The following is a 229358-nucleotide window of genomic DNA, read 5'->3' on the forward strand; positions in this document are numbered from 1 at the left end:
ATGAGTTTCGATTTGGTCGTTGATACTCATGCATCATATAGGAGGGCTATTTATTTTTCAAGTACCTCAAAAGATAGAAAACAGGAATGCTCCTCTTACAGTTTGTTCGTTCAAAACTAAGTGCCTACCCACTACAATCAATACTTTCATTATATCTCCTTGACCCATAATAAAGAAGTTGGGAGGCCCGGATATGAAAAAAAGCCGCGGGTCTTCATCCCGCAGCTTACACCAATATAATTGATCATTTTACTGTTACATAGGCCATTACAGGGTAGTGGTCGGAAGGGAATCCTCCGTCTATCCTGTCCCTGATGATGACGGTCGAGGAAAGCTCAGCCCCCATATCAGCAAAAATATAGTCAATCGGAGTGCCTGCCGTTCCGCCCTGGAAAGCATGGAAGGTCAGGCTATTTTGCAGCTCCCCGTCCGTAAATCCGGCATAGCAGCTTTGCATGGAGGCAACCGCCTTCAATGGTTCACTTTCCGGTGCATCATTGAAATCACCTGTCAATAGGACTGGCAACGGGTCTTCGGAATCCTTTTCCTTGATCACATCCAAGATCAGCTTCAGCCCTTCAAGTCTTGCCACCTGCCCCATATGGTCCAGGTGGGTATTGAAGAACCGCAGGACCGGTTCTTCTTCACTTTTGGGGATCAGCTCCACCCATGAACAGATCCTGGCACAATGCGCGTCCCAGCCCATGCTCCCGATTACCTCAGGCGTTTCCGAAAGCATGAAGGAATCTTTTTTCCCTATGGTGAATGTCGATCTTTTTACAAAAATTGCACTGAACTCCCCAACTTCAGTCGAGGTTGTCCGGTTGACTCCGTACACCTCATAGCTTTCCTGCAGCATGTCCTTCAGCCAGGCAAGCATCGGGATATTCGCTTCCTGTGTGCCGATGCAATCCGGCTCATATGTATGTATCGTCTGAACGATCCAGTTTTTTCGCTCCTCCCAGACAAATGGGTCTGACTGAACATCGACTCTCAGGTTAAACGTCATGATTTTATAAACTTTACTCATTTTTCTCCTCCTGATCAATATGGGAGAACCGCCGCCTCTCATCTTGAACTGTGCTGGCGACATCCCATTTTTATACGACTTGTTAAACGCAACTCGGTTTTGTATGGAACCCACCTTCGACTCCTTTTATTATACCTTAATTGACAGTAAGTTTTGACAACTTTCCCGGAAACATTGCAATAGGAAAAGGGATATCTTTTGAGGGATAACAAAAATGATGTTGACTATTCAGTTCAACTGTAATACATTATTACTAAGTTGCACTATATAGTTTAACTGAATAGAGGGGTGAGAGTGTGAAACATAGTTTATTGCCATTATCCGAAACGATGCATTATATTTTATTGGCTCTAAGGGAGCCGCTCCACGGCTATGCCGTAATGCAGGAGATAGAAAAAAACAGTAATGGTACAGTCATTTTAGCGGCTGGTACATTGTACGGTGCGATTGAAAATTTGAATAAACATGGCTGGATTGAATCTGTAGGAAACTCAGGTCGGAGAAAAATATATAAGATTACTGCAGAAGGATGCGCCGTTTTGAAAATGGAGCAAGAAAGGCTTTCACATATTTTATCCTTGTATGAAGGAAGTGGATCAAATGAAGAGGTTTAAAGTATTTTTCAATATTGAAAAAGAAGAGCAATGGCTGAACGAGCAATTACAAAAAGGCTACCGCTGCACAAATATTAACGGCTTTGGGATATACACTTTCGAAAAAACTGACAAGAGATATGTTATGCGCCTTGATTATCAAGATTATCTGCCAAGGAAAAAGCTGGTGGAATACATCGGGATATATGAGGATTTCGATTGGAACTATATAAGTGGGCCATGGTTTAGCGGGATACGGTATTGGCAGAAGGAAAATGATGATCATAATGAAATCTTCTCAGATCGCCAATCCAGGGGGAACTATTATAAAAGATTAATGGATTATTCATTTTGGATGGGGACGCTGTGTTTGACTTATTCTTTTTTGCTCTACAGCGATTCGGAATTATACCATGAAGATTTATGGAAGATGGAAGGTCCATTATTTTGGAAAGCATTTTTATTTGAATCCCCATTTGTCCTTATGAAGCTGCTTCCTGCACTTATGGTTATTTTCTTCGGCATAAGTTTCAATAAAGCTTACCAAAAGTATTCGATATTAAAGGAAAAATGATGAGATTGCATGGACATAACAAAGCTGCAGATAGTAGAAAGGCTTAAAAAATGCTCAGAGCTTCGAACTCTGAGCATTTTTCATGGAAATTGCGCTGTCTTCAATCCTCATCCTTGATATCGATATCCTCCGGAACCGGCTCATTGCGAAGCTCTTCTACAAGCTCCTTATACTTTTCCATCTGCTTCAAATGGGTGGCGAACTGCTCCTTATTGATCAAGTAATTCTCGCCATCGTAAATGGCACGGATCTTCTTTTGCTGAATCAGGCTTTCCACATACGAAGTAGAGCAGGATAAATATTCAGCTGTTTCTTTTATGGATAAATACATAGCTATCATTCCTTTTAAACGTACATTAGTTGTGTGGCAGCGGCAGTGTGATAAGAAAAGTCGTCCCTGCCGGGGAGCTTTCCTGCACCTCTATTTTACCATGATGGTTTTCAATGATGCGCTGGACAATGGTCAGTCCTAGTCCCGTTCCTGAATCTTTCGAGGTCACAAACGGATCAAAGATCGTTTGCTTCATCTTTTCGGATATGCCTGAACCCGTATCCTTCACAAAAATCTGGTAGACATTTTCGAGCTTCTTGGAATAAATGCTGATCGCCCCTTCACCCTCCATAGCCTCTCTACCATTACGGATCAGATTGTAGAATACCTGCTTCATCTGCTTAGCGTCCACCATTAGAGGGACCCTTTCCAATTCTACATGTAAGGATATCCCCTCTTGAACTGCTGGAGCATATGGGATTTCCTTTACGATATCCTCCAGGAATACGAATTTCAACACAGGTGCACCAGGCTTAGCTATCAACAGCATTTCCTCCACAATAGTGTTAATCCGATCAAATTCCTTAAGAAGAAGAGGGATTTGATACTTATTTTTATCTTTTTCAGTGAAGGATTGCTTCATCAGAGATACAAATCCGTGAATCACCGTGAGCGGATTCCGGATTTCATGTGCCGCTCCTGCTGCAAGCTCCCCAAGAACGGCAAGCTTTTCCGATTGATGGATCCGCTTCTCAAGTTCGGCAGTAGCCGTTATATCGATAAAATGAAAAATTCTACCGATCAGGGCTCTCTCCTGGTCAAGCAGTTCGGATTGAGAGACTAGGAGATAATGGTCCCTGCCCTCTTTCACATAAGGAATTTTTATATTTTGGCAGATCTTTTGGGAAGCAAGAATACTCCAGAATGAAGCATTAATAGGATCCCCTTCCTTCACGCTGACCATCTCTTTCACCTCTTCTCCATCCATTTCCAATATGGTAGACGCGGCCGTATTCAGCGAAAAATTGGTAGAGTCATTGTCCACCGTAATGATTCCAACCGGAAGAGAGTTGAGGATCTGTTCCCGATAGATTTTGTCTTTGGTCATTTTTTCGTAGAGAAAGAAATATTTTCTGAATGTTATAGAAACAAAGAGAATAATGATAGTAAAAATCATGATACCAAATACCGGTGCCCGTTCTAGCAAGATGGACAAAACAAAAGCTACTGCTAATGTTATCAGATAATTGATAGTAGATTCTTTAAGTATTTCTTGGAATTGAACATAGAAATTATGAGATGACTGCAGAGAAAAAAAACCGACAATCAAAAGAACATTTATTAAAAAGTAGCATAGCATGGAGAAGATGTAGGGCAAAACATCATCTGCATGCAAAACTCCATTGCTCCCTTCCATCAACTTAAAAACACGCTCTGCTCCAAGTATCATCAAAGTAAAGAGAGAAAAATTAAATACATGTTTCCACCAGGACATGCTTGGTCTTATGAATCCATCAAACACACTGCTGACCAATAATAGACATAGTGTATACTCCAAACCGAAAATAAAAAGGGTGGCCAAATAAATGGAGGAATCCATACTAAGAGAATTTCCTTTAAGAGGAAGTACCATGATATATCGATTCAAAAGTAGAATCGCAATCACCAATAATATGTAAAGTGGAATATTTAGATAGATATGTCGCAGAGAAAAATCAGCTTGAATGATAAATAGACTGCATCCCAATAGAGATATAGTGAAAAGGTATATGGTAGATTTATTTTTAAAGTTGGAAAAGTAGCTCAACAGACATCACTCACAAATCATTCTCAGAAGAAGCAATCAACTTCCTAGGTATTCCCATTGTAATTCATATCCTGTCTCGAATCAATAAGTCTTCCACAGCCATCGGTACACTAAGAAACTACCTTTTTTCCTATTTTTCAGAAAAATCTGTTGTTTTCCCACCTAATCATGTTAAAATATTTCATAATTCTAAAACATTCGACAACAGGAGGCGAACAGCATGATTACTTTTTTTGGCGCACTACTTTTATTGATAGCAGGCTATGCCGTTTATTCCAAATTTGTAGAACGGGTATTTGTGATAGATGACAACAATCGGACCCCTGCCTATACAAAGCGTGACAATTTTGATTTTGTGCCAATGAACTGGTGGCGGGGCAACCTGATTCAGTTATTAAATATTGCAGGTCTCGGGCCAATCTATGGTGCGGTTATGGGTGCGCTTTACGGCCCTGTCGCCTTCATCTGGATTGTGATTGGTACGATATTTGCAGGGGCTGTCCACGATTATTTCTCCGGCATGCTGTCCATGCGACATGGCGGGGCGCAATATCCTTCCATTGTGGGCCGTTATTTGGGGAATACAGTAAAATCGTTGATTACCGTTGTTTCACTTGTGCTGAGCGTGCTTGTTGCAGCTGCCTTCACAGCTGGACCGGCACAGTTGATTGCCCAGCTGACTCCACTTAGTTTTACCGTGGCATTATTGATTATTTTCGGATACTTTCTACTGGCGACACTGTTGCCGATCAACCGCATTATCGGAAAGATTTACCCATTGCTTGGAGGTATTCTTCTATTTATGGCGGTGGCAATTGGTGTCTCGCTTCTTTTCCAGGACAACCCTATTCCGAACTTGACTCTTGCCAATATGCATCCACAGGAGCTTCCTATCTGGCCATTGTTGATGGTGACCATCTCCTGCGGCGCAATTTCCGGCTTCCATTGTACACAAAGTCCGATTGTGGCGTGTACCATGAAAAGGGAATCACACGGACGTAAGATCTTCTACGGTGCTATGGTCATTGAAGGCGTCATTGCCCTTATTTGGGCGGCAGCCGGCATGACATTCTTCAACGGAACCGGCGGCTTGCAGGAAGCACTTGCACAAGGCGGTCCATCCTATGTCGTCAACGAGATTTCCATTTCCCTGCTTGGAACACTTGGCGGGATCCTGGCCATTCTTGGTGTCATCATTCTTCCTATCACAACCGGGGATACAGCCTTAAGATCATCCCGTATGATTCTGACGGAAGGCTTATCCAAGTTTTTTAACATGGATGGAAAAGTGAAGGTCCTGATTGTGACTTTGTCAGTTGCTGCTCCAGCCCTGTTCCTGGCAACCATCGACTACACCTTCCTCTGGCGCTATGTCGGCTGGACCAACCAGGTTGTGGCAACCGTGATGCTTTGGACTGCAACGATGTATCTGTTGAAAAACCAGAAGCTCCACTGGATCTGCGGGGTGCCTGCGATGTTCATGACGGGCGTCGTATGCACCTATATTTTCTACGCCCCAGAGGGACTCCATTTGAGCTATGGGCTTTCTGTGATCATCGGTTTCTCACTAACAGCAGTAGTTCTAGGCTGGTATGTAAGACAGATATTCCTTCACCGTAATGCAAACCAAGCAAAAGGAGCCAATAAAGCGGCTTAATGATTATTTAATGTTTTCCATACCAAAAAAACCTTCCCAATTGATGGAAGGTTTTTTTCGTTTTTTGTGTGAAAAGTAATAATTTCATAGAGTGGAAGCTTGAAAAAAATGATTAAACCTCCAGCCCTTCTTTTTCCCATTTCACAATGGATTCAAAATGCTTCAGCGTTTTGTTTTCACGGTCAATCCATGTAACTCCATTCCAAGTCTGGGAAAGGAAAATCTCCGCTTTGGCTATCTCGCGTGGGTCACCTGAAGCTGCACCTTCCAATGCTACAACACTTTCGAAAATCTTCACCATCAGATTGGCGATTTTTTTGGAATGGAAGGTTTGCAGATCATTGTTGCAGCTTGCTACATAATCACAAAGCTCGACCAGTGTGGATATCGCGGACTCCACAGGCTCCCTCAGGTCTTCTGCAACATTTCCGAGGCTGGTCAGTCTTGTGAGCATTTCTTCCACGAAAAGCCGGTGTACGTGATACTTTTTCATCAAACGCAACACCTCTAAGCCCAGGATATTAGCCGTTCCCTCCCATACCGTCAATACCTGTGCATCCCTGACCAGCCTCGGGGTGACAAAGTCCTCGATGAATCCATTCCCCCCGTGCATCTCGATCGCCTCATGGGAATAATGGACCGCCTGCTCGGCTGTCTCCTTTTTCAAAAGGGCAATGAGCAGCCTGTTCAATGCCACATCCTTTTCCGAAACTGTGCCCTCCTTCCTCATGACCCGGTCAAACAAGGAAATGAGCTCGAAAAGTGCGCTTGTTTCGACCTCCAATTTTACTGCCATCTGTACAAGTGACTCCCGGATCATCGGAAAATTGATCAAGTGATTTCCAAAGGTATAGCGATTTCCTGCATACTCCCTCGCTTCCACATAAGCCCTTCTCATGATCCCTATGGAAGCTACTGCATTACAAACTCGCGATAAATTCAATGCCTCCATCATGTAGTGGATGCCTTTGTTTGGTTCCCCGACCAAATACGCTTCTGCCCCGTCAAACACCACTTCAGCCGATGGAACGGCCCTAACACCAAGTTTGTCCTTAAGCCTGCGGATCTGTATTCCATTCAACGATCCATCCTCCTGCCTCCAAGGTACGGCAAACAGGCTGAGCCCCTTCGTTCCTGCCGGCGCCCCTTCGATTCTCGCAAGCACCATGGCTATCCCACACTGCCCTGCGTTGGAGGCAAAATATTTTTCCCCTTGGAGAAGGTAGTGGCCTTCCTGTGAAAGGACCGCCTTCGTCTCGTTTGCACCGACATCCGAGCCACCCTGCCGCTCGGTAAGGAAGGTTGCCCCTTCATAAAGATCCACTTCCCCTGTTGATATGACATGTGGCAGGAACCTCCCCTTCACTTCGGCATCCGCATAATGCTCAAGCAAATAGGCGGTTGCCATTGTCAATGTCACCGGACAATAGAAACCGGGTTCCGATTGAGATAACAGATAGCCCTGTGCATAGGAATACAGATAGTCCCCCTGCTTACCAAGCTCCGGAATCTCTTTATGGACAAAGCCGACAATGCCTCTGTTGTACGTTTCTTCGACTGTTTTTTTGTATCCGTCATTGACCCAGATTTCTGAAATGTCCTCTCCCATCCGGTTGTATTTAATGAGTTTCGGTTGCCCTTCCCGGTCTGTATGCACCGCTCTTTCGTCAATCTCATTGGCACAGCTCTCCCCCAACTCTGTCAGTTCCTCTTTGGCCCATTGATAAAAGGAAGGCTCCAGATATTTTTGAAGTACCGCCTGCAAATGCTTATCCTCCGTGAAAAAATTACGCTCTTTTCCCATCTTCCTCATCGCCCCTTGTCGATTTTTTCGTTAAAACTCTTCAGCAAACGTTGCATTTCCTCCTTCAGTTCCGTGAGTTCCCGGATGCGATTTTCCACTTCTATCACTTTTTTCGTTCCATACTCAATCGTTTTCTCGAGCTGCTTTTCCCCTGTACGGTCATCAATGAACAGCAGCACCATCTCCTTGATCTCCTCAAGCTGAAAGCCGAACCGCTTTCCCCGGATGATCAGTTTGAGCCTGGCGTGCTCCCGTTTCGAGAATACACGTTGGTTCCCTTCCGTTCTGTCCGGCTTGATAAGCCCTAGCTCTTCATAATAGCGGATGGTACGTGTTGACACCTGAAATTCCTTTGCCAGTTGGGTGATCGTGAACATTATTTGCAACCCTCTTTTGTTAGAATATTTAGATTTATTTACATATTATCATTGACGTAAACGTAAAGTTCAAGGGATTTTTGCAAGAAAAAAAGAGCCTAGCCCAACAATTAGTCGGACCAGACTCCCTTTTGCTCAATCGATTTCCTTTTTGTTCTTCCCTTTTACAAAACGGTAAGCAAGGTAGGCAATATACAAAGGTATCGCGATATAGATCAAATATGGATACTGCTGATAGGTTCCCTGGTAAATGATAAATAGCAAGCACCCAAGGAAAACGGTGACGATGGTGCCGTACTTCGGTAGCGGCACTTCCTTGAAGCTTGGTATCTTCAGCCGGCTGACCATCAAAAAGCATAGTGCTGTGAAAATGACGGTTGTCACGATCTGCGGAATGTAGTTTCCGAACAGAGTGAGCAGTGCCATGATTCCACCTGCCGCTGTGATTGGAACTCCCGTAAAATATTTTCCGGAAGAATTCGTAGGACTTACATTGAACCTCGCCAGGCGGTACGCCCCAAATAACGGGAATAGTCCTGCAATGGCAAGACCGAGTAAACCGAACTGATAGAAATATGTATAATACACCAAAAAGGATGGCGCCACACCGAATGTCACCACATCCGCAAGCGAATCCAATTCTTTTCCAAGATTGCTGTCTGCTTTAAGCATGCGGGCAAGCCTTCCATCCATGCTGTCAAGCATCATCCCGATCAATATTAATATGGCAGCGTTGCTATACTGGGCGTTCGCCGCAAAACCTACCGATAAAAATCCACAAAATAAATTCCCAAGCGTGAACATGTTGGGAATGCCTTTAATAAAGCGCGTACGCATCTGCATGTAATCACTCCGTCAACGTAAAATTTCCTATGTAAATAATTGATAAAAAAACTTCTCTGTTTATAGTCACCTTCATCCAATTATATCATTCCGTCCTAATTAATGGATAAATTTTATTTATGAGCAAAAAATGTTGCATCAAAAACTCTCCTATGTTTTAATAAAACGTAATGATTCCTATTTTCATATTAAAAATTTTAGGAGGGTTTTAATCATGGCCAAAAAATCCAAAGTAGTCAAGGAAAGAAAGCGCCAGCAGCTAGTCGAAAAATATGCAGATCTTCGCCGGGAGTTGATTGCCAAAGGAGACGTAGAAGGCTTACGAAAGCTGCCGCGTGATTCCTCCCCTACCCGTTTGAACAATAGATGTGAAATTACCGGCCGTCCTAGAGGATATTTGCGTAAATTCAAAATGTCCCGCATAGCATTTAGAGAATATGCACATAAGGGGCAGATCCCTGGAGTGAAAAAAGCAAGCTGGTAAATTCGTGATGATACCGGAGAAGAGGTGACTTGAATTGCAAGAAAGCAAGTACAGCTTTTTGATGAAAATGGCACAGAGGTCACTTTCCGAAGAAAAACGCAGATTCCATTCTTTTATGGAAGAAATTGAAATGGCATATGCGGAACAGGCTGAAACCGCTGAACAATATTATAATCTGCTCACCCTCCAACACCCATATCAACAGGCTGCAGCAAAGTTCAACTTGACGGTGGAGGAAGCGAGACAATATATGCTTGCCATCGATGCGGAGCTGCAACGGGAAGTGGACAGAAAGATGAAATCGGCTGTTTGGCTTGAATGTACGCAGAGTCAATTCCCGATCCATCATCATAATCAAAATAAAAATTTTCTAACCTTTTTCTAAGGCTCTATTCTTTGTTGCTTACGTTCGTAAAAAATCGGCTTTTGGATTTTTCACAGCATTTATCCCAATATTATTCAAACAGAAAATAATCTATTACTCGTGAAAAGAGCACGAAAGCAAGCAATATTACGTTTTTACGTTGGATACGTCAAAAGCAACAATGTATGCGAAAAGAGACTTCTCTAAAGAAAAACGGCATAGGATTTCCATCCTTAGGCCGTTTTTCTTTTACATACATTCAATCCTCTATGATCAGCATATCATTCTCATCAAACTTCCAGTCCGCACCATAGGCCACTTCCCAATAATAGCCGTCTGGATCCCGGAAGTACCCGCCGTATCCTCCCCAATCCGTTTTCTTTGGTTCTTTGGCAATCTCTGCCCCAATCTCTTTAACACGGTGGAAAATCTCGCCCACTTCTTCTTCTGACTTTGCATTATAGGCAAGCGTGATGCCAGGGAAGCCGCCTGTTGAAAGTGATGGAGGGTTTTCCTCATTGATATCCTTAGCCAACAGCTCCAACGGGTAAAGCTCCAGCTTCGTGCCCTGGTTTTTGAAAAAAACGATGACTGGCGCCTCCTCCGGTCCTCTTACCGAAGCTTCAAAGCAGATTTCCCGATAAAATTTGAGTGATTTTGCAATATCTTTTACGCCAAGTGCGATTAGGTTAATTCTGTTCATATAAGCCATCTCCTTAATATTTCGTATATGATTGCATTCGACAAAAACAGTAGATTTCCTGTTACAAACACAACGACTATGCCTTCATCTTTTGCATCAGCAATTCAGAAACGCTGCCAATTAGAAATACCAGACCTAAAAGCAACGAGCCCCCTGTCCAATAGGTGATTCCAGTCGATATGGATTCATAGCCTCCATCGAAATAATTGGTCTTGGCACTATTGATATTGGATATCATGATTGCTGCTGTGATGTGTTTTGCTGCATATAGAAAGGCAGCTATCATGATGAAAAAGCAGCCGATTGCCGCTGTTGTTTTATTCACGTTTCTTCCCTCCGCACTCCATTTTTCTTCATTATACCTATTCAGACAAATTCAGTCCCAGTTTTAGAATGATAAATGTTACCTTGTTTTTTGAGGTATAATAACATCTGGAAGAACTTAACTTGTTGCTTTCTTTGCTAAATAATGGCACCCTTAATAGGTTGACTATTTTACAATAAATGAATGGCGAAGGTGATAACTATGATCGAGGTAAAAAAATCCCCAATTAGCGATGGGGAATTTAATAGAGGGGTTTTTGCAACCCAGGATATAAAAGAAGGCGTCATGTTCCACGCAGCACCAGTTATATCCTACTTGAATGAAGAACATCAGCATATCGAAAAGACGACTCTTGCGGACTACGCGTTTGAATACGGAGTGAATCACTCTGCCATTCTTCTTGGATATGGCATGCTCTTTAACCACTCGTATGAACCGAATGCGAGATACGAGATCAACTTCGACGAGCACACCTTTGACTTCTACGCATACAAGGACATCAAAGCGGGAGAAGAAATCCTTATCAACTATAACGGCGACGTCGACCAAATGGACCCACTTTGGTTCAACAAAGATGAAGGCGAAGAGGAAAAATAGAAAAATAAAACAAAAACCACCTAAGGGGCCAGACCCCATTCGGTGGTTTTTCACATTATTAAACCAATTCTTTGATTTCCACTCTTCTTCCCTGATCATGGGAGAGTCTTGCCGCGTGGTTGATGAGGGTAAGGTTGTATCCGTCCTGATGTGTGATGCTAGGTGTCTCTCCTGTGCGGATTTCCTTTACCCACTGGTCCATAGGCATGATCAGTGGAGCAGGGAGGTCCTTCACTTCATGCCAGCCTTCTTCCATCAGATTGCTAAAAATACGGATCTTGTCATCTTCAATCAGGAGCGTTCCCGCAGTCCCGTACAACTGGAGTTGGAATGGGCTTCCATTTGCAACAAAGCCCGTTTCAAGAATGCCCATGGCACCTGATACGTATTCCACAATGGCCACTGCATTGTCATCCACATCGTACCCCAGTGTCTGCTGTAGCCTTGCTGTGACGGCAGAAGCCTGACCTCCGAGACGGTTCGTCAAATAGATCGGATGGGCACCCAGATCGATAAATGCCCCGCCTCCGCATTCCTCCATGTTATAAAAATGCTTCGGCAGCCAGCCATGAGGACTATTTTCATATGGTACCGCCCCATTGTGCGCCACCCTGCATCGGATGGTCGTCAGCTTGCCAAGTAAGCCTTCATCCACTACTCGCTGCGCATAGAGATAATAGTCAGCCGTTAAACGTGGCAAGGAAACCATCAGCTTCACGCCATTCTTTTCCACCGCATCCAATATGGCCTCTGCATCTTCAACGGTGATTGCCAGCACTTTTTCCGTAAAAATATGCTTTCCGCTCTCCGCTGCTCTGATAATAACATCCCGATGCATGGAAGTAGGGGTATCAACAATGACTGCATCAATATCAGGATTGCTAAAAATGGACTCGATATCCTGGACAAATTCCACACCAAGCTCATCGGCCCATTCTCTGCCTCTTTCTTCTTTTTCATCCCAAACATGCGTGATTTCAACATGCTCATTTCCCTGCGCATGCTCTGCATATTCCGCTGCATGCACATGCCATTTACTTAGCAAGGCAACTCTGATCATCCGATTCATTCCCTTCTATGTATCTATCATCTTTACTATACCACGGTTACCGGAATATGTTTCATACTATAGACTGCTTTTTCAAAATAGTAGAAAAGGGCGAAACTATATGGTGCTTCATACGTATAGAGTGATACAGGAGGTGCTCTAAAGTGGATTTATGGTTCTATATTACTGTGATTGTTGCATTATCACTGATCTACTACGGCTATGATAAAAAGAAAAGTTATGAACTGCAGGAAAAGAAAGTAGAGCTGGAATATTTAAGATTGGAACTGGAAATGAAAAAAGTGGAGATGGGGCTTCCTATCGAAAAAGACGACAAACAAAAACCTTGAGAGGAGTACTCTCAAGGTTTTTTACTTAACTATCTATTAACCCTTCAGTTCTACCTTTATATCAAGGTCTTCCCCGATTTTTTCATTACTTTCGTTGGTTGGAGCTTTCATTACAAGGCGAACCCACTCGACATCTTCAGCTTTTGATTTTTCCAGCACATAGAAAACAGAAGCCTGCTTCTTTTCTTCGCCTGCAAAGTTCCCCTCCGGAAGCTCTCCCAATTTCGGGTTCGGAGCTGTGATCTCTTCTCCGGTACTTGTAATCAATGTAGCCTGGTATGCATCAAAATTAATAGGATCTTTTGAAGTATTCGTCACTTGGATATCCACTTGAATATATTCAAGTTTATCTTGTCCAACATGCTCTGCAAATTCCGGAGAAAGCACGCCGCTGATTCCTGCAACCTGGTCAAAATCCAATGTCAAAGAACCCGCTTCCACAGTTTCCACCTGATCGTTTCTTGTATGGAAGGTAAAATCCCCACCCTCAGTGGAAATTGTTTCGCCAACAGGTGTAATCCAATCCGGATCGGTCTGCTTGCTTGGGCTCTTCGGGCTTTCCGTCTGTTCCGTAGGCTCCTTTGTATCCGTCGCACTATTATCATTCGAACACGCCATCATCGTCGCTGCAAGCATGGCAGTCATCGACAACGCTACTAATTTTTTCATCTCTCAGTTCCCCCTTGATCGTATGTGTCTCTATTCTACTATTGATTATACTTATTTTGTCGGTAAATTGGTAGTATTGTGACAATTTTCTTTTAAGAGGTATGTTTTAGCAAAAAAAAAACATCTCGATTTTGCGGCACTTCACGAAAAGGATATCATTCGGATAAGTATGGGTTTGCTGTTAGGCACGATTTTTTGGATTTTCGCCCGATTTTTCTGATTTACGCCCCCAAAGTAAGATTTGCGCCCGATTCGGGGAGCTTTCCGCCCGGTCTCACCTACTTTTCGCCCGTACACCAAATTCAACCAGTTTCTGTTCCACCGATATCCATAGACAGCGGTCTAATCCACTGAAAAAACCGCTATCCCATCTCGGGACAGCGGCTCTCATCAAATATCACTAGATCAGCCTTCCAACAACAAGTCTTCCGGATCCTCTAGCAATTGCTTCACTTTTACAAGGAACTGTACAGCATCCTTACCGTCGACGATTCGGTGGTCATAGGAAAGGGCGATGTACATCATCGGTCTTACTTCCACTGTGTCCTTATCGTCCACTACAACAGGGCGGCGTTGGATGGTGTGCATGCCTAGAATACCAACCTGAGGTGTGTTCAGGATTGGAGTGGAATACAGGGAACCAAAGATTCCGCCATTTGTGATGGTGAACGTTCCTCCTTGAAGGTCTTTCAAAGCCAATTGGTTGTCACGCGCTTTTTTACCAAGGTCACCGATTTCTTTTTCGATCCCGGCAAAGCTGAGTTTGTCTGCATCGCGAACTACTGGTACAACGAGACCTTCCTCGGTGGAAACTGCCACACCGATATCATAGAACTTCTTCATCAGGATTTCGTCACCCTGGATTTCCGCATTCAATAATGGGAAGGACTTCAGCGCTCCGATTACCGCTTTTGTAAAGAAGGACATGAATCCAAGCTTTACGCCATTTTTCTTGAAGAAAGCATCCTTACGACGGTTACGCACGTCCATAACGGCCGTCATATCCACTTCATTGAAGGTAGTAAGCATCGCTGCAGTGTGCTGTGCTTCCACTAAGCGCTTCGCAATCGTTTGACGGCGGCGGGACATTTTCACGCGCTCGATACGATCATCCTGTACTACAGCTTTTGGAGCTGCCGCTGGTTTGGAAGGAGCTGCAGGTGCAGGCTCGCTCTTTTTCTTTTGAACGGAAGCCTGATGCGCTTCAACATCCTCTACGCGCACGCGGCCCATTGGATCACGGTAGCTCACTTCGTTCAGGTCGATTCCAAGCTCACGCGCTTTTTTGCGAGCTGCAGGAGATGCAACAGCAGTGCGGGTTGCCACAGATTTCTTCTCTGCTTCCGGAGCTTTGGCAGCAGGTACTTCCTGTTTCGGCCCTTCCGCTTGCTCCTCTTTTGGGGCTTCTGCAACTGGAGGAGCTGCTGCAGGCTCTTCTGCCGATCCGCCTGACTCGCCAGCATCACCAAGTACTGCGATAACCTGGCCAACCTCTACGTTGTCACCCGGTTCAAAAAGGAATTCCTTGATAACGCCAGTGTGCTCACTTTTGATTTCAACGTTTACTTTGTCCGTTTCAAGCTCAGCAATCGTCTCGCCCTTTTCGATGGACTCTCCCACACTTTTCGTCCACTCTGCAATTGTTCCTTCTGTAATGGATTCCGCTAATTCAGGTACTTTAACTTCGATCATATGAATTCCCCTCCATGCCCTTTGCTAACATTTAATGCCGCTTGTACAATTCCAGCTTGCTCTTGTTTATGAATATGTGGCTCCCCTGTTGAAGGACTGGAACGCTTTGGACGTCCAATATACTCAACAGCCAGGCCACTTGAAGCGATCTCATGCAATGGTGCCTTTACCACAGGCCATGCGCCCATGTTTTTCGGCTCTTCCTGTACCCATACGATTTCCTTCAGGTTCGGGTACTGGGCGGCAAGCTCTTCCACTTCCTTTTTCGGGAATGGATATAGCTGCTCCACTCTCACTATATGAAGATTTTCGACATCTTCTCCAGACAGCTCCGTCAGTTTGCTTGCAAGGTCGATTGACACTTTCCCCGTACATAGTACAAGTCTAGTAACCTTGGTCTTTTCCTGCCCGGTTCCTTCCTGCTCCACAAGAAGCTTGAATGAGCCTTCGCTCAATTCGGAGCTGTTGGAAACTGTCATGGAATTACGCAGTAAGCTCTTCGGCGTCATCACGATCAAAGGACGTGCATCCTCCGTTTTCGTTAGAAGCGCCTGTCTTCTTAAAAGATGGAAATACTGGGCTGCACTTGTTACGTTTGCGACAATCCAGTTGTTCTCAGCAGCAGAATTCAGGAAACGCTCCACTCGACCGCTCGAGTGCTCCGGTCCTTGACCTTCGTAGCCATGTGGCAGTAGCATCACAAGGCTTGATTTTTGGCCCCACTTAGCCCGGCCTGCAGCAATGAACTGGTCAATGATAACCTGTGCCACATTCACGAAGTCACCGAACTGAGCTTCCCAGATGACAAGGGATTCCGGTGATTGCACACTATATCCGTAATCAAAACCAAGTACCGCAGTTTCAGACAACGGGCTATTATAGATGGAGAACGAAGCTTTTGCCTCCGGGATATTGTGCAGAGGCACATATCTTTCTGCCGTCTGGTGATCATGCAATACAAGATGGCGGTGGGCAAATGTTCCACGCTCACTGTCCTGACCTGTCAAACGGATCGGTGTGCCGTCTGCAAGGATGGAAGCAAATGCAAGTGTTTCGCCTAGTGACCAATCCACTTTTCCTTCCTCGCTCAACAGACTCTCCCTCTTTTTAAGGATACGTCCCAGCTTCGGATAGACCTTAAAGTGGGAAGGCCATTTGGCAAGGTTTTCATTAATGGAACGAAGAAGATCAACGGAAACTGCAGTCTCCATTTCCGGCACATGTTCGACGATTTTGACCGGCACCTGTTTGGTGACTTCTTCTTTATTTTCTTTTTCTTTTAATAGATCAAAAGTCTCCTGGAACTTTTTCATCATCTCGGACTTTTTGTTGGTCGTGTCTTCATCTGTCAAAATACCGCGGGAAACGAGTTCCTTTGCGTACTTCTCGGCAATGGTCGGATGATTGTTGATCTTTTCATAAAGATACGGCTGTGTCACGTTCGGATCATCCATTTCGTTATGTCCGAAACGGCGGTAACCGACTAGGTCGATCACAATATCCTTATTGAACTTTTTGCGATACTGATAGGCAAAATACATCACAGCCAAACAGCTTTCCGGATCATCAGCATTGACGTGGATAACCGGGATCTCGTAGCCTTTTGCCAGATCACTCGCATATTTGGTCGAACGGGAATCCTGATAATTCGTGGTGAAACCTAGCAGGTTGTTCGCAATAATATGGATTGCTCCGCCCGTCGCGTAGCCTCTCAGCTTCATCAGGTTCAATGTTTCCGCCACTACCCCTTCTCCAGGGAAAGCCGCATCTCCATGAATCAATACACTGAAAGCAGATTGTTCATCCTGTTTTGGATAGCCCTTTTCACTGCGATCTTCCTGTAAGGCACGTGCAGATCCTTGTACAACAGGATCGACAAATTCCAGGTGACTTGGATTGTGGGCAAGATGGATACTAATAACATTTTCCTTATCACCTTTAATATTTCGGTCTGCTCCAAGATGATACTTTACATCTCCGGACCATCCGAAGTTGATTCCACGGGAACCCTCCGAAGGCACAAGCTCCTTGTTCGGGGAATGATGGAATTCAGAGAAAATCAACTCATACGGTTTTCCAAGCACATGAGCGAGCACGTTCAGACGGCCACGATGCGCCATTCCGATGCTGATATTTTTCGTACCTTCCTCACAGCCGGATTGTACCAGCTTGTCAAGCATCGGCACCAGCATATCCAACCCTTCAATAGAAAAGCGTTTCTGACCGACAAAAGTTTTGTGTAAAAACTTCTCGAATCCGTCCACATGCATCAAGCGCTCGAACAATTCTATGCGCTCCTCTTTGGACATCGGTTGATGGATGCGGGACTTCTCGATGTAGCTGTTCAGCCAGTTCTGTTCCTCTTCATCATGGATATGACCGAATTCGTAGGCGATGGTACTTGTATAGATTCGTTTCAGGTGTTCATACGCTTCCCAACCATTGGAAATCGCGTCAGGGGCATCTTCCCAGACTAGATCAGCCGGAATCTGTAAAAGATCTTCCTTGCTCAATCCATAAGTTTCCACATCAAGAAATCCTGCAGGATGCTTCTCCTCAAATTGAATCGGGCTTATATTTGCAGCCAAATGGCCTAATGTACGAATATTCCTTAAAAGCTTTGTTGCAGCGATGACTTTTTTGATCGCGGATTGTGGAGCTTGACTAGCTGCATCTTTCTTTACGGAAGTTACCGTCTCCGTCTGCACACCATACTCCATTTCCGGCGGGGGACCCATCTCATCGAACAATTTCCGAATCGTATCATCTACTGATTCGGGATCCTCCTGATACTTGTCATACTCTTCATAAATATAGCCCATATTCGGCCCGTAGAAGCGCTCCCAAATATGCGCACGGTCTTTATTACTCATCAGACATGCCTCCATTATTATTGCCTGTTACTGCTAGCTAATATATCAGAATAATAACTCTATACGTACTATATTACATCATAACTGTAACTTATTAAACCGTTTACATTCCAATACCCTAAAAAAAGTATGATTAACGGGAAAATAGGTAGAAATAACTACGAAGATTGTCGAATCGCGCCATCAGAAACATTGGTTTCATGCGCTTTTCGACAATGAATCTATTGGGACAAGTAAAAAGCACTTTTCCTCGTTCTGGGAAAAGTGCCAGAATATTATTCTAGGTCGCCTTCATTAATAAATTGAAGTGGCTCGGTGTAGCTTCCGGTAGAATACCCGCCGCCCTCATTCCCATATGTTTTTTCCAAGCGAATCTTTTCGTCCATCTTGTTAAATGCCTGCCATGCGAAATAAGTTTGATGGGATTGATACTCCGTATACCATCCATGAAATTCATTTACCTTATTAGAAGATTCGATGATTCCTGCCCATTCCTCGGGGATCGGGACGGCCCCGTAAGATGTTTCATCAACTGGAACCCGGTGCGCCATCTGGATTTTCGGCAAATATATTTCAATCCTATCATTTGCATTCACATTGGTTACCTGGAAGTACCTATCCGATAAAAGATAGAACTGAAAATATTCCACCTTGTCATCCGGATCGACGTTCCAAGTAATAAAGGTTTTCGTCCCATCCTTACTCGTCCAGGAAATCGGTCCAGAGGAAGTGGTCACAGAAACATTTTCCCATTTGCCGCCAAGCCACATCCAGACGCTCGAAGCATACCGGTCACCTTCAAGGATAAATGGTACGAACATGCTCTTATCATCAAGAGGAACGATATCCTGAATCTGCTTCACCCTTGCAGATGAATTTGTGAGGTAAAGCTCATCCATGATTTCTTCTTCCGTAAGAAAAGCTTTCGGCGTTTGGAGGTAGAGGTAAGTCACAAGGATCAACACTCCCGCTAGAAGAAGCCCAATAAGAAGTACTACTTTTTTATTCATCTGTACCGCCCCCTTCCATCTTCAGAAAGGATTGCTCAGATCGGAAATAGTACTGCCTTTGGTTGTCCGATGTGATCAGCACCCCTTTGCCATCCCTCTCGACGAAAATCTGGGTGGCAAGTCCGCTGCCAAGCTGCGATTTTGTTCCTGCCAGCATGTATGGAAACCGCTCCACTTTCTCCTCTTCCAATACGATGGAATTATACAATTGTTGAGTATCAACCTTACTTTTCTGCATCCCCTCCAAAGCTTGTTCAAGAGCTTCAGGGTTTAGAACCGCCTTCTGGGCTGATGGGTGGATGATATGGAGGCTCGCATTTTCCGCCTCACTGATGAATGTAGCCGCCTGATCCTTCGGGTAGATTATTCCATGAAACAAAATCCCCACTAAAGTGGTGGCCAATAAAATATAGTTTGCACCAAACCCTAGCCATGCATATTTCCCGTAAACTTTCCATTTTCCCTTTCTAAGCACGTAGAGTATCCACACACCAAGCGGTAGGATGGCGATGGAAATCGGAGGTTGAAAGAATGTCAGAGGAAAAGTAAATGAAAATAATCCGATGATAATAGTCAATATTCCTTTCCAGAGCTTCGGCCGGATGTCCTTCTCCTGATTTTTGTAGATCCGGTAAAAGAAAAACAATACAATTCCCCAACCGAGAAGAACGAAAATCATTTCCAACCCATTTATATGAATGTTCAAATTAAATTCCATGGTTGCTCCCCCTAGTATATATCTTTCTACATTTTACCAGATTTATGGTAGCTTATGTCCGGAATTTTCGATTTTTTTAGGGGGGGGCAGGGTCTTGGACCATTTTCACGGGGAATTTTGTCGAACAATGCGAATTGTGCATAAGTGCCTTATTTTTGTGCGTATTTCCAGAAAATTAAGCGCAAATTCTATTTTTTGTGCATAACCATGGGAAAATTGTGCACAAATCAAAATTTTTGTGCATAAACGTTTTTCCTGCACTCTAAATCCATATAAAAAGCCGCCGATTCCAGATCAGCGGCTCATCATTACTTATTCTTCGTTTGTTTCCTCTGAATTTGTTTCAGTTCCGTCGTTATTGTTGTTCATTTCATCATTGCTGCAGCCAGTTGCAAGTCCTAGTAACATAAGTGAAGATATTAAAGCGATTAAACCTTTTTTCATCTTTAGATTGCCTCCTTGGATTGCTTGCATGATTTGTACTACAGGACTATCATACAAAAAATTCGGACAAACAGAAGGTGATTTTCGAAATATTAACACAACTCATACAGTCGTTAACGCGGGGTTTACAATTTTCATAAACTTCATCTGGTCCACCGCCAAAGGCCTTTATTTCTCCCCGTCCTCCAAAATCACCTCATCAATATGCCGCTTATTCATCTGGCTGCGGAGCTTGCGGTTTTCCTTTGATTCGAAGATGATATCATAGTCATAGCCTTCCTCATAAAGCTCCTCTGCCTTGATGTAGAGGGTCAGGCGCTTGTGATTGAAGGTCTTCATCTCTCCTTTTACCTGCACCACTACATTCCCGCGTTCATCGGCCGGCTTATAGACAATCCCGAACTCGTCGATGGATGGAATCTTCACATTATCCCCCATTTTAAAGACGATCTCTTGGGCAGCTTTTTCCACAACTGCATGCTTTTGCTTGTGGATATATTTCTTGTTCATCGCGAGCTGCCTGTTCAGCTCCTGCAGTGATTTGTCAGTGGCGGCCGTGTAATCGCGTTTTTCCTTATACGTGATTTCATGGGCGCGTTCGATCAGCTTTGGATGCATGCCGAGGCGAAGCGCAATGGCAAACGCCTGGCTGTCCCCTCCTTTTCCAACAATCAGGCGGTAGGTCGGCTTCAAGGTTTCCATATCAAATTCCATCGATCCGTTCATAAAGCCTTCCTGGGTATTGGCAAATTCCTTGATTTCGCTGTAGTGGGTCGTTGCAAGCATGGTTGTTCCCTTGTTGAAGAGCTCCTCCAAAATGGAAGTCGCTAGCCCCATGCCCTCTGCCGGGTCGGTTCCTGACCCCAGTTCATCGAGAAGAACCAATGTCTGCGGCGTAGATTCTGCGAGAATATCGATAATATTCTTTATTCGCGAGGAGAAGGTGCTCAACGACTGTTCGATGCTTTGGCCGTCCCCGATATCGACGAGAATTCTGTGGAAAATGGCGATTTCGCTCCCTGCATCAGCAGGGATATGCATGCCACACTGCGCCATCATTGTAAGGAGCCCGACCGTTTTAATGGTCACCGTCTTCCCACCCGTATTCGGGCCAGTGATGACAAGCGCGTCGAAATCCTCGCCAATCACCAGGTTCAATGGCACTGCACTTCTACCCAATAAAGGATGGCGCGCTCCCTTCAATCGGATCAGGTGATGCTCGTTCATCTGCGGTGCTATCCCGTGAATCGCGATGCTATACTTCGCCTTGGCAAAAATCAGGTCGTAGCCCACCATCATATCCATCGCAATTTTGATTTCGTGTTCATGCTCCTCCACTAGTCCTGTCAGGGCAAAAAGAATCTTTTCTTCCTCCGCTTCCTCCTGGAACTTGAGCAGGTTGATGGAATCCTGGATGACGCTTACCTCCTCAGGCTCGATATAGACTGTGGAGCCTGATGCGGAAACATCCAATACCGCCCCCTTGATGTTGTTTTTGTATTCCTTTTTCACCGGGATGACGTATCTGCCATTCCGGATGCTGACGATGTTTTCCTGCATATATTTACTGTATTTTGCCGACTTGGCAAGCTGCTCGACCCGCTGCTTGATCCGCTCCTCCAAGGTTGATATCTGCTTGCGGATCTTGAGAAGCTCCTTGCTCGCATAGTCATCCACCCTCCCGTTACGGATGCAGCGGATGATTTCTGCAGCAATATGCTCCAGTTCAGAAATCGAGTAGACATAGGAAGTGATGGTCGGCGCCACATACTCCTTATCCTTCATAAACCGTCTCAGCTTCTCGATGCATTCCAGGAATTCGTAAAGCCCCATGAGCTGATCGGGACGGCAAGGAACACCTTTATGAAGATTTTTCAAAATGTATTGGATTCCGTGAAGGCCATGGATCGGCACGCTTGCGCTTATTTCCAGAATGCGTTTTCCTTCTGTCACTTCATGGAGCCATGCGTCTATCCTCTTCTTATGCGTGGATGGCTCAAGTGCTATAATGGCCTCTTTCCCCAAATCCGAGATGCAATAGGATGCTACCTCTTTTTTCAAATCGATAAATTGCAATGCTTGAATGGTTGTGTGATTCAATGTTTTTCCTCCTAAGTTTTAATAGCTTGATACAAGCTGATACGTGCGAGGAAAAGATGGAACAAAGTCTTCACCTTATTTTTGCATATAAAAAAACGCAGAGAACAACACTCGTTCTTTGCGTTTTGAATGGTAGTTTATGATGTAAATGGTGACAGGCAGGAAAATACCTATTCACTCATCTCAACTATCATTTTATGGATCAGGCGCAAACCCGTGTTCTTAACCTTTTCGCGAGAAAAAACATGCATAAACAGAGCCCGACCTTATAGCCGAACCAGCTTTTTTTTCCACACGCACGTATCAAATTACGTTAGTTAAGAACGTACCCTTCCATAAAATAATCTCCTTTGTAGTTGGAATAGTTCCATTATATAGGATAATACAGGGAATGTCACGCCCCGCCCCCATCAATTTTCAAGCCCGTTTTTCCAAATCCTTCGCAGTTTTACTCGTCTCCACCTCTTTCTCATCCTTCAGAGTCCCAAACAGTACATCGACAAAGGGAGTGGAAACGCCATACCAGAAGTTTTCATTCTTATAGTGATGAAGAATGTGCATCTTCTTGACCCATTTACCAAAACTTGATTTCGGCTTGATCGGCCGGTGGGCAACATAGTGCTTCCATTCATACAGGAAGAGCATTGTCTTCAGTCCGGCCGCAAACGCCAGGGTCAGCCAGAGATCGCCTGCTATCAGGTAAAAGATGACGGCCAGGACAGACAAGTTTGGCAAACTGTACCATAAGGGTAAAAATAAGAGATGCAGGTCATTCGGATCTGTATGATGGTCATAATGCAGGCGCTTCAGCATTTTCAAAAGGATTGGGCTCTTCGGCGGCTTCAAATGGAAGACAAACCGGTGGGTCATGTATTCGCTGAACATGAAAACCAGGAGCCCAAGTGCAAGACAGGCCATCGAGGTCCATGATAGTCCGTGCCAAACCTGGAAGGAAACACTCAGGGCGATCAATCCTATTAATATCGTAATATCAGGAAACAAAAAGAACTCTCTGTAATACCCTTTCACCGTACCCCACTCCCCATTCTCTTATTTTACTTGGTTCTCTCTTTCCACATTTTAATACTCTTTTCCATCATCTCCTGGACCAGATACTCCGCCTGTGTGCCGTCCCCTGACAATGTTGCTGCCATCAGCTCACGATAATAGGCTCTCGAAGCATCCCGGTAAGTCTCTTCATAGAAGTAATGCGTTGCCATTTTCACATACAGATGCCCGAAACTGTTCAAGATCAGTAGATAGATAGGATTTGGGGATGCAGCAGCAAGCCCCTTTTGCAGTCGCCAGTCGTATTCGGCAAATGCCGCATCCTCATCAGGCACCGTTTCGCTTTCTTTAAGAAGTGCGACTACGGATAAGGGCTTATGTGTGACGGCATCTTTCACATACGCTGGTGACAGACTTTTTCGGAGCTCCAAAAGATGCATAATAAATTCGTTCGGTATGCTCTCCTCCTCAGCAAGCATGTGCACAATGGTCATCAGGTTGCCCTCTTTCCAATAATCATTGACCACTGCCCTCTGCCCACTGCGGATCGTCAGCCAGCCCTCCCGCTCGAGACGCTGCAGGACCTCCCGAATTACCGGTCTTCCAACTTCATATTCTGCTGCCAGTTCCCTTTCGGATGGAATCTGGGTTCCTGGTGAATACTCCTGCTGCAGTACTTTACCAATGAACAATTTTTCTATTTTATCGGTTGCTCTCATTCTTACACCCCAAACTGGTAATACCAATATTTTATCTGGTATTACCAGTTTACGCCGAACGTCCTTTTAAATGCAACAATTTTCAGAAAAAATAACGACGTTAGTTTTCTACAAATTCTTTTTATAAAGTTAATTCTTTTGCAAAGCTCTGAACCCCTTCTCACTGCTGCATTTCACTATTGGATTAAACAAACGTTTGTTTAAAATTTGCTATTTCAATAAAATCAAGAAAGCACCTGCTTCCCTTTACGGAAAAAAAAGCAGGTGCTTACTAATGAAAATATTAGGCGTACCACTTATGCCAAAGCCTGTTGTTGCCGCCTCGGACAAATGTGTCGATGCGGTTTTGGTCCCAAGAAACTGCTGCCGGTGAGGATTGGACCCCGCCACGTGGGGCACCAAGGTTTGCCCACTCACTCCAGCGTCTGCCATTCCAAAATATCTGCCACATCCGGTCATCTCTGCCTTTTAAGAAGACATCAAGCCGGTTTGGTGACCAGCTTGATGCAGCTGGTGCGCCATCCAAGCCTCCACGCGGGGTACCGAGATTTTCCCACTGACTCCAGCTTCTGCCGTCCCACCATTTATGCCACAGCCGGTTGTTGTTGCAAATGGCAAAAACGTCAATGCGATTTGGTCCCCATGACACAGCACCAGGAGATCCACCTAGTCCGCTGCGCGGTGAACCCAGGTTTTCCCACTGACTCCATGTTCTGCCGTCCCACCATTTATGCCAGAGGTTATTGTCCATCCCCTGGACAAAGCAATCCAGGCGGTTTTCCTGCCAGGAAGCAGCAGCCGGTGAACCCTTGAAGCCTCCACGCGGGGAACCCAGGTCCTCCCATTGACTCCAACTTCTTCCGTCCCACCACTTATGCCACATACCTTCATTTTGGCCCTGGACAAAAGTGTCAATCCGGTTTTGCCCCCATGAAACGGCACCAGGAGAACTCCTTAATCCGCCTCGTGGGGAACCCAGGTCCTCCCATCTGCTCCACCGTCTTCCGTCCCACCATTTATGGAACATCCGGTTACTCTCGCCGCGGACAAATGTGTCCAGGCGATTCGGCCCCCAGGATGCCACGGCAGGCGCCCCTCGGAATCCTCTAAGCGGCGCCCCAAGATCCTCCCACTCCCGCCAGCTTGCACGCATATCAGATTGTGATACTTCCCCCACCAAGCCCTCCTGGTTGCGGTAATACGGTCTTGGATAAGGATATGGGTAATAATAAGGAGCCGGATAGTAAGGGTATGGATAATAAGGGTAGTAAAAAGGACGTCTCGGACGTGGATAATAGTAGATGAGCCGTTCATTCGAAAGGTTGTTGCGGTAATCTACAGAACCCTGTTGATAAAATTGATTATGATCTTGTGGAAAGTGCAAAGAGATAACCTCCCCATAGTTGTTTGCCTAATAGCGTATGCGGCGGTAATAGGTGGAGGTGCATGTCTAGTTTTTATAAAAAATAATTCCCTATCATTCTATAAAGCTTTTTAGCATCGCATTCTCTCTTACTCTGCAATAAACTGTAATAGCCCTGTCACCCCTTTGTAACCAATCTTTACCGCTACTACAAACGCACTTAATAGGATGGAAATATAATTACTCTTGTAAGTTATTAAACTTCAGGAGGTCCAAATCAATGGCATTTTCCAAAAAGTTGTTAACCGTAGCAATGGCGTCATCTCTTGCAGTGAGCGGCTTGGCGTTTCATCAGGCTTCTGCTGAAAAAGGTGGCAACAAGAAGAAAGATGAAATCCAGAATGTTATTTTCCTGATTGGGGATGGGATGGGAAATTCCTATACGACAGGATACAGGACGTTAAAGGATGATCCGAATACCCCGGAGATGGAAGATACAAAATTCGATTCTTATCTAGTAGGCATGCAATCTACTCATTCTTGGGATCCGGAAGAAAGTGTCACAGATTCCGCAGCTGCTGCAACGTCGATGTCTGCAGGTATTAAAACATACAATGGTGCAATTGCCGTTGACCTGGAAAAGAAAGATGTCAAAACCGTTCTCGAACAAGCCAAGGAAAACGGACAATCTACAGGGCTGGTTGCCACTTCCCAGATTAACCATGCAACCCCGGCGGCATTCGGTTCGCATGATGAATCCCGCAACAACTACAATGAAATTGCCGATGATTACTATGATGACCTGATTAACGGAGAACATAAAGTGGATGTCCTGTTGGGCGGCGGGACAAGCTATTTTGTCCGCGACGACCGCGACATCACAAAAGAGTTTGAGAAAGATGGATACTCCTATGTAACGACACGCGATGAAATGCTGAATGATAAAAACGAACAGATCCTTGGCCTTTTCGCGCCAAAAGGATTGGAAAAAAAGATAGATCGCCCAGCTGAACAGCCTTCATTGAAAGAAATGACCAATACTGCTTTGGAGCGCTTGGATAAGAATAAAAAAGGATTCTTTTTAATGGTAGAAGGAAGCCAGATCGACTGGGCTGGCCATGATAACGATGTTGTGGCGGCGATGAGTGATATGGAAGATTTTGAAGAGGCGTTCCAGGCGGCAATCGATTTTGCCAAAAAAGATAAGAACACCCTTGTAATCGCGACGGCTGACCACTCGACTGGCGGGATGGCACTGGGCCGTGACGGTGTGTACAAATGGGATCCATCGGCCATCAAGGCAGCGAAAAAGACACCAGACTTTATCGCAAAAGAAATTACAACGGGTGCCCCAGTGGAAGAAACGTTAAAAAAGTATATCGACCTTGAGCTGACTCCAGAGGAGGTTCAATCGGTTCAGGAAGCAAAGGATAATAGCGGCGATGTTCTGGAAATCGACAATGCCATCGAGAAAATTTTTGACCTTCGCACAGGCACAGGCTGGACGACGGATGGACACACCGGTGAGGATGTAACGGTTTATGCGTATGGCCCTGGAATGGAAAAGTTTGCAGGAAAAATTGACAACACCGACACGGCAAAAGAGATTTTCGCTATCTTGGAAAGAGTTCGACCTTCCCATAAAAAAGAGTAAAGCATAAAGCGTACCGCGGCCTCATGCTACGGAATGCTTCAATTTTTAGGAGGTTGCTAAAATGCGTTTAAAACCATGGATTGCACTTACCCTAACTGCCGCTCTGCTGGCGGGATGCACGGCCAACAGCTCAAACAATTCCGCTTCCGAGGTACACGCGGAAACGCAAGCCAATGGAAAAAGCACCGAGATTCTCTCATTCAAAGATAGTCCACAAGCACCGGATGATAGAGAACTAACAATCAAGGATTCACAATTTAAGGACGAGGATGGCTCCATCACCCTTAAACAATTCGCACAGGTGCATGAAAAGAAACAGACGGGAAATATTTCAATGACCATTTCGGATGTAAAGGTCATGCAATACAAGCCTTCCCCGGACCTCATTGACTTCTTTCACGGCTTCACCCATGAAGAAACAGAGTTCCCCTATGTCAGGGTCAATGTGGTTGTGAAAAATAACGGCGACAAGCCCATGCATATTGCTCCCGTTTCAGAAATCACCACCAACCAAGGGGAAACCGTTACCTGGGAGGATGATTTCTATCTGGAGAAACTGAACGGTGAACTCAAACCCGGAGAAGAAAAAGTCGGCAGCCTAGGGTTTATCCTGGATGAAACCGATCCAGAAGCGCTAGAAAGTCTTACTATCTCATCAAGCGAGGTGTTGGATGGTAAGAAGGATAAGATGGCGGATGGTGTTGAGTTTGAGGTGCGATTTTAACTTTAAAAAGGTTCAATGCATGAAAAGGGGCCTGACCCTCAACGCTTTAAAGCATTGAGGGTCAGGCCCCTACCAATTAATTCATCACCCATTTATCCTTCATGAACATCACTCTTGCTATAATAAAAGCAGCCACGATACATACTAGATTGCTAGCTATCATAATACCAAGGTGCTCGTAGTTGATGATGCCGAAGCTCAGTTCCTTAAGAATAGTGAATACGTTCATGATCGGGATGGCAAAGTGATGGAATTGGAGCTCGTTTATTCCGATTCCTGAAATCATCATCAATGGGAACATCCCTATCATCATGATAGGTGTACTGTAGCTTTGTGCTTCCTTTACGGTTTTCCCGATGATACTTGTTACCATGAGAAGGGTAGCAACAAACATGGCATAGATGACGGATACAAGTATAGAAAAGCCGATTATAGCGTACACATTATCCCCTAGTGAAACGGCACTTTTAAGGTTTTCTGTCAGGAAGCTGATTTCCAAAGCAACTACAATCAGTGTGATGATGCCAGTGAGCGATCCGATTGAGACAATCGTCAACCACTTAGCAACAAGCAGCGTCATGCGATTCACTGGTGTCATCAATAGGGCTTCCATCGTTTTCTTTTCTTTCTCCCCGGCAAACAGGTCTGATGCTGACGGACCTGCACCGATTCCGATCGCTAACCCCAAAATCAATGGAATTAACAACGCGACAAGGTTGATACTCGGGTTATCTTCAGTGATTTCCTTTTGTTCTAACATAAATGGCTGAACCAAGTCCTGTTCGGTTCCCTGCGCCTCTAGACGCTCTGCAATGACTGCTTTTTCATAGACTGCCAGTGCGCTTGTTACCATATTCATTAGATTGGAGGAATTTTGGCTAAAGGAGTTGCCTAGTACGGTAACTGTTGCAGCCTCTCCCGCTTCCACACTTTCCAAAAAACCATCGTTCAAAATAAGTGCTGCCTGTGCTTCCCCTTCTTCAACCACTGCTTCCGGGTCATCCGACTGTACAAATTCAATATTTTCATAGGCAGCAAAAATTCCCTCTTCTTCTGCGGAGAAATTATTATCGACAGCAAGTTGATAGACTTCTCCTTCCCCATTCGACACCATGCTTTCATAAAAAAGCACCAGCCCTGTCATCATCACGATCGGCAGTAACACGGTCAAGAGCAGGGTACGTCTGTCGCGGAAGGAGTCTTTCATTTCTTTCAGATAGATTTTACGAAGCATAATAATCGTTCCCCCTTACCAGTTTACTCATAAAAATATAGTTAAGATCGCGGCTGCCCTCAGAATTATAGAGCTGCTCGAGATTTCCGTGATGAACAAGCTCACCCTTGTGCATCATCGCAACTGTGTCACACAGCATCGACACTTCCTCCATGATGTGGCTAGAGAAAATGATTGTCTTCCCTTCGCGCTTCAGCTGATGGACAAGCTGACGGAATACGTTTGAAGATGTAATATCAAGTCCTGTTGTCGGCTCATCGAACAGGATGATCTCCGGGTTATGGATGAGTGTTCTTGCGATGGCGACTTTCTGGCGCATCCCTTTGGAGAAGCCGCCAACTTTGCGATTCAGATAATCCTTCATGCCGAACATTTTTGCCAGATCATCGATGCGCACCTTTGTTTCGTGCTTGCTCAGTCCGTACAGCGTTGCAAAATATTCGAGGTTTTCGCGAGCGGTCAAGCGGTCATAGAGGCCGGTTTCCCCGCCGAACAGTACACCGATTTTTCTTTTGATCGCATCCGGATTTTTAACGGTATCATCTCCACCGACACTTACGCTTCCTTCCGTAGGCGTCAAAAGCGTAGCAATTGTTCTTAGAAGCGTTGTTTTCCCCGCACCGTTTTCACCAAGCAGCCCGACGATCTGTCCTTTTTTTACCGAAAAGGAAACATGCTTCAACGCAGTTACAAACACTTTTTTATCCTGAAACTTTTTCGTCACTTCATTTATTTCAATCATGCTCTCAGCTCCTCAATTATTTCTTGTCTTCATCTTAAAATAAATGAATCGCGGAATCTTTAGTTATGTCGCGAATATTCCGTTTGATGTCGCGAATATGTCCATTCATCCCTTTTACATGGTAAAATAAAGATAAAAATGGAAACCAACAAGAGAGGGAAATTGCAATGAGGGTTGGGCTTGTCGATGATAGATACATAGATTTGGATAAACTGAATGGCATTGTGGCGGGGATGCCGAACCTGGAAATCGTCTTTTCCACCCAGTCCGCAGAAGAAGCCTATGAGCATATAAAGAAGGAATCGGTCGACCTGTTGATCGCCGACATTGAGATGCCGAACCTTTCGGGGTATGAGCTGGCGGACATCATACACTCCCATGCCCTGAACATCTCCGTGATTTTCGTGACAGGAAGCAGCGGCTACGCTGTCCATGCCTTTGAACTGAACGTGCACGACTACATCATGAAACCCTACCCGAAGGACCGCCTGATCAAGTCCATCGAACGGCTACTCGAAAAGTCCAAATCTGCGGAAATTGCCGGGAGACTCTATATTAAGCAAAAGAACGACATACATATTATCCAAAAGAAAGACATCGTGTTTATCGAGCGTTCAGGACGCTCTACGACCATCTACACGAAAACAGGTCCGGTCAAAACCTACCAGACCTTGAACGAACTCGAAGGCGAGCTGAGAGAGCGCGATTTCCTCCGCTCCCACCGCTCCTTCATCATCAACATCCACCATGTCAAAAACTTCTCCCTCTACGCGAAGAATTCCTATATCGTGAGCTTCGAGGGGATGGAAGAGCAGGCGATGATCACGAAGGATAAGGTCGAGTTTCTGCAGCAGCATTATTTTTGATTAGGAGGGATCACCGTGAAAGCTTCACTTCTATATTGGGTCCTCCTTGCAGCGTTTGGAACCATTCACCTGGAATTTCTTTTCAACAACCTGACTTGGAATGTGCCTATCTATCTTGTGATTTTACCTGTCATCGGGGTGGTGTATTATTTATATAAAAGAACACTCCTGGAAACCTCGAGTATCGGAATGCGTTGGAACCTGATTCTGCTTGCCATGCAGCTCTTGCTGGTAAGTTTGTATTTTACTATCGGGCTTTCCTGGGCCACTTTTGCACCCTTTCTCATTTTTGTTGGTCTGGAGGCAATCCGCCTCAATGGATCCCGGAAGATTTCCGATTTGACGCACAGCTTGCTGGAATATGAAGAACAGCGCGAGCATCTCAACGAAACCTTCCGAATTGTCCGCGGAGAGCGCCACGAGTTTTTGAAGCATGTATCCGCAGTTCATTTTATGCTCGAAAACGGCAAGGATAAAGAGGCCAAGCACTATTTGGATGATCTCGTGGATGGCTATGAAGAGACAAACCTTTCGATAAAAGGGGAGCGCGGTGTGGTGGCAGGCGTTCTGCACCAAATGTATCGCAGAGCTCAAGCCAGCGGCATTTCCGTCGTCTACGACCTGGATCTTCCGCTCTCCACTCTGCCCGTTTCCGATTCGAACATGGTCACCCTTATCGGCAATCTGCTCTCGAACAGCATCGATGCCTGCGAAGAATGGCAGAAGCATTACGAAAAGCAGGGCGTATTGACCCTGCAATTTTACAAAAGAAGCGGACTGTATCTGCTCGTCTGCAAAAATAACAGTCTTCCCATCCCGACTCCAGTGTTGGATGAACTCTACCATTCCTACGGCCACACGACAAAAGGCGAGGGACACGAGGGGCTTGGCACCAAAATGGTCAAGGATATAGTCGAGGGCCATCAGGGCTTTCTTGACTTCGTTTACCGGGACGAGGAGTTCACTGTAAAAATAAAGATACCTGCGATACGTTAAAAAATTTTAAGGAGGGACTGAACATGAACCTACAACAGAAAATAAAGTCCCTTCCATCCACTCCCGGCGTCTATCTGATGAAGGATTCGTACGGTACCATCCTCTATGTCGGAAAATCGAAAGAGCTGAAAAAGCGTGTCCAGTCCTATTTTCGCGCTTCCACCGTCCATGCCCCTAAAATCAAGCGGCTCGTGACCCACGTCAGCGACCTCGAACATATCGAGACCGACACGGAGTTCGAAGCTTTTTTGCTGGAGTGGGAACTGATTCAGCAATACAAGCCGCACTATAATCGAAAAATGAAAAGCCCACAAGGCTTCATCTACCTCGCGATTCCGAAGAATAGGGAGTTCCGCAACCTGAAAATAACACACCAACCGATGAGTAGCGAACACTTCCACTGCTTCGGCCCCTATACAAGCAGAAAGACCGTGGTCCGTGCCACTGAAGGCTTCAAGGACATTTTCCAATTCCAGTGCAGCCATCCCAACAATAAAAAGTCGCGTTGCCTGAACTATTCACTTGGATTTTGCAACGGGCTCTGTCTGGGCGGGGCTGCTTTAGAAGAATACGATTTGATGTTAGATATGCTGATTTCCCACCTTGAACATCAGGACGCCCGGTTAATCGAGCATGTAAAAAACAGGATGGAAGCAGCCGCTGAAAAGCTGGAGTTCGAACAGGCTGCAAGATACCGCAATTATCTGAACATCCTGAACTCCCTGTTCTACAAGGAAGAAGTGATCCATTTTACCGAAGAGAACCATAAGCTTGCGATTGTGGAAGCGATCGATGAGGAAACGGGAAAGGTATTTATCATCCAGAGAACAGACGTAGTTTATTCGGAGAAATTCCCTTTAAAGGTTGGTATAGAAAGTTTAAAAGGAAAAATTATTGAGCAACTTTCCACACCTTCTACAGATGCACCATTTCAAGCAGTTACTAAGTTCGAAATCGATAAGGCGCAGATCATTTATAGCTATCTTAACAGTGGGAATTGCCGGTTTGTCATTTTCGAAGATGCTTGGTTGGAAGAGGAAAACGAACGGATACTTTCGGAACAGCTTAATGAATTAATATTGCAAAAGAATGCCTGATTGGGCATTCTTTTTTACAATATAAACCACTCCATTTTCCTTTAATTAAAAAAGGCTTTCTGTTAGAATGAGGTTGTATTATCCTTTTCCCTTCGCTTGACCACACCAAATATCCCCTAGGAGGAAATCCATGACTGACCATGAACTCTTACACGCCATTTTTCGAGAGGTAAAAGAACAAAGGCAGGAAATTAAAGAGATTCGCACGATTGTAGATGAACACACCAATATTCTAAAAGAGCACTCCAACAAACTCGACGAGCACACCAGTATCCTAAAAGAGCACTCCAACAAACTCGATGAGCACACTAGAATTCTAAAAGAGCACTCCAACAAACTCGACGAGCACACTAGAATTCTAAAAGGGCACTCCAATAAACTGGACGAACACACCAGCATTTTAAATATGCACTCCAACAAATTAGACGAACACACTCATTCCCTCACACGCCTAGAAAAAAAATTGGATGCCCAAACTGATATAGTAAACTCATTCAAAATCGATATTGATTATCTAGTACAAAAACAAGCAAAACAGGACATGGAACTGAACAGAATTAACAAGCTGATTAAGATATAGTCAGGAAAATAAAAAGGTGGAGAAACTGAATGCCAATCAGTTTCTCCACCTTATTTTAATAAGCCAACCCATAAATCAAAAACCGCTCATTTTCATTCTGTTCATACCCCTTCAACCGGACCTCCCGCTTCCATTCGAATAAAGGATGATTCTCCAGAAAATACACGTAATCCTCTGATGGATAATAGAAAATAAGTTCAATGTCCCGGTAGTGCTGCTCGACAGATCCCAGGATATGATCCGCAACCTTCATGAAGATCTGCACAGTAAAAGGGTTGAAGAAATAAAAGCGGTTATCGGAAGGATGAACCTCGTATTCTTCTGCCAGACAACATAGGAACTTTATATCTCCATCCCCGATTCTGTGCTTCGTCAAGTAACGCTCACGATTCTCCAGTGCATCCCTATAAAAGTCTTCGTTCATTTCAATCCCAGTGACACTCGCGCCAAAACGATAATGAAGATAGAAATTCAACCGTCCTTTGCCACAGCCATAATCCACTACACGGTCCCTGCTATTCAGTTGACATTGTTCAAACAGCTCTTCGAGGGCCTCATAAGGTGTAGGCTCATAGCGGTGATAATGGTAGGATTTAAGAAAGCCCTTTTGTTCTTCTGAAGTATGTATTTGAAGTAGTTTATCGTAGTCTTTTTTTATCATGATGTCCTCCTGGAGGGGTACTACATTCCATTATACTAGACTAACTTCCCCTTCCGCCTCCATTATAACCCATGGAAAAATTCAGCAGAAAGAGAGCCATTATTCCTACTTCAGCCTTTTAGCCATTCCATGCCATACATATTGCACCTCTTCTGCCAGTTTTGCTGCGTCCTGTAAAATCCATCCTGCCAGATCCCTGAAGCGCCTTTCGTCTTCTTCAATGGGTACAATACCCCTCCCGACCTCCAGCATTATCAACACAATACAGCCATTCCTTAGGCGTTCTTCTTCCAGGAAGCACTGAAATAACCTGCTGAATTCTGAACGTATGACAGTATCCTCCACTTCTTTTTCCAGCTGCTGTTTTACCCATCTCTCCCAGCCTTCCAAAACTAGAGTAGTTCCATCCTGCCATTTTAGATCCCAGTTTGATAACAGGTCGTTGTGATAGGAAGAAACCCAACTGAATTCTTTATGCTTTTTCCTTACTATATCCCTTTTCCCGGCAAAGGCACCTCCGATAACGAGTTGCATGTCCACTCCCCCTCTTTTCGTGTCAATGAAATCCGCACACCCTGCCCATGCTGGATGGCCCCCTCCCAGAAGGTGTCGGTCGCTTTAAATCTAGCAAGTAGAAAACGAATTACTCCACCATGTGTCACCAAGAGGATGCGAGCTGATGGTTTTTCTGTTATATGTAGAAACCGTTCATGAATAAAGTCGTCCACTCTTGCTGTGAATCCCCTTCCAGATTCACCATTAGGCGGAGATTCATTTTCCCAATCTGTTAGCCATTTTCTGTAATGATCGTTATCCTTTAGTTCCTCATAGGTTTTACCTTCCCACTCACCGAAATTCAGTTCCCTCAATCTCCTATCCGTACATGCCATCGCACCATAACCCAAATAGGATACAGTTTCCCGGCAACGCAGCAGGTCACTTGTAAATACATAATCAAATGAGTGGTTCATCAATTCCTTCCTCAAAGCATGCAACCTAAAGAGTTCATGTATCAATACTCCCCTATCTGTATGCCCTAAGTATCTTTTATCCCTATTCCAATCCGTTATCCCATGGCGAACGAGAAATAGATCCACGTTACCGCAAGTCCCCATAACTCTCCTCCTTCAATGGCGGTTCCAAGCAAATCTCCATTAATCCCTTTAAATGCTTTTTTTACCCACCATCCAAACACCAAAATAAATAAAAAATAGCTCGGCAGTAAAAAGAGAAACTCATGCAGAAAAAGAAAAGCTGCCGCAACAGGAAGCGAGGCCAAAACCACATCCCACCCATTCAGATTCCGCCTCCATTCCCATGCTAGGCCGCTTTTCTTTGCAGGAGGCAGTATGTACATGAACACTACTGCACCAAATCGGGATAAGGCCAGAATCAGCAGAAATGAATAGATTAACTGTAGAGAATCATCCAAAATCATGAAAATAAACATGGTCTTCCACGCCATTAAAAAGAGGAGCGCCATTATTCCGAAGCTGCCTACATGCGGATCCTTCATGATTTCCCATTTCTTTTCGATGGGAGCGTTCGATCCAACCGCATCTGCCACGTCCATCCACCCGTCCAAGTGCAGTCCTCCCGTTAGCCAAACCCAAAGTGTCAGGAGCAGCAAGGATAAAAAGAATAGAGGCAAATGACCTTCCAAACTATTGAAAACAAGGACAATCAAGGTCCCTAATACCACTCCCACTAGCGGGTAGGCCCTGATTGCCCATCTGCTCGTTTGTTTGGTCCATGGACAAGAAACAGGGACAGGTAGACGCGTCAAAAATTGAAATGACAATAATAAACCATATAGGCTATTCTTCATTCTTTTCCCCCTTCCAGTAGGTCGGAATTCCAGCTATAGTCTGGATTGCATATTGTGCTTCTTGAACGACCAGTTGATGGAGCCGTTCCAGGTTATACATATATTCGTTTACTAGTTCAAAACGGGAAGGACACCCTTCATTCAAATCATTGGACACAATGATGAGCTGAAGCTGTTTTTCTTTTGCGATGCTGCACCATTTTGAAACCTCATCGACTAGTTCGGAATAGGAATATGTTCTATCAAACATCATATTGCTTAACCAAATCGTCAGGCAATCGATTAGAATCACATCCCCGGATTGTAAATTTTCAAGAATTCGAGATAGTTCATAAGATTCTTCCTCTACCTGCCATTCATCCTCTCTTTCCTGCCGGTGAATCTTAATACGCCGCTCCATTTCTTTATCACTTCGTTTAGCGGTAGCAATATAGATTAACCGTGCATTTTTTGCATTCGAATAAATAGAGCGGGCCATCTTCTCTGCATACGTGCTTTTCCCTGACCGTGCCCCTCCGGAAATAAATATAATCATGTATCTATCCTCCACTTTTGAAGAGCAGAAACTAAGTAGCGGTTTTCCTCTTCAGACCGTATGGCAAGCCGTAGAAAATTCCCGTCCAGCCCTTTAAAGTTATGGGTATGTCTCGCCAGCACACCATGGTGAAATAAATAACGGAATAATTCGTCTGTCTGTTGGGGATGTTGGCTATCTTGCAATAGATAAAAGTTTGCTTGGGATGGGGAAACATAGAACCCCATAGAGGCTATGGAAGACCTTACTTTTTGCGATTGCTCCTGCAGCCATAATTTCGTCCGGTCTACAAATCTATTATCTTCCAGCAGCTTTGGCACAATAGCGTCCGCCCATGCATTGATGCTCCATGGAATCTGCTCCGCTTTCAATCTTTTTATCAATCTACTGTTTCCCAACATGTATCCCAGGCGAATCCCGGGGATGGTATACATTTTTGTTAAAGAGCGCAAAAGTAGTAAATTCGGATACGAAGCGACCAATACAGACAGCGAAAGGTCCGAAACAAAGTTCACGAACGCTTCGTCCACCACGACATATGTATTCGTTTTTAACCCTTCCTTCAATAACGCTCGTATCTGCTTTTCCGGAACAACTGTACCTGTCGGGTTATTTGGGCGGCACAGGAACAGGACATCCTTTTCGGGGAGCTTTTCCATAACAAGATCAAAAGGTAAGGCAAATCCATCCTGAGGCAATAACCCTATATCCTCTGTTTCGATATGATAATGTTTGCACGCTCGCTCGTATTCCACGAACGTGGGCTGCAAAATCAAAGCCTTCTTTCCTTCAAAATATTTCGCTGCCAAAAAGATCGCTTCTGCTCCACCATTAGTCAGTAGTACTTCACCCTCCTCTACCTGCTCATGCTCTGCAAGGGAGGCTATGCTGCGAGAATAACTTGGATCCGGGTAATGAGTAAGACTCTCATACCGGTTATATAGTTCCTCTTTAAGCCAAGCTGGAGGCCCTAAGGGATTTAAATTTGCACTGAAATCAAGGATGGTTTTCTCCTTCTCTAGTTGAAAAAGCTGCTTCATTGTTGCTGGTTGTCCGCCGTGCTCTGGCCATTTCATCGGTGTGCCCCCTCCATTACTAGAACTGTACAATATAAAGTGCTATTAGTAGAAGCACTAAAAACCCAAGCCAGCCTCCATGCATATAGCGGATGGCTTTATCAATATCTGTGGTCAATAATTTCCTGGTAGGAGTCCCCATTGTTGCCCGTTTTGAAATCCTGCCCTTATAGTAATTGATTCCGCCCAATTGAACGCCCATCAATCCAGCTACCATGGCCTCAGACCAACCGCTGTTCGGGCTTGGGTGCTTTCTGGCATCTCTCCATGTAGTTTTCAGTGCTTCCATATGCCTTGAACCGCGCATAAAAAATGAAGAAAACCACATAGTCAAAGCAGTCAATCTCGCCGGAAGCCAATTGACTATATCATCCAATCTTGCAGATGCCCAGCCAAACTGGATGTACTGTTCATTTTTATAGCCAACCATGGAATCGAGCGTATTGATCGCCCGGTACGCCATCGCTAAAGGAGCACCGCCAATTAATGCCCAGAACAATGGCGCCGTTATCCCATCGACAGTATTCTCGGAAACAGTTTCCACCGCTCCCCTCACAATCTCGCTTTCTTCCAGATGCCCGGTATCCCTGCCGACAATCATGCTGAGGCTTTTCCTAGCCGCCACTAAATCCCCATTAGCCAAGGGCTTCTTTACACTTTTCCCGGCAGAAGCAAGCCCCTTTATCGCGATTGTGGTGGATATTAAGCAAATCTCCATTACTATACCAACTGCATAATAAATGTGATAAGCGATACTGACGAAGAAAAAAGTCACAACATAAACGGTAAAAACGACGGTACCTGTAAGAAACACCCCTTTTATCCTTCTATTTGTTCCAAGGTTCCATTTTCTCTCCAAAAATGTAATGAGCCTTCCCATCTGAATGACAGGGTGCGGCAGCCACCCTGGATCACCAATCCATAAGTCCAGTAAAATCGCTCCTATCAGTATCAAACAACCTATGTAGAACGGTGCTTCCATCATCCCTGGACCCTTTTCAAATATTTCCGGATCGCTTGCACTGTAGCCTGATAGACAACATGGCCAATTCCCTTCCCGACTACCGTTCCCGACCCTGCATAAGGAGTCTGTACCCCTTGCTGCGTGACAGCTAGAACCATCGCATCGGTAGAAGTCCCGGTAGCAAGCGTTTTTGTTTCCGGGTCCATAATTTCCAGATCCTGAAGCGCCTTCACTTTGGCTTCCGTTGCAGACATAAGTCCATTAACGAGTGCTCCGTCCGTAAAATGGGCATCGATAAATATCATCATATTGATGGTCCCGATCTGGAGCGGTAAATTGGCTGGATGCCCTTTCGAGATATCTACCGCATTTCCTACCCCGGCAGTAACGACTGCCAAAAATTCAATTCCCTCTATTTTCTCCATCACAATCGTGACATCCTCTAGCTGTACAGCCGTCATCAATCCTACTGCCTGTTCAGGGGGAATATGATATTTTTCCATCCATTCATGTAGATCTTTTTTCGGATTGGAGCAATTATAGTTTTTTGAAACGTGAAAATTGCAGAAATGCTTCAGCCATTGAATGCCATCCCCCACCACACCATTGGAGATACAACGCATTGGCTGATTGAATAAAACATGAATATAATCGGACGTCTGTTCCATCTGGTAAGCTTTGTGAAGGCTATAGGAATGACCTGGCTGCTCAAAGCTTGGCGTCATGATGAGCTGAGGTTTTGGTACGATTGGGTGTGATTGCGTTTGGATCTCCACTTCATAGACTTTTTTCAACTGATCTTCCTTGCGCAATGTGTCGGTGTCCCCCACTTCAAGAAACGAACCCTCATAAAGCAAGGCAAGTCGATCGGCATAAAGGGAAGCAACATTCAGATCATGCAAAATGGAAAATACGGTCAGTCCTTTTAATTGCTGCCATTCTTTTATCAAATCCAGCATTTGAAAGGTGTGCTTGATATCCAAATGGTTCGTGGGCTCATCCAACAAGAGAATTTCCGGCTCCTGAGCCAATGCTTTTGCCAATAGTACCCGCTGCTTTTCCCCTCCGCTAAGCTTGCGGAATTGTGTGTCGCGAAACTTGGTTATTCTGGTTTTTCTCATCACATATTCCATGACCTTCTTATCTTCTTTGGATAGGCTCTTAAAAATCCCTGTTTGATGTGGATAGCGGCCAAGGCTAATAATTTCTTCCACCGTATAATCAAAAGACACCTGGACCTCCTGGGTCAGTACGGCGACTTTTTTCGCTTTTTCCAGCTTAGAAAAGGAAGTAATTGGTTTTTCGTCGATAAGAATTTCTCCTTGCTGAATGGGAAGCTGTCCTGTAATCAATTTAAACAGAGTCGTCTTCCCACTTCCGTTCGGTCCCAACAGCGCGAAAAACTCCCCTTTTTGAATATTCAAATCAAGCTCTTTAATTACAGGGCCAGCTAAATAACCACCTGTCAGCTTTCTGACCTTAATCAATTGCCTTCCCCCTTCCTACTCTTTCTCGAACCAGTAACACTGCAAAAACCGGTGCGCCAATCAATGCCGTAATGACCCCAATCGGCAATTCCTTCGGTGCGATAATGGTTCTTGCTCCCAGGTCTGCCAAAACGAGAAACCCTCCACCAACAAGCATGGATAATGGCAAGACATGCCGGTGATTGGGACCTGTTATAAGCCTTATAAGATGAGGAATAACCAAACCGACAAAACCGATGGACCCAGAAACCGCGACTGCCGCCCCTGTTAAAAGGGAAGCCCCCACTAAAATGAAAATCTTACCCCGTTTCACATCTACCCCGATATGATCGGCTGCCTCCTCTCCCAAAGCCATGGCATTCAATTCGCGATAATGAATGAAGAGGAGCATTGTACCAAGTATCATAAAAGGAACGATTAGCTGTACATGACCCCAGCCTCTCATTCCGACACTTCCATAAAGCCAATAGATGATCTGTGTCATGGAATCCCGATCCCCTAAGGAGATGATCAAGGAAATGATAGAGCCGATAAAGGCACTGATGATGATTCCTGCCAAAATGATCGTTTCTATTGCAAACCCTCTGTTACTTAAGCGAACCAATCCAAAGACAAGCAATAGGGAAAGCAGTCCACTGATAATAGCGACAAAAGGAAGGGTAAAGCTCCCTAAACCAATAATCGTAACCTGAAAGAACAGAACAGCAACCGCTCCGAGTGCCGCTCCCGATGAAACCCCAATCGTATAGGGATCTGCCAACGGATTGCGTAACAGCCCTTGAAACGCAGCACCCGCCAACGCCAATGAAGCTCCCACAAAAAGGGCAAGAAGGACCCTGGGAAAGCGGATATTCCAAATGATCATCTCTTCATTTTTCGGGACTTCCTCCAACCACCGCAGCCCAAAACCATTTTCCAGGACAATATGGAGGACGGTAGTGATCGGAATGGTTACACTACTGCTTAATAGACCAAGGAGGGCTGCACCAAGTACAAACCCTCCACATCCTATATAGAGCCAAACGAGCTTATTAGTTAAATATTTCCGGATAAACGATTTTTGCAAGTGTTTCCACCCCTTCAATTAAACGAGGACCAGGTCTCGTTACCATATCGCTATCCACATCATGTACTTCTCCAGATTTTATTGCAGGAACCTCGGCCCAGCCATTACGTGCCATCACCGTTTCCTTTGGACTTTCCACATAGTATCCGTACGTGGTGACAATCACATCAGGATTTAATTGAACGATTTCTTCTTCGGTCATCTTGACCCAGCCTTCTTGGTCGCCTGCTGCATTTTCTGCTTGGATGGATTCCAGCATTTCATGCATAAACGTTCCTTGGCCTGTTGTGAAAATATCCGGAGCCGGTGATACCTCGACCCACACTTTCTTTTTATCCGTTACAGATTTTGCCTTTTCCTTCACCGTTTCAAGACGTTCTTTCATATCGGAAACCAGCTCTTTGGCCTCAGCCTTCTTACCTGTAGCAGTACCGATCAGATCGATTGTTTCGTAGACATCATCAAAAGAAGTCTCACTGCCAATAACAATGACCGTAATACCAGCTTCTTCAAACTGGGACAATATTTCAGCATGCGTTTCCAAATGATAGTCCGTCACAAGGGCAATATCCGGTAGTAGTGTAAGGATACGCTCGACATTCATGTCCTGCGCCCCAACTTTCTCTATTTCCAGTGCTTCTTGTGGATAGTTGCAATAGTCGGAAACCCCCACCATTTTATCGCCTAATCCTAATGCATAAGAGATTTCAGTACTGCTGGCCTGTAGGGAAATAATAGATTCCGGTTCCGCTTCGATGACAATTTCCTCGCCGGTTTCATCTTTGATGGTGACAGGAAATTGCTTCCCTTCCGTTCCTTGCACTTCATTCGCAGCAGATTCATTTACTTCGCCACTTGACTGCTTGTTCGTATCAGTCCCATTCACTCCACATCCCGCTAAAATTGCCATTGTCATTATTAGCGTAATAATGCTCCACTTTTTCCATAATTGCTTCATGTTTTTTCTTCCCCTTTTTCTGCTTTTTTGGCAAATAAAAAAACGCTATCCAAAAGGAAAGCGTTGAACGTAAAAATGCACCTATATTCCCTGTCAATGAGACTGGCAAAATAGGAATGGTCTCTGAATAACCACGCACTTTAAACATCCCTTTCCTCGAAGGTGTTTAAAAACAACATAGGCAGGTCTCCTGACTTGCACTTCATCAGTCGGCTACTCCTTCCCATGCATCATCATGCAAAGTGGAGATACGTTAGCTTTCCTCAGCGCTTACAGTGGCGGGACCGTGTTGGACTTGCACCAACTTCCCTTTTCACCTTAAATTTCATTGTCATGAACATTTAAGGAACCTATTTGTCTTAATATTCGTTTTTTTATTCTAAAAGTCATTATAGTTTAACTTCATACTCTTGTAAATTTAATTTTTCCGCTTCAGGAGATGGTCGATTCCGATACTCCTGCAGCGGAAAAAGTGGCCATGTTCTTCAGGATCCTGGCTGAAGCCTCCACGATAGGATACGCGAGGGCAGCACCCGATCCCTCCCCAAGTCTCAATTCCAAATCAAGCAGTGGCCTCTTTTTCAGCAGCTCCAAGGCACGCCTATGCCCAATTTCCTTTGATTGATGGCCGATTATCAAATATCCTCTGATATGCTGGCACATTTCTACCGCTAATACCGCCGATACTGTACTAATAAATCCATCTATTAAAATTGGAATTCTCTTTTCGGCTGCAGCAAAAATTGCTCCTATCATTCCTGCTATTTCGAGTCCACCAAGCTTCGACAATATATCCAATGGATCTCCTGGATCAGGATGGCGATTTTCAATGGCTTGTTTGATCACCTGCTGCTTATGCTTGATCTGCTGCACGGATATTCCAGTACCTGTACCTACTATTCTCTCCAGATTATTTTCCCCGAGAAGCACAGATAGGATAGCACTGCTGCTTGTTGTATTGCCTATTCCCATTTCCCCTAGCAATAGACACTTTGCTCCCCGTTGAATCATATCATTTGCGACGTCCATACCCACTTGGATGGCTTCCAGCGCTTCATCCGGACTCATGGCATCTTCCTTTAAAAAGTTCCCTGTACCATAACGGACTTTTCTTGAGATGAGCCCTTCCCTTGCGATCTCACCTGCTACACCAATATCGACAATATCAAGCTTGGCTTCAATCTGTTTTGCCAGCACATTAATCGCAGCTCCGCCATTCAGGAAATTATGTACCATCTGGACAGTAACTTCTTGTGGATAAGCAGAAACTCCCTCTCCTGCCACCCCATGGTCCGCAGCAAATACGATCACACCAGGAGGAGAAACCGTCGGAAAACGGCTGGAAGTGATCTCCCCGAGCTGAATTGCCAATTCCTCCACCATTCCTAAGCTTCCGATAGGTTTTGTTAAGGTGTCTAAATAAGCACGCACCTCATTCCCAATATTTTTGTCAACTGGTTGTATTTTCTCACATATCTTTAACATGGCAGGCACCTTTCTGAAATTCCTTCATTTTTTGATAGATTGCATCCAATTGAATGTGTTCCCTCACAACATCCGCCAACCGGTCAAAGGATTCTTCTCTTTTTTTGGCAAAAGAGACCCTTTCGATTATTGGATCCAATCCTTTTTTAACCCTTAATTCATTTAGGAGGAACTCCCTGAACTCGTCGTTATGAAAAATCCCGTGAAAATAAGTCCCCATGATCAGCCGATCCTCACTCCATACTCCCTCTACCCTGTCGTCCAGTTCGATTAAATGATCACACCCTGATTCAAAATGCGATTCTCCCATATGTATTTCATAGCCGGAAACAGGAAATGTATTATCTTGAATTGTGATGACCCCTTCGGAGCGGATGGTTGTTTTATTGACCGTGATAGTGGTATTCATGGGAATAAACCCTAATCCCGGAGCCTGCTTAATAGGAGATTCAACTCCCAATACATCCTCGATTTCTTTCCCCAGCATTTGAAAGCCGCCACAAATGCCAACTATCATCGTCTTTTTTTCCGATAATGACAGAAGACGATTAGCCAATCCGCTGTTATGCAAAAATAGTGCGTCCTCCACCGTATTTTTACTTCCGGGTAATATGATCAAGTCCGGTGTCCCTATTTCTTCTGCCCGGCTAACAAATCGCACATGACAATCAGGCTCCTCAAAGAAAGGATCGACATCTGTAAAATTTGAAATCAGCGGGTAGCGAATGACGGCAATATCCAAATCCTTGGACGTATCTGTTTTGGTTGAATAACTGCCTAACACTACCGAATCCTCTGCCTCTATTGTCAAATGATCAATAAAAGGGATGACCCCAAGGACGGGTACACCTGTATACTCCTCAAACCATTTCAAACCTGGTTCCAACAGGGATACATCTCCGCGAAATTTATTGATGACCACCCCGATTACTCTCTTTCTGTCTTCCGGTTCCAGGAGCTGCAGCGTTCCTACCAGACTGGCAAATACCCCGCCCTTCTCAATATCTCCAACCAAAATGACTGGCGCATCTGCCAGACGCGCCACACGCATGTTGACAAGCTCCCTGTCATTCAAATTGATTTCAGCCGGACTTCCCGCTCCTTCTATCACTACACATTCATAGCCTTGCACCAATTTCTCATAGGAATCCTGAATCAGCTTTAATCCTTGCAGGAAAAAGTCCTGCCGGTACTCTCCTGCCTTCATATTTTGATAAGGGACACCATGCACCACGATTTGGGATTCATAGTTTCCTGTAGGCTTGATTAGTATCGGATTCATATCGGTGGTGGCGATAATGCCGGCCGCTTCCGCCTGAACACCTTGGGCTCGTCCAATCTCCTTGCCATCGAAGGTGATATAGGAATTCAGGGACATGTTCTGCGATTTGAACGGAGCTGTTTTAAATCCATCCTGTGCAAATATCCTGCATAAGGCTGTGACAACCGCACTTTTCCCTGCATCGGAATGAGTGCCTTGAATCATGATGGGCATCGCTTTATCCATTTGCTTTCCACTCCAGACATTGGTTGATCCAATTTTACTTCTATCCATCATTCAGATCCTTCACGCAGAATTAAAACTCGATTCCTTTTACAGCCGGCACTCCATCGTTGTAATAATGCTTTTCCGGTTCGATAATGGATACTAGATCTGCCAAATCCTTTATTTCATCCTTTGCATCTCTGCCGGTGATGACCAGGTGCACGTGTGCCGGTTTATTTTTTATCACATCCATGACCTCTGCTAAAGGAAGGACATCCTCTATCGGAAAACGGTCGATTGCCAATGCATTGTTCAGTTCATCTAAAACCACTACATCAAATTCCCCACTCAGCACAGCTTCCTTCGCCTTGGGCCAACCACTTCTCAACGCCTCACGATGGTCCTCGGGTGTTTTCGTCCAAGTAAAACCGGCCCCAAGCTGTACCATCTCAATTCCGAGTTTCTCTAAAGCTATTTGTTCCCCATAGGAACGCTCCGGTGACTTGATAAACTGAAAAATTTTCACTTTCATCCCTCTCCCAGTTGCGCGAAGAGTCAGTCCCAACGCCGACGTTGTTTTGCCTTTCCCATCACCTGTAAAAATAAGTGTCAACCCTCTTTGCTTTTCTTTGCCCATATGAACCTCCTGTAAAAAAGTAATGTAACAGATTAAGAGGAGAGAATTAAAAAACGCCTCTCCTATATTAGGAAAGACGCTAAAGCGCATTATGAATCGCATATCCACTTTTCACAAATTAAATCTATGAAAGCAGCGAAATAGTAATGTCACTTTAAGCATTCTTTCCTCGTAGAATCCTTAAAAACAATTAGGCAGGTTTCCTGACTTACGTCTCATCACAGCGTTAATCCTTCCCATGCATGAAAAGCACAGTGGATAAAAGCTAACACCGTTCAACGTTTACAGTGGCGGGGTCCGTGCTGGTCTTGCACCAGCTTCCCTTTTAACCTCCGAAAAGGCACCTAAATGTTAATATGTAATTGGGTAATTTATTTCTTCACAATATAGTGTATCGTATTGCACTTTGAATGTCTTGCAGATTTTAATCATGCATGTTGTTTCGCAGCGGCATCATGATGCTTCAACGCATGGTGCTCAATTTTAGCCAGTTCCTCTAATAAATCATTGATTGCTATCAGTTCATAAAAAATAACGGTATCCGTCGATAAAATATGATAATCTGTTTCGTTTATTGCCGGAATTCTTTCAGCAAGCTGATCAAAAAGCCTGTCTACCAATCGATGATGCTCTTGTGTCATGTCATATTCTTCATTTTGTAAAACTTCATTCATATTTCGTACGGTTGAGAGTATAAGAGAAGATTTGTCCTGATTGGCTATCCTTTTATGACTAGGGATGAAAATCAAGTTCCCGACGTGATAGGTCAACTGTGTCAAGATTTTCAGTTTTCTATTTTCATAATAGAAATGTCGCATGTCTTTTCTCTTGTAGTGATGGTATTTCCACTCCTCTTTCTGATAGCTGCAAAGGTCCCCGACTCGCTCCACCTCTCTCACTATCTTATGAAAGGTCAATCTGGTCTGCCTGGGATTGGCATGCATTTTCCCTTTAATCAGCTCCCCACCGCTTCTTTCTATCAAGAGCCCTGTTTCCTTTAACAACCCCCTGATTTTTTCGGAGATGGCTGGCGTGTAGTTTGGCTTTAACACCAGGAGGTTTACAAGTGTGGATACAGATAGTCCAGTGATGGTCGTCCCCAACCTGACCAAAAAGGAGGAAAGATAGTGGTCATGAACGGTCGTGATCATCGCCACACCAGTCAAGGTGGCAACTAAGATTCCATCATCCAGGTGCAACTTATGGCAGGTGATGATGGTTGCAAGTGCCACCAATGTGTACGTTACAGGATTATCGCCAAAACCAATATAAAATAAAATGGCATATCCTGCGCCGATGCCCGAGGCCGGAAACCGGACAAACGCTTTTTTTATCGAATTGGCAGCTGTCGGTTCAATGGTAACGATTGCCGCAATGACAGCAAACATGGCAGGCCATGCCAAAGCCTCGCAAATCAACGCGGTAATGAACACCGCAATGCCTGTTTTGAGTATCCTTCCACCAACAAAGTGCTTTAGTTTATGTATGTAGGTCATGTTTGTTCAGTCCCTTAAGTAAGCGTATTCTTTCATTATAACGCAAAGGATGGAGGAAAAAAGGGAAAAAATTGAACTTACCTTTACTCGGATTCATTTGAACACTTGAGATTTATCACTTTAAAGCAACGGGGGTCAGGCACCTTTTAACAGTGCAATCCATGATAAAATGGAACAAAATTGCCAAGCATCATCTACAGGACGTTAATTCTCTATGCATGACGGATTCTCTTATAAAAATAAACAATCCAACAACCTTATTTGTTATAATTTTGGTATACATTGGAATTGACAGGGAGATGGTAGATTTGTTGTTTAAGAAGAAAGCATCCAAGGGTGAGGTAAACGGTGTCTCCTATTTGAATGGAGAAATTTCCTTGAAGGGTGTTTCTTTAAATGTTTACAGCTATTTGATTGATGGCATGTTAATCGATACCGGGGCACACTCTCTGCATAAATTTTTTGAACCCTTCCTTGATGAAGCGGATTTTGATCAGGTCATGCTCACCCATTTTCATGAAGACCATACTGGCTGTGCCGCATATGTCCAAAAAACGAAGAATGTGCCGGTCTATCTTAATGAAACATCTATCGCTTCCTGTTTGATGCGGGCAGATTATCCCTTCTATCGACAGCTATTCTGGGGAAGACGCAGGCCGTTTCAAGCCCAACCTGTCTCAGAGAGCTTCCAATCCAGAAGTGCCACTTGGGATGCCATCGACACCCCCGGTCATGCCTATGATCACAAAGCCTTTCTTAACAGGGAAACAGGACAGTTGTTCACCGGCGATTTGTTTGTAAGTGTGCGTACCAAGCTGGCATTGGCTGATGAAAGCACCCCTGAAATCATCCGCTCCTTGGAACGTATTTTATCCTATGATTTTCTTGAAGTTTTTTGCAGTCACGCAGGATATCTGGAGGACGGCCGTAAAGCAATTGAAAGAAAACGCGACTATTTACTTTCTATTCAAGCGGAAGTACTATCCTTGTATAAAGACGGCTATTCAGCTGAAGAAATTCGTCGTAAGCTTTTCCCCAAGACATTCCCAATCGTAAAATTTTCGCGGGGGGAATGGGATTCGATCCATATTGTCACATCTATTTTGAGAGAGCATAGTTTACAACCTCATAAATAAGAAAAACGAATTCGCAAAAGAATTCGTTTTTTCTAGAAGGAAACCACAGGCTGCATTTCCAGAAAAGCAGCTACCTTTCTTACGGCGTCCTCGCTATCCTTTGCTTGGATCGTCACCTTCCTGCAATGCTCATATTCTTTTTCGCCATGGAGATATCTCGGATCATAATAATGCTCGAGCAGAAGTTGAACGACACGGGCATAGTGTTTACTATCCAGCAGCTCCTGGATTTCTGTCGCGACTGGCGTATGGATGCGCCTTTTTATTTTTTCAAAAGCCTCGATGCATGTTTGATGATGGGCTGCGGGCTGATATTCATCCAGGATATTCTGTACACGAACCTCTAGTGGGAGCTCGATATAAATGTGAGTCGATTCCCGTTTTTTATCCATGATAGATTCCGGCAACAGGATTTTCCCCATCCGCTTGCTCTCGGCCTCAAAAACAAGATAAGGTGCCGCATGCAGATTCAACATTTCATGAACAAGCTCCGCTTCAAACATCTTCTGATTGGTAGGTGGTAGTCCGATCTGCCCGAAAATTGATCCCCGATGACTGGCCAAGCCCTCCAGGTCAAGGGAAGGAATACCATTCTCCTTTAGCTTTCGCAATATCACCGTCTTCCCTGAGCCTGTCCCGCCATTCAAAATAAAGCAACCCGGCCGGATTTCCAACTGCTCGAGCTGTTCAATCACAGAGCGGCGATGCGCCTTGACACCACCCTGAAGACGTTTCGCTCTGATGCCCATCAATTCCAGTAGCGTCACAGTTGTTTTGCTTCGCATTCCCCCACGCCAGCAGAAAACGATAATTGGCGCTTGTAGTTTTTGAAACGAACGGATAAATCCTGGGAGCTTTGCGGATACGATTTCCAATGCCCGGTCCTTTGCCGCTTCCACGTTTACCTGCTTGTAGAGAGTCCCTATCTCCGCCCGCTCCTCATTATCGAAAATCGGAATATTGATGCTGCCGGGTATGGTCATATCTGCAAACTCACCAGGTGATCGCACATCCACAAGAACGGCCCGTGTCCCCTGCACGATCTCCAGCATTTCTTTCACCTTGACTTCTTGCGCCATCTTCATCCACCTCTCCATCATTCAGAAAAATCAGATACCATCATTTTAGCCGAACGAAGGAAGAGTTAACAGATTGAACAGAAAAATTAGTCTGGACTACATAAAAAAGACTAATTTTAACAGTCTAATTGTGCATATTAAGAAAGATAAACTATCGGAAAGGGAGTTGATGAGGTATGTCAAATCAAGGTAAGCAGAATAAGGAACAGACAAGAGAACAAATTGAAAAGCACGATAATAAAAACAATGTGGAATTCGGCAATGACTTTCAGATTGGAAACAATGCTTCACAAAGCCAGAAGAAAAGCGGTACCCAGGCAAATAAAAAATAACCTTATAAACAAGAAAAACAGCCTCCACTAACGGTTCTTTTACTTGTCACAGTATCCAATATGTCTATTAAAATGACCAACGATTTGTATGTGAAATTGATGGTCATTTTTTTATGGATAAAACGCGAATAATGATAAAAATAGGCTTGAAAGTGTGGTCCAATTAGTATATCGATATGTAAGGCTACGAAGATTTCTGTTACCTCTTAAATCGGACTGCAAATTTAAAAACCACTTTTTTCTTTGGCTCTGTAATTATTCTTTGATGATTTTTTTTAGGTATGAGAATAAATAGGCGGAGAATTTCCTGTTAATGTTTATAGAGGAAGCTTAAGAAGCAAAGATAAGCGGAGAATTTCCGGTTAACTGCTCTAAATAAGGAAAAATTCTAAGATTTGGAACATATAAACGAAAAAACTCCGCTTATTCTTCGGGAAATATGGGTATTTCCCAATTTAAACGGAATTTTTCCTGTTATTTTTTACACTGTTTAGTTTTATAACAGTACTTTGGCCATAATACGCATTATACATTAGGTGGCCCTTTGTAATATTCTTACCCTGCATCTTGCAGAACAAAATGTATAACAAATATAAGCAGATTTTTAACCGCATTTTTAATAAAAAGTGACAGGTATCCGAAAACGTTATCTACATTCGAGGCTGTTTTCTTTATTAGTTTTCCGCTAATTTAGCTTTTACATCGGGATTAACTGCTTCTGCTTTTGCCTCTGCTTCCGCTTCATCCCCTATCGGATCCTCTGCCTGCTTTGCCCTCTTAATGAAGAAGGAAAGAACAAGTGCCACTGCGGCGATAAAGACGGACACAAGGAATGCGAAGTTGATCCCTTCCAATGTGGATTGCAGCATGATCTGCTGTTGCATGGCCCCGAGCGCTTCCGCAGAAGGATCGGCACCAAGCTTAGGCATTTCTGTCGCAGCAAGGTCACGGCCATAGCTTTCAGCCCGTGTGGACATGAGGGTTACGAGGAATGCCGTACCGATTGCCCCTGACACCTGCTGCAACGTGCTGTTCATCGCTGTACCGTGTGGATAGAACCTTTTTGGCAGCTGGTTCAGTCCGTTTGTGGAAACTGGCATGAATACCATCGACATCCCGAACATCCTTACTGTATAAAGGATGACCAGTTGTGTATAGGATGTTTCCAGCGTCAATTGGCTGAAGAAATAGCTCGTTACGACCGTAATCGTCAATCCTGTTATCGCGAGTACTTTTCCGCCGTATTTATCAAAAAGTTTCCCTGTAATCGGGGACATGAGCGCCATCGCAATTGCTCCCGGAAGCATCATAAGACCTGCATCCAACGGGGAGATGCCACGTAAAGTCTGCACATAGATCGGCAAAAGGATCATCCCGGAAAACATCGCCATCGTGATGACCATCGAGATGGCGGAGGATAAGGCGAACATCGGATACTGATAGATCCGGAAGTTCAGCATCGGCTTTTCCTGGCGGAGCATGCGGAGGATAAACCATGTCAGGGTTACCACTCCAATAAGAATAGTTCCATAGACAAGCGGACTGTCCCAGCCTTTGGAACCGGCAGAACTGAAGCCATAAAGGAGTCCGCCAAATCCTAAGCTTGATAATAGAACCGAGAACATATCCAGGCTAATATTCGGTTTCACCTTTTTATCCTTCAATAGGAAAATACCTAATAAAAGGATGACCGCCGCGATCGGTGTGACAAAATGGAACAGCATTCTCCAATCATAGTGTTCGATGAGCCAACCGGATAAAGTGGGACCGATTGCCGGCGCACCCATCATGATCAGACCGAATACACCCATTGCAGCTCCCCTTTTTTCCACTGGAAAGCTGACGAGCATCACATTCATCAATAAAGGCATCAAAATGGCAGAGCCGGATGCCTGCAGCATGCGTCCCGTTAGAAGTACCGGAAAGACATGGGCAAAGCCTGCAAGGACAGTTCCGATTGTGAACAGCCCCATTGCCGCGATGAACAAATGTCGGACAGAATATTTTTGAATGAGAAATGCAGTGGTCGGAATCAAGATCCCGTTCACCAGCATGAACCCTGTGGTGAGCCATTGGACGGTCGAAGGACCTACCTCAAGCTCCGTCATGATCGACGGCAGGGCTATGTTCAGTAATGTATTATTTAAAAAAGCAATAAAAGCGCCAATCATCAGGATAGCCAGTATCCCGTATGGCGGTCGCTGTGTGGATTCAGTTTGTTGCATGTTGTTTCGCTTCCTCTCTCCCTATACTATGAGTTCATTATTTTATACTGTAGTTTCATAATGTTCATCTTATACCATCAGTACAATTTTTTCAATAAAAATAAGGTGTTATTTATTGGGGTTTGTGTAAGCTGCGAAAATAAGGTAGTATGAAAATTATACTAGCAGTCTAAAAGGTGATAAGATGAATGAACGAAAATTACAGGTAATCAAGAAGGCCCATCAGCTATTTATTGAAAAAGGGTTCCAAGCTACATCCATCCAGGATATTCTCGATTTCAGCGGTATTTCAAAGGGCACCTTTTATAATTATTTTTCTTCCAAGAATGAACTGCTTATCGAGCTGTTCAAGAGCATCTATACGAAGCTGGAAAAAGACCGGGCAGACCTTTTGATCGGCAAGGACCCAGCTGATATCAACATCTTCATCCAGCAGATTGAATTGCAGATGCATACCAACCGTGCCAATAAGCTCATCTCGCTTTTTGAGGAAGTCTTTTTCTCCAAGGACGAAGAACTGAAGGAATTCATCAAGCGGGGGCAATTACGGATGATTCGCTGGATATACGAGCGCTTCATTGATCTTTTCGGAGAAGAGAAAAAACCATATCTCCTGGATTGCTCCATCATGTTCATGGGTATCTTGAACCACAATATCAAATTCAACCTGATGGGACAGGAAAGTGGAAGCGCAAGCATTCATCGCGTGGTAAAGTATAGTGTGGAACGTATTGTGCAGGTGGTAAATGAGGTTGCACAAACAAAGGAACAGCTGATTGCACCTGAAAGGCTTGAGCAGTGGTTTCCCGAAAACAGGGACGGAATCCTTGCCCGCAAGCAGTCCCTTATCACGTTGCTGGATTCCTTGAAAAGCAAGCTCAGCGGAACACCGTATGTAGAGCTCTTGGATTTCATCCAGGAAGAGCTGCTGGAGGCCAAAAGCCCCCGAAAATTTTTATTAGACAGCATGCTCGGCTCGTTAAAAGAAAGTCCAGCCGTATCGGAGGCTGATATTACTGAACTGGAAAATATGATACATTCGTTTTACAGCAAACCAGTACCACCTGCCGCTTCATAAGGGCGAGGTGGTACTGGTTTATTTATGGTTTTGTCTGTTGACCTGCTGGCTGTTTCTATTAGCTTTGTGTTGGTTGTTGCTTTGCTGGTGCATGTTTCTTTGCTGCTTGCTGCCGGACGGTTGTGGGGGAGCTTTGTGCATTGGTGTGAATTCTTCTGCGATTTCAGCAAAAGCAGCCATATTCGTCGGATTCGCAAGACCTTTCGCCTGGAGTGTCTTCATGATATCGGATGCGGAACGATGCTTTTGCATCGGTCTAGGCTTTGCCTTCCCGTTCATTGCGTTTTCACCATTTCGACCATAGAGAATAGCCGCAGCACTTAAGCCGATTCCAAGCAGTGACGCGAACGTGCCCAAGTTTCTCTTCTTCCTCGGTTTATAGCCAAACATCTTCATGAGGTTCTGAGCTGCCGCCAGCTTCAATATGGAACTTATCCATTTATCCATGGTTACACACTCCTTTTTATTGTCTTACTTTTGTATTTTGCACACTGATTGTGAGAAAAATGCTGGTAAACAGTGGGGACAGGTCCCATTTGAAGTTTGTAGGTCTATTGGGACACTTGGACCTGTCCCCATGTGTCAAATTCCGCCTGAAAGGGAATGAACACTTATATTCTTTTTCATTGGGGGGATAATATTGTGGATTAGACATCCTTTTTTTAAGTATTTGACAGGGATTGTTTTGGTTCTGTTGGTGATTTTTCTATTGAGCGAGGTTCAATTTCTTGTCAATCCGATCCTCAGTTTGATTGCCACGCTCTTCTTTCCGTTGATTTTTGCCGGATTTCTGTTTTATATTCTGAAACCGGTTGTGGAGTTCCTTTCAAGATCCAAGTACATTCCCCGGACTTTAGCCATTTTTATCGTTTTTTTTGTGATTATCGGGGGAGCAGTCTTGGGTGGGTTTACAGTTGGTGGAAAAATCGAAGAACAGGTGATGCAGTTTGCGAAGGATGTTCCATCCATTCTGGAAAAAAACGAAGAACAGACAAAGCAGGTTATTAATGAAAATAATTTCGGACTGATGTCCTATGAAGAAGCAAAGCAAAAACTCTTGAACTTCATGAAGGACCAAGGGGAACGGATTGGAAAAAATGTTGCGGTTATCATTTCTTCCATCACAAGCTTTGTTACGGTACTCGTAATTGTCCCGTTTATCGTATTTTTCTTTTTGAAGGATGGGCACAAGCTTCTGCCTTTCATCCTGAAGTATTTACCTCAAAAGCATCGGATTGAAGGACGAAGAATCCTGACAGATATAAATAAGGCGCTTTCCACCTATATAGGCGGGCAGATGATTGTGGCATTGGTGAACGGATTCCTGATGTACATCGGCTACCTCATCATCGGTGTCGAATACGCGCTGGTGCTTGCATTATTCATTGTAATCACAGCTGTCGTCCCCATAATCGGACCGGCGCTTGGGGTGCTCCCTGCACTGATCATCGGCCTGATGACAGATCCATTCATGGCCGTAAAAATCCTGATCCTCTTGACCATCGTCCAGCAAATAGAAGGAAATCTCGTATCACCGCTGATCATTGGGAACAAACTATCGATCCATCCATTGACCGTCATCCTCCTGCTCCTCGTTGCTGGGAAGCTCTACGGCTTCATCGGCATCTTGCTCGCAGTGCCACTCTACTCCGTGCTGAAAGTACTGACAAAAAACTTTTACCGGCTGTATCAGCTTCGGCATTAGTGAGTAGTGAAATGGTTGGGGCCTGACCCGCTTTCTGTTAAAGCGGTAAAGACTTGTTATCCTAGTATGTCTTCATACTCTACTTTTTAAAAGGAATAACTTAAATAGGTTATTCCTTTTGTTATGTCAGAATGGTGGTGATAAAACTCGTTTTTACAAGCGGCTTCCCTTCAATGATTTCCATCGTTAGCGGCTCCATGGAATCCGGCTTCATGACGAGGGCCGGAAGCTGCTCGATGGTGGAGCCGTTGACACCAGTGACCCAATGCAATTGGAGGGTAAACTGCTTCCCTTATTATCGAAGTTGTTTTTTGTCGAATATTGCGTTTTACGCATAATAGCTCCTTTTTTCACCGCAAAACAGCATTTTTGTGCATAAATTATTTTTTTTGCTCGCAAACCTGCCAAAATTCATCGTATATCCAATTTTTTGATCACAACGATATTGACTGCCTCACATAACGATGAGAAGTCCGTAAGCCCAAGGAAAAAACAGTGACAAAAAATAAATCCCCATCAAATGGACGGGGATTTCCTCTTTTATTCGTTCACCGGACTCGAAACCTTCTCAAGTCTCTCCAAAATTCTTCTCTTTTGATACAGCATCGTCCCGGTTTCGGCCAAATCATTGATCATCGAGCGATTGGAAAATGCCCCGAAAAGTATTCCGGCGACAGGTACCATCTGAAAAAGTTTTTTCCAACCGAATGACTCCGTGAAAGTCAATGTCACCTCACGCCAGCCTTGGATCTGCGAGATCACTTCACTTGATTTGCGCTCATCCTTACCGAATTCGGAAAGCTCGTTAAGGATGGCACCTTTTCCGACGTAATCCGCTGTAGAGAACTGCAGGCATTTTAAAATAAACACTCTTTCTTTCTTTTCTTTCGGGTCGTAGCCATGGATAATGGCAATTTCCTGTAAGGTCTTCAAAGAGATGGCCAGTATGGCTGGTATGTCGATGGCAAGGGTGAATATCCCTCCAATACCTGTGCTTGCCCCTTGCAAGGTTGCCGCATTTTTCCTTCTACCTCCCAAATCCAAAGAAGCCTGCTTCATTTCCTCCAATGGTACATCCTTAAGGTCCGCCAGTTCGTTGATATTCCGCCCCGTCTTCTTTTTGTAAAACTGGAATATGGACTTTTCACTCGTCAAATACTGCCCCCCATTCTGGATATAGCTTCCCAGCTCATCCAACAGACTGCCGATTTTCGTCTGGATGAATTTCGGCGTCACTTTATCCAGCAGCTTGAAAGGCAAGCGTGTCAGGCGCTCCCAGAACCAGACACTCTTCTGGTCCTTCTCCCACTTTTCAATCGTTTTCAATTCGCTTAATAGATAGTCTTTAGATTCCATAGATTCATCACCTGTCACGATTAATATTTTTGTGTACGGTTGTAATCATTATACACCAGGGACAGGTCCCAGTGTCCCCATCAAGCCACACTCTCTCTGGTTTTGACATCCACTTCAGGGTGGGCTTTACGAATCACGGATGGTCTGGCCATGATGAGCACGACGGTTACTAGCATGCTTGCTGACAGGAGCAGTACCCATTGTCCAGGGAAGATGTCGTAGAGTATGCCGTAGATGACCATTCCGAGCGGGATGAGTGCCATTGCCATTGTTTCGATAATGGAAAATACCCGTCCTTTGAATTCATCTTCGATTGTTTTTTGTAGCATGACCTGAAGCGGTGTGTTGACGACTATAATCATGGAACCGAAGCAGAACATAAGTGCGGCATAGTATGAAAATTGAATCCAGTATGACATGGAAAGCAGCAGCGGCAGGGCGATTCCCCCCATAATGATCCCCAGTGCCAGGATTCCCCGTTTGGACACGAGAAGTGGGAATTGCACTTCTTTTCTAGTGGAAAAATAGATCGACATTAGGAGCATTCCCAAGGAGAAAGCCCCCTGGGTCATACCGAAATGCTGGGACTCCACATTCAATTTTTCAATCAGGATGTAAGAATAACCGACTTCAAAGGCCCCGAACAGGAAGTTGATGAGCAAGCTGATCCAAAGCATGATCATGATAATAGGCTGCAGGCGCAAATAGCCTATTCCCGCTTTGATGCTTTGCCACATGGTTTCCTTCTCTGATGCTTCCACTCTCGCCTTCTGTGCGGTGGTGAACAGTCGGAAATTCATCGTCGATTCAAGAATGACAGCAATAATGGAAGCGACGATATACATTACAAGAAATACCGGAATGGATACGGTACCATACAATAATCCACCAACCGCAGGGCTTCCTATGGCGGCAAACGAAATGGACATTTGATTCAAGGCCATCGCCTTCTGGATTCGGTCTTTATCGATAAGACCTGTAATGGAAGAAGAGAAAGCTATTCCGGAAAACATGGACGTAAGCGACAAAATACAAGTAGTGATATATATTGCTGGGATGGAGAGTCCGGATATAAGGGTAAAAATCAGAAGTCCCGCTATAGCCAGGGTGGTAGCAATCTGTGAGGTAATAACGATCATTTTTCTTGAATAGCGGTCTGTGATGACTCCAATAAATGGAGCGGCAAGTGTCTTAGGGAGAATATTGCATATCAGGTTCGTCGCAAAGCTCGTAGCAGAACCGGTTGCCTGTAGAATGTAAAAACTGATTGCGAACGTATAGACCTGTGCACCAAATGATGCGACCAGCTTACTGATCATGAACGTATAAAGGTGATAGGTTGCCCGTTTAATTTTACTGCTTTCTTCCATTAACAACACCCCAATTTCCATAAAGTTTAATTTAATTAAACAAATCATATCACACACTACTCTTCCCTTTCAAGCGAAAGTTTAATATAATTAAACAAAATGGGCGGATTAAGGAGTGTTCTATTCACATGCTTGGAGAACGTATACGGAAATTGAGAAAACAGAAGAAGATGACACTTGAAGCACTTGCCGGGACAGAGCTCACGAAGGGCATGCTCAGTCTGATAGAAAATAACAAGGCTAATCCTTCCATGGAGAGCCTTGCCCATATTGCACATCAGCTGGGCGTAGAAGTGGCGGACCTATTGGGGGGAGACAGTTCCGAGGAGCTGAGAAGTGTTTTGGAGCACGCGGAAAAAATCCATAATACCATGTTGACGATTCTGCCAGATAAATCGAAGCAATTGATCGAGCTGATTGCGCCGTACGCTGACAAGCTGATACAAGGGTTTGAAGGTGCCCGGCTATTGGAAATTTATAGCTATTCCCTTCAACGTGAAAAGAAGCCACACTGGCAGAAACATTTGAAGACGGCCGCTGACATTTTTGATCAAATGAATATCTCCTCCAACCGGACCGCAATCGGGATATTCTTATCGAATATCTCGTTTCATGAGCATGAATACAGAAAGGCGCTCGAAATTTTCCTCACCGAAAGGAAGCAAATCGAAGCAAATCATGCCTATATCGAGCCATTGGCAAGGCTTGATTTGGACTATCATGAGGCAATCCTGCTGTTTGCTGTCGGGGAATACGAGGCTGCGGTCGACGCCATGGAAAAAGCGCTCGCCTTCTCCAAGGAAAAACGGATTTTCTATTTGATTGATGATCTGTACCGGCTTGCTGCGGCTCATGCATGGATGGACGGGAATAAAAGCAAGAAGGCGCATTATTTAAAAAAACTGAAGCAGTACGGGGAATTTGCAGACCATGAATCCTCCATCTATTTCTACAATCTGTTTCAGATTATCGAACTGATATCGGAGAAAAAGGAATATAGCAAAGCACTCGATAACATAGATTCGTTCCTCTCCGATCCGGAACGAATGGAGGACTATGATACGTGGTTCAACTTGGAAAAAGGAAAGGCCCTCTATTATCTGGGGCGTTATAATGAGGCTCTGCAAGCAATCGAAAAGGTGGGCTCCATCGACAACCACCACCCCATCGATCTGACCAACCACTATATCAAGGACACGTTCAAAGCACTGATCTTGTCAGAACTCGGCAGGCACAAAGAAGCCATCGCATCCGCCGAAACAGCAGTCCGGAACCTCGAACCAATGCCAGACTCCCAGCTGAAGCAGTTCAGCGTGGAGACTTTGAGGAAAGTACGTGGGGACAGGTCCCTGTGACCCGCCTTGTGGGACATGGGACCTGTCCCCCTGTCTTATTTTGGCTGCATAAATGGGGAAAGTCTGGCGCGATGGACCGGATCCACTTCTTCTGTTTCCATGGCTTTGATGACTAATTCCGATAGTTTTGCTTTTTCAAGGAATGGAGCAAGCTTCACTAGGTGTTCAACTCGGACAGACTGTTTATCCAGCCGATCGAGTAGTGAGCCCAGGGTTTCACGATTTACGAAAGGAGCTATCTTCACCACATCAGAACCGTCTGCTCCATTGACATCCAGACCTGCTGCTACTGCATGGTTGTTTTTGCCTAAAAATGGTGCGATTAATGTGAATTGCTGAAGGGTGATTCCCTCCTGTGCGGTTTTTTCTATGAAGGCAAATAGACCATCCTCGGACAGGAACGGAGCAAGAAGCTTCACATGCTCAAAAGATACTTCATCCACCTCCACTGTATTCACCAGATCGTCCAACCCTGTTCTGATAAATGGAGCAAGCGAAATGACATCCTTGATACTTGGGGAGCTTTCACTGTTTGCCACCAGCCTTTGTAATAGCATTTCTTCCACAAAAGGTGCCAGGGAACGTATCTGCTTCCAAGTTACGTTCTCTATGTGCATTTTCTCGGCAGCTTGGGTGAACGTTTCTTTTTCCAAAAAAGGAGCGAGGCCAATCAGGTGCTGCAAAGAAAATTTCTCCCCATCCACTTCGCTGATGACTTTTTCCATCAAGCTTCCCTTTACGATCGGGGCAATGGAGACGAAGCTTTCAAGGTCGGATTCCCCTTGGTTGATGAGGTCAGCCGCTGCCGCAGGTTCATTGATGGCCAGCTTCTCCACCACTCCACCGATTCTCGCTCGACCATTCTCTCCACCTTCCAGGATCCGATCAACACTCGTATCAAAAATTCTGCTGAGCTCCACCAGTGTCCCAATATCAGGAATGCTTTCCCCGCGTTCCCATTTCGAAACCGCCTGATGGGACACATTCACCTTGTCTGCCAGCTCCACTTGCGTAAAATCCCACTCCTTCCGCAAAGATGAAATAAAACTCCCAATCAACTGTGTATTCAACATCACCTATCCAACAACCCCTTCAAACCGAATTACAGAGCGCCCTGTTACAACCATCATAGCACCAGCCGTGTTTTTAGCCTATCAACTCTTGGTTGAATGAGGTTCAAATGCAGGTAGAATGAAGAAAGGAGCCTGACCCCTAGTGCGTTAACGCTTTAACACACTGAGGGTCAGGCCCCTTGGCTTTTAAATCTCCATCCCCCACCGCTCCTGCTCGGTTTCTTTCAGCTGCTTTTCCGTTTCTTCCGGATGGACGGTTCGGAATTTGTGGTGATCGGCCGGGATGATATCCACCATTACGTCAATCATGTCCTGTGGATCGAATTCTTTTAGCTGTGCTTCCTGCTCTTTCATGTCTTCTTTTCTAGTAAAATGCTTTTCTTCCTCGTACCATTTCCATTTTTCTTCTGCTGCCCGTTTATTGAAACCGGTTGCGTATGGACCTGGATTGATGGTTGCCACTTTTACTCCGAACTCTTCCAGCTCCGATTTCATCGTTTGGGCAATCCCTTCAATCGCATGCTTGGTTGCAGTATACGGACCGACATATGGGGTCGCTGAAATGCCTGCCATGGAGCTCAAGAAGACAATCTTTCCGCTCCCTTTTTTCACCAGCTTACGCGCCGCATACTGAACCGACTCAAGCGTGGCAAATACATTCACCTCAAATAACGCGCGGAACCGCTCCATCGGCACTTCCCCGAGGGGTCCGCCTTCATTGATTGCAGCATTGGCCACAAATACATCAAAATCGTACTTATTGATCTGCTCCAGGTCGAGCTGGTTCGTGATATCGAGCTTGAATACTACCATATTCAAACCCTGTTCTTCCGCTTCCCTCAAAAGATCAGTCTTCTGTGATGTAAGTTCGGTCGTCGCAATCACACGATGACCGTTCCTAGCAAGACCAAGTGCAGCTCCCCTGCCAAGTCCTGTACCCGCTCCTGTAATGAATATCGTTTTGCTCATATTGATTTCCTCCTCACAAAGTTCTCTATCGTTCTTTGTTCCCATTAGGAGGCTGTATCAAACGTGAATATGGGGACAGGTCCCCCGTCCCACTTAGTGGGACACGGAACCTGTCCCCATCAACTTCAAAAATTCCTCTTCTTTCAAAATCTTGATCTTGCTTTCTTTTTTCATCAATTCATGGGCTTTTCTTTCTTTCGTGCTGAGGCCGTCGGGGCCAACGATTGTCGGGTCCTGCTTGCCTACAATGAGGTAATCAGTTTTGCCGCTGACTCCGGTTTTTATGACAGCGCCTTTATCAACCACCAGTTGCATCGCCTCCGTGCGGTCAATGCTGGTCAGCTCACCTGTGAAGACGAGGTTCTTTTCAAAAAGCGGATGCTTGTCATCGAAGACAGTGCCAGAAGGGGTAATTTCACTGATCGAGACCGAGTTGAACGTCTTACGCACATTCGTCTTTCTTGATCTTGCTTTCGAGTAAAAACTTGTCTGCGGCTTCAACTCCAAGAAACTCTTAACTGGTATCGATGAGTAAGTGCTGCAGTAGGTCCGGAGAGACTTCCGTTTTTTCAGGTCGATGCATCGCAGGACTACTTCCGCACAGGCCCTGGCATCGGATAGGGCATTATGATGATGATCAAGCTCCACACCAAAATGCTCGGCTCTTGCCTTCAGCGAGCCACCCACCTTGAATCCGTTCAAGCCGCGCGTGCTGATTGGAATGCTGCAGGCATAGTCGAATTCGGGGATCTCCAAGGAGTAGTGGAGCAAGGAGCTTTTCAAAACGCTCATGTCAAAAAAAGCGTTATGTGCAACCACCAAAATGTCCGTATTAAAGAAGTCGCTGATTTCCGCCCAGACTTCATCAAATGTCGGTGCATCCTTCAAATCCTCTTCCGTCAATCCGTGCACCTTGGTGAAGGACTTGTCCACTTTCATCCCAGGTGGCTGAATCAAAAAATACTTCTCATCCACAATCCTGTTCTGCTCGACAAACACCATGCCCAATGAACAGGCGCTGCTCAAATCATTGTTTGCTATCTCAAAATCCAATGCGATAAAGTCCATTGCCGTCGCCTCCTTTTCCCACTATCATACCACGGGGACAGGTCACTCGTCCCGCCTTAAGCGGGACATGGGACCTGTCCCCCTGTCTCATCGATATACGTCTTCGCGCGTATGAAACCCGTCACGGATCACGGTTTCATCCATGTTCTCTTTGTCCACCGCTATTGGTGCTAGCAGTACGGATGGGACTTCGGTTTTGCCGTTGTTGACTTTTCGGTCGGTGTCGATGTATTTTCCTTTGGCCATTCGCACTGCCAGCTCGGCCACCTCTTGGGCCAACGTTTTGATTGGCTTGTAAACAGTCATCGTCTGTGTTCCTTGGACGATTCGCTGCGCTGCCATCAACTCCGCATCCTGTCCGGCGACCGGAATTTTGCCTGCTAGGCCCTGTTTTTCCAGTGCTTCGATGACCTTTCCGGCTGTGGCGTCATTCGCCGCAATAACCGCGTCAATTTGATTATTGTTGGCGGCAAGCGCCGCTTCCATGTTGGCAAAGGCATTTTCAGGCAGCCAGTTTTTCGTCCACTGGTCGTACACCACCGTGATGTCTCCCTTGTCGATCAAGGGCTGCAGCACATTGAATACGCCCTTTTTTAACAGATGGGCATTGTTGTCCGTGTCGGCCCCTCCGATATAGACATATTTGCCTTTCGGGACAAGCTTCGTGATAGCCTCTGCCTGCAGCTCGCCAACCTTTTCATTGTCAAAAGATACATACAGGTCGATATCCGAATTTTTCACCAAGCGGTCGTAGGAGATGACCCTGATTCCGGCGAGGTGCGCCTTATTGACGATCGCTGCTGTCGCCTCCGCATTGTGAGGCACAACGACGAGCAGGTCGACGCCTTCACTGATCAGCTTTTCCGCCTGGAGAATCTGTTCCGAGTCGTCCCCGTTAGCCGCCTTAATCTCCACTTCGGCACCCAAGGCTTCAACCGCCGCCTTGAACAGATCCCTATCCCTCAACCAGCGCTCCTCCTCGAGCGTATCCATGGAGAAGCCGATTTTAATTTTATCATCATCTGGCATTTCCTTTTCGGAGAGCTTAGTGGGCAGCACCGGCTCCACTGTTTCCGTAACATTTTTACAAGCAGAGGCAACACAGACCAGCGCCAGTGCCATGATGAAAAATAATACACGCCTCCAACCCATCCACCTCTCCCCCTTCACTCTTATCTAACCTTATTTCCAAGCAACGTTTTTCTATATTCCTTAGGAGACACATGGCACATCTTCTTGAATACCTTTGAAAAATAGTTCGGATCGTGATAGCCGACCTCAAAGGTGATTTCCTTGATGCTTTTCTCGGGATCACCCATCAGCTTCTTCGCCTTTTCGATGCGGCATTCCGTCAGAAAATCAATATAGTTGACGCCCTGTTTTTCCTTGAACATTTTACTGATATAGATTGGACTCAATCCCACTTTTTTCGCCAGGGCATCCAAGGTGATGTCCTCATGGGAGTGGTCCATGATATACTGCTTAAGCTGGTGGATCGTGTCAGCTTCCATCCGGTCGTAATACCCGATATAAGCCTGCCTCATACGGTCAAGCAGCTGCCCGGTTTCTGTCCGAATCTGACGGTAATCCAATAGGTTAAAAGAATACATCGGCGTGCCGTTCTCCACACCCATTTCACTCAGCACACGTGAGGCTACCCATAGCACCTCCTGCACCCGCTGCTGCGTATGCAAAAGCTCGGCCCGCTCCTTCTCGAAGCATTGTATCATGTTCATCACATACTGACGGATCCCGTCCCACTGGCCGAGCCTGACTTCATCGGCAAACTCTTTTTTCTGGTGCCTGTTCAGGTCCCAATCACAAACTTCCCCTATGACCGGAACATCCGAAAAAAAGCGATACTTTACAGGCAGCCCAGTATTGACTGTTGCCATGAGCGCGTCATGATAGGACTCCCGGATCCGATTCAGTGAATCACACACGCTTCCGATCCCGACAAACCAGCCTTGATTGGGGTGGGTGCTTCCATAAGCAAGGATTTCGCGTGCAAGAGCGGTTGCCTGGGAACGATAGGATTTTTCTGAATCACGGAATACGATAATCGGAAGCTGCGACCCATACAAGGCACCAATCCAGCCGCTCCTTGTCCTCCTCACCTTTTCCTTCACAGAGGGATACAAATGCTCCGAACCAGCCGGCAACATCAACAGCATCACAAACATTTCGGCCGTCGACGGGGTTTCAAGCATCTCCACCAGCATATCCAGATGCACTTCATGCACATGGTCGAACAGGAGTTGTGTCACAACATCCGTTTCCACAAGCGACAAGGTTTTCTGCAATGCCTCCTGTTGCACTCTGCTTTCTGCAAGCTTCTTCTGCTCGTCTTCGATCTGATTGATCACTTTTCCGACCGTCACCACAATCTCGCTGGCTTTGCTTGGTTTGAGCACATAGTCCTTCACTCCGAGCTTGATTGCCTGCTTCATATAGTCAAAGGTGTCAAACGCGGTGACCATGATGAATTTCACTGCGGGATAGTCTGTACTGATCAGCTCCACCGCTTCAAGCCCGTTCATTCCTGGCATTTTGATATCCATCAGAATCAAATCCGGCTGGAATTCGGCCGTCATCTCCACTGCCATCCTGCCGTTTTTTGCCTGCTTGATCACTATTCCCGGAAACCCTTTTTCCAGAATGGCCTGCATGCCTTCGCGTTCTATTTGTTCATCATCCACTATCAGGAGCTTAATCATCTGCCTCGACTCCTTATTGTTTTTTTATTTTTCGACTCCTCTAAACACCGCTGTTGATCTCCGCAATAGCTAGATACAGATAATCAGCACGTGCTTTTTAAGAGAGTCTTATTTTCAAAATAACCTTTGTTCCCCGGCCTTCCACACTTTCGATATCGATGACATCCTCATAGCCGTAGAAAAGGCGGAGGCGCTTGACGACGTTGCTGAAGCCGATTCCTGTTGAATGTCCTTCTGATAGGACCGGCGTATCATTGATAATCTGCAGTCTTTTTTCCTCCGACATTCCCATTCCGTCATCCTCGATCTCAATGCGGACGTGGTCCACTTCATCCATCACCCTAAACCAGATGACGCCACCATCCTCTTTAGGCTCGACTGCATGTATGACAGCATTTTCAATGATCGGCTGAAGCGTAAGCGCCGGAATTTTCATCCCGAGACACGATGGGTCCACTTCTATATATAAGTGAAGCCGGTCTGTGAACCTCGCTTTTTGGATATCCATGTACTGCTTTAGAACGACCACTTCCTCGTGTAACGTCACCGAACGGTCCAGCCTCTTCAGGTTGTAGCGCAGGATGCCTGCCACACTCACCAGGAGATCGCTCGTTTCCTCCGAGCCCTCGAGGTACGCCTTTTTTGACAAGGTATTTAATGTGTTAAAAAGAAAGTGCGGGTTGATCTGGCTTTGCAGGCTGCGGAATTGGCTTTCCTGCAGGAGCAGCTTGCTCTCTTGGAGTTCGCGCTCAAGTTGCGCCTTATGCTTGATTTCCGAAATGAGATTGTTGATGTTGATCCGCATCCGGTCGAAGGTTTTTGCCAAAAAGGCGATTTCATCATTCGTTTCGACCTTGACCGGCTGGCCGAAATTCCCCTTGGACAGCTCATTGGCCGCTTTCGTCAGCTTGTATACCGGCCTCGTAATGCTCAACGAAAACCAGTACGTCACAAGCAGCAGGACACATGCGATCAAAAGCAGCACCCAGATTCCCAGCTTCATGACCTCACCCGACTGGTCGATGATCCCCCGGTAAAAGCGGTTGTACGTCTTCAGCTCCGTATCAAGGAGTGCGAGCGACATTTCCGACATATATGTGGAGATCCTTGTCGCTTCGGTGAATTCATTGGCTGAGGCTTCACTGTCATTTTCCGAGTGGAACAGAAGCAGGCGGTCGGTTGTTTCTATAAAGCTATCAATCAGGTTGATGTAGTTCGTGAGGGTAAAATTATTTTCGGTATTTCTCAGTTTGGAGACGTCATTTTTCGCCTGTTGGATCCTCTCCTTGCTATCATCCAGCCGCTCGCGGTTCCCCTTGGAGGGCTGGATCATATAGTTGTTAAGATCGGTGATGACCTGCTGGCTCGCGGTCGTCACCTCGTTCATGCTTAAATACCGCTGCAAAATCTCATTGTACTGCTGCTGGGTTTTATGGTTGTAGTATGTAAGCGCTAACCAAATTACCGACATGATGACCAGTACAACCGAGGTGAGCGTCAATATTTTCTTTTGGATACTGGTCATTGCACATCCGCCGCTTTCAGGATTGTAATCTCCGTTAAATACCCGTTTTTATCAAGTGGCACGGTCACGCCATTCAGCCATTCCATCATCAGTTGCACACTGACCTGCCCCATCATTTCCGGCGACTGCTCGATCATTCCGTCAAGCTTCCCCTGCCTCAGCAAGGCCAATGATTCCGGCCCATCATCAAAGGAGTAGATGTGATACGGCTCAACCTGAGAGCGCTTACCAATTTCCTTGATCATGGCCCCTGCTACATTGGCATTGACCGCAATGAAGGCTTTTGCATCCGGTGCCTTGTTCAGCACGTCCCTGGTGGAAGCGGTGATCTGTTCCCTCGTATCTTCGGTTGCTGCATGAACCATCTCGATGTTCGGGTAATACTGCAGCACTTCCTCGATTCCTTTCAAACGCTCCTGCTGGTAAAATTCCTGTTGGCTGTCGTACATGAGCACGACACTGCCTTCCTCTCCCATATCGGCTAAAAGCTCGCGGGCTATCATTTTTCCGGCGAGATATTGATCCGAACCGACATACGTTCTGCGAAGGCTCTCATTCATCGGTACATCATTCGCCACTGTGATGATGGGAATACCGTAAAAGGAGGCCTTTATTTTCGTGAGGTCCTTGAACTCCTCGGTGTCGAGTCCTTGTATGAGGATGCCATCCACTTTTGACTGAATGGCTATTTCGATGCTTTTCAAAAATTCTTCCTTGTTCTTGCCGTAGCTTCCCCAGACCTCCAGGCTCGCCCCTTCCATCTGGGCCTGCCTCATCGCACCGCTCGCAACCTCATCCCAGAAGGGTGTCTCCCTATCCTGCGTAATGAGGACGAGGCGATGCCGCTCCTCGCTCTCGGTTACCTTCGGAGGCAGTTTCCAATCCGAGCGAAAAACTTTGTTGGCAGATACGAGGGTAAAATTACATAGAATTGCAATAAAAATGCATAGCACAATAATACTAGTTTTCCGCAAGAGACCTGTCTCCTTCCCCTCTATGATGCTAATTTCATCATATCATCTATTCAAAATTGCACAATACTTGCTGATAGAACCAATGATTGGCAGATTAAAAGTTTTTGTAGGATATATTGCTAGAGGAAACGAAGGAGATAAAAAAGCAGAGGGACCAGTTACAGTCCCTCAAACTATTAACGTTTTTTACGAGTCATCACATCAAAGATTACTGCTCCAGCAAGCACTCCACCACGGATCATATACTGATACGAGATGCCGACACCAAGCAGGTTCATCCCGCTTGACAAGGACGCCATTACGATCGCACCGATGATGGCACCTGTCACTTTTCCGACTCCCCCTGCAGAGGATACGCCCCCAACATAGGCTGCCGCGATGGCATCAAGCTCAAAAAGCGTTCCTGCAGTAGTTGTTGCAGATTGCAAACGTGCGGTGAAAAGGATACCGGATAGGGCAGCAAGCATCCCCATCGAACCGAACACGATATACGTGATCTTTTTCACGTTGATCCCGCTAAGGTGAGCAGCTTCCGGATTGCTTCCGACTGCATAGATATGGCGGCCAAGCACTGTTTTCGTAGTCAGGAAATGATAGACGACAACGACCAGAAGCATGATAATAACAGTCCAGGAGAAGCCGTTATAGCCTGCCAAGATCCACGTAATGTACCCAATGATTCCGGAAACGAACACCAATTTCAATGCAAAGATCGGTTTGGACACGACTTCGAAGTTGTACTTGATCTTGTTTTTACGATTGGAAAATTCACTATAGATGTATATTAGAATTCCGACAACTCCAACGAGCAAGGATAACAAATGCAGACCGCTCACCTGCACGAGGGACGGAATGAAGCCGTTCCCGATCGCATTGAATTTGTCGTCCTGGATGATGATGGTTCCTGTCTTTTCCGTCACCTGCAGAAGCGCGCCACGGAAAATTAGCATCCCCGCAAGCGTGGCAACGAAGGAAGGAATCCCAATCTTCGCAACCAGCACCCCGTTGAACAGCCCGATTGCCACCCCTAATACTAGAATGATAGGAATCGTCACAAATACCGGCACACCGGTCTGCGTCAAAAGGATGGCGGCAATCGCACCGAGGAATCCGGCAGCATACCCGACAGACAAATCGATATGGCGGATGACGATGACAAGCGTCATCCCGACCGCCAGCACTGCGATATAGCCTGCAGAATCAAGCAGGTTACTGATATTACGGGAACTCATGAAGAGTCCATCCGTCATGATGGAAAAAGTAAGAATAATAACGAATAGCGCGATGTACATTCCATAGTCGCGAATATTTTCATGAATCAACGTTCTTGCTTCCTGTATTACATTCATTCTATTAACCTCCTAAAGCGTCGCAAGCTGCATGATTCTTTCTTGATCAGCATCCGCAATCGCAAGCTCCCCTTTTATTTCTCCCTGCGCCATGACATACACCCTGTCACTCATACCGAGCACTTCCCCAAGCTCTGACGAAATCATGATGATGCTAAGGCCAGCATCGATCAGCTTGTTCATCACGGTATAGATTTCAAACTTCGCCCCAACGTCGATTCCACGCGTCGGCTCATCAAGGATCAGCAGCTTCGGCCCGACAAACAGCCATTTGCCGATCGACACCTTCTGCTGGTTCCCCCCACTCAGGTTTCCGACAAGCTGCTCGAGCGAGGAAGCTTTAATATGAAGAGAATCCTTATAGCCATCGGCCACCTTGATCTCCTCGTTGTCATTGATGACACCGCTTGAAGCGATGCCCTTCAGATTGGCAGCAGTAATGTTGCTCTTAATATCCTGTAAAAGAAACAGCCCATCACCCTTACGATCCTCGGTTACATAGGCGATTCCCGCTTTGATGGCATCACTCGTATGCTTCAGCATGGTGGAGCTGCCGTCCCACACTAAATCTCCTTGCAATTTATAGCTCTTGGCATTGCCGAAAATGCTCAAGGCAAGCTCTGTTCTTCCCGAGCCCATCAAGCCTGCGATACCGACAATCTCGCCTCTTTTCACATTCATATTCACGTTTTTCACAACTTGTCTGCCAAGCTGCGGATCATACGCGGACCAGTTGTGCAGCTCGAGAATTTTCTCACCAATCACCTGATCGGGTCGTTTCGGATAGATATCCGCAATCTCGCGTCCCACCATGTTTTTGATGATGACACTTTCGGTTATTTCCCCTTTTTCCCCGTCAAGCGTACAGATGGTCTTCCCATCGCGGATGACGGTCGCCTTGTCTGCAATCGAGATGACCTCCTTCAACTTGTGGGAGATCATGATGCAGGTGATTCCCTGCTTTTTCAAATCTCTTAAAAGGTCAAGCAGGTTTTCGCTGTCGTCTTCATTAAGTGCGGCTGTCGGCTCATCAAGGATCAATAGTTTGACGTCCTTACTGAGCGCCTTTGCAATCTCGACCAACTGACGCTTCCCGACACTCAAGTCCTTCACGAGCGTGTCCGGCGTAATGTCCAATTTCACTTTTCCGAGGAGCTTTTTCGCTTCGACAATCGTCTTATTCCAATCGATAAAGCCCCCATGCTTCACTTCATTTCCGGCAAAAATATTTTCATACACCGTCAGGTCCGGAAACAGTGCCAGCTCCTGATAGATGATGGCGATGCCTGTTTTCACACTGTCACTGATTTTGTTAAACTGCTGTACATCGCCTTCAAACACGATATCGCCCTCATAGGTTCCATACGGATACACCCCGCTCAGCACCTTCATCAGCGTGGACTTGCCCGCACCGTTCTCCCCTATCAAACAATGAATTTCGCTTCTTCTCACCTTGAAATTCACATCGCTAAGCGCCTTCACTCCCGTAAATTCCTTTGAGATCTGATTCATCTCCAAAATAAATTCACTCATGCTTATCCCCCCTTAACAAAAGCCCATTTTCTTGTGAAAAGAGCCTAACAAAAGCACTGACAATGACGGGATAGCGGTTAAGAACCACTATCCCGCAACCTTTCTTATAGTCCAGTAAACTCGCTTGCTTCGTAGTACTCGGAATCGATCAGTTCCTTCTTCACATTCTCCTGATCCACCACGATTACATCCGTCTGCTTTGCTTTTACTTCTTTATTTCCGTTATCATAAGCACCGGTTGTTTCTGGTGTTTTTCCGTCAAGGATCTCCACTGCGATACCCATTGCATCCTTCACCAATGTACGAACATCCTTGAATACTGTCATGGACTGCTTGCCATCGATTACGTATTGAATAGAAGCTTTTTCCGCATCCTGACCTGTTACAAGGAAGCTTGAGATGTCGCCATCCGTTCCAAATACGTCCGCAATGGAACGAGCTGTTCCGTCGTTCGGTGCCAATACTGCCACATCGCCTTTAAGATCTGCACCCGCAGCAGTCAAGTGGGTCTGCGCTTTGTTCTTCGCTTCGTTTGGATCCCAGTTCGTAGTTACCTGACCTAGGATCTTACCCATTTCATCGCGAGTAAGCTCCGCTTTATCCTTCAGCTTTTCCGCTTCACTGGAGTTGGCAATCTTGAAAGTGCCATCTGAAATCTTCGGTTGAAGCACACTCCACGCACCCTCGAAGAATAGGAATGCGTTATTGTCAGAAGATGCACCAGCATACAGGTACAATGGAACATCCTTGCCTTCTGAGTTATCAATCAAGTATTGCCCTTGTGCCGCACCAACTGCCACACTATCAAACGTTACATAATAATCCACTGCATCTGTGTTCGTGATCAGACGGTCGTAAGAGATGACCGTTACGCCTTCCTTCTTCGCCGCTTCCACAGCAGAAGCTGCCGCAGCACCATCATGAGGCGTGATGATCAAAACCTCAATACCTTTGTTCAGCAATGTTTCCACATTTTCTTTTTCCTTAGCTGAAGAACCTTGGCTGAAAAGAATTTCCGTTGTATATTTGGAATCGGACAAAGCATCCTTGAAACGCTGCTCATCCTGAACCCATCTAGGCTCGTCCTTCGTCGGCAAGACGATACCAACACTCACCTTACTGCTACCCCCACTGCTGTCGCTGCACGCCGCCATCAAAGCCGTGACCAGCATCACAACCAGTAAAACCGAAATAGACTTCCACGTTCTCTTCATCGTTAAATCCCCCTTCAACTTGTCATCCATATGATTACAACTTAATTATATTGCTGGGATGAAGGGGTTGTAAGCGCTATCACTAGCACTCTTTTGGTATGTTCTGTACTTTTTTAAGGTTCTTGTTCTTTCTTACCGCCACTACACCTTTTTTCGATTGCTCGCGGTATGAAACGAGGCCGTTCTCCAGTACATAGGCCACAAAAAGGGGGCACAGACAAGGGGACAGGTTCCTTGTCCCGCCTCAACGGGACGAGGAACCTGTCCCCATCGGTTTCAAACCAGACTATTTACTTTCTGCAAAATCTTATCTAACTCGTTCGCTTGTTCGACTTTGAACGGGTATCCAAAGTTAGATGTCTGCTTCCCGTCCTTTTGTCCTCTCGGAAATCTTCTTAGTGCTGTGCTGGCTCGAGGCTTTTCTGGGATTACAAAGGATTCCGGATTAGCTGTGACCAATTCAGGATGGAGCACGATGGTTGGCACAGTGTTATCCAAAAGATAGATAACTTGCTTGTTCTCTGCGTGCTCGAACTCTACTGCTTTTTTTGTTGTGTTCTTTTTCTCGTAGTTATTTTTTTGGAACACAGCCAGGATTTCATCACTTAAAGGTACGGTGCGGTTCACCGTTTTCTTTTCAGGTGCTGGCACATCTGATGTGGCAGCCACTTCCGACTCTACTAATGCATTAGCCGCTTTTTCCTGCTTCAGCAAATCCAATTGCTCCTGGATATCCACCAATTTCTGAAGGGTGTCTTGTAGATAAGGCTCCATCAATTTCTTCAGCTCATCCTCTTTCAAGACCTTTTCTTCCTTCACCTGTTTAACAGGAAGCTGATAGACTGGAGCTTCAAACTCATGGCTTACATAGACTTCCGCATACCAAACGCTTAGGTCATAAAGAAATTTGTGCGCCTGAACAGCTTCACCAAGCTCCACTTCCTTCACCTGATGTGTGGCTACATTCCCTTTTTTTCTGAGCCATTCCAGCTTTGTATATATCTCATCAGTAATAAGGTCCTGTTTATATAATCTATTAATCTTCTCAAAAGGCTTAAGTGGATATACATCCTCAATCCCCTCTTCCTCACAAACCATTTTCACCAAAATCTCGCTATAAAGTCGCGCTTGCGTCAACGCAGCTTGAGGCTGCTCCATCAATAAAGCCTCCACACGTCCTGCAAGTTCTCCCAGCACAGCAGAAAACTTCCCCACAAAATCAAACAAAGTAGAATTACTCATCGGCTTTAATCTCCTATGTATAGTGTTTTCTATTAGTTTAGCATAAAACCCATGGAGACAGTTTCTTGTCCCCATGGCACCCAACCCATCCACAGGCATATGATATCTTACCAACCTACATCTAGGAGGATGAGCAACTATGTTTTCGAATCATGACCCCTACCAGCATCAGTACACTCACCATTACCGACAGACTTTAGATACTTATGGTGCAAAGGGGGCATTAAATGCTACCTCTTTAACACTGCGTGAAATGCTTACCTATGCCCTTCAGGACGAATACCTGGCACAAACCCGGTACAACAAGATACTCGGCACCTTTGGCTATATCCGGACTTTTGCAAGAATACAGGAAGCGGAACTCAGACATATTTCCGCATTGCTTCAACTTTTTAATCGATATCAAGTACAGGTGCCACAAGACATATCACCACAATTCGTCACTCCCCCTGCAACGATAAAGAATGCATATGCAGCCGGTGTGGAAGGAGAAATAGAAAATATCGCGATGTATGAAAAATTCCTTGATTTTGATATACCTACTGACATCCGAATTGTATTTACCAGATTAAAAGATGCCTCCTTGAATCATTTGGCTGCATTTGAGAGAGGACTGGCGAGATAATTATGGGGACAGGTTCCTCGTCCCATTTAAGCGGGACGAGGAACCTGTCCCCGTTAATTCGGTCCTATCCCCGCCGTATTCTGCAACACCACGCGCCAACCATCAGGATCCTCCACCGTTATTCCATTCCTTGCCCAATAAGGATTCTCAGGCTCTACCGGCAAATAACCCATCTCCTCCAAGTTCCCGGCAATCCGGTCTCTCGCTTCTTTATCCGGAATATAAAACACCAGAAGATTATCCTCGGTTGGCGCTGGGCACGGGCTTCCATCCTTATGCTGGGTGAACTCCAGATGATAAGCAAAACCAGGCAACCCGATCATCACGCCGTCATAACCATCATGCTCATTAAAGGAGCCGATAACCTTCAATCCCACCCCTTTTGTATAAAACTCAACAACTTTATCCAGCTGATCTGTCGGTCTTGCAATCCGGAACTGCACGACAGGCATTTCTTCAGACCACGGTTGTTTCATCCAGAACTCCTCCTTCTAAGATAACTGCACTTTCTATCCAACTTGAAATCGACTCTAAAAATTCATGCACGAACTTCTTTTCCAACTGTTCATATTCCTTCGTACTGCCAGTCTTACACTTCCAGAAAAGGTGGTTGGTCTGCGGAAACACTTTTGTTGTAACATCACCTTTACTCATATGACTTTTGATCACATCCAGGCTCGGCCCCGGCGAACAAAGGACGTCCCTTTCACCAAATAGTGCCAGCACCGGACAGGTAACTTCGGGCAAAATAGGTCTTGGATCATAATCAAGGATATTCATGATTGGATGCTTGTACCCTAGCTTCGCCGCTACCCTCGCAGTCAAGAACAGCGCTCTCGTTGCTGTCATATCCACCAATTTTTTCATGGACGAAGCACCTGCTGCTAAAAGGTGGTTTTCCCGGTCCATCAATATCTGTTCATAAACAGAGATGAATGGGCCGGCCAATGTGATGATAAAAGAGACCTCTTTGGATTTTGACGCAGCAAGCTGGGCAATCCATCCACCCTGGCTGTGACCGATAAGTCCGATTTTTGAGAGGTCAACATCCTGGCGCGCCTGTAAAAAATGGACAGCTGCCAACGCGTCATCCGCACGATTATCAAACGTCTGCGTCTCCCAGTTCCCCGTGGAGCCCCCAAGGCCAGGCTTATCAAACAACAACACCGCAATCCCCTTCGCCACACAATGCTCCGCCAAAGTCACCCACATATAAAATCCCCATGCATCCCCCAAACGCTGCGACACTCCACCAGATCCAACAAGAAAAGCCATAGCAGGATGGGGGCCAGGCCCCTCCGGAGTAAACAGCGTACCGGCAAGCATGTTACCTTTACTCTCAAAAACAACTTCCTCACGTGGCAATAGAATTACCTTCTTTCGTATGTATTCTCATGTATATTGACCAATTCGGCAAAGTAAGCAAAAATCCTTCCGGGGACAGGTCCCGTGTCCCACCCCTAAGGGGGGACACAAGGACCTGTCCCCGATGCACCCTGTTCTTTTCACCGTCCCATGAACATACGAATATAGCGTTCATTTCTTTTATGGCACACCCAGGGAGCGTGCATCATGGAGAAACGGCAACAATATCCTTCAAGCTATGAGATGGATTGGTACTGGATTGGATTTCTGGTATTGGTCGGGCTTTGGATTATCAGCTTTGGATTTGCCAGTTTGATTGAACCAATAGAACTTCTGCAGCTTCGTTTGACGCTAAATGGAGTGGCTGTCGCCTATTTTCTGGTCGTCCACATCATCTACCAATATTTATCCTGGAAAAAGTCATCGACATACGTTATTATTCGGTTCAACGGAAAAGAGGTCGGGAGAATGTAATCTCCCAACCTCTTTTTCTCTAAAAGTCCCCATACCCATGTAATCTGGGCTGAGTTCCTATCATCATGAAATTAGTAAAATGATCTGCAGTGTTAAATTTATTTAATATGGAGTTTGAAGAGATGAGGATTCTAAACCTGTGGATTAGACATCGGTGTTTTGCAGCTCAAATTGCTTTTTGAAAACCGCAAATTCCCTTTCATTTTTAACGGTTTTTTCCCATGTGTGTTCGTGGTCCGCCTCTAATGTGTGAAAGCGATTCATAACCTCTGAATGCCGTTTTTCATTTTCAACGCGCATTAATTTCATTTCTTCTTTCATAATAAAAATTTTTTTATCTCCATTTCAGCCTTCATCAACTTATGTTCACTGTTGATATTCCCAACTATTGAGATTAGGCTAGTAAGCATTTCCTCCATACGGTCCAATTGTTGTTGCATCTTTTCCCACCCCTTACATCTTTCTGCCCAAAAAGCAAATGTGGTTTATGTTTACGGGTAAGGGGCCAATTTCTGCTTTCTTCATACAAAAAATTCTTATCATGTAGGAAGAATCCTGGCACCTCAGCCCAGTAGGTGGGACAAGGAACCTGTCCCACCGACCAGACCACGCCCGCCGCAAGCGGGACAACGGACCTGTCCCTATGTCCCACAATAAGTCCGATAATCCCCCGCCGAATCTCTAGGCACCGCACAGTAATCCTCCTGCTCTTCCGTATGCGCAAATGGATCTTTCAGAACCTTTAGCAGGTTCTCCATCACTCCGTAGTTTCCGAACTCCACTGCTGCTTCTAGTGCAGCCTCGACCCGGTGGTTGCGCGGTATTACCGCAGGATTGCTGCGCTTCATCAGCTCATTGACAGCTTCTTTCGATTCCTGCTGTCTTTCAAGCCTCGTTTGCCATTTCCCATGCCACGCCTCAAACTCAGGCTTCCCGGACAACGCATCCTCCGCCTTATCTAACGTCAACGCCCGGAACGTATTCGTAAAGTCAGCACGATGCTCTTTCATCAGACCGAGAAGTTCATCGTTCAAAGCTTCGTCTTCTTTCTCTTCATTAAAAATCCCCAACTTCGCTCTCATTCCCGCAAGCCAATTACTCTTATACAGTCCGGAATATTCATAAAGCGCCTCTTGAGCAATCTCCACCGCTTTTTCCTGTTCCTCGTGCAACAACGGCAAAAGTGCTTCCGCAAAGCGTGCCAGATTCCACCCGCCAATACGTGGTTGGTTCTCATACGCATAGCGACCTTGAGCATCAATGGAACTGAAAACTGTCTTAGGATCATATACATCCATGAACGCGCATGGACCATAATCGATTGTCTCCCCGCTGATTGTCATATTATCCGTGTTCATCACCCCATGGATAAACCCGACCAGTTGCCATTTTGCAATCAGTGCAGCCTGATGCTTCATCACCGCCTTGAAAAAGTCCAAGTGTCGCTTTTCTCCTTTTCCTATCTCCGGATAATGTCGCTCAATTGCATAATCAGCCAATGCCCGAAGCTCCTCCACAGAACCCCAGTTTGCCGCATATTGAAACGTCCCGACACGCAAATGACTGGATGCCACCCTCGTCATGATCGCACCAGGCAGCAAGCGTTCCCGCATGATTCTTTCTCCGGTTGTCACGACAGCCAGACTCCGTGTCGTCGGAATCCCAAGTCCGTGCATCGCTTCACTGATGATGTACTCCCGCAGCATCGGTCCCAGCGCAGCTCGCCCGTCTCCGCCACGGGAATATGGCGTCCGTCCAGATCCCTTCAATTGGATGTCAAACCGTTTGCCACCAGGAGTGATTTGCTCTCCTATCAACAAAGCGCGACCATCACCAAGCATCGTAAAGCCTCCGAATTGATGCCCTGCGTAGGCCTGTGCCAATGATGCCCCTTCTGGAGGAACTTCATTTCCAGCTAAAACCGCCAACCCCTTTTCTCCCAAAAGCGCTTCCCCATTTAACCCGAGAGATTCCGCCAAAGATTGGTTGAAAATAATCATCCTAGGCGAAGAAACGGGGTTTGGATCTATCGTAGAAAAGAACTTTTCCGGCAGTCGGCTATACGTATTGTCGAAATTCCAGTCTGATTTTGCTTGATCGATTGTCATTTTATCCCCTTCTTCTTCAGTAATACTTTTATTATAACCCTATGCACACCGCATAATCTAATTCCCGGCACCACTTCTCCATGCAAAAAAAGAGAGCTAAGCTCTGCTCTCCTACCCTTACGAAAATAATTTGGGCACCTGATTTATTAACGTCACACCCGCAAGATATGCAGTTGCGAAAAAGACGATGCCTCCAAAAATGGTCAGCCACAACGGATGCTTATAATCACCCACAATGGATTTTTTATAGGCCGCAATCAGCAAGGTCCCTAGCGCAATCGGTAGAATTAATCCGTTAAAGGCACCTGCTAAGATAAGAAGTAACACCGGCTCTCCGATTAGTACAAAAATAATGGTGGAAACAACAATGAAGCCGATAATCACCTTCGTATTGTTTCGGTCGATCTTACCTGATAAGGTGCGTAAAAAGGATACCGATGTGTAAGCCGCGCCGACAACTGATGTAATACCGGCTGCCCAAAGGACCAGTCCGAACATTTTATATCCGACAATCCCTGCTGCCTGCTCGAAAACAGATGCTGCAGGATTTTTCGGGTCCAGCTCGAATCCTGTTATCACTACCCCTAATACGGCTAGGAAAAGGAATATCCGCATGATGGAGGCGATAATAATTCCGGAAACCGAGCTCTTGGTCACTTGATGGAGGTTTTCTTTACCGCTGATCCCTGCATCCAGTAAGCGATGTCCACCTGCAAACGTTATGTATCCACCTACCGTTCCACCGACCAGCGTAATGATGGCGAACACATCGATGGTTTTAGGTGCAAAAGTGCGCAAGACCGCTTCTCCTACTGGCGGATTACTCTGGAATGCCACAAAAAGTGTCATCAATACCATCATCAATCCCAGTACCCTGGCAATCTTGTCCATCGCCACTCCTGCTTCTTTAGAAAGGAAGATGCCGACAGCAACCGCTGCTGTGATGATCGCGCCAATGCGCACATCCAGTCCAAATAGCACATTCATGCCAAGTCCTGCGCCACCTATGTTCCCGATATTGAAGGCCAGCCCTCCCAAAGAGACCGCAAACGCCAGAAAATAACCCAATCCCGGTAGCACCATATTCGCAATATCCTGGCCTCTCTTTTTCGAGACGGCGATGATCCGCCACACGTTTACCTGAACCCCAATATCCAAAATGATGGACATCAGGATGACAAAACCGAAGCTTGCCAATAGCTGCTCCGTGAATACGGCAGTTTGAGTCAAAAAGCCTGGACCTATTGCCGAAGAACCCATCAGGAAAGCTGCCCCAAGAAGGACACTCCAATTGCTTTTTGTCGGCTTATCCAGCCTTTCATATGTATTCTTTTGTTTTGACAACTCGACCACCATCCTTTGTATTATGATTCAATAATCAGAATGCAATTATTCCACAATAGTAACAGAAAAGGGAATAAGGTGTTACCTAATTCAGACCTGTTCTTATTTTTCCGCTAAATGAATATGAATATAGTTGAAGAATTTTGTATTTTTTGGAGGAATGCGTATGATAAGCTTTGCTTTTTTCCGTGGAATCGTCACCATGATCAGTGATTTTGCCATCAGTCCGAATGGCGAAGGAGAAGGCTGCTATAAATTGTTTTCCGTTGAAAATGGTGCAGGTGCTATGGTCAATTTTGTGGTCTCACCCACCACTTATTTCATCGATCAAGCACGGGTATCAGTCGGGGATACGATCACAGGCTATTATGACGCAAATGCACCGGTCCCTTTTATCTACCCGCCCCAATACAACGCTATTATTATTGTAAAAGATAACAACAGCCAGAATGTAAAAGTCGACTACTTCAACGACCAGCTGGTGAGCAGTGACGGACAGTTGAAGCTGAATCTCTCCCCGTACACCCAACTCCTGTTAGCCAACGGTCAGCCTTTTACAGGAAACCCCGTCAACCGCAACCTGATTGCCATCTACGGCCCTGCCACAAAAAGCATTCCGGCACAGACCACGCCTTATAAGGTAATCGTTTGGTGTTGAGCTGGGAATTGAAAAGAGAAGCAGGATCGGGTAGCCTGCTTCTCCTTTTTTTGATAACCCTAACTTCCAACCGTATGGGCAAGGGGCTCTTTTTTTCTAGGAAAACCAATCAACAACGCAATCCCCAGCAGGAGCATGGAAATACCGATCCAAGAAGTGAAATCGAGTTTTTCCTTCAATATGAACACTCCGAATATCGCTGCAGTTAAAGGCTCTCCCAAAGAGAGTGTCACAGCAGTCGATGAAGGGACGGTTGCGAGTCCTTTGGCAAAAAGCAGATAGGCGATACCTGTCGTCACGATTCCAAGGTGGAGCGTTACAGCAACACCACTGAATTCCATCATCCAAGACATGTCATAGATAAACAGAAATGGAGACAGGAATATGGCACTGAGGGTGAACACAACGGCAACGACCGATAGGGAAGAGTGGTTCTCGATCAGTTTCCTGCTGACTAATGCATAAAAAGCAAATGCCAACCCTGCCCCAAGCGCCATCAGGATTCCATAAGGGTCGACATGTACGGATCCTTTGTTTAAAGAAAGCAGGAGACATCCAACAATCGATAGGCCAGTCGAGTACCTCCATACTTTAGAAGGACTTTTTTTCAAAAAAATCCACTCCAGGATGCCAGAAAGTATGGGGGCGCTTCCGATTGTAATCACCGTTCCGATCGCCACCCCGGTGATGGTAACGGCCGAAAAAAACAACGGCTGAAAAATCGCCATACTAATGGAAGCAACTAAGGTCTCCTTAATCGGCCAGTTTTTCATGTTCAATTTTCCAAGCAGCAGCACGATGAGTAACAAAGAGATACCTCCGACCGCCAAACGGGCAGCGCCTATCGCAATGGGATGTGCATTTTCCGGCGCAAAGGTTTGTGCAGTCCCGGTCGTTCCCCAGAGGAATGCCGCGAGTAAAATCAATATTGGACCCCAAGTTTGTTTCATAGGATTTCCCCCAATCAAAATAAAGAACCTGTAACTTGAGTATAGAAAAATCCTGCCTACTTTTCTTTACCTAGTTTAAGGTTCTTTTTATCCGTTATTCATCATTCTGTATTTTTGCGGGGGCATCCCTTCGGATTTCACAAACCACCTTGTAAAGGAGGAGGGGTTTTCAAATCCTACCTCCTCACTGATGCGCGTTATCGACCATGTGGTGGTATGCAGCAGCTGCTTCGCGTATCCTAAGCGCAATTCCGCGATATAGACTTTCGGACTTTTCCCCGTTTTTTGTTTAAACCAGGAAGAGTAGTAGACCGGATGGTAGTGCTCCATTTCCGCCAGGGCCTGCAAGCTGATGGACTCCTTGAAATGGCGATGAATATAGTCAATGGAAGCTGATACGGATACCTGCAGCTTGCGGGTCACATACCTGGTCAAATCCATTAAAGCCTCCGGATCTATCTCTTTACTGTCCGCCTCTTCCAAAAGCAAAAAACGAATGGAGGTCCATTGTTTATCCAACTTTGTATACAAACTCTCTGTATCCCCCGGTAAAACATGGGTCGGGATATCCAGAATCAGAAATTCGTTGCGATCTGTTGAACGGAATACATGATGATGCTTTGGAGGAAGATAAAAGCAGTGATCCGGTTCAAGCCTGATGTTTTGACTCGCTGTCTCCATATGCAGGGAGCCTTGCAATGGAAAAAGAAGCTGACCGAAATCATGATCGTGAGACAAGAGCTCTCTCGTATACGACCTTTTTTCACAAACTACCCTATTCAGACTTTTCACCGTCATCCCTCCCCCTCTCTAACATCCATTATATAGGGAAGTCACGAGAGGATAAAGAGTCTGAAGAAGGACTATCCGATAACTATCCTTCTTCCATCCTCATGAGACAGTTTGATCGCATCGAGAATAACCTGTACGTGATGACCATCCTCAAAAACAGGAAGGTCCGCATGCATATCACCATTCACTAGTGCATGATATACCTGATCCAACGAACGGTAGAAAGCATTATAATAGCCGGCAGCAACCTGATTCATCCCCTCCGGAATGTCGAGCGGTCTTTCAATCTCCACTTCTTCTTGTGGATCGTTCCCGATGCCAAGAAATACTTTGTTGTCCTGAGACATCTTCAGCGTGCCTTCTGTTCCGTAGATCTCAAGCTCCCAGCCTTCCGCGTGACGCACTGCGATATTCGAGCCGATCGAGAAAGTTCCTCCACCGACAAAATTACCCATTGCCTGGAAAGCATCATCTGCCGTGCGGATTTCCTTCTCCCCATTCTCGTCCGTGAACTCCGGTACGTGCGTGGTAAGCTGACCTGAAATGGACTCAACCCGTGCGTTTGTCCACCAAAGAAGCGAATCGATCAGATGCGAGCCGACCGCTCCAAGTATTCCTCCTGCCTGGTCCTTTTGGCTGAGCCATCCTCTTTTAGCGGTAGCATAACGCTCATAGCCCGCAATATTTAATGAAAAGTTTACATGCATCACTTTGCCGATTTTCCCGCTCGCTATGATTTCTTTCACTTTTTGTCTTGCAGGCAGGAAGCGGTATTCAAAATTGATCCAACCAAATTTCCCCGCTTCATCCCTTGCCTTGATCATATTTTCTGCCTCTCGTGCATCAAAGGACATCGGCTTTTCACACAATACGTGACTACCTTTTTCAAACGCCTTCACTACCATGTCATGATGAAGCAAAGGTGCGGACGCAACAGCAACCAGGTCCAGCTCCTCCTGATCCAGCATCTCCTCCCAATTGGCATACACATTTTCCACACCGGTCTCTTCTTTGATTTCATCTAGTCTACCTCTTGCTACACTTGAAATCGAAACAACTTCAAAGCCCGGATGACTCTGCATAACCGGTGCATGCACTTTCGCTCCAAACCCTGTTCCGATGATTCCTACTTTGATTTTGTTCATGATAGAAGATCCCCTTTATGCTTTAATACTAATTGTTTCGACGAGATACAGCATGAATCCTTCTAGTGGGACAAGGTACCTGGCCCCTGATGCTACAGAAGCAGGGATTGGCGGAATCTCCCTTTATCATCCACTGTTACATACACCTTCGTAATCTCTTGTGTCTTCCCCAAAAAATTAGTTGTCGTGATTGGTTCCTTTAGGCATATTTCAAATTGTGGCGTCTCCGTCTCCAGTAAAACCGCTTTAAAAATCGATTTATTCTTTTTCTCTTTCATAAAACTGCTCCCACCATTGATCGAGTCTATGATTCTAATAGGAACAGAAATTTCCCTTCTCGAACCTATTCGGATGTGAAGCTCATCATCGGTGAGTAAGATCGGCCTCTGGACAATGGCGCGGTAATCACTGATCAGGTAGAGCAACCCATAAACATTCAACGCAATATGTATCCACGACAGTATGGGGCTCCATTTGTGAAGCAGGAAAAATAGACCGACGCTTTCTAGCAGAATCACGCTCATTAAGGCAATCAGGATCGCTTTATACCCAGCTTCCTTATGATAAGTGAAAGCCTCCCCCTCCACCTTTTGCGGCTTTTTGGCAAATAAGTAGTAGAACATCGTGATTTCTCTTATCAATAGAAGCGCTACAGGTTTCGGTAAGGACTCACACAACACAGTTCCTGCCTTTTCAAGAAATGTTCCTGAATCTCCAAGGTTTTTATAGTTTCTAAAAAGCTTATATAATCTATAAGCCAAGAAGCTTAATAGTATTATTTCTACTAAAATAATGAAAAATTTCATCCTTACTCCCCCCCAACAGGCAGCACAATCTCGACAACCGTCCCCCTGCCAACAACTGATTCCACCGATACTGAGCCTTTATGGAGTTTGGCGATTTGCATGGCGATGCTCATGCCAAGGCCGGACCCTTCTGTGCGTACTTCGGTATGGGTTCCGCGGTAGTAGCGGGTGAACAGGTTTTTGCGGGTTTCCTCGTCCATTCCTGTTCCATCGTCCTCTATCACAACTTTCAGGTGTGCAGGGCCTGCTTTTTCCAGCTTCACCTTGATGGTGGTTCCAGGGGGGTTATGGTTAATCGCGTTGTAGATCAGATTATCCAGCATCCGTTCGAACCATCTCTTGGCTATTGGCATGGTAAGAGAATCGCCAAAAGGCTCATATGATAGATGATAGTCTGATAGTGTCCGATCCTCGTGGAACTTTTCTAAAATAGTCTCCATCACACCATTGATTTCCGTTGGCTCAAAATTGGCGATGCTGGTGTCATTTTTCAATTGGAAGCTTAGGGAAAAGTCCTCTATGAGACTTAACATATATTTGCTCTTGTCATCGATCGTCTTTCCGATTTCCTCGAGCTCCTGCTTGGACCAATCGTATTGCCCGCTCTCGAGCAAGGTGCCATAGCCCTGCATCGTGGTCAATGGGGTCCGCAGGTCATGCGAAAGGCCGGTCATCCATTCCTCTCTTGTCTTTTCCAGTCTTTCTCTTTCCTTTTTTGATTGATCCAGCTTTTCCGCCATATCATAGAATGCCCCGAAGACCTCGGCATAGAGTCTGTACTTCATTCTGACCTTGCCGTTTTTCTTGAAAATGAGCTTCTTCTCCTTCTCGGTCAAGACCTCGTCATACTGTCCATTCCCCATTCGGCTGAGCCAACTGGTGAAAATGAACAGCGGATTGCCGTACCGGAAGCCGTTCCAGAAGGAGAGTATGATGGCCAACAGGAGAAAGATACCGACCGAAATGGCAAAGGCAATGATGACTTCCTGAAGCGAAGTTAATCTGAGCTCTTTTTTGTGCTCATTAGGTGTATAGAGCACCCATAAATGGCCTGTTTCCTGATCTCGATGGAACGAAGCTTTTGACGAATAAGTATCAGGTGTGATGTTCCGGATATAGATATCAAGAGGAAGATCTTCTTTTGCGTTTAAGCTTTTCCCTATGGATTGCAGGAGCTTATTATTCTCATCCCATATTTCCAGATAACCGTCCACCGGCTGTAACTTTTCCGCTATCTCCCCAGCTCGTGCTTGATCGACGATATCTTCAGAGCGATATTCGCCTGTAAGCTGCTGTAAGAGTGTGTGCGCTTTTTCTTTTTTCCCCAATACGAACAGGTAAGGCTCATCATAGGTGGTTTCCAGATAAAAATAGAGGGAGTATCCAAGCAGCTCCTTGTCGTGTTGCATCCTATATAGATCATGCTGGCCGTATGAATCAGGAAAATCGGATGGCACATTGCTTGCATCAATCACTTCCCCATGATCATTGATAATCTGCACCCAAACCTCTTCTTCTGCTAAATTCTCATCCCATCCCTCTGCCATTTTCAATATGTTGATGGAATTCCCGGTATCCATGGCCACACTTTCCACTTTCGTCTGGTAGTAGTTGACTTCCGCTTCATATTTAGTCATCACACCGACCAGGATCAGCATAAGCAGCACGAAAAGAACGATCATCCCCACTGCAAGGGAAATGAACTGGAAGGAAAAGTGGAGAAACAGCCTTCTTCTTAACCGCTTCATGACGCGCTTCCCTTCACAAGCTTGTAGCCCAGTCCCCTCACTGTGACCAAATACTCCGGATTGCTTGGATTTCTTTCAATTCGTTCTCTTATTCTCCTAATATGTACAGAAACCGTATTGTCATCTACATAATGATCAAAACCCCAGACCGCTTCAAGAAGACGGGGTTTGGAAAGCACCATATTGGGATGCTTACAAAAATAGAGCAGCAGCAAATAGACCTGTGTCGGACACGGCACCGCTTGGCCGTCGACAATCAGATCTCCCGCTTCTTCATTTATCATAAACCTGCCAAAGTCGTACTTTTTATCCGTTCTGGTTTGTGCAGGGGTTTCCACACTTGGGGTCCGTCGGAGATAAGCTTTGATCCTTGCGGCGATCTCCAGCGGATTGAAAGGCTTTGTGACATAGTCATCTCCACCTGTCGCGAAGCCTGTCAGCACATCCAGGTCTGATACCTTGGCCGTCAAAAACAGGATATAGGCGGAAGATATCTGCCTGATCTTTGGACAAAGGTCAAAGCCGCTGCAGTCGGGAAGCATGACATCAAGAACGATGACATCCACCTTCACCTTTTCCAAGATCGCAAGGGCCTGTTCTCCAGTGTGTGCCGTATATATATGTTGAAAGCCTTCTTTGTTCAGCATGATTTCCAGCATCTTCACAATTGCCTTTTCATCATCCACAATCAGGATATTTTTCTTTTCCATGTATATCCACCTCGTACATATCTTAGCATAGCAACTTTACGAACAGTTGAACAAATACGAAATTATTTATCTATTCGTAAAGTACCGGTAAAACCAGCGAAAGCTGCCTTCGATATAGTAAACCTATGGAAAAGCGAGAGGAGATATAAGAATGAAAGAAAGAGTAAAAGTGATTGATGGAATGAGAGGTTTCAGTTTAATAGGAATCCTGATGGCAAATATGCTTATATTTCAATACGGAATCTGGGGAAAGGATGAGCTGCAGCATTTTCAGTTGTTTGCAGGGGATCAGGTTGCTAACACTTGGCTCCGAATCTTTGTGGAAGGCAGCTTCATGCCGATCTTCATGTTCCTTTTCGGCTACTCTCTGATCAAGTTTAAAGAGAAACTGGAAACGAGCGGCGGTAAGGCAAAACGACATATCGTCCGCCGTTCCTTCCTATTATTGGCGCTTGGATTGATGCATTCCATATTCATCTGGGAAGGGGATATTCTATTCACCTATGGTTTCCTGGGCCTGATCATGATGATTTTCTTAAATAGAAAAAAGAAAACCATGCTTATCTGGGCTTCCGTTCTATTCGTTTTGACATCCTTTATGGGGCTTGGCACCATGGAAGCAACCAAGGAAGAAGATATAAGAATGGATGCTTATGTAGAAAAGGCAAGTGAGATTTACACGACAGGGAACTATACAGAAATCAAGGAATTCCGTAACAGCGCAGAAGAACCTCTGGGACTCCCGCCTGCAGCCTACTTCTTTCTTTTCCTCCTGTCACCCTTTATCCTGTGTCCGATCTTTCTTCTCGGAATGTATGCAGCGAAAAGTGACTGGTTTAAACAGCCGAAGCATGAACGCAGGCGATATCTTGTCGGCTCGGTTGTGATCGTGCCTGCAGGATTGTTTTTAAAAACTGTTGCCTATGCATTCCCTGATTCAACATGGTCAGGAGTGGCTGGTATGTTAGGTGCACCACTGCTGGGATTGGGCTATATCTTTGCCTTTGCGCTTCTGTACACGATGGGATTCAACCCGTTACTGGCACTATTTGAAAAAGTCGGGCGTTTATCGCTGAGCAACTATCTGCTACAAAGCATCATCTGTACGACCATATTCTACGGCTATGGCTTTGGCCTCTTCGGTAAAATCGGGGTCCTGAACGGCATCCTGCTGGCCATTGTAATCTACAGCTTCCAGGTCGCAATCAGTCATTGGTATTTAAGCCATTGGAAGGTTGGACCGGTTGAAAGGCTTATGCGGATGGGTACATATTGGCAATGGAGGAGTAAGAGGAAGCAAGCAGTGACGAATGGCGTTTTAGTGAAATAGCCAAATAGGTCCCCCGTCATCCTTTTAAACCTTGAACACTTCCTTCATCCATGTTAGAATATACCTAACTTTTAAAGAAATGGAGGTTTTCCTAGTGATTGCAAGTATGCGACTTCGTTCCCAAGCTTTGAACCGTTAATTTAATACGTTCAAAGGCTCTGCCTGTGTGCAGGGTAAATGGGATTGGTCTGCCTACTTTTAGGAAACCTTTATTTTACGATATGTGATGTGAAAAAGAGGGGGACTTAGTCTGTCCTCTTTTTTGTTGTGTTTTTTTATTTCAAAGCCACTTCTAAGAATCCGACCATTTCTTGGGCTTCTTTTGCATACCCATTTACTCCGTTGCACAGGTAGGGGCCTGTGCTTTTTTGCATTTAAAATTAATACTGAGGAGAATGTGAAATGAAACTTACAAATAATCAAATAATCGATATTGCCAAGCAAAACGGAATTGATATAAAGCGCGACTCTCTCGTATTCAACGAGTCGGGCTTGGATTTTCTCGTAGTTTTCGCAACTGATATAAATGAGGAAAAGTGGGTGTTACGCTTCCCAAGAAGGAAAGACGTGATGGACTCCACCCAAAAGGAAAAGCAAACATTGGATGTAGTCGGAGATAATCTTTGTGTGCAGGCTCCGAAATGGTTGGTGTACGCAGACCAGTTAATCGCATACAAAAGATTGAATGGTGTACCTGCCGGAACGATTGATCATGCCGCTCAGGCCTACGTGTGGGAACTCGATGAGAAGAATGTTCCTGGCCTCTTCAACCGAACCTTAGCCGAAGCGATGGTTTCCCTGCATCAGATTGATCAGGAAAAGGTAAAGATGGCCGGGTTGCCAGTAGAAACGGCGGATCAGGCAAGGGCCAATATGGCGAAGCGAATGGAAAAAGTGAAAGCGGAGTTCGATGTCCACGAAGAACTGTGGGCAAGATGGCAGGCCTGGGTGACTGAGGATTCCCTTTGGCCAAAGATGACAGGACTTGTCCATGGCGATTTGCATGCAGGACATATCCTGATTGATGAGGATGCCAGAGTGACCGGATTCATCGATTGGACAGAAGCTTCCGTCACAGATACCGCCAATGACTTCGTTTCACACTACCGGACTTTTGGGGAAGAAGCTTTAAAAGAATTAGTGAAACACTATAAAATAGCAGGAGGCTATGTGTGGCCGAATATGGTGCAGCATGTCATCGAGCTTGCAGCAGCCTATCCCATTGCCATTGCAGAGTTTGCAATCAAGTCGGAATTGGATGAATATAAAAAGATGGCGAAGCATGTATTGAGTGTGAACGGATAATGGAGGAGGAAATAAAGTGATGGAAGAAATACCTGATTTAAATATATTTATGATGTGTCCATCCTTAAACCGAGAGGCTCTCACAGAGCTGCCTGAAGGCTTCCATGTTAGAAATTTGAGAAAAGACGAAATGGATATCTGGATGGCCATGCCCTTTGATGACCCTGAAACTGCGAAAGAATACAAACCTTTTATGGAGGATTTCTTCGACACGACGTATGGCTTAAGTGAGGAGCTGTTTTTTGAGAAAACGTTGGTTGTGTGTGATAAATACGGGGAATCTGTTGCCACCTGCCTGCTGTGGAAGGCTTACGGACTGTTTTACACCATTCATTGGTTTAAGGTTCTACCATCTTATGAGGGAAAGGGAATCGGGCGTGCCCTGCTCTCTATCATTATGAAAGACCTGAAGCAGGAGGATTACCCGGTCTACCTTCATACGCAGCCTGGAAGCTACCGGGCGATCAAGCTGTACTCAGACTTCGGATTCGATCTATTGTCTGGTGAGAAATTTGGCAGCAGACCCAATGAGTTGGAGGAATCCTTGCCCTTCCTTGAAAAATATATGCCTAAGAGGGATTTTGAGAAACTGCGAACGACTGAAGCTCCTGAGCATTTTATAGAAACACTCAAGTCTGTTACGACGATACAATTCTAAACGGGGACAGGTCCCGCGTCCCACGGGACACGGGACCTGTCCCCATGTTTATATCAAGCCCACAACATTCAAAAACACGACTACAATCACAACGGGCACCACATATCTCATCAACAAAAACCAAACCGAAAATAAGCCATTCAACCCTTTTGACCCTTGGATAACCTCACTTTTAAGGATATCTTTTTTCATTTTATAAGAAACGAAAATCGAAATGAGTAAGGCGCCTACAGGCATCAGAATGTTACTGACAAGGAAATCGAAGCTATCGAATATCGTCTTCCCGAAGATGGTTGCTTCGCTCAATATACTATAGGACAAGGCTGACGGAATGCCGACAAGGAAGATCCCAAGACCTGTCAACCAGGCCGCTTTGCTTCTGGACCCTCCTTTGCTCTTTGTCAGTGCCGCCACTACAATTTCCAGCATCGAAAAGGCCGAAGTAAGGGTGGCAAAAAGAAACAGTGCAAGAAATAGGAACAGGAATACTTTCCCGAACATGATCTGGTCAAACACAGACGGCAATACGATAAACAACAATCCAGGTCCTTCTGCCGGCTCAAAGCCCAAGGAGAACACTGCCGGGAAAATGGCGAGACCTGCAAGAATGGAGATGAATAGATTCACCCCGACAACCGAAACGGCAGGTTGCACAAGGCTCTCTTTTTTTGATAAGTAGGAGCTATAGGTAACCATCACGGAAACCCCTACACTTAAGGAGAAGAACGACTGTCCCATCGCAAACAGCACGCTTTCTGCCGTTATATTTGAAAAGTCAGGATATAAAAAGAACGAAACACCCTCCATCGCATTGTCGAGGGAAAGCGAGCGTACGATCAACACGATGAATAAAATAAACAATGCAGGCATCATGATTTTATTCATTTTCTCGATGCCGTTTTGCACCCCTTTTGCCACCACGAGAATGGTCAAGAGTAAAAATGCACCTTGTGCAGCAACTGCCGCAATCGGGTTGGACACAGCTTCCGTAAATAGCCCCTCATAACCGCCGGCAAACCTACCCATCATTCCCGTTACCCCATAAAACAAGTATTGGACAATCCAACCGCCAATCACACTGTAGAACGACAACAGGATAAAGCAGGTAAACACGCCAAGATACCCGATCCAATGCCATTTCGAGCCTGGCGCTATTTTCTTGTAGGCAGAAACCGCTTCTTTCCCTGTGCTTCTTCCTACGATAAACTCACCGAGTAATAGGGGAAAACCAATCAACACGGAAAAAAGTAGAAATAATAGAATAAATGCTCCTCCGCCGCTTACACCTGTTACATACGGCAGCTTCCAGATCGCTCCTAGGCCAATCGCAGACCCGGCAGACGCTAAAATAAATCCCAACTTCGATGACCATTGTTCCTCTTGCTGCATCACTAATTCCTCCCCAAATTAAAAAACTATAACACAAAAAAGCCGCACGTTTTCCGAAGGGACGTGATATATTCACGCGGTACCACCCTTCTTGAAAGCATGCGACTTTCCACTCTAAATATAACGGTTAAAAACCGCTTTGCCAATTTGCGTACGCAGGCAAAGTAAAGCTCCAAGATTGAAATTCCTCTTACCTTTGTACCGGTCTTTCACCAAACGCCGGCTCTCTACAACAGGGAGATAAGATTTAATAGATTCTCTTCATAGCTTCATTCCTATATGCTTTTAAAAGTATTAAGTGTGATTATAGTACGCGGGGGTTCATATAGTCAATGAGAAATTTATTGGATGCCATTTCCTGAAAGGGCCCAGATTTTCTATTCCCACCACCAGGACTGGGTTCCATAAGGATATTCCACCCTGCTGTCCATATGGGTAAAGGAACTTTCGCTGTAGATGCCGCTGAATCCGGAGCTCTTTGCAGCGTTCTTGACGGTTGTCGTACTCACCCCGGATACGCTGATGTCTGCCGCAATTCCGTAAGTGTGCTGACTGTTTGATGCACCGCCGACATTGCGGTTGTGAGAAATGCTTCTAAATCCGGAGTTGACATTCATTGGACGATTGCCAAGCTTCACGCGGATCGCTTCCAGCTTGTACATCATGCGACGAACATTTTCTTTCACCGTTGCCGCGGATACGTTTCCCCCATTAAACCCACTTCCGTCTTTAGAATAGAATTCGCTGTAGCTGAAATGCTTCGTACCATTCGATGACTCCAGTTCATTCAACTTCGCTTGTGTCTGCGGACCGACCACCCCATCCGCCGACAAACCATACGCCCGCTGGAACCGGATCACCGCAGCCTTTGTACCAGATCCAAACTGTCCATCCACCGACACGACTGTCTGCTGAGGGGAATCAGCCGCCCATCCTGCTACACGGATTTGCAGTTCCCTCACATCCGCTCCGCTCGACCCTTCACTGAGCGTCCTTGTCCAGCTGTAGGCCGACGCCTCCTCAGCTGAGACTAACGATAACACCATTCCAAGCATCAGGGTAAATGCTAATGCCAATATGCTACGATATGCTTTTTCCATTTCCATCTCTCCCAACTACAATTATTTTTCGAATAGATCCTTCAAAGAAAATGCAGTCTCTAGCACGATTTTTTGTATATTCTTGGAGATGAATAGCTTGATAGTTTAGTAGTCGTCCCTCCTCTATATGGGAATTTCATCAGATTATGTAATTTCCTGTATGTATCTTTATCGTATAAAAATTCACTCTATATGAATACTAGACTTTCGTACTGAAATATCGCGTGGAAGTAGGTCTCCCTACTCAAAACAGATGATAGACCTTAAAAGTCCTCCATTTTGAATTAATTTGTGCGATCGCTTTCTTATTTGTCATCTTTATTGCATTTAATATTATCCAGCTATTGACAGAACATTATATATATATCAAAATGATATATATCAAAAAGATATAGGCGGTGTCATCATGACAAAGGAAAACACGCAGTTTGCCATCCTCGGACTACTCACAACCGGCTGCAATACCGGCTACTCCATCAAACAGATGATGGATGGCAGTTTAACTCACTTCTGGAAAATCAGCTATGGACAAATCTATCCCATTTTAAAAAAACTTGTTGATCAAGGATACGCATCTGTACGTGAAACTCCTCAGGAAGGAAAACCGGATAAGAAGGAATATCAGATTACCGATAGGGGCAGGGACGCACTTGGAAAGTGGCTCGAACATCCTATCAACGAGCTCGAAACAACCAAGAACGAGCTGCTGTTAAAGCTATTCTTCAGCAGACATCAGGGGTCTCAGGTCACAATCGGGCACGTACGGCAATACAAGCAAAAGCTAGAGGAACGCTATAGCATCTACCACACCATCAAAAGCCAAATATCAGCGTGTTACATTGGGCAGGAGGATGCCAAGTACTGGATCATTACATTGAATTATGGATTAGCAACAACCAAAGCCGCCATCGAATGGTGCGGGGAAACAATATCAAAACTCAAGGAGGAGTAGGAATGGGGCACAAACTTTACCCTGGTCGTTATACAGTAGAAAATGGAACGGATATTGTCGTATTCACCATCGGGATGAGGATCAATAAATGGTGGGCCATCCACAAGTGGTTTCCAGTCTTTCTGGCGATGCCAGCCATGATAAAAGAGCTATACACAAATAAAGAACTCGGCTTCCTGTCAATGGAGAGCTTTATCAGTTTCCGTACCATCTTCATGATGCAATACTGGCAATCGGAACAACAACTCTTTGCGTACGCCCGTGGACAAAAGCATCTGAAAGCCTGGAAAGCTTTCAACAAAAAAGTCGGCAACAACGACGCGGTCGGAATCTATCACGAAACCTACCTTGTCCAAAAAGGGCACTACGAATCCATCTACGGAAATATGCCTAAATTCGGCTTGGGGAAAGTGTTCGGAACGGTACCGGTAAATGAAGCAAGGAAAACCGCGGCAAAGCGGCTTAAACATGAAAACTCTAAATAACCTTTTTGGGAACGAATAAGGGGCTCTCCAAGTTTGAATCGTGATTCTATTTGTGAAGTCCTTTTCCTTCAACTTTTCAGAGGGTTTTGGGCTTCATCTACCTTATGAAGCCTTTTCCCTCCCTTGTCCCAATGATTGCTCAGTAGCTAGCATGTATAATCTCCATCAACCGATTCGCATCCTCCGTTGCCACATTCTCCGCAAGCCTCGCCGCTGCCAAAATCGGCGCCCAAGCAAAAATCTCCTCTTTGCCGAGCCCGCTCTTCTCGCAATATAGCTTCACATACATCTCTGCCAGTTCAAGCGAAACCTGTGAGTAAAGCAAATAACTCCGATACACATCCGCCCTGATATCCCCGGAACTTGCATCGATCCAGTCAATGATCGTGATTACGTCATCTGTCTGAATCAGGTTATAAAGATGGAAATCCCCGTGGCAGAGCCTGCTTTCAAAAGCCATCGATCCCAGTTTCTTCAATAATGCTGCCTTCACTTCTTCATCCAGACATCCAACAGATTGAATTTGGCGTGTGAGCTTCTCCTTCATCGTTTCCAACGAATCTATCTTTTTGCTATGTATCTCCCTTTGGATATCAACGGATAGTCCCATAAAATACTCCGTCCGCTTCCTATCTTCCATCACCAGTTGCCCGAGGGTTTTCCCTTTCACATACTCCATTACAAGCGCATGCTTACCCTCTATCCTGGTGACCTCCAATACCTTTGGCACCCTGAGCCCCAAGTCATAGGCGAGCCGCTGCTTATTCGCCTCATACATCGGGGCTGACGCAGGCAGGTGGTCGCGGAAAATTTTAATCGCTTTGTTTTCCTGAAGGTAGATGGCGGCGGTGTTACCGGTGGCGATTGGTTTATCATTGATCATGAAAATTGGCTCCTTCTTTATTTAGTCGAAAGTCAGTTCAACTCCGCATTTACCAAATAATGAAACCCCGCCTGATAGTCATAAAGGCAGGGTTTTTGTAAAAAGTTTAAAGGCCGTATTACATTACGCTCTCTTTCAGCTTCTCTAAAATGCTTTCAGAAACTATGTTCCATAGAGAGGGATCATTTACATACGACTCTTTTAGTTGTTTAAAAACTACAGATTGCTTCTCTTTAAAGTCAGGTGCATCTGCAGGTGGAAGGGTAGCTTTGACTTGATCGACCATTTCCTGCAGGGCCGCTGCTCTTGGTCCCCAGACCGCAACCTCTTTTCCCTCTTGATCGATGAATATAAAGATCGGAATCGAACGGGCTGTTCCATTCGTCAGATACTGATCCATCAGCTCGAGATTCTGATCCCTCAGGATAAACCGGACATCCATATCGGCAGCATCGGCTATTTTCATCAGGATCGGATTATTCAAAAGCGCATCGCCGCACCAGTCCTCCGTCAAAACGATGACTCTAAGTTGTTTGCCTTTTAAAAACTCGACCTTTTCTTCAACAAGGGAAAACTTATTAAAGATAGATTCCATTTCTTCTTTGTTCACTGCCATCCCCTCTACATATTGTCCATACGTAAGCCCACTATCAAACCAGTCATTCAAATTCATTCCCAGCACCTCACTTCATTTAGTACTACTACCGTATCAGATATGGAAAAATTTCAGCTAGTAAAATGCTCTAACGGAGCAAAAAAAATTGGGACAGTTACATAACCGCCCTAACTTTTTCATCCTCTATGCTTTTAATTCCTCCGCTAAAGGCTTGCCCGCCTCCATCAATATGCGGTTCCTACCTAATAGAATCGCAAGTATTATGATCAATACTCCAGTTCCGATTAATAGCCATTCTATCGCGATAAAATCAGCCATCGGACCGAATATCAGCATTCCAAGCGGCATCATTGAAGTGGAAATCATCCCAAATACGCCAAATACTCTGCCCATATAATCCTCTTCCACTTTCTCTTGCAGCAAGACAGTCGCAGGTGTATTGAATATAGGCACGGCAAGACCGAATATCGTCATGAGGCCTAAGTAAAACCAGAACTGCGGAACAACGCCGAGTGCAAACGTACAGACACCCATGATGATGCTCGCAAGTCCCATCGTTTTCACTTTATTTGAAAACCCGCCCCAAGATGCAATGACCGCTCCCCCTACCATCATGCCAATGGAAAAGGCAATTTCAATTGCAGTAAGCCGCCACACGTCCTCACCAAAGCTGCGTGTTACTTGTAATGGTGTCAAAAAGGCTGCTGGCGCCATCAAAACAAAGAACACCGCAAAGAAGAGGAAAAACTGCTTCAGAAAGGCATTTTGGTTCACATATTGTAATCCTTGCTTGAAATCACTGAAGTAGCTGGTTGTTTGTTTTACAGATGCCTTTTCATGAACGGCGATCTTCAAAAAGGTGAACAGTGTAAAGATTGCAATAACTGCTGTTATGACATCGATAAAGAAAATAACCTCAATCGAAGTCAACGCCAAGAGTGCTGCACTGACCATCGGAGAGACGAACATGATAATTGCGTGAATACTGCCATTTATCCCGTTTATCTTCGTCAGTTTATCCTTTGGTACAATTTGCGGTAAAATAGCGCCAACAGCCGGTGTCTGAATTCCTGTTCCAAAGGCCCGAACCGCCGCCATCACAAAAAGCAGCCAGATCGAATCAAAGCCCATCAAAAAGAGAATGGCAAGAATCAGCGTGGCAATGGCTATGAGACTGTCCGCAAGGATGATCAGCATTTTTCGGTTATAACGATCTGCCCACACCCCCGCAACAGGCGATAAAATAAAGGACGGGATAAAGCCACAAATGATGAATAACGTCATCATCAAACCCGAACCAGTTGTGAGCGTTATGTACCACATAATGGCATATTGAACCAGGGACGAGCCAAAAAGGGAAATTGTCTGACTACTAAGAAACAGGATGATGTTCCTCAGCCAATTCTCCTCAAGATTGTTCTTTACTTCAGTCACAGCTTACCACTCATTTCTACAAATAATAGTTGCTCCATCTACATTATAAACATCGCATCGCCTGTTCACACTTGTTTTTATCACTGAATTAAAGAAAGAGTAAACTCCTCGATTAAATCCTTTAATGCAGGCCGCACATTGCCATCCCGTCCCACCACAGACTCTGCTGTAACAAGTGAATTCAAAATTGCCTCTTCCGTCGCTTCCCCCACTGCCCTGAAGGCAAGATCGATATCCTCTTCATGAATCATCGGCAATGATAGGCGGTGCTCCGGTTTTTCATGGGGGATCCTGGTTGCAGTCGAGAAGCCTATGACAACTTCGCCACTTCCGGTTGTAATGATGGAACCTGTCCTTGATAACCCGGTGACAGACCGCTTGATGATCCGATTCAGCTGCCTTTCCGATACTGGGAGGTCGGTTGCAACGATTATCATGATGGAGCCTTCATCCTTATCCTTGTAAGACTGTTCCATTGCATCTGCCAACTCTTGGCCGACTGCCTTGCCATTAATCCTGAGATCCTCCAATATCCCAAAATTCGTTAACACTAGAACACCCATTGTGTACTTTCCATGCTTCATTTCCATGATCCGGGATGCAGAACCGATGCCCCCTTTCATGGAGTAGCAGAGCATGCCTGTCCCAGCACCTGCCGCTCCCTCCTTAAATTCCGTTGAGGCATGTTCAAGTGCTTGAAGAACATGCCCCGGCTTCACGAACTTTTCCCTTATATCATTCAAAAACATATCGTTGCATTCCCCGACGATTGGATTGACGGTTCCGGTAGTCCGGCCGATTTCCGGGTTTCGCTCCAGCGTGTAGTCGATCAACGCATCTGCTGCTGTCCCGACATTTAATGTATTGGTCAGAATAATCGGTGTTTCCAATGTACCCAGCTCCGCCATCTGAATCGTCCCCATCGTTTTTCCGAATCCGTTTATCACATGGCTTGCGGCAATCAGCTTTTCTTTATAGATGTTTCCTTGGTGCGGCAAAATGGCGGTCACTCCAGTTTGCATCTTTCCATCGCTCAGGGTCACATGACCGACTGTGACTCCTTCTACATCTGTAATGGCGTTATTGTGCCCTGTGTCCATTCTTCCGATTTTGACTCCGTAATCCCGAATTCTTTTTTGGTTGAGCATGGAATCTCTCCTGTTAGCTTTAAATTTTCCCTCTTATTTTAAATGGCTGTCCACAAACTCCAAAATAGCAAGGTATCCCGTAATACGGTTTTCTTTTTTAGAAAATCCATGGCCCTCGTCCGGGAAAACGACGTACTCAACCGGAATATTATTTTTCCGCAATTCCTCGACCATATCATCCGATTCCACCTGCAGAACTCGTGGATCGTTAGCCCCTTGGAGAACGATGACTGGCTTGTTAATCCGATTTGCGTGAAAAACAGGGGATATGCTTCGGATATACTCTACATCTTCGTATGGATTGCCGAGCTTCTGGTACAGGGCATCTCTCATGGATTCCCACCAGGCAGGAATGCTCTTCAATGTGCGTTCCCAGTTGGTCACTCCAAAAATATCGACCCCTACCTTGAACTCCTCTGGACGGAATGCCAAAGCCGCCAGCACCATGTAGCCACCATAGCTTCCGCCCATAATACCGATTTTATCGTGATCGATCCATTCCAGTGTTTTCAGATAATTTTTCCCTTCCACACAATCTGCCAGATCCACTTCTCCATGTTTCAGGTCGGCCGCTTTGAAAAAGGTTTTGCCATAGCCGGAGCTTCCGCGGTTATTGACTGCCAAAATGGCAAAGCCGTGGTTAACCAAATATTGCAGCAGCGGATTATAGTCGACAGTTGATTGCCCGCCTGGACCTCCATGCACCCATACAAGGGCTGGCACCTTTTCAACCGAGGCTTGGTGCGGTCGATACAGAATGGCTGGAATCTCGAGATTATCAAAGGATGGAAACCGGACAATCTCCGCTTTTACCAAGTCTTCCTCCTGCACATCCGGATGGAGGGTATCCGTCAATTTCGTCACCTTTTTTCCAACCACTTCATAGACATATATATTCGTTGGAGCCGTAGAGCTATTAATCGAAAGACTGATCAGCCTTTCATCCCCAGAAACCGTCACTTCGGATATTTGCCCTTCCGGTAAGCCTTCCATGTCGAGTACTTCCCCACTTTGGGCCTCCACCACCTTTACTTCCGTCTTTGAATCATTGTTGATGGAATAAACAAGAAAACGGCTGTTTTTGGAGAAAAACGCACGCTCAATATCCCACGGTTCACTGGCGACCAGCTCAGTTATACCTGTCGCAAACTCCATCTTTTTCAACTCGAGGAACTCCGAACTTTCATCGGTCAGGAAATACAGATAAGTGGATGTTTCATCAAAGGTCTTCGGGCTGTATTTTATGTCCCCCTCATGATCACTAAGAAGTTTCATTTCATCGGATTTTCGATTATACACATACATATTGGAATTGTTGGCATTGGAAACCTTCTGAAAAGCGATATGAATTTTATCCTTTGAGATTGCTCCAAAATTATAGCCATCGTTGTTTTCAAAAAGTAAATTAGATTGATAGGTTTCTATATCCATGTCATACACATCCATGAACATGGGATCCCGTTTATTGGAACCATAGAAAAAACTTTTCCCGTCATTGGCCCATCCATAAAATTCCGCACGTTCCTGTTCTCCTGTAGTCAGTTCCTTCGCAGAACCATCCTCTTCCCTGACAAAAATATGTAAGATCTCATTTCCTCCCTTATCCTGCAGATAAAGGAATCGATTGTCATTCGGAAAATAAGAGATGGCATCTACTGCATCGTCGACTGAATCGGTCAGCATCGTTGGATTCCCACCGGATATCGGGACAGCATACGCATTAAACACCCCACTTTTATCACTGGAATACAATACATGACTACCATCATATGAGATGGAATTATGGTAGATCGCCTCTGAATTCAATAACTCCTCAACCCGATATTGCTTCACATTTCTGTTTACTGTAGACATTTTCATACCCTCCATTCATTTAGTCTTTCTATATATTCGTCACGGATTTAGAAAATACTTCTAAATATATGAAATCCTTTATTATATTTTCCTAAAATACTGAAATGTCTAAAAAATAATATTTTATTTCGCCTCACGAAATGCTATGATAGATTCATAGTTTTCAAATATGGAGGTATGTAAAAATGACGAAACGTCCTATTACAGCAGAAGACCTATGTAAATTCAAGTTTGTCGGCGACCCGAAAGTATCCCCCGGCAAGGACAAGGTGGCCTATGTCCTGACTCAGGTTGATAAGGAGAAGGATGGCTATTATTCTTCCATCTTTATTTCAGATTTAAAAGGCGAAGGCAGACAGTTCACTTCACATTATTCCAAGGATAGCCTAGTAAAAGATGTGGCTCCGAAGTGGTCACCGGATGGAAAAGCGATTGCCTTCCGCTCCAACCGTACAGGTAAGAATCAGGTTTGGCTTTTACATACGGACGGCGGCGAAGCGGTTCAGCTGACAGACGTCAAGCAGGGAATCGGGGAATTTGTCTGGTCTCCGGACGGAAAGCAGCTTGCCCTGACCATCAGCGGCGAGCTGAAGCTATCAACCGATAAGGAAGAGAAAAAAGAAGAACAAAGCGACGTGAAGGTGATTACAAGACTTCGCTATAAAGGGGACGGAGTTGGAATCTATAATGAGGACCGCAAGCATGTGTATCTTTTTGATATCGATGCGAAGTCCTATACAAAGGTTACAGATGGCGAGCATGACTTTGGCCAGCCTCGGTTCACTCCGGATGGGAAAAACCTGTTCTATATCGGAACAAAGGCAGAGGACAAAGAATGGGGCTACCTACCTGCCATCTGGAAGTACGATATTGAAGCAAAAGATGAGTCCCTATTTTATCAGGCAAACGGCTACGTGATGGCGCCTTCCGTATCTCCAGACGGCAGATGGCTGGCAGTGGCAGGTCATGACCGCGGCGAAAGAAGCCAGGGGAATGCGAATGTTCTTCTGATTTCAGTAGAATCCGGTGCCGTCAAAAACCTGACGGAAAGCTTCGATTACACAGTCGGAAATCTTGTTGGGGTCGATGCAAAGTATGACACGGCCGAGCCAAGATTGGTCTGGGATTCCAATAATTCAAACATCTACTTCCATGCCACTGTCGGCGGGGATTGCCAATTGTTCAAGGTAAGCATCGAAGGAGAAGTTTCAAAAGCCCTCTCCCCTGCTGATGGAGTGGTCACTTCCTACGATATCGTGAATGACGATCAGGCAGTATTGGTTCTTGCTACCCCTCACTCCACAGGTGACCTGGTGGTTCAGGACCTGAATGATGTGTCAAATGTAGAGAAGTTAACGGATTGGAACGAAGCGCTCTATAGTGAGATTCATTTAAGCACTCCAGAAAACTTCAAATATCCAAGCACAGATGGCAAGGAAATCGAAGGCTGGGTGTTAAAGCCTTATGGATTTGAAGAAGGCAAGAAATATCCGATGATCCTTCAGATTCACGGTGGACCGGCAACCGCCTATGGAAATGGCCTGCACCATGAAATGCAGCTGATGGCTTCAAAAGGATATGTCGTCCTTTACACAAATCCACGAGGCAGCCATGGCTATGGCCACGACTTCGTGAACGCTGTCATCGGGGATTACGGCGGCATGGATTATGAGGATATCATGGCAGGAGCAGACTACGCCCTGGCAAACTTCAACTACATTGATCACGAGCAGCAATTCGTGACAGGCGGAAGCTACGGCGGCTATATGACCAACGTCATCGTCACCCGCACCGACCGTTTCAAAGCAGCCGTCACCCAGCGCAGCATCTGCAACTGGCACAGCTTCTACGGAACAAGCGACATCGGCTTCTTCTTCACCGAATGGCAGCACGGACATGCGGATCTATGGGAGGACGCAGTAAAACTGCTCGAAATCTCCCCTCTTCACCATGCACGTAATGTCAAAACGCCGACTCTGATCCTGCACAGCGAACAGGACCTACGTTGCCCGATGGAACAGGCGGAGCAATGGTATATCGCCTTGAAACGTCTAGGTGTGGAAACGAAGCTCGTTCGCTTCCCGGATGAGAATCATGATTTGTCACGTTCCGGTAAGCCGAAGCACCGCTTGGAGCGCTTGCAGCATTTGATCGGGTGGTTTGATGATAGACTGGTTCAACAAGAGGGTTCGATTAAAGAGGCAGTTGGTTCTGCGGAATAAGGTTCGGTTGGGCGGTTTTATTGCTTTCGAAGCAGTAGACCCGGCCACCACTTTGTTCGGAGTAGCTCTGAATTTGATTTGCTAGAAAAAACGAGCCAATTGGTAGAATAACTGAGGTGCTTGGTAGAATAATTGGACTGTTTGGTAGAATAAATGACGAATTTAGTAGAATTACAGTATACCCCCCAGACTTACACCTAGGTATTCAAGGGCATTCTAACAATTTTGTCCATCATTCTAACAGATAAGCTGAACATTCTAACACAATCCGGAATCATTCTAACAACTTGGCCCAACATTCTAACAAATTTCACAATCATTCTAACAACCTCCATTTTACCAGCCTATCCAGGCACAACAGCTTCTCCACTGAGGGCAAAAAAGTTAAAGATCCCTGCAAAAATACGCTATAAAAACGAGAGAGATTGGGAGAAATTGATACCCAATCTCTTTTTAATCAAAAATTGAAAAGGATTGATTGGATGAAAACCGCTAGAAACCCAGAAACCATTCACCCACCGGTCGGCTCCTATGTCCACCAAATGGAAGTGACCGGACCAACCAGATGGCTGACCTTATCCGGTCAAATCGGCATGACCCTGGATGGATCCGTCCCGGAAGAGCCATTGGAGCAATTGGAATTGGCATTGGACAATATAAAAAGGAATCTTGAGGCCGCCGATATGGGAATTCAAGATCTGACTAAACTGGTCTTTTACCTGGCAGGAGAATTTGACACGGACAAAAGAAGAAAAATAGTCAAAGACTTTCTTGGCGACCACATTCCTTGTACGACATTGCTGTATGTCGTCGCACTTGCAGCTCCGACACTTAAAGTTGAAATTGATGCGTGGGCATGCCAGGAGATCGATTAATGTAGCAAAAAGGTTCCTGCACCAAACGGAGTGCGGGAACCTTTTTGCCTATCTTAATCCTTCTCTCTAGCCAATTGCGTGTCCCGGATATTCTTCTGGATCGTGATCGCAGCAAATAAACTCAGCACAAACGCCATCGCATAAAACCCTTTTTCACTCAAAATAATACTTCCCGCATTATATAATCCGATCGCCATCAAGGAAATAGAGATAATAACTGCAAGCCAGCTAAGGCCGTAATAGATACCGGTTACAGCAATCCCTTCCTCTTTATCCCTCACTGCTTTTTGCAGGGATACGGCTGCATAGAGTCCGAATACCAATACAGCGAAGTAGTACCCTTTCTCATTCAGCTCCATGGTGGCATTGAACAGCCCGATCAGATAAGCAGAAACACCTACCGCTAGTGCCGCCCAACTGGCCCCCTTAAAGGCCGCAGTCGGCTCCCCTTCTTTTCTTTCCACCTTCACCCTAGCTGCCTTTTCATCTCTTTTCACTAATGGGTTTTCCTCCATTTGACTCTCCCCTTTATTGTCAATACATTCAGATTTATTATAACATTTTTACATCGTTGGAATATAAAGTATATTTTGCAACCAAACAAGGGGACGGCCCTCTGCTTCGGAAGCAGAGAATCGTCCCCTTGTTTGTCAGTCTTTATGAAAAGTCCTTTCATGGTTCAGGAGCCATTCTTTTCTCCATAATCCACCTGCATAGCCTGTTAATGTTCCGTTTGAGCCGATAATTCGATGACAAGGGATCACGATGCTTAACCTGTTTCTACCGTTTGCACTTCCGACAGCTCTGATGGCTTTTTCATTGCCGATTGAAACAGCAATATCTTTATAGGATCCTGTTTTGGCGTAGGGTATTCCTATTAATGCGTTCCACACTGTTTTTTGAAAGGCTGTTCCCTCAAATTTGTAGGGGAATGTAAATTCACTCCGCTCCCCTTTAAAATACTCATCAAGCTGATTACTGCAAAGCGCTAAAACCTTTGGTGTGTCCTCTTGAATAGGATTTACTTTTCTATCCCGCTCGTCAAACATGATCGAACAGATAACTTCTTCTGTTCCCGTTATTTCAAGAACCCCAATCGGTGATTCGTAATCTATTGTATGTAGCCTGTTACTCATATAAGGACCTCCATAGATAAAAGGTGGCATACGCTTGCCATCCTGCCCAATTTGTTGACATCTCCTCTATTTCCTCCATTGTCGGTTTACGTTCAAGCCCCAATTGATGCTTTATTGCCTGATGAAGACCGACATCCGCTATCGGAAATGCAGCGGGATGGTGTAAGCATTTCATCATCACATAATCCGCCGTCCAAGCTCCAACACCCCTGATTGCCATTAATGATTTCTTCACGTGCTGATAATCTTGTTGCAGCAAAGCTTCTTTCGTTATTTGGCCGCTTGACATAGCTTTAGCAACTCCCGTAATATATTCCGCTTTCCTTGAGGTAAACTGGAGTTTTCTTAAATCCTCTATTTCTATATGTGCTATTGTTTCAAATTCAGGGAATAACCAGTAGGTGTTTCCTTCAAAAGTGAGACATTCTCCGAAGTGTTCAACAAATCGTTTTTTTAGCGTATAAGCAAATGCTAAATTGATTTGCTGCCCAATAATAGCCCAAGTCAGCGCTTCAAATAAATCCGGAATACAAATAATCCTTAAGCCGCGATATTTTTGGACGATTTTCTGTAAAACCTTATCTTTATCAGTCATTTCATAAAAGCTTCCCAACTCTTGATTCATATCAAAGTATTCCCATACATAGGAAGCGGCTCTTTCACGTACACCTGGATCTGGGCTACTGCTTGGGAATTCTACTCGAATGGAGTCTTTGGTTTCCCCAATTTCCAACAATACCGATTCGCCATCTATTTTTATCAGTTTATAAAAATAACCATCTCTTATTTGATGCAATACTTCTTGCTCAGACCGTCCTAAAAACACGAGACACTCTTTAAAATTGAAATCCATCGGTGGATAAATTTCAATGGATGAGCCATTGTCAATCCAATTCATTGCTGCATCTCTTTTCTTATCAGGGAGCGATATTCACTGGGCGAACAATTTTGCAAACGACGAAACACTTTATAAAAATTGGAAGGGGTTTGAAATCCAACCTCATAGCAGATCTCAAGATTTGTTTGATCTGTGTTTTTTAGAAGATGAGCCGCTTTATCAATCCTGATTTTCTCCAGATAGGAACGAGGAGTTTCGGAAGTTGCCTGTTTAAATTGCCGTTCAAGATAATAGGCACTTACACCTGCGTGTTCTGCAATATCCTGTAATTCCAGCTTTTGTTTATATTGATTAACCAAAAAGGAAATGACCTTTCTGACAAGTTCAATATGTGGAGAATGATCAGATTTTGGCTGGCATCTTTTGCAGGCACGAAAGCCGGCCTTTTCCACTTCATTGATGTCATGATAGAATTCCACGTTTATTTTCTTCGGCTTCCTCGATCTACAGGAAGGACGGCAGTAGATTTTGGTTGTTTTCACTGCCGTAAAAAAGAGCCCATCATATTTACTGTCACAGGCAATAATTTTCTCCCACATTTCTTCAAAAGAAAGATTTATACTAGCCGCCATCCTGTTCCCCATCCTTCCTGGTTTAGTTCTTGCTATTGCTTTTAGCTCTCCTTCTTATATTTTATTTTAACAAGTAACGAATAGCCACTTCGACCTCATTCTTGCTCTTATGGTCTGGAGAAGAAACAAGGGGACGGTTCTCTGCTTCGGAAGCAGAGAACCGTCCCCTTGTTTGTTACCTATTTCGCATTTTCATCAGGCTGATGAACGCCAAAGACATTTCCTTCTGTGTCCACATAATACCCTTGCCACGCCATTCCTGGCAGGGCATACTTCGGTACGGCCACCTTGCCGCCATGCTCGAGAATAAGTTTCTCTGTTGCTTCGTAATCCACCACGCCCATCGTGCAGGAATATCCGTTCATAGGCTGGTTGGCTTCAGGTGCAGGACCTCTACGCTGCATCAGGGCACCATTGACCCCAGGCTCATTCGCATCACCGGTCACTGCGCCGAAATATGGCATTCCCGCATAGTCCGTCCAATCCTCAAACTTCCATCCGAACACCTCGCCATAGAACTTCATTGCACGCTCCATGTTATCTACATGGACTTCGAAATGTACCAGTCTTCCCATGTTAATCCCTCCACACTAGTTCATATTTTCTTCACTAGAAGTATTCTTTTTAAAGAGAGGGATATCCTTCTTTTCGATTCGATAGTGTTATCTTTCAGGGGTTACCTCGTATGTTTCTTGCTCAACATTAATTTCTTTTGGTAATTGAGAATCGGCACTCGGAACCACTCGGGGTTCATAATTGATCACATCAGAAGAGTAAAGCTTCACAATCATGGAACCCCCATATCGTTTTGCGCGAATCAATATCGGTTGATTGTATTGGTTTTGAAAACGAAAGTCAGGTCCATACCAACTTACCGTTGCATCACGTCCTGCTGGAACATAAGGGACGTTCCTGCTATGGGAGTAACGCTCAACAATTTTCAACCCGGCCCGATCCACAGCATTAAACAAGGTGGATGACACCTGACAAATACCTCCGCCTACACCCTCTGACAATTCCCCTCTCACAATGATCGGCGCACGGAGGTACCCTTTCTCCAGCGTTCTTTTGCCTACCACTTTGTTAAAGGAAAATGTCTCATGTGGGAAAATAACATGATTATCAATTGCTTCTGCGGCAAGAAATATATTATGAGAACGACTTTTATTGTAAGAATTAAAATATGTAACATATTGACCAATCTGTTTTATTCGAATATCAGCAAGCAGCTCACTATCGACCTTTGGATATACCTCCGCTAGAGGCACTTCCACCTCTGAAGGACCATTGCTATAAAAATATTCATAAAACTTTTCCTTAAACAACTGTCGATCCAGTCTGTAGCCTACCTGTTCCGGGTCGATTCCGCCCTGGTCGTTAATCACAGCATTTTGGGGAGCACGGTAAATTTTCTGATCTAATTTTTCAATAAACTCGTCGTATTTTTTATCGTTGATCAGTGGTGTTCCTGGAAGTGGCATCGTGAAATTCTCACGGTTCATAATGGAAATCTCCTGCCCCTGTTGGGTGACCGTTAAGCGGTTGTCAACGTGCTCCACAGGCTGAGCCAATAATAATAGACCTGCTAACCAAATTTGTATCATAAGTCGCTCTCCCTCCCAAAATTAGTATGAGCAAGTGGAGATACTTTAATGAGATTTTTGTTAAAACTCACTTTCTTTTTCTGCATTTCATCCAATATTTCCCCAAGTTTAAATTATTGCAAGAAAATGTATATGACGTTACACTTGTTAAGGGATTTTTACAAAATGTAGGGGGTAATAAAATGAAAAAGTTAACTATGTTAATGCTTTTAGCCGCTATGATGATACTAGCTGCATGTTCTTCTGATAAAGAAAAAGAGGCTGTGGAATCAGAGAAAATGCAAGAACAAGATACCTCTGAAAGTAAAGAAGATACAGCAAGTGTAGATAAGGGATTATTCAATGTGGAAGTAACCATTCCAGCTTCTATGTTTGAAGGTGAAAATATAGATGATGCTGTTGCTGAAGCAGAGGCTGAAGGAATCAAGGCTACAAAGAATGATGATGGCTCTGTTACTTACAAGATGAGCAAAGCACAACACAAAGAAATGCTTGCTGAAATGAAGCAAGGGATCACGGAAGCCATCGAAGAGATGAAAACAAGCGAAGAATATGTTTCCATCCAAGACGTCACATTTAACGATTCTCTTACCGAGTTCACGATGATTGTGGACAAAGCTGCGTATGAAAACAGCATGGATGCATTTGCCACATTCACATTAGGCTTTGGCGGCATGATGTATCAAATATACGATGGCGCAAAGCCTGAGGATAATAAAGTAAAAATCATGGTTCAGGATAAGGAAACAGAAGAAGTGTTTGACGAAACGGTCTTCCCTGACGACATGAACGAATAAATATCGCAAGAGTGTGCCTTTGTTTCGAAGGCACACTCTTTTTATCCAATTTATTGGAAATAATTACTGTAACACTCTTGAAATGTTTTTGTAAAATAATTTTTGCTTTCATGTTACAATATTTCTCGTGCAAAATTTTTACAATAGGGGGAAGACATCATGAAGAAAATTCTTTTATTATCCATGCTGTTGGCAGTTGCCGGCATTATTGCAGCATGTGGAGATACAGAAGTACAAGAAAAGGAAGTTGAAAATGTAACCTCCGCAAACGAAAATGCAAAAGCAACCGAAGAAAAAGCAGCTGAAGAACCGGAGGATGAGAATTCCAAGCAAGAGTTCAACAAGGTGATTGTCGACAACGAAAACATCAAAGCCACGTTGATCAGCGTGGAAAAAATTGTAGATAAAGAATGGGACGAAGAAAAAATTGATGTGACTTTCGAAGTGGAAAATAAAAGAGCCGACACCATCGAAATCCAAGCAAGAGAAGTATCTGCTGATGGAAAAATGGTGGAAGAAAACATGCTATTCATGAGCACAGAAATCTCCGGTGGCAAATTAGCTGATTCAGTACTAACCATCCAAAATTACGAAGGTGATCTTCCAGCAATTGAAGAAAACATTGAAATGCTATTACATGTATTTTCTTGGGATGATATGGAGTTTGAGGAGCAGCATCCAGTATTGATCGAGTTTAAATAATGCAAAAAAGCCTTCATTCCCGTTTAGTTTGGGAATGAAGGCTTTTTCATTCTTTTATTAACAAAGATTAATTCATCCCATTCCATTCCCCTTGGTTCTTGGATGCTTTTTCTTCCTTGGCTTTCTCTTTATGTGCTCGGTTGGCAGCTGCACTGCCTAATTCCTTGAAGAATTCCGAATCCGTATGAGACTATTCGAAATGAAGTATCCTACCGAATAAAGAATTACTATATCAATGAACCTTGAAAGTAAACGAATGGCTCTCTTTCCTAACCTAATAGTGACTTTGTTGCCTGAATCCACGTTTTTGCCATTAACATATTTCCCATAGTGGTCATATGGACACCATCATTTGTGAGAGGAAGGCCGCTACCCGACTCCAACACCCCAATAAATGCTTTATGTGTCGGGACGACGGTTGCATTATACTTTTCAGCTAATTTATGAGTGATGGTAACATAGGATTTAAGGATATTATTCCCTTCACTTTGAATATTTTCTTTAATGACCGTTGGTTCCATCAATACGATACTGGCACCTGTTTTCTCCTTGACAGCTTTAAGGAGGGAGTCATAAACCTCCTCGAAACGCTCTGGATACATATGTTCGATATCTGGAGAATCAAACTGCCTCGCAACATCATTGATACCGATCGAGATAGAAACAATATCCGGCTGCAAACAAATTACATCCCTATCCCACCTTTCGGCTAAGTCAATTACCCTATGCCCACTAATTCCTTTATTGATAATCTCCAATTCCCGCTCTGGATAAGTAACTTTTAAATAATCATGAAGTAGGCGTACATACCCGGTACCGATATCATCGCCCTCACTAATTCCCCACCATGTAATACTGTCACCAATAAACACAATTCTTTGTTTCATGCATTCTCCCCCTAATAAAGAAAGCTAAACCATTCCGATGTTGATCTACCCTCTAATCAGCTTTTTCTTCCCACTTGCATAAATACTCCCCTAATTTTTCACTAATATAATTTATATAAAAAGCAACCAAGCTATACGGATCCGTAATTTCATTCACATCATTCAACTTTAATGGGTCAATATCTGATTTCCACTGTTTAATATCTTTGATAATTAAATGGAAGTCATCATGCATCTCCACTTTTTCTGGATCAATCAGCCGACTCGGAAACAATGGCACATTCCATTTTGAAACCTCTGAAAGTAATCCTTCTAGTTTATTAAGTGCTTGTTTAACTTCAGTCTGATGGTTTTCAAATATGGAATAGAAGTCTTCTTCAACGACTTCATAAGGATCTCCCCAAGCTAATCTGGCGAAGAAATAACTATTCATTAATTGCATCAGCTTCCATGGATATTGATCATCCATTTCCATAGGGTTTTCCTTTGGGAAATAAGGGACAATAAGATTGACAATATGTTCGATACCCATACCGGAATATAGCTCCATATCCTCGCGAATCCTGTGAAATAAAGGTGGGAACAGGTCGCCAAACATAAAGTGATCACTATAATATTCAAAAACCGCCAATTGCCTTTGGTTGGCTTTGGTTGAATCACACCATTTTTGGAATGCTTTATATGCTCTATCTTCCTTCTTAAAGGACTGATTATAATTCCTTCCCCAAAATGCATATAAAGTATCTACTGTTTTTGAGCTGGCAGATTCATCTTGGAGCTCTAACATCTCCCACGATAATCCCGCATTGTATGCGATATGCTCGACTTGAATATCTGGAATATGCTTATGAATCTGTTCGATGAATTCAATATAATGTGTTAAAAAATCCTGATTATCTTTAATCCCGATATCGGCTGGCCATAAGGATAGTCGTTTTATCGAATCCGTTTCTTCACAATAACCCTTGATCTTACTGATCATTAAACTCTTCCAGCCATCATCAGTAAAATCAACCTGCTTGCTCTTCGAATGGGATATGTCCTTGATTAAATAATGCATGCTGTGCCCACCAAGTGTGATGGTCAGCCCACGTTTTTTTATCTCATCTGCGACTGTATGCTTTACTTTATCCCATAGCATGATGGTGAAAAAAAGTTCATTTATTTTATGTTTCGCCGCCCAATCGATTAACTGCAGAAGAAAGGTAGTATCATCATAATTTTCAACAACGAGACCTCTTCTTTTCATTTTCCCGCTTTTTATCTCAGGAGCTCCGAAACCTTTCCATTCTATATTTTCATCAGATATGAAGCTGACCCACTTATACCCAAAAAGTTTTTTACATGCATGATAAATACCAAAAAGCACCGACCGCGGATTTGATCCGATAACATAAATCTCGCTTTCTTTTTCTAGCAGCTGGAAGGCATCGGTTCCACCTTCAAGAGTAGACTGATCGATTAAACCCTTCCGGATAAAATCTTCCTCCAACCCCAATACAAACGAATACGTGATGGGATGTTGAACCTGCCCTGCATATTTGTTTAACTCTTCTTTAGCAAACTTAATAGGTATCTCATCATTTAAAATGGTGCATTGAATAACCGACATGTTCACCCTCCACACTTTTTCCATCAATCCAACAACGACTGATCCAGTTCTTTTAAAATCAGTCCTGAAAGTATGACGGCATTGGTCCAGCCACTCTCTATCACATATGCACCCCAACCTGTATCGCCGTTATTGCCAAAATATTCTGTACTTTCCATGTGGAAGGATCGCATCCACCCACCATCAAATTGTTCTTTTGGGGAAGTGATTTGAATAGAAGCAATAAACTGTACCAACTTCTCATACTTTTCTTTGACTGCCGGGTCTCCAGTTGCTTTATAAGCCTCCCAAGCATTCACAAGCAAAAAATTATTTGTATATAACTGATCGGCAATACCTTCATTATTCGAACGGTAAACACCAGTATCCTCCGTTCCATATCGTTCTGGATCTGGATTATCGCTTTCCTCGATACCGCCGAGTTCATGCTGATTTTCAAATAAGTATTCCAGGACTTCATATAAGCCATGGCGGATTGTCTCATCCTTTGTTACCTTGTACATTTGGGCCAATGATAAAAGGAATCTGCTGTAACCAGCTGTTTTGCTATACATAAACTTTAGATCTCTTTTATTTTCAAGCAAAGTCATTGTCCCTCGATGAGCAATCTGTAGGAATTTTTCATCATTTGAAACGTAATAGGCTTGAATAAATGCAGCGTGGACGATCGATTCAAAATGCGGATTCATGCTGACTGATGTTGAATGTTGAAAATACACTTTTTCGTTGTCCAATAATTCTTTTTCACGGATACATTCCGGGCGCAATCCATTTACATTTTGTGTGTTTAATAGTGCATAAGCTGTTGATAGTCCCCTATTTTTATATTCCGTTTTCCCTGTTTTTCGATAAAGGTATAAAAGGACGAGTGCTACCCAGCTATTATCATCGGAGAATATCTGGTCCGGTTTGATTTTTGGACTTTGGAACCATTTCCAAAAACCATATGTGACTGAATTTTCATCCGTATCCTGATAGCCCGCTTGGAACAAATAAGTCAGTAAATTATCGGATATCTCCAACCATTTGTTTTCCTTCGTATATTCCCCATACAAATAAAATAATAGAGCAGTATGGGCATGACAATCCGGCCTTAAATCCTTACTTATATCACTTCGGATCGAATGGACATTTTCATACACCCCATGACTTCCATCTTCTTTCGGCAAAATCCCTGAAGATAAAAACCAATTCACTCCTTGTTCAATGGTTAGATTAATATCTTTATACTTTGATAGTTGAATGACCGGTTGTATGGGCTGTATCGGCAAGTGATGTTCGGATTGCAGGAAATTCACAACCTCGTTCCATAACCAGTATGGCCGTAGCGTCCAGTTCTGCTCACTGCTTAAAAAGGAAAACGTGGAAAAAACCGCTTTCCCTTCAACATGTTTTTTCACGATGATTCCAGGATAGTTCCCTTCAGCTTCCGTCCTGTGAGTTTCTTTAAAATGACCGATATCCAATATCCTTTCTGTATCGAAGGTAAAACCTGTTAAAAAGGGACCATGCCATTCGAGCAATTTCCCCTTTTTTCCAAAGTGGTCACTATCAATGACTAACTTCTCCAGACGTCGATTGGTCACTGTAAAATCCTGCTTGAACCCAAAAAGCCGAGAAGCCGGAAAGTCTTCACAATTGATTAGTTCGCCATAAAGGATGCCACCTTGCTCCACAAAGGACCATAGCTTTTCAAGAAGTTCATAGGATAATTTCAAGGGAATTCCATTTACATTCCCATTGATAAAAATAAACTTATATTGTAATAGATTTTGATTTAAGAGTTGTTCAGGGTCAGAAAAGTGATTGGTGAAGTTCACTAGGTTTTTCATTTTTTCACTTTTGTCAACTAGAGCGATCAATGCTATTCCACTCCATTCTTATTCTTACTCATACTTTATGAATTCCCGGCCACTCCAGTTCGATACCCGCCTTCACTAACCGTGTCTGGTAATCCCTTAATAATTGTTCATTGTTTCTCACTTCATGAGGGGCGGTGCTATGGTCCATACAATATACAGCCAGATGGCCAGCCGCTTCTCCGATATTCCATTCCACGGGATGAAGTCGATAGCAGCCATTTGTAAGATGAGTGGTTCCGATATTTTTACTGGCAGGCAACAAATTCCGGACTCGTACTGGTATTAAGCTGCCAAGGGGAATCTGGAATGGATGTGCGGAAATATCAATATATGTATTCAATCCTGTGCTTGGATGAAGGTCTAGTCGATAGCAGCCAATTCCGACACTATCCTCAAAAAATGTTGCACGATCCTTCCCTTCTATTTCACCACTTATATCCTGTTCTTTGACTGTATATACTGCCTTGATTCTTCTCGATTCTCGTACATACGGGTATTTGGCCAACCCATCCTCGGTACCTAAAACATCTTTTCTTAACCTGATACCCGGATAACCGGTCCCTCCATCAGGACGAGGTGCTTCCGTTTGCATCCAATATAGCAGGGATAGGCTTAATTGTTTTGAAGAGGCTAAATGCTTTTCCTTCTCTTCTTCCGTCACATCAATGATAGGACCTAACCAATAATCATTTTGCGGCCAATTGACTATGGTTATATCACTGTGGAACGTTCCTGGTTCAAAATTTGATTTATCGATTATCCTGCGGTAATTCCATAGCGAAAAACGGTCCGGCTCATAAAAGAATGAGTATTCAATTGGTTCCAATGTATGAGGGACCACACCCCACCAGCTTAATTGCTTTGCAGGCCAAAATTCTGCCTGATAACTTTTCCAATAGTCATATTGAGCAGGTTTTTCAATGGTATGATCTTCACCCTCGATATAATCGATTGCAAAGCAATAAGTGAAAGCCTGCATATTGAAGGGCTCTGCCGGACCCTCTGGTGCATGGGCTTCGCCTGTCTCCGCTTGTGATTCCGCACCAATGACATACTCCACATTGGCAAGGGGCAATACGTCACCCAATTCGGTTGCATCCAAAAAGTACTTGCCCTTTAAGAGGAGTGTATGACCTGTTATCGTATGATGAACGGTAACTGTAAGGACTTGATCGTTTTCAGTTTCTGAATCTTTAATTTTATATTCCATTAACAGCCTGAGTTTTCCACTTGATAGATATGGTGCCAACATATCATATAGCACACGCAAAGCCACTCGTGGTTCGTGACTGATTGAACTTACAATTGCATTACCAGGGTTGAATCGGTCGCTTATCCTCTGGCTATTCTTCACCGGGAAGTGATTCAAATAGTACTCCCTGATTTTTCTGCGGAATTTCCGGTAGTTTTTAGTGGCACCGAAGCTTTCTATCCATGGATGTTCATCCGGCGGCACACCTTGGCTCGTTATTTGTCCACCAATCCATTCGGTTTCCTCCGTCAAAATAACGGTTTTACCTGATTGCAGTGCTGATAATGCAGCTGCACACCCACCAAGCCCCCCACCAATAATAATAAGATCTGCCTGTAACTCTCGATAAACCGGCATTTTATTCACCCCTTCGTTTGTTCGTCGCATTTTCCCTTGCCAACAATGCGGCACCCAGCATTCCTGCATCATTCTTTAACATTGCTTTTCTTACCAATGGAGGCTGATCTGTAACCTCGTTTAAATTAGTCAATAATTGTTTCCACCAGTATTGACTTGAATTTATTACTCCTCCACCTATTACAAAACAATCTATCCCCAGGATATTTTGTAGAGAAACCATGCCAATGGCTAGGTTTGTAATATAGCGGTCAATAATTGGGACAGCAATCGGATGATTTTCATATGCAAGCTTGAAAAGCTCGTCAGGACGGATGTTTCCCTTCAATAAACCACCCTGTTCTTTTATATCCAAGGATAAAGCTGTACCAGAAACATTATTGCTCCCAACACCCTCTTTTTCCACAGTTACATAGCCTTCCGCCTGGCTCAAAAACCATATGGCCAATTTCTCCGGCACCACCATTTTCACCACGGTGCAACTTTCCATTTATGATGATTCCTGCACCAATACCTGTCCCTAACGTGATGCAGATGAAATGTCTGTCTTGGGTAGCAGAGCCTATTTCCATTTCTGCATACGCTGCACAATTCGCATCATTATCTACCACCGCGGGTAACCCGAAACGTTCTTCGACCAACTCCCTGACTCTAGTTCCCGTCCACCCTGGTAAATTGGATGTTGCAAAATGAATGAGGCCCTCCTCCACATTCACCCTACCTGCCGTTGCGATTCCTATTCCCTGAATCTCACAGTGCCCTTGCTTTAGAAGACACTCAACCATAGATAATAATTGAGTTTTTAAATCTTGCTTGTTTGTCTTTTCTTCTATTTGGGTCAAGAGGTGACCATCTTGATCGATGATGCCTGCCTTCACCTTTGTTCCACCTATGTCAACACCAATCGTATTCAACGCCTACACGTCCTTTATATCAGGCATTTCAGTAACAAACCGTTTTGTAATCAATTGTGGCCTGGTAATGGCAGATCCAACAACAACGGCATGTGCACCTAATCGGATACATTCTGCGCAAAGCTCAGGGGTATCAACCCTACCCTCTGCTATGACAGGTACATCCGTTTTATAAATAAGCTCAACTAACAACTCTTTATTGAATGATTCATAATGACTTGTAAATGGGGTGTATCCACAAAGAGTGGTCGAGATCATATCGAGCCCTAATTGCGCTGCAAACATCCCCTCTTCCAGAGTCGATATATCTCCCATTAACAAATGGCCTGGATGGTTCTTCTTGATTTGTTCAACAAATTGAGAAAGCGATAGACCATTGGGCCGGACTCTCCCCGTTGCATCGAAGGCAATGATATCCGCACCTGCCCCGACGACTTCATCTACCTCCCTCATTGTTGGAGTGATATAGATTTCACTATCAGGGTAGTCTCTTTTTACTAATCCGATAACAGGCGATATACCTGCTTTTTTCATTTCAATAATATCAGCGCCTGTATTGGCCCTTATGCCGACAGCTCCGCCCATCATTGCTGCCATTGCCATTTTTTTCATTGTTTCAGAACCGAATAGTGGTTCATTATCGAGTGCCTGACAGGAGACGATCAAGCCTCCTTTAACCTTCTTCAGCAAGGGGTGCATGTAAATCACCTCCAATCTCCCTAAATAATATTGCCTGCCGTGACAATCCGATGATAGTAGTGGTTTCCTAAAGAGCCTTCAGCAATCCCATTAGGCCCATCATGCTTCAGCCTCTTTTCCTCCAATTCTTCCACTTTATCAATCTCACCTTCAATCCATTGCTGAATACGGAAATGTGCAGTGTTCAACCGGGCTACGAGTCCACCATAGCGAAGCTCGATTACTTCCCAACCGAATGGTTTATTTAAGGAAAACCACACTTCCCTATGTTTATAATGCAGTGCCTCAACCTCTTTAATCAGCTCTTGCATTTCTCTTAGCAAAGATGATGTTGTCTCTTTATCCTGATGGTCATATGCATCCTTTATTCGGATACCCATTTCTGACTTCACACTCAAAACATTCGCCAATTTCTCATAGAAACCAAATAAAAGAGACGCGCGGGGGTTCCTTTCCTTGGCAGCCTTTAATTCGCGTACAAGCTGTTTATAATGCAGATTCATATCCAACCCTCGGATATTTTCATCAAATAATCCGATCAGAACATCCTGCCACAATAAAAACTTGGAAGCATTCGAAGAACGCAAGTTATCCTCCACAACGCCGGGTGTTTCATCCAACCGATTTAAAAGGAGAAAATCATCTAAACGATTACCGGTACAAAAGTGGAAACGCTCAGCTAATCGCTCTTTCTCTACTGTTTCGCTGTAAGTATGTTCAGCAAAAAGTTGCATCACAGGCAGAGCCGTTGTAAGCGGGGTTTCCGCTCCATTGTCCCCCCATAAGGTCGTAAAGACTTCTTGTAGACCCTCCTTCTTACATGCTGTCAATGCGACCTCCGTTGTCTTGAATGCCCTGCCGTAATTCGGGGATATCCCGTTCCAGGTCCAGGCTCCCCCGGCAAAAACCGTATCGCTTCCCAGATCTTTATGCTTTTGAATAAATGAGAGATAGAAATCCTCATTTTCATGATAATAATCCCAGTACACAAGCTGGACATTTTCCGGAATGGAGTCAATGGCCTCTTTTGGAATGTGTACATTTTCATCATAGTATTCTCCATGTTTAGAACCCAGACGGAAGTACATATCACTCCAGATCATTGGTTTCAGCCCATGGCGCTCTGCGATGGATACAACTTTATCTAAATGTTGATTCATGATTTCAAACCGATTCTCATAGCCATTCAGATCTAAATAACGCCCTAATCCAAGCTGATGTGCTTCGTCCATCCCGATATGGATGCGGTTTGACTTGAAGGGGCTTGAGGCAGCCTTAATCATACTTTCTATAAAATGATATGTCTTGGGATCCCCTGCAAGTAAAATATCAGCAGTGTCCCTGATTTCTGATGCGTAGCCCCATTTCAATGCCATCGCCAAATGTGCAAGAGTTTGGATGCAAGGGATCATTTCAATGCCAAAGATATCTGCATATTCATCGCAAACCTTCAGTTCAGCTTCACTATATCTCCCGCGCATATAGCCAAAATAGGGATAGTCCGGAACTTCATATGTATCCTCTGTATAAAGCATAACGACATTTAATCCCATAATCGCCATCTTCCTAAGCAGTCCCTTAACTTCATCAATTTTTAAGACGCCATTTCTGGAAACATCCAACATCACACCACTGGTTTGAAATTGGGGCTCTTCTGTTAGTTCAAATTCGCCTTTCTTCTTGTAATTTTCCAACCACAAACCAATAGCACGATAGAAATGTATAGTTTCCTGATAGAAGATTTCTCCTTTTCCACCTTTATTGACGATCAGGATCGGACCTACCCTTTGCGTGACAGTAATCGGATAACCTTTTTCATGTAACTCTAAGTTCAACTCTTCTGATAAATGGTTTAATCCTTGTAAAATCTTCGGCTCACCCATTATATTGATTTGCATAGAAGACACCCCTTCTCATTTTTACAAACGATCATCAAGCACAGCAAAGCCTCATTACCTTAAAAAACAAATTCACCAGCTAAAATTGTGTTCTCCACTTCTAATTCCCTCGATAAAAGAACCAGGTCAGCATCATATCCCAATGCAATCCTTCCCTTCCTATCACCTACTCCGCAAACTGCAGCCGGATTATATGTGGCCATCTGCACCGCTTCTTCTATTGGAATGTTGCAGCTGTCAACAATGTATTGAACTGCCTTATTCAAGGTCAATGAACTTCCTGCAAGTCGGCCATCATCCAAGGTGACTTTCCCATCTTTTTTATTGATGATTTTTCCACCAATCTGATGACAACCGTCAGGTAATTGATTGGTTCCGGTACAATCGGATATCAAGGTAATGTTGTCTGCGCCTTTTATTTTATAAAGGAATTCAACAATTTTTGGGTGTACATGAAAGCCATCCGCTATGATTTCACAATGTAAAGCCTTTAGGTCCAGTGCTGCAAAAGCAGCTGTTAATTTTCGGTGTGAGATCGGTGCCATTGCATTGAAACAATGGGTCATTCTAGATAGACCTTTAAAAATGGCTTCTTGGATTTCCTCATAGGTGGCATCTGTATGTCCTGCAGAAACAGTTGCTTTTCCTTCAATTAATACTTGTATTAATTTCATTGCCTCTGGAAGTTCCGGCGCCAATGTTACGATCTGGAGCATTTCTCCGGCCAATCGGATTATAAAATCTGTGTCCTCTTGAACAGGGGCTTTCATGTACTCCGCTCTTTGGGCCCCTTTATATTTTGGATTGATCCAAGGACCTTCCAGATGCACCCCCAGCAAATGAGCCCCTTTGCGCTTCTCCTTTGCAACTTGTTTATTTAACAAAAGGAAGGTTTTAAGATCCTCTAATGGAGCAGCCCTGGATGTTGACAAAAAACTTGTAACACCATAGTATGGGAGTCCATCTTGAATGCGATAAAAACCTTCCTTTGTACCGTCCATAAAGTCGTGACCATTCAGACCGTGAATATGCGTATCAATAAAACCTGGGCAGATCCATCCCTCTACTTCATAGCTGGGAATATTCAAGCTATTGTTTTCAGCTTGCTTTCCCAAGAAGATGATTTTACCCGCTTTGATTTCGATAAGCATGCCTTTCTCTATTTTCTTATCTGTAACAACATTTCCTTTTAAATAAAAATGGTTACCTTCCATGAACAAAATCCTTCCCAGTTCATTTCCTCTATATCAAGCTTTGGCCACCTCTACTGGTAAACTCGAATAATTCTTATTTATAATGAATCAATTGTGTAAGAGTTGTAGATTCTTTATCCAGTAGTTTTTCAAACTCTTTTGGTGCATCTTCAAGTTCCACTACTTCTGAAATGAATGCTCGGACATCTATCCGTTTTTCTTTGATCAGTCTGATATATTCTTCAACATTTCGCCCTTCCGTCCAGCGAACATATTCATAAGGATAATCAATGGCTTCTCTTTCATAGACACTGTCATACCTGCCGGGACCTCCTGCTCTGGAGATGAGCAGCTCCGCTTCTTTTCCAAACATTAAACTCCTTGGAAAATCAGGTTCTATATCACCGACAATGACTGCCTTTCCTTTAGTGCGGATCCATTTCAGGCACTCATGGGTCAGTGGAGATCGTTTTCCGCCTGTACATAATAGAACTGCATCGGCACCACGGGACTTCGTTTCAACTCGTATAGCTTCTTCCATTTCTTCCACTGATGAAAATGCTTTAATGTTTTCACCCTTTAACATTTCAACACGGCTTTCGTGTAAATCATAAGCTATGACATTGTATGCTGCTGCATTCGCGATTTTGGCAATCAGCTGTCCTAACACCCCTAATCCTACGATTACTGCAGTTTCCCCAAATTGCAGTTTAGCGATCCGGAGCGCATGAATGGCGATTGCCCCCAGTCCCCCAAGGGCAGCCTCCTTTGGATCCACTGAGTCAGGAACCTTCGCATACAACGTTTTTGGAACTAGCAGATATTCATCATGATGTACATATGGAGCACCATAACAAGCTACCAAATCACCCTTTTTCACATCCGTGATATCACTTCCGCACTCCACCACTTCTCCCATCGCACTATACCCAAGATGAACCTGCTTATTTTCACTATTTGAAAGAATAGTAAGCTCTGTTCCAGGGGAAATGACTGAATATAACGTTTTGATTAATACATAAGATGGTTTACCTGCAAGCTTTGGTAGTTCATCCTCAATGATTTCAATCTTTTTGTTGTGTGCTACGATCCTTTTCATTCGGAATCCTTCTTCCATCTGTTATTTAGTGAACCACTTCGATAAATTTTCTTTCACAAATTCATCATCATGTAGGTGCGGATAGCTGCTATACACCCGATCTAGCTCTTCTGCTTGCCCCGGGCTTAGTACTTCATGATTAGCCAAGCACCAATTACCCCTTAATAACCCCTGTCTCGCCAAAATCTCATTAATTCCGGCAATGCTTCCTTTGAAACTATTGCGGGAATCAAAAATTGCTGCATTGGCATCTGTTATTTGTTGGCCAAGGGTAAGTAGGTCACCAGGAATCATGGCCTGCTTCCGGGCTTCTTTTATCTCTTCAAAGGACTCGACAACTTTTTTTGTCCAGACGGACCAATGCCCCAGAAGACCTCCAACAATATTCTTTTCCACCATTCTATCTCCGATAGCAAACTTGAAGGTAGTAAGCAGGTCATTCATGATGTTATCGTCATTACCGGTGTATAAGGCAATTTCCTCATTGCGAGGAGAATGGCAAACGGCACGGACAACATCGATCGAACAATATCGATCAAATGGAGCAATTTTTATCGCATATACATTTGGGATCGCGGCAAACCTCTCCCAAAAATCATAAGAGAAATTCCTTCCGCCTACTGCAGGCTGTAAGTAAAATCCGAATAGAGGGATGATCCCGGCAACCTTTTTTGCTCGTTCCAGTAATTCTTCCTCAGTCAAATGGTGTAAACCGCCCATACTCAGGAGCCCCAAATCATAGCCGATTTCTTTACAGAACGATGCTTCCCTCACGGCTTGCTCGATTGGTCCACAGATCCCTGCAACCTTGATAAAATCATCTGCAACATCGGCACTTTTTGTTTCCTCGATGGCAATCGTCAATACTTTTTCATAAAGATCAAATTCAGGATCGCGGATTTCAAACTGAGTGGTATGGACCCCTACAGCGATCCCTCCGACTCCAGCATCGATATAATAACGAGTCAATGCGCGCTGACCTGCCTCATCAAGCTGCCTATCCTGGGTCAATGCCAGTGGATGTGCCGGAATGACAGTACCTTCCAAAAGCTTTTTTTTGACAGCCTCCCCTAGCATTAAAATGCACCTTCTCTTTCTTGGAAGTGTGTAGGTTTATTTAGGGTATGACCATCACTGACTACCCACTCGGCAATCATATCGATCATTTGTTGAATTGTTACTTTTGGATAGCCAAATAATTTATGGGCATTAGAAGCGTTGTTCAGCAGTGCGGTTGGATTTTCCGAATTGACGAATATCGGGTCCTTTTTCATTCTTTTTCCGAATTCTTTTGCCAGCCATCTTACAGATAAGGTTTCAGGTCCTGTCACATTTAAGATTGTTGGTGGATGATCTGTATGTAATAAAGAGCGGATGGCATATTCATTAGCATCTCCCTGCCAAATTACATTGACATTCCCCATTGTCAAATCGATGGGCGTACTATTGTATACTTGTTTGGCAATTTCAAGAAGTACTCCATACCGCATATCTATTGCATAATTCAATCTGAAAATCACCATTGGTGTTTGATGCTTATGGGAGAAATAAGTGAGTACGCGTTCCCTTCCCAAGCAAGATTGGGCATATTCACCAACAGGGTTTGGCGGAATATCTTCCGTGCAGTCATTGCTTGAGACTGTTGTAAATGGATATACATTGCCTGTTGAAAAGGCTACAATCCGTGAGTTTTTAAACTTTTCAGCAACCCTGCCAGGAAGATAGGCATTCATCCCCCATGTATAATGTTCATTACCTACCGTCCCGAATTTATTACCTGCCATATAGATGATATTTTTCACATCCGGAAGGCTTTGAAGAGCTTCTTCCTTCAAAAGATCTGCCTTTATGGTTTCAATCCCGAATCCCTCTAATTCCTCTATCAAACTCTCATCAGAGAACCTTGCGACACCAATCACTCTTTTTGGTACACCAGCTCGATCTATAGCTCTTTTTGTCATTTTCGCTAAAGTGGGTCCCATTTTTCCACTAACACCTAATATCATAATGTCTCCATCAACTTGTTGGATGTCTTTTACCAATTCATCGCTGGGAGCTGACATAAAATCTTCTAATTCTGTAATCGTTTTCATTTAAATCCTCCTACCATATGAGTTTTTTAGATTTCTAACCAAAAACGCAGGAATAAAGTTTGATTATTATAATTATTTACATTTTATAGTCGGCATTTTTAAAAGACAAGTCACTTAAACGTCTTTTAATGAGAGACAGCCTAAATCCTACATTAGACTTACTTGTAACATAACTACACACCCTGAAAGATAAAATTCTGAACAGAAAAATAAAGTTTGACAATTCAAAAAGTTCCACTTACTCTAGTAATAAGATTATTTAAAGACATATCATTAATGTGTCTTTTATTGGAGCTGACATGATGAAAATGAATCAATTAGCAGGGAACGGTACTGAAATAATCATCGGCATCGTTGGTCCTGAAGCACTTGAGAAGGAAATAATGAAAGCGCTTGAAGCCTTTCCTAATTTCCAGCCGATTTTTCTGCATATTACACCTTCCACCCTTACCTCAGAAGCTATTTCAAACTTGATTGACAAAGCTGAAGTCCTTTTGTTCACCGAGTTCCCAACCTATTTCAAAGCCAAGCAACTTGTGGACCCTTCCATTCCAGCACACTATGTCCCTTTGATGGGAACGGGACTTTATAGGTCATTATTCTTAATTAATAGTCAATATGATATAAAGACTCTCACCATTGATACAGTTGAAGAAAAATACATCCAACGAGTTCTCTTTGAACTAGGTGAAGAGGGCTATAGCCTTAAGTCGTTCCCTCATTCCAGTCAAGCCGGTTCTATTGAATCGATGGTTAATTTTCACTCAGACAACTATCAGACATCAGGGTCCATTGCCATCACCGGCATTCAGGAGGTTTCCTTGAAACTAACTGAATTGGGCATTCCAAATGAATGGGTGATACCGACATATCAGGATTTGATTGTTTCCCTGGAACGTGCCTTGCTTGCAACAGAAGCCCGAAAAAATAAAGAGTCCCAAATCGTTTTCGGAATCATTGATATTGATAAATTTGATAAAGCTACTGAAAAATACGAAACAGAGCATGAAGTACAAATGTTTAAGTTGAAATTCCAACAGATGATGTTGAATTATACAAAGCTGTTAGATGGTCATTTAATCAATTCAGGCGGAGAAGAATTTTCATTTATAACGACACGTGGAATCTTTGAAAGAGAGACCAGGGGCTATAAATTCATTCCGTTACTGAATTCAGCCAAAAGCGAACTCGGTGTGACCATCAGCATCGGGATCGGATTCGGCCGTTCAGCAGCTGAAGCAGGTAGCCACGCCAGACTGGCATTGCGTCAGTCTAAAGAATTAGGCGGGAATGTCTGCTACATTGTCCGGGAAGATCAGAGTGTAATAGGGCCGGTAGACATTATAACGGATACCCAATATGAGAAATATGATTTATCCATTACGGATGCTGAACTCCTTCAAAAAGCAGAAAAGGCTGGGATGTCTGCTGCATATATGACCAAGCTGATGGCACGGGTGGCACGTCATAAAAAATTCGACTATACGGCACCAGAACTGGCTACAACTTTGAACATTACTACAAGAAGCGCTCATCGCATCCTATTAAAATGGATGGATGCAAATCTGGTGGATATAGTAGGAGAAGAAAAAATAACCTATAAAGGAAGACCAAGAAGAATTTATCGACTTAGCTTTATTATCGAAGGCAAAGAATAAAAAAATAAAGACTAAGTAATCTATGGATGAAACGGCGGGCATATTTACCCGCTGTTTCATTTCCGTTATCCCTTCCCCCTTCTTCTATTCTCCAACACTTACACTTTTACCGGTCTCCCTGCTTTCATTCGCCGCTTCAATGAAACGGATAATTTCCATGGTTTCATCGACCGGGATGATTGTTTCACCACTATTGAAAAACATTAGGATTTGTTCTAATAAACTAGCATAGAATGGCTTTTGAGAGGAGTCTATTTGTACATATTCATTACCTTTCTCAAAGTGGATCACTGCACCAAAATGATAATTCCCCGATCTATTCCCCCTGACCGTGCCAATCCGGCCATCTTTCCATTTTGAAATAATCAAGTCGGTATCCTGATTGGAGAACGCTGTGACATGTTGCGATCCGCACCCTAAAATTGTATAGAGCATCTCAATTGTATGTATTCCGTACCAGAAATAGCCTGGCTGCGTCTCAACCATTTCCATGGGACCAAAACAGTCAGCACCGATGATATTGCCTTTATCCCCGGTTGCAAGTGCCCGCCTTAAGTCTTGGGCAAATCGCAATGCTGAAGAGCTCATGATGGGAGTACCATACCTCTCCGACAGTTTCACTATTTCCAAGGCATCAGTTGAACGTAAACATAATGGCTTATCGATGAATATCGGCTTCTTGAATGGAGCCAATATGCTTACTTGTTCCCGGTGGACTCTACCATCAACCGACTCTACTAAAATAGCATCACAATGGTCTGCTACCTCTTCGATTGTATCAACCACTTGCACACCACATTGTTCCACTTCCTTTGTTATCCCTTTTATCCGGGAATAACTTAACTCAAAATCATCCGACCTAACGGGAAAAGCCATCACAACTTTTCCCCCTTTTACATGATAGGGATGGGTCGGATCATTCAACAATTTTGTAAAAGCAGTCGCGTGCGAAGTATCAAGACCAATCATCCCAATTTTCACATTCCTCATATATTCTCCCCTCTATGAACACAAGCGAATTATTTCAGACCTGACAGCTGTATGCCCTCGGTAAAATACTTCTGGAAGAATAAGAAGATTAAGAAGGTCGGGATGAATGATATAGTAGATCCCGCCATTTCTATCCCAAAGTTGCCTTCTTTATTTAACGTAGAGGCTAACCCCACAGTGATAGGATACATCTTTTCATTCGTCATATAAATCAACGGTTGAAATAAATCATTCCAGTTACCTACAAATGAAAATGTCCCGACTGTCGCAATGGCTGGAAACGCCAAAGGCATATAGATTTTCCTGAAAACTTGAAAATCATTAGCCCCATCCATCCGGGCGGCTTCATCCAATTCCATTGGGATGCCTTGCATGAATTGACGCACCAAAAATACTCCCATGATTCCCCAAAGTTCCGGGACAATCAATGCTTGATACTCATTGATCCAACCAAATTTTGAAAACATGATGAATTTCGGGATGATAAGCAATTGGGATGGAATCATGATGACCGCCATGAATGTCCAGAAAATGAATTCTCTGCCAACGAATTGCTTTCTTGCGAAAATATAACCTAATAAGCCTGCAAAGAACATTTGTGAAAAAACAGGAATAATGGTTATTACCATTGAGTTATATATCCAGCGCAGAAAATTGTCATTCCTAAAGAGGTAGATAAAGTTATTCCATGACGGATCGGTCGGGATCCAGAATAATGGATCTAATGCGGCAAAAGTCGTTTCTTTGAATGAACTTAAAACCATTATTAAAAATGGAAGGAGAAAACAAAATCCCAGGAAGAAAAGCACAACATAATTTACGATTTTTTTAAACAAGATATATCATCTCCCTTACTATCACGCTGGCTCATTAATAAATATTTTGATCTTTCCCGAAATATTTTCTTTGAATAAGAGAAATGATCAAGATAATCACGAATAATACGTAGGATAAAACGGCTGCATAGCTAAAATTCAGATTGGTGAACCCTATGTTATATAAATGATATACAAGCGTACTTGTCGAGAAGTTTGGTCCCCCGCTTGTTAATAGATAGGCAGAGTCAAAGATTTGGAAAGAACCGATTGTTGTAATGATCAATACATAAAAATGAATCGGTTTTAATAATGGGAACGTGATCAACCAAAAAGATTTAAACGATGTAGCACCATCGATTTTTGCTGCTTCATACATATCCTTTGGTATCGACTGCAGACCTGCAAAATAATAGATCATGGTGCTTCCAGAAACTTTGAAGATACTCAGGCCCGCTAATACAATGAGTGCTTGTGAAGAGTCCGATAAAAATAATTGGGATTCAACTCCTATAAAGCTCAGCATGTAGTTAATAAGACCCGATTCAGTGCCTGAAAAAATCCAATCCCAAATACCTGCAATGACAACAAACGATGTAACAACCGGGAGGAAAAACACCCCTTTAAAGAACTTTGTAAATCGAACCCCGGATTTAATGACGAGTGCCAGCAGTAAACCAAGTGCCATGGTAGGAACTATATAATAGAAGGAAAATAAGAAGGTATTCCAAATGGATTTCATCGCAATGTCATCTTGAAACAATTGAATCCAATTTCGCAATCCAACAAATTCAGATGTGCCAATGATACGATAATGTAAAAACGTTAATATGAAGCTATAAATGAACGGGAATATTTGAAAGATGAAAAAATGCACCAAGACTGGAATAAGTACTATATAGACGAGTGCATTCCTTCTCCACTCCTCTTTTATCCTTTTCATCAAAGGGGGCTTTACTTTTTTGTCATTTAATAAAGGCGGCTTGCTTTGATTGATTATGACCTTTTCCAAGTAATCACCTTATTTCTTTTTTTAATTAACAAAGCATTTTGTAAGTAACAGAGAGTTTTATTCACAGTGGAATAAAACTCTCTTGATAAAGAAGCTATTCGTTTACGGCTTAGCTAACTCAGCTTCAATTTTTTCAGCTGCTGCATCTGCTGCTTCTTGTGGAGTTTTTTCACCAGCCATCATGGATTGAACTTCTGCTTGAATAAATGGCATAATCGCACGACCCTTTGGATGGATCACACCCGGCAATGCAAATTGTGTATATTGGGAAAGCTGACTCATATTTTCATTTGAATCAAAAATATCCTTAGCCTCTTCCTGAGTCGGTATATATTGAGTAACATTATTGAAGACACGTTGGTTTTCAGCATTTGTTACTGCTTTAACAAATTCTGCTGCAGCATCAGGATTATCACTGTTGGAAGGAACTACGAACATGCCTGTCGTACCATAGGTTAATTGTTCTTTATTTGTTAATGGTTCTGCAATGGCGAATTCGAATTTATTTTCTTTTTTAAGCATTGTGATGTCAATTCCAGATCCCAGGATAGCCATTATCTGGCCACCAAACCATAAGTCATTATGGTTGCTTGCCGTGATGGAATCCTCAGGGATATATTTGTTTTGATACATCTTGTTAATGATTTCGAAGGCTTTGACACTATCTGCGCTATTGATCTTCACTTCACTATCCTGTGTGACAACATCTCCACCCGCTTGCCAAATCCATGGATAAATCGTACCGTTCATGGACCCTCCGCCAGCGTAAGATAAGGCGTAGAAGTCTTTTTCTTTTGCTTTCGCTGCCCAAGCTTCAAATTCTTCCCAAGTAGTAGGAAGCTTAGTTGGGTCTTCGCCTATCGCCTTTACAACATCCAAGTTATAGAAGAATGTATAAGCTTCCTGTAGAACAGGCAATCCATATTTCTTGTCTTTCCATGTTGTTGATACCAATGCTGAATCAACAAATCCTTCAAGATCAGCTTCATCTAAGTATGGATCCAATTCAAGCAGCATCCCTACATCAGCATATTGTGGCATTTGATCAGGAATCGCATAGAAAACATCCGGGCCATTATTAGCAGCTAATGCAGTTAATACTTTTTGATCTCGATTAGACCATGGAATTGTTTCAATATTTACCTTTACATCCGGAAACTCTTTATTATAATTAGCGGTAATTTCTTTCCACATTTCCTCTTCCTTTTTTGCATCACCAGTATATGGATGTACCCAAACCGTTATTTCACCATCCACTTTACCGTCATTCGATTTTGTTCCCGCATCTTTGTCACTACAAGCTGCCAGAAATAAGCTGAATGTAAGCATCATTACCAGTGATAGAATACTTTTTCTTTTCATGAACAAATTCCCCCCGTTTAAGTTTAAAATGTATGATCTTTTAAAGAAGCCACTAAAGCGTTTTTCCATCCCCTTTCTAAATTTATCCCCTTGGTTGAAAAAACTTTGAAAGCGTTAACAACAGATGCCAATAAACAGCACCATAAAATTCCTATAGTTACATTCTAGGTTTTTTTGAATATTGTGACAAGTCTATAAAGTGTCTTTAATAAATGTCCTAGATAATTTATCTCTGTAAAGCTTGTTTGATGAAATCCGCAAAGCCTTTTTGAAAATCACCCTCCCTGTTTTCAAAAAATTGTAATTGTCACTTTTTTCACTCATGCTATAATACAACTAAAATATTTCGTGTTACTTTCTATTTTATTTTAAAGTGACTGGTCTATTAAATGTCTTTATATATCATGGAAATAAATTCCTCATTTAATGAGGATTGTGAGGTGACTCGATGGTTGGTTGGGAGAAATTTAATACCTATGCAGTATGGATGCTAAAAGTTGCCTATTTAAATTTACTGTGGATCGGTTTTACGTTATTAGGTTTGGGAGTATTGGGTCTATTCCCTTCTACTGGAGCCATGTTTACAATTGTACAAAAGTGGCTGGGCAAAGAACCTGTGGAAAAGATCTTCTCTACTTTTTGGAAAATCTATAAAAAAGAATTCGTAGCACTTAACAAATTCGGACTATTCTTCATTGCCATTGGTTATTTATTAATCTATGATTTGCTATTCATACAAATGAATGGCAGCAATTTAATTTGGCTGTTTCCGGTGATCGGCTTTCTGGGCATTTCATACATCCTGACTTTATTGTATTTCTTTCCTATTTACATTAAATATGAGATGAAATTCTATCATTATATTAAACAAGCGTTTTTAATCGGAGCCGGATCTCTATTAGAAACCATTCTCATTTTTACAGTTTGTATGGTTTTAATGATTACCGTATGGTTCATACCTGGGATCATCCCCTTTTTTACAGGAAGTGTCTTGGCTGTAGCCGTCACATGGAGCAGCAACCGTGCCATCAACAAAATCAATAGCCGAAAAAAGGTTATGACAGAATAATATTATTGAGTACCTCTTAGAGTGATCACAAATGTGAGTACTCTTTTTTTATATACGATACTTGCTGATCTAACACTATGCGGCGTATTTAAAGACGTTTAATAGTCTTGATTAATCCAGTTTTTATTTTACACTTTTAAATAGATTTGAGCTTAATAAAAGAACTGCATACCTACAAAAGGAGGTAATCGAATGGATTTCAGCAATTTACATTACTATGTGCCAACTCCCAGGGCCTATGATCCAAAGGTAATAAAGAGAGATTTAATCGTTTACGGGGCAACGCCTGCTGGCATTACAGCTGCCATACAGGCTAAGCGAATGGGAATGACTGTCATCATCGCTGAATTCGGCCGTCATATAGGCGGGATGACAGCAAGTGGTTTGGGCGCCTCGGATAGTGGTGCAAAAGAAGCGATTGGTGGTTTATCAAAGGATTTTTTCCAAGAGCTAGGAAAATATTACAATACCGCTGAACAATGGACATTCGAACCGAAGGCTGCTAAATATGTATTCGAAAAGTGGTTAGATGACCATAAAATAGAGGTGGTATTCAACCAGCACTTAGAAAGAGTAAATAAAGAGAATCTTAAGATCATTGAAATCATGATGGAAGATGGAACTGCCTATAAAGGGGACTTTTTCATTGATTGCAGCTATGAAGGAGACTTAATGGCAAAGTCAGGTGTCACATATTTCGTGGGCAGAGAATCTAATGCGACATATAAAGAAACTTATAATGGCATTCAATTTGGACATCCCCATCATCAGTTTAAAAAGTGGATTGACCCCTATATAAAGCCAGAAGATCCTTCAAGTGGCGTGCTGCCAGGCATTACAGATACCACCCATGAAACACTCGGATATCATGGTATGGGAGATGATCGGATTCAAGCTTACAATTTTCGGATCTGCTTGACTAATAACCCAGATAATCGTGTTCCTTTTCCTATACCACCTTCTTATGCCCCTGAACGTTATACCCTATTATTACGTTACATCAATTCAGGTGTATGGGATACGATGAACCTTCATATCATGCTGCCAAACGGAAAGACAGACTTGAATAATTATGGCGGATTTTCGACTGATAACATCGGCATGAATCATGAATGGCCAGATGGAAGCTATGAAACCCGTGAAAGGATTTTCCAGGACCATTTCACCTACAATCTCGGCATGCTCTATTTTTTAGCCAATGACGAGCAAGTTCCCAAACCAATCCGGGAGGAGGTCAGGGAATGGGGATTGGCACGTGATGAATTTGAAGGAACTGGACATTGGCCACATCAGTTATATATTCGGGAAGCAAGAAGAATGATTGCTGACTATGTGATGACAGATCACAATTGTTTAGCAGATATGACAGTAGAAGACTCCATAGGGCTCGCTTCCTACCAAATGGATTCCCATCATTGCAGAAGAGTGATCATCGACGGACGCGTATATAATGAGGGTGATGTAGAGGTACCGATTTCACCTTATCCTATTTCGTATCGCTCACTCCGTCCGAAAGCTGAAGAATGTACCAACTTGCTTGTTCCAGTTTGTTTATCCAGTTCACATATCGCATATGGTTCCATTCGAATGGAACCAGTGTTCATGATCCTGGGCCAATCGGCTGGAGCTGCAGCCGCTTTAGCACTGCAGCTAAAAACAACCGTTCAAGAGGTGCCATACGATATGTTGAAAAAAGAGTTGCTCTCTCACGGGCAAGTCCTTCAATGGGATGATTCCATAGAAGATGACCCCGTATCGCGAATGAAATCCACTTTTGGAAAAATTTAATCTAATGATCCTAAAGGACTACAAGCACCTATAATGCATATGTAGTCCTTTATTATTTTAACTGAACACCTCTCCTTCCTCCTTCCCCAGTTTGGAGCATGCGAAATCTCTTACAAGCAATTCGTCATCTAGGTATAACACCCTGAATCCAAAGTACCAAAAATATTATCGTCATATTAAAGACTAGTATCCTTATATATTCTTTAACTGAAATCTAATAGTTTTTTTAATAGTCAGAATTCTATCGGTTCTAACCTATTCTCAAAACTGAACTCGGTGAGTAGGTGAAAAAAGTGGAGGTGAATATCTTACTTAAATAGTTTTAGCAGAATAGCTAAGTATCCCTTATGGATCTTTCCTATGAGGAAATATTCAAGTCACAAATCATAAAAATTCAAGGAGGATCAGTATGAAATCTACACTAAAAAGCTTTTATGTCTCTTTGCTAGCGGTGATTCTAATAGTATCAACTCTTCCTTTTAAACAGTCGGCCATTTCAGCTGCAACCAATGATAAGTGGAACGAGCTGAGTGTAGTCAATGGAGACTTTGAAACAGAACCTGCCTCTGAAACAAATCTGCCATCATGGGTTTATTGGTCTGGTGGGCTTAAAACAGGAATGAAGATATCAGATGAAGTTGTGTATGAGGGAAATCAAAGTCTAGCGGTCGATAACAATGGTGTAGTGGGACTATTCAGTCAGGAAATCGATATTACTGAAGGGACTCAATATAAATTATCTGCACAGCTTTATGTAGAAGAGTTAAAAGGAAAACCAGGCATTTGGCTTCGCTGGTATAACGATCAAGAAAAGAATTTTGTTGACACCCCTAAATACTTTGACGTTTCAATTTTCAATGAGTGGCAGACAGTTGAAATCGAAGCAACGGCCCCAGCTGGCGCTACAGGTGTCAAAGTGTTTATTTATCAGCCTTCCACCTCCAATATGAAAGGGTATTATGATGATGTGAAGCTTTTTGAAAAGGAATCTAATACATTGGATTTCCCTATTGAATATGGGGATCCCATCAATCATGGCCCTGCTGCTTTGGCAGCTAAATCCCAAGGGGTAGCCATTGGGGATGGCGAGGTCTATTATGCAACAAACGGATCACCAGCAACATTTTATGCCACTGATGCTTTAACTGGAAAAAAGATTTTTTCCCAGGAATTGCCGGGGAGTGACGTTGTTTGGGCAATGGTCATCGGAGCTGATGGCAATGTATATTTCGCGGGTACCTATAACGGAATACTATACAGATATGTCGTGGAGGAACAACGTCTTGAGCAGGTTGGGAAAAACCCATCAGATAACTGGGTTTGGCAGTTAGAGGCTTCAAAGGATGGCAAGCTCTACGGGGCAACATATCCAAATGCTAAGGTGTTTGAATATGACATTGATTCTGCTCAATTTACAGACCTCGGTACTTTTTATGAAGGCCAACAATATGCACGGGGACTTGGAATTACCGATGAAAGCCTTTATGTAGGGACCGGTACAACTGCTTATTTGATGAAAATGGATCTGGCAACAGGTGAAAGAAACGAAATCCAATTACCGATCACAGGCGTATCTACTCAAATATCGAACATTTGGGAATATGGAAATAACATTTTTGTGGCGTATGGGACGTCAATGGTTACAATCGACAAGACAACAAGCGAAGAAAAGAACACGATGAATTGGCAGGATGAAAATGCCTTTGATGGACTCATTTCATCGCCTTCACCGTATGATGAAAATATAATTTACTATATTAATAAAAATACACAGCAATTATGGACATATGATATGACAACACATGAGACAGCAAAAGTAGAACCAACTGTACAATTACCTCCTACTCCTGCCAAAGCAATTCGTTGGATAAAGGATGAGAATGGTAAAGATGTGTTGGCCATTTTACATCATCAAATCGAATATACAATCTTTGATCCTACTACAAATAATGTGACAGTCAGTTACCCTGAAGTTGAGATGCAAGGCCTTTTAATGCAAAGCATGGAAATCAGTGAAGACCAAAAAATCTATATGGGTGGATACCAAGGTTCTTTCGGAATTTATGATACTTCCATTGATGAATATATCCTTCATGAACGGGATCCCCACCAGATTGAGGGAATCGGGTTTCTAAACGGAGAAGTTTTTCTAGGTACGTATGGCGGAGCGAGGATTTTTAAATATGACCCAAACCTTCCTTTTGACTATTCAGGCGGTGGAAATGCTGATAATCCAAAGATGGTGCATGATATCGGTGATGACCAAAGCAGGCCATTTACGTTTACCTCTGGAGAAGATAAGCTCTTTGTCGGCACCATTCCTGATTATGGCAGATTAGGCGGAGGGTTGACGATATATGATACTGTTACAGATGAATGGAATACCATCCGTCATATCATAGAAAACCAGAGCATCGTTGGACTGGCCTTTAAAGAAGGGAAAGTATTTGGAGGCTCCAGCCTTTCAGGCGGGCTGGGAATCACTCCAACCGAAACAAAGGCAAAAATGTTTGAGTATGATGTAGAATCTGGTACACATGAAGTATTCGACCTGGAAGTGGCAGGCATCGCCAAACCGGATATGATCGGGGAGCTATCAATCGGACCAGATGGAAACCTTTGGGGAATAGCTTGGGGACTGGACGCAGCAGGTGTCAATAACACGGTGGTTTTCGCCATGAATCCCGACAATAGGGAAATCATTAAAAGTACCGAATTGTATAAAGGGACACACAGAGGAAGTCAATGGCGACCATTTTTTATCCGTTGGGATGATCAAGGCTATCTTTATACAACTGCAGGACGGAAATTGACAGTCATAGATCCTGAAACGATGAAAAGTAAACAGCTCGTGACAGGTACAGTTCAATTAATGACGCTTGATAACGAAGGAAATATTTATTATACAGCTGACGAGAATCTTTACCAATTACCTGTGCCACTAGATAAGGGGACATTGGCAGTAGAAAGTGACGTCATGCTGCAAGGTACTGAACAGACGATAGATTTAACTATTACACTTGTGAATGGAAAAGCAATCGATCTTGCTGGTGCCGAAGTTACTTGGAACAATTCCAACCCTGATGCCGCTACGGTTGAGGTTGGAAGAATGATCGGTAGAAATGCTGGAACAACAGAGATTTATGCAACAGTTTCCTATAATGGGGAAACAATCACAACGAATACAATCACTGTAACAATCGAAGTCACAACAGATACATTGACAGAACAAATCATGGGACTCGAGGAATCTGGAAACATTCCACACTCCTTAATGAAACAACTGACAAGTCGCTTAGCACAAGCAAAACACCATTACCAAAAAGGAAGAACGGACCAAGCGATCAAGCATCTTGGAGATTTCCGGAAGCATCTAGATAATAGTGATGTTGATGAATCAATCAAAAAGACATTACACAGCAACATTAATTTTATTGAAGAAACATTTAGTGAGTAAATAATAATTGTAAAAAGGTTTTCTGCGCAGGCAGAAAACCTTTTTTGGGTTGTTACAATTTCTCTGATGAAATTCAAAAGGCCTGGAGAAATCTCCAGGCATCCTACATTGCAGTTATTCTTTCCTACCGAGGGGGGCAGATTTGCCCGGTTTTTCCGGTTTTCCAGGCTTTACCGGCTTACACGGTTGAGCTGGTTTACCTGGATTTTCCGGTTTGCCAGGTCTGTCTGGTCTCCCAGGCTTGCATGATTCATTTGACCATTTGATTGTATAGGTAATCGAAGAAATACCATCTGTTCCCGTTACAATTATTTCTGTTGCCTCAGATGCATGGACGATTTCAACATCTGCGCCTGACTGTGCTGTTTCAACTAATATGTTTTCTGTTGGGTCAGCATGTATGGTATAGTTCAGTTTGCCTGGTTGGAAGCCTTCAATTACTTCACCATCAATGCTAATCGCTGTTAAGGTTGCATCTGTCTCAGGTACTGGAATTTTATAAAGCTCACTTCCAAGCGCATAATAAATGCTTCCGTCTACCCCCACAGTCATGCTGTTCATGAAGTCCTCTACAAGCACTTTGTAATCTAATGTTTCGGGATCAATCACTATTAGACTACGTGATAAAGTTGTATACAACATGCCATCTGGTCCCCATTCAAGGTGGTAAGGAACCCATTTACTGCTGTTATATAAGCTTGGGCGAATGACCTTGCTGTCTACAACCTCATAGGTTTCAGGATTCATTTTAAAGATTGTTCCTTCAACTGCACCCCATAAGTATCCATCAGGCCCGATTGATAAATCTCCAATCATGCGAGGTGTTGCATCAATCCCAGGGATTTCAGGTGTGAATTCTGTAATTTTCTCACCTTTTTCAACATCCCATACAAAGATTTTTGCTTCTTGGGCTTTAGGCTCTTTCCCTAGTCCACCCCATACGGATGTTCCCCCATATAGCTTACCTCCGTGATAGGCCAAGCTAATAATACTTTGATCCTGAACAATATTTCGTTCCTGTGTCCATTCATCTGTTTCAGCATCATAAATAGCAAGGGCTCCACCTAACACACCATAATCAGGGATCGTTCCAACAAAAAGCTTGTTATCACCTGATGTGATGGCAAAAGGACGGTCTTGTTCGTCTTTAATATCATATTCAAGCTTTGGATTGCTATTTAAGTCAACTGGCTGATTTGGATCATAGCTATACATGATGGCCCCTACATAAGTACCAAAATAGACAGTATCATTCAAGAATCCAATTCCCTCCGGTTGGGCAAAGGAAGAAACATTCACTTCAATTTTTTCATTAAATGGATCAAACACACTCATACCTCGCTGATACCCACCCATATATAGCTTTCCATCAGGACCCGCTTCAAGTGCTTGAATAGCTACAGCAGTTGCAGCAAGGTCTAAAGCGACAAACGACAACTCATTCGTATCCGGATGATAAAGCATATATTCGCCATATTGTGTGACCATGGCCACTGCTGTTTTGCCACTAGATAACGTAATCCAAGCCATGTCCTTCACGCGAGGTGTATCTGGAAGAACCGGAAGTCCCTCAATTAACGTTTCTTCGTTCGTATTAAGGTCATATTTGTACAATTGTGTTCCATTTTTGTAATAAATCATATTCGGCTGAGTCGGATCAGGTTCAGAAATCATATTACTAAATTGGAACGAACCCTCAACTTCCATTGTTTCAGGATCAATGACAAGCATATTAATGGTTGATACAGCCACAAGAAGCTTTCCATTGACCACCCAAATATCTTGGATGATTCCATTTTCTCCTGATTGCCCTTCGATAAGAAGCTCTTCTTTTTCACCAGTATGTCGATTAATCTTATACAGATGCTTCGTTGTTCCGATTCCGACGTAAATATAATCCCCATCAACAGCCAATCCACGTGCATAATCCTGGTTGGTGACACTGCCAAAATCTTGGAATTGACCTGTGCTGATATCATACTCGAAAACACCAGCACCTGGATATGTGGCACCATAAATCTTACCATCTTCTGTAGCTTCTATATCCCAGACCCAAGCGCCGGTAGGATTTGCTCCGAGGTCTTGGACTTCTTTTCGTTCTGGAACATAACGATATAATTTCCCATCAGATGTACCGGCGAAGTACACATTCTTATCAGAACCAATTGTCATCGCCCAAACGGCTTCTGTATTTTCGATAACTTTCGAAAACTTAAGCTCCCCAGTTTCAGCATCTAAAACCGAGAAGGTTCCTGGATGACCATTTGAATGATAATATACTTCATTCTCACCCAAACTGTTTTCTTGAATGGCTCCTGCTTGCCCTAATTGAACATGAACCATTTCTCCCAGATTAATAGGATCGGCATATTCACGATCAAATTGAGAGTCATCAGTCACTTTTCCGAATGTAACATCATCAAAATATACCTCTGTAAAACTGATACCACCAGAATAGAATGCTAGTCTTGCATAGGAAGCATTTTCTGGAACAACACTAAATACCTTTAAATCGACCCATTCATTTGTCGGTAAGTTTCTTTTAAGTTCTCTATGTTCCGCTATTCTATTATTGCTTTCATCGAAATAACGAATTTCGGTCACGACATTATGTGTCTGTCTCACAACATTTGAATAGACGGTCATTAGATAGGATGCACCTGCATCAACTGCTATTTTATCACTTAATATACTCACGCCAGCTTGATCTGTTGCATCGTGTAAGTGTAGGCTTTGCACACCTGAACGAGCTCGTTCCGTACTAATTTGGATGCCTGGTCCTTCAAACTCCGATGTCCAGCCTGGAATGTTCCGGTCTATCACTTCCTCTTCAAAGCCTGGATTCTCGACTTCCATGTTAATATCCTCGGATGGAGGTTCTTCAATAGATGAACTTTCAATTGTTACATCATCAAAATAAGCTTCCGTGACGGAAGGATGACCCGAGTTAAACCGGAGTTCAACTTTTGAAGCACCCTCTGGAAGTTCAAAAGGCACCTGAATTTCAGTCCATTGGTTTGTTCCGAGGTCTGCGGACCGGAAGTTTAAAAAAGTCGCAGTTCCTACCTTTATATCTTCATCGTTAAAATAATGAACTTCATAACCAATGCTATGTGACTGTCTGACAACATTTACAAATGCCTTCGCAACATAAGACTCCCCTGCTGTGACAGCAACCTTTTCACTTGTTACCTGTAAATTACCACCTGAATCATTGTTATTTTCATCATTAAAATATAAACTTTTGTTTCCAGTGTGGGCTCTATCCTCACTGAATGCGATACTCGTTGATGGATTATTGGTTACAAGACTCCATCCTGGATATACAACTTCCTCTTCAAAGGAAGCGTTTATCGGGAATGTCTCAGTGGAATCCGAAACCTTCATAATTTTCACATCATCAAAATAAGCTTCCGTGTTAGAAGGATGACCGGAGTTGAATCGAAGTTCAACCTTTGTTGCCCCATCCTGAGCAGTGAAAGGTACAGTTATTTCTGTCCATTCATTTGTTCCTAAAACTGCCGATGAAAAATTGATAAATGTAGCTGATCCTACCCTTTGATTTTCATCATTAAAATAATGAACTTCAAATCCAATACTATGAGATTGGCTAACCACGTTTACAAATGCTTTTGCTTTATAAGACTCCCCCGGGGAAACCGGTATCTTATCACTTGTCACCTGCAGATTACCACCAGGATTGTTACTATTTGAATCTTTAAAATGCAGGCTTTTTAATCCTGTATACGTTCTTTCATCACTAATAGCAATATTTGTTGATGGATTATTCGTGACAAGACTCCAACCAGGGATCACAACCTCTTCAAACCCCCCATTGATAACTGGCCCAGAAGCAGCACTGCTACCTATTGATTGTGAATATGATAAGTTATATGGAGCAAATAAGCTCAAAATAAGTATAAGACAGAAAGAAAGCACAATCTGTTTTTTAAAATTTAGTTTCTTCACTGGAAACCTCCCTATTTTTATTATTTATTTGTGACTGACCTATTAACTCCCCTCCTTCTCTTATTCAGTGTTAATTCTCCTCAACGCTAAAATTCCCTGTTGATGTACATTGTCGAGAATGTGGCGAAATATAACTTAAGTAATAAGGATTAGTTCTTAATTACTACGTGTGCGTTTAAAGTCGTAAGTGTTGCAAATAAAAAAAGCCTTCAATCCCGCCTGTACACTAGGATTGAAGACGTTTTACTTTTTGTTAAGGTGAATTCTGGATGTTAATCAGTTCATCCCATTCCATTCCCCTTGGTTCTTGGATGCTTTTTCTTCCTTGGCTTTCTCTTTATGTGCTCGGTTGGCAGCTGCACTGCCTAATTCCTTGGAGAATTCCGAATCCGTTTTGCTTGAGTCGAAGCCTTTTTTATTCTTTTGCTCTGCATCTGTTTTGCCATTTCGTTTTGCCATAAGTATCCCTCCTTTTCAACTTTTAGTATGAAATTTCAAGGGAGAAATATACATTATAGCTTTAAGTTCAGCATCAATGTCATTATCTGGTATCATAAAGTAAGGATAAAATGGGAGGCGATTTAATTGGGGAGACAGGATTTAAAAATTTTCACTACAGTTTCGTTCTATATTGCAATGGTGACTATCATTTCACTTCCCATATGTTTTTTCCTATTATCAACAACTGCAGGCAACAGCCTGGCTCCAATTGTAAAATCCATTGCATCGATTGCATTTCTGATCTCCTTGGCCAGTATTCCAGTAAGTACCCTTTCCATGTTCAGTAAAGAAAATTTAGCGAAAAGGATATTTGCCCTTACTGTCAATGTATTGCCGATCAGTCTTGTACTATATGGTTTTGTGATGGAGTTTATAGATGAATTCTTTAGAAGCGCACCTTAAACGATTGGATAGCTTGGTCGACCATTTAGCTATTACCGCCACCATCACTTCCACCATTACTGTGGTAAAACTGATTCCTTGTTGTTTCCGTCTCTATGCTATGATTCCCTTTATTAACATCAGGCGCACTGCCCAACCCTTTATTCTTCTTATCCATGAAAATCACGATACCCAAAAGGATCACTACAGGAACTATGATAAATAACCAGATCATCGAATCCCTCCTTATATTTACTATAGTTTACGAAACAGTAATGTAAAAAGTTTCATTTTTCTATCATCTTACTGAGAAAAAGCTATCTTTCCACGTGTAACTTGGGGATGATAGCTTTTTTCTTTATGCCTTGATTTTAACTATCAAAGTCATTCTAATTTATTCCCTATATGAATCGTGAGTAGGATGAAACAAATCTTCTTCTGCATTTCTGACAACTGAAAAATGGTCCACATTGTAATGGCCATTAAGCGTTTTATTATGATGCAGTATTATTTGTTCTGCACTTAAAATGTCATTGCTTGTTGTTGAATGTCCATCACCAACCAATGTGACATCCATTCCACTGATGGTGGCAGTTCTAACCGCACTATCTATACAGTGCTGTGTTGCACATCCCATAATAACTGTATGCTTGATGTTTTGTGACCGTAAGTAATCTAATAATCCTGTTCCATGGAAGGCATTCGTTGCAGCTTTATCAAAAATCTTAACATCCATAGGAACCTTGATTTCATTGTGGATCTGAAATCCTTTTCCTTTACCTTCAGCAACATCCACATCCCTGACAAAGACAACTTCAACACCGGATTCTGCTGCTTTTTCAATCACTAGATTTATATTCCTAATTAGTTGCTCTTTTTTAAAAACCGCCGCACTTTCTTGATTCCCATCCATTAATTCCTGCTGGGCATCAATAATCAATAATATCTGTTTCAACATAGTTTTCCCCTTTCAAATGTGGGGAAACGCTTGACTATAAATTTAGTTCGACGTATTCCCCTTCATAATTTTCCCGCCGATTAATTTCATGTTTATCATAATATCAACCCCCTGTATGTATCCGTTGTAGATTTTATAATTTTCTTACAATTAAATTTTAACATAATTAGTTTATAAAGAATATAAAAAGCCCTGACTGTTCAATCAGCCAAAGCTTTATGGAATAAATCTCAATCAAAGTTTCATCTTTAAACCTTCATGTGTGGCTTCAAACCCTAGTCGTTCATAAAATCGCAATGCATCTTCCCGTTGTTTATCCGTTGTGAGTTGGATCAAATGACAGCCACGTTCCTTTGCCCGTTGAATGGCGAAACGGATCAGGTCAGAGCCTATCCCTTTGCCACGTTCTGTAGATAAAGTCCTGACTCCTTCAATGGTCGCTCTCCAGCTACCTTGATGTGTTAGATAGGGAGTGAAGGTAATTTGTTGGACACCTATAACTTCATTGTTGTGACAGGCAACTATCAGCTCATTATTGGGGTCTGATGAAATGGCTTGAAACGCATTTTTGTAGCTTTCCGGAAGCGGCTGTTCGTATCGCTCCCTTTTACTGCCCAAAGGATCATTGGCAAGCATTTTCACGATTGTATCCACATCATGTTCAGTAGCTATCCTAAACGAAATTTCCATGATACTCCCCCCTTAAACTCCCCTTTATACTAGCTTATCGATGACCATTCGTTAATTGTAAATTCTTTATCGCAAGGCATAATCAAATCTTATTAAAAATGACATCACTTAACACAACTGGATATAAACATGGAGGCATCCTGTTTCATGAAAATACCCTTTCCATGATAGAAAGTCTTCATTTCAATTGAGTTGAATCCAACTTCGGATAATCTATTTTTCAGGTCATCATGCGAAAAACCGTTATGTACTTTCGGATGATATATTTGATCGTTTTTGTCAAAATCAATAATGATGAGCTTGCCATCATCATTTAAAATGTTGAACAATTCTTGTAAAATTTTATCAGTATCAGGAATATGAAGAAGGACGAGTGAAAGTAACACGATGTCTGCCCTGAGTTCAGGAGTTTCCTTGGTGAAATCTGAATAAAGAACTTTTGAGTTGGTGATTCCTCTGTGAGAAATTTTTGCTTTCGCAACCTCCAACATTTGTTCTGATGAATCCACCAACAAAATAGAATCTACTAGATCTGATAATTCCAAGCTGACCAGGCCGGTACCACTTCCATAGTCTATTAAAGACTTTGATAGACTATTTTGTAATTCTGGTCTTACTTCCTTCACTATAACTTTAGCCAATTCCATTCTTTCTTCTGTATCATATCTTTTTGCCATCTGTTCAAAAACATTATTTTCCATACTGCACTCCCCTATATAGCTACTTAGTGGTCATTATATTACAAGAACGCTTGGAAGCTAAAATCCAAGCGTTCTTGTTTTGTGTTTTTTTCATTTATTATTTGAACAGTTCCTTCAACAGCGTCCAGAATCCTTTCTTCTTCTCCTGTTCTGCCTGTTTCGTCGGCTGCTCTTCTTTTTTGATGCTTTCCGTCTTAATCACGAACTGCACCGAAGAGACTTTTTCATTTTTCGGCGAGACGAAGGATACCGGCTTGAAATCGGATTTATCGTATTCCTGGATCATTTTATCGATTTCTGCCTGCATCTGCGCGGGCAGGTCTTTTGTTTCCTCAAATAACTCAGCTGCTCCGTTCTGCAGCTCGCCGACACCGTTTTCCAGTTCGCCTGTACCTTCACTCAGCTCCACAAGACCGGTGTGCAATTTTCCGTAAGAGGAGGATAGCTCACTCACGCCACCTGTGTAGCTCACCAGTCCGGAATGAAAGGCACTGTAGTTGGAGGAAAGTGCCGCAATACCTTTTTGCAGCTCGGCAAGCCCGCTGAGGTCAGTGTCTTTTAATGATGCGGAGAGTTCGGCTGCGATGGAGCTCAGCGACCCACTCATACCTCTCACCGCTTCTTCCATCTGATTCAAGGATGGTTCCACTGCGGCGAATGCCTGCCCTGTCTGGTCATAGGTACCCTTCACCTTTTGGGCAGCCGAATAAGAAGCTACCAGTTTATCAACCGTCTCGGGATCCGCACCACTCGCATACAACTCCGCAACCTCTTCCTCTGAAAGCTGTTGAGCCGGTATTTCCTTGATTGCGCCATCCATTGCACCATAGGCTTTCGCATAGTTATCCTTTAATGCAGCCATACCATTGGCTGTCTCCTTCAAGCCATCCGCCAATTGCGTTAGACCGGTAGGCAGTTCCGCCAACTCGGATAGATCAACCCGTGCCGCATCGCCGGAAAGGCCGGCATTAATCTTCTTGAGGGCATCCTGGATTGAGCTCGATGCATGGACAAGCTCAGCCGTGGAGCCGTGCAATTGGTTCATTCCGTTTTTGTATTGGGATGATCCATCACGAAGCTGCCCTGCCCCGTCATTCAGTTGGGACACCCCGTTTTCGAGTTCTGCAACGCCATCGTTCAGTTGCTTGATGGCGCCACTTAGTTGCCCCATGTCCTCTGTCATGCCTTCCGTTCCGGTCGTATCAATGGGCAAGGTCGAAGGGACAGCGGCAATCTGCACGCCATCAAATTCAAAGTCCTTCACCTCTGCAGCCACCGTCATTTTCTCCTCTTGACCAGGCATGATCGTAAAGGTAATCTGTTTGTTCTTCCCGGCATTTGCTATCATTCCGTCCGCCGCTTCGATGTCCTGATAGGTGTTTGGCAGCATCAGGGAAACCTGCAACAAGTAATTTTCGTAAAAGACGGATCCGGCTTCCTCGTTTTCAGACGTCTCGATTTGGACTTCGAGCTTACCGGACTTTCCAGCCAATTCAGCAGGCCCCACCTTTTTTCCATCGAGCACGTATGTCACCGTGACATCCCATGGAAGTTCCGTCCCCTCCGGCAGGTTCCCCTGGTAAAAGAACTTCCCTTCCTCGGACGCATTCAGACGAACACCTTCATTTTCGGCTTCAAGCTTCCTCAAGTCGGTCAGATTTTTCACGTTACTGTAGTCACCATAATCCAGAATCTCACCAGCCCGGGCAACATCAAGCGTATTGACCACATAGATCGGGCCGAGCTCCCCGTTCGCCTTAAGTGTGGCATATACCACTTCATCCTTTGACGTGACACTACCCTCTGTTTCCGCCACCGCTTCAGATGCATGACCAATGAATGTTGGCAGGACAAGCATTCCGGTAAGCATTGTATATTGTAATTGTTTTCTCATCATCACTTCTCCTTATAGAAATCAGCTCTATACGTCGTTTTCCTGATCAATTTATCTGACACCAGCAACAGGGCCGGCAGGAAAAATAGCACCATCACAAAAGAAAGCAAGGTACCTCTTCCAAGCAATAGCCCGATCGCCCCGACAATCGGGTTGGAGGAGGTGATCCATAGAATGAACCCGACACTGGACAGGATCCCAGCGGAAATCGAAATTGAAAACGTCTTTTCATCCAGTGTTTTCACCATCGCTTTGACAGCAGACATTTCCTTGCGGTGATGCTGATAGGCTTCTGTGAAAAGAATTCCGTAATCAACGGTTGCTGCAAGCTGTACGGTACTGATGATCAGATACCCGACAAACACAAGTGAAGTCTCCGTAAAGTATGGAATCGACAGGTTGATCCACACGGCTGACTGGATTGTCACGAGCAGCACGACCGGAATCGAGATCGACCGGAAACCGACCAGGAGCACAAGTGCAATGGTTACAACTGTAAGTATGTTTACAAGAAGGTTATCTTTCGTAACGGTATTTTTAATATCAAATAAGGTCACGCTCTCTCCTAGGCCGAGCGCCTCTTTTCCATAATAGTCGGCAGCGGCTTTCTCCACCTTTTCGACAATGGAAAATGGAATGTCACCCTCTGTCCCCTGATTCGTATTGATCACAATACGGGTATAGTTTTCCGAGTAGAACTCATCTGTGATCGATTCATCCAGGTACTCCGGCGGAACCACCGCATCCACCGTGTTCACATAGGCGATGACACTTGTAACATAATCAAGCTCCTCCAATTCAAAGACGAGCTCCACTTCCTTCGCCACATCGCCCTTAGGTACGAGCAGCACAAGCGGCGTGTTTTCCCCGAATGTCTCGTTTATCCGCTTGAAATCCGAGCCAGTTCGTGTATCCTCCGGTATTTCCCCGAAACCATAAGTAAAGGAGGTATTGCTCTGGGCCATGAACGACGGAATGAGGAGGGCAAAAACAAGAATCAGACTTGGAACCTTGAACTTCAGCACAAAGTTTCCGATTCCCTCAAAGCTTGGAACAAAGCTCCTATGCTTCGTTTTATCCATCCATTTATAAAAATAAAGCGTCAATGCCGGTAGGAACACCATGACACTGATGAAGCTCAGCACAATCCCCTTCACGAGGTTCACCCCAAGATCGGCGCCGATCTCAAAGTCCATGAAGGTCAGGGCAATGAATCCGAAGAACGTCGTGGCCGCACTTGCCGTAATCGCCGGGAACGACTTTTTCATCGCCAGTTCCATCGCCTCTTCCGGATTATCCGTCTTCTTCCGGTATTCTGCAAAGCTATGCAGCAGAAATACCGCATAATCGAGCGATACCGCGAGCTGCAGGATCGGTGCTACCGACTGGGTGACAAAGGAAACCTCCCCGATAAAGATATTCGTGCCAAGGTTGATCAGCACCGACACCCCGATCGCCGTCAGGAAAAAGATCGGCTCGACCCAGGAAGTCGTGGAAAGCACCAGGATGAGTATGATGATCGGCACGAGCAAAAGGGCCGCATACATCGATTCATTGCCCGCCATCTTCTGGGACGTAGCAGTATTGATCGCCTCTCCGGCAATCGCCCCATCCTCCCCGATCAGCTCATAGATGCTATCGGTGACAGCCACTTCATCGCCATCACGGACACTGATCGAATAAAGGGCATTGCCATCCTTATAGTAGGTCTCCACCATTTCGGCATCCGCCATCTCAAGCGGGGTTTTCAGATCGACCACATCATCGAGCCACAGCACATCTCCCACACCGTCAATCGCAGACAACTTCTCCTTATAGGAGACAGCCTCCTGGAGAGTGACATCAGGAACCATCACTCTCGTGTTCGGAACCGCACCGGTGAACTCCTTTTCCATCACCTCCATTGCACGGGTCGACTGTGCATCATCCGGCAGATAATCGACCATATTGTAATTGACCGAAACAAAAAACTGCGCAACCATGGAAATAATCGTAACCAATGTAAATACGATAAGAACAGCCTTTTTATGTTTAATGATACGAGATGCAATATTTATCATCGTTCATCCTCTCTTGTATCTTTCACCATTTCATTTTATTATTATAAAAGACACAGTGTTGGACATTCAACAAGCAGTTGCTTTCTATTTGTCGTTTGCTCAACACTTACGGACGAAATGTTGGGTAAGCAGGGGACGGTTCTTTGCTTCCAAAATAAATTGATGCCTGGAACTCCCCCGAGCTTCAATTGAAGGAAAGGAAAGATAAACGCTATGGATAGACGCAAGAAATACACACGCATGGTACTGAAAGAAAGCTTGCTTGAACTCCTGAAGGGAAAACCCATCGCCTCCATCACCATCAAGGAGATCTGTGAGCACGCCGATATCAACCGCTCCACCTTCTATGCCCACTACTCAAGCCAATACGACCTGCTCGATAGCATTGACGAAGAGTTCACCGAGGACATGATCCAAACGCTCAATCAGTACAACTTCTCCAAGGAAGAAGAAGCCTACCAGATGACTGAGAAAATCTTCGAGTACATCGCAGCCAAAAGCGAAATCTGCAGGATACTGCTCAGCGAACACACCGAGGTCCAATTTCAGAAAAAAGGCATGAGCATCGCCAAGGAGTTCATCTTCAAGAACTGGCTGACCGACCAGAAGCAACTCGACCGCGAAACCTATGACTACCTGAGTATCTTCTATGTAAGTGGCAGCATCTACATGATCAAGAACTGGCTGGAAAACGGCATGAAAAAGACCCCCAAGGAAATGGCGGAGCTGCTTCACCATTTTATTAATCGGGGGTTGTCGGATATGCGGTAGCGAAGCAAGGGGACGATTCTCTGCTTGCTTTTAATAACATGTTATTCCGATATACCAAAAAATAATGTCGTTATTCCTCGAACATAATTTAACCTTTATATTACTTCACCAATATAATATTTAATCAAACGTTTGTTTAAAATCTCCTATATAGATATAACTTGCAAGTAAAACCCCTAGATAACCAGTAGAACTACTCGCTTCCTTGTATAAGCACTCTTGATTCATGATCGAAAACTTTATAATCTATCACAAATTCATGGTCCTTTGTGACAGTAACCTCACAATAGTAAGGAACCGCCCTGCCATATGAATCTAAATCCGGAAAATGATTAAAATCAAATATTTCTCCCGTATCGACCATTCTTATTGATACAGAAGGTGATCTCCCGGCCGAATCCATCTCTATTGTGCAATCACCTTTTACAACATCATACTCTTTTAGTACCATGTATTTTAAACTGGGGAGAGTCATTACCAGCAATAATCCACTAAGCATGAATGCCAAAAGAGCTTTGAATATATTCGAAGCAGCGAACCCTTTTCTCTTGTATATTAAAACAACCCAATAGACCCCCATCGCCAATAACACCAAACCTACTATCAACAAGGTATAATACATTTGCATCATTCCCAAACTGTATAAAATTTTATTTTCTTATATACGTTGAAAAAAGCGAAAAAGTTTCATGGGGGAAACAGGGGACGGTTCTCTGCTTCCCCTGCCGATTTGCTATCCTGACATACTTAAAAATAATGTAGATATGCCCCGAACAGCAATAAAAGCTTTCCTTAAAGCTTCCAACCACCGATTAATCAAACGTTTGTTTAAAAAATCCTATATAAATATAAGTTGGCAGAGTTCTTCCACAACACAATTGCACGTATTCCCAACTAGTCTATTCCAAGACTGCAACACAGTTTAAGAAAGGAAGCTGAGAACCGACCCCCATGCTTCCAAAAAAATATTCCCCTTCCCTCCTAAACACCCATACCAATTTGCTAGATTTCCATACAATAGTAGGAAGCGAGGGAGGTGAATATATGGAAACTTTTCATTATAAAAGTGATCAGGGGTCTTCTTTTCATCACAAACATAAAGACGACTGCAAAGATATCACGATTAATGTGGACTGCGAAAAGGATAGAAGAGGCCGTAGAACACCTGCTTTCCGTGCATTGAAGCTATCCAATCAACCATTGACAGCAGGCCAGTCCAGCAAAATTACCTATGAAGATGAGCAATTCGATATCGGGAACATATACAATGCCGGCAATTCAACTTTTGTTCCCCGTGAGAGCGGTATCTACTATGTAGCAGCCAGCCTAACTTTTTCCCCTAACCTGAATGTTCCCTATCGTACCCGAGCAGACATTGTGGTGAATGGCATCACCGTTCAAGTCGACAATGATTATTGGGACCAACTTAACTTCCTGAACGTCGTCCATGTCTCAGCCGTTCTGCAACTGGAAGCTGGTGATCTGGTCGAAATTTTCGGCCAAAGCTCAACAGCTGGAACCATTGTGAGTGACATTGAAGAACCCAACGTAGCATTCAGCTCAAACTTTGAGGCATTTAAGGTGTCGTGAAAATGAAGGACGGTACTGGCGCTTCCATATTTCGCATTACTGTCACCATGCTGGAACACCTCATCTTTATTCAGTAAAAATTAATAGAAATAAATATTAATCTTCCTTCATAAACACCCAAACTCTTTTGCTAGATTTCCATATACTACTAGAAAGCAAGGGAGGTGAATATAATGAAAACTTTCCATTATTATAATGATCCAGAATCTACTTTTCATCATAAACATAAAGACAACTGCAAAGATATCACGATTAATGTGGACTGCGGAAAGGATAAAAGAGAACGCAGAACACCTGCCTTCCGTGCATTGAAACAAACCAATCAACCACTGGCAGCAGGTCAATCTACTAAAATTACGTTTGAAGAAGAGCAATTCGATATCGGAAACATATACAATGCCGGTAATTCCACATTTGTACCCCGAGAGAGTGGCATCTATTATGTAGCGGCCAGCTTCACTTTTTCACCAAACCAGAATGTACCGTATCGTACAAGAGCAGACATTGTGGTAAATGGCATCTCCGTTCAAGTTGACAATGATTATTGGGACCAACTTAACATCCTGAACGTCCTCAATGTATCAGCCGTTCTGCAATTGGAAGCTGGTGATCTGGTCGAAATCTTCGGTCAAAGCTCAACAGCTGGAACCATTTTCAGTGACGTTGAAGATCCCGGCTTAGCTTTCAGCACGAACTTTGAGGCATTTAAAGTATCGTAAATTAGAAGACGGTTCTCTAAATAAACACAGAAAGACACAACTGGATGTAACACCAGTTGTGCCTTTTCTCTTCTATATGGAAAAAGATTAAAAAGCGCGGATTTAACACCGTATAAATTTTGTCAGTATAGAAATTTAAATAGCGATATCCTAATAGAGCAGTTTTATCAATTGGTCTATGTATCTTTAATGAAAATTTAATCAAATGTTTGTTTAAAAATCGCTTTTCTAATAAACCTTTACTACTACTCCTCTTTTCCCTGTTTAATTTTACAGGTGCAGGTTCTTGCAGGAGATGGGAGGGGAATGAGGAATATTACTATAAACTGTCTTAATAGAGTAGGAGGAAATAGAATTGACGATAAAAACCACCTTACATATCACAGCCCTACCAGGTTATGAACCTGAAATCGGCCGCTCATTATGGTGTTTGGAAGATGTTCGCAAAAAACTTGTCAAACGATTATCAGGAATGAGCCAAAGCCAGCTGGACAGTAAAATCGGGGCCAGACATTCAATCGGGTCTCTTCTATACCACATAGCGTATGTGGAAGCGGGTTGGCTATATGGAGATGTCATGGAAAAAGACGAATGGGCTCCAGAAATCAATGCTCTTTTTCCAATGGTTGGTTGGCATGACGGGAGATTGGTTCACGTGGAGGGAGACAGTCTCGAGGATCATCTTCACCGTCTCAGTAAAGTCAGGGAGGTCCTTCTTTCCCACTTCCACTCCATGGATTTGGAGGATTGGCGTAGGGCTCGGATGCTCGAGGAATATGACGTAACCCCTGAGTGGGTGGTATATCATCTGATAGAACATGAAGCTCAACATCGGGGACAGATCTTTCAGTTGTTGAGGGAGTTACAGGAGCAAGAAGGTAACTAGCAGGAAAATAATATGAAGCAGGGCGAAAAAAAAGAAAGGGACGGTTCCTGTGCTTCCGCGTTCTATTGCGGTGGAGGCAGCAGAATCGTCCCTATTTCCATTCCTATTATATACTGATGTCCCGTTTCTGGAAGAAAAGGAATGTCAATGCCATAAAGATGACGTAGTAGACAAGCAAGATTGTCAGAGAGATTGGTAATGTGACATCTTGCAGGATTTTATCCTGAAGTGCATAGATTGTTAAGTCCATGTGCGGGAAGATCAGGAATTTTACCCACGTGAATTTTTCTGCCAAGAAAATAATCATCCCCCCTAATACGGAAGAGAAGAAAAGAACTGCAATCCCGATCCCAACTGCCAGCGCTTGACTTTTGAATAGAGTCGACAGCATGAAAGAAATCGTCATCACCATTAATAAACTTGGCAAAAAGTAGAGGATGCTGGTGAAAAACTGTGTTCCGATGGCAACTTCCTTTTGGCCATCCATCGTATAGACAATGGACTTCATGCTGAAATCACCAGCGCCAAAGAATAAGATACCCACTAAATACCCTGCTAACAGAAGAACAGCAAGCATAACAACGGAGTAGAGAATGACAGATACATATTTTGATAGTAATATACTCCAACGGCGATGTGGACGGATCAATAACTGTTTAATGGTACCATCCGAAAATTCAGCAGATACGTTTGCACTACATACAATGACCGTAAACAAAGTAACAAAAATCGTCAACCCAAATACCACATCATTCATAAAGTGCCAGCTTACCTTTTCTGTTGGGTTGATGTTAGCATCGATGAATTGCTGTTTTTCATCAATTTGTGATTGATAAAATTCCTTCTCATCTTCAGGCGCTTCAGCTAACCCGGTTTGTAGTTCCACAATCTCCGCCTGTGCTTCACTCTTCCAATTTTCGTTAGGCTCCCCATAAACCTTATCATAGATAATTGCCCCTGCCACCACACCAATAACAAGGATCGCTATGTATATCCAACTCGATTTTTTTGAAAATATTTTCATCATTTCATTTTTGAATAATCCGATCATACCATTTGCTCCTTTTTATCCTTGTTTGTTAATTCTAAGAATCGATCCTCAAGCGTCGCTTTAAGTATCTGAATTCCGTAAACGTCTATATTTTGTTCCACAAATAAGCGATTAATCTTGGCGACGTCTTCTTTCACAATGGATAGGAAAACTTCCGTTGCTTGCTTTTTCACTATCTTGTCAGTAAAATCATTACTCTGAAGAATTGCCAAGGCTTTGTCTACATCACTTACCTCAAAGGCATACTCTCTTAAAGATTCTTCTGTGCCGACTGATTCATTCATTGTGGAGATATGGATAAGCTCGCCTTTTTCAATGATGGCAAACCGGTCACACATCAGCTGCATTTCCGACAGCAAGTGAGAGGAGACAACAACCGAAATCCCATTGTTTGCAAGCAACCGTAAATAATCACGGAACTCGCGAATCCCCTGAGGATCTAAGCCATTTGTAGGCTCATCAAGGATCAGCAAGGAAGGCTCATGTAATAATGCCTGCGCTACCCCAAGACGCTGCCGCATCCCTAAGGAATACGTTTTCACTTTGTTATGGATCGCTTCTTCTAGACCCACCAGACTTACCATTTCTTGAATTCGTTCTTTTGTAATTTTCTTGGTGGCCATATTGGCATAATGTTTGATATTCTTGTATCCAGACATATACTTGTAAAACTCTGGGTTCTCTACAATCGCTCCCATTTCGCTCATGGCCGACTTAAAGGAGTCTTCCAGATGATGCCCATTGATTATGACACTTCCGCCTGACCTGTTAATCAAGTTGACAATCATTCTGATAATGGTGGTTTTCCCTGCACCGTTGGGTCCAAGAAGTCCAAAGATTTCCCCCTTTTCCACTGCAAAACTTACATCGTTAACAATCGTTTTGCTTCCGATCCTTTTCGTCAAATTCTTCACTTCTAATGCATAAGACATATTCTTTCCCCTCTTTTCAGTGATTACATGTACTTCTACTTGTTCAATATTTCACTATTGTAAAAAAAAATAGATTCATATAGTGAATGGAATAAAAATAAATAGCTCTACCCTCATAAAACATCAAGCTCCCAGGGACTATTCTCTACCTCACTTTTCACATCTATAATTTTTCTTAATTTTATCACAATTTCCCACTAATAGGAAAAGAACCTTTTAGTGGGAAGTAATCTTTAATATTGGCCAAGCAACCCCTTTTTCATGGCAATCCTTTCACACCAGTGGAAGACAAGGAGACCAAGAATCAGGTAAACAATTGAATTTAACAACAAAATTCCGTAGTCCATCCAAGCGATATCCCTTAATGTCATGTTTACGATCATGACCTCCCTTACCATGTTCACCCCTTTTACAAACGGTGCAAATACGAGGTATGGTGCTACGGTAAGCGGGATGAAGACAAGGGCCATCAGGATAAATTGAAAGATTTGCAGAAATGCTTGGATTTGTTTCACGATGATGGCAAGGCCTGCGATCATGAAGCTGATTCCTACCATGCTGATCATCGTCACAAGAATGATCGGGATGGTCGTCATCGGGTTAAGGTTCAGCCATTGCCCGGACGTCAGCATCACTGCAAATAATAGTATGATCATGCAGATGGACTGTATCAAAAATTGTCCGATGATACGGGTGAGCATGATTTTCCAAACACCTTTAGGGGACATATAGAGTTGCTCCAGGGTTCCCCGCATCGCTTCTGTAATAATGGCAAAGCCGATAAAGTTCATTGTCATCAGGGTGAGTCCCCAGAACACCACACTAACAATGGAATACTGCACATTGGAATCGAAGGTTGCCGGGTCTCCAATAAACATGATGCCGAAAAACGCCCCGAGGAAAATAAAATAGAAGGTGAGCACAAGCGCGATGGTGTTTGGCAGATAACGCTTTAATTCTATATATTCTTTCCGTACATTGGCATTTAGCACATTAAGCCATTGCATAACGCTTCTCCCCCTTCACAATCTGCAGGAATACCTGCTCGAAATCGATGGTCGTACGGTCGATGCTTTCCACAGGTGTTCCTTCCTCTTTAAAAATGTCAAAAAGAAGATAGATGTCTTCACTCCGCTCCAGGTTCACCTCTACCAAGGTTTGAAGCGGGGATTCTCCGTACTTGCTCAATGGAAAGATGGTGGTCAGCTTCTTTTTCTGGGCTGCACTCAATGCCTTCCCGAGGGTAACGGAGTAGGCTTTCGTTTCAAACAGGTTGAGGAGATTCTCCACTTTCTCATCCACAACAACGGTACCTTTATTGATGATGATTGTCCGGTCACAGAGCTCCTGGACGACCGGCATATCATGTGAGCTGATAATGATGGTACGCTGCTCTTCCCGCACAATCTTTTTTAGGCTTTCGCGAAGCTCATAACTGATTTCCACATCAAGGCCAAGTGTCGGCTCATCAAGCAGAATGACATCTGTGTTGGCTAGTAAGGCCACCGCAATAGCAAGTTTCTGCTGCATGCCGCGAGACAATCCCTGCACAAGCTCATGCTCTTTCTCCTTTAGGCTGAACTGTTCTAACAGCTTCTCTATCTGCGCTGCCACATCTTTTCGGGAATGTCCTCTGTTTCCGGCAAAATACTCCAGGTTTTCCCGTACCGTCAAGCGCCAATACAGATTCCGGTTTCCCTCCAGAACTGCGCTAATATGCGTTAATGCTTTCAGTCTCTTCTTATGGATGTCCAGCCCATTAATGAAGATGGAGCCTTCATCTGGCTTCAGCAGTCCACAAATCATTTTAATAGTGGAGGTTTTACCCGCACCATTTGGTCCAAGCAGCCCCAGGACCTCCCCTCTATGTACATCAAATGACACATCATTCACAGCCGTCACGACTTCCTTCGTCTTCCGCTTCACATACCGCTTTTGAATCCCACGCACCTCGATTATTTTCTCCATCGCTACCTCCGACTTTATGGACTTTTCACTTATGTTTTCATTATATTCTGTAAATTGACAGATATAAACACCCAGCAGATGGATTTCTTCTCGGTCCTGAGAGGGAGGGAGTCAGGAAGCAAGGGGCTGGTTCTCTGCTTCCAAAGTTATTCAAAGTATAAGGAAATCGAAAAAAGTCTTCTTCCAACCGAAAGAAGACTTTATTCCTTTATATATGACTGCAATATGCATAGTTTCCCGCTGAGAAAATAAATCATTTGCAGACATCAAAGGTTCTCATCTCAGCGTATGGTAAAATCAGAGTAGATACATAGTGAGGAGTGGCAGCCTCCATATTTGCAGAAAGGCTTCCGTTGCATTTTCACGAAAACTGATGATGTTATCCCGAGCTGCATCAAGAGTCGGTATGTCCACTTCCACTTCACCAACAAGTTCCCGATACCTGGACGCATCAGATTTTTCCTACATACGTTACCTAAACCCCCACCATCACCGTAATCGCCCCTTCCCCCATCTTATAACTCTTGATCTTTCCAACCGGAATCTTACGGATAATCTCCCAGCTATTAAAATCAATCCTAATATGACCACTCTTATAAGTAAGGTGTGGCGGCTTATCAAAAATACGTTTATTGAGGATACTAAGGTTCAATGGTTTTAGTTTGGCAATCTTGAAGACCAACTCCCTTCCTTCCATCTGAACCGGCTCGAGGGTGATGGAAAATGAGAGGTCCTTTCTGGTCACCTTAAGGTCCGCTTCCGCTTTTCCGGTGACAATGATTTCGCCTTCCGTGATTTCCACCGCAACATCCTGCAGTTTATCATTTCGCCGAAGCACCTCCTGCAGCATGTTAGCTGTGACTGGGATAGGTATAGCCTTTCCTTCCTTGATATGGTTGACGCCACTCTTTATTTTATCGAAAAAGTTCATGGACGATCGCCTGCTTTCCTGGAATTTATCTCTATGGGTCCATACCCCAATCTATTCGGAATTCTTCCTAGGGAGCATTAGGGACGAATATCTCCTTCCGAGAAAATTTTATGAAGAGCATGTATTATGATATGATGTTTAGGTTGTTTTAACTACCATATGACACATTACAGCGAAGAAAAGAGAGAGATGTATGCATTCTGATAAATTAACGAGGCAGCATTGGCTGCTCATTTTAACACTTTCCTTATTAACTTTTGTTCTTGGGACAAGCGAGTTTGTGATAGTGGGGATCTTGACGGATATTTCCTCCAGCCTTTCTATGTCCAATGCAAAAGCAGGCACACTCGTTTCTGCGTTTGCGATTACCTTTGCCATTGCAACACCGCTCGTGATGTCCGCAACGAGCCATTTTCCAAAGCGTAAATGGATGCTGGCTTTAATCGCAGCCTTCATTTTATTCAATGCGTTGTGTGCCTTGTCCACATCGTATGCAATGCTACTTACATTCCGAATCATGACGGCGATTGTGACAGGCGTGCTGATTTCCCTGGCCATGATTGTGGCGAGTGAAACCATGCCCGCGAAAAAACGTGGACTTGCCATCTCATTCGTTTTCGGCGGCTTTACTCTTGCGAATGTGGTCGGAGTGCCGATCGGGACGGTCGTGTCATCCTGGTTCGGCTGGAATGCCACCTTCATACTGACTACCATTCTGGGAGGATTGGCGTTCCTTGCATCCTACTTTGTCCTTCCTAGCAAGCTCAGTCAGGTGCGCAGCTCGATCCGAGATCAGTTCACCTTATTGACCAATCCGCGAATTCTGATAGCCTTTTTCATTCCTGCCCTTGGATTCGGGGCAACCTATGCTGTCTTTACGTACCTTGTTCCCATCCTGAAGGTAATGGGAGCACCAAGCTACTCTATTAGCTTAATCTTATTCGTGTACGGATTTATCTCGATCTTCAGCAACATCCTGGCCGGCAAAATTGCAAGCCACAACGCAATTGGCCGCCTACGGTTTGTCTTTCTTGTGCAGGCAGTAGTTCTGGCTGGCTTATTCTTTACGACAGGTCATTTTACACTGGGACTTGTAAACATCGGACTGATGTCGTTAACGGCGATACTCTTGACCACATCCACCCAGCTCTACCTGATAGACCTTGCAAAAATCTATCAACCGAATGCCACCGGACTCGCTGCATCGCTCATGCCTGTCGCAAGCAACGTCGGCATCGCCTTTGGTTCTGCATTGGGTGGAATTGTCTACCACCAAGGCGGCCTCATCCATGTAACCTGGGTCGGTGGGATCGTGGCAGTCTGTGCTAGCTTACTTACATTCCTGAGTTATAGGTTGGATAAGAAAGCAACGGGACGGTTCTCTGCTTCCACTTCGTAATCCTACACTTTTTATCGAATAGCTAATTAATGAGGAAAAAGAGTATTCCCGCTGGAATACTCTTTTTTTTCATATATATGTAATCAAAGACCAAGATCGGTGAATCTAGGATGCAGAGAACCTCTTCCGCGCATTCCAACCTTTTCTGGTAACTGTCAAAATGATAACAATACCGTACAGCACAATCAGAACCACAATACATGTAATAAAGAATTGAATATCTGGCACGAAAAGACCTAATGTACGCCAGGATACACCCATAATGAAAGTGAATAGTGGGATGATTCCTGCTGCCAGGAGAATGGATATAAATCCAATGCACAGCCAGATTTTTTTGTTCACCTCATCCTTTTTTATCATTCGGTAAATACTTACGAATAGTAGAATAGCAAGCAGGACGACAACACTTAACGTGATCCATTGAATCTTGTTATCTAAGCCTACCAGTCTTGGATCATTTCCGTCCATGATAGCTCGGATTCCATCCATCATACTTAAATAGGACATTGCCTCAAACTCATGATACTTATTTGTAAGAAGCACAGCACCTAAGTTTTTCTCGGGTAGAAGGAAGACTTCTGCTCGGTAATCAGATGTTGCACCAGTATGATAAGGATATGTAATCCCTTCCTTTGGAAAACGCCACCCAAAACCGTAGTTTGCGTCACTTTCAGGCGGACTTTTCAACATCCGGAATCCTTCCTCTGATAAAAGTTCCTCTCCGTCTAGCATAAATTCTATGAATCTCGTTAAATCATTGGCAGTGGATGTCATATACCCATAAGGGGCTCCGGCGTGATCATACATGCCTTTGCTTATCATGGGCTGCCCAAGCCAGGATTGATAGCCTGCTACAAAGCCATGTTGGAGTGCGGTTTCATAATCAGCGGTGGTGTCATTCATCCCGAGTGGTAAGAATATCTGCTGTTCCATAAAGGTTGCAAAGGGCTGGCCGGAGACTGCTTCAATAATGGCTCCCAATAACAAATAATTGGCGGAATTATACCCATAAACCTCACCGGGAGGATGACCTAGAGTGACTCCACTCAACTTTTTGGCAGCCGCCTCTATGTCATTATTCTGATCAAAGTTATCCGTCACTTTCCATCCATCAAAATTACTTATTCCACTTGTATGGTGTAAAAGGTGACGTACCGTTATCATCTTTTTTCCCTCAGACTGGTAGGCGAACCAAGGAATATAGTCATCAATGGGACTATCCAGATTTATTTTCCCATCTTCCACAAGTAGCATGACCGCAAGGGAGGTCAAGGGCTTGGAGACAGAGCCTATCAAGAAGGCCGTATCCTGTGTGACCTTCTCTCCATTGCTCATCTCGCCCCAATTGTCCTGGAAAATGGATGCGCCATTATGTATGACAGACAAGGAAGCCCCTGGAATGTTGTATTCCTCTATTGCTTGATCCATAAATGCTTGGATTTGTTCAGTAATTTCCTTATTCTCCGATGCAGATGTATGTAATGGGGGAAACATCAGGATGAGTATCCATAGGCATATTACTAATTTCCTCATTTCATCTATCCTTTCTCTTTATTAAGATATAGTTCAAGCATTTTATGAAGCACCTCATAGGATTGGTCTATATCAAACTCAGGGTCTACTATTCGTTGAAGTGCCAATCCGTCAAAACAAGCTAATAAAACACTTGCCAGAGAAGAAGCCTCCTTCGTATCACCTAATATGCTCTCCATCGGTCTTGAAATGCTATCTCTGCCGTTCTTGAGTACGGTTCGGACCTGCTGTTCCAAATTGCCTTCCGCATCCTTTATCCCTAATGAATAGATTTCATATCTCCATCGATACCAATCCGGATTCTCATGAGCTCTGGATTTGATTTCATTTAAGGTACTTTTAAGGGACGGCATTTCCTGCGTTTGCCCATCATATTGTCGATGATAGTTTGTCTGTACTTCTTCCTGAACGGATAGTAGCAATTCTTCCTTATTTTTAAAATAGTAATGAACCAGTCCAGGCGTCATCATCGCCTCATTTGCAATATCTTTTATAGATGCATTAAGATACCCTTTTTTCACAAAAACTTTATACGCTGCATCTATTAACTGTTTTCTTTTATTCATTTTCTTCTCCATATGAAACCCCTTTATTAGTTGGTCAACCAACCAAAATATATGATAAATACTCATATATGTCAATAAATTCCTACTATTTGAAAAAGCAACGGGACACTTCTCTGCTTCCTAGGATAATTGAAGCATACAAAAGAGACTTATAGCTGCAAGAAGACTCAGTATAGAATATAGGGGTTGAAAAGGTCATTTTCCAAACCCCTGCTTAAGATTTAGTGGGATATTATCGTACCTCCAAAACATTCCCGCTTGGGTCAATGACATGAAACCCCTTCGCATTGGACGAGCGCAATACTTTGTAATTTCGGGCTTCCAGTAATCGGTAATAAAGAAATAGTTGCTGCGGATTTTGCTTCTTTATTGCGGTTGAGATACCCTGGAGTATGGTTGGATGTGGTATATCACCTGCTTGTTCTGAAGGCGGCGAAGATTGAAGGATTCTTCTTGAACGGTGCAGCGCTGTTTTAATGGATTCGTTGCTGACCCTAAGCATCGCAGCCATTTCTTTAGTGGAATATCCAAACACATCCTTCAAGGTGATGAGCATGGCCTGCTTCAATGGAAGTGTCATAAGCAGTATTTCTATTAAGCTATCAAAATCTGCGAAATCTTCCACTGTTCCATCGACATTGTAACAGGAAAGTTCTTCTTTTTTGTATTTTCTTTGCCCATCAATAAACAGGTTTTTTGCCACTTTATAGAGAAAAGAATAGGTAAGGATGCGTTCTGGATTTTCTTTAGATAGTTTGTATGCCTTCATCATGGTTTCTTGCACCAAATCCTCTGCTCCCCAAGGAGATCGTGAAAGCTTGAGGCAATATTTGTATAGTTTTTGAATCGTTTCTTCTATATTATCAAAGACCAACTTTTCCCCTCCAAAAAATCTAAATTGATTGTAACTTTTTCTTTATTATATCCGTTTAACATATGAATTTAAAATAAGGAGTGAGTGATCGTATGTTTAAAGTTGGTGGTATTTTTATTCCGGTAACTGATTTAAAGCAATCCACGGTTTGGTATGAAACGAATTTAGGTGTGAAAAAAATCGATGAGTGGGAGGAAGGAGCAGGTTTTTATTTTCCTAACTGCCCGACACAAATGGCACTAATACAAGTGGAGACCCCACAACCAACAGAATTTACAATAAAAGGAAATAATAAGAATAGTTACTATAATTTCCTTGTTGATGACATTGAAGCAGCCTACAGGCATTTCCATGAAAAAGGGGTGGTAACTTCTGAAATAGATGATTTTGGAGGAATGAAATTTTTTGATTTCTTTGATAGAGATGGAAATTCATTTAGCGTGGTTAACGAAGTGATTGATTCACCTTACCATCGTGAAAATGTAAAAAAACTTCAAAATTATTGATTGAACATTTAATAGCAGGGGGACGGCTCTCTACTTCTGAAGCAGTAGCACCGTCCCCGTTCTCCCATCATCCCCGCGCTTTCTTAAACCCTTTATATCCTTCAGCTACAGCGGAGAAAATAAAGCTGAACACAGCCACAACGAATATCCATTTCATGCTGAAACCTAATCCGAATAATTCTTTCATATACGCGACAAATGCCTCGTTCACGATGGATGAGTCGCGGAGAATGACAATGAAAACGGTCAAGGAAATCAGTTGTGTCAGCGCATTAAAAATTGCCAGTGATTTCGTCCAGACTGCCGTTCTCCACTTAAAGACGACGAGCGCCAACTCCAAGCATATAATGAGGACTACCAGAGGCCAATAGGAGAGAAGGGCTTCTTGGTTAAAGGTAGGCATGACAAACCGAAGTCCGCTCTCACCTTTTTCATATATCCCTACCAGATTGGCGGCATTAAAGTAGCAAGTGGCCCATATCATCGTCCATATTAATCCGCCAGAAGCTTCCACTTTTGAAACCATTTTCTCTTTTGGAAGGTATGGAACATCCTTTAAATCATCAGGTGTCCATTCTGTGAAATTCTTTGTAATGGGAAGCTGGTTCTTTGAAGAGTCCGTGCGTTCAATGATAGCGAAAACCAGGGTCAGCCAGAAAAACACTTGGATTCCTGTACTGATTACACCCCAAATCCCTTCTCCTAAAATAGTAAGAATCATATCCAATAACGACGTTTCACCTGAATAGGAGAAGATGCTGGTTACGATTAAAACCAACATTGTAATACCCATGGCAATCGGAAGGATCATTTTCAACAAACTCACATACAAATCATAATACCGCGGTCCGATCAGATGCATCGGACGTTCCTGATAATTGCTTGCCAACACAGCAGGATTACCAAGGGAAGAAAGAACCTCTTTCACATCCTCCTCTGCGCAGTCATCCGGGAGCATATCCTCTATTGTAGACTTTAGTTCAAGGGCAATATCTTCCCGGGTTTTGATGGGAAGTCTTTTGGTCACTTCTTGAATGTAAAGATCAATCAGCTTCACTTTTCGTTTTCCTCCTTTAGCAACATGGTCAGCTCCTGGGACATCTTATCCCATTCTGCCTTCAATTGCTGCAATATTTCCTTTCCAAATTCACTCAATACGTAATATCTTCGCGGCCGACTTTCCGTATGATCCCAGCTGCTTGTAACCAATTCCTGCTTTTCCAGGCGGCGAAGCAATGGATACAGGGTACTCTGCTCGATAGAAATGCCGCTCTCCTCCAACAATTGAACAAGGGAATATCCATATTGTGGAGTTCGCAATTGACTAAGAACCGCTAATGTCAACGTACCTCTTCGCAGTTCCGTAGATAGGGATGTCAGTAATGACCTATCCATCGTTTCACCTCATTTATACTGTATGTTATACACTATATACTTTATACTATGTATCATACACTATAATCGTTCTCAAATTAAAGAAAAATTTTTTGCGAAGACTTCAATAGCGTACGTAGTCCCAAATACTCGCATTTTCGAGGAGTCTTCGTAAACACAAAAAATCCGCCCCATTACGGCGGATTTACTATTATTAATCCTTTATTGGCTGTTTTTTATGGTTAGATATCACAAATACTTGATTAACTCCATGTCAGCGTAATGATCAGCAGCGTATTCTTTGTCTCCATAGATCCCATGTATGGTATCAAGTCCCAGCATACTCTTCGTCTATGCTACCGCCGTCCCAATGATGGACAAAACTCCCTTGCTCATATAACTTTTGAACAGTTTGAATATCCTCTTTTAACAGGTCTTCCATTGTGAGCCTTTTTGTCTCCCATAAGGTTGGTATCATCTTTTTTAACTCCACTTTATCAACTCCACGTTTCTTTAACTTTGTAAAAGCAGCGGGACAGTTCTCCTCTGAATTCCCTGCTCAGGGCAGAAGCAGAGAACCGTCCCCTTGCTTCCCGTGCTTCCTAAAATCCCCACTCGCAAATCATTGTTAATTGATTATCTTTTAATTCCGCATAAATATGTCCGTTCATTTTTTCCATCAGGCTTTTAGCAATCGGTAAACCTAGCCCGGTACCTTTGCCAGTCCTTGTCAGGTCCGCCTTGTAAAAACGGTCAAACATTTGATTTACTTCTTGTTCACTTAGCGCATCAACAGAGTTGGAAACCTTAAGTTGAAGGGAAGTTTTAGATTTTTGAAGCTGAATAATAACTTCCCCACTAGAGTATCTAATTGCATTAACCACTAAGTTTTCTATTACTCTTTTGGTAGCCGAGGAATCGAGCAACATGATAATATCATCTTCTGGGATATGGATTGCTGGCTCTATGTTACGCTTATTAAATTCCTCATAAAAGCCAAATAGTACTTCTAAAACTAGCTCATTAAACCTAACCTTCTCCATTTTTAATGGATAATCTGCTTGTTCAATGATTGATAACTCGAAAAAATCCTCTAGTAAGACTTTTAGACGTTGTGCGCTATTTTTTATCGTTGCTATGTATTCCTTTTTCATCTCACTACTTATTTCTTCCGATTCCAGAAATTGAATATACCCCATTATCGAGGTCATCGGGGTACGAATATCATGAGAAATATGAGATATAGCCTGCTTTAACTCGTTTTCAGTCGAGCGTTTTTCTGCCTCTTTCTTTTTCGTTAAATCAATCTGGTTATTTATTTCCTTTGCTAATTCCTCAAAATCACTATCATGATAGCTAATATCAATCTTCTTAGCTGTTTTATTTTGGTTTAATTGATGGAGTTGCCGAGTTGTATTTTTTATTTCCTTTTTCAGTAGATACAAACGGGCGAGAACATATACGAAAGCTATCATAACAGTTAGAAATAAATAGAGCATATGACCTCACCCACTTCATCATTACTTAATTTCTTTTCTTTGAAAAATAAAGCTTCCTAAAGCACCAAATGCAAAAAATGTCACAATCGGAACAACTACAATGGTTAAAAGTTCACCACTTTGCAAGGTGTTAACAAAGATAATATCGTAAATTAATTTAAAAACAGAATGATTTAAAATAGGTTCAAAAAATGGCACTTTTGCTGCTAAAACTTGCAATGGCCAGTCAACAAATATAAAAAACAGAAGTAGAAATCCAATCGTTTTTCCACTGTCTGTGAACAGGATAGAAAATACCGCCATGATTGACGCAAAGGCTGCCCCGAACAAGATGATAAGTCCTACCGTTTGGAAGTAATATGTCCATTCAGGCATCTCTTGAAAACCAAAATAAATGGCGCTGGCACCAGTCATGAAAATCGGTAATATCAATGAGATCATAATGGTACCAACCGAGAATATCAAAAGTTTAGCAAAATATATTTTCACCCTACTATTCCCAGAGGAAACGATGTTTTTCATCGTGCCCATGGAGTATTCGCTTGAAATAAAAAACCCAGCTAAAATACTAGGAATTAGCTTGACGATATTCCCATGGGTACCAAGAACACTTTCCAAATAGTAATCCTTTACCGTAGGAAGGCCAACAGAACCATTATCAAATTCAATTAGGGGAAACAAAACTGCAGCAGCGAGTAACATCCATGTCAGGAACCGAAATGATCGATCCTTTTTCAATTTATACCATTCTGTTTTCAGTAAATTACCCATGATGCAACCCTCCAATGCGATTACTAAAGTATGTCTCTAAATCTTCTCCCATTGGCATAAATTCTTCGATTACCAATCCTTCACTGGTTAAGATTTTGGAGACTTTACCCGGTACATCTACATAGGCAAACAGCTTCATGGTTCCATCTGGCATCACTTCAAACTCTTGTGTTGCCAAAAGGCTTTCTATAACGGTTGCAGCTTTGTTAGGATTATCTACTTTTATATGCAAATACTGCTGACACTTTTCCTTCAGTTCTTTTGCGGATAATTGCTCTAACAATTCTCCTTTATGAATAATCCCATAATGTGTAGCTAATAAATGTAGTTCACTTAAAATATGACTCGAGATTAAGATGGTAATCCCATACTCTTGGTTAAGCTTTTTTAATAATTCCCGAATTTCAACTACTCCCATTGGGTCTAATCCATTGATAGGTTCATCAAGAATCAAAAATTCTGGATCTCCTAATAAAGCGATCGCAAGCCCTAGACGCTGTTTCATCCCTAAAGAAAAATTCTTTACTTTCATTTTCCCTGTATCATGTAATCCTACTATCTTAAGAGTTTTCTCAATACATTCTTTTCCTGGTATTCCTTTTAAAAGCCGATGCGTTTCCAAATTTTCAGCAGCTGTCATTTGCGGGTATAAAGCAGGACCCTCTATAATTGTTCCAATTCGCTTTCTTGCCTCGATTAAATCCCGTTCACTATTATCCCTAAACAATTCAAATGTACCTGTTGTTGGATAGGCAAGGCCAGTAATCAATCGAATCAGCGTTGATTTCCCTGCACCATTTTGACCAATAAAACCATAAATAGATCCTTTTTTTATCGTTACACTCACTTTATTAAGCGCCATTTTATTTTGATATTTTTTAGACAGTTGAATTGTTTTTAAAACATATTCACTCATTAAGTTTTCCCTCCTTAGAAACTTTGAACTCCCTTATACTTTAAGAAGGAAAACATAAGAAAGTCTTAAGTTAATTCTTAAGAAAACCTTAAGTTTTAAGCTTGTACCCCATTCCCCAAATTGTTTCAATGTACACTTCATTTGGATTGGCCTTAGAGAGCTTATTCCTAATATTACTCAAATGGACATTTATCGTATTGTCGTCTCCATAATACTTTTCATTCCATACACTTTCGTACAAATTAGCTTTGGTAAAGACCTTATTCGGGGAAGACAGCATTAATAGTAATATCTCATATTCTCGCGCCGTTAATTTGAGTAACTTCCCATTCACCTTCACTATTTTTGTATCCGAATCCAACACAATATCTTTTTGGCAGATCTGATTCTCTGTTGGTACAGCCCTTAAAAAGCGATATCTCCTTAGGCAAGAATCAATTCTGGCAGAAACCTCTTCAATATCAAAAGGTTTGGTAATGTAGTCATCCGCACCAGCTCTTAAGGCGTTAATTTTTGATTGTGTTTCAAGCTTTGCCGATATTATAATGACAGGAACATTACTCTTACTTGTTACATTCTCCAGTATTTCTTCACCTGATAATCCAGGGAGCATAAGATCAATGAGGACCATATCCCATTTCTCGCTTTCAAGATAAACCATTGCTTCCGTACCTGAATATGCGGGCTTAGGCGAGTACCCATTCTTGCTCACAATATTACAAAGCAAACGACTAATATCTTCATCATCTTCAATTATTAAAATATTTATTGTATCTTGCATCTTATCATCCTCACATTTATTACCATACCATTATCATTTATGGAAACAAGGTCAATGTCAAGGGCGAAGCAGAGGGACGGTTCGCCGCTTCCGAACATATCCCAACCGTCCAGTATTTAAATTTCTCATTAAGTATTTCGGTTATTAAAATTACTTGAGTGATAAACTAAGTGATAGCAATTTGGTAAAGGATGTGCCATATATGGATTTTTTCCAAGGCCAGGAAACATTGACTGCCTATGAATGGATTCTTCGAGCTATTATAGCTTTTTTCTTTTTACTAATTGTTGCCCGTGTATTGGGACAGCGTGCCATCTCTCAATTGAGACCACTTGATTTTGCAATTGTATTAGTCATCGGAAACATTATTGCCCACCCACTATCCGACGAACAACTTGGTTTAAAAGGATCTATCATTACAACCGTTGTATTGGTGGTCTTGTATCTTATTGGGATTTTTGCCATCCTCAAATGGCCCTGGTTCAGGAAGCTTATTACCCCTTCCCCTATTACCATTGTTCAAAATGGGGAAATCCTTCACAAAGGATTAAAAAAAGCAAGAATCTCCTTAGATGTGTTATTGGAGGAATTGCGGGAAGAAAAAATTGAAGATGTGAAGAAAGTAGCCTTAGCAATCTGGGAGGCAGACGGGAAGTTCTCGGTTTTTCTCGATCCAAAATACGAACCATTAACACCTTCAGCCATAAAAATGGAAACAGGGACGTTCGATTTTCCTAATACCATCATTAAGGAAGGCAGAATACTTACCGATGAATTGAGTCATATTCATAAGAGCGAGGGGTGGGTGGTTTCCCATTTAGAAACTAAATATCAGGCTGAAGTAAAGAACGTCTTGCTTGCCACCCTTGATAGTAATGATACTCTTAGGGTTTTCTTATATAAATGAATATAACGGGAAGCAACGGGACGGTCTCTGCTTCCCTCGGAACGCCTCTACCCTTCTTTCACGATTTTCGATATGTAAATCACATAGCATTGGCGGTCTTCATCGATTTCCTTGGAGTCTACGTGACATTCGCCAATGCCAGGCAGATGAATAATGTCCTTCAGCAAATATTTGATGGCTGTCCAATGACTTTCCAATTCTTCTGTATGAAGAAGCGGCATATCCTGAAGGTAGCGATATTCGCGGAATTCCAGGTGGATGCCCTCAGGATATGTTTTTTGCTTATAAAAATCCCTTGCCAGATCATCTCTTTCCACTGTCAGCGTTTCGGTGCTGTTATGTAAAGTCCCTTCATTGCATATTAATTTATATTGCACTCCATTCTTAATGAAAAAGGTACAAAGCTGCCTTGCGTAAATTTCATCCTCGCTGACTGTTCCTTTTTTATACTCATAAATGGGCTTGTAGCTTCCTCGATCGTGTAGATAATAAATCAGTTCCAATGCGTGACACCTGCCTTCAATTGTTATTTACTGTCATCATATCAAACTTAAAAATATTTATCTTATATTTTTAAAACTCCCTCCTTTTCATTTCCTTTTTTTGTTACTATTAGCTTAGTTGATTTTGCAGGAAAGGAGTAGGCTCCATGACAAAGACGAAAAAAGTATTAACAAGCGTTTCTGCCACGATTTTCGCTTTAGGTATGACAGGGTGTGGCTCAGAAGAAGAAAGCACCCTGCCGCCAGCACCGACAGATGATCGTTGTGATGAGTATGAATGGAATAACGAAGAAGGCGTGTATCAATGTGATGATGATTCCTCCAGTTATTATCGCAGTTACTATTACGGCGGAGGTTTCTTTGGAAGTAAATCCTCCTTAAAAAACGATTCATCCTATAAGAATTATCGCAACAGCCCGACCTTTGAATCAAATACGAAGCCAAGTAAAGGCTTTGGCAGCGGCTCCTCTTATACAGGAGGATGAGATAGATGGATGAGCAAGCCAATCAGACACCACGAGATATCTTTTATGGAAAGTACCCTACTTTCTGGAGTTATTTATACGGCCAGGAGTATGCACTTTACACATGCCATGAGATTGAACAAGCAGAAGCAGCGCATATTCGGACGGTGACCGATCGAGTAGGCAGGATATTTTCAAAAACGGCAAAGGTATTGCGGGAGCTTGATGAGGATACGCTTCTTGAACTGGGGTATCCGAAAGAAACGATTCCCTTCCTAAAAATCAAAAACATAGAGGCAGAGTCCATTATCTCGCGTGTGGATCTGGTCAAAACGAACCATACATACAAAGTATTAGAGATTAATAGTGACACCCCTACATTTATAAAAGAATTATTTATGATGAATGGGGAAGTGTGCCAGGAGTTTCAGCGTCTTAATCCTAATGACAACGAAGAGGAACGTCTAGGAAGAGCTGTAAAGAATGCGATTTTCGAGAGCTATCAGGAATTGGAGAAAAAAGAGTTCCCTAACATCGTGTTTACGTCTCATGATGAAAATTTCGAGGACAAACAAACGGTGTTGTATTTAAAGGAGCTTTGCAAGCTTCCGGCCCAGTATGTTCCCTTGGATAAGCTGCAAATCATCGAAGGGGAAGCACTGCTGGATGAGGAAGGTAGAAGGATCGATGTCCTGTACCGGCAAACATTCCCGATTGAATCCCTCATTCTTGATAAGGATGAGGCCACCGGGGCGAATGTCGGGTTGCAATTACTGGAGCTGGTCCGCCAAAAGAAGCTTAGCATCATCAATCCATTAAGTGCCTTCTTGCTTCAATCAAAGGCAGTTCAAGCCATCATTTGGGGGCTCCATGAGCAAGATAGCGATTATTTCACCCCAGAGGAGCACCAGTGGATAGGTGAATATTTTCTCGCCACCTACTTGGAACCAGCGCCGTTTCTTGCTGCTGGGAAAAAGTATGTGGAGAAGCCGACATTCGGCAGAGAAGGCGATTCCGTCAAAATCTACGCTCCATCAGGGGAAAAGGTAGAAGAAGACCCCAACAACAGCTATGTTGATTATGTGCAGGTGTACCAGGAGTATATAGACTTACCGAAGATCGTGTTTCAGACAAACACCGGAAAAAAAGAAGGCCACATGATGATTGGTTGTTTTCTCATCAATGAACAAGCAAGTGCATTTGGATACCGTTTAGGAAAGCAAATTATTGATAATTTATCTTATTTTATGCCTGTAGGGTTTAAAGATACGAAGGAGTGAGGGAAATGGGCAGCTATTTAGCGTCGTTTGGAATCTACGCAGGAACAGCATTTGTTCTATTATTTGTTGGATTATTTTTGTTTGATCTAACTTCTAGAAATGAAAAAATCAAAAAGGTGTCACAAGGGAATACAACTGCAGCACTTGTAATGGGCGGGAAGCTTCTCGGTTTAGCCTTCGTCATCGGCTCGGCCATCGCACATTCGGTATCATTCCTGGATATGGTCATCTGGGGAGTAATCGGGATCGTCGCACAAATCGTCTTCTACATACTGGCAGAAGTCGTGACCATCAATTACAGCATTAAGGATGCCATCAATGAGGACCGCGTCTCTGTTGGGATTTTACTAATGATGTTCTCCTTGTCTATTGGGTGGATTATTGCTAGTTCGTTGACTTACTAAAAATCGGAGCTCAAGGCCTTTGCTTTGAGCTCTTTCCATTTATCCCCTTTTAAATTTTGTTTCATATCCAGCTTCAACAAATGAATGATAGAACTTCCCCATATTATTCGTCTTTATCACGCTTTACATGTGCTTGACCAGCTTAATTTAATTTCCGCAATAACCCATCACTCAACGTGTATACCCCATTCCCTTCCATGGCTTCAAGCTCTCCAGCCAAAAGATATACACCCGTGTTTTCATCGATCCCATAATTATTGGTTTCTTTGCACCTACTGACCGCATTCCTCAAATGATCCTCATCATCCCACTCTGAAAAGTGCACGGCAACGACTACATCCGAGACCAATCCTAAACCTTTTCTTGATTGGAATTCGTTCTGCTCATTATCCTTAGGGGAAATCGCACAAACCTCAGGACTGATTAAAGCCCCCGCAGAAAAGCCCGCAACAGGGATGCCTGCATCATATCTCTCCTTGATAGCCTGCGAAATAGGAGTGTCCACGATGTAATCCGCATACAAATTCGTATCCCCGCCACCGATGACAATCCCGGAACTGTTCCTCACACTATCGATTACCACATCAATCGGAGTCGAAGGCAGAGGCAAATAATCGAATTCCCTGACCCCAAACCGCTCCAACTCCCGCGTATACCAGGGCATATACTCCTCCCAGCCCTCCCGCTCCACAAACAAGATCGAGACCGGAGAACCAGTAACCAATGCTTTTGATGCAAAATGTTTTGCCATATTAGCTGTAAAAGGAGGACCTCCTCCAAAAAGAAAAAGATGCCTATTCATATTATCACCTTCACTTTTGCCGATTTTTCAAATATAAAAATTATGATAGCACAGTATTTTATCACGTTAGTTTGTATGTAGCCGGGCGTTTCCTTTAAGCTGCCTGTTTTTTAAGATTTTATAATCAAACTTTTGTTTAAAAATTACTATCCTAGTAATTTATCCTCTGAGCTTAGAAAACATATTCACTCTACTTTCCCCACATACTGCCTGAAGAATTTATAGGTTGATATTATCCTCCTTGCTCAAATGGATACTCCTCTGATTCGCAACGGAATCGATCAAGAGAAGCTTGGGAGAGCCAATTAAATAAACACGCGAAGCGGCTCTACTGCATCAGAGCAAAAGAACGTCCCTTTGTTTTCACTTTTCGACAGAGGTTAAATAAATCCCTTTTTACCTTTGTTTATGGTGTGCCTTGTTCTACTCATCTTCCTATCTAATAGTCCTGAGTGTCTTTTATGATAAAATATAAATGGTCGGATATCTTAACAACGAGAATAAAAAACTTTATAAATACAATCAAGATAAGAATGAAATATTGTTTTCGGAGGTAATCCATGGAAAATGAAAAATGTGACCTTGTTCACCAAAATGGAGTGAAGGAAAAAGAGCTTGAAGTGATTGATGGATACACGATCAAGTACCACTCCAATGGGAAAACAATCTGGTCAAAGGGAAAAATGATAGATGATCAGCCCGAAGGTTATTGGGAATGGTATCGGACCGACGGAACAATTAAACGGTCGGGGTATTTTGAAAAGGGTGAGCCTGTCGGTGAAAGGATCACTTACGATAGCAAAGGGGAGAAATATAAAACTACCAATCGGGATAAGAAATAATTGGGACGAAGGGGCAGCTTGGCCCCACACCTACTATACTTCACAGAAAAGAGACAAGCCCCAGCGACATGTCTCTTTTCAAAAGCTATGGAAGCGGCGGGACGGTCCTCTGCTTCCATTTAATTACTTATATTTACTTAATATCTCTTCTGGAATATGGCAATAATCATCGGGACATCTCGCTAACCTATCTTGATGCTCTTCTGCACTTCTCACATAGTTTGTAAGAGGTAATACTTCAACGACGATACGGTCATAATCACTTCTCTTACTAATAAACGCCCTCGCCTCTTCCAAATGTTTACCCTCTTCACTATACACGCCGGTTCTGTATTTCTCTCCAACATCCGCTCCTTGTTGATTCAAACTATACGGATCAATTATCTCAAAGTAATATTCCATTAATCTCCCAATAGTTACAACACTAGGATCAAATTCTGTTTTTACACATTCCGCATACCCATCATACTCACCCTCAAGTGTATTACTTGTTCCATTAGCTCTTCCCGCTTCTGTAAACGTAACACCAGGTAAAGTTTTTATAAATGCTTGTACTCCCCAGAGACATCCACCTGCAAAATATACTACTTCCATTTTGTCTCTCCTCCATGTATAAATTCAGCTAAACTCATCATACTCGGGAACCGTCCCCCCGCATCCAATCCCTCGGCATGACATGCTTATCCATCCACTCTTTTGGTGGTGGTTGGTGTGGGGTGTTGGGGACTAATCTATCTTCGTGCCAGCTCGCTGCTTTGGAGCGGATCATTTCGTGGAGGAGGATTGGGATAAATTCTTCTGGTTGTAGCTTGAATGCGTGCCGTGCATAATCCTGGAACCATCCACAGCTTAAGAGATAGGGATTTATTTCTTCTCTGGCCAAGCCATTTTTGATAATTAATGCGAATGAAAGGATTCTTTTGCAGGCATGCCAGGATACTTTTTCCGGTGCATTAATCCATTTTTCCAACCGGCCTCTAGCTGCATCAATAGCCTCCATTGGATTTTCCATTTGCGATCCATGACCTGAATACACCTTCCTGATCCTCAGTCCCGAAAGTCTATCCAAGCTTTCCAACGACCGCTGGATAGAGGAAACACCCTCCCTAAAAGTATTTAACCACCCAACATCATGTTGGTGAAAGAGGTCGCCACAAACCAATATTTCTTCTTCCGGTTCATATAAAGAAATATGCCCCAATGTATGACCTGGCGTGTGCAAGACGTTCAAGGTTCGGGTTCCTGTATGTATCTCATCGTTATCTGATAGCATGCTATCAACCCGATAAGGCTCCACAGACTGATCTAGCCATTCTGCACTGCAGGCTTCCGGGTCACAAGCATTGATTACTGCCCCTTCCCACTTATGCGCAGCAATCGGAATCCCATAGGTATTTTGAAAATAAAAATTACCACCTACATGATCACTATGATAGTGCGTGTTCACAATTAGCTGAATTTCTTCTGGGGCAACCCCTGCCTCTTTCACTAATTGCTCCGTTTCTATTACATCACTACCAAACCCAGTATCGATAAGGGTCGGGAGCTCATCCTTGATCACAATTATATTCGCACTAGGAAACTTTCTTTCAAGGAAAATAAACTTCGAACCTTTCACTGCTACTCCCCCTTAACTCCCTCTATTTATCGAAAAATATTTACCCAATACACTGGCACCTTTCCGGCACATACATTTTCTGCAATGGAAGTAACGCCCTCACATCATTTGGGATGTTCTAATACCTTTTAACAACTAGTTGTACTAATTTATCCCCCTTAAAATCCTACATATTGTTACTTTCGACAACTTCCTACATATCCCTTTTTAGGTATAGGAGTTATTGTCTGCACAACTAAAAAAAAACTTTTAATGGTTTACGTTTCTCTTATGCAAAGGTACAGTTCCAAAACAATTTCAATTGAATTAGTTGGGATTAATCCGTTATTCCTATGTACAAGTGTAATACCGCTTACCTCCATCGTCTTTCATAATAAATCAGTTTCCCATAACCCAAGCTGGCCTTTTGCTGGGATACGTTCATTCAAGATCTTCATGTCATGAACCTCCCAAGCATATCCTCCCACATTAAAGTCTCCTAAAAAATAATCATTTCCTGATACGATTTGTCCATTTTCCAGGACTGCTGATGTCTGATTATTTTCCGTTATCTTAAGACAATTTTCAAGCCGGCCTACAGCAATGATCATTCCCGTTGGAAGGGTCTCTTCTGTATATCCATGCTTACCGAGCAGCGAACGGATGGCCACATGCCTGCAGACAGCCTTATCTATTTTTTTACTTGTATGAATGGCCAGCGGCCCGCGATAATTTGTCTTCCATGACCTTGTTTCAAATTCATTCTCTCGAAGGACAAAAAGACTTGCCCAAGGCTGAATCATAGATAATACCTTCATTCTCCCGGCCACCAATCTATAAAGTTTCGTTTGTCTTATCGTGTCCGTAGAGAAGAATATTATAGCAAAAAGGTTTAATTGGAATTCGGAAACCAGATTTAATGAAAATTCACATTTTGCCGTCCTTCAATATTATCCCTGTCCTAGACATATTAATAATTTCCTCTCTTTGACTTATCTTCAAGAAAACTGCCCCGTTAGCGCAAAAAAAAAGAGCCGGAGACTCGTAAATAATCTTCAGCTCTTGCACCCTATAGTTTAAGTATATTCTTCACGATCTTACTTTTACACTAAACTAAAGGGTTGCCTAGCAACCCTTTAGTTTAGTTCACTTGTTAGCTTAATATCGTTAACATAATTTATAGATTTTTCAACGCTTCTCGTCTACTAAGTGGCTTTAAATAGTTTAAAGAAACAAACTCTTTTACAACTAAAGGGTTTGTTTTTGCATATTCTCTCAAGACCCAACCTATTGCTTTTTGAACAAAAAATTCTTCACTATCAGCCCTATTAAGAATATATTGAAATAAGCGTTTTTCATCCGTACGATTCTTGTAATAAAGTTGATATAGTAACGCTGATCTTTGTAACCAAAAATTCTCATCTAAAATCCATTGATCTGCATATTGATCAATTAGTTTTGGATAGGCTATAAACATATAACCCATTATATGAGGGGAAAGTACATCCACAGTATCCCACCATGACTTACTAACTAATAAGGAACTTAACCATGGCATATCGTCGGGGGTGAGATCCTTTTTTACTTTGTCAAGTATATCGAGTGCTGCTTTTTGATACTCTCTCTCTTCACGTTCCCATAATGTAAGAATGATATCTTTTAGGTTTTCCTTTGTCGGTACACCAAATTCACTTAAAAAATGTTTCGTTAGTTTTCGACGTATTGGTGTTCGAATCCCTAAAAAGTCAAACTGGTTCCTCAAGTAATTTTTAGACCAGTTAGCATAATCCATATCAATTTGTTGGGTATATAGTTCAACAAGTTCCTCAACGTAACTGCTGTTTATTATGACCATTACTTAGCACCTAGTTTTGGAATTTCTTTATATTTTAAGCTGTTCTTCAATTTCTTCTCCTCTATTACCAAGGTATATAGCTTTTTTTTCTGGAATAATCACACGATATGTGACAATTCCTGCATCGGCAATCTCTTTTAAGAAGTCTAAGAATGGTAGAGAGATGTTTGAGATTGCCTCAAGTACCTTACTTCGATTAAAGTTATCTGAAATTACCAAGTTTACTTGGGAATCTGTTTTAAACTCTGAATATACTCCTTTATATGTTGCTTGCCCTGTTGCAACTTCTATTTCGTATTCATTTATCCCTCTTTGGGACAATTCATCTAAGAATCGGGAAAAATCGATTACACCGTTACTTCTTCTTCGGATAATTTCTTGAAACTCACTTTCTGTTATATTGTCATTCATAAATAGTACCTCCAATTATGATTATATTCCCTTAACGTCATCATAATTATAACCTTGGGGATACTTCTTATTCTTGTAAAAATGGGACATTATCTTTATCAAATGAAAAGAATTCACTCGGTGTTGAAGCAGTATGCTTTCGAAATTCTTTTATAAAATGTGATTGGTCAGTATATCCGGCTTCAAAGGCTATATCTACAAATTTATTTTTTTCTTTCGCCAAATTTTTGGCATATTGAAATTGTACAATTTGCGAAAATGTCTTAGGGGAAATACCTATTCTTTCAGTGAATTTTCGTCCAAATTGCCTTCTGCTAAGAATTACATCTTGGGCTAAATCATTAATTCGAATTGTGCCATGCGTCGCTATGATTTCTTTTATAACACATGAAATCCAAGGGTCAGCCTCTACAGTTTTAAATTCATTCCATAACATTTGCTCTACTAGTGCTAAAAAATTATATGGGTTTTCATCTTGTATATTCAAGATTCTATCCCAGTCTGATTCTTTCATCCAAAAATCCATTAAACCAATACTAGTTCCTGCCACTTCTTTAGGATGAATCTTTTTCCACTGAAAAAGAGCTTCTGGCTTTAAAAAAACTAATACAGAAGAAATATTCTCTGTACCCTGAAAAGTTTTTGGAGCTGAATCAATACCTGTTATTCCAGCACTTTCAAGTTTCCGACTTTGATTTCCGCTTAATACATTAATTTGGCCTAAGTTTTGAAATCCCATTACATGAAAAATATCAGGATAAACTATATAAGGTTCTTTTGATCCTTTACCTTGCCATACTATTTTTCTACAAATGGAGCTAATCTCTTTGGACGAATAACTATCATTGGAGTTCTGCCTTTCTTCAATCTTTTCTGTTTAAAAAGCAGTAATAAAAACAACCATGGGGAATGCTACATTATTATTTCAATTACTATTAGTATCTCTTCCTCTACACCATTTTATCAGACTAGAGAATTTCTATATTCAATAAAAATCATAATAACACTTTTCGTTTTTTTTTAGCTTTATTATGTACTTAGTTGAAGAAGCATAGTAAATAATCTCCTTCCCTTCCTAACAGTAACAATACAAATAACCATTAAATCTCTTCCAAAATTCCTCTGAAAATAAAAAAGCTGACCCTGTAAGTGTTCATAAGAAACTCGGGGTCAGCCTGACTTATGGATGAATCGATTGGATGATTTCATTTACTAAACCTTTGATACACATAAAGTGGCCCTTGGATAAGCAAGTTATGGTTATCATATGGTTAATAATCGTGAGGAAGACTGGATGAAATTCGTTTTAAAACCGTTATACTATTTTCTTGTTGGTTTTAAATGGATGCTTTGAAAGTAAGCATAATTGCGAACCCTAAGCGAAATGTTGAATGGACTTCCACACTGTGTATAGAAGTCTGTTTGTCTGTTATTTTTTAGATTATTGGATAATTCAGCTCATAACTTGGGTAGCAATAGTATGGTGGTCTAAGTGCTATTTTAGACATTGGCCAGGAATTCTCCATATAGTCCATCTTTACTTTTTCATTGGAATGGTTTACTAGCAATAGCTTTACTTCTGGATTAAATTCATATCTCAAAATGGTACCCCCCTTCCATTAGGAATGTGTGGATTCTCCCCCATCAACATGAAGAACTTGACCAGTAACAAACCGAGAATCATCAGAAGCAAGATAGACAAAGGTTGGTGCAAGTTCAAAAGGATGGGCAACCCGTTCCATTGGATTAAACGCTCCGTATACAGCGACTTGGTCTGACGAGAAACTTGCTGCAATAAGCGGAGTCCATATTCGTCCTGGGGCGACGGCGTTGACTCGGATCCCTTGTTTCACGACATTATTAGCCAGGGCACGTGTCCAACCAACTATTGCGCCTTTTGTGGCAGTATAATCAATCATTTGCTTCTCACCTACATACGTAACCACAGAAGTAGTGCCAATGATTGAGCTGCCTGGTTTTAAATGAGGAAGCGCCGCTCTTGTTGTGTAAAAATGAGAGTATATATTAACTTTGAAGGTATCATCGAATTGCTCATCTGTTATGTCAAGCAGACTTAGTTGTTGGAATTGGATACCAACGTGGTTACAAAGTATGTCGAGACGTCCAAACGTATTTACTGTTTGTTCTACAATGGAGATACACTCTTGTTTGTCTCGCAAGTCACCAGGCATTAGTAAACAACGTTGTCCGAGTTGTTCAATCCTCGTTTTTGTCCTATTTGCATCCTCATGTTCATCTAAGTACGAAATAGCAACATCTGCGCCTTCTTTAGCAAACGCAATTGCTACTGCTGCACCAATACCACTGTCCCCCCCTGTAATAAGTGCTACTTTTCCTGTTAACTTTCCACTCCCTTTATAGTTCGGATTTTCTATAATTGGAAGGGGTACCATTAACTTTTCCACTCCGGGATGGCGCAACTGGCGCTGTTCAGGTAAACTTATCGGAATTTCTTCGTAACGTGTGATTTTCCCATAGTTAGGGTACATGGGATAAGGTTGAGTTTTCATGTTCGCTTTAAACATTTGTTGCATTTGCTTTATTTCGTCTAATTGACGACTTTGATCCTTTTGATCCATGGAAAACCTCCTATAGAAATAATTTTCTTCAATAGAATGTATATGTTGTTCACTACAAATAAAGTTAAAAAAGCGGAAAAATGTTTTTATTTTCAACACAGAAGAATATTCTTCCTCAAAAGAGACACCTTTTTTCTTTAGTGAACTGACCTTTAGGACAAGGAGCTTCTTTACTCAACATTCTACCCTTTTAACCTATCAACTTATTGGCTAACCACATAATAGATTTGGCCCTATTGCCGTTTTATTGTTCCACTTTCCTAGCCCTGTCCAAGCAAAAAAATTGATTTTGGGGATGAAGTAAAATAATATAGACATATCGCAAATTATCAATATTTTTTTCGATTAGTTTATACGCATTACAAGCAAAATAGGATTTTAATAAGGGCCGAACCTTATGGCAAGCTTTAATTGTATCTCTATAAATTTTTTGTATAGAATATAAAAAAGTGCCTGTCAAAGAAATTTTTGTAGACTATGTTATCCATTTGCTATATAGCAAAACTCATTAACAAGCTTGATGTAAACAAAAGGGGGAAAAAAGATGAATCCAAAATATGAAGCTGCTTTTAAACCATTTACCTTCCGTTCTGGAGTTGAAATAAAGAACCGTATTACAATGGCACCCATGACCAATACGGCGGCACATGAAAATGGTGAAGTATCAGACGAAGAAATTGCGTATTATCAAGAACGAGCAGGTGGTGTAGGAGCTGTAATCACCGCATGCACATACGTCACCAGGAATGGAAAAGGATTCCCGGGTGAATTTGGTGCAGATTCCGATTCCCTAATCCCTAGTTTAAGACGCGTGGCGACAGCTATACAGGAAAAAGGATCAAAGGCGATTTTACAAATTTTTCACGGTGGCAGAATGTGCCCTCCTGAAGAATTGCTCGATGGTCAACCAATTGCTCCGAGTGCGGTAGCAGCGGAACGGGACGATGCCGTGGTACCTAGGGAAATGACAGCAAACGAAATCGATGAAATTATTAAAGCATTTGGTGAAGCAACCAGAAGAGCAATCGAAGCTGGGTATGATGGAGTTGAAATCCATGGTGCCAATACGTATTTGATTCAGCAATTCTTTTCTCCACACTCAAATCGTAGAACTGACAAGTGGGGTGGAACTCTGGAAAAACGTATGTCCTTCCCGCTTGCTGTAGTTGACGCTGTTAAAAAAACAGTTTCAGACCATGCAACAAAACCTTTTATCATCGGCTATCGTTTTTCACCAGAAGAAAGAGAGAATCCTGGCATCACCATGGAAGACACGTTGCAACTAGTGGACAAGTTAGCGGACCAGGACCTGGATTATCTCCATGTTTCTGTCGGCGGCTATTGGACCGGATCAATCCGTGATGATAACGATCAGACATCCCGAGTTGTTATGATCCACGAACGTGTCGGCGATCGTGTTCCTGTGATGGGTGTTGGAATGCTGCGGACACCCGATGAAGTGATGAAAGCATTTGAAACAGGTGTACCTTTAATCGCTTTAGGGAGGGAATTGATAATGGAACCTCAGTGGGTACAAAAAGTACAAGCAGGTGAAGAAGACAATATCCGTACAACATTATCTAAAGAAGATCAAAAAGAACTAGCTATTTCTGATAAAATGTGGGAATACTATACTGCCATCCCTGGCTGGTTTCCTATTGTATAAGGAGTTCACTTGAAGCAGCGACTGTTGTTGTTTACCTTGCTTCTGAACAGGCTTCCTTTATGAATGGTGTAAACCTTCGGCTAGATGGCGGCTCGGTTGCGAGTATATAAATTAACTAATTCTAAGAAAAAAACTTAAACAAAAGCGGCTATCTTTTATCGATAGCCGCTTTTTTGTTTAGATTACACTTACCTGATTCCGCCCGTTTTCTTTAGATTTGTATAAAGCTTTATCAGCCCTAGAAAGTAAAAAGTGGTATGGTTCACCTTGGTTTCTCTAAATGAGGTTGTTTTTAGCCAATTAAGAACCAGGCATTAAAAAAAATTAAAATCATATATAGGTGATATCCCGTGACAAATTATTGAGGAGGATACCATGAAACCTATGTTACCTATGGAAAAATATTTCGGTAAGTTTGAACTAGTCCATGTATTTTATGGGGCTATGCCGACAGGCGTTAGTGTATCAGAAACCGGTCGAATTTTCATTTGCTTTCCGAAATGGGGAGACGACGTTAAATTCACAGTGGCGGAAATTGTTGGGGATACTTTGCAGCCTTATCCTAATTTGGAAACCAATTTGAGTAATAAAGATAATGTCACCATGTCTTTCATCAGTGTCCAAAGTGTAGTTGCGGATGGAAAGGGAACACTTTGGGTATTAGATACAGCGGCACCGAATTTTTCTGTACCAATTAAAGGTGGGGCAAAATTAGTCGCTGTTGATTTAAAATCCAATACAATAAGAAAAGTATATACCTTTACAGAAGATGTTGTCCTGCCTACAACTTATCTGAATGATGTCCGATTTGATTTTCGTGTTGGAAAAGCAGGTTATGCATATATAACGGATTCATCTTCCAAAGGACCAGGAGCTATTATCGTTGTAGATTTAGAAAGTGGAAACGCGTTTAGACGGTTAAATGGAGCAAATTCAACTTCACCGGACCCTTATTTTTTACCGAAAGTAGAAGGGGAAATTTTGATGAACCGAAACAAAGATGGCTCAACATCTCCATTCAGATTGGCGTCTGATGGTATAGCGATTTCTCCTGATGGAAAGATTTTATTTTATTGTCCACTTTCCAGTCGGCATTTGTATTCGATCTCAACAGAAGCTCTAAGAGACAGAACGATACCTGACAGGGATTTACTTTATCAGGTGGAATACTGGGGAGAAAAAGGTGCGTCTGATGGAATGATTACAGGGGCAAAAGGAACTGTTTATGCCGGCGACTATGAAAACAACAGTATTCGAAAGATATTGCCGAATGGCATAATGGAAACAATTGCTCATGATCCGAGAATTTTATGGCCAGATACTTTTTCAATTGGGCCGGATCAATACTTATATGTCATTGTGAACCAATTACATCGCCAGGCAAGGTTTCATTATGGAAAAGACCTGCGACAGAAGCCTTATAGTTTACTTCGTATGAAGATTGATGAATTCCCTGCTCCTACCTTTTCGTAATAAAAAATGGTTGAATAATTTTCACATTATGCCAGGAGAGGTTTATCGGGAATTAGCTGAAGATTCTTTTTTCAATATTAAAACTCATATATTACCGACCATTTCACAAAAAAAAGGTTTTTAGGAACAGTTTTATTGGTCAATGTTAAACTGTTCCTAGAAATTTTCTATAGATTAGGTAAGTATAATGTTGTATTAATATTATCGATACTCTTTGCTTTACCACTATTTATGGTACGGTTCACATAAAAGTTCTAAGCGAAAGGTTCCCTTCGGCTATTAACGGACTAAGGTTGGACCAACTAATGCTTCTGGTTTTTCCCCCAATGCCAACTTGCTAATATTAGCATAGCTGAGTTGTTTATAGTTTTTTAGTAACTGCTGTAAATCAAGGAATTTATTATCTGTTTTTAAATTTTCGATTTCCCGATAATAGACAGACAATATATAATCATCTTTTGACTTCGAATTGAATTCTCCTATGTCTTCATCCATAATTAATGCGCCCATATATTGATATCCAAACTGTAATTGACGAGTCAGTTTAATGATATTGATAAATTTTCTATAAATAGATGGTTTTGCGGCATTTAATTTTTCGAAAGCCATTTGCGCATTTTTCAATTGGTTGTAACTTGATGTTGTAAGCATTATATCTCCTCCTTTTTGATTCGTATTAGTCCCATGGTTTATCCAGTGAAAGTTTGGACACGAGTTCTTTGTTTTTTTCTCTTTTTAGCTTGCGAACTCTTTCACGTTCTTTTCCCGTTTCATAGAGAAATTTTTCTTCCTCTGTTTCTGGAATAACAGTTGGCACTTCTATAGGTCTTTTATCTTGATCTAAAGGAACAAAAGTTAAGAATGCAGTAGCTGCGAGTCTACGTTTTCCGGTTTCAAGATTTTCGGCTATTACTTTACAGAAAATCTCCATTGACTTTTTACCTGTATAGCTGACAAAGGACTCAATACAGACTGAATCACTTTGTCGAATCGGTTCGAGGAAATTTACTGAGTCGGTCGAAGCAGTAACACATTCCTTTACCCGTGAATGCCTGCGAGCGGAAAGCGTCGCACAAGCATCCATCTTCATCATTAGAACTCCACCAAATAATGTATGATAGTTGTTCAAATCATTAATGAGTACTTGATCCGTCTGAACAACACGCGTTTCTTTAACTTTTTTTGCTTCCATGAATTACCACCCTATTATAAAATATTGAAGCGTTCGCCTCATATTCATTAGCCTTTTCACAAGGACAATTATAATATGACTATAGTGGAAAGATACAATGCCAATCCCATATACCATTCATAACAAAACAGTATGTAAGCGCTCTTTGGCCTATACAATTAAAAAAAGCCTCCTCTTTTAACAAGGGGAAGCCTTCTAATTTTTACTTATTCTAGATTATGAATCATGGTTATGATTAGCTGTCGACAGCTTTACTTTGGCAAATCGGATAAATTCTTTCGCAACCTGTGATAAGTAAGCATCTTTTTTCCAGATCATCGCTAGATTCCACTCGATTGTCGGATTGGTTACGGTTATAGTCCGAAAATCATTTGCTAGTTCTAAACATGTATTCTCAGGCAGCAATGTAATACCTATATTGTAAGCAACTAATTCTTGAATAAAATCTAATTGTGATGTTTCCGAAATGATTATCGGTTGAAAACCAGCTTCTCTGCAGGCAGTGGTGACAAGGTTTCTTAACTCAAAATCCCGGTTGAACATAATAAAGCTCTCTTCTTTAAGTTCTTCCAATGACACTTCCTGTTTCCCCGCAAGACGATGAGACGAGGGTACAACTAATTTTAATTCCTCATTAACAAACATATAATAGTCGAAATCATCATTTTTTTCAGGAAGAACGACAACCCCAAAATCTAGCAAGCCATTGATAACCTTCTCTTCAATCGGCTTAGATCCATGCTCCTCCAATTGAAATGTAACCTCTGGATATCTTTCATGAAACGAGGCAATCAGTTGTGAGAAGAAAATGGAATTGGTAATCGCAGGGAGCCCAATACGGACATGGCTCTTTTTTAGCATGAACATCTTACCAAGTTCCGCATCCAACAGCTGCAACTGATTTTCAATTATTAATGCATGTTTTTTTAGAATAAGTCCTGCATCTGTTAATATCAGCTTTTTTCTTGTACGAATAAACAGCTGTGTACCAAGTTCAACCTCTAATGATTTGATAATTCTACTGAGGGCAGGCTGCGTAATGAACAGATTTTCAGCTGCATTGGTGAAATTGCCAGTACGTGTAACTTCAATAAAACACTCCAAATGTTTAATTTCCAATTTCATCGAACACCTTATATTCTTTTTTAAAGATAATTTATTCTACCACACTTTTTACTTTGGCAAATTCGCTTGAGATTTATCAAAAAGGCAAATCAATATGCTCCTGGAGTTTCGGGGTTTCTACTTTTTTGGAAGCAGGGGGACGGTTCTCTGCTTCCTTCGTTTATACTAAAAAACCTCTTAGCTTTCTAAAAAGTTATCCCCACATCTAAGGATTCCGACCAAATAAGTAAGTTGCTGCTTTTTCAAAGATAGTGGCAACGATAAATAGTGCCAAGGGAGCAGCTCAAACCGTGCCTGTTTCACGATCCACCCGCTTGTTCAACAGATTTTCCCAAGAATTTTATGGTGTTTGCCATCACCATAATCGGATTGATGAAAAGAATAGCAGATGATATAATTTTTTATAAAGGGAGGAAAATTATGGATGATTTATTTTTAAAAGACATAAAAAAAGAAAAAATAAACTCTGTTCTAATTACACAAGGTGCTAAAAGAATATTTTCCTACTATAAAAATAAAAAACAAGAAAATAAGTTACATAAAATAAATTCGTGTACTAAAAGTATTATCTCTATCCTCATTGGAATAGCATTTGATCAAAAGTTACTTACTTCTTTAGATACACCCGTTCATACTTTTTTCCCGAAAATATTTGAAACCCAAAGCGACAAATCTAAAATGGATATTACCATTAGTCACTTAATTACGATGACTGATGGTCTTGATTTCCCTGAGTTTGGTGAATGGGATTGCTTTGCACCTATGGTCTATCATACAGACATCGTTCAGTTTGTGATAAATAGACCGATGTTACACACTCCAGGGACTCATATGAATTATAATTCTGGGGCTTCTCATATTTTGTCTGCTATTATCCAAAAAGTCAGTGGAATGAAAACAGAGGATTTCGCTAAGAAGCATCTATTCTCACATCTTGGTATTACGGAATTTCGATGGTATGTAGATAAAATGAATATTAACAAAGGTGCAGACGGGCTTGTTATGAAAGTAAATGACATGGAGAAAATCGGCCTGTTGATGCTAAACAGAGGTATATTTGGAAGCAAGAGAATACTTTCTGAAGAATGGATTAGTGATTCTACAAAACCAAATCTCATAACATATGATTTTATTGGTCACTACGGCAAGCATTGGTGGTGTGATGATTACAAAGGAATTCCAGTTTATTTCGCGCTTGGTTTTGGCGGGCAGTTTATTATTATCATTCCCGATCTCAATATTACAATTACCGTCACTAGTGATATTTACGAAGATAGCTTAAAACCGATGAGAATAATCAAAAAGCATTTAAGTGAATTAGTTGTAGCATAAATACGGGAATCGGCGGGAGGAACCAACCCCTTGCTTCCATCAAAATGACGCACAGGGACGGTACTACTGCTTTGAAAGCAGAGAACCGTCCCTGTTGTGTTGACCCAGCTTAATTTAATTTCCGCAACACCCCATCCAATAACGTGTATACCCCATTCCCTTCCATGGCTTCAAGCTCTCCATTCAAAAGGTATACACCCGTGTTCTCATCGATCCCATAATTCTTAGATTCGTTGCACCTACTGACCGCATTCCTCAAATGTTCCTCATCATCCCACTCTGAAAAGTGCACGGCGACCACAACTTCCTTGGCCAATCCCAAGCCTCTCCTTGATTGGAATACATTCTGCTCATTGTCTTTAGGGGAAATCACACTAACTGCCGGACTGATTAAAGCCCCTGCAGAAAATCCCGCCACCGGAATGCCTGTCTCATACGTCTCCTTGATAGCTTGCGAAATAGGAGTTTCCACAATGTAATCCGCATACAAATTCGTATCCCCGCCACCGATGACTATCCCGGAACTGTTCCTCACACTATCGATCACCACTTCAATCGGAGTCGAAGGCAGAGGCAGATACTTGAATTCCCTGACCCCAAACTGCTCCAACCCCTGCGTATACCAGGGCATATACTCCTCCCAGCCCTCCCGCTCCACAAACAAGATCGAGACCGGAGTACCCGCAACCATTGCTTTTGATGCAAACCTCCTTGCCATCTCCGCTGTAAATGGAGGACCTCCTCCGAAGAGAAAAAGATGTCTGTTCATGTAATCACCTTCACTTTTGCTGATTTTTTCACTATAAAGTATGATGCATAGCATTTTAAAAAGTTAGCTTGTATGTAGCCGGGCGTTTCCTTAAAGCTGCCTGTTTTTGAAAATAATTCTTGAAGAATTTATAGATTGATATTTTCTCCATGCTCAAATTGATATTCCTTTGATTCGAAAATGAAATCGATTAAGAGAAGCTTGGGAGATCTGATTAAATCAAGCAGCGTAACGTCACCTGTTACACGTTGTTCAACAAGGTCGATTCTCTAAATGCTGATATGCCTTATTGATAATTTCGGAACAAATATACCGTACGGGTGAAATAATAATAATAATAATAATGTTTTGTCGAAAGTATTTCTGAAGCAAGAACGAAACAATTCTCCACCAGTCATAGCCTCTAGAGGAATAGCATCTCTTTCTTATAAAACTTACTAATTCCTCTTTTTGCTGTTCCGACAAATCCCCCTTTCCCCGAGCTGTTTGTAACGGCTAACAGTATTTTAATCATTACCTTACAAAGGGTATACTAGTAAGGAAAGGATGTGGTTTATTATGGCTACAATGAAGGCGGTAGGACTTACCCGATACCTTCCAATTGAAAATCCAGAAAGCTTAGTAGATGTAGTTGTGGAGAAACCAAGAGCGACGGGTCGTGACATTTTGGTCAAAGTTATCGCCATATCGGTCAATCCGGTTGACACTAAGGTACGTGCTCCTAAAGACAGTGTTGAAGAAGTCCCAAAAATTTTAGGTTGGGATGTTGCAGGAATTGTTGAAGAGGCGGGACCGGACTGCTCGTTGTTCCGTCCGGGGGATGAAGTTTTTTATGCGGGCAGCATTGCACGGCAAGGCGGAAACAGTGAATACCATCTGGTTGATGAACGGATTGTAGGGCGCAAGCCAACTTCCTTGAATTTCGCGGAAGCGGCAGCTCTTCCTTTAACCTCTATTACAGCTTGGGAAGCATTATTTACCCGAATGTCGATTTCTAAAGATTCGTGCGCCAACCAAGGAAAATCCCTGCTGATTATCGGGGCAGCTGGAGGTGTAGGGTCCATTGCCATCCAGCTTGCAAAACAAGCGGGGCTCATTGTAATCGGTACTGCTTCCCGCCCGGAAACCGTCGATTGGGTTAAATCAATGGGCGCCGACTATACCATTAATCACCATGACCCGCTCCTTCCGCAGCTTGAAGCAATAGGGTTTTCAAGCGTTCCGTATATTTTCTGCCTGAATGCTTTGGAAAAACACTGGGCCGGCATCAGCGAAGCCGTTTCTCCCCAAGGAGTCGTTTGCGCAATTGATGATCCTACCTCTCCGCTCAACCTTAAATTGCTTAAGCAAAAAAGTGCCACCTTCGTGTGGGAGTTTATGTTTACGCGCTCGCTTTATGAAACGGATGATATGATCGAGCAACACTTACTGCTCAATCTGATAGCTGATGCTGTGGATCAACAAAAATTGAAGACAACGCTCGCCGAAGTACTTGGACCGATCTCAGCAGAGCATCTTCGCCAAGCCCACAAGCTATTGGAAAGCAATAGGACGATTGGCAAGGTTGTGCTAGAGAATTTTGTTTAAACACCTGTTCTTGGAAAGCACACAATAGAATTTTCTTGCCCAATAAGCAGGTGATACGTTTATTCGCAAGAAGAAATAAGTTAGAGCCGACTGCTGTTTGTAGTCGGCTTCAATTTTACAATAAGAAAACTTGAAAATATTTATGATACGATTCTTTATATCATGTTTGAAGCGAAATTTTTAAGTACCCTTGAAAAGGTTCCATATATTAGGCAAGGAATTTGGGGAGTTGAGGGGTTTGAACCCTGTCCGACAATATAGGCTTCACCGGGGCCTGCATTTTAAATGATATTCCCCCATTTTTTCAGTCTTCCGTGAAACAATTTCAAAAAAACGGCTCTGTTCGCATCGTTTTTGAAAGAGCCGTTCTTCGTTTTCCTCCGGATTGCTAACATCGCGGCCCAAGTTACCAAAAAAGGGGATCAGACATCTTCACAAAATAACTTATTTTATACAGAATTTTACCAGCTCCATTCATGGATGTACGAATCCCTATGATGACGGGATCGAATGCATACCTAAAGCGTATGATGCATATCATGTATCGAATCAGTCGAGAGGGAGAGGACGCAGATGTTGAAAATCACTCTGGAGGTCGCCAAAGTTTTGATTAACGCAGCAGAACTCCGGGCAAGGGAGCTCGGGATTGCGGAAGTGATCGCCATCGTAGACGATGGCGGGAATTTCGTTGCTTCTCATCGGATGGACCATGCCTGGCTGGCCAGTATCGACATCGCCCATAATAAGGCATGGACGGCGGTCGCGCTAAAAATGCCCACGGCGAGCCTTGCTCCGTTGGCGGTCCCGAGCGGGGAGCTGTACGGGATCAATACGACCAACCACGGACGCGTGGTCGTGTTCGGAGGGGGGATTCCGTTGTCGTTCGAAGGGAGAATCGTAGGGGCGGTCGGCGCAAGCGGCAGTAAGGTCGCAAACGACATTGAGGTTGCGAAAGCGGCGGTGCGGGCTTTCGAAACCTATCCGAAGGCGCGGATCGGGTCTTCCATGAGCTTGCTGTAAATCAGGCGGTTTTAGCCCTATAACTAAACTAGGTCCCGCCAATATTGACGAAAAAACGGCTAAACAAATGGGGCTGTCCCTCAGGGTACAATACCCCGTGGCACAGCCCCTCTTCTCATGACATCATTTAAGGCTTCAGGACAAATTTAATGCATTCGTCCGCATGGTTGTAAAAGGTGTTGTACGCATCATGCGCCTGATCGAGTGGCACTTTATGCGTGATGATTTCCGTCGGATCGAACTCGCCTGCCATAATTTTTTGATACAGCATCGGCATGTAATGAATCACAGGCGCCTGTCCCATGGTCAGCTTCACGTTTCGTTCCCAAATGTTTCCGAACATGAACTGGTTATATTTAGAACCGTATACCCCCGTAATCTGAATCGTACCGAATTTCCGCACCGCATTCATGGCGATGTTGATCGGGCTGAGCGTTCCGCCAACCAGCTTGGCCTTCTGCTCTTCCTCCTCCAATGGCGTCTTCTTGCCGTCCATTCCGACGCAATCGATGACGACATCCGCACCCCCGCTTGTTATTTCTTTAATATGCAGCCCCATGTCTGTAAAATCTTCGAAGTTGAAGATTTCGACGTTATTCATTTTTTTAGCATGATTCAGCCGGTACGGGAGATTGTCGATCGCGATGACCCGTTTTGCCCCTTTCATCCAGGCGAATTTTTGCGCCATCAAGCCGACTGGGCCGCAGCCGAGTACAACCACCGTATCCCCCTGCTTCACGCCGCCGTTGTCCACGCTCCAATAGGCCGTCGGCAGCACGTCGGACAGGAACAAGAGCTTCTCATCCTCCAATTCGCATGACTCCGGAATAACGAAAGGCATGAAATTGCCGTACGGCACGTAAAGCAATTCAGCTTGTCCGCCCGGATAATTCCCGTAACGTTCGGTAAACCCAAAGTAAGCCCCCGTATCCACTTGGGGATTGGGGTTGGAGTTGTCGCATTGGCTCTCCATTTCATGCTGGCAGTAATGACAGCTGCCGCACGAGATATTGAAAGGGAGCACGACCCGGTCACCTTTTTTGACCTTTGTCACCTCAGGGCCCACGTCTTCTACGATGCCCATCGGTTCATGTCCGACCACGTATCCGGTTTGGGCTTGAATTGCCCCCTGGTATATATGGAGATCGGAACCGCATATTGCGGTTGAGGTGATCCTAACGATAATCCCATCTTTTTTCTGAATCGTCGGATCCGGGACCTGCTTCACTTGCATGTTCTTCACACCATTGAAAGTTACAGCCTTCATAATCACCCTCCTGTTATAGCTTGCCTTGAATTTGCATGCATGCTTCTATTATGGAATTGGAGAGTGTGGTTTATTCATTCGATGTACGATATTTTCACGCATGGGCAAAAAAATCGCTGCACTTCTAACAAACTTATTTGAAGATGTTGAGTACACCGAACCAGCACAAGCCTTTAAAGAATTTTATGTACCTAATGAAAAAAGGCGGCAATACTCTTTTGAAGTATTGCCGCCAGTAAATCACTCAATTCTTACATTTTTTCTATTTTAGTTAGAGGCTTTTTTCGCATAAATTGTTGCATTTACGTACTCATATTAACCCCGTAATATTATTGGTCCTCGTGCTCTTTTCTCTTTAATAGATTCTGTATCACTTTGAATAATATGGGGAAAAAAGCTGTAAAAATCCAAGTGCCGATTTTTTACGGGCGTAAAGCATCAAACTTTAAGAAAAGAGCCTAGTTAGAAATGTTGCTTGGTAGGGTGGTAAGCTTCGGTTCAACATCCATTTAGGCCATTATACTAAGTGAGCTCCACCATCAATAAGAACAGATGTCCCGGTAGTAAAACCATTTTTAGCAAGGTATACATAGGTTTCAGCTATGTCTTCCGCCTTTGCAATCCGTCCAACAGGGAGCTGTTGTGCAATACCGTTGAACAGTTCTTGCCTCTGGTCATCTGACATTCCAGCATAGATTGGAGTGTCTACAATTCCAGGTGAAACCACGTTTACCCTAATAGGGGCTAGGTCTACGGAAAGTCCGCGAACCAATCCTTCAATGGCTGAATTGATTGCCGCTAACGTACTGGCGCCTTGAGGAGGACGAACGCCATATACACCAGAGGTTAAGGTGATTGAGCTCTCCTTGCTTAGATATGGAAGTGCTGAACGGACAGTAATATATTGTCCCCAGAACTTACTATCAAACGCATCTTTAGCACTTGCCACAGGCAGTTCGCTAAAGTGCCCCATTGCGCCTTCTCCTGCCGTTACCACAAGGTGGTCAAATTTTCCAACCTTACTGAAAAATTCTGCTACTTTTGCTTCGCTTCGAAAATCTATTTCAATTGCGTCTACATTGCCACCAAGAACTTGTTTTGCTTCATTTAATTTGGAAACAGAACGGCTGGCAATGATCACTTGAGCAGATTGATCGAGAAACGCTTTGGCAGTTGCTAAGCCAATACCAGAAGTACCCCCTAAAACAACTACCCGTTTACCATTTAATGACATAGTTAAATCCTTCCTTCTTAAAATCTTTTTTGTATTGATCATTGATTGTGAAATTTATTTCTGAAACGATACTATTCAGTACCTATTATTCAGCTAATAATTTTAAGGATTCACGATTAAAGGCAGGAATGTCATCCGGAATACGGCTTGTTACAATATTATTGCTTACCACAACTTCTTCATCTTTGTAGTTAGCACCTGCATTTTTGAGATCGTTTCTTATTGATTTGAAACCTGTTATGTCGACGCCTTTTAATAGGTCTGTATCAATTAATACTTGTGGGCCATGGCAAATGGCAAAAACAGGTTTACCTTCTTGTATAAATGCTTTTGCGAATTCACCAAAACGGTCGTCTTCACGTAATAAATCAGGAGAGAAGCCACCAGGGATTAGTAAAGCATCAAAGTCTTGAGGATTAACTTCCCCAATTCCTTTATCTATTTTTACTGTTTCACCTTTTTTACCAGTAATATCTTTTCCAGCCTGTATGTCGATTGTGATCACTTGATGACCAGCATCTTTAAATGCTTGTGCTGGTTCTGTGAATTCCACATCTTCAAATAAGTCTGTTATTAGTGTAGCGATTTTTTTGCTCATAATGATAAGCCCCCTTAAATTTGTAAAAGTATCGTTGGTATTATTCTCATTTAACACAATAAATACAAGTAATCTACCGGGTTTAATAATTGTTACTGATATATATGGGAGTATAAAAACAATTTGTACCGCTCAATCACGAGTTTAATGATGGTGATGCATTTTGGAAGAATTCGTGATTTCAAATCCTGCTTGTGGCACATAGAAATACTTGATCCAAACCCCATCTAAAAACGGTTCCCTTTTATCAAGTAAAACATCAATTCCTTTGTCTGTTTTCACAATTTCATCATGGTCCGTAGGCGTATCAAGTTTTACATCATAATGGGCATGATCCCCATGGTCCAATGTAACGTAGACACGAACCATTTTCCCTTCAGCCTCTTCACTTTCCAACATTTGTTTCAGCACTTTAGCAGCATTTCGATTAATTTTGCAGTTCATATCATTGTCTCCTTTACTAATAATTTTTATCTTTTTAATTAAGGAATCCCGTGAACAACCTCATAACCTGATCTCACGGTTTCATCCATATTACCTTTCGCTTTTTGTAATTCCCGCCAGAAGCTCGTATGAATGCAGGCGAGCTTTGTGGTCGTAAACTTGGGCAATGGCCATGATTTCATCAGCCTGGCTCTTCTCCAAAAATGTATGCAGCTTGTCCTTTACTGTCTGCTGGCTGCCAACAATCGATGAGCCTAATTGCTGCTCGAGAGCCTTTAATTGGTAGCTGCTGGCTACTTCGGATATGTCATCTACCGGTGGTTGAAGTGGTGTAAGGTTGCCGCTCATCAGATTCAAAAATTGCTGCTGCAGGGTTGTGAAAAGGAATTTTGCCTCTTTATCTGTTTCTGCTGCAATGATATTCAATGCCACCATCGCATACGGCTTATCGAGAACATTCGAAGGCTTAAACGCCTTGCGATAGATCTGTAGAGCACCTAGCGTGTTAAGAGGCGAGAAATGGGCGGCAAACGAAAATGGCAAACCCAGTTCTCCGGCCAGCTGCGCACTGAAGCCGCTTGAACCCAGCAGCCAGATTGGAATATTCAAACCTTCACCTGGAATCGCTTTTATAGGATTTCCTTTGGCCAAGGATGGATCAAAGTAACCGCGGAGTTCTGCTAATTGCTCAGGAAAGTCATCTCCGGTACTTCTCAAGTCGCGTCTCAATGCACGAGCGGTCCCCTGATCCGTACCGGGTGCCCGCCCCAGACCAAGGTCAATTCGCCCGGGGTATAAGGATTCAAGAGTGCCAAACTGCTCAGCGATGACGAGCGGAGCATGATTCGGCAGCATGATTCCTCCTGAACCAACCCGGATTTGTGATGTACCGGCTGCCACATGGGACATCACCACAGAAGTGGCGGAACTGGCGATAAACGGCATATTGTGGTGTTCAGCGAGCCAAAAACGGTTGTAGTCAAGTTTTTCAGCATGCTGTGCGAGTTCCAATGTATGGCGGAAGGAATCAGCAGGAGTACTTCCGGCTGTGATCGGTGAAAGATCCAGCACCGAGAATGGAATTTCGTTTAGTTTAATTGCATTTTTAGACATAAGTTGTTCATCTTCTTCCCTTATCTAATTTTATTAAAAACTAATCTCCTACTGGAATATCATGAGTCGGAAAGTAAGGCAGCACAAACTCTCCAAGCTCCTGTATCACTTCCTCGGGAGGGCGCTTTGAAAAATACAATACAAAAGCCAGGTGATTGACACCAATGGATTGAAATTGATATAAAATTTCTAATAACTGTTTGCGTCCTACACGAAATCCTAAAGGAATCGGAACAGGTAACGCATCGGGATTTTCAGATAAATCGATAAATAAAGTCTGAGTAAAAGGTTTAAACACTCCCGGGGCGTGAATTTCCGACAACTTACGATAATCGTAAATCAATTGAGTTTGTTGTGGGATACTCCTCGGGTAATTGATCCAGCCGTCCCCATTCTGGGCGATCCATTCAATCGATTGATTGCTGAATCCTGTCACCATGGTCGGAATCGAAGAAAAAGGCTTGGGGATCATTCTCATATCCGTTCCATCGATGACGCCTAAATCGCTGTTGATTGTCGGACTGTCCTCCTTTAATAGCCGTTCAAGGAATGCATAATTCTTCTTAAACAGCCCTCCACTTTCGAGCTTGGATATTCCCAAAGCTGTGAAATCTTTATCCCGGTCTCCTGAAGCCACTCCCATAATCAGCCGTTCGGGAAACAACCGGTCAATAGATGATGCTTCCTTTGCAACTCTGACAGGATGGCGCAGAGGGAGGACCACACTAGCCGTCCCAAGTGCAATATCCTTGGTATTGGCCGCAAGATAGGTCAAATAAATCCATACATCATACATTTGACCATTATCATCAATATTCAAATTCTGAATCGTAACGTCCCGAAGCCACAATGCCGCGAAACCATGGTCTTCAATTTTGCGGGCAAGCGACAGCTGATTTTCCATAATCGGATATTTGGACATCCTTGCCGTCGGAATCGCGAAACCAAGGGTCATTTTTTCCTTTTGGTACAACCTGTTATATGCTCGATGCTGTAATAAACTCACTACAATTCTCCTTAAATTTTTGTTCCAACGTATTTTTCGAACTTTTTAATCGTCTCCTCATTACGGCGATAATACGTCCATTGTCCGATTCGCTTTATTTCAACAAGTCCGCTTTGCAGCAGAATCGATAAATACTGTGAAGTAGTGGATTGCGAAATCCCCGCCTTGCTTCGGATATCCCCTACGCAAACCCCGCCTTTAAATCCTTCATCAGCAATAATATGGGCTTGCGGTGAAAAATGACTGTCGGGATCTTTTAACATCTGAAGAATGCTCACCCTCGTCTGGTTCGACAATGCCTTAAAAATTTCAACGGCTTGTTCATCATTTAAGCGTTCCAATTCCTGCTTCAATGTCATTTTCCTCTTTCTATATCTATTATCACTATCCCAATGGAGGCTAGATAGATGATCTGAAAGCATCATGCCAAATCGGTAATTCTCGATATAATTATATTAGCCATCTAGTCCTTCTAAATCAAATTATTTGTTCGAAGGAGATGCGGCGAAAAGCTCCCATCATAAAATAGACCACTAAAAACACTGCAAATAACAAGTTTTTTCGACTGTTCCGCCACTCCACCTTTGAACTTATTCCATTATTTTCAGCTTATACACTTCTCTATTTGATACAAGGTCTGCAATATTGTTCCTGTATTCCTGATAATGAGCCGACTGAATATGGTATTCCAGCGCTTCCTCATCCTTCCACACTTCATATAAAACAAAAGTTTGGTCTTCAGATTGGTGCAAGTCATACTTTATACAACCTGCCTCTTCCCTTGATGCCGCTTGTACCTTTTTGAGTTCTGATACTAGTTGCCCCTGCAGGCTTTCTTTTGGTTTTAATACAGCAGTAATTACAATATGCTCCATTTTCATCCCTCTATATAATGAGTAGTTTGTCTTTCTTTTATAAAGATTTTAAGGTGGTAGTGGAGTTTATGTCCCTCCCGTTTCCTTGGTACAGGTGAAGGTCTGACCAACATACGGCGGTGGAGGTGACTGCTCTCATGATGTCCTCCTCGATTTGAATGGAATGTTAGATGTATCGTCCGTAATCTGGGATTGCGACGCTTTCGAAATCCTGTACGAGGTTTGTTAATCCGGTAGCCAATTCTTCGCCTTCCATTGGGGTGCCATGTCCCGTTATAGCCACCCTCGGCTTTAAAGCTGCCAGTTTCTTTACCGATTCCCAAGCCGCTTGCCAATCGGTGGTGAAGTAACGTGGTGGCCCGCATACCTCCGTTTTTTGAACTAGCACCTTATATAGGGAGTCCTGTCTCACGGTGACAAAGGCATCGCCGGCGATCAGTGTCCGGTCCTCCTCCCGAAACAAGGAAATATGGCCAGGTGAGTGGCCGGGAGTATGAATCCAACGCCAGCCGTTCATGCCTGGAACACTTCCGTCAGCAGGGAGCGAGTGTACATGGCCTCCCAGGTTCGTTGCTTCATTCGGGAAGTACGAAGACACTTTTGCGACCAGGCCACCCTCCACTGATGGGTCGGGTTCGGGATAAGGGCTTTTCCCTGTTAAAAAAGGGAGCTCGAGCTCATGGGCATACACCGGAATATCCCAATGCCTGACGAGATCCACAGAGGCTCCCACATGATCAAAATGCCCGTGTGTCAGAATAATCGCTTTTGGGCGGCTATCCGGACCAAATCTCTCTTCCACCACAGAAACAATTTCCTCGGCCGACTTCGGCATCCCCGTATCAATCAGCACCCACCCATCCTTTTGCTCGGGGTTGCCGTAAAGACAAATATTCACCACCTGATTGGTGTAATAAAACAGGTCCATTGCCACCTCTTCTCCAGTATGAGCTGAGAGGGATGTGACAGGGATAAATTTATTGTCCTTGCTGTACTTCATTTCGTTTTCCAATTGTGAACACCTCTGTTCATTCGGTCTGTATAGTACGTTGGATAGTATTTGTTAAGCGGGAGGAAGATAAACATCTTTTAGAAAGGGAAAAACCCCGACGAACCTTTTGATGAGGGTTCTCGGGGTTTGATGAAATATACGGTATTTACTTCTCTAAGTAGTGTAGAATTGGTATTCTTAATAGAATTCATGGGTTCCAAAATCAAAAGCAAAGAGAGGTCAGCATGAAATGGAAAACGTATCAAATGAAGTAAAACTAGAATCAATTTCAGCCTTCCAATCAGCCATCCGCAAATCCGAAAACGCCTTAGCTAGTATGATGCAACAAGGGGCGAACACTAGCTTATTAACTAAACGACTCAAGGCTCTCCAAATCGGCTTAGCCTTGCTGGGAACCGCTTGGAACCAAATACCTCATCATTACACCGGTGACGAAATAGCAAAAGCTCGCAAGGTATTGACCGGTTTATTCCCATCCCTTCAAAACAGTTATGACAAAGCAAAACCGGGTAGCCCTCAAAAGACGCTTTTAGAAAGAAGAATCAAAGCGATGGAGCTGGCTGTTGAAGCAATGGATCATCTTGATAGTAGATAACCCTGCCTCAAATGGGGCAAGGGACCTTAACATTTAAATGGTCATTTTCCAACTTGACAGTGCTAACCAATTTTCCTGCTCTTTATAATCGGGCGATATTTTTCCGACAAGTCTCCAGAAGGAACGATCGTGGTTGAGATGAATCATATGGCACATTTCGTGTACTACTACATAATCGATTACTTTAATCGGGGCCATCGCCAGCTTCCAATTAAATGTTAACTGTAATTGGGAATCGCAGGTCCCCCATGTAGTTTTACTATCAGAAATACGGATAGAACGTGGTTTTACTTTAAAATTACTTTGATAGGATTTTACACTCTTCTCCACTAGGGCTTTGCATTGCTTATAATAGAATCGCTTTAAAGCTTGTTTTATGTTTTCGTCATCAACCTGTTTCACATATACATTTACATGTTTTGCGTCAAACACGACATGATCTTGCTCGATGGTGGAATCGTGATAAATCTTTACAGGATATGTGTCTCCCAAATAAAGGATCTTCTCATCTTGACTGTAGATTTTCTCCTGCGACCCAAGCAGTCTATCCTTCATTTCCTTTGATTTTTGTTGAATCAGTTCCCACCTTTTCTCCAGCAATTGAATCACTTTTTCATCCGGTGTACCTTTAGGAGCCTGGACTTCAACATTTCCATAGACGTCCATATGAATTGCAATTGATGTGCGATTTTTGTATTTTATCTCAAAATGGATGGTTTCTCCTGAATATGTATGTATCATTTTATCACCTTAAATCATGTATTTTTCCAATTAATTATATTTAATTTGTCTATAAAAAGTAGTGGAGATTACCTCCTTGCTCCAAAGCCCTAATCCAAAAAGGAAGCCAGTCTTCACGCCCGTTTTTGGAGTGATTGACTGGCTCTTTTAGCTATTTATTATTTACTCATCACTCTATTTCAAAACTATCAAGCAATGCCCTCACTTCATCAGTTGATTTCGTGTTCATCAATTGATTTCTTAGTTCACCAGCACCACGGAAACCTTTAACATAGATTTTGAAAAAGCGGTGAAGCCCTGAGATGGAACGTGGCACTTCTTCCGCATATTTATCTTGGAGATCAAGCTGCAGTCTTAGGAGATCCAGGTATTCTTTACTGCTATGCTCTTTTGGCTCTTTTTCAAAGGCAAAAGGATTTTTGAAGATGCCTCGCCCGATCATGACGCCATCAATGCCATATTTTTCAGCAAGCTGCAGGCCGACTTGACGGTCGGGAATGTCTCCGTTGATGGTCAGCAGCGTATTTGGTGCGATGCGGTCGCGAAGTTTTTTGATTTCAGGAATGAGCTCCCAATGCGCATCCACTTGGCTCATTTCCTTTCTTGTACGTAAATGGATGGAAAGGTTCGCAATATCCTGTTTTAAAATATGCCCTAGCCACTCCTCCCACTCATCTATCTCGCTAAAGCCAAGTCGTGTTTTTACGCTGACAGGCAGACCGCCCGCTTTAGCTGCTTGAATAAGTTCTGCCGCAACGTCTGGACGAAGGATAAGGCCACTGCCTTTCCCTCTTGTTGCCACATTCGGTACAGGGCAGCCCATATTGATATCGATGCCTTTGAATCCCAGCTCCGCCATTCCAATGCTCATCTGACGGAAATATTCGGGATTATCCCCCCAAATATGTGCCACAATCGGCTGTTCATCTTCTGTAAAAGTCAAACGGCCGCGCACACTTTTCATGCCCTCTGGATGACAATAGCTATCCGAGTTTGTAAACTCTGTGAAAAATACATCCGGACGACCGGCTTCACTTACTACGTGACGAAACACTACATCTGTCACATCTTCCATTGGTGCAAGAACAAAAAATGGCCGTGGTAGGTCACGCCAAAAATTTTCTTTCATTTCAAACTCAAATCCTCTCTATCGATACAACTTCTAACTCTCGCTCAAAAATATTCTTTTACACTTATATCATGCTTCACCACTTATTATCAACATAACTACATTTATAATTTGTGCAGATCGACAATGTTTATTTTAACGAAATTTGGTGCTGAATGGTATTTTTATAACCAATAAATCAGATGGTATTTTATTCATTCAATTTTGATAAAAATAAAAAAAACCTGCAATCGTTAATTTCTTAACTTTTACAGGAATCTATATACGAGTAGTGGCCAGCTACTTTCACGCCCTCCTCAACCTAAAATAATACATCCAACTCCTTGCAATGAATGTCCCGAACATCATGATACAAAAGAAAAACATAATCGTATTCATATTAAGTATCGTCCACCCTTCCTCACTGCGTAGCATATAGCTGATATTCATGCTGATAATAAAGAGATACAAAAGGACCATTGGCAGGAAAAGCATGGTATAGGAAAAAGCCACTTTCCTGGCATGTTTGAGCTTATGGGTTTTGTCGCTGTACATGTTTGGTGCTGTTTCGCCTTCTTCGTATGGCTTGCTCCAGATGGTCCATTTTTGCAGGGCGGATCCTGAGCAGTATTCGTCATTCCAGCCTGCTTGTCTATGAATCTCGAAATAGCTGTCTTTGGAGAGGTTTTGATAATCTGCACTGAATTTGATCCGTTGTGGTTCGCCCTTTAGGAAGTAAAAGGTCGTGCCGAGTTTGTGTACGCGGTGGAGGCGATTTCCTTCTGCTGCCATTTGTTCAAGCCATCCCTCGAGCTTATCCGGGGAATACATCCATCCGAACTTGTAGCGCTTGAAGAGGACGCCTTCTCGTTTTAGCTGTCTTTCTTCAGATTTCGTCAACACTTTCTTTTCCAGTGTAGGATGGCCTGTAAAGGTTGCCTGGCTCTCCGTCGATAGGGCTTTACTTGTCGTCTTTATTTTCCAGACCGAATAGACCATGAAGATATAGAAGACTGTTGCCAATGCCGCGACGAGATAGGTGATGATCCAGAATGGGCTCTCCACCACTTCCACTAGACCGGCCGAGAAAAAGACTGTGGAGAATATGGCCACATTCATCAGCGTCGTACATGTAAAGTAGATGAGTAGGGCGATGAAGGTGTACATGATATAGTTGTTGCGCTTGATGATACCATCGCGATTGGTGGAAGTGGTCACTTCGGCCTGTGGCCTTTCGTTTGCAATCACATACCACTTGCCGCTTTGGGTGACTTTTTCCCAAGCCTCTTTGCGCAATGTTTGGGAAAGGGTTGCGGTCTGAATTTTATCATAACCGATCCTGTAGGTGACTTCCTTCGCTTCTCCCTTTGTAAAAGTGAAACCTCGCTTAAAACGGTGCAGTTCTTTGAGATGATAGCCTGCCTTTGCCTGCTCGGAAAGCCATTGCTCCGTCTTCTGCACATCGTAGCTCCATAATGGTTTGATGTGAGTTTTCATAAAAATCCCCCCTCGTACTTCAATGCATTTCCGTGAAGCTCCTTCAGCCGCTCGATTTCTGCGGTAATCAATGCTTTACCGGTATCGGTGATCTCATACACCGTCTTTCTCTCTGCATCCGCAAACACCGTGATGACTCCATCCTTCTGCATTTTAGTCAGCGTTCCGTAGATCGTGCCCGAGCCCAAGCGGATTCGGCCATTGGAGATCTCCTCTACATGTTTGATGATCCCATAGCCATGCCGCGGCTCCGTCAATGACAGCAATATGTAGAACGCAGTTTCTGTCATTGGTATGTATTTTTTTATCACTTTAGTCAGTTCCAATCCTGTCACCTCTTCTTTTCCGATACATCGCGGTGAGATATGTCATGATACGACTATATCACGTTGCGACATAATGATGCAACATGTTTTTGAATCATCCTCTTGTCCCCTATCTTTTCTAGCAAAACAAAAATATAAAAACTCCTCAAATATCCAATCCTTCTATACTATCTAGCATATCCTGTACTAAAGGAGGGTTTCACCTAATGAAAATCATAGTCTTAGATCCAGGACATGGAGGACAAGACCCTGGTGCTGTTTACCAGACACTCAGGGAAAAAGACGTGAACTTAGATATTGCTAAAAGAGTAAGAACCTATTTGGAAAATATATATGATGTGAAAATTGCGATGACAAAAGAAGAGGATACGACAGTCACCCTCGAGGCGCGAACCAGTCTTGCGAATTCCCTAAAAGCAGATTATTTCTGCTCCATTCACCACAATGCAGGTGGGGGGACAGGCTTTGAAAGCTATCGCTATAATGACTCAAAATCAAGTATTGAACGCACCTTTCAGGAGATTGTACATGGAGAAATTATCAATGTGGTTACAGGAAAATACAACCTGAGAGACCGGGGAATCAAGACAGCTAATTTCCATGTACTAAGGGAAACAACCATGCCAGCCGTTCTTCTGGAGATTTTATTTCTAGACACTGCCGCAGACAGAGCGCTCATCCAACAAGAGAGCTTCAAGGCGGATGTCTCCAAAGCAATCGGTGAAGGACTTGCAACAGCATTAGCCCTGCCAAGTAAGGTAACCACAAACTTGTATAAAGTCATTGCCGGATCCTTTAAAGATCGCAAGAATGCCGAAGCAAGGGTTCTCTATCTGAAGGAAAAGGGAGTTACCACCATCATTTCCACCACCACCTTAAATGGCGCACCATATTTCCGCGTGCAGGCTGGGGCGTTTAAAGAGCGCGTTAATGCCGAAAAGCTTGTTGAAACAATAAAGAAACTCGGTGTAGAGGCATTTATTCTTGTGGAAGAAACCAAGCCTGCCACTCCCACACCACCACCAGCTCCGGCACCAACACCGACACCAACCCCACCACCGGCTCCGGCACCAACCGGATTGTCCATTCAAGGAAACGCTGCGATGAAAGCAGAAGAGCTTGATGCTTTTCTAAAAACCATTAATCAAAACGCACCACTACTCGGCAAATACTACATCGAGCTTGGAGCAGCTTACAACATCCGCGGAGACGTTGCATACGCCCAAGCCATCCATGAGACCAATTACTTCCGTTTTACAGGCGACGTAAAGGCGGACCAAAACAATTACGCAGGCATCGGTGCTACAGGAGGGAAAGTAAGGGGAGCTGTCTTTGCAACTCCTGAGGAAGGTGTGCTGGCACATATTCAGCATCTCTTTGCCTATGCAAGCAAGGACCCTCTAACAGCAACTTACCCTAAAGTAGATCCTCGCTTTGACCTCGTCACAAGAGGCATCGCCCCAGGCTGGCTGGACTTGAATGGACGCTGGGCAGTGCCTGGCAACCAATATGGTCAGCTTATCCTGAAAATCTACAGCAAAATGCTTGAAGCGGCCATTACAAGGAAGCAAGCAGAAATTGAAGAGATGCGTGATATGTTAGGCACTGTCAGTAAAATTTGAAACAAAGGGACAGTTCTCCGCTTCGAAGCAGAGAACCGTCCCCTTATTTTTTATCCCCGTTGCTTAACAGGAATCCAAATTTCGGTTTTCACAGACTGTGATGTTAGGTCTTTGGTTTTGATGGATAGGATTTCGGGTCCTTCCGCTATCTGATAAGTGGAGGATGGAAACCATTCTGCATATATCCTGCCCCAAGTCGCCTGCAGCGTACTTGGAAAAGGTCCCGTTGAATCAAATATCGCCCAGGTCAAGGCAGGCACTTCAAGTTTTGAAAAGCCTACAGGGCATTCTTGTGTTGTTGCTACTCCTATATACTGGTCAAGCTCTCCCTTTTCTTCCATGCGTCCTTCAGAAAAGTTTGTAGATGCTTGAATCATCCCTTGCGGCTTTACATCAGAGATTTTTTTCAATCTATCTATGTCGTCCATACTCAAAGATTTCCACATTGCAGTTATTTCCGGATTTTCTCCTTCAAATATGATTGGGACCCTTTTCATGATACCAACTATGTTAAATGCTTCTTTTTGCTCAATTCTGTAATTCATTTCATCTCCCCCTCTAATCGATAATTGAAAGGTCATAGATGGATATGTCTTTAACAGCTGTCCATTGTTTCTTGCTTCTGATGGGGTGACACCATGCAGATTGTAAAAAGCCCTGGTGAACGAATCGGGCGAGCTGTAGCCATATTTTATCGCCACATCGATTATTCTCATCCTACTATTGGTTAACTCAAATGCTGCCAAACTAATTCGTCTACGGCGGATGTATTCTGATAATGTAATACCAGCAAGAAAAGAAAACATTCTCTTAAAGTGATATTCAGAACAATGAGCGATTCTTGCCACCTCTTTGAAGTCTATTTCGTCCGTAAGATTATTCTCAATATATCTCATGGCATCATTCATGCTTTTTAACAAATCCATTATATGACCTCCTTTCATCAATAGAATAACAGGGGTTGAAGGTAGCCTTCCGACTTTATGTGCACGAATTTGTCGGATGCAGTGGAAGAAACTCTTATTGTTAGTAGCGCATTTGGTGCGATACGCTCATGTGATTTTTTGATTTCCGGAATTAGTTCCCAATTTGCATCTACTTGGCACGTTTGTTTTACGTCCTGCATCCTGACGCTTTTCCTTAATAAAAATCACGCCAATCAAACCAAAAATAGAGAAGATTACTGGAGTGAGGAAACCGTAGTAGTATCCATCACCTATACTACCTGAAGTTGACTGAAAATGATCCAATATATATCCAATAATGCTTGGCAGCAATACTGCACTTAGAAATCCACCCGTATTCGCAAACCCAGTAACAATGCCCGTTTCTGTTATAGGAAAAGTTTGACGAACGACTGCAAAGGTTAAGGAATTTGATCCAAATCCAAAGCCAATGATAAAGAAAAGGATAACTAGAAAGTAAAATGGTGGATGTTCAATAAATAAAAGAAAGGTAGACCAACACAATAAAACCATGATATGAAAAACAATATATGGCCTTTTAATCGTTTCTAAATAACTTGAAATCCAGCCAATCAGAGGTGCCCCAATAAGCGCTCCAAGAAGACTAATCATAATAAGCTGACTTGCAACTAAGCGCGTCATTCCATACACATCCATTATATATGGCACTGCCCAAGAACCGATAAATCCTATATACCCTCCGACAATTCCGAAGTGACAAAAGAATAATGCCCATGCCTGCCTATTCGAAAGTATTCTTCGCAGTAAAACCGATGTTTTTTCACGATGTGTTTTTTTTGCTACAAAGAGCGATTGCTTTGATTTTTTTACGAGTACAAAATAAAGGAAAATACTTAGTAAACATAAGAGTACTCCAGCTGAAAGAAATGCCCCCCTCCAACCAAGTAAAACAATCAATGCGGAGAATGGAACAGTTGCCAAAAGGAAACCCAGGCTTCCTGTCATTCCTGCAATGCCAATTAATCGAGTAAATTCCTTTTGGTTAAACCATTGGCTTAAAATCAACACCATATTTACCCATATAGCCGCATCCCCTATTCCCGTTAGGATTCTAGCAAAAAACAGGACAAATTCCTGTGTACCAAGACTATAAATGATTGTACCTATACCTGTAAGAGCGGCACCTATAATGAGAAGAAAATTAGGCCCATAACGATCAGCCAAAACACCCATTGGAATTTGCAAACCAGTGTATACAAAAAATTGGATACTTGTCACTAATCCAACCGTTGCCGCTGTTACACTAAAATCAACCATCAATTGGTCTGTAATTAACCCCGGAGCAGTTCGCTGGCTCGACATTATTAAATATGTAAACAATACAGAAGTAAATATAACCCATCTAAATTCACTATTTTGTTTGTCCAATGATATCTACTCCTGTGAGCTTTTACCCTATATATATGGGTTTCCCGTATCGAATAGTTTTAAAAAGAACCAAAGGGACGGTTCTCTGCTTCCAAGAAGCACAGAACCGTCCACTTGTTTATCACCCAAGAAACAACAGCTGCTGCTCTCCGTGCTGAAATCAATAATATGGATATGGATAAGGTGGATAAGGTGGATAGTAGTATGGATACGGATATGGTCTTGGAGTCAATAATGCTCCTGCAGCCAATCCTGTTACAAACGGAAGACCAAAACCAAAACCAAAGCCTGGACGGCCAAATCCTAGACCCGGACGGACACCAAACCCTGGACGACCAAATCCTGAACCAAATCCCCCAAAACCAAAGCCTGGACGGCCTATTCTTCTCTCCTGACGAAAATCTTGATAATTTATATTCACTTTTCGATGCACCCCTTCAAGTTTCTCCTTATCATCCTATTCAATGGATATACGTCTATAAACTTGTACCCAGTAAGATGTGCGTTTGCCTACTAAATAAGTAGTCGATGAAGGTTAAATGAAAAAGCATCGGGGACTCTTTCCGATGCTTTTTAAAAGAAAAAAAGGCAGGTGATTACTTATCGGTTACCTGCCTTTCTCCTATTTTCTTTCGAGATTACAAGCAATAAGCAACAGTAAGATCAAGGCATAAACAGTTTCCATTGCCCTTCGGATACAACTTCGACCACTCCATCGATCACTTTGATGGCGGTTTGATCATCCATTGCATACGCCGGCCCCTGCATCCCGGCTGCCCATCTCTCTGCAGCAGCCATCGTGTTATGCGGCAGCATCTCGTGATCCAGATGCGGGAACATTGCAAAATCGACCAGACCCAGCGTTTTATCAACACCGTTTGGTGGATTCCAGCCAACGAAGAATTCCCCGATGTTAGGTGCCATCACCATGCTCCCAGCACTCATTCCCACATAGACTGAACGCAGCGACGGCAAGAGATCTGCCAGTCCGGACTGCCGCATCCAGTGGGACAGGTAGAGAGCGTCACCGCCCGCCACCAGTAGTACATCCGTCTCCCGTACCAGCGGCACCCAGCGTTCTTCGTCGATGCTGGGCAGCGCTGTGAGCTCCAGCACGCCGACGGACTTCCAGCCCAGGTCGACCATGGGATTCTCGGAATTTCCACTGATGAACTCCCAGGCATTGACGCCGGGTCCGACCCAGGGGTGTCCGTACAACGCAGTGGGTATGCAGAGTGCGCTAGACTCGGCAATCGGTTTGTCTAGCATACTAACCAACGAATCATGTATGCTTTTGTTATTGACGCCTGCAGATGTAAGCAGAAGTTTCATAACCTTCAACTCCTCGATTAATTATTAATAGCTAACAGTGTTTCCACTCACTCAAATACTTGACGCAACTCTATCTGACCTTCCCCATAACCTTGCGGGTCAGGCATCCGCATGGCCCACTCGATGGCTTCTTCCTTAGATTTCACATCAATCAGTATGAAGCCGGCAATCAATTCGTTCGTGTTTGTAAATGGCCCTTCCGTAACCACTGGTTGTCCCCCTTGTTCCGGAAACGAAAGGCGAATCCCGTTTGAACTTGGATGAAGACCTTTCGCCATAACCCGTACGCCCGCCTTCACTAATTCCTGATTGTACTTCGTCATGGCTTCCATGAGCTCTGGATTCGGGAGGTTGTTACCTTCCGAATTCTTTGAGGCTTTGACAATCAACATGAATAGCATCATTTGTTCCTCCTTTTTTTAGTAGATTATCAGAAGATCTCTTTCACATGCGCTTGAGCGAAATAGACAACTATTCCCGCACCTTTGGCCAAGAACCTTGCTGTTTGCGAATTAATACAATTTGTCCAGTATGATATACGTTGTGTAAAATTTGACGAGCCAGACGCCCGGCAAGTTCCTCATCCAACTGGCTGTCTTTGACTAGTGCCAGTGATCTACGCAAACTTTCACAAATTTGGCGCGTGTCTGCCATGACGGCATTCCACTTTTCAGAATCTGCCGGGTCGCCGACATCTCCAAATGTATTCTCTGCCAAGATCTCCTTCCATATAGAATCTACTGATTCCCCGATATCTCCAAATGTCGCCTTATTTTCGGACGCATTTTTTCCAGTGGTGGTGTCATTAATCTGTCTAACAAGCAGGGTGTTGTAATAGTTCAGATGTTTCACAGTTTGCCAAATCGTATTCCCTCCACCAGGGGGTTGCCAGCTTGCATCTGTGGAATTCAACCCCTTAAGAGCCGATTCTAATGGAGCAAACCAGGTCTCCCTATCCCAACAAAAGTCATATTCCATGCGAAAAACATCCATCAGTTTCAGGTTCATTTGCTTTCACTCCCCACCTTCAGCTTTGGGACGATTCCTGATGTTCCCACTTAATCACTAGTTATTGGCATTCGACAACACGTGCAATAATTCCTGTTAAGGTGAATCAAAAAATAATGAGGACCTTTCCAACTAGTTCAGAAAGGTCCTGTTTATAATTTAGAGAGTTCCATTTATAACATCGTGTGCATATTTTGAGATTGCTCCTCGATCTGCAACCGGCAAAAAATACAGTAAGTCATTTTCCCTCACCAAACGATTTTCCACATAAAAAACCCCACAAACAAGTTTTTCTAAATGTTTGTAGGGAATGGATTCAAAGTATTAGGTAAGGTTAAATTCGTTCAATCCTCGCCACTGCCTCACAGTGTGTGGACTGTAATTGACAACACAATGGATGTTGGTGGGTTTATCAACATTTTTAAGACTTTTTCTCTCAGAAAACACATCTGTTTAACTAACGCCACCGTTACTTTAATAAGATCTTTAAATGACTAGGTACCATCTCCATTTTTTAATTTCATTTTGATGTTCCTTCTTTGTGTTATCAATAGTAAAAAAGAAAGGTTTGCCTGTGAATTAATTAAGTTAATGATAAAGGATTTAAATTATATGGTGGATCTATAATTAAAACTTCAAAGTTATTCTTTTTATAATCAACAAAAGAATCTTCATTAATTAATTGTTTATTTTCAAACCTATCGGATTTATTAATATTAAAAAGGATGCGGGGGTTAGTTAATACTTCTAAGTTATCAGTTAGTTCTTTATTTTGAGAGTAACTCCTTAACGTGCTCATTAATGTACCGGAACCTACAGTCGGATCAAAAATATTAAAAGTATTTTTATTGTAAATATTTTGAAAAACTAAAGACATAATAGACATAAAACTATAGGAAATCTTTTCTTCTATCGTCATATTTAATCCAAGGTATTCTTGACGTGCTGCGAAACCTATAGGGCTATTTAAGATTCCTAATATACGTTCTTGATGGAATATTTCAACTTCAAGATTAGTTAAATTTTTTAGAGTTTCTCTTTGATTAACCGTTATTGCTTGATTAGTTATAAATACAATTCCCTTTGCTTTATTTCGTTTAACACCAATCAAATCACCTGAAAATTTATTCCTTATAACCGAAAAAATTTTTTGTCCACGGGGAAAATAACACGCAGCTATCCATTTAATTCCTTCTTTTTCGCAGATTAAATCTTTTTTTCCATCACGACCACCCAAAGGTTGGGAAGGATCAATTTTTTTATAATCACTAACAGACAGAATATATCCCCCAAGACGCTCTGAAGCAGGTTTTCCTTCTGTCCACTCGATTAATCGATATCGTGTTTCTTCACCATACTTTTTCCTGCCAGCGTACATTTTTAGCCCCCCTCCCAGAAAACTTATTATTATCAAAATAATTAAGATTCTTAATATTTTACCATAAACCCAAAAAGTCTTGTTGAACTAAAATGCCCGTGAGTTTTATAAGAAAAGTCCTCAGTAATGACAGCTTTGATCTTCTGTTAAAGCTCCCGTTACTTCCTTAAGGGGAGCTATTACAATGTTGTTTATTGAGAGCTTATGCTATCTTTTTTGTATGAAGAAATACTATTAATAATAGAAAAATATGGATATAAAATTTATAGCACCTATAATTAATTAGAAATTATATAAAATAGGAACCCTATTGTATTTTCTTAGAGTTCACATAAATAGCCAGTATTTAATTAAATTGTGAAATAATTAATTTACTGATATCTTCTGTAGAATATTTGTTTCTATTGTTGAGTTTTAAGAAACTATTAACGTATGTTCTAAGCAAGTTTTTCAGATAATCAAATGCAAATGGAGCTTGAATATCAGTAAACTCGAAGTTAGAAAAATCTTTATAATTAAATACAATAATTTCATCTTTAAATTTTTCGAGATTAGGAGGGAATTTATTAAATCTTTGGTAATGTGTATTAGCTTTATGAAATTCATTTGGTGACGAGACAATGTAATGAATTAAATTATATATACCAATTTCTTTGGTAACGTTGTCAATAGGCACAGTTAATATAGTAGAATTAAACTTATTTGCAATAATTACCAAAATAGAGCCATATATTAAAGTTTTTCTATAGTTAAAGCTAGTAATTTCAATAGCTAATTCATTAATTATTTCGTCTATAATTTGAAAAAAATCTAAGTTAGGTTCTTCTTCTTCTATATCATTAAATAAATAATAAATATAATTAGGAAGTTCATTAAAATCTATAAATTTGTAACTCATTAATATTCCTCCTAAATTAACTTATTGTAGGGCTTTTCATAATATAGGGTCATACCACAAGTAGGAGCCTTTTTGAGAAAACTAATGATATTTTTATCACAACAAAGACAAGGTTCAAGATATGTAAATAAGTCAACATAAAAATTTGTTATATTATTTGAAAGAACAAAATCTAAAATATTCTCCAATATCATAGATTCCGTGTCATTGAATCGGTCTTTACTTGCTGGTGTTTCAATACTTCTAAATACATCAACTTTAACATAGCTGAATATTAAAGGAGGTACTTTAACAACCATATTGTTATGAATATCTTGTATAGAAGTTATATCGTAACTATTACTTTGTGCTCGGTTAATAAATAATTGAAAACTAGCTTTTCTTTGAGGTGTATTTATATATGAATGTGAATAAAAATATTTTAATTGCTGTGCATTTTTATTGTCTTTGTATTGAAGCAATGCAACAGCAAAATTTCCTATATTTAGTCTACGATAAAAAGGATTGGATGTACCAATGAAATTCTTGCTTTTAAAATCATCAATTATTGAAAACCATTGATCAAGTTGCCTTTTTAACAGCCTTCCATTGAAACTATTTTTATATTGTTGTCTTTCGCAAGCATTAGTCATTTTTTATCTCCTAATAAAAGTATATTGAAATGTAAATGTTTAATAACTATATTGTTTATTTTATGAATAGATTTATATTGTTCTCAGCCTAGTTAAACGACTCGGATTTATGACTAACAATGGGGGAGGCTAAAACAAGAGTTTTATCAATGCATTTATAAGCAAAAAGCAAACTACCTGATTTGAATAAGCCTGACATTCCAATTTTTTATCCCTTATTTACCCCTGATGCTGTCAGCTGTAGTATCTACATACCGGAATTAAAATTTAATTAAATGCATATTGCTTTACCGTATTTTCCCCTTTTTCTTAAATCTTTTAAAAGTTGATTATATGAAATAGCTTTATTTTTACAAAAAAATCCCCGTGTTTTATTTAGTTTTGTCTTTAAAACTACTTAAATATCAATTATCTTTCCATTTTCCATTAACCATCTTTCTTGAAAGGCCCTTCTTGTTGCCCAACCTACATCTTTTATATACCACCCCTTGGAAGATGCTCCCACAAGAGCACCAATTAATGGGATAGCTTGTAATGCCTTACGCTTTGATATATTTATTCCTAGTTGTTTTGCAAGATTTTTAACTGCAAAAATCGCAGCTACTTTTCCAAATGGTTGTTGAACTGCTTTTTCATCCATTCTTTTCCAGGTTTGTTTTACAATTGTATTTTAAATTGATTTTAAGGCTAAAATAGCTGTTTTTTCTTCTTCACTATTGGCACCTGATGCAGCTAAAATTCCTAAAACAAATTTCTTATCTTCCCCAGTTTTACAATCGTAACCATAGCATAAACCAATTTTATGTATTGTCCTTAATGCGAAAGTTATAATTGTTGGTACATCTACTAGGGTTCCTGGTAAACCAAAAAAGCCTGCGACACCTCCCTCTGTAGTAGCCAACCCTATTGCCCAATTATGTACTTCATCCGCTAATTGATCAGAAAGTTCCAAGTCTTTTTACATCAATTCCTCAATTTTTAAAACTTCCCCATCCCTAAGTATGTCTTTTGTATCAGCAAAAAATCTCCTCACCTCATTGGCCCCATCTAGTAATCCTTGAATAGCCTTCTCCGGTACAACTTTTTCTACAACCCACGAGACTGGTTTTAAAACAACTCCAAACGCTTGATTTAATACGCTAGGTTCTTCTTTTTTCCATTTGTTAATAAGCTCAAGTTGGTCCTCTTCATAAATAGTAATTGGATTTTCGTTAAAAGTAGTATCCATCCCTCTAGCCCCCATTAATGTTAATTACTACCATTATAACATTTTCGTTGTCCTTCACTACTTTATTCCTAGTATTTTGCACCTTCTATTTAACCGAATCAGTTCAAGGTAATTTAAAACTTATGAAACTTCCCGAGTAATCTACACTATAAATCGACGAAATAGCTATCTATTTTAAAAATACGTCGAAAAGTTCAAAATTTCGGATTATAATTGGTTTACTATGGAATAATCCATTCGGAGGGGAGAATATTAGAAAATTAGAAAAAGAACTATACGAGTAATTGCGGATACAATTAATCCTGCTCTTGTAGAGTTTTTAATGAATTCTGCTTTGACGATACTTATGGCCAAGGTTTTCCCTCACACTGGGTTTATGCGGATAATAAAATTAGAAAAATTGTAAGTCAAAAACGACTTGTAGACTTTATTAATTACCGTTTAAATGATGGATATTATTTTGAAATTCAGTCGAATAAATATGAAACTCAATATCAAATAATTGAATTATTGATATCTTGAAATATTTGGACTTAAGATTATTCGTAACGGCAGTCATTTTATGCTTAGTGATCTTACTGAATCGAGAATTATTGTAAATGAAGCATATTTAGAAATACTTTCCAGGGCTTTATGAGACAGCAGATTGATAAATGTGAAATGCCGAAGGTTAATGGTACTAATAGGAGGGGAAATATTTGTACGACTTTACTAATTTAAGTGATGTGGAATTTGAAAAACTTAGTGCAGATATACTAAGCAGGAAATTAGGGGTAAAATTACGATACTTTTCTCCAGGAAGGGATGGTGGAATTGATTTAACAGATGATGTAGCACACAAAAACATTGTAGTACAAGTGAAACATTATGCTAAAAGTAGTTTTAACAGTTTATTAACTTCTTTAAAGAAAGAAGTAGATAAAGTTAATGAATTGAAGCCAACTCAATATTACGTCTGTGTCTCTCAACAACTTACTGCGACGAATATAAACGAAATTTATGAGTTGTTTAAGGGATATATGAAAGACACTTTTAACATAATTACTAGGGACATTTTGGTAGAATTTTTAGAAGAAGAAAGTAACCAGGATATACTTAGAAAAAACTTTAAATTATGGTTACTAGCCGATAAATTATTAAAGGACATCTTTAATAATAAGGTATTTATTGATAGTGAAGTATTATTAGAAGATATTGACGAAGACTTTAAATATTTTGTTCAAACTAAAGTTTTTAATGAAGCTTTAGAAATTTTGAAAAAATCTAGATTATTAATGGTTCAGGGTTCACCAGGGGTAGGAAAATCGATTAATTCAAAAATGTTGGCTGCTGCATTTGTCAAAGAGGATTACATTATTAGATACACTACGGATGGACAAGTTAGCAATATTAAAAGTGTCATATCCCAAAATCCTGATGTAAAGGAGGTTATATTATTAGATGATTGTCTAGGACAGCATTACTTTAGTTTAAAAGAAGGACAAGATTTAGAATTGATATCTTTAATAAAGTATATCAAACAATATGAAAATAAAGTTCTTATTTTAAATACTAGAGTTACAATTTTTAATGAGGCAAAAAGATCGCGACTTCAATTTAGACGTTATTTAGACAAAGGCAAGTTACCTATTAAGACTATTGATATAGATGGAATTTCTCTTGAAGAAAAGGCAGAGATTTTTTATAACCATCTATCAAAAAATAGAATACCTAAAGTTTATTTTGACGAATTGCGGAAAGATAAAAAGTATAGAAAAATAATTGAGCATAGAAACTATAACCCACGGATAATTGAATTTGTGACTGAAGAGTATAGATATAGTAATGTTAGTCCTTCAGACTATTATAACTATATTATAAATCACTTAAATAATCCAATGGACGTATGGGCGGATGAATTTGAACAAAAATTAGAAGAAATAGATAGAATATTTATGTATACCCTTTTTTCTTTGACAGATACGTATACGGATATAAATGCTTTAGAGGATTGTTTTATTTATAGATTAAGTCACGAAGGTCGTGCACAAAGTACAGTAAATCTATTTGATGAAGTAAAATCCAGATTGACTAAATCTTTAATCAGGATTATGGATGTTAATGGTTCAAGAAAAATCGGGGTTCTAAATCCTTCTATAAACGACTATATGAACAGTTATCTCCATTTAAATAAAATTGGGCTAAATGCAATTAAGGAATCTATATTATATATTGAACAACTTGAGAAAGTTTTTGAAAAAGAAGAAGCAGAAGAAATATTGATTAGTAAATTGATATCAGGAGAATTTATAAAATTAAAAAGTTTTGGTAATAAAAAATTTGAATACTTTTTTTATGGTATATCTAAATATAATATTCTAACTGATAGTTATAAACCATTTATAAAAAGTTGCATTCATAAAATAGATGAAAGTTTAAGTTTTTTTGGTGAAAAACTCGAGAAAAAGGATCTTTTAGTTAAATTCCTAGAAGAACCAGCGTTATATAACTTTTATGAGATTGAGCAGAATTTAATGAACGAGGAGTTTAAGGATGATTTCTTAAGTAATTTAGATTATAAAGGAATATTTGAAGTTTTATCAGTAATAAAAAATAAAGAATTGTCACTTCCCGGATTAACCGAACAATTGGAGTCGGATTTTTTTGATTCATTGGATGTTTACTTAAGTGATGAAATAGAGATTTATGACTATATAGAAGATATTGATGGTTTCGAAGTTTTTTATGATTTAATGCCGCCAGAGGAGCATTCTAAAGAATTCGATGAAGAAATACAAAAACTTCGTTCTAGTGTTACAAACCTCATTGCAGAGGAATTAAGAAGTCAGTTAAATAAAAAGATAGATTTTGAGGCTATTAAGTCTGAAGTAGAACAAATACTTGAAATAACTATTTCTGAAGATAAAATATATGATGCAGTTGAAAGACACCTTTATCAAGAAAATGAACCGGACTTCGATGATTATCCAGATGATTATGATAATAGAGGGTATGAACCCGGAGATGTAGATCCAGCTGATATAATATTTGAAAGAGATTATCCAGAAGTAGAATAATGGCGATAATATTGTGTTCTTAATCATTAGGTATGTATTAACTTAAAAATATTCAGTTTTTATTTTTTAATTAGCTTAGTTAACTAGTTGAAAACCAAGGACACCTGCTTTGTCAATTTGGCACTTATTTTGGGAGGACAATAGGTTTTATATGGATATATTTAATGATCAGGATATTCAGATTAGAAGTTGTTTATATTACCTTATATAAAATAAAACTAAACCACCCTGGCTTGTGTATGGGTGGTTTTATTGGTGAACACACCAGTGGATTTCTAATATATTTTATCCTTATCTGTTTAAAATTTATGCTCCTTCATTCTCTTCAACATTAAGATTGAATAGTATGAAGGTGAAAATTACACCTTCGATTTGGGAAGCAGACTCAAGGAGTTTATTACCTTAACAGAACTAACTCCTCAAGTTCTTCATTCACTTGTTGAAAGAATAACTTGCAATAGTCAAGGCGATATTCAGATTCATTACAATTTCGTAAATCCTTATCAGGATTCTTAAAGGCAACTTCCGAAAGAGTTAGTTGCCTTCTTTTAAAATGAGTTGCGATACACACTCGACGTGTGTTGTATGTGGGAACATGTCAACCGGCTGTACCTCAACTGTCTTATATCCCCCATCCTCAAGCACTCGCAGATCACGCGCAAGTGTCGCAGGATTACAGGATACATAAACAACTCGCTTCGGTTTCATTTCGATAATTGTCTGTAATAATGCTTCATCACAGCCTTTTCTTGGCGGATCGACCACTAGGACGTCGGCTGTGTTTCCTTCTTTGTACCATTTCGGGATGACGACTTCCGCTTCGCCGACTGCAAATTCTGCGTTATTGATTTCGTTGAGTTCTGCGTTGCGCTTGGCGTCTTCGATGGCTTCGGGGACGATTTCTACGCCGAAGACTTTTCGAGCTTTTTGGGCAAGGAACAAGGAAATGGTTCCGATGCCACAGTAGGCGTCGATGACACTTTCTTCGCCTGTCAGTCCTGCATATTCCAGTGCCTTGTCATACAGGACCTTCGTTTGTTCCGGGTTGACCTGGTAGAAGGATCTTGCGGAAATGGCGAATTTGATGTCGCCGATAAAGTCGTAGATGTACTCGTTGTCCCATAGGACGCGTGTTTCATCGCCAAAGATAACGTTGGTTTTCTTCGGATTCACATTTTGCACAACGGATTTCACTTCCGGCAATGCCGCGGCGATCTCTTCGACGATGGCTTTTCGGTTTGGGATGTCCGGGGTGCGGGTGATCAGCACGACCATCACTTCCCCAGTGACAAGGCCATAGCGCGCCATCACGTGTCTTAGTGTTCCTTTGTGTGTCTTTTCATTGTAAGCCCGGACGCCATGCTTTTCACAGATTTCACGGACGGTTTGCACGACCGTATCGTTGATTTCCTGCTGGATGAGGCATTCCTTCATGTCGATGATCTCGTGGCTGCGCTGCTGATAGAAGCCTGCAATCAGGCCGCCTTCGCGTTCACCGATCGGGACCTGGGCTTTGTTGCGGTAGCGCCAAGGGTTGTGGTCCATACCGAGTACGGGGTGGACCGGAATATCCTTTAAGTGTCCGATGCGCTCGAGGACGTCCTGGACCTGCTTTCTTTTGGCAATAAGCTGACCCTCATAGCTAAGATGCTGAAGCTGACAGCCTCCGCATTGCTTGTAGATCGGGCAAGGGGCATCCACACGGTGCGGACTTGGCTTTTTGATTTCCTCCAAGCGACCGAATGCATAGCCTTTCTTGACCTTGATGACTTTTATCTTTACTTCCTCATCCGGGAGTGCATTCTGGATAAAAATCGGAAAGCCGTCTATTTTCGCTACTCCTGCACCATCATGGGTCAAATCCTGGACGGTGACATCGTAGAATTCATTTTTTTGTACAGGTAAGTCTGTCATAGTTTATTCTCTTCCTTCACGTTAACATGCTTTTCCGATTGTACCATATGAAGGGAGGCGGGGAAAGCAAGGGGACGGTTCTCTGCTTCCGAAGCAGGGAACCGTCCCCTTGTTTATTTAAGGAAGCTCAATTTCCAGCGGTTGCACTGGCGAAGCAGCCTCATTAGAAGAGGCCTCATTATAGGAAGGTGATACTATTAAAGTTTGATTTTTAAGTACCTGGGAGAAGACAATCTTCCGGACAACAGTGGTCCTATTTCCATCTGTTATTTTATCGATTTGGCCATCGCTTTTGAAACCGTCAATTTCAATTGACTGATCTGCACTTTGAACATTCAGCATTACAAAGGATGATGAATCCAGCTCCCCTTCAGGATAAGACACACTATAGATTATTGCGGTGGAAGCTTTTCCATACAGAACGGAATCTACATAAAATTGTACATCTCCTTCCAGATTTACACTTTCTTTGTTTTCAAATATATGTTCCTCGACTGGGGTTTGTTGCACAGGCACATCGAATTGCCAATTCCCTTTATTCTTTCCGATCTCTTCGAATGTCACTGGAATCGTATCACTCTTAGGTAAATCTTTATATGGATAGACAATCCGGATATGTCCCGAGTATCCATCTGCGGTTTTCTCCAATGTTGTCAGTTCTTTTGTTTCATCTGCATGCGGGTCACCATTAAATATTTCATATAAAGCATAATAATAGCCTTTATGCTCCTCAAGCTCCCCTTTCACGTCAAACGTTATCCCAATCATATATCCATCATAGTAGGCGCTGGTTAACGTCACATCGATCCCGTTGCTGGAAAAGGACTGATTCAGCCCGGTTACGAGATTTTGCTCTTCCAGGCTCCTTCCGACCACATCATTGAAACCGGCATACCAACCACCGATAACAGGGGCGGCTGCCATGACTTTAGAGAACGACGGTATGATGAGACTGGATGATAAGAGAAGTCCCGCTGCCACACAAGCTGATAACATCGCCTTTTTGATAGGTTTCTTTTTGTTGGGCTGAGCTTCATGCACTGCACGATTGACTCCAAATTTAATCGCTTGTAAAACATCTTCTTTCGGAACCTTTACTTCATTGATTTTTTTAGAGAATGTTTCTTTGTCCATCAAAATATCCCCCTCCCAGTAGTTTGCGTAACTGTTTTTTTCCACGGCTTAAATATGTTTTAACGGTATTTTCAGGTACTTCTATGGTTTTGGCTATTTCCTTCAAATTCATATCGTAATAATAGAAAAGTATAATACTTGTCTGAGTTTTCTCTGGCAATTTCCTTATGGCTTCTACAAGGTCTAACTTTTCTTCTGGATTACCTCTTTGTAAGAAAACATCATCTTCCAAAGCTACCAGGTTTCTTTTTTTCTTTATTACATCATAGGCACAGTGAATGAGAATCTTTGTGATCCAAGTCATGAAAAAGCTTTCATTCCGTAACTGGCTGATCGAGGAAAAAGCTTTATAAGCAGTTTCCTGTATGACATCCAAAGCATCCTCACGATTTCTAACATACAGATATGCAGTTCTATATAATCGATCACTGTGTATAATCAGCAATTGTTCAAAGGCATCAGAATCACCCTGAATGGCTCTTCTGATCAACATAACTTCTTCCACTTCTTTCGCCTCCTTTCACTCATTAGAGAAAGATATATAGAATAAAGTTTCAATTTTTTTAATTACTTTTCAAAAATAATTAAAGCAAGGGGACGGTTCTCTGCTTCCGAAGCAGGGAACCGTCCCCTTGCACCTTAATGAACCTTAAGCAACTTAATCAACTCAATAATTTTCTCATCGTCACCCGGGTCGACGTACACGAGCTCTGTGTTTTCGATAATCTCCTCAGTTAATTCCCGCATATAATTCTCATCCAGATCATCAGGGACATTCGTTTCCCAGCGTAATGGTACGTTGTACACGTTAATCGTGCCATCTCCATTGCCACTATAGGTGACCGATCCATCTACAAGACGGCTGCCTGCAAGCTGAATGACGTCCTCCGGATAGTTGGCACTGGTGTCGTCATTCGGATTGATTGGAGTGCCTGCTGGAATAAGATGTGCATTCAATTCGTCGATTTCTTGATTGGGTCCAAGAAGCAGCCAGACTCGGGCGTATTCGATCTGTTTAGCGGTATACCCGGATAAAGCTCCTTTATCGCCTGCCTTTAGATCCCTATTTTCAAAATCCTGTATCAGCAATACAGTGAACTCCCCATCGTAAGACACCCAGTTTACCGATTCGATATGGATATCCTCCTTGATTTGTGGCAATTCTTCCATGATCTTTTTTGCCATTTCACTTAAACCTTCTATTTCTTCATACACTTTTACATGACCATTCTTGAACTTTTCATCCATCTCGTCACTATACTCTTTAGTATCAGGAATGATTTTAACGGTATAGTCTGTCCGTCCAGTGTCTTCATTTTCCCATTTTTCCGCCATATAATGGACGTAATCCATCGCGTATTTCTCATTCAGGTATTTTTCCATGTCAAAATTAGGGGTACGGCCTTCTACTTTCCCTTCCTCTGACCCGATTTCTGTTTTTGGTGATGCCTTTTCGTCTCTAACTTCCTGTTTCTTGTCATCCTGTTTATCTCCAGTCGCCTGCTCCCCACTTTCTGTGGACTTGGAACAAGCTCCAAAAACAAGCAAGATTCCCGCTAGCAACATAATAAAAGCTATTTTTTTCAAATCTTCCACATCCTTTTATGTACTTAAGTTACTTTTCTAAAAATCCTTTTTTAAAAGTTAATTTCTTTATTTTATTTGAATCCCTTGGGCCACAACGACTTTTGAATTTTTTAATCAAACGTTTGTTTAAAAAAAGCTATTTCAAAACACCATATTCAATTCTAGCTTCAATAGTATGAATACTTCCTTCTTCCACTCATAAACATGGATTTATATTGAAATATGTATTAAACTAGCTAGTGAGAATGATTATCAAATTCAACCATGTGCATTTCACATTAACTCTATGAATACAGTTGAAAAGGAGATTCTACGATGGAGCATGCAAAATCAAGATTAGCCGAGATCATTCGTGAGCGCCGTTCGGTCAAAGCTGGTTATACCGATAAGGAAGTATCACAGGAAACCGTGCTTGAGCTGTTGAACAGTGCCATCTGGGCGCCAAACCATGGGTTGCGGGAGCCTTGGCGCTTTATTTTTGTCTCATCAGCCGAGAAGGATGGCTTTGTGGAGGATCTCGTCAAAACGTTTCCTCCAGAGATGCAGGAGAACCGTCGGAACTATTTTAGCCAACCTGCCGCATTCCTCATCGTCGTGATGGCTGAAGATCCGAGACAAAAACAATGGGAAGAGAATTTCGGTGCGGTCAGCTCGCTTATCCAAAACTTCCAGCTGCTCGCTTGGGAACAAAAGCTTGGAGTGGTATGGAAAACAAACTCCCATATCTATGATCCAAAAGTGCGTGACCTATTAGCCGTCAAGCCTGGAGAGAAGATTGCCGGGTTCCTGCACTTGGGTTATTTTGAAACACTTCCCCCACAGAGAACGCGAACACCAGCAGAAGCTAAACTGACGGTCTATAAAAAATAGCAGGGACATGGTACCTCGGCCAACTCAGAGTTGTAAAGCTGAGGTACCCATCACTTGTTGAATAGACGAGCTAAAAGCACCTTTACTATTTGTAGCTCTCCACCCTTCAAGATCAATAGAGAGTATGTTTAAATTTATTTGGCTTTTTAACGTAACCTTCTATGATATATCCACATTCTGTGCAAATAAGGTACTCAATATCTGATCCGAAACTCATTTTATCTTTGGGATACATCACTCCATGTCCACTATGCTTCCCCACCCCCAATTCCTTCGCACCGCATTTCGGACATTCTGTTGCTTTCATGTGAGAACCCCCCCTTTTGACATCCTACTTATTAATACGGATTAAACTGGTGATTTGTTTCATTTTTCCAACTATTTGTCATCAGGACTTTTTTCTGAAAAACCTTTTTTAAAAGTTAATTTCTTTTATTTTTTTCAATCCCTTGAGCCGCAACAACTCTAGAATTTTTTAATCAAACGTTTGTTTAAAAATTGCTATGTCAGAAAAATCCGCGGAGCTCTCCCCTCCATCAAAAAAACGACCCTTTAAAGAAGGTCGCTCCTTTTCTCGAATAAACTTTCCTAGTCGGCATTGCGGACAATCAGATAAATGATAAAGCCGATCGGGCCGAGCAGGAAGACGACGAGGGCCCAGAGACAGCCGATGTTGGAGCCTCTTTTTTCTGAAGCGTCACTGTACACCCAGAACAGGGCGATGATTCCAATCGCAAACCAGAGTAAGCCGAAGATTGCTTCCATGATGCGTCACTCCTTCTATTTGTTTCTTACAATCAAATAGGCGATCAAGCCGATCGGGCCGGCAGCGAATACAACTAGTGCCCAGAGGCAACCGAGATTTGTGCCCTGTTTATCCTTGGCATCGGAATAGACCCAGATGACGGCGACGATGCTCAGTATCCAGATTAACAGGATGATGGTGCCGAATCCGACTCCAACAATTGATGCGTCCATTTTGTTCCCTCCACTCCGAATGATTTCTACTATATTCTACGAGTATATGTGCCGATAAGTTTCATTTTTCCAGTTTGTTTAAAATGTGGGTTTTAGGGGAAGTTAAAACCAATTTCTATTCTACATATTAGGAGGGTTTTATACTTGAAACGAATATTTGGTGTCCTTCAGAAAGTCGGGAAAGCGTTGATGCTGCCGGTGGCGCTGTTGCCTGCGGCGGGTATCCTGCTTGCCTTGGGTAATGCCTTGAAAGAAGAAAATCTGATTGAGCTGATGCCGTTCCTTGCAGCAGACTGGGTGCAGATGGTTGCGTCGGTCATGGATGCTGCGGGTGGTATTGTATTTGGTAATCTCCCTGTGCTCTTTGCCGTCGGTGTCGCAGTTGGACTTGCTGGCGGAGAAGGGGTAGCCGCACTTGCTGCGATCATCGGCTACCTCATCATGAACGCGACAATGGGTGTCGTGCTCGGCGTGGATGAAGGGATGCTTGAGAACCCCGCATACGCCAATGTGCTCGGGATTAATACGCTTCAGACCGGGGTGTTCGGCGGTGTGATTGTCGGGATACTCGGGGCCTTTATGTACAACAAATACTACAATATTGAATTGCCGTCCTATCTAGGATTTTTTGCAGGGAAACGCTTCGTTCCGATTGCGACCGCTGCCTCTGCCGTTGTGCTTGGAATTTTGATGACATTCATCTGGCCACCGATCCAGGGCGGCTTGAATACCCTGTCGGAAAGTATGATCAACACGAACCTTACCTTGTCAGCCTTCATCTTCGGGGTCATTGAGCGTGCCTTGATTCCATTTGGCTTGCATCATATTTTCTACTCGCCTTTCTGGTTTGAGTTCGGCTCCTATACGAATGAAGCAGGCCAGGTTGTCCGTGGGGACCAGGCGATTTTCTTTGCCCAGCTGCGCGATGGCATTAAGCCTACTGCCGGAACGTTCATGACCGGTAAGTTCCCGTTCATGATGTTCGGTCTGCCTGCAGCTGCACTGGCGATCTATCACACCGCACGTCCCGAGAAGAAGAAGGTCGTTGGAGGAATCATGGCCTCTGCTGCCCTTACTTCCTTTTTAACGGGGATTACAGAACCTATCGAGTTTTCGTTCCTGTTTGTAGCACCTGTCCTGTTTGGGATTCATACAGTGTTTGCGGGACTGTCATTCATGGTGATGCATATGCTGGACGTCAAAATCGGGATGACTTTCTCCGGAGGGGTCATCGACTATCTCCTCTTCGGGGTCGTGCCGAACCGTACAGCCTGGTGGCTCGTCATTCCGGTCGGTCTCTGTTTCTCGGTCATCTACTACTTCGGCTTCCGCTTTGCGATCCAGAAGTTCAATCTGCAGACACCGGGTCGTGAGGATGTCGATGAAGAGGAGGACGGAACAAGTACCTCCACTGCTGGCGACCTTCCTTTTGACGTCTTGGAGGCGATGGGTGGAAAAGAGAATATCTCCCACCTTGATGCGTGTATCACAAGGCTTCGCGTTCAGGTCAATGAAGTCAGCATGGTAGATAAGAACCGTTTGAAAAAGCTTGGCGCTTCCGGCGTGCTTGAGGTCGGAAACAACATCCAGGCGATTTTCGGACCGAAATCGGATACCCTTAAGTCCCAGATCAAGGATGTCATGGACGGCAAAACGCCTCGTCCTGCAAAGACGGAACCGAACAAGGAAGTCGAACAGCAGATTGAAGAGGTCAATCCCGATGCCCTGCAGACGCACTCCGAAGCAGAAGGCTTCATCTCCCCGATCAAAGGGGAAATCAAGCCGCTTGATGATGTACCAGATCAGGTCTTCTCCGGCAAAATGATGGGTGACGGCTTTGCCATTTTGCCTACAGAAGGTGTCGTAGTATCTCCAGTCGACGGCGAAATCGTCAACCTGTTCCCGACGAAGCATGCGATTGGAATCAAATCGGATGGCGGCCGCGAGATTCTGATCCATGTCGGAATCGATACGGTCAACCTGAAGGGTCAGGGCTTTGAAGCACTTGTCGCTCAGGGCGATAAGGTCACAAAAGGCCAGGAGCTGCTTCGTTTTGACATTGATTTCTTGAAGCAGAATGCGCCATCGATCATCACGCCGATCATTTTCACGAACCTGCAGGACAATGAAAAGGTGAAGCTGAATAAGCATGATGAAGTAGCGTTGAAGGAAGAGGATATTGTGGAGATTTCGAAGGGGTAGATATCTCTGCACAACGAAAAACCCGACCTGCAGAATAAAGGTCGGGTTTTTGCTCTGTTTAGGAAATTTGATTAACAAGTTGGCTCAAAGCCTCGTTTACCGGTGTAGCTGGGCGACCAAGCAATTTTTCAAAGTCATTGCTTTCCACTTCCAGTTCTCCTTCACGGATGCCTTGTTGAATGGTTACAAGGAAAGGAAGAAGGAATTCCGGTACCCCTGCACCTTTCATAATCTCGGCATAAGTCTCATCATCCACTTGCTGTACCGCTACTTCTTTGCCTAATACCGTTCCAAGCGCAGCTGCAAACTCTTCTTGTGTGAGAAGCTTACCGGAAAGTTCGTAGACGGTATTCTCGTGTCCGTTTCCTGCCAATACGCTCGCCGCAGCTTCTGCATAATCCTGTTGCAGTGCCCAGCCGATTTTACCTGTTCCTGCAGATGTCACCCAAGGCGCTCCAGCCATTACACCTTGTATGCTCGGAATTTCATTTTCCAGGTACCAGTTGTTTCGTAAAAATGAGTATGGAATGCCGGTTTTCAATATAGCTTCCTCTGCCGCTTGATGAGGTGGAGCAAGGAACATCTTGCTGTCACGCGCATTTCCGATACTGGTGTACGCAATAAATTTCACTTGCGCACGCTCTGCAGCAGCTACCGCATTCGTATGCTGTCTGATTCTTGCTTCATTGTCCCCATCCGCAGAAATGATTAACAGACGGTCAATCCCCGCAAAAGCAGCATCCAATGTTTCCGGCTGGTCAAAATCCCCTTGGCGGACTTCTACTCCACGAGCACGCATCCCTTCCGCTTTCTCTGGATTACGAACACTGACAGCCAATTGATCGGCAGGTACCGTCTTCAATAACGTCTCCACCACTTTTGAGCCTAATTTTCCTGTTGCACCGGTAACTAATAATTTCATTGTCTATTCCTCCTATATGTGTTGTAAAAATCTAACTGGTTCAAAAATCTCTTTTTAGTTGTAATCAAATCGATTACATGTAATCATATTAATTACATTTAATGTTTTTGTCAATAAATATAGTATACTTACACTAAATAGGTTACTGATTCTTGTGGTAACCATGCAAGGAAGGTGACTACTTATGTCCATCAGCAGCCGATTTGCTGTAGGAGTTCATATATTAACTCTGATTGATTTTAATAAAGACGGGGTAAGCTCGTCGGAGTATTTGGCTGGAAGTGTAAACACCAATCCAGCCCTCATAAGAAAAATTACAGGAATGCTAAAAAAAGCAGGGTTAGTGGAAGTACATCCTGGTATCGCGGGTGCGAAGCTTGCCAGGGAATTATCTGATATTACCTTGCTGGACGTCTACAAGGCGGTTGATGTCGTACCGGACAATGAATTGTTCAGTGTTCATGAAAACCCGAACCCTGCTTGTCCTGTAGGAAGGAATATCCAGAACACAATCGGTCCCTTATTCTCCGTTGCACAGACCGCATTGGAGAAGGCTCTAGGAAATGTGACCATTGAAGATGTCGTAAAAGATATTATCGAAAAAGAAAAATTGGAAAGTAAAGAATAAAAGACATCCTATCTCACGGATGTCTTTTTCTTGCTTTCCAGTCTATTCGGCAACGGACTAGCCCATCTGGCATATATTAAAGAAACAGCAGAAAAGGGAGTTTCGCCTACCATGCCTACAACCAATAATTCCTTTGAATACCTCCTCCGAACGCAATTTTCTTTTACTGTCGACGATTTGACGCTGACCAACCTATTAAAAGCGCTCGCGGAGCAGAAACTCAATATCAATGCGTATGCACAGCTCAAATCCAACAGTCAGAACTTTGTTCGAGTGGTGGTCGGCAGCAGTGAAGCCGAGACGCCTGCCGAGACACTTTCCGTTCGCCGAATCCTGCGGGGACTGAAAGTGAATTTCCTGGAAAAGCAGGTTATCCAAATCATCCGACTTCGTGCCGGGAAAGCTGGACAGATTGATGACATCTTCTCCTCCCTCTGGTGCAAGGTCGAGGTGCGGGCAATCTACATCGGCGAAAAGACGAATGTGTTTGTGGAAACCTCCGATCTGGATCAGCTGATCAGCATCCTTTCGCAGGAAGAGATCGAGCCCTGCTCTTGATCCGCTTGGCAAAAACATCGCCAGGCTTTTATCCATGGTGTACAAAAGTCCACGCACGCCCTCCCCTTTTACATAAAATGGTTGTAAAAGGAGAGGGTTTTTACATGAGCAATGGATAGCTAGGCTACTTGCGGAAGATGGACGGATTCTCGATGCGAGTCGAGACAACCTCGCCGCAGCCCAGGCAGAATGTATAAATCTTTTGTGAGCTTTTGCCGAATTTCTTATCCAGCGGCTTGACTGGCATATAGTCAGTTCCATGTGCGAATTCGGTGTGATTGCATTTCGGGCATTGGGTTAGAGTCATGAGCGGGATCCTCCTGTAAGGGTTTAATTGTAGTACGTAATTTTGAAAGAAATGGTTTCATGCTTTTTAAAATGGCACACACCGGATTTAACCGGATGTGTGCCTTTTGCATTATTACTTCCCGTACATCGCTTCCCATTCCTCGCGCAGCACCCCAAGCTTCACCGAATCATAATACTCGCCGTTATAGAAGCGAGCCTTCCGAATGCGCGCTTCCTCCTGCATACCAAGCTTCAGGCCGACCTGGATCATCCGCATGTTCCCAGACCAAGTCGTGTAGCCAAGCCGCGGGATCTGCGGGAACTTTTCAAACAAGTGCGATGTCCAAAGTTTGATCGCCTCTGTTCCATACCCGCCGTTCCAATGATCAGGCGAGTAGATCGTAATTCCGATCTCCATCCAGTTCGTAGTCTCATACTCCCAGTAGTAGAAAACACTGCCGATGATGTCCCCATCCGCCATGATGAGCCACTGCGTGTCGAGACCCTTTTCGATTCTTTCGAGCATGACAGACTCATACGGTTCAAAGTCCACCCGCTTCCAAGGAAAATAAGGCGCATCCCATTTTTTGAACTCCGGCTTTTCCTCCCCGTAGATGAGATTCCATAGGGTGGGTATGTCCGCTTCTTCTATCGGTTTAAGACTTATTTTCTTTCCTTTTATTATACTTGCGCTTATCGCCATTCTCTTCCACTCCATCTATGTTTATTATGATATGGTCGTTATTTACGTTCCATTTTTTCATCTTAATCGCCCCCAATAAATGTCTACTATCTAATTTCGACTTTTATTAACATTCTCCTTCTAAAGTCTTATGGAATTTCAGGCAGTCGATGATTGGCACTTTTGCGTGATAAGGATATGTGGAGCGGTGACATATCCTACCTGATGGAGGGCTTTTCAGTGGCGTAGAGGGGACATTATGGTCGTCATACCGGATGATGAGGTTGGACCGGGCGGGGAGCTGGTTTTGCTCATCATAACCACGATGATGAGCTTTTTGACTAGGCGTGCAGTTGGTTTTGCTCATCATAATCATTCCCACCTTCCACATGCAAAGGGGGCCTCTGCACCATTCGAATATAAATCTTTCTCCACCTTCACCCATTGCCTCAAATTATCCGGCTTCGGGTAATTCTCTTCATAATGTTGATAGTCATTTAGTAGCTCTTTCCCTTTAAGTGTAAGCCTGGCAATCTTTATCGAAAAGCTATCTTCGCCCCTCAAAACCCTTTCAACCAGCCGCTCATTTTCCAGAAACCGGATCAGCTGCTCAAACTCCAATTCCTTCAACCCATAATGGCTCCCATCAGGTATGAATTCTTTTCGATGTATCTCTCTCAAAACACTATAGATCACTCTCAAATGGTCACTACTCCCCACCCAAAATATATTCCCGTAAATCGTTCGTCATTCTGGCAGACGTCTCATATACCCCGGCTCCCTCTATGTACATGAAATAACTCTTCTCCCCCTCATCCCCAAGCCACAAATGGATGCCATGAGCCGGAAAGCCGCCATCGCTATCCGGCTTGTATTCCACCATCACATCATAGTCCGGGTTGGTCAGTTCTCTATCCCCACTCTGCAACCGTGCTGTTGTTATCGCTCTTTCCCAGAAATCAAGCTCCTCCTTGTCGCTGAAGGAATGGAGGAGGTCCATGTTCATGTCTCCCCGGCCTTTTGATTCTGAAATATTTACAACTTCAAGTGGCTCATCCATCAAGACCATAGTTTCACCGAAAGTGGACTGGCACCCAACCAAGAACAGAAACCCTAAAATCCCGACTAGTAATTTCTCCATTTCTCACACGCCCGTTCTATTTAAAGTCATCCTCTTCTAAAATGAAAACATCCTCCAATTTGGCGTGGAATAACCTGGCCATGACCATTGCCAAAGGAAGCGAAGGATTGTACTTGCCTTTTTCAATCGAGATGATTGTCTGCCTGGAAACCCCTAGCTTTTCAGCCAACTTATCCTGCGAGTAACCAAATTTCTTGCGGAACTCTGATACATTATTCTGCAACCCACTCATCACCTTATAATTTTCTATTAAAAATAAATATAATTAGTGGAAAAAACAAATAGGAGACAACTAAAAGGGAAATCAAGATAAAATTGATTGTCATGGTTATTCCCCAATTGTGCAAGATGACCAGAACGATAATCCAGCTTTGCAAAATAACAAATGAGAATAAACCGCTCTTATTTTTGATTGTCTCCGTCCTTTCATCCTCCCGATCATTCGGCTTGAACACATAAGAATAAATCAGATCTCCAAGGCCCCACAAAATGAAGATTACATATAACAAGAAGTATTGATCGTAAAAAAAGATAATGGAATATATCCCGTACCCTATTAAGAATAATGGAAAAAATCTATATAAATCCTTCAATAAAACACCCCCATCATTTGGAAAAACATCTTTATTACCACTATAATGTAAAGATTTTTTTACGTAAAGCTTACTTTACATCGATAGCAAAAAAATGTGATTGAAGAATTGTTTATACCCTATTTCTTCTAATAGACTTACAGATTAAGTCAGAAAGAAAATCGCCACTAAGATAAATTGCTACCCAAATGAGTAGTATTCACTTGGGTAGCAATTTATCGTTTAGCTTATAGGGGAAACCGTTTCTATCTCTTCTAATTGTTTTTATTATAAGGGATAGTTCTTATCCTGATTTTTGTCATCTTCGCCGCAATCTTTTCAAACTGTCTACATTCACCCTTATGTCCACTTATCATTATCTACGATCCACATATTAGTCTTTAATTCCAAGGATTTAAACTCATCATGGAACAGGAAGTATGCCGGTAACTCTACCACTTGCTCCCCGCAAGCTTTCACCCAACAATCCCGGAACCAGCTCGCAACCGCATTTTGTTCCTGGGCCAGGATCTCTTCTTCGTTTTCTTCATAAAAGTTGAAAAATTCATCACTATGCTTTTCATCCAGTTGGAAATATGTCACTTCTGGCAGAACCTCCTCACTCCCCGCAAAACCAGCCGAATCCTCCGAAAAAACTTCGTTCGCTTCCCTGTCCATCGAAAACATCATGACACTCAGCTCAAGTCTTGTTGGCTCCATAAAGGCGGAAAAATCGAGCAGTTCTACTTCGTCTGCAAAGTTATACGCACAAACCCGCTGAAGATTTTCTACCAATAACTCAGAATTCATCTTTAGATTCTCTTTCATAGCATGTAAATAAGTATCTACCGAAAACATGATAAACCTCCTACCTAATAAAATCCTCAAACACCACATACAGCATCATGGCGTCTTCCTTTTTCAATTCGTAAAACTCCTCTGACGTGTACTTGCTAATATAACCACCGCCATCCTTATACAACCAGAGCTTTAATTTTAGTGGTGCCTGTCCTTCTACCTCCAAGACCAAATCGAGATGAGGAATTTCCTTAATTGGGTCCTCCAAAAGTACGGCCCTAGAAAAATAGAAATGCAGCTCTTTGTTCCATGCAGGGTTATTCCCGTAATCTCTCGCACCCTTTATCGGTACCCCGTTTAATATACCGTCTTTAAAAGAATCAAGGCTGACGGCGGGTGCAACATATACCCTTGTAATTTCTTCGTGTTTGAAATCCATCACATCTTGAAATGACATTTCACTGCTTCCGTTTTCTTTTTCTAACATCTTAATATCACTGCCAAAAAGGAAGATTAATAGTATTGCCACCGCAAGAACGGGTGCTACTACGAGGCCCATCCATTTCGTTGTCATTGGTCTTTTAGCAACGATATTCATATGCGTTTTCCTTTTCGCTGCATCTGATCTAGGAATCATATCCAATGATTGAAACTCTTTTTCGTACTCATTCAGCTCTGAATGATTCATCATAGGTCTCCTCCTTCATCAGCTTTTTCAGCGCCGAATAGGCCCGGCTTGTCGTGAGCTTCACCTTTTCCTCTTTCCAGCTAAGGACTACTGCCGTTTCCTTGATCGATAACTCTTTAATTTTTCTTAGGATGATTACTTCCTTATATTCCAGCTTCAGCTGATTAATTGCAGCATAAAGGCGCTCGACTTCTTCCCCTTTTTCGACTATCTCCCCTGGTGTCGGGGTGGGGTCGGTGAATGTTTTCTTTCCGATTGAAAAGAAAGCGAGTCGCTGTTTCCTTCGGATATAATCAATCGTCTTGTTGCGGGCAATCGAAAAGACCCACGTCGAGACTGAAGCATCCCCTTTAAATGTGTAAAGCTTGTTATACACTTTTACAAAAGTATCCTGTGTCAAATCCTCTGCTACTGCGGAATTGCCTACCAGCAAGTAAATATAGCTGTATACTTTATCGCTCAGCTGCTCATAAATCAATTCAAAATGGTTCACAATTTCTCCCATGGCTGCCCCCTTTCTACCAATATAGACGTTTGAGGAATAGAAAGGTATCAGAAAAAAAGGCAAGCGGTTGTAAGCTCACCTCAAATCACGGACGCCGCTCCCAAGGCTCCAGCACACCTACCAAACTTACCTCGCGCCGGGAAGAAATGGCATCGATCACACCACCTGCAATCTCCTCATTCCTTAACCAGCGTGAGCCCTCACCTTCCAGCACAAAACCCAACTGAACCTGATGATAGCTGCAACCAGCCGGAATACTTACACTTTCTTTTACTTCCCGTAAGTCTGCCCTGCTTCCAAGCACATGGTACAACGAACATTCGCCACTTTGATTTCCGACAGTTGAAATCACCTGCCCCAAAGCCTGTGGAGCATCAGAATGAATCCAGGCCACCACCAACTCAACCGGACCGTTTTCCTCAACTGTCCGCTCCAGTCCAGCAGCAAACTGAATCTCATTCTTGTAATCTACCAAAATAGGACTGATATGCTCACACCTAGCAGTGAGCCTCTGCATACGTTCAGCATCTCGACCAACGACCGAGACATGATATCCCTCTCCTGCAAGCCATAGCGACACTTCAGAAAGCATTCCCGTCCCGCCAATCACCAGCGCACGCTTCCTCATTTTTTCACCTTGGCAAAAATACAAGTATCCCGTAGGCTACCATCTACACCACGGTCATCATTGCGCAAGATGCCTTCCAATGTGTAGTTCAATCTCTCTGCTACCGCACGGCTCTTCACGTTGTTCGGATCGCAGCGGATTTCCACCCGGTTCGCAGCAAGATCCTCGAAAGCGAAGCGCGTAATCCCCTCGACCGCTTCGGTGATGTAGCCTTTTCCACTCTGTCTCGTATCAATCCAGTAACCGATCTCAAATTTCGGTACGTCCCAATTGATCCGGTGCAGGCCGGACGATGCGATGAATTCCCCAGTCTCTTTCAAGAAGACTAGCAATCTCAAATCCTCTCTTTTCAGGAACTTCGCGTGACTCTCACGAAGATTCGCCTCCACTCCCTCAAGCGTCTGCTCATAGTTCGCAAACGGAAGCCAGGGCTTCAGTTCCTCCAAGGATGCCGTTACCGCGTCATACACTGCCGGTCCATCCCCAGGCATCGGCATTCTGATGAGCAATCTTTCTGTAGTAAATTCAGATGGAAACTCTTTTAAAATAGGGTTTGTCATTTTCTATTGCTCCTTTTTATTTTCTAATAAAAAATAAGCTTTGCTCTATCAAAATAGAGCGAAGCCCGAATATGTAGATTATTTCTCCCAGATCTCGATCCATCTTCCATCTGGATCCGATATCCAGATGAATGTACCATACTCGCTTTTTTCCGGTCCTTTTAAAAGTGGAACTTCAAGCTTTTTGAAATGCTCCATCCACCCTACTATGTCCTCCACCTGAAAATTCAGCATGACAGCCTGGTCTTTTGGAAAATAATCATTGTCCTCTCTGAATAAGGAGAAAATCGTGATGTTGTCCTCATCCGGCTTGATGATTGTGCCGTTCCAATCCTCCATCCCCATCCCGAGTGTTTCCTTGTACCAGTTTTTCAGTGCCACAACATCGTTCGATCTCCAGAACACTCCACCAAATCCTTTGATTTTCATTACCCTTACCCCCATCCAGTCGAATACCTACATCTATTCGGTGGATACTGTCATTAATCCTCTAAAAGGAGGCATCAGATTTTCTCCATATACGTCCCATCTTCATACACCATATAGATGCCAACGGTTCCTGACCCGCCGTTCTTCTGCATTTCTTTGGAGATTAACTTAATAGTATAAAAGGATCCGGAAACGTCCGTTTCCAGCGTGCCTCCCATATCATCGAATAGGATGTCTTCATTTTCCTCAAGCTCCAATACATGCTTCAGATACTCGATGGCATCGGCGCTGGAAGCGATGTTCACGCTGCCTTCTGTTGTATCGGATTCCGATTCGTCTGCTGATTCCTCTTGAGATTCGGCAGGTTTCTCTTCGTCCTCCTCTGAGCCGGCAGCTTCCGTAGCGCTCTCTTCAGCCTCTTTTTCTGCAGGAGCATCAGCCTCTTCATTACCGTTATCCTCCACGCCAGCCGCTCCAGTTGCCTCATCCTTCGTCTCACTTGTTTCTGTTTTCCCACAAGCCGCCATTCCGCTAACCAGCATCAACAAACATAACCAAATCAAAAATTCCTTCATTCATCCTCCCCCTCGTATACTCACTGCTCCTCATTAAATTCAATCAGATTCAAGTCCGGGTCCATGCAAAAGATCTGTTTGAAGCCGCTCTTGCTTTCTGGCTTCGCCTTGACCTCGAGCCCCTTCTGCTGCAAATACTTCAACGTATCATCATAGCTTTTCACCCGAACGGCAAAATGCCCATCCCGGCTGTCGAGCTTATTGCTTGTCCGCAATGTTTCCGCCTCGCTATTCTGAATCAGATGAAGCTGCGCAGTCCCCACCTGATACCAAGCACCAGGAAAGTCGAAATCTGGACGCTCTATCTCCGGGAACCCCAGGACCGTTCCGTAAAAATACTTGGACTTCTCAATATCCGTAACGCTTAGACTGACATGATGAAAGTTCTCCAGTTGAATCACAAGACCACTCCTTTATTTTTGTGTTGTGGACTATTATAGCATTTTTCCATATTTTACTTAACATTTCAAAAACATTTAACCCATTAGTGCTTTTGAAACCACGATTCTTCTGGTTATAGGATTTGATAGTCTCAACCGCAGCTTTTGATAACACCATTCTCTCGGTTTCCGGGTTTGGTGGTCTCAACCGCAGCTTTTGATACCACCATTCTCTCGGTTTCAGTGTTTGGTGGTCTCAACCGAGGCTTTTGATACCACCATTCTCTCAGTTTCCGGGTTTGGTGGTCTCAACCGCAGCTTTTGATACCACCATTCTCTCGGTTTCCGGGTTTGGTGGTCTCAACCGAGGCTTTTGATACCACCATTCTCTCGGTTTCCGGGTTTGGTGGTCTCAACCGCAACTTTTGATACCACTATTCTCTCGGTTTCCGGGTTTGGTGGTCTCAACCGAGGCTTTTGATACCACCATTCTCTCGGTTTCCGGGTTTGGTGGTCTCAACCGCAGCTTTTGATAACACCATTCTCTCGGTTTCCGGGTTTGGTGGTATCAACCGCAGCTTTTGATACCACCATTCTCTCGGTTTCCGGGTTTGGTGGTCTCAACCGAGGCTTTTGATACCACCATTCTCTCAGTTTCAGTGTTTGATGGTCTCAACCGCAGCTTTTGATACCACCATTCTCTCGGTTTCCGGGTTTGGTGGTATCAACCGCAGCTTTTGATACCACCATTCTCTCGGTTTCCGGGTTTGGTGGTATCAACCGAGGCTTTTGATACCACCATTCTCTCAGTTTCAGTGTTTGGTGGTCTCAACCGCAGCTTTTGATAACACCATGGTCTTCTGTCAAGAAAGTGGACAACACTTTAGAGAGAATTTTTTCATAATCTTCAATAATGGTGAGCTTTTCTTTACATTTTAAAGAAGCTAT

The 229358-nt window shown here is 42.9% G+C and carries 231 protein-coding genes, 4 pseudogenes, 2 riboswitches and 1 other annotated feature; of the genes and pseudogenes, 59 read left to right on the forward strand and 176 right to left on the reverse strand.

The window, feature by feature from the left end; all coding sequences use genetic code 11:
* Positions 1-244: 244 nt before the first annotated feature.
* Positions 245-1030 (reverse strand): endonuclease/exonuclease/phosphatase family protein, encoded by a 786-nt coding sequence (locus ACFVAD_RS11400; RefSeq protein ID WP_386639690.1) that lies wholly within the window; start codon positions 1028-1030, stop codon positions 245-247.
* Between the two features lie 296 nt (positions 1031-1326).
* On the opposite strand from ACFVAD_RS11400, the gene ACFVAD_RS11405 reads away from it, so the two are divergent.
* Both ACFVAD_RS11405 and ACFVAD_RS11410 read left to right on the forward strand, forming a co-directional pair.
* Entirely contained in the window at positions 1327-1644 is a 318-nt protein-coding gene (locus ACFVAD_RS11405) for a PadR family transcriptional regulator (protein WP_386639692.1), read from the forward strand.
* Positions 1631-2197 (forward strand): DUF2812 domain-containing protein, encoded by a 567-nt coding sequence (locus ACFVAD_RS11410; RefSeq protein ID WP_386639694.1) that lies wholly within the window; start codon positions 1631-1633, stop codon positions 2195-2197. Before ACFVAD_RS11405 ends, ACFVAD_RS11410 begins: the two co-directional genes overlap by 14 nt.
* A 100-nt stretch (positions 2198-2297) precedes the next feature.
* Here ACFVAD_RS11410 and ACFVAD_RS11415 read toward each other — a convergent pair whose 3' ends face one another.
* The gene (locus tag ACFVAD_RS11415) at positions 2298-2528 is read right to left on the reverse strand and encodes an excisionase family DNA-binding protein (RefSeq protein WP_386639696.1); all 231 of its coding nucleotides are present in this window, start codon (positions 2526-2528) and stop codon (positions 2298-2300) included.
* Between the two features lie 25 nt (positions 2529-2553).
* The gene (locus ACFVAD_RS11420) at positions 2554-4068 is read right to left on the reverse strand and encodes a two-component system sensor histidine kinase NtrB (protein WP_386639698.1); all 1515 of its coding nucleotides are present in this window, start codon (positions 4066-4068) and stop codon (positions 2554-2556) included.
* Between the two features lie 427 nt (positions 4069-4495).
* On the opposite strand from ACFVAD_RS11420, the gene ACFVAD_RS11425 reads away from it, so the two are divergent.
* Positions 4496-5932: a carbon starvation CstA family protein gene (locus ACFVAD_RS11425; RefSeq protein ID WP_386639700.1), complete on the forward strand. Its 1437-nt coding sequence runs from the start codon at positions 4496-4498 to the stop codon at positions 5930-5932.
* A gap of 112 nt (positions 5933-6044) precedes the next feature.
* Here the strand turns inward: ACFVAD_RS11425 and ACFVAD_RS11430 are convergent, their stop codons facing one another.
* The 3 genes from ACFVAD_RS11430 to pssA all read right to left on the reverse strand — a co-directional run bounded on the left by ACFVAD_RS11430 (position 6045) and on the right by pssA (position 8956).
* On the reverse strand, positions 6045-7736 hold the full coding sequence (locus ACFVAD_RS11430) for an acyl-CoA dehydrogenase family protein (RefSeq protein ID WP_386639703.1): 1692 nt from the start codon (positions 7734-7736) through the stop codon (positions 6045-6047).
* Positions 7737-7741: 5 nt separating this feature from the next.
* Positions 7742-8113 carry a MerR family transcriptional regulator gene (locus ACFVAD_RS11435; protein WP_386639706.1) on the reverse strand — a complete coding sequence of 124 codons (372 nt, stop codon included), beginning with the start codon at positions 8111-8113 and terminating at the stop codon, positions 7742-7744.
* Positions 8114-8248: 135 nt separating this feature from the next.
* Positions 8249-8956, reverse strand: coding sequence for a CDP-diacylglycerol--serine O-phosphatidyltransferase (gene pssA, locus ACFVAD_RS11440; protein WP_386639709.1), 708 nt, complete (start codon positions 8954-8956; stop codon positions 8249-8251).
* 214 nt (positions 8957-9170) lie between these two features.
* On the opposite strand from pssA, the gene rpsN reads away from it, so the two are divergent.
* Together rpsN and ACFVAD_RS11450 are read left to right on the forward strand one after the other, a co-directional pair.
* Positions 9171-9440: a 30S ribosomal protein S14 gene (gene rpsN / locus ACFVAD_RS11445; RefSeq protein ID WP_386639711.1), complete on the forward strand. Its 270-nt coding sequence runs from the start codon at positions 9171-9173 to the stop codon at positions 9438-9440.
* 34 nt (positions 9441-9474) lie between these two features.
* Positions 9475-9825 (forward strand): hypothetical protein, encoded by a 351-nt coding sequence (locus ACFVAD_RS11450; RefSeq protein WP_386639713.1) that lies wholly within the window; start codon positions 9475-9477, stop codon positions 9823-9825.
* Between the two features lie 238 nt (positions 9826-10063).
* Here the strand turns inward: ACFVAD_RS11450 and ACFVAD_RS11455 are convergent, their stop codons facing one another.
* A complete protein-coding gene (locus tag ACFVAD_RS11455) occupies positions 10064-10507 on the reverse strand; it encodes a VOC family protein (protein ID WP_386639715.1) in 444 nt (147 codons plus the stop codon).
* A gap of 76 nt (positions 10508-10583) precedes the next feature.
* On the reverse strand, positions 10584-10832 hold the full coding sequence (locus ACFVAD_RS11460; RefSeq protein WP_386639718.1) for a hypothetical protein: 249 nt from the start codon (positions 10830-10832) through the stop codon (positions 10584-10586).
* Between the two features lie 201 nt (positions 10833-11033).
* Here ACFVAD_RS11460 and ACFVAD_RS11465 point away from each other — a divergent pair, with 201 nt between their 5' ends.
* Positions 11034-11429, forward strand: a complete 396-nt coding sequence (locus tag ACFVAD_RS11465) for an SET domain-containing protein (protein WP_386639721.1) — start codon at positions 11034-11036, stop codon at positions 11427-11429.
* A 58-nt stretch (positions 11430-11487) separates the two neighbouring features.
* Here the strand turns inward: ACFVAD_RS11465 and ACFVAD_RS11470 are convergent, their stop codons facing one another.
* Positions 11488-12498, reverse strand: a complete 1011-nt coding sequence (locus ACFVAD_RS11470) for a Gfo/Idh/MocA family protein (RefSeq protein ID WP_386639724.1) — start codon at positions 12496-12498, stop codon at positions 11488-11490.
* Positions 12499-12641: 143 nt separating this feature from the next.
* On the opposite strand from ACFVAD_RS11470, the gene ACFVAD_RS11475 reads away from it, so the two are divergent.
* Positions 12642-12827, forward strand: a complete 186-nt coding sequence (locus ACFVAD_RS11475; RefSeq protein ID WP_386639726.1) for a hypothetical protein — start codon at positions 12642-12644, stop codon at positions 12825-12827.
* 36 nt (positions 12828-12863) lie between these two features.
* Here ACFVAD_RS11475 and ACFVAD_RS11480 read toward each other — a convergent pair whose 3' ends face one another.
* The 10 genes from ACFVAD_RS11480 to ACFVAD_RS11525 all read right to left on the reverse strand — a co-directional run bounded on the left by ACFVAD_RS11480 (position 12864) and on the right by ACFVAD_RS11525 (position 25444).
* Positions 12864-13496 (reverse strand): DUF4352 domain-containing protein, encoded by a 633-nt coding sequence (locus tag ACFVAD_RS11480; RefSeq protein ID WP_386639729.1) that lies wholly within the window; start codon positions 13494-13496, stop codon positions 12864-12866.
* Positions 13497-13901: 405 nt separating this feature from the next.
* Positions 13902-15188 (reverse strand): 2-oxoglutarate dehydrogenase complex dihydrolipoyllysine-residue succinyltransferase, encoded by a 1287-nt coding sequence (gene odhB / locus ACFVAD_RS11485; protein WP_386639731.1) that lies wholly within the window; start codon positions 15186-15188, stop codon positions 13902-13904.
* A complete protein-coding gene (locus tag ACFVAD_RS11490) occupies positions 15185-18061 on the reverse strand; it encodes a 2-oxoglutarate dehydrogenase E1 component (RefSeq protein WP_386639734.1) in 2877 nt (958 codons plus the stop codon). The genes odhB and ACFVAD_RS11490 overlap by 4 nt, the downstream gene beginning before the upstream one ends.
* A gap of 275 nt (positions 18062-18336) precedes the next feature.
* Positions 18337-19071 (reverse strand): hypothetical protein, encoded by a 735-nt coding sequence (locus ACFVAD_RS11495; protein WP_386639737.1) that lies wholly within the window; start codon positions 19069-19071, stop codon positions 18337-18339.
* Complete coding sequence (locus ACFVAD_RS11500) at positions 19064-19789, reverse strand: hypothetical protein (RefSeq protein ID WP_386639740.1); 726 nt, start codon at positions 19787-19789, stop codon at positions 19064-19066. Before ACFVAD_RS11500 ends, ACFVAD_RS11495 begins: the two co-directional genes overlap by 8 nt.
* 312 nt (positions 19790-20101) lie before the next feature.
* Positions 20102-20233, reverse strand: a complete 132-nt coding sequence (locus ACFVAD_RS11505; RefSeq protein WP_386639743.1) for a hypothetical protein — start codon at positions 20231-20233, stop codon at positions 20102-20104.
* A 168-nt stretch (positions 20234-20401) separates the two neighbouring features.
* Entirely contained in the window at positions 20402-22333 is a 1932-nt protein-coding gene (locus tag ACFVAD_RS11510; RefSeq protein WP_386639745.1) for an endonuclease MutS2, read from the reverse strand.
* 417 nt (positions 22334-22750) lie between these two features.
* Positions 22751-23362, reverse strand: coding sequence for a sterol desaturase family protein (locus ACFVAD_RS11515; RefSeq protein WP_386639748.1), 612 nt, complete (start codon positions 23360-23362; stop codon positions 22751-22753).
* Positions 23363-23388: 26 nt separating this feature from the next.
* Positions 23389-24060 (reverse strand): GntR family transcriptional regulator, encoded by a 672-nt coding sequence (locus ACFVAD_RS11520; RefSeq protein WP_386639751.1) that lies wholly within the window; start codon positions 24058-24060, stop codon positions 23389-23391.
* A gap of 283 nt (positions 24061-24343) precedes the next feature.
* Positions 24344-25444 carry a PLL family lectin gene (locus ACFVAD_RS11525; protein WP_386639754.1) on the reverse strand — a complete coding sequence of 367 codons (1101 nt, stop codon included), beginning with the start codon at positions 25442-25444 and terminating at the stop codon, positions 24344-24346.
* A gap of 259 nt (positions 25445-25703) precedes the next feature.
* On the opposite strand from ACFVAD_RS11525, the gene ACFVAD_RS11530 reads away from it, so the two are divergent.
* A complete protein-coding gene (locus tag ACFVAD_RS11530) occupies positions 25704-27077 on the forward strand; it encodes an alkaline phosphatase (protein WP_386639756.1) in 1374 nt (457 codons plus the stop codon).
* A 61-nt stretch (positions 27078-27138) separates the two neighbouring features.
* On the forward strand, positions 27139-27801 hold the full coding sequence (locus tag ACFVAD_RS11535) for a DUF4352 domain-containing protein (RefSeq protein ID WP_386639759.1): 663 nt from the start codon (positions 27139-27141) through the stop codon (positions 27799-27801).
* A 76-nt stretch (positions 27802-27877) separates the two neighbouring features.
* On the opposite strand, the gene ACFVAD_RS11540 is transcribed toward ACFVAD_RS11535, so the two are convergent.
* On the reverse strand, positions 27878-29035 hold the full coding sequence (locus tag ACFVAD_RS11540; RefSeq protein WP_386639762.1) for an ABC transporter permease: 1158 nt from the start codon (positions 29033-29035) through the stop codon (positions 27878-27880).
* On the reverse strand, positions 29025-29777 hold the full coding sequence (locus ACFVAD_RS11545; RefSeq protein WP_386639765.1) for an ABC transporter ATP-binding protein: 753 nt from the start codon (positions 29775-29777) through the stop codon (positions 29025-29027). Before ACFVAD_RS11545 ends, ACFVAD_RS11540 begins: the two co-directional genes overlap by 11 nt.
* Positions 29778-29944: 167 nt before the next feature.
* Here ACFVAD_RS11545 and ACFVAD_RS11550 point away from each other — a divergent pair, with 167 nt between their 5' ends.
* From ACFVAD_RS11550 to ACFVAD_RS11565, 4 genes are all read left to right on the forward strand, one after another.
* Complete coding sequence (locus ACFVAD_RS11550; protein WP_386639768.1) at positions 29945-30643, forward strand: LytR/AlgR family response regulator transcription factor; 699 nt, start codon at positions 29945-29947, stop codon at positions 30641-30643.
* 15 nt (positions 30644-30658) lie between these two features.
* Positions 30659-31639, forward strand: coding sequence for a sensor histidine kinase (locus ACFVAD_RS11555; protein ID WP_386639771.1), 981 nt, complete (start codon positions 30659-30661; stop codon positions 31637-31639).
* Between the two features lie 23 nt (positions 31640-31662).
* Complete coding sequence (locus ACFVAD_RS11560; protein WP_386639774.1) at positions 31663-32736, forward strand: GIY-YIG nuclease family protein; 1074 nt, start codon at positions 31663-31665, stop codon at positions 32734-32736.
* Between the two features lie 130 nt (positions 32737-32866).
* A complete protein-coding gene (locus tag ACFVAD_RS11565; RefSeq protein ID WP_386639777.1) occupies positions 32867-33316 on the forward strand; it encodes a hypothetical protein in 450 nt (149 codons plus the stop codon).
* A gap of 55 nt (positions 33317-33371) precedes the next feature.
* Here the strand turns inward: ACFVAD_RS11565 and ACFVAD_RS11570 are convergent, their stop codons facing one another.
* The 14 genes from ACFVAD_RS11570 to ACFVAD_RS11635 form a co-directional block, all read right to left on the reverse strand.
* A complete protein-coding gene (locus ACFVAD_RS11570) occupies positions 33372-33977 on the reverse strand; it encodes an SAM-dependent methyltransferase (RefSeq protein ID WP_386639780.1) in 606 nt (201 codons plus the stop codon).
* A 105-nt stretch (positions 33978-34082) separates the two neighbouring features.
* Positions 34083-34511 carry a bifunctional adenosylcobinamide kinase/adenosylcobinamide-phosphate guanylyltransferase gene (locus ACFVAD_RS11575; RefSeq protein WP_386639783.1) on the reverse strand — a complete coding sequence of 143 codons (429 nt, stop codon included), beginning with the start codon at positions 34509-34511 and terminating at the stop codon, positions 34083-34085.
* A complete protein-coding gene (locus ACFVAD_RS11580) occupies positions 34466-35092 on the reverse strand; it encodes a histidine phosphatase family protein (protein ID WP_386639786.1) in 627 nt (208 codons plus the stop codon). The genes ACFVAD_RS11575 and ACFVAD_RS11580 overlap by 46 nt, the downstream gene beginning before the upstream one ends.
* A complete protein-coding gene (gene cobS / locus ACFVAD_RS11585; protein ID WP_386639788.1) occupies positions 35044-35805 on the reverse strand; it encodes an adenosylcobinamide-GDP ribazoletransferase in 762 nt (253 codons plus the stop codon). Before cobS ends, ACFVAD_RS11580 begins: the two co-directional genes overlap by 49 nt.
* Entirely contained in the window at positions 35795-36340 is a 546-nt protein-coding gene (locus ACFVAD_RS11590; RefSeq protein WP_386639791.1) for a bifunctional adenosylcobinamide kinase/adenosylcobinamide-phosphate guanylyltransferase, read from the reverse strand. The genes cobS and ACFVAD_RS11590 overlap by 11 nt, the downstream gene beginning before the upstream one ends.
* Positions 36337-37416 (reverse strand): threonine-phosphate decarboxylase CobD, encoded by a 1080-nt coding sequence (cobD, locus tag ACFVAD_RS11595; RefSeq protein WP_386639793.1) that lies wholly within the window; start codon positions 37414-37416, stop codon positions 36337-36339. Before cobD ends, ACFVAD_RS11590 begins: the two co-directional genes overlap by 4 nt.
* Positions 37417-37435: 19 nt before the next feature.
* Positions 37436-38401, reverse strand: coding sequence for an adenosylcobinamide-phosphate synthase CbiB (gene cbiB, locus ACFVAD_RS11600; protein WP_386639796.1), 966 nt, complete (start codon positions 38399-38401; stop codon positions 37436-37438).
* The gene (locus ACFVAD_RS11605; RefSeq protein WP_386639799.1) at positions 38398-39867 is read right to left on the reverse strand and encodes an adenosylcobinamide amidohydrolase; all 1470 of its coding nucleotides are present in this window, start codon (positions 39865-39867) and stop codon (positions 38398-38400) included. Before ACFVAD_RS11605 ends, cbiB begins: the two co-directional genes overlap by 4 nt.
* The gene (locus ACFVAD_RS11610; protein ID WP_386639802.1) at positions 39860-40933 is read right to left on the reverse strand and encodes a FecCD family ABC transporter permease; all 1074 of its coding nucleotides are present in this window, start codon (positions 40931-40933) and stop codon (positions 39860-39862) included. The genes ACFVAD_RS11605 and ACFVAD_RS11610 overlap by 8 nt, the downstream gene beginning before the upstream one ends.
* Positions 40899-41891, reverse strand: coding sequence for an ABC transporter substrate-binding protein (locus tag ACFVAD_RS11615; RefSeq protein WP_386639804.1), 993 nt, complete (start codon positions 41889-41891; stop codon positions 40899-40901). Before ACFVAD_RS11615 ends, ACFVAD_RS11610 begins: the two co-directional genes overlap by 35 nt.
* A gap of 163 nt (positions 41892-42054) precedes the next feature.
* Positions 42055-42260: riboswitch (cobalamin riboswitch) on the reverse strand.
* A 63-nt stretch (positions 42261-42323) separates the two neighbouring features.
* Entirely contained in the window at positions 42324-43376 is a 1053-nt protein-coding gene (gene cobT, locus ACFVAD_RS11620) for a nicotinate-nucleotide--dimethylbenzimidazole phosphoribosyltransferase (RefSeq protein WP_386639807.1), read from the reverse strand.
* Positions 43360-44883, reverse strand: coding sequence for a cobyric acid synthase (locus ACFVAD_RS11625; protein ID WP_386640295.1), 1524 nt, complete (start codon positions 44881-44883; stop codon positions 43360-43362). Before ACFVAD_RS11625 ends, cobT begins: the two co-directional genes overlap by 17 nt.
* Positions 44884-44953: 70 nt before the next feature.
* A complete protein-coding gene (locus tag ACFVAD_RS11630; protein WP_386639810.1) occupies positions 44954-45499 on the reverse strand; it encodes a cob(I)yrinic acid a,c-diamide adenosyltransferase in 546 nt (181 codons plus the stop codon).
* Between the two features lie 176 nt (positions 45500-45675).
* Positions 45676-45862, reverse strand: a riboswitch (cobalamin riboswitch).
* A gap of 65 nt (positions 45863-45927) precedes the next feature.
* Positions 45928-46995 carry an aromatic acid exporter family protein gene (locus ACFVAD_RS11635; RefSeq protein WP_386639813.1) on the reverse strand — a complete coding sequence of 356 codons (1068 nt, stop codon included), beginning with the start codon at positions 46993-46995 and terminating at the stop codon, positions 45928-45930.
* A 308-nt stretch (positions 46996-47303) separates the two neighbouring features.
* Between ACFVAD_RS11635 and ACFVAD_RS11640 the strand changes: the two genes are divergently transcribed.
* Positions 47304-48131, forward strand: coding sequence for an MBL fold metallo-hydrolase (locus ACFVAD_RS11640; RefSeq protein WP_386639816.1), 828 nt, complete (start codon positions 47304-47306; stop codon positions 48129-48131).
* Between the two features lie 32 nt (positions 48132-48163).
* Here the strand turns inward: ACFVAD_RS11640 and mnmH are convergent, their stop codons facing one another.
* Positions 48164-49210, reverse strand: coding sequence for a tRNA 2-selenouridine(34) synthase MnmH (gene mnmH, locus ACFVAD_RS11645; RefSeq protein WP_386639819.1), 1047 nt, complete (start codon positions 49208-49210; stop codon positions 48164-48166).
* Between the two features lie 176 nt (positions 49211-49386).
* Between mnmH and ACFVAD_RS11650 the strand changes: the two genes are divergently transcribed.
* Complete coding sequence (locus ACFVAD_RS11650) at positions 49387-49542, forward strand: hypothetical protein (RefSeq protein ID WP_386639822.1); 156 nt, start codon at positions 49387-49389, stop codon at positions 49540-49542.
* A 674-nt stretch (positions 49543-50216) separates the two neighbouring features.
* Here ACFVAD_RS11650 and ACFVAD_RS11655 read toward each other — a convergent pair.
* Positions 50217-51767, reverse strand: a complete 1551-nt coding sequence (locus ACFVAD_RS11655; RefSeq protein ID WP_386639825.1) for a DHA2 family efflux MFS transporter permease subunit — start codon at positions 51765-51767, stop codon at positions 50217-50219.
* Between the two features lie 184 nt (positions 51768-51951).
* Between ACFVAD_RS11655 and ACFVAD_RS11660 the strand changes: the two genes are divergently transcribed.
* Positions 51952-52845, forward strand: a complete 894-nt coding sequence (locus tag ACFVAD_RS11660; RefSeq protein WP_386639827.1) for a TetR/AcrR family transcriptional regulator — start codon at positions 51952-51954, stop codon at positions 52843-52845.
* A gap of 18 nt (positions 52846-52863) precedes the next feature.
* Here ACFVAD_RS11660 and ACFVAD_RS11665 read toward each other — a convergent pair whose 3' ends face one another.
* Positions 52864-53292, reverse strand: coding sequence for a hypothetical protein (locus tag ACFVAD_RS11665; protein WP_386639830.1), 429 nt, complete (start codon positions 53290-53292; stop codon positions 52864-52866).
* 193 nt (positions 53293-53485) lie between these two features.
* Here ACFVAD_RS11665 and ACFVAD_RS11670 point away from each other — a divergent pair, with 193 nt between their 5' ends.
* Positions 53486-54550 carry an AI-2E family transporter gene (locus ACFVAD_RS11670; protein WP_386639833.1) on the forward strand — a complete coding sequence of 355 codons (1065 nt, stop codon included), beginning with the start codon at positions 53486-53488 and terminating at the stop codon, positions 54548-54550.
* A gap of 121 nt (positions 54551-54671) precedes the next feature.
* Here ACFVAD_RS11670 and ACFVAD_RS11675 read toward each other — a convergent pair whose 3' ends face one another.
* From ACFVAD_RS11675 to ACFVAD_RS11685, 3 genes are all read right to left on the reverse strand, one after another.
* Complete coding sequence (locus ACFVAD_RS11675) at positions 54672-54821, reverse strand: hypothetical protein (protein ID WP_386639835.1); 150 nt, start codon at positions 54819-54821, stop codon at positions 54672-54674.
* Between the two features lie 269 nt (positions 54822-55090).
* A complete protein-coding gene (locus tag ACFVAD_RS11680; protein WP_386639838.1) occupies positions 55091-55906 on the reverse strand; it encodes an EcsC family protein in 816 nt (271 codons plus the stop codon).
* Positions 55907-55986: 80 nt separating this feature from the next.
* Positions 55987-57276: an MFS transporter gene (locus ACFVAD_RS11685; RefSeq protein ID WP_386639841.1), complete on the reverse strand. Its 1290-nt coding sequence runs from the start codon at positions 57274-57276 to the stop codon at positions 55987-55989.
* 128 nt (positions 57277-57404) lie between these two features.
* Between ACFVAD_RS11685 and ACFVAD_RS11690 the strand changes: the two genes are divergently transcribed.
* The gene (locus ACFVAD_RS11690; protein ID WP_386639844.1) at positions 57405-58631 is read left to right on the forward strand and encodes a helix-turn-helix domain-containing protein; all 1227 of its coding nucleotides are present in this window, start codon (positions 57405-57407) and stop codon (positions 58629-58631) included.
* 35 nt (positions 58632-58666) lie between these two features.
* Here ACFVAD_RS11690 and ACFVAD_RS11695 read toward each other — a convergent pair whose 3' ends face one another.
* The 11 genes from ACFVAD_RS11695 to ACFVAD_RS11745 all read right to left on the reverse strand — a co-directional run bounded on the left by ACFVAD_RS11695 (position 58667) and on the right by ACFVAD_RS11745 (position 72295).
* The gene (locus ACFVAD_RS11695) at positions 58667-59704 is read right to left on the reverse strand and encodes a helix-turn-helix transcriptional regulator (protein WP_386640298.1); all 1038 of its coding nucleotides are present in this window, start codon (positions 59702-59704) and stop codon (positions 58667-58669) included.
* A 186-nt stretch (positions 59705-59890) separates the two neighbouring features.
* A complete protein-coding gene (locus tag ACFVAD_RS11700) occupies positions 59891-60673 on the reverse strand; it encodes an SDR family oxidoreductase (RefSeq protein ID WP_386639846.1) in 783 nt (260 codons plus the stop codon).
* A 93-nt stretch (positions 60674-60766) separates the two neighbouring features.
* On the reverse strand, positions 60767-61741 hold the full coding sequence (locus ACFVAD_RS11705) for an exonuclease domain-containing protein (protein ID WP_386639849.1): 975 nt from the start codon (positions 61739-61741) through the stop codon (positions 60767-60769).
* 87 nt (positions 61742-61828) lie between these two features.
* Positions 61829-62893 (reverse strand): D-xylose ABC transporter substrate-binding protein, encoded by a 1065-nt coding sequence (gene xylF, locus ACFVAD_RS11710; protein WP_386639852.1) that lies wholly within the window; start codon positions 62891-62893, stop codon positions 61829-61831.
* A 20-nt stretch (positions 62894-62913) separates the two neighbouring features.
* Positions 62914-64458 carry a response regulator gene (locus ACFVAD_RS11715; protein WP_386639855.1) on the reverse strand — a complete coding sequence of 515 codons (1545 nt, stop codon included), beginning with the start codon at positions 64456-64458 and terminating at the stop codon, positions 62914-62916.
* 97 nt (positions 64459-64555) lie between these two features.
* A complete protein-coding gene (locus tag ACFVAD_RS11720; RefSeq protein ID WP_386639858.1) occupies positions 64556-65983 on the reverse strand; it encodes a sensor histidine kinase in 1428 nt (475 codons plus the stop codon).
* A complete protein-coding gene (locus ACFVAD_RS11725) occupies positions 65980-66957 on the reverse strand; it encodes a sugar ABC transporter substrate-binding protein (protein WP_386639861.1) in 978 nt (325 codons plus the stop codon). The genes ACFVAD_RS11720 and ACFVAD_RS11725 overlap by 4 nt, the downstream gene beginning before the upstream one ends.
* Before the next feature lie 176 nt (positions 66958-67133).
* Entirely contained in the window at positions 67134-68306 is a 1173-nt protein-coding gene (locus ACFVAD_RS11730) for a sugar ABC transporter permease (protein WP_386639863.1), read from the reverse strand.
* 12 nt (positions 68307-68318) lie between these two features.
* A complete protein-coding gene (locus ACFVAD_RS11735) occupies positions 68319-69839 on the reverse strand; it encodes an ATP-binding cassette domain-containing protein (RefSeq protein ID WP_386639866.1) in 1521 nt (506 codons plus the stop codon).
* A gap of 104 nt (positions 69840-69943) precedes the next feature.
* The gene (locus tag ACFVAD_RS11740; RefSeq protein ID WP_386639869.1) at positions 69944-71053 is read right to left on the reverse strand and encodes a sugar ABC transporter substrate-binding protein; all 1110 of its coding nucleotides are present in this window, start codon (positions 71051-71053) and stop codon (positions 69944-69946) included.
* A gap of 276 nt (positions 71054-71329) precedes the next feature.
* Positions 71330-72295 (reverse strand): DUF4145 domain-containing protein, encoded by a 966-nt coding sequence (locus ACFVAD_RS11745; RefSeq protein ID WP_386639872.1) that lies wholly within the window; start codon positions 72293-72295, stop codon positions 71330-71332.
* A gap of 139 nt (positions 72296-72434) precedes the next feature.
* On the opposite strand from ACFVAD_RS11745, the gene ACFVAD_RS11750 reads away from it, so the two are divergent.
* Positions 72435-72920 (forward strand): hypothetical protein, encoded by a 486-nt coding sequence (locus ACFVAD_RS11750; RefSeq protein ID WP_386639874.1) that lies wholly within the window; start codon positions 72435-72437, stop codon positions 72918-72920.
* A gap of 53 nt (positions 72921-72973) precedes the next feature.
* On the opposite strand, the gene ACFVAD_RS11755 is transcribed toward ACFVAD_RS11750, so the two are convergent.
* Positions 72974-73396, reverse strand: a complete 423-nt coding sequence (locus ACFVAD_RS11755) for a VOC family protein (protein WP_386639877.1) — start codon at positions 73394-73396, stop codon at positions 72974-72976.
* Entirely contained in the window at positions 73377-74285 is a 909-nt protein-coding gene (locus tag ACFVAD_RS11760; RefSeq protein WP_386639880.1) for an alpha/beta hydrolase family protein, read from the reverse strand. The genes ACFVAD_RS11755 and ACFVAD_RS11760 overlap by 20 nt, the downstream gene beginning before the upstream one ends.
* 207 nt (positions 74286-74492) lie before the next feature.
* Here ACFVAD_RS11760 and ACFVAD_RS11765 point away from each other — a divergent pair, with 207 nt between their 5' ends.
* On the forward strand, positions 74493-74759 hold the full coding sequence (locus tag ACFVAD_RS11765; protein WP_386639883.1) for a hypothetical protein: 267 nt from the start codon (positions 74493-74495) through the stop codon (positions 74757-74759).
* Positions 74760-74903: 144 nt separating this feature from the next.
* On the opposite strand, the gene ACFVAD_RS11770 is transcribed toward ACFVAD_RS11765, so the two are convergent.
* From ACFVAD_RS11770 to ACFVAD_RS11785, 4 genes are all read right to left on the reverse strand, one after another.
* Positions 74904-75080 (reverse strand): hypothetical protein, encoded by a 177-nt coding sequence (locus tag ACFVAD_RS11770; protein ID WP_386639886.1) that lies wholly within the window; start codon positions 75078-75080, stop codon positions 74904-74906.
* Positions 75077-75199 carry a hypothetical protein gene (locus tag ACFVAD_RS11775; RefSeq protein ID WP_386639889.1) on the reverse strand — a complete coding sequence of 41 codons (123 nt, stop codon included), beginning with the start codon at positions 75197-75199 and terminating at the stop codon, positions 75077-75079. Before ACFVAD_RS11775 ends, ACFVAD_RS11770 begins: the two co-directional genes overlap by 4 nt.
* Positions 75200-75400: 201 nt before the next feature.
* Positions 75401-76867, reverse strand: coding sequence for a protein adenylyltransferase SelO (locus ACFVAD_RS11780; RefSeq protein ID WP_386639892.1), 1467 nt, complete (start codon positions 76865-76867; stop codon positions 75401-75403).
* A gap of 117 nt (positions 76868-76984) precedes the next feature.
* Positions 76985-78223: an NRAMP family divalent metal transporter gene (locus ACFVAD_RS11785; protein WP_386639894.1), complete on the reverse strand. Its 1239-nt coding sequence runs from the start codon at positions 78221-78223 to the stop codon at positions 76985-76987.
* 154 nt (positions 78224-78377) lie between these two features.
* Between ACFVAD_RS11785 and ACFVAD_RS11790 the strand changes: the two genes are divergently transcribed.
* Positions 78378-78869, forward strand: coding sequence for a hypothetical protein (locus ACFVAD_RS11790; protein WP_386639896.1), 492 nt, complete (start codon positions 78378-78380; stop codon positions 78867-78869).
* A 59-nt stretch (positions 78870-78928) separates the two neighbouring features.
* On the opposite strand, the gene ACFVAD_RS11795 is transcribed toward ACFVAD_RS11790, so the two are convergent.
* The 6 genes from ACFVAD_RS11795 to ACFVAD_RS11820 form a co-directional block, all read right to left on the reverse strand.
* Positions 78929-79819 carry an EamA family transporter gene (locus tag ACFVAD_RS11795; protein WP_386639899.1) on the reverse strand — a complete coding sequence of 297 codons (891 nt, stop codon included), beginning with the start codon at positions 79817-79819 and terminating at the stop codon, positions 78929-78931.
* An 87-nt stretch (positions 79820-79906) separates the two neighbouring features.
* On the reverse strand, positions 79907-80611 hold the full coding sequence (locus ACFVAD_RS11800; RefSeq protein WP_386639901.1) for a helix-turn-helix domain-containing protein: 705 nt from the start codon (positions 80609-80611) through the stop codon (positions 79907-79909).
* Positions 80612-80682: 71 nt separating this feature from the next.
* Positions 80683-81756, reverse strand: a complete 1074-nt coding sequence (locus ACFVAD_RS11805) for a Gfo/Idh/MocA family protein (protein ID WP_386639904.1) — start codon at positions 81754-81756, stop codon at positions 80683-80685.
* Positions 81757-81848: 92 nt separating this feature from the next.
* Entirely contained in the window at positions 81849-82562 is a 714-nt protein-coding gene (locus tag ACFVAD_RS11810) for a hypothetical protein (protein WP_386639907.1), read from the reverse strand.
* 2 nt (positions 82563-82564) lie between these two features.
* Positions 82565-84310 carry a sensor histidine kinase gene (locus ACFVAD_RS11815; RefSeq protein ID WP_386639909.1) on the reverse strand — a complete coding sequence of 582 codons (1746 nt, stop codon included), beginning with the start codon at positions 84308-84310 and terminating at the stop codon, positions 82565-82567.
* Entirely contained in the window at positions 84307-85020 is a 714-nt protein-coding gene (locus tag ACFVAD_RS11820; protein ID WP_386639911.1) for a response regulator transcription factor, read from the reverse strand. The genes ACFVAD_RS11815 and ACFVAD_RS11820 overlap by 4 nt, the downstream gene beginning before the upstream one ends.
* Positions 85021-85171: 151 nt before the next feature.
* Between ACFVAD_RS11820 and ACFVAD_RS11825 the strand changes: the two genes are divergently transcribed.
* The 3 genes from ACFVAD_RS11825 (at position 85172) to ACFVAD_RS11835 (ending at position 88313) form a co-directional block, all read left to right on the forward strand.
* On the forward strand, positions 85172-86350 hold the full coding sequence (locus ACFVAD_RS11825) for a DUF418 domain-containing protein (RefSeq protein WP_386639914.1): 1179 nt from the start codon (positions 85172-85174) through the stop codon (positions 86348-86350).
* Positions 86351-86752: 402 nt separating this feature from the next.
* On the forward strand, positions 86753-87655 hold the full coding sequence (locus ACFVAD_RS11830) for a macrolide 2'-phosphotransferase (RefSeq protein WP_386639916.1): 903 nt from the start codon (positions 86753-86755) through the stop codon (positions 87653-87655).
* A gap of 19 nt (positions 87656-87674) precedes the next feature.
* The gene (locus ACFVAD_RS11835; protein ID WP_386640301.1) at positions 87675-88313 is read left to right on the forward strand and encodes a GNAT family N-acetyltransferase; all 639 of its coding nucleotides are present in this window, start codon (positions 87675-87677) and stop codon (positions 88311-88313) included.
* A 48-nt stretch (positions 88314-88361) separates the two neighbouring features.
* On the opposite strand, the gene ACFVAD_RS11840 is transcribed toward ACFVAD_RS11835, so the two are convergent.
* Positions 88362-89702, reverse strand: coding sequence for a sodium-dependent transporter (locus ACFVAD_RS11840; protein ID WP_386639918.1), 1341 nt, complete (start codon positions 89700-89702; stop codon positions 88362-88364).
* A gap of 54 nt (positions 89703-89756) precedes the next feature.
* Positions 89757-89976, reverse strand: a binding site (T-box leader).
* Between the two features lie 103 nt (positions 89977-90079).
* Complete coding sequence (locus ACFVAD_RS11845) at positions 90080-90802, reverse strand: D-Ala-D-Ala carboxypeptidase family metallohydrolase (protein ID WP_386639921.1); 723 nt, start codon at positions 90800-90802, stop codon at positions 90080-90082.
* 406 nt (positions 90803-91208) lie between these two features.
* On the opposite strand from ACFVAD_RS11845, the gene ACFVAD_RS11850 reads away from it, so the two are divergent.
* On the forward strand, positions 91209-91754 hold the full coding sequence (locus ACFVAD_RS11850; protein ID WP_386639924.1) for a PadR family transcriptional regulator: 546 nt from the start codon (positions 91209-91211) through the stop codon (positions 91752-91754).
* A 2-nt stretch (positions 91755-91756) separates the two neighbouring features.
* Complete coding sequence (locus tag ACFVAD_RS11855) at positions 91757-92239, forward strand: DUF4188 domain-containing protein (RefSeq protein WP_386639927.1); 483 nt, start codon at positions 91757-91759, stop codon at positions 92237-92239.
* 139 nt (positions 92240-92378) lie between these two features.
* On the opposite strand, the gene ACFVAD_RS11860 is transcribed toward ACFVAD_RS11855, so the two are convergent.
* From ACFVAD_RS11860 to ACFVAD_RS11880, 5 genes are all read right to left on the reverse strand, one after another.
* Positions 92379-93122 carry a phosphotransferase family protein gene (locus tag ACFVAD_RS11860; protein ID WP_386639930.1) on the reverse strand — a complete coding sequence of 248 codons (744 nt, stop codon included), beginning with the start codon at positions 93120-93122 and terminating at the stop codon, positions 92379-92381.
* 118 nt (positions 93123-93240) lie between these two features.
* Positions 93241-93795, reverse strand: a complete 555-nt coding sequence (locus tag ACFVAD_RS11865; RefSeq protein WP_386639933.1) for a thioredoxin family protein — start codon at positions 93793-93795, stop codon at positions 93241-93243.
* Between the two features lie 126 nt (positions 93796-93921).
* Positions 93922-95172 carry an MFS transporter gene (locus ACFVAD_RS11870; protein ID WP_386639936.1) on the reverse strand — a complete coding sequence of 417 codons (1251 nt, stop codon included), beginning with the start codon at positions 95170-95172 and terminating at the stop codon, positions 93922-93924.
* A gap of 80 nt (positions 95173-95252) precedes the next feature.
* Complete coding sequence (locus tag ACFVAD_RS11875) at positions 95253-96320, reverse strand: DmpA family aminopeptidase (protein ID WP_386639939.1); 1068 nt, start codon at positions 96318-96320, stop codon at positions 95253-95255.
* A gap of 33 nt (positions 96321-96353) precedes the next feature.
* Positions 96354-98174, reverse strand: a complete 1821-nt coding sequence (locus ACFVAD_RS11880) for a S9 family peptidase (RefSeq protein ID WP_386639942.1) — start codon at positions 98172-98174, stop codon at positions 96354-96356.
* A 185-nt stretch (positions 98175-98359) separates the two neighbouring features.
* Between ACFVAD_RS11880 and ACFVAD_RS11885 the strand changes: the two genes are divergently transcribed.
* Both ACFVAD_RS11885 and ACFVAD_RS11890 read left to right on the forward strand, forming a co-directional pair.
* The gene (locus ACFVAD_RS11885; protein WP_386639945.1) at positions 98360-100396 is read left to right on the forward strand and encodes a S9 family peptidase; all 2037 of its coding nucleotides are present in this window, start codon (positions 98360-98362) and stop codon (positions 100394-100396) included.
* A 482-nt stretch (positions 100397-100878) separates the two neighbouring features.
* A complete protein-coding gene (locus ACFVAD_RS11890; RefSeq protein WP_386639948.1) occupies positions 100879-101271 on the forward strand; it encodes a RidA family protein in 393 nt (130 codons plus the stop codon).
* A 53-nt stretch (positions 101272-101324) separates the two neighbouring features.
* Here the strand turns inward: ACFVAD_RS11890 and yiaA are convergent, their stop codons facing one another.
* The 6 genes from yiaA to ACFVAD_RS11920 all read right to left on the reverse strand — a co-directional run bounded on the left by yiaA (position 101325) and on the right by ACFVAD_RS11920 (position 105481).
* Positions 101325-101786, reverse strand: coding sequence for an inner membrane protein YiaA (yiaA, locus tag ACFVAD_RS11895; RefSeq protein WP_386639951.1), 462 nt, complete (start codon positions 101784-101786; stop codon positions 101325-101327).
* Between the two features lie 135 nt (positions 101787-101921).
* Positions 101922-102407 carry a methylated-DNA--[protein]-cysteine S-methyltransferase gene (locus ACFVAD_RS11900; protein ID WP_386639953.1) on the reverse strand — a complete coding sequence of 162 codons (486 nt, stop codon included), beginning with the start codon at positions 102405-102407 and terminating at the stop codon, positions 101922-101924.
* Positions 102400-103305: a DNA-3-methyladenine glycosylase family protein gene (locus tag ACFVAD_RS11905; protein ID WP_386639956.1), complete on the reverse strand. Its 906-nt coding sequence runs from the start codon at positions 103303-103305 to the stop codon at positions 102400-102402. The genes ACFVAD_RS11900 and ACFVAD_RS11905 overlap by 8 nt, the downstream gene beginning before the upstream one ends.
* Positions 103302-103877 carry a bifunctional transcriptional activator/DNA repair enzyme AdaA gene (locus tag ACFVAD_RS11910; RefSeq protein ID WP_386639959.1) on the reverse strand — a complete coding sequence of 192 codons (576 nt, stop codon included), beginning with the start codon at positions 103875-103877 and terminating at the stop codon, positions 103302-103304. The genes ACFVAD_RS11905 and ACFVAD_RS11910 overlap by 4 nt, the downstream gene beginning before the upstream one ends.
* A gap of 179 nt (positions 103878-104056) precedes the next feature.
* Positions 104057-104452, reverse strand: a complete 396-nt coding sequence (locus ACFVAD_RS11915) for a VOC family protein (protein ID WP_386639962.1) — start codon at positions 104450-104452, stop codon at positions 104057-104059.
* 87 nt (positions 104453-104539) lie between these two features.
* Positions 104540-105481 carry a VanW family protein gene (locus ACFVAD_RS11920; protein WP_386639965.1) on the reverse strand — a complete coding sequence of 314 codons (942 nt, stop codon included), beginning with the start codon at positions 105479-105481 and terminating at the stop codon, positions 104540-104542.
* 182 nt (positions 105482-105663) lie between these two features.
* Here ACFVAD_RS11920 and ACFVAD_RS11925 point away from each other — a divergent pair, with 182 nt between their 5' ends.
* Both ACFVAD_RS11925 and ACFVAD_RS11930 read left to right on the forward strand, forming a co-directional pair.
* Positions 105664-106278, forward strand: coding sequence for a hypothetical protein (locus ACFVAD_RS11925; RefSeq protein ID WP_386639968.1), 615 nt, complete (start codon positions 105664-105666; stop codon positions 106276-106278).
* Between the two features lie 159 nt (positions 106279-106437).
* Positions 106438-106980 (forward strand): hypothetical protein, encoded by a 543-nt coding sequence (locus ACFVAD_RS11930; protein WP_386639971.1) that lies wholly within the window; start codon positions 106438-106440, stop codon positions 106978-106980.
* 269 nt (positions 106981-107249) lie between these two features.
* On the opposite strand, the gene ACFVAD_RS11935 is transcribed toward ACFVAD_RS11930, so the two are convergent.
* The 12 genes from ACFVAD_RS11935 to ACFVAD_RS11990 form a co-directional block, all read right to left on the reverse strand.
* Positions 107250-107867, reverse strand: coding sequence for an SGNH/GDSL hydrolase family protein (locus tag ACFVAD_RS11935; protein WP_386639974.1), 618 nt, complete (start codon positions 107865-107867; stop codon positions 107250-107252).
* 52 nt (positions 107868-107919) lie between these two features.
* On the reverse strand, positions 107920-109479 hold the full coding sequence (locus ACFVAD_RS11940; RefSeq protein ID WP_386639977.1) for a hypothetical protein: 1560 nt from the start codon (positions 109477-109479) through the stop codon (positions 107920-107922).
* 23 nt (positions 109480-109502) lie between these two features.
* Positions 109503-111341 carry a glycoside hydrolase family protein gene (locus ACFVAD_RS11945; protein WP_386639980.1) on the reverse strand — a complete coding sequence of 613 codons (1839 nt, stop codon included), beginning with the start codon at positions 111339-111341 and terminating at the stop codon, positions 109503-109505.
* 28 nt (positions 111342-111369) lie between these two features.
* Positions 111370-112950 (reverse strand): FAD-dependent oxidoreductase, encoded by a 1581-nt coding sequence (locus ACFVAD_RS11950; protein ID WP_386639982.1) that lies wholly within the window; start codon positions 112948-112950, stop codon positions 111370-111372.
* A gap of 1 nt (position 112951) precedes the next feature.
* Entirely contained in the window at positions 112952-113356 is a 405-nt protein-coding gene (locus ACFVAD_RS11955) for an ROK family protein (RefSeq protein ID WP_386639984.1), read from the reverse strand.
* A complete protein-coding gene (locus tag ACFVAD_RS11960; RefSeq protein ID WP_386639986.1) occupies positions 113328-113864 on the reverse strand; it encodes an ROK family protein in 537 nt (178 codons plus the stop codon). Before ACFVAD_RS11960 ends, ACFVAD_RS11955 begins: the two co-directional genes overlap by 29 nt.
* 3 nt (positions 113865-113867) lie before the next feature.
* The gene (locus tag ACFVAD_RS11965) at positions 113868-114569 is read right to left on the reverse strand and encodes an N-acetylmannosamine-6-phosphate 2-epimerase (RefSeq protein ID WP_386640304.1); all 702 of its coding nucleotides are present in this window, start codon (positions 114567-114569) and stop codon (positions 113868-113870) included.
* A 14-nt stretch (positions 114570-114583) separates the two neighbouring features.
* Positions 114584-116461, reverse strand: a complete 1878-nt coding sequence (locus ACFVAD_RS11970; RefSeq protein WP_386639989.1) for a beta-N-acetylhexosaminidase — start codon at positions 116459-116461, stop codon at positions 114584-114586.
* A gap of 59 nt (positions 116462-116520) precedes the next feature.
* Positions 116521-117675 carry an N-acetylglucosamine-6-phosphate deacetylase gene (gene nagA, locus ACFVAD_RS11975; RefSeq protein ID WP_386639991.1) on the reverse strand — a complete coding sequence of 385 codons (1155 nt, stop codon included), beginning with the start codon at positions 117673-117675 and terminating at the stop codon, positions 116521-116523.
* A 73-nt stretch (positions 117676-117748) separates the two neighbouring features.
* Positions 117749-118753: a zinc-dependent alcohol dehydrogenase gene (locus ACFVAD_RS11980; RefSeq protein WP_386639993.1), complete on the reverse strand. Its 1005-nt coding sequence runs from the start codon at positions 118751-118753 to the stop codon at positions 117749-117751.
* 21 nt (positions 118754-118774) lie between these two features.
* The gene (locus ACFVAD_RS11985) at positions 118775-119830 is read right to left on the reverse strand and encodes a dihydrodipicolinate synthase family protein (RefSeq protein ID WP_386639996.1); all 1056 of its coding nucleotides are present in this window, start codon (positions 119828-119830) and stop codon (positions 118775-118777) included.
* Entirely contained in the window at positions 119830-120846 is a 1017-nt protein-coding gene (locus tag ACFVAD_RS11990) for an NAD-dependent epimerase/dehydratase family protein (RefSeq protein WP_386639999.1), read from the reverse strand. Before ACFVAD_RS11990 ends, ACFVAD_RS11985 begins: the two co-directional genes overlap by 1 nt.
* Positions 120847-121145: 299 nt before the next feature.
* Between ACFVAD_RS11990 and ACFVAD_RS11995 the strand changes: the two genes are divergently transcribed.
* Positions 121146-122504 (forward strand): nucleotidyl cyclase domain-containing protein, encoded by a 1359-nt coding sequence (locus ACFVAD_RS11995; RefSeq protein WP_386640002.1) that lies wholly within the window; start codon positions 121146-121148, stop codon positions 122502-122504.
* 84 nt (positions 122505-122588) lie between these two features.
* On the opposite strand, the gene ACFVAD_RS12000 is transcribed toward ACFVAD_RS11995, so the two are convergent.
* The 4 genes from ACFVAD_RS12000 to ACFVAD_RS12015 form a co-directional block, all read right to left on the reverse strand.
* The gene (locus ACFVAD_RS12000; RefSeq protein ID WP_386640005.1) at positions 122589-123494 is read right to left on the reverse strand and encodes a Gfo/Idh/MocA family protein; all 906 of its coding nucleotides are present in this window, start codon (positions 123492-123494) and stop codon (positions 122589-122591) included.
* Positions 123495-123523: 29 nt separating this feature from the next.
* Positions 123524-124330, reverse strand: a complete 807-nt coding sequence (locus ACFVAD_RS12005) for a carbohydrate ABC transporter permease (RefSeq protein WP_224838106.1) — start codon at positions 124328-124330, stop codon at positions 123524-123526.
* Positions 124331-124364: 34 nt separating this feature from the next.
* A complete protein-coding gene (locus ACFVAD_RS12010; RefSeq protein WP_386640307.1) occupies positions 124365-125252 on the reverse strand; it encodes a carbohydrate ABC transporter permease in 888 nt (295 codons plus the stop codon).
* 171 nt (positions 125253-125423) lie between these two features.
* Positions 125424-126683 carry a sugar ABC transporter substrate-binding protein gene (locus tag ACFVAD_RS12015; RefSeq protein WP_386640009.1) on the reverse strand — a complete coding sequence of 420 codons (1260 nt, stop codon included), beginning with the start codon at positions 126681-126683 and terminating at the stop codon, positions 125424-125426.
* Positions 126684-127131: 448 nt separating this feature from the next.
* Between ACFVAD_RS12015 and ACFVAD_RS12020 the strand changes: the two genes are divergently transcribed.
* The 3 genes from ACFVAD_RS12020 (at position 127132) to ACFVAD_RS12030 (ending at position 132997) form a co-directional block, all read left to right on the forward strand.
* Positions 127132-127752, forward strand: a complete 621-nt coding sequence (locus tag ACFVAD_RS12020) for a YesL family protein (RefSeq protein ID WP_386640011.1) — start codon at positions 127132-127134, stop codon at positions 127750-127752.
* Positions 127753-127944: 192 nt separating this feature from the next.
* A complete protein-coding gene (locus tag ACFVAD_RS12025) occupies positions 127945-129540 on the forward strand; it encodes an FAD-dependent oxidoreductase (RefSeq protein WP_386640013.1) in 1596 nt (531 codons plus the stop codon).
* A gap of 409 nt (positions 129541-129949) precedes the next feature.
* Positions 129950-132997: an FIMAH domain-containing protein gene (locus tag ACFVAD_RS12030; RefSeq protein ID WP_386640015.1), complete on the forward strand. Its 3048-nt coding sequence runs from the start codon at positions 129950-129952 to the stop codon at positions 132995-132997.
* Positions 132998-133111: 114 nt separating this feature from the next.
* On the opposite strand, the gene ACFVAD_RS12035 is transcribed toward ACFVAD_RS12030, so the two are convergent.
* Both ACFVAD_RS12035 and ACFVAD_RS12040 read right to left on the reverse strand, forming a co-directional pair.
* Positions 133112-136966, reverse strand: coding sequence for a carbohydrate binding domain-containing protein (locus ACFVAD_RS12035; protein ID WP_386640017.1), 3855 nt, complete (start codon positions 136964-136966; stop codon positions 133112-133114).
* 276 nt (positions 136967-137242) lie between these two features.
* On the reverse strand, positions 137243-137425 hold the full coding sequence (locus tag ACFVAD_RS12040) for a hypothetical protein (RefSeq protein ID WP_224838101.1): 183 nt from the start codon (positions 137423-137425) through the stop codon (positions 137243-137245).
* 126 nt (positions 137426-137551) lie between these two features.
* Between ACFVAD_RS12040 and ACFVAD_RS12045 the strand changes: the two genes are divergently transcribed.
* Positions 137552-137869 carry a 2-acyl-glycerophospho-ethanolamine acyltransferase gene (locus ACFVAD_RS12045; RefSeq protein ID WP_386640021.1) on the forward strand — a complete coding sequence of 106 codons (318 nt, stop codon included), beginning with the start codon at positions 137552-137554 and terminating at the stop codon, positions 137867-137869.
* 25 nt (positions 137870-137894) lie between these two features.
* Here the strand turns inward: ACFVAD_RS12045 and ACFVAD_RS12050 are convergent, their stop codons facing one another.
* The 6 genes from ACFVAD_RS12050 to ACFVAD_RS12075 form a co-directional block, all read right to left on the reverse strand.
* Positions 137895-138083, reverse strand: a complete 189-nt coding sequence (locus tag ACFVAD_RS12050) for a hypothetical protein (protein WP_386640024.1) — start codon at positions 138081-138083, stop codon at positions 137895-137897.
* A gap of 159 nt (positions 138084-138242) precedes the next feature.
* Positions 138243-138803, reverse strand: a complete 561-nt coding sequence (locus tag ACFVAD_RS12055; RefSeq protein ID WP_386640311.1) for an isochorismatase family protein — start codon at positions 138801-138803, stop codon at positions 138243-138245.
* A gap of 237 nt (positions 138804-139040) precedes the next feature.
* Entirely contained in the window at positions 139041-139496 is a 456-nt protein-coding gene (locus ACFVAD_RS12060; protein ID WP_386640027.1) for a GNAT family N-acetyltransferase, read from the reverse strand.
* Positions 139497-139600: 104 nt separating this feature from the next.
* The gene (locus ACFVAD_RS12065) at positions 139601-140197 is read right to left on the reverse strand and encodes a class I SAM-dependent methyltransferase (RefSeq protein WP_386640030.1); all 597 of its coding nucleotides are present in this window, start codon (positions 140195-140197) and stop codon (positions 139601-139603) included.
* Positions 140198-140294: 97 nt separating this feature from the next.
* Positions 140295-142091, reverse strand: coding sequence for a YhgE/Pip domain-containing protein (locus ACFVAD_RS12070; protein WP_386640033.1), 1797 nt, complete (start codon positions 142089-142091; stop codon positions 140295-140297).
* Positions 142092-142093: 2 nt separating this feature from the next.
* Positions 142094-144151 (reverse strand): efflux RND transporter permease subunit, encoded by a 2058-nt coding sequence (locus tag ACFVAD_RS12075; protein ID WP_386640036.1) that lies wholly within the window; start codon positions 144149-144151, stop codon positions 142094-142096.
* A 213-nt stretch (positions 144152-144364) separates the two neighbouring features.
* On the opposite strand from ACFVAD_RS12075, the gene ACFVAD_RS12080 reads away from it, so the two are divergent.
* Positions 144365-144922 carry a TetR/AcrR family transcriptional regulator gene (locus tag ACFVAD_RS12080; RefSeq protein ID WP_224838093.1) on the forward strand — a complete coding sequence of 186 codons (558 nt, stop codon included), beginning with the start codon at positions 144365-144367 and terminating at the stop codon, positions 144920-144922.
* 193 nt (positions 144923-145115) lie between these two features.
* Here ACFVAD_RS12080 and ACFVAD_RS12085 read toward each other — a convergent pair whose 3' ends face one another.
* Entirely contained in the window at positions 145116-145502 is a 387-nt protein-coding gene (locus ACFVAD_RS12085; RefSeq protein ID WP_386640039.1) for a hypothetical protein, read from the reverse strand.
* Positions 145503-145966: 464 nt separating this feature from the next.
* On the opposite strand from ACFVAD_RS12085, the gene ACFVAD_RS12090 reads away from it, so the two are divergent.
* From ACFVAD_RS12090 to ACFVAD_RS12100, 3 genes are all read left to right on the forward strand, one after another.
* Positions 145967-146512: a complement C1q domain-containing protein gene (locus ACFVAD_RS12090; RefSeq protein ID WP_386640042.1), complete on the forward strand. Its 546-nt coding sequence runs from the start codon at positions 145967-145969 to the stop codon at positions 146510-146512.
* A 173-nt stretch (positions 146513-146685) separates the two neighbouring features.
* The gene (locus ACFVAD_RS12095; RefSeq protein ID WP_386640045.1) at positions 146686-147231 is read left to right on the forward strand and encodes a C1q-like domain-containing protein; all 546 of its coding nucleotides are present in this window, start codon (positions 146686-146688) and stop codon (positions 147229-147231) included.
* Between the two features lie 355 nt (positions 147232-147586).
* Positions 147587-148117 (forward strand): DinB family protein, encoded by a 531-nt coding sequence (locus tag ACFVAD_RS12100; protein WP_386640048.1) that lies wholly within the window; start codon positions 147587-147589, stop codon positions 148115-148117.
* A gap of 106 nt (positions 148118-148223) precedes the next feature.
* Here the strand turns inward: ACFVAD_RS12100 and ACFVAD_RS12105 are convergent, their stop codons facing one another.
* The 5 genes from ACFVAD_RS12105 to ACFVAD_RS12125 all read right to left on the reverse strand — a co-directional run bounded on the left by ACFVAD_RS12105 (position 148224) and on the right by ACFVAD_RS12125 (position 152999).
* Positions 148224-149168, reverse strand: a complete 945-nt coding sequence (locus ACFVAD_RS12105) for an ABC transporter permease (protein WP_386640051.1) — start codon at positions 149166-149168, stop codon at positions 148224-148226.
* Complete coding sequence (locus tag ACFVAD_RS12110; protein ID WP_386640054.1) at positions 149165-150100, reverse strand: ABC transporter ATP-binding protein; 936 nt, start codon at positions 150098-150100, stop codon at positions 149165-149167. Before ACFVAD_RS12110 ends, ACFVAD_RS12105 begins: the two co-directional genes overlap by 4 nt.
* 233 nt (positions 150101-150333) lie before the next feature.
* Positions 150334-151107: an ABC transporter permease gene (locus ACFVAD_RS12115; protein ID WP_386640057.1), complete on the reverse strand. Its 774-nt coding sequence runs from the start codon at positions 151105-151107 to the stop codon at positions 150334-150336.
* Positions 151094-152068 carry an ABC transporter ATP-binding protein gene (locus tag ACFVAD_RS12120; RefSeq protein ID WP_386640060.1) on the reverse strand — a complete coding sequence of 325 codons (975 nt, stop codon included), beginning with the start codon at positions 152066-152068 and terminating at the stop codon, positions 151094-151096. Before ACFVAD_RS12120 ends, ACFVAD_RS12115 begins: the two co-directional genes overlap by 14 nt.
* A 475-nt stretch (positions 152069-152543) precedes the next feature.
* The gene (locus ACFVAD_RS12125) at positions 152544-152999 is read right to left on the reverse strand and encodes a hypothetical protein (protein WP_386640063.1); all 456 of its coding nucleotides are present in this window, start codon (positions 152997-152999) and stop codon (positions 152544-152546) included.
* A gap of 193 nt (positions 153000-153192) precedes the next feature.
* On the opposite strand from ACFVAD_RS12125, the gene ACFVAD_RS12130 reads away from it, so the two are divergent.
* Complete coding sequence (locus ACFVAD_RS12130; RefSeq protein WP_224838087.1) at positions 153193-154398, forward strand: MFS transporter; 1206 nt, start codon at positions 153193-153195, stop codon at positions 154396-154398.
* A 105-nt stretch (positions 154399-154503) separates the two neighbouring features.
* Here ACFVAD_RS12130 and ACFVAD_RS12135 read toward each other — a convergent pair whose 3' ends face one another.
* The 3 genes from ACFVAD_RS12135 to ACFVAD_RS12145 all read right to left on the reverse strand — a co-directional run bounded on the left by ACFVAD_RS12135 (position 154504) and on the right by ACFVAD_RS12145 (position 157371).
* On the reverse strand, positions 154504-155931 hold the full coding sequence (locus ACFVAD_RS12135; RefSeq protein ID WP_386640067.1) for a serine hydrolase domain-containing protein: 1428 nt from the start codon (positions 155929-155931) through the stop codon (positions 154504-154506).
* 5 nt (positions 155932-155936) lie between these two features.
* Positions 155937-156509: a TetR/AcrR family transcriptional regulator gene (locus ACFVAD_RS12140; RefSeq protein ID WP_386640070.1), complete on the reverse strand. Its 573-nt coding sequence runs from the start codon at positions 156507-156509 to the stop codon at positions 155937-155939.
* Between the two features lie 220 nt (positions 156510-156729).
* Positions 156730-157371: an RNA polymerase sigma factor gene (locus tag ACFVAD_RS12145; protein ID WP_386640073.1), complete on the reverse strand. Its 642-nt coding sequence runs from the start codon at positions 157369-157371 to the stop codon at positions 156730-156732.
* A 92-nt stretch (positions 157372-157463) separates the two neighbouring features.
* Between ACFVAD_RS12145 and ACFVAD_RS12150 the strand changes: the two genes are divergently transcribed.
* The gene (locus tag ACFVAD_RS12150) at positions 157464-157877 is read left to right on the forward strand and encodes a VOC family protein (protein ID WP_386640076.1); all 414 of its coding nucleotides are present in this window, start codon (positions 157464-157466) and stop codon (positions 157875-157877) included.
* 67 nt (positions 157878-157944) lie between these two features.
* Here ACFVAD_RS12150 and ACFVAD_RS12155 read toward each other — a convergent pair whose 3' ends face one another.
* The 7 genes from ACFVAD_RS12155 to ACFVAD_RS12185 form a co-directional block, all read right to left on the reverse strand.
* The gene (locus ACFVAD_RS12155; protein ID WP_386640079.1) at positions 157945-158934 is read right to left on the reverse strand and encodes a hypothetical protein; all 990 of its coding nucleotides are present in this window, start codon (positions 158932-158934) and stop codon (positions 157945-157947) included.
* The gene (locus ACFVAD_RS12160; RefSeq protein ID WP_386640080.1) at positions 158931-159272 is read right to left on the reverse strand and encodes a PadR family transcriptional regulator; all 342 of its coding nucleotides are present in this window, start codon (positions 159270-159272) and stop codon (positions 158931-158933) included. The genes ACFVAD_RS12155 and ACFVAD_RS12160 overlap by 4 nt, the downstream gene beginning before the upstream one ends.
* A 307-nt stretch (positions 159273-159579) precedes the next feature.
* Positions 159580-159729 carry a hypothetical protein gene (locus ACFVAD_RS12165; protein ID WP_386640083.1) on the reverse strand — a complete coding sequence of 50 codons (150 nt, stop codon included), beginning with the start codon at positions 159727-159729 and terminating at the stop codon, positions 159580-159582.
* A 124-nt stretch (positions 159730-159853) separates the two neighbouring features.
* Positions 159854-160750: a sensor histidine kinase gene (locus ACFVAD_RS12170; protein WP_386640086.1), complete on the reverse strand. Its 897-nt coding sequence runs from the start codon at positions 160748-160750 to the stop codon at positions 159854-159856.
* Positions 160751-160771: 21 nt separating this feature from the next.
* Positions 160772-161521: an ABC transporter permease gene (locus tag ACFVAD_RS12175; protein ID WP_386640089.1), complete on the reverse strand. Its 750-nt coding sequence runs from the start codon at positions 161519-161521 to the stop codon at positions 160772-160774.
* Positions 161514-162437 carry an ATP-binding cassette domain-containing protein gene (locus ACFVAD_RS12180; RefSeq protein WP_386640092.1) on the reverse strand — a complete coding sequence of 308 codons (924 nt, stop codon included), beginning with the start codon at positions 162435-162437 and terminating at the stop codon, positions 161514-161516. The genes ACFVAD_RS12175 and ACFVAD_RS12180 overlap by 8 nt, the downstream gene beginning before the upstream one ends.
* Before the next feature lie 88 nt (positions 162438-162525).
* Positions 162526-163218 (reverse strand): response regulator transcription factor, encoded by a 693-nt coding sequence (locus ACFVAD_RS12185; RefSeq protein WP_386640095.1) that lies wholly within the window; start codon positions 163216-163218, stop codon positions 162526-162528.
* Positions 163219-163420: 202 nt separating this feature from the next.
* Between ACFVAD_RS12185 and ACFVAD_RS12190 the strand changes: the two genes are divergently transcribed.
* Positions 163421-164125 (forward strand): DUF421 domain-containing protein, encoded by a 705-nt coding sequence (locus ACFVAD_RS12190; protein ID WP_386640098.1) that lies wholly within the window; start codon positions 163421-163423, stop codon positions 164123-164125.
* A 47-nt stretch (positions 164126-164172) separates the two neighbouring features.
* Here ACFVAD_RS12190 and ACFVAD_RS12195 read toward each other — a convergent pair whose 3' ends face one another.
* Positions 164173-164628 (reverse strand): RNA helicase, encoded by a 456-nt coding sequence (locus tag ACFVAD_RS12195; RefSeq protein ID WP_386640101.1) that lies wholly within the window; start codon positions 164626-164628, stop codon positions 164173-164175.
* Between the two features lie 146 nt (positions 164629-164774).
* On the opposite strand from ACFVAD_RS12195, the gene ACFVAD_RS12200 reads away from it, so the two are divergent.
* From ACFVAD_RS12200 to ACFVAD_RS12210, 3 genes are read left to right on the forward strand one after another with little or no spacing between them, the layout of a single operon-like run.
* Entirely contained in the window at positions 164775-165113 is a 339-nt protein-coding gene (locus ACFVAD_RS12200; protein WP_386640104.1) for an aminotransferase yhxA, read from the forward strand.
* A 5-nt stretch (positions 165114-165118) separates the two neighbouring features.
* On the forward strand, positions 165119-166372 hold the full coding sequence (locus ACFVAD_RS12205) for a glutathionylspermidine synthase family protein (RefSeq protein ID WP_386640107.1): 1254 nt from the start codon (positions 165119-165121) through the stop codon (positions 166370-166372).
* A 5-nt stretch (positions 166373-166377) separates the two neighbouring features.
* On the forward strand, positions 166378-166776 hold the full coding sequence (locus ACFVAD_RS12210) for a DUF350 domain-containing protein (protein ID WP_386640110.1): 399 nt from the start codon (positions 166378-166380) through the stop codon (positions 166774-166776).
* Between the two features lie 142 nt (positions 166777-166918).
* Here ACFVAD_RS12210 and ACFVAD_RS12215 read toward each other — a convergent pair whose 3' ends face one another.
* Positions 166919-167578: a Type 1 glutamine amidotransferase-like domain-containing protein gene (locus ACFVAD_RS12215; RefSeq protein WP_386640113.1), complete on the reverse strand. Its 660-nt coding sequence runs from the start codon at positions 167576-167578 to the stop codon at positions 166919-166921.
* A 560-nt stretch (positions 167579-168138) separates the two neighbouring features.
* On the opposite strand from ACFVAD_RS12215, the gene ACFVAD_RS12220 reads away from it, so the two are divergent.
* Entirely contained in the window at positions 168139-168420 is a 282-nt protein-coding gene (locus ACFVAD_RS12220) for a toxin-antitoxin system YwqK family antitoxin (protein ID WP_386640116.1), read from the forward strand.
* Between the two features lie 123 nt (positions 168421-168543).
* On the opposite strand, the gene ACFVAD_RS12225 is transcribed toward ACFVAD_RS12220, so the two are convergent.
* From ACFVAD_RS12225 to ACFVAD_RS12260, 8 genes are all read right to left on the reverse strand, one after another.
* A complete protein-coding gene (locus ACFVAD_RS12225; RefSeq protein WP_386640119.1) occupies positions 168544-169014 on the reverse strand; it encodes a peptide-methionine (S)-S-oxide reductase in 471 nt (156 codons plus the stop codon).
* A gap of 37 nt (positions 169015-169051) precedes the next feature.
* Positions 169052-170038 carry an MBL fold metallo-hydrolase gene (locus ACFVAD_RS12230; RefSeq protein WP_386640121.1) on the reverse strand — a complete coding sequence of 329 codons (987 nt, stop codon included), beginning with the start codon at positions 170036-170038 and terminating at the stop codon, positions 169052-169054.
* A 368-nt stretch (positions 170039-170406) separates the two neighbouring features.
* Positions 170407-170835, reverse strand: a complete 429-nt coding sequence (locus ACFVAD_RS12235) for an ASCH domain-containing protein (protein WP_386640123.1) — start codon at positions 170833-170835, stop codon at positions 170407-170409.
* A 359-nt stretch (positions 170836-171194) separates the two neighbouring features.
* On the reverse strand, positions 171195-171872 hold the full coding sequence (locus ACFVAD_RS12240; RefSeq protein ID WP_386640126.1) for a DNA alkylation repair protein: 678 nt from the start codon (positions 171870-171872) through the stop codon (positions 171195-171197).
* 27 nt (positions 171873-171899) lie between these two features.
* Positions 171900-172283, reverse strand: a complete 384-nt coding sequence (locus ACFVAD_RS12245) for a DUF1398 family protein (RefSeq protein WP_386640128.1) — start codon at positions 172281-172283, stop codon at positions 171900-171902.
* A 67-nt stretch (positions 172284-172350) separates the two neighbouring features.
* Positions 172351-173022 (reverse strand): helix-turn-helix domain-containing protein, encoded by a 672-nt coding sequence (locus ACFVAD_RS12250; protein WP_386640131.1) that lies wholly within the window; start codon positions 173020-173022, stop codon positions 172351-172353.
* Between the two features lie 697 nt (positions 173023-173719).
* Positions 173720-173884 (reverse strand): hypothetical protein, encoded by a 165-nt coding sequence (locus ACFVAD_RS12255; protein WP_386640134.1) that lies wholly within the window; start codon positions 173882-173884, stop codon positions 173720-173722.
* Between the two features lie 18 nt (positions 173885-173902).
* The gene (locus ACFVAD_RS12260; protein WP_386640314.1) at positions 173903-174883 is read right to left on the reverse strand and encodes an SDR family oxidoreductase; all 981 of its coding nucleotides are present in this window, start codon (positions 174881-174883) and stop codon (positions 173903-173905) included.
* Positions 174884-175427: 544 nt separating this feature from the next.
* Between ACFVAD_RS12260 and ACFVAD_RS12265 the strand changes: the two genes are divergently transcribed.
* Together ACFVAD_RS12265 and ACFVAD_RS12270 are read left to right on the forward strand one after the other, a co-directional pair.
* The gene (locus ACFVAD_RS12265; protein WP_386640137.1) at positions 175428-176549 is read left to right on the forward strand and encodes an NADH-dependent flavin oxidoreductase; all 1122 of its coding nucleotides are present in this window, start codon (positions 175428-175430) and stop codon (positions 176547-176549) included.
* A 375-nt stretch (positions 176550-176924) separates the two neighbouring features.
* Entirely contained in the window at positions 176925-178022 is a 1098-nt protein-coding gene (locus ACFVAD_RS12270; RefSeq protein WP_386640140.1) for an L-dopachrome tautomerase-related protein, read from the forward strand.
* A 279-nt stretch (positions 178023-178301) separates the two neighbouring features.
* Here ACFVAD_RS12270 and ACFVAD_RS12275 read toward each other — a convergent pair whose 3' ends face one another.
* From ACFVAD_RS12275 to ACFVAD_RS12285, 3 genes are all read right to left on the reverse strand, one after another.
* The gene (locus ACFVAD_RS12275) at positions 178302-178673 is read right to left on the reverse strand and encodes a hypothetical protein (protein ID WP_386640143.1); all 372 of its coding nucleotides are present in this window, start codon (positions 178671-178673) and stop codon (positions 178302-178304) included.
* 25 nt (positions 178674-178698) lie between these two features.
* Entirely contained in the window at positions 178699-179214 is a 516-nt protein-coding gene (locus ACFVAD_RS12280) for an acyl-CoA thioesterase (protein WP_386640146.1), read from the reverse strand.
* A gap of 216 nt (positions 179215-179430) precedes the next feature.
* Positions 179431-180333 carry a LysR family transcriptional regulator gene (locus tag ACFVAD_RS12285; RefSeq protein ID WP_386640149.1) on the reverse strand — a complete coding sequence of 301 codons (903 nt, stop codon included), beginning with the start codon at positions 180331-180333 and terminating at the stop codon, positions 179431-179433.
* A gap of 426 nt (positions 180334-180759) precedes the next feature.
* On the opposite strand from ACFVAD_RS12285, the gene ACFVAD_RS12290 reads away from it, so the two are divergent.
* Positions 180760-181671: a serine hydrolase domain-containing protein gene (locus ACFVAD_RS12290; RefSeq protein ID WP_386640152.1), complete on the forward strand. Its 912-nt coding sequence runs from the start codon at positions 180760-180762 to the stop codon at positions 181669-181671.
* A gap of 109 nt (positions 181672-181780) precedes the next feature.
* On the opposite strand, the gene ACFVAD_RS12295 is transcribed toward ACFVAD_RS12290, so the two are convergent.
* Positions 181781-182440, reverse strand: coding sequence for a Type 1 glutamine amidotransferase-like domain-containing protein (locus tag ACFVAD_RS12295; protein ID WP_386640154.1), 660 nt, complete (start codon positions 182438-182440; stop codon positions 181781-181783).
* A gap of 558 nt (positions 182441-182998) precedes the next feature.
* On the opposite strand from ACFVAD_RS12295, the gene ACFVAD_RS12300 reads away from it, so the two are divergent.
* Both ACFVAD_RS12300 and ACFVAD_RS12305 read left to right on the forward strand, forming a co-directional pair.
* Complete coding sequence (locus ACFVAD_RS12300) at positions 182999-184027, forward strand: zinc-binding alcohol dehydrogenase family protein (protein WP_386640157.1); 1029 nt, start codon at positions 182999-183001, stop codon at positions 184025-184027.
* Between the two features lie 573 nt (positions 184028-184600).
* Complete coding sequence (locus ACFVAD_RS12305; protein ID WP_386640160.1) at positions 184601-185047, forward strand: GlcG/HbpS family heme-binding protein; 447 nt, start codon at positions 184601-184603, stop codon at positions 185045-185047.
* A gap of 127 nt (positions 185048-185174) precedes the next feature.
* On the opposite strand, the gene ACFVAD_RS12310 is transcribed toward ACFVAD_RS12305, so the two are convergent.
* On the reverse strand, positions 185175-186314 hold the full coding sequence (locus tag ACFVAD_RS12310) for a zinc-dependent alcohol dehydrogenase (protein WP_386640163.1): 1140 nt from the start codon (positions 186312-186314) through the stop codon (positions 185175-185177).
* A 100-nt stretch (positions 186315-186414) separates the two neighbouring features.
* Between ACFVAD_RS12310 and ACFVAD_RS12315 the strand changes: the two are divergent.
* Positions 186415-186495: pseudogene (locus ACFVAD_RS12315) on the forward strand (protease); the annotation flags it as partial.
* A 336-nt stretch (positions 186496-186831) separates the two neighbouring features.
* Here ACFVAD_RS12315 and ACFVAD_RS12320 read toward each other — a convergent pair.
* From ACFVAD_RS12320 to ACFVAD_RS12355, 8 genes are all read right to left on the reverse strand, one after another.
* A complete protein-coding gene (locus tag ACFVAD_RS12320) occupies positions 186832-187548 on the reverse strand; it encodes an SDR family oxidoreductase (RefSeq protein WP_386640166.1) in 717 nt (238 codons plus the stop codon).
* A gap of 85 nt (positions 187549-187633) precedes the next feature.
* Positions 187634-188146, reverse strand: coding sequence for a type 1 glutamine amidotransferase domain-containing protein (locus ACFVAD_RS12325; protein ID WP_386640168.1), 513 nt, complete (start codon positions 188144-188146; stop codon positions 187634-187636).
* A gap of 144 nt (positions 188147-188290) precedes the next feature.
* Complete coding sequence (locus ACFVAD_RS12330; RefSeq protein ID WP_386640171.1) at positions 188291-188590, reverse strand: iron-sulfur cluster assembly accessory protein; 300 nt, start codon at positions 188588-188590, stop codon at positions 188291-188293.
* Positions 188591-188680: 90 nt separating this feature from the next.
* On the reverse strand, positions 188681-189703 hold the full coding sequence (locus ACFVAD_RS12335) for an LLM class flavin-dependent oxidoreductase (protein WP_386640174.1): 1023 nt from the start codon (positions 189701-189703) through the stop codon (positions 188681-188683).
* Between the two features lie 40 nt (positions 189704-189743).
* Positions 189744-190709 (reverse strand): TIGR03571 family LLM class oxidoreductase, encoded by a 966-nt coding sequence (locus ACFVAD_RS12340; RefSeq protein ID WP_386640177.1) that lies wholly within the window; start codon positions 190707-190709, stop codon positions 189744-189746.
* Between the two features lie 11 nt (positions 190710-190720).
* Positions 190721-190972 (reverse strand): ArsR/SmtB family transcription factor, encoded by a 252-nt coding sequence (locus ACFVAD_RS12345; protein WP_386640317.1) that lies wholly within the window; start codon positions 190970-190972, stop codon positions 190721-190723.
* A gap of 327 nt (positions 190973-191299) precedes the next feature.
* On the reverse strand, positions 191300-191584 hold the full coding sequence (locus tag ACFVAD_RS12350; protein WP_386640180.1) for a putative quinol monooxygenase: 285 nt from the start codon (positions 191582-191584) through the stop codon (positions 191300-191302).
* A gap of 166 nt (positions 191585-191750) precedes the next feature.
* Positions 191751-192596: an MBL fold metallo-hydrolase gene (locus ACFVAD_RS12355; protein ID WP_386640183.1), complete on the reverse strand. Its 846-nt coding sequence runs from the start codon at positions 192594-192596 to the stop codon at positions 191751-191753.
* A 229-nt stretch (positions 192597-192825) separates the two neighbouring features.
* Here ACFVAD_RS12355 and ACFVAD_RS12360 point away from each other — a divergent pair, with 229 nt between their 5' ends.
* The gene (locus ACFVAD_RS12360) at positions 192826-193191 is read left to right on the forward strand and encodes a hypothetical protein (RefSeq protein WP_386640186.1); all 366 of its coding nucleotides are present in this window, start codon (positions 192826-192828) and stop codon (positions 193189-193191) included.
* 33 nt (positions 193192-193224) lie between these two features.
* On the opposite strand, the gene ACFVAD_RS12365 is transcribed toward ACFVAD_RS12360, so the two are convergent.
* The 4 genes from ACFVAD_RS12365 to ACFVAD_RS12380 all read right to left on the reverse strand — a co-directional run bounded on the left by ACFVAD_RS12365 (position 193225) and on the right by ACFVAD_RS12380 (position 196863).
* Positions 193225-193932, reverse strand: a complete 708-nt coding sequence (locus tag ACFVAD_RS12365; protein ID WP_386640189.1) for a M48 family metallopeptidase — start codon at positions 193930-193932, stop codon at positions 193225-193227.
* 169 nt (positions 193933-194101) lie between these two features.
* Entirely contained in the window at positions 194102-195061 is a 960-nt protein-coding gene (locus tag ACFVAD_RS12370) for a tRNA dihydrouridine synthase (protein WP_386640192.1), read from the reverse strand.
* 285 nt (positions 195062-195346) lie between these two features.
* Positions 195347-196537 carry a DUF2812 domain-containing protein gene (locus tag ACFVAD_RS12375; RefSeq protein WP_386640195.1) on the reverse strand — a complete coding sequence of 397 codons (1191 nt, stop codon included), beginning with the start codon at positions 196535-196537 and terminating at the stop codon, positions 195347-195349.
* Positions 196534-196863 (reverse strand): PadR family transcriptional regulator, encoded by a 330-nt coding sequence (locus ACFVAD_RS12380; protein ID WP_386640198.1) that lies wholly within the window; start codon positions 196861-196863, stop codon positions 196534-196536. The genes ACFVAD_RS12375 and ACFVAD_RS12380 overlap by 4 nt, the downstream gene beginning before the upstream one ends.
* 206 nt (positions 196864-197069) lie before the next feature.
* On the opposite strand from ACFVAD_RS12380, the gene ACFVAD_RS12385 reads away from it, so the two are divergent.
* Positions 197070-198485 (forward strand): N-acetylmuramoyl-L-alanine amidase, encoded by a 1416-nt coding sequence (locus ACFVAD_RS12385; RefSeq protein ID WP_386640200.1) that lies wholly within the window; start codon positions 197070-197072, stop codon positions 198483-198485.
* Between the two features lie 50 nt (positions 198486-198535).
* Here the strand turns inward: ACFVAD_RS12385 and ACFVAD_RS12390 are convergent, their stop codons facing one another.
* The 11 genes and pseudogenes from ACFVAD_RS12390 to ACFVAD_RS12440 all read right to left on the reverse strand — a co-directional run bounded on the left by ACFVAD_RS12390 (position 198536) and on the right by ACFVAD_RS12440 (position 207315).
* Entirely contained in the window at positions 198536-199411 is an 876-nt protein-coding gene (locus ACFVAD_RS12390) for an AraC family transcriptional regulator (RefSeq protein WP_386640202.1), read from the reverse strand.
* A gap of 195 nt (positions 199412-199606) precedes the next feature.
* A pseudogene (locus ACFVAD_RS12395) lies at positions 199607-200839 on the reverse strand (MFS transporter); the annotation flags it as partial.
* Positions 200840-200999: 160 nt separating this feature from the next.
* Entirely contained in the window at positions 201000-201254 is a 255-nt protein-coding gene (locus tag ACFVAD_RS12400) for a spore coat protein (RefSeq protein WP_386640320.1), read from the reverse strand.
* Positions 201255-201502: 248 nt separating this feature from the next.
* Positions 201503-202171: a Type 1 glutamine amidotransferase-like domain-containing protein gene (locus tag ACFVAD_RS12405; protein WP_386640205.1), complete on the reverse strand. Its 669-nt coding sequence runs from the start codon at positions 202169-202171 to the stop codon at positions 201503-201505.
* A 47-nt stretch (positions 202172-202218) separates the two neighbouring features.
* Entirely contained in the window at positions 202219-202572 is a 354-nt protein-coding gene (locus ACFVAD_RS12410) for a YciI family protein (RefSeq protein WP_386640323.1), read from the reverse strand.
* Positions 202573-202642: 70 nt separating this feature from the next.
* Positions 202643-203179, reverse strand: coding sequence for a DinB family protein (locus ACFVAD_RS12415; RefSeq protein ID WP_386640208.1), 537 nt, complete (start codon positions 203177-203179; stop codon positions 202643-202645).
* A gap of 583 nt (positions 203180-203762) precedes the next feature.
* A complete protein-coding gene (locus ACFVAD_RS12420) occupies positions 203763-204557 on the reverse strand; it encodes a hypothetical protein (protein ID WP_386640211.1) in 795 nt (264 codons plus the stop codon).
* 346 nt (positions 204558-204903) lie between these two features.
* Entirely contained in the window at positions 204904-205455 is a 552-nt protein-coding gene (locus tag ACFVAD_RS12425) for a hypothetical protein (protein WP_386640214.1), read from the reverse strand.
* Positions 205456-205466: 11 nt separating this feature from the next.
* Positions 205467-206087 (reverse strand): deaminase domain-containing protein, encoded by a 621-nt coding sequence (locus ACFVAD_RS12430; RefSeq protein WP_386640217.1) that lies wholly within the window; start codon positions 206085-206087, stop codon positions 205467-205469.
* Positions 206088-206484: 397 nt separating this feature from the next.
* A pseudogene (locus ACFVAD_RS12435) lies at positions 206485-207039 on the reverse strand (EcsC family protein).
* Between the two features lie 6 nt (positions 207040-207045).
* Positions 207046-207315 (reverse strand): hypothetical protein, encoded by a 270-nt coding sequence (locus ACFVAD_RS12440; protein ID WP_386640220.1) that lies wholly within the window; start codon positions 207313-207315, stop codon positions 207046-207048.
* Between the two features lie 698 nt (positions 207316-208013).
* Between ACFVAD_RS12440 and ACFVAD_RS12445 the strand changes: the two genes are divergently transcribed.
* Positions 208014-210371 carry an nSTAND3 domain-containing NTPase gene (locus tag ACFVAD_RS12445; RefSeq protein WP_386640223.1) on the forward strand — a complete coding sequence of 786 codons (2358 nt, stop codon included), beginning with the start codon at positions 208014-208016 and terminating at the stop codon, positions 210369-210371.
* Positions 210372-210905: 534 nt separating this feature from the next.
* On the opposite strand, the gene rlmD is transcribed toward ACFVAD_RS12445, so the two are convergent.
* The 4 genes and pseudogenes from rlmD to ACFVAD_RS12465 all read right to left on the reverse strand — a co-directional run.
* Positions 210906-212285, reverse strand: a complete 1380-nt coding sequence (gene rlmD, locus ACFVAD_RS12450) for a 23S rRNA (uracil(1939)-C(5))-methyltransferase RlmD (RefSeq protein WP_386640227.1) — start codon at positions 212283-212285, stop codon at positions 210906-210908.
* 117 nt (positions 212286-212402) lie between these two features.
* Positions 212403-213419, reverse strand: a complete 1017-nt coding sequence (locus ACFVAD_RS12455) for a DUF4179 domain-containing protein (protein ID WP_386640230.1) — start codon at positions 213417-213419, stop codon at positions 212403-212405.
* Positions 213397-213924 carry a sigma-70 family RNA polymerase sigma factor gene (locus ACFVAD_RS12460; protein ID WP_386640233.1) on the reverse strand — a complete coding sequence of 176 codons (528 nt, stop codon included), beginning with the start codon at positions 213922-213924 and terminating at the stop codon, positions 213397-213399. The genes ACFVAD_RS12455 and ACFVAD_RS12460 overlap by 23 nt, the downstream gene beginning before the upstream one ends.
* 134 nt (positions 213925-214058) lie before the next feature.
* A pseudogene (locus tag ACFVAD_RS12465) lies at positions 214059-214436 on the reverse strand (hypothetical protein); the annotation flags it as partial.
* 885 nt (positions 214437-215321) lie between these two features.
* Here ACFVAD_RS12465 and ACFVAD_RS12470 point away from each other — a divergent pair.
* Complete coding sequence (locus ACFVAD_RS12470) at positions 215322-215876, forward strand: nitroreductase family protein (protein WP_386640235.1); 555 nt, start codon at positions 215322-215324, stop codon at positions 215874-215876.
* Between the two features lie 112 nt (positions 215877-215988).
* On the opposite strand, the gene ACFVAD_RS12475 is transcribed toward ACFVAD_RS12470, so the two are convergent.
* The 3 genes from ACFVAD_RS12475 to ACFVAD_RS12485 all read right to left on the reverse strand — a co-directional run bounded on the left by ACFVAD_RS12475 (position 215989) and on the right by ACFVAD_RS12485 (position 216854).
* Positions 215989-216183 carry a transcription initiation factor TFIIIB gene (locus ACFVAD_RS12475; protein ID WP_386640238.1) on the reverse strand — a complete coding sequence of 65 codons (195 nt, stop codon included), beginning with the start codon at positions 216181-216183 and terminating at the stop codon, positions 215989-215991.
* A gap of 281 nt (positions 216184-216464) precedes the next feature.
* Positions 216465-216641 carry a hypothetical protein gene (locus tag ACFVAD_RS12480; protein WP_386640241.1) on the reverse strand — a complete coding sequence of 59 codons (177 nt, stop codon included), beginning with the start codon at positions 216639-216641 and terminating at the stop codon, positions 216465-216467.
* A gap of 15 nt (positions 216642-216656) precedes the next feature.
* Complete coding sequence (locus ACFVAD_RS12485; RefSeq protein WP_386640244.1) at positions 216657-216854, reverse strand: hypothetical protein; 198 nt, start codon at positions 216852-216854, stop codon at positions 216657-216659.
* Positions 216855-216998: 144 nt separating this feature from the next.
* Between ACFVAD_RS12485 and ptsG the strand changes: the two genes are divergently transcribed.
* Entirely contained in the window at positions 216999-219056 is a 2058-nt protein-coding gene (gene ptsG / locus ACFVAD_RS12490) for a glucose-specific PTS transporter subunit IIBC (protein ID WP_386640247.1), read from the forward strand.
* 58 nt (positions 219057-219114) lie between these two features.
* Here ptsG and ACFVAD_RS12495 read toward each other — a convergent pair whose 3' ends face one another.
* Complete coding sequence (locus ACFVAD_RS12495; RefSeq protein WP_386640250.1) at positions 219115-219978, reverse strand: SDR family oxidoreductase; 864 nt, start codon at positions 219976-219978, stop codon at positions 219115-219117.
* A gap of 184 nt (positions 219979-220162) precedes the next feature.
* On the opposite strand from ACFVAD_RS12495, the gene ACFVAD_RS12500 reads away from it, so the two are divergent.
* The gene (locus tag ACFVAD_RS12500) at positions 220163-220606 is read left to right on the forward strand and encodes an Rrf2 family transcriptional regulator (RefSeq protein WP_386640253.1); all 444 of its coding nucleotides are present in this window, start codon (positions 220163-220165) and stop codon (positions 220604-220606) included.
* Between the two features lie 30 nt (positions 220607-220636).
* On the forward strand, positions 220637-221164 hold the full coding sequence (locus ACFVAD_RS12505; protein ID WP_386640255.1) for a hypothetical protein: 528 nt from the start codon (positions 220637-220639) through the stop codon (positions 221162-221164).
* A 124-nt stretch (positions 221165-221288) separates the two neighbouring features.
* Here the strand turns inward: ACFVAD_RS12505 and ACFVAD_RS12510 are convergent, their stop codons facing one another.
* The 13 genes from ACFVAD_RS12510 to ACFVAD_RS12570 form a co-directional block, all read right to left on the reverse strand.
* On the reverse strand, positions 221289-221471 hold the full coding sequence (locus ACFVAD_RS12510) for a hypothetical protein (RefSeq protein WP_386640258.1): 183 nt from the start codon (positions 221469-221471) through the stop codon (positions 221289-221291).
* A gap of 114 nt (positions 221472-221585) precedes the next feature.
* On the reverse strand, positions 221586-222155 hold the full coding sequence (locus ACFVAD_RS12515) for a GNAT family N-acetyltransferase (protein ID WP_386640261.1): 570 nt from the start codon (positions 222153-222155) through the stop codon (positions 221586-221588).
* 351 nt (positions 222156-222506) lie between these two features.
* Positions 222507-222836, reverse strand: a complete 330-nt coding sequence (locus ACFVAD_RS12520; protein WP_386640264.1) for a hypothetical protein — start codon at positions 222834-222836, stop codon at positions 222507-222509.
* Between the two features lie 7 nt (positions 222837-222843).
* Entirely contained in the window at positions 222844-223275 is a 432-nt protein-coding gene (locus tag ACFVAD_RS12525; protein ID WP_386640267.1) for a YhfM domain-containing protein, read from the reverse strand.
* Between the two features lie 16 nt (positions 223276-223291).
* Complete coding sequence (locus ACFVAD_RS12530; RefSeq protein WP_386640270.1) at positions 223292-223498, reverse strand: helix-turn-helix transcriptional regulator; 207 nt, start codon at positions 223496-223498, stop codon at positions 223292-223294.
* Between the two features lie 709 nt (positions 223499-224207).
* On the reverse strand, positions 224208-224705 hold the full coding sequence (locus tag ACFVAD_RS12535) for a hypothetical protein (RefSeq protein WP_386640272.1): 498 nt from the start codon (positions 224703-224705) through the stop codon (positions 224208-224210).
* A 10-nt stretch (positions 224706-224715) separates the two neighbouring features.
* Positions 224716-225336, reverse strand: a complete 621-nt coding sequence (locus ACFVAD_RS12540; RefSeq protein WP_386640275.1) for a hypothetical protein — start codon at positions 225334-225336, stop codon at positions 224716-224718.
* Entirely contained in the window at positions 225311-225838 is a 528-nt protein-coding gene (locus ACFVAD_RS12545; RefSeq protein WP_386640278.1) for an RNA polymerase sigma factor, read from the reverse strand. The genes ACFVAD_RS12540 and ACFVAD_RS12545 overlap by 26 nt, the downstream gene beginning before the upstream one ends.
* A gap of 85 nt (positions 225839-225923) precedes the next feature.
* Entirely contained in the window at positions 225924-226466 is a 543-nt protein-coding gene (locus ACFVAD_RS12550; protein ID WP_386640281.1) for a short-chain dehydrogenase, read from the reverse strand.
* Positions 226463-227026, reverse strand: coding sequence for a GNAT family N-acetyltransferase (locus ACFVAD_RS12555; RefSeq protein WP_386640284.1), 564 nt, complete (start codon positions 227024-227026; stop codon positions 226463-226465). Before ACFVAD_RS12555 ends, ACFVAD_RS12550 begins: the two co-directional genes overlap by 4 nt.
* Positions 227027-227104: 78 nt before the next feature.
* The gene (locus ACFVAD_RS12560; protein ID WP_386640287.1) at positions 227105-227455 is read right to left on the reverse strand and encodes a VOC family protein; all 351 of its coding nucleotides are present in this window, start codon (positions 227453-227455) and stop codon (positions 227105-227107) included.
* 74 nt (positions 227456-227529) lie between these two features.
* Positions 227530-228030, reverse strand: a complete 501-nt coding sequence (locus tag ACFVAD_RS12565) for a hypothetical protein (RefSeq protein WP_386640289.1) — start codon at positions 228028-228030, stop codon at positions 227530-227532.
* 20 nt (positions 228031-228050) lie between these two features.
* A complete protein-coding gene (locus ACFVAD_RS12570; RefSeq protein ID WP_386640292.1) occupies positions 228051-228431 on the reverse strand; it encodes a VOC family protein in 381 nt (126 codons plus the stop codon).
* Positions 228432-229358 lie beyond the last annotated feature (927 nt).

It is taken from the genome of Sutcliffiella sp. NPDC057660, assembly GCF_042800035.1.
Lineage (GTDB): Bacteria > Bacillota > Bacilli > Bacillales > Bacillaceae_I > Sutcliffiella_A.

Coding starts and splice junctions, on each gene's coding strand:
- ACFVAD_RS11400 (WP_386639690.1), bottom strand. CDS start 1,030: ATGAGTAAAGTTTATAAAATCATGACGTTTAACCTGAGAGTCGATGTT.
- ACFVAD_RS11410 (WP_386639694.1), top strand. CDS start 1,631: ATGAAGAGGTTTAAAGTATTTTTCAATATTGAAAAAGAAGAGCAATGG.
- ACFVAD_RS11415 (WP_386639696.1), bottom strand. CDS start 2,528: ATGTATTTATCCATAAAAGAAACAGCTGAATATTTATCCTGCTCTACT.
- ACFVAD_RS11420 (WP_386639698.1), bottom strand. CDS start 4,068: ATGGATTCCTCCATTTATTTGGCCACCCTTTTTATTTTCGGTTTGGAG.
- ACFVAD_RS11425 (WP_386639700.1), top strand. CDS start 4,496: ATGATTACTTTTTTTGGCGCACTACTTTTATTGATAGCAGGCTATGCC.
- ACFVAD_RS11430 (WP_386639703.1), bottom strand. CDS start 7,736: ATGGGAAAAGAGCGTAATTTTTTCACGGAGGATAAGCATTTGCAGGCG.
- ACFVAD_RS11435 (WP_386639706.1), bottom strand. CDS start 8,113: ATGTTCACGATCACCCAACTGGCAAAGGAATTTCAGGTGTCAACACGT.
- pssA (WP_386639709.1), bottom strand. CDS start 8,956: ATGCAGATGCGTACGCGCTTTATTAAAGGCATTCCCAACATGTTCACG.
- rpsN (WP_386639711.1), top strand. CDS start 9,171: ATGGCCAAAAAATCCAAAGTAGTCAAGGAAAGAAAGCGCCAGCAGCTA.
- ACFVAD_RS11455 (WP_386639715.1), bottom strand. CDS start 10,507: ATGAACAGAATTAACCTAATCGCACTTGGCGTAAAAGATATTGCAAAA.
- ACFVAD_RS11465 (WP_386639721.1), top strand. CDS start 11,034: ATGATCGAGGTAAAAAAATCCCCAATTAGCGATGGGGAATTTAATAGA.
- ACFVAD_RS11470 (WP_386639724.1), bottom strand. CDS start 12,498: ATGAATCGGATGATCAGAGTTGCCTTGCTAAGTAAATGGCATGTGCAT.
- ACFVAD_RS11480 (WP_386639729.1), bottom strand. CDS start 13,496: ATGAAAAAATTAGTAGCGTTGTCGATGACTGCCATGCTTGCAGCGACG.
- odhB (WP_386639731.1), bottom strand. CDS start 15,188: ATGATCGAAGTTAAAGTACCTGAATTAGCGGAATCCATTACAGAAGGA.
- ACFVAD_RS11490 (WP_386639734.1), bottom strand. CDS start 18,061: ATGAGTAATAAAGACCGTGCGCATATTTGGGAGCGCTTCTACGGGCCG.
- ACFVAD_RS11495 (WP_386639737.1), bottom strand. CDS start 19,071: ATGAATAAAAAAGTAGTACTTCTTATTGGGCTTCTTCTAGCGGGAGTG.
- ACFVAD_RS11500 (WP_386639740.1), bottom strand. CDS start 19,789: ATGGAATTTAATTTGAACATTCATATAAATGGGTTGGAAATGATTTTC.
- ACFVAD_RS11505 (WP_386639743.1), bottom strand. CDS start 20,233: ATGAAAAAAGGTTTAATCGCTTTAATATCTTCACTTATGTTACTAGGA.
- ACFVAD_RS11520 (WP_386639751.1), bottom strand. CDS start 24,060: ATGAGAGCAACCGATAAAATAGAAAAATTGTTCATTGGTAAAGTACTG.
- ACFVAD_RS11530 (WP_386639756.1), top strand. CDS start 25,704: ATGGCATTTTCCAAAAAGTTGTTAACCGTAGCAATGGCGTCATCTCTT.
- ACFVAD_RS11535 (WP_386639759.1), top strand. CDS start 27,139: ATGCGTTTAAAACCATGGATTGCACTTACCCTAACTGCCGCTCTGCTG.
- ACFVAD_RS11540 (WP_386639762.1), bottom strand. CDS start 29,035: ATGCTTCGTAAAATCTATCTGAAAGAAATGAAAGACTCCTTCCGCGAC.
- ACFVAD_RS11545 (WP_386639765.1), bottom strand. CDS start 29,777: ATGATTGAAATAAATGAAGTGACGAAAAAGTTTCAGGATAAAAAAGTG.
- ACFVAD_RS11550 (WP_386639768.1), top strand. CDS start 29,945: ATGAGGGTTGGGCTTGTCGATGATAGATACATAGATTTGGATAAACTG.
- ACFVAD_RS11560 (WP_386639774.1), top strand. CDS start 31,663: ATGAACCTACAACAGAAAATAAAGTCCCTTCCATCCACTCCCGGCGTC.
- ACFVAD_RS11565 (WP_386639777.1), top strand. CDS start 32,867: ATGACTGACCATGAACTCTTACACGCCATTTTTCGAGAGGTAAAAGAA.
- ACFVAD_RS11570 (WP_386639780.1), bottom strand. CDS start 33,977: ATGATAAAAAAAGACTACGATAAACTACTTCAAATACATACTTCAGAA.
- ACFVAD_RS11575 (WP_386639783.1), bottom strand. CDS start 34,511: ATGCAACTCGTTATCGGAGGTGCCTTTGCCGGGAAAAGGGATATAGTA.
- ACFVAD_RS11580 (WP_386639786.1), bottom strand. CDS start 35,092: ATGGGGACTTGCGGTAACGTGGATCTATTTCTCGTTCGCCATGGGATA.
- cobS (WP_386639788.1), bottom strand. CDS start 35,805: ATGAAGAATAGCCTATATGGTTTATTATTGTCATTTCAATTTTTGACG.
- ACFVAD_RS11590 (WP_386639791.1), bottom strand. CDS start 36,340: ATGATTATATTTATTTCCGGAGGGGCACGGTCAGGGAAAAGCACGTAT.
- cobD (WP_386639793.1), bottom strand. CDS start 37,416: ATGAAATGGCCAGAGCACGGCGGACAACCAGCAACAATGAAGCAGCTT.
- cbiB (WP_386639796.1), bottom strand. CDS start 38,401: ATGATGGAAGCACCGTTCTACATAGGTTGTTTGATACTGATAGGAGCG.
- ACFVAD_RS11615 (WP_386639804.1), bottom strand. CDS start 41,891: ATGAAGCAATTATGGAAAAAGTGGAGCATTATTACGCTAATAATGACA.
- cobT (WP_386639807.1), bottom strand. CDS start 43,376: ATGTTAAAGATATGTGAGAAAATACAACCAGTTGACAAAAATATTGGG.
- ACFVAD_RS11625 (WP_386640295.1), bottom strand. CDS start 44,883: ATGGATAAAGCGATGCCCATCATGATTCAAGGCACTCATTCCGATGCA.
- ACFVAD_RS11630 (WP_386639810.1), bottom strand. CDS start 45,499: ATGGGCAAAGAAAAGCAAAGAGGGTTGACACTTATTTTTACAGGTGAT.
- ACFVAD_RS11635 (WP_386639813.1), bottom strand. CDS start 46,995: ATGACCTACATACATAAACTAAAGCACTTTGTTGGTGGAAGGATACTC.
- mnmH (WP_386639819.1), bottom strand. CDS start 49,210: ATGGCGCAAGAAGTCAAGGTGAAAGAAATGCTGGAGATCGTGCAGGGG.
- ACFVAD_RS11650 (WP_386639822.1), top strand. CDS start 49,387: ATGTCAAATCAAGGTAAGCAGAATAAGGAACAGACAAGAGAACAAATT.
- ACFVAD_RS11655 (WP_386639825.1), bottom strand. CDS start 51,767: ATGCAACAAACTGAATCCACACAGCGACCGCCATACGGGATACTGGCT.
- ACFVAD_RS11660 (WP_386639827.1), top strand. CDS start 51,952: ATGAATGAACGAAAATTACAGGTAATCAAGAAGGCCCATCAGCTATTT.
- ACFVAD_RS11665 (WP_386639830.1), bottom strand. CDS start 53,292: ATGGATAAATGGATAAGTTCCATATTGAAGCTGGCGGCAGCTCAGAAC.
- ACFVAD_RS11680 (WP_386639838.1), bottom strand. CDS start 55,906: ATGGAATCTAAAGACTATCTATTAAGCGAATTGAAAACGATTGAAAAG.
- ACFVAD_RS11685 (WP_386639841.1), bottom strand. CDS start 57,276: ATGGAAGAAAGCAGTAAAATTAAACGGGCAACCTATCACCTTTATACG.
- ACFVAD_RS11690 (WP_386639844.1), top strand. CDS start 57,405: ATGCTTGGAGAACGTATACGGAAATTGAGAAAACAGAAGAAGATGACA.
- ACFVAD_RS11695 (WP_386640298.1), bottom strand. CDS start 59,704: ATGTTGAATACACAGTTGATTGGGAGTTTTATTTCATCTTTGCGGAAG.
- ACFVAD_RS11700 (WP_386639846.1), bottom strand. CDS start 60,673: ATGAGCAAAACGATATTCATTACAGGAGCGGGTACAGGACTTGGCAGG.
- ACFVAD_RS11705 (WP_386639849.1), bottom strand. CDS start 61,741: ATGGACTTTATCGCATTGGATTTTGAGATAGCAAACAATGATTTGAGC.
- xylF (WP_386639852.1), bottom strand. CDS start 62,893: ATGGGTTGGAGGCGTGTATTATTTTTCATCATGGCACTGGCGCTGGTC.
- ACFVAD_RS11715 (WP_386639855.1), bottom strand. CDS start 64,458: ATGATTAAGCTCCTGATAGTGGATGATGAACAAATAGAACGCGAAGGC.
- ACFVAD_RS11720 (WP_386639858.1), bottom strand. CDS start 65,983: ATGACCAGTATCCAAAAGAAAATATTGACGCTCACCTCGGTTGTACTG.
- ACFVAD_RS11730 (WP_386639863.1), bottom strand. CDS start 68,306: ATGAATGTAATACAGGAAGCAAGAACGTTGATTCATGAAAATATTCGC.
- ACFVAD_RS11735 (WP_386639866.1), bottom strand. CDS start 69,839: ATGAGTGAATTTATTTTGGAGATGAATCAGATCTCAAAGGAATTTACG.
- ACFVAD_RS11740 (WP_386639869.1), bottom strand. CDS start 71,053: ATGAAGAGAACGTGGAAGTCTATTTCGGTTTTACTGGTTGTGATGCTG.
- ACFVAD_RS11745 (WP_386639872.1), bottom strand. CDS start 72,295: ATGAGTAATTCTACTTTGTTTGATTTTGTGGGGAAGTTTTCTGCTGTG.
- ACFVAD_RS11750 (WP_386639874.1), top strand. CDS start 72,435: ATGTTTTCGAATCATGACCCCTACCAGCATCAGTACACTCACCATTAC.
- ACFVAD_RS11755 (WP_386639877.1), bottom strand. CDS start 73,396: ATGAAACAACCGTGGTCTGAAGAAATGCCTGTCGTGCAGTTCCGGATT.
- ACFVAD_RS11765 (WP_386639883.1), top strand. CDS start 74,493: ATGGAGAAACGGCAACAATATCCTTCAAGCTATGAGATGGATTGGTAC.
- ACFVAD_RS11770 (WP_386639886.1), bottom strand. CDS start 75,080: ATGAAAGAAGAAATGAAATTAATGCGCGTTGAAAATGAAAAACGGCAT.
- ACFVAD_RS11775 (WP_386639889.1), bottom strand. CDS start 75,199: ATGCAACAACAATTGGACCGTATGGAGGAAATGCTTACTAGCCTAATC.
- ACFVAD_RS11780 (WP_386639892.1), bottom strand. CDS start 76,867: ATGACAATCGATCAAGCAAAATCAGACTGGAATTTCGACAATACGTAT.
- ACFVAD_RS11785 (WP_386639894.1), bottom strand. CDS start 78,223: ATGGTGGTCGAGTTGTCAAAACAAAAGAATACATATGAAAGGCTGGAT.
- ACFVAD_RS11790 (WP_386639896.1), top strand. CDS start 78,378: ATGATAAGCTTTGCTTTTTTCCGTGGAATCGTCACCATGATCAGTGAT.
- ACFVAD_RS11795 (WP_386639899.1), bottom strand. CDS start 79,819: ATGAAACAAACTTGGGGTCCAATATTGATTTTACTCGCGGCATTCCTC.
- ACFVAD_RS11805 (WP_386639904.1), bottom strand. CDS start 81,756: ATGAACAAAATCAAAGTAGGAATCATCGGAACAGGGTTTGGAGCGAAA.
- ACFVAD_RS11810 (WP_386639907.1), bottom strand. CDS start 82,562: ATGAAATTTTTCATTATTTTAGTAGAAATAATACTATTAAGCTTCTTG.
- ACFVAD_RS11815 (WP_386639909.1), bottom strand. CDS start 84,310: ATGAAGCGGTTAAGAAGAAGGCTGTTTCTCCACTTTTCCTTCCAGTTC.
- ACFVAD_RS11820 (WP_386639911.1), bottom strand. CDS start 85,020: ATGGAAAAGAAAAATATCCTGATTGTGGATGATGAAAAGGCAATTGTG.
- ACFVAD_RS11825 (WP_386639914.1), top strand. CDS start 85,172: ATGAAAGAAAGAGTAAAAGTGATTGATGGAATGAGAGGTTTCAGTTTA.
- ACFVAD_RS11830 (WP_386639916.1), top strand. CDS start 86,753: ATGAAACTTACAAATAATCAAATAATCGATATTGCCAAGCAAAACGGA.
- ACFVAD_RS11835 (WP_386640301.1), top strand. CDS start 87,675: ATGGAAGAAATACCTGATTTAAATATATTTATGATGTGTCCATCCTTA.
- ACFVAD_RS11840 (WP_386639918.1), bottom strand. CDS start 89,702: ATGCAGCAAGAGGAACAATGGTCATCGAAGTTGGGATTTATTTTAGCG.
- ACFVAD_RS11845 (WP_386639921.1), bottom strand. CDS start 90,802: ATGGAAAAAGCATATCGTAGCATATTGGCATTAGCATTTACCCTGATG.
- ACFVAD_RS11850 (WP_386639924.1), top strand. CDS start 91,209: ATGACAAAGGAAAACACGCAGTTTGCCATCCTCGGACTACTCACAACC.
- ACFVAD_RS11855 (WP_386639927.1), top strand. CDS start 91,757: ATGGGGCACAAACTTTACCCTGGTCGTTATACAGTAGAAAATGGAACG.
- ACFVAD_RS11860 (WP_386639930.1), bottom strand. CDS start 93,122: ATGATCAATGATAAACCAATCGCCACCGGTAACACCGCCGCCATCTAC.
- ACFVAD_RS11865 (WP_386639933.1), bottom strand. CDS start 93,795: ATGAATTTGAATGACTGGTTTGATAGTGGGCTTACGTATGGACAATAT.
- ACFVAD_RS11875 (WP_386639939.1), bottom strand. CDS start 96,320: ATGCTCAACCAAAAAAGAATTCGGGATTACGGAGTCAAAATCGGAAGA.
- ACFVAD_RS11880 (WP_386639942.1), bottom strand. CDS start 98,174: ATGTCTACAGTAAACAGAAATGTGAAGCAATATCGGGTTGAGGAGTTA.
- ACFVAD_RS11885 (WP_386639945.1), top strand. CDS start 98,360: ATGACGAAACGTCCTATTACAGCAGAAGACCTATGTAAATTCAAGTTT.
- ACFVAD_RS11890 (WP_386639948.1), top strand. CDS start 100,879: ATGAAAACCGCTAGAAACCCAGAAACCATTCACCCACCGGTCGGCTCC.
- yiaA (WP_386639951.1), bottom strand. CDS start 101,786: ATGGAGGAAAACCCATTAGTGAAAAGAGATGAAAAGGCAGCTAGGGTG.
- ACFVAD_RS11900 (WP_386639953.1), bottom strand. CDS start 102,407: ATGAGTAACAGGCTACATACAATAGATTACGAATCACCGATTGGGGTT.
- ACFVAD_RS11905 (WP_386639956.1), bottom strand. CDS start 103,305: ATGAATTGGATTGACAATGGCTCATCCATTGAAATTTATCCACCGATG.
- ACFVAD_RS11910 (WP_386639959.1), bottom strand. CDS start 103,877: ATGGCGGCTAGTATAAATCTTTCTTTTGAAGAAATGTGGGAGAAAATT.
- ACFVAD_RS11915 (WP_386639962.1), bottom strand. CDS start 104,452: ATGGGAAGACTGGTACATTTCGAAGTCCATGTAGATAACATGGAGCGT.
- ACFVAD_RS11920 (WP_386639965.1), bottom strand. CDS start 105,481: ATGATACAAATTTGGTTAGCAGGTCTATTATTATTGGCTCAGCCTGTG.
- ACFVAD_RS11925 (WP_386639968.1), top strand. CDS start 105,664: ATGAAAAAGTTAACTATGTTAATGCTTTTAGCCGCTATGATGATACTA.
- ACFVAD_RS11930 (WP_386639971.1), top strand. CDS start 106,438: ATGAAGAAAATTCTTTTATTATCCATGCTGTTGGCAGTTGCCGGCATT.
- ACFVAD_RS11935 (WP_386639974.1), bottom strand. CDS start 107,867: ATGAAACAAAGAATTGTGTTTATTGGTGACAGTATTACATGGTGGGGA.
- ACFVAD_RS11940 (WP_386639977.1), bottom strand. CDS start 109,479: ATGTCGGTTATTCAATGCACCATTTTAAATGATGAGATACCTATTAAG.
- ACFVAD_RS11950 (WP_386639982.1), bottom strand. CDS start 112,950: ATGCCGGTTTATCGAGAGTTACAGGCAGATCTTATTATTATTGGTGGG.
- ACFVAD_RS11970 (WP_386639989.1), bottom strand. CDS start 116,461: ATGCAAATCAATATAATGGGTGAGCCGAAGATTTTACAAGGATTAAAC.
- nagA (WP_386639991.1), bottom strand. CDS start 117,675: ATGGAAGGTAACCATTTTTATTTAAAAGGAAATGTTGTTACAGATAAG.
- ACFVAD_RS11980 (WP_386639993.1), bottom strand. CDS start 118,753: ATGAAAAGGATCGTAGCACACAACAAAAAGATTGAAATCATTGAGGAT.
- ACFVAD_RS11985 (WP_386639996.1), bottom strand. CDS start 119,830: ATGCTAGGGGAGGCTGTCAAAAAAAAGCTTTTGGAAGGTACTGTCATT.
- ACFVAD_RS11990 (WP_386639999.1), bottom strand. CDS start 120,846: ATGAAAACGATTACAGAATTAGAAGATTTTATGTCAGCTCCCAGCGAT.
- ACFVAD_RS11995 (WP_386640002.1), top strand. CDS start 121,146: ATGATGAAAATGAATCAATTAGCAGGGAACGGTACTGAAATAATCATC.
- ACFVAD_RS12000 (WP_386640005.1), bottom strand. CDS start 123,494: ATGAGGAATGTGAAAATTGGGATGATTGGTCTTGATACTTCGCACGCG.
- ACFVAD_RS12010 (WP_386640307.1), bottom strand. CDS start 125,252: ATGAAAAGGATAAAAGAGGAGTGGAGAAGGAATGCACTCGTCTATATA.
- ACFVAD_RS12015 (WP_386640009.1), bottom strand. CDS start 126,683: ATGAAAAGAAAAAGTATTCTATCACTGGTAATGATGCTTACATTCAGC.
- ACFVAD_RS12020 (WP_386640011.1), top strand. CDS start 127,132: ATGGTTGGTTGGGAGAAATTTAATACCTATGCAGTATGGATGCTAAAA.
- ACFVAD_RS12025 (WP_386640013.1), top strand. CDS start 127,945: ATGGATTTCAGCAATTTACATTACTATGTGCCAACTCCCAGGGCCTAT.
- ACFVAD_RS12030 (WP_386640015.1), top strand. CDS start 129,950: ATGAAATCTACACTAAAAAGCTTTTATGTCTCTTTGCTAGCGGTGATT.
- ACFVAD_RS12040 (WP_224838101.1), bottom strand. CDS start 137,425: ATGGCAAAACGAAATGGCAAAACAGATGCAGAGCAAAAGAATAAAAAA.
- ACFVAD_RS12050 (WP_386640024.1), bottom strand. CDS start 138,083: ATGATCTGGTTATTTATCATAGTTCCTGTAGTGATCCTTTTGGGTATC.
- ACFVAD_RS12060 (WP_386640027.1), bottom strand. CDS start 139,496: ATGGAAATTTCGTTTAGGATAGCTACTGAACATGATGTGGATACAATC.
- ACFVAD_RS12065 (WP_386640030.1), bottom strand. CDS start 140,197: ATGGAAAATAATGTTTTTGAACAGATGGCAAAAAGATATGATACAGAA.
- ACFVAD_RS12070 (WP_386640033.1), bottom strand. CDS start 142,091: ATGAGAAAACAATTACAATATACAATGCTTACCGGAATGCTTGTCCTG.
- ACFVAD_RS12075 (WP_386640036.1), bottom strand. CDS start 144,151: ATGATAAATATTGCATCTCGTATCATTAAACATAAAAAGGCTGTTCTT.
- ACFVAD_RS12080 (WP_224838093.1), top strand. CDS start 144,365: ATGGATAGACGCAAGAAATACACACGCATGGTACTGAAAGAAAGCTTG.
- ACFVAD_RS12085 (WP_386640039.1), bottom strand. CDS start 145,502: ATGGGGGTCTATTGGGTTGTTTTAATATACAAGAGAAAAGGGTTCGCT.
- ACFVAD_RS12090 (WP_386640042.1), top strand. CDS start 145,967: ATGGAAACTTTTCATTATAAAAGTGATCAGGGGTCTTCTTTTCATCAC.
- ACFVAD_RS12095 (WP_386640045.1), top strand. CDS start 146,686: ATGAAAACTTTCCATTATTATAATGATCCAGAATCTACTTTTCATCAT.
- ACFVAD_RS12105 (WP_386640051.1), bottom strand. CDS start 149,168: ATGATCGGATTATTCAAAAATGAAATGATGAAAATATTTTCAAAAAAA.
- ACFVAD_RS12110 (WP_386640054.1), bottom strand. CDS start 150,100: ATGTCTTATGCATTAGAAGTGAAGAATTTGACGAAAAGGATCGGAAGC.
- ACFVAD_RS12115 (WP_386640057.1), bottom strand. CDS start 151,107: ATGCAATGGCTTAATGTGCTAAATGCCAATGTACGGAAAGAATATATA.
- ACFVAD_RS12120 (WP_386640060.1), bottom strand. CDS start 152,068: ATGGAGAAAATAATCGAGGTGCGTGGGATTCAAAAGCGGTATGTGAAG.
- ACFVAD_RS12125 (WP_386640063.1), bottom strand. CDS start 152,999: ATGAACTTTTTCGATAAAATAAAGAGTGGCGTCAACCATATCAAGGAA.
- ACFVAD_RS12130 (WP_224838087.1), top strand. CDS start 153,193: ATGCATTCTGATAAATTAACGAGGCAGCATTGGCTGCTCATTTTAACA.
- ACFVAD_RS12135 (WP_386640067.1), bottom strand. CDS start 155,931: ATGAGGAAATTAGTAATATGCCTATGGATACTCATCCTGATGTTTCCC.
- ACFVAD_RS12140 (WP_386640070.1), bottom strand. CDS start 156,509: ATGGAGAAGAAAATGAATAAAAGAAAACAGTTAATAGATGCAGCGTAT.
- ACFVAD_RS12150 (WP_386640076.1), top strand. CDS start 157,464: ATGTTTAAAGTTGGTGGTATTTTTATTCCGGTAACTGATTTAAAGCAA.
- ACFVAD_RS12160 (WP_386640080.1), bottom strand. CDS start 159,272: ATGGATAGGTCATTACTGACATCCCTATCTACGGAACTGCGAAGAGGT.
- ACFVAD_RS12165 (WP_386640083.1), bottom strand. CDS start 159,729: ATGATACCAACCTTATGGGAGACAAAAAGGCTCACAATGGAAGACCTG.
- ACFVAD_RS12170 (WP_386640086.1), bottom strand. CDS start 160,750: ATGCTCTATTTATTTCTAACTGTTATGATAGCTTTCGTATATGTTCTC.
- ACFVAD_RS12175 (WP_386640089.1), bottom strand. CDS start 161,521: ATGGGTAATTTACTGAAAACAGAATGGTATAAATTGAAAAAGGATCGA.
- ACFVAD_RS12180 (WP_386640092.1), bottom strand. CDS start 162,437: ATGAGTGAATATGTTTTAAAAACAATTCAACTGTCTAAAAAATATCAA.
- ACFVAD_RS12185 (WP_386640095.1), bottom strand. CDS start 163,218: ATGCAAGATACAATAAATATTTTAATAATTGAAGATGATGAAGATATT.
- ACFVAD_RS12190 (WP_386640098.1), top strand. CDS start 163,421: ATGGATTTTTTCCAAGGCCAGGAAACATTGACTGCCTATGAATGGATT.
- ACFVAD_RS12200 (WP_386640104.1), top strand. CDS start 164,775: ATGACAAAGACGAAAAAAGTATTAACAAGCGTTTCTGCCACGATTTTC.
- ACFVAD_RS12205 (WP_386640107.1), top strand. CDS start 165,119: ATGGATGAGCAAGCCAATCAGACACCACGAGATATCTTTTATGGAAAG.
- ACFVAD_RS12210 (WP_386640110.1), top strand. CDS start 166,378: ATGGGCAGCTATTTAGCGTCGTTTGGAATCTACGCAGGAACAGCATTT.
- ACFVAD_RS12215 (WP_386640113.1), bottom strand. CDS start 167,578: ATGAATAGGCATCTTTTTCTTTTTGGAGGAGGTCCTCCTTTTACAGCT.
- ACFVAD_RS12220 (WP_386640116.1), top strand. CDS start 168,139: ATGGAAAATGAAAAATGTGACCTTGTTCACCAAAATGGAGTGAAGGAA.
- ACFVAD_RS12225 (WP_386640119.1), bottom strand. CDS start 169,014: ATGGAAGTAGTATATTTTGCAGGTGGATGTCTCTGGGGAGTACAAGCA.
- ACFVAD_RS12235 (WP_386640123.1), bottom strand. CDS start 170,835: ATGAAGGTATTATCTATGATTCAGCCTTGGGCAAGTCTTTTTGTCCTT.
- ACFVAD_RS12240 (WP_386640126.1), bottom strand. CDS start 171,872: ATGGTCATAATAAACAGCAGTTACGTTGAGGAACTTGTTGAACTATAT.
- ACFVAD_RS12245 (WP_386640128.1), bottom strand. CDS start 172,283: ATGAATGACAATATAACAGAAAGTGAGTTTCAAGAAATTATCCGAAGA.
- ACFVAD_RS12250 (WP_386640131.1), bottom strand. CDS start 173,022: ATGGGATTTCAAAACTTAGGCCAAATTAATGTATTAAGCGGAAATCAA.
- ACFVAD_RS12260 (WP_386640314.1), bottom strand. CDS start 174,883: ATGGATCAAAAGGATCAAAGTCGTCAATTAGACGAAATAAAGCAAATG.
- ACFVAD_RS12265 (WP_386640137.1), top strand. CDS start 175,428: ATGAATCCAAAATATGAAGCTGCTTTTAAACCATTTACCTTCCGTTCT.
- ACFVAD_RS12270 (WP_386640140.1), top strand. CDS start 176,925: ATGAAACCTATGTTACCTATGGAAAAATATTTCGGTAAGTTTGAACTA.
- ACFVAD_RS12275 (WP_386640143.1), bottom strand. CDS start 178,673: ATGCTTACAACATCAAGTTACAACCAATTGAAAAATGCGCAAATGGCT.
- ACFVAD_RS12280 (WP_386640146.1), bottom strand. CDS start 179,214: ATGGAAGCAAAAAAAGTTAAAGAAACGCGTGTTGTTCAGACGGATCAA.
- ACFVAD_RS12290 (WP_386640152.1), top strand. CDS start 180,760: ATGGATGATTTATTTTTAAAAGACATAAAAAAAGAAAAAATAAACTCT.
- ACFVAD_RS12295 (WP_386640154.1), bottom strand. CDS start 182,440: ATGAACAGACATCTTTTTCTCTTCGGAGGAGGTCCTCCATTTACAGCG.
- ACFVAD_RS12300 (WP_386640157.1), top strand. CDS start 182,999: ATGGCTACAATGAAGGCGGTAGGACTTACCCGATACCTTCCAATTGAA.
- ACFVAD_RS12305 (WP_386640160.1), top strand. CDS start 184,601: ATGTTGAAAATCACTCTGGAGGTCGCCAAAGTTTTGATTAACGCAGCA.
- ACFVAD_RS12310 (WP_386640163.1), bottom strand. CDS start 186,314: ATGAAGGCTGTAACTTTCAATGGTGTGAAGAACATGCAAGTGAAGCAG.
- ACFVAD_RS12320 (WP_386640166.1), bottom strand. CDS start 187,548: ATGTCATTAAATGGTAAACGGGTAGTTGTTTTAGGGGGTACTTCTGGT.
- ACFVAD_RS12325 (WP_386640168.1), bottom strand. CDS start 188,146: ATGAGCAAAAAAATCGCTACACTAATAACAGACTTATTTGAAGATGTG.
- ACFVAD_RS12330 (WP_386640171.1), bottom strand. CDS start 188,590: ATGAACTGCAAAATTAATCGAAATGCTGCTAAAGTGCTGAAACAAATG.
- ACFVAD_RS12335 (WP_386640174.1), bottom strand. CDS start 189,703: ATGTCTAAAAATGCAATTAAACTAAACGAAATTCCATTCTCGGTGCTG.
- ACFVAD_RS12345 (WP_386640317.1), bottom strand. CDS start 190,972: ATGTTAAAAGATCCCGACAGTCATTTTTCACCGCAAGCCCATATTATT.
- ACFVAD_RS12350 (WP_386640180.1), bottom strand. CDS start 191,584: ATGGAGCATATTGTAATTACTGCTGTATTAAAACCAAAAGAAAGCCTG.
- ACFVAD_RS12360 (WP_386640186.1), top strand. CDS start 192,826: ATGGAAAACGTATCAAATGAAGTAAAACTAGAATCAATTTCAGCCTTC.
- ACFVAD_RS12365 (WP_386640189.1), bottom strand. CDS start 193,932: ATGATACATACATATTCAGGAGAAACCATCCATTTTGAGATAAAATAC.
- ACFVAD_RS12370 (WP_386640192.1), bottom strand. CDS start 195,061: ATGAAAGAAAATTTTTGGCGTGACCTACCACGGCCATTTTTTGTTCTT.
- ACFVAD_RS12375 (WP_386640195.1), bottom strand. CDS start 196,537: ATGAAAACTCACATCAAACCATTATGGAGCTACGATGTGCAGAAGACG.
- ACFVAD_RS12385 (WP_386640200.1), top strand. CDS start 197,070: ATGAAAATCATAGTCTTAGATCCAGGACATGGAGGACAAGACCCTGGT.
- ACFVAD_RS12390 (WP_386640202.1), bottom strand. CDS start 199,411: ATGGATTTGTTAAAAAGCATGAATGATGCCATGAGATATATTGAGAAT.
- ACFVAD_RS12405 (WP_386640205.1), bottom strand. CDS start 202,171: ATGAAACTTCTGCTTACATCTGCAGGCGTCAATAACAAAAGCATACAT.
- ACFVAD_RS12410 (WP_386640323.1), bottom strand. CDS start 202,572: ATGCTATTCATGTTGATTGTCAAAGCCTCAAAGAATTCGGAAGGTAAC.
- ACFVAD_RS12415 (WP_386640208.1), bottom strand. CDS start 203,179: ATGAACCTGAAACTGATGGATGTTTTTCGCATGGAATATGACTTTTGT.
- ACFVAD_RS12420 (WP_386640211.1), bottom strand. CDS start 204,557: ATGTACGCTGGCAGGAAAAAGTATGGTGAAGAAACACGATATCGATTA.
- ACFVAD_RS12425 (WP_386640214.1), bottom strand. CDS start 205,455: ATGAGTTACAAATTTATAGATTTTAATGAACTTCCTAATTATATTTAT.
- ACFVAD_RS12430 (WP_386640217.1), bottom strand. CDS start 206,087: ATGACTAATGCTTGCGAAAGACAACAATATAAAAATAGTTTCAATGGA.
- ACFVAD_RS12440 (WP_386640220.1), bottom strand. CDS start 207,315: ATGGATACTACTTTTAACGAAAATCCAATTACTATTTATGAAGAGGAC.
- rlmD (WP_386640227.1), bottom strand. CDS start 212,285: ATGACAGACTTACCTGTACAAAAAAATGAATTCTACGATGTCACCGTC.
- ACFVAD_RS12455 (WP_386640230.1), bottom strand. CDS start 213,419: ATGGACAAAGAAACATTCTCTAAAAAAATCAATGAAGTAAAGGTTCCG.
- ACFVAD_RS12470 (WP_386640235.1), top strand. CDS start 215,322: ATGGAGCATGCAAAATCAAGATTAGCCGAGATCATTCGTGAGCGCCGT.
- ACFVAD_RS12475 (WP_386640238.1), bottom strand. CDS start 216,183: ATGAAAGCAACAGAATGTCCGAAATGCGGTGCGAAGGAATTGGGGGTG.
- ACFVAD_RS12480 (WP_386640241.1), bottom strand. CDS start 216,641: ATGGAAGCAATCTTCGGCTTACTCTGGTTTGCGATTGGAATCATCGCC.
- ACFVAD_RS12485 (WP_386640244.1), bottom strand. CDS start 216,854: ATGGACGCATCAATTGTTGGAGTCGGATTCGGCACCATCATCCTGTTA.
- ACFVAD_RS12495 (WP_386640250.1), bottom strand. CDS start 219,978: ATGAAATTATTAGTTACCGGTGCAACAGGAAAATTAGGCTCAAAAGTG.
- ACFVAD_RS12500 (WP_386640253.1), top strand. CDS start 220,163: ATGTCCATCAGCAGCCGATTTGCTGTAGGAGTTCATATATTAACTCTG.
- ACFVAD_RS12510 (WP_386640258.1), bottom strand. CDS start 221,471: ATGACTCTAACCCAATGCCCGAAATGCAATCACACCGAATTCGCACAT.
- ACFVAD_RS12515 (WP_386640261.1), bottom strand. CDS start 222,155: ATGGCGATAAGCGCAAGTATAATAAAAGGAAAGAAAATAAGTCTTAAA.
- ACFVAD_RS12525 (WP_386640267.1), bottom strand. CDS start 223,275: ATGGAGAAATTACTAGTCGGGATTTTAGGGTTTCTGTTCTTGGTTGGG.
- ACFVAD_RS12535 (WP_386640272.1), bottom strand. CDS start 224,705: ATGTTTTCGGTAGATACTTATTTACATGCTATGAAAGAGAATCTAAAG.
- ACFVAD_RS12540 (WP_386640275.1), bottom strand. CDS start 225,336: ATGATGAATCATTCAGAGCTGAATGAGTACGAAAAAGAGTTTCAATCA.
- ACFVAD_RS12545 (WP_386640278.1), bottom strand. CDS start 225,838: ATGGGAGAAATTGTGAACCATTTTGAATTGATTTATGAGCAGCTGAGC.
- ACFVAD_RS12550 (WP_386640281.1), bottom strand. CDS start 226,466: ATGAGGAAGCGTGCGCTGGTGATTGGCGGGACGGGAATGCTTTCTGAA.
- ACFVAD_RS12555 (WP_386640284.1), bottom strand. CDS start 227,026: ATGACAAACCCTATTTTAAAAGAGTTTCCATCTGAATTTACTACAGAA.
- ACFVAD_RS12560 (WP_386640287.1), bottom strand. CDS start 227,455: ATGAAAATCAAAGGATTTGGTGGAGTGTTCTGGAGATCGAACGATGTT.
- ACFVAD_RS12565 (WP_386640289.1), bottom strand. CDS start 228,030: ATGAAGGAATTTTTGATTTGGTTATGTTTGTTGATGCTGGTTAGCGGA.